This window comes from Pseudomonas sp. RC10, assembly GCF_038397775.1.
Taxonomy (GTDB): Bacteria; Pseudomonadota; Gammaproteobacteria; order Pseudomonadales; family Pseudomonadaceae; genus Aquipseudomonas; species Aquipseudomonas bambusae.
Map to the genome: position 1 here is coordinate 3,125,462 of NZ_CP151650.1, position 230,686 is coordinate 3,356,147.

Genomic DNA, 230,686 nt, shown 5'->3' on the forward strand with positions numbered 1-230,686 from the left:
GGAGCAGCGAGACGAGCGCGACCCCGCGCCAGACTTTCAATGGCTCGCGTTCCAGCAGGGGTTTGGGGCGAGCGTCCAGCAGGCTCAGTTCTCCCCGTTCAAGTTCCAGCAGCCACTGTTCGGCGGTTTCGAAACGTTTGGCTGGATCGGCTTGCAAGGCTTTGTCCAGGTGACGTTCGAGCCACTCGGGGGTGTCAGGACGATAACGGCTTGCCGGGACGGGCTGTCCGAAACGATGGCGCTGGAAGGCTTCGATTTCGCCGTGGGGGTAATGTCCGGTCAGCAGGAAATACAGCGCGACGCTGGCGGCGTACAGGTCCAGAGACGGGCCCGGGGGCGAACCGTTGAAGGCTTCCGGCGCAATGAAACTCGGCGTGCCGGGCACATCGCCCGCGGCATCGATGGACAGGCCGGGACAGAACGCTAGGCCGAAATCCAGCACCCGCAGCTCGCCGTTCTCATCGATCAGCAGGTTTTCCGGTTTGATGTCGCGATGGAAGATATTGCGCCGATGCAGCAGGCCCAGGGCGCTTATCAAGTCCCGGGCGAGCGTGTGCCACTGCGCCCAGTCCATTGGGCCGTGTTGGGCAAAGGCGTGAGCGAGCGTCTGGCCTGAGTATTCGCGCATCACGTAATACAGGTGCTGGCGTTCGGGCAACGGATGCACGTCGGGAAAGAAGCGCCCGGCGACGCGCCGCAGAAACCACTCCTCAAGCAACAGCGCCTGTGCAGCACCGTGTTCATCGTGGCGGGAGGTGGGTAACGTTTTCAACAGCCAAGGGCGATCGTGTGCGTCCCTGAGCCGATACAAGAGCGACTGACGCGAGTCGCCCAATGCCGTTTCGACGCGCCAGCCCTCGAAGGATTGCCCGGCACGCAGACTGGGTGGCAAAGGCCATTGTTGCAGCTGAATCAGCGCATCGCCCAGGGAGTCAGCTCCCACCTGGTCCACCTGAATCAACAGCGCGGTGGCGTTGTCCTGACTGCCCGCCAAATGCGCCGCTGTGACCAGCGCGTTGACTGCGGCATCCAGGTCATCCTGCTCGCTGAGAATCGAGCGGACAGTGCTGTCGCTCAACGCCCCCCACACGCCGTCGCTGATCAGCAGCAGCCGCTCTCCCTGCCGCAGTTCGCCGTCGAGATAATCCATGACCACGTACTGGTCCAGCCCCAACGCCCGTTTCAGCACATGCCGCATGTCCGGTTGTTCCCAGACGTGGTCCTCGCTGATCCGTTCCAGCGTGCCGTCGAGCCATCGATACACCCGGCAATCGCCGACGTGGGCGAGGGTGAAACGACGTCCGCGCAGGACCAGTGCACTGAGAGTGGTCAGCAGCCCGTTGGCTTGCAACCAGCGGTTCTGCGCCGACAGTAAGCGATCCAGGGCTTGCGCCACGCCCCAGGTTTCCGGCGTGGCGTAGTAATCCAGCGCCAGAGCCTGAAGCGTGGAGCGCGAGGCCAGCCCCCCATCGGTGCACTGACTGACGCCATCGGCCACTGCAAAGAGATAGCCCTTGCTGGCGGCCAGTGACGGAACCGGGGTCACCATTCGCGTGGCGTCCTGATTCTCCGCACGAGGGCCGCAAGCGCTGAACTCGGCAAAGCGCAGTTGCAGGCCGGTGGGCGCGGCGGGTGGCGGCATCGCGGGCTGATTCATCGTCCGTTCCTTTTAGCCCGTCAAACGCGCGCAGCCGTGACAGCCGCCGACCCCCAGGTGGTTCTCCAGCGGCGTTTGACATTCATCAGGCCGAACCAGGCGAGGACGCTCAACAGTGCGAACAGCCACAGGCCCAATTGGTAATCCCCCGTGTTCTGTTTGATCGCACCCAGGCCCGCTGCCAACAGAAAACCACCGATGCCACCCGCCATGCCGATCAGCCCGGTCATCACGCCGATCTCTTTGCGGAACCGCTGCGGCACCAGTTGGAAGACTGCGCCGTTGCCTGCGCCCAAGCCCAGCATCGCGGCAACGAACAGCCCGAGCGCTGCCCATGAACTTGGCAGGTTGAAGCCCACTGCAGCGATGCAAATGGCTGCCACGGCGTACATGCCGGACAACGTGCGGATGCCGCCGAAACGATCTGCCAGCGCGCCACCCAGCGGACGCATCAGGCTGCCACCGAACACGCAGGCGGCGGTGTAGTAACCGGCCGTGACCGGGCTCAGGCCGTACTGGTCGTTGAAGTAGCCGGGCAGGGCGCTGGCCAGGCCAATGAACCCGCCGAAAGTGACGCTGTAAAAGAACATGAACCACCAGCTGTCGCGGTCGCCCAGCGCCTTGAAGTAGTCCGCCATGGCTTTGCGCGGTGGACGCTCTGGCGCATTGCGGGCCATGAGGGAGAAGGCCACCAGCGTCAGCACCAGCGGGATGGCCGCAAAGCCGAACACGTTGCTCCAGCCGAAGCTCGCAGCCAATACCGGGGCGATCAGCGCCGCGAAAACAGTCCCGGAGTTGCCAGCGCCGGCGATGCCCATCGCCTTGCCTTGGTGTTGTGGCGGATACCACTGCGATGCCAGCGGCAAGGCGACGGCGAACGACGCGCCCGCCATGCCCAGCGCAATGCCGAGGAGCAGCGCCTGTTCATAGCTGTGGATGCCCAGTTGCCAGGCACAAAGCAGGGCAACGATGACGATGACCTGGCCGATGATGCCTGCGGTCTTGGGCGACAGTTGATCCGCCAGCATCCCCATCAGGAAGCGCAGAATCGCCCCGGCGAGAATCGGCGTGGCGACCATGAGTCCGCGCTGTTGGGTGGTCAGGTGCAGGTCAGCGGCGATCTGCACCGCCAACGGCCCCAGCAGATACCAGACCATGAAGCTCAGGTCGAAATAAAGAAACGCTGCAAACAACGTGGGTTTGTGTCCGGCTTTCCAGAAGCTTGTCGTCATCTCACACCTCATCTGCGGAAATCGTCGCCGGTGCGCCTGTCGTTCGCACCGCTGCGGGGTTGGTTGCGGGAAAAGCGTGTCTGGCGCTTCACGGTTTTTTTTCGGGCCCAAACGAAAAAACGCCGCCACCCTGTCCGCGTTGTGCGAAGGGGTGAGCGACGTCTTTGTCGAGTGTGTGGGCAACCGCCGTTGGCTACCTGTGAGATTGAGATAGCAAAACGCGGGCCATCGCCGCTGCGGTTGATGTCTCGCAAGAATCACGGCGGGTGGCGAACACTTTTGTCCCGCTTTTGGTGCAGAGATGAGGATGCCGTGCTCCAGGTGTGATCATTGCGCAGGCTTTTGCGCCGCCCCGCGCAAAGTTCGCGACATGCCTCGCGCTGGCCCCCCGTGGACGTTTATAATCCGCGGCTGACTTCAGCCTCAAACGAGCCGCGCCCGCCCATGTATAACCTGGCCCGCCAGTTACTGTTCAAACTCTCCCCGGAAGCTTCCCACGACCTGTCCATTGACCTGATCGGTGCGGGAGGGCGTCTGGGGCTCAATGGCCTGTTCAACAAGGCGCCCGCGCGGTTGCCGGTGACGGTCATGGGCTTGCAGTTCCCGAACCCGGTGGGCCTGGCGGCCGGTCTGGACAAGAACGGTGCGGCCATCGACGGCTTCGCCCAGTTGGGTTTCGGTTTCGTTGAAATCGGTACCGTGACCCCGCGTCCGCAGCCCGGCAACCCGAAGCCACGGATTTTCCGTCTGCCCCACGCTGAAGCCATCATCAACCGCATGGGCTTCAACAACCTGGGCGTCGACAACCTCGTCAGCCGCGTGCAGGCCGCCAAATACACCGGCGTACTGGGCATCAACATCGGCAAGAACTTCGATACGCCGGTCGAGCGCGCCGTGGACGATTACCTGATCTGTCTGGACAAGGTTTACGCCCACGCCAGTTACATCACCGTCAATGTAAGCTCGCCGAACACGCCGGGCCTGCGCAGCCTGCAATTCGGCGATTCCCTCAAGCAACTCCTCGAAGCGTTGCGCGTTCGCCAGGATGCGCTGACCCAGATTCACGGCAAACGTGTGCCGTTGGCGATCAAGATCGCGCCGGACATGAGTGATGAAGAAACCGTGCTGGTGGCCCGTGCGCTGCTGGAGTCGGGCATGGACGCGGTGATCGCGACCAACACCACGCTGAGCCGTCAGGGTGTCGAAGGGCTGCCACATGGCGACGAGGCGGGCGGTCTGTCCGGCGCCCCGGTGCGCGAGAAGAGCACTCACATCGTCAAGGTGCTGGCGGGCGAGCTCGGTGGGAAACTGCCGATCATCGCAGCAGGCGGCATCACGGAAGGCAAGCACGCTGCCGAGAAAATCGCAGCGGGGGCGAGTCTGGTGCAGGTCTATTCAGGTTTCATTTATAAAGGCCCGACGCTGATTCGCGAATCGGTGGATGCCATCGCGGCAATGCCTCGCTAAACGTCCGATACAAACCCTTTACCCAATAAAGAGGGGCTCCGTAATGGAGCCCCTCTTGGGCCTGAGCCCGCCGCCCGGATGGGGCGTGCATGGTTAGGTGTTTACGACGCAGATTGTCGATTCTTTCGAAGAAATTCTGATAAGTCGAAGTGTACCTTTGGTAATTTGAGTGTCAGCCGACCGCGTGAAGTTCGTTGAGTCTGTGTATACCCGCAGTGCCGGTCATACCGTCCCAGTTGTCGCCGCGTCCTTCCCGCCAGCCATTGATCCAGGCTTGGCGCACCGACGGTAGAGTAAATGGGCAAAGCTCACGGGATTTACCAGTTACGCCGTATTGATATCCGCGCGAAAAAGCTCTTTCCAACGGATCACGCTTAAGTCTTCTCATAGGGTGTTGCCCTCGTTTGTTGACTGTTATGTCCCTGGAGACCTCATGTCGAGGTCGGGCAGAATCTTCTGCCTTTGCATGCCCGCTGCCGGCGTCGCGGGCGATGGTGCCCTCGTCGTTGCGACGAAGGCCTGAGGTGAGTTCTAACCAATGGTTCGGATGCTGTGAATGACCGTTTTGTCATAAGAACGTAACCGTTGAGGCATTAAGACCATAAGCATTGAATCGTTTCGAGCGTGTTTTTTTCGCGAAGCCCCCTGAACCGAGGGTCTTGATGAAATTTGCGAGTCATTCTCATGGACAGCTGATGGCTGTTTGACGTCAGATTTAAAACGACGAAGGGTCAAGGATGTGACTTTTTATTACTGCCGTCGTCGGGCTGAATAGCGGTTTTTTAAGAACAAACATGCCTGTTGGACGTTCTGGCGGGCATAACTGCCGTACTCGAAATCATTCGACGCGGCGGAGCGGCACAACCGTGTGCCACCCGGACGTCTCCACGAAAGACGTCTGTTGAATCGGGCCGGACGATGCGTTGTCCCGCCACATAGCCGAAGGCTCTGGAAATCTCATGTCGGACCAATACGAACTCTTCCTCACCTGTCCCAAAGGCCTTGAGGGCCTGCTCGCCGAGGAAGCCACCGCACTTGGCCTCCAGGAAACCCGCGAACACACCTCGACAATTCGGGGCAGCGCCGACATGGAAACCGCCTACCGGCTGTGCCTGTGGTCGCGTCTGGCCAACCGCGTGCTGCTGGTCCTCAAACGCTTCCCGATGAAAGATGCCGAAGACCTGTACCACGGCGTGCATGACATCGAATGGGCCGACCATCTGGAACCGGACGGCACCCTGGCCGTGGAATTCAGTGGGCATGGTTCGGGCATCGACAATACCCACTTCGGCGCCTTGAAGGTCAAGGACGCCATTGTCGACCGGCTGCGCACCCCGGATGGGCTGCGTCCGTCGATCGACAAACTCAACCCTGACCTGCGCGTCCACCTGCGGCTTGACCGAGGCGAAGCGATTCTTTCGCTGGACCTGTCCGGCCACAGCCTGCACCAGCGCGGCTATCGCTTGCAGCAGGGCGCGGCGCCGCTGAAGGAAAACCTCGCGGCGGCCATTTTGATTCGTTCCGGCTGGCCGCGTATCGCGGCGGACGGCGGCGCGCTGGCCGACCCCATGTGCGGTGTGGGCACCTTCCTGGTCGAAGCGGCAATGATCGCTGCCGATATTGCACCGAACCTCAAGCGTGAGCGTTGGGGTTTTTCCGCGTGGCTGGGCCATGTCCCGGCGTTGTGGCGCAAGCTGCATGACGAAGCCCAGGCCCGCGCCGAGGCCGGTCTGGCCAAGCCGCCGCTGTGGATTCGCGGCTACGAAGCCGATCCTCGACTGATCCAGCCGGGTCGCAACAACGTCGAGCGCGCCGGGCTGTCCGAGTGGATCAAGATCTACCAGGGCGAAGTCGCGACCTTCGAGCCGCGTCCGGACCAGAACCAGAAAGGCCTGGTGATCTGCAACCCGCCGTATGGCGAACGTCTGGGCGACGAAGCGAGCCTGCTGTACCTCTACCAGAATCTGGGCGAGCGTCTGCGTCAGGCCTGTCTGAACTGGGAAGCGGCTGTGTTCACCGGCGCGCCGGACCTGGGCAAGCGCATGGGCATCCGCAGCCACAAGCAATACGCGTTCTGGAACGGCGCTTTGCCCTGCAAGCTGCTGCTGATCAAGGTGTTGCCGGATCAGTTCGTCACCGGCGAGCGTCGCACCCCCGAGCAGCGTCAGGCCGAGCGCGAACAGGCGGCCTACGACCAGACCCCGGATGAGCCGCAGGAGCGCAAGTTCAACAAGAACGGCAACCCGATCAAACCCACGCCCGCCCCGGCGCCGGTGATCGAGCAGCCACGCCTCAGCGAAGGCGGGCAGATGTTCGCCAATCGCCTGCAAAAGAACCTCAAGGCCATGGGCAAATGGGTCAAGCGCGAAGGCATCGACTGCTACCGCGTGTACGACGCCGACATGCCGGAATACGCGATGGCCATCGACCTGTACCACGACTGGGTGCACGTCCAGGAATACGCCGCGCCGAAGTCCATCGACCCGGAAAAGGCGTCGATCCGCATGTTCGATGCCTTGGCGGCCATTCCCCAGGCGTTGAACATCGACAAGGGCCGCGTCATCGTCAAACGCCGCGAGCGCCAGAGCGGCACCAAGCAGTACGAACGTCAGAGCGCCCAAGGCAAGTTCAACGAGGTCAACGAAGGCGGCGTCAAGCTGCTGGTCAACCTGACCGACTACCTGGACACCGGTCTGTTCCTCGATCACCGCCCGATGCGGATGCGCATCCAGCGCGAAGCGGCGGGCAAGCGTTTCCTGAACCTGTTCTGCTACACAGCGACCGCCAGCGTGCATGCGGCCAAGGGCGGCGCTCGCAGCACCACCAGTGTCGACCTGTCGAAAACCTACCTGGACTGGGCACGTCGCAACCTGTCGCTCAACGGGTTCTCCGACAAGAACCGTCTGGAGCAGGGCGACGTGATGGCCTGGCTGGAAGCGAGCCGCGACGAATACGACCTGATCTTCATCGACCCGCCGACGTTCTCCAATTCCAAGCGCATGGAAGGGGTGTTTGACGTGCAGCGCGATCAGGTACAGCTGATCGACCTGGCGATGGCGCGTCTGGCCAGCGGCGGCGTGCTGTATTTCTCCAACAACTTCCGCAAGTTCCAGCTGGAAGAAAACCTCGCCGAACGGTACGCGGTCGAGGAAATCACTCAGCAGACCATCGATCCGGACTTCACGCGAAACGGCAAGATCCACCGCGCCTGGAAGATAACCGCGCGCTGAATCGATACCGCGCCGGCTCCGGCACCCGCTGCAACGGCGGGCATCCGGGGTCGCGAGATGCTGATGGACGCGCAGCACTAGGCAAACTAATGGCGAATAGCTATAAGTTAACTCTGGCCACGTGCCACGGCAGCACGTGGCGCCATGAGTTCAGCCTATGTCGTCTAACCGGTCCAGCACGAAGATCCTTGGCTTCATCAATGAAGACACGTCGTCGTGGGCGGTTGCCGCGCTTGTTTTCTCTGCCGGTACCGTACTGACCGCGCTGCTGGCGTTGGCCAACGTCGAGGGGTATCAGCGTCAGTTGCGTCAACGCTTCGACTTGCTCGCCGCCGAGCGAGTCAGCCGCATTCAGGACCGTTTAGAGGGGCAACTGCGACGACTGGACAGCCTGCGCCGGTTCTTCGTGTACTCCGATGACGTTTCCGAACAGGAGTACAACGGCTTCGCCCGCCCTCTGTTGACCTTCACCCAGGCGTACTCATGGGCGCCAAAAGTTCTGGACAATGATCGCGAAGCGTTCGAGAAGAGCGCTCGGGATGCTGGGGTGCGCAACTATTCCATTCGAGAGTTGGATGGGGTCAGCAGCCTGGCGGTCGCGAACAGGCGCCCGGTTTATTACCCGGTGCGTTTCTCTCAAAGCCGAAGCACCCTCGAATTGCCGTTGGGTTTTGACGTGAATTCCGAGCGTGTGCGGCAGGAGACCCTTGAGCGGGCGATCTGGACCGGCGAAATGGCCGCTTCACCGCACATGAACCTGGTAGGTCTCGAAACGGAAAACAGCAAGGGTATTTTGCTGGTGGCCCCCGTTCAGTCCCGCCCGCACCCCGAAACCTCTTCGCTGGGGGCATTGCAGGGATTTTTGGTGGCGGTCATCAGCCTCCATAAAATGATGACCGAAGGCTTGCCGTTGAGTGCCGAGGACAACCTGAACCTCACGCTCGAAGACATCACGGGAGCGCCGGAATCCGACGTGCTGTATCAGTCAGCCGCCAACGCAGCGGCCAGCGACCTCTCCATCACCAAAACCCTGAATTTTGCGGGCCGCATCTATCAGTTGAAAGTGCGACCGACCTCCGTCTTCATCGGTGCCAACCCTTCGTCCAACGACAGCCTGGTGATCCTCGGCGCGCTGCTCAGTTTCATGCTGAGTGCGTTGCTGTACGTGTTGATCAGCCAGCGTCAGCGCGCCTTGCGGATGGTGGAGCAAAGCACGATGCAGCTGCGCCAGCGCGAACAGCAACTGCGCACCGCCCACAGTCAGTTGCGCAATGTGCTGGACGCGGCCACCCAGGTGGCAATCATTGCCACGGACATGAACGGCCTGATCACCACCTTCAACATCGGCGCCGAAAAAATGCTCGGTTACGACAGCTCGGACATCTGCGGCGTCCGGACCTTGTGTGAGCTGCACCTGCCTTCCGAGCTGGCGGCCCATGTCAATGAATTGAGCCAGCGCTATGACCGGGTGGTCGACACCGTGGAAGTCATGCTGATCGAAGCGGTGCAAGAGCACGGCCATCAGGCCAATGACTGGACGCTGGTGCGCCATGACGGCAGCCATTTGCAGGTCAACATGCAGGTCAGCCCGGTCCTCGACGAGCACGATCAATGGATCGGCTACCTGGCCGTGTGCCTGGATATCACCGAGCGCAAACGAGTAGAGGAAGAACTGCGCACCATGTCCGTGACGGATGCGCTGACGGGCGTCTACAACCGGCGTTATTTTCAGGAGCGGCTACAGGCCGAGGTGTTCCGTGTCGAACAGTACGGTGGCATGTTCTCCGTGGTCATGCTGGACATCGACCATTTCAAGGCCATCAACGATCAACTGGGCCATGCCGTTGGCGACCATGTGTTGCAGGCCATCTGCGAGCGGCTGTGTCATCGGTTGCGGCGCAGTGACGTCTTTTGCCGGCTCGGTGGGGAAGAGTTCATGGTCCTGTGCCCCGACACTGATAGCGATCAGGCCTACGGGTTGGCGGTGGAGCTGTGGTCCGCCCTGCGCACGCAGCCAGTCGACGGCGTGGGACGGGTCACCGCGAGTTTCGGCATTGCCAGCTGGCGCGAAGGCGAGGGCGCCGACGCGCTGCTGTTGAGGGCGGATTCCGGGGTGTATGCCGCCAAAATGGCGGGTCGCGACCGGATCCAGCCGGAGTCGAGCTGATCCGCTGCTTTTGATCCTGTTCGCAGGTTCCCGTGGGAGCTGAATCACACCGCTGAACCTGAAGGAGAGAATTCATTCGCGAGGCATTCATACATCAGACGCATGTGTGCCGAATGTACGATTGTTCGCGAATGAATTCGCTCCCACAGGAACAGTGGCATCCCGGATTAGTGCGGATGGCACAACCTTGCTTTACGCACTCATCGTCGGTGGCAACTCCATCAGCTTGTCCAGTGTGATCGGCAAATCACGAATCCGCTTGCCGGTGGCATGGGCCACGGCATTCGCCACCGCAGCGGCCAACCCCGTGATGCCGATCTCGCCAATCCCCCGCGCCCCGAACTCGTTCAGTTCATAGTCCGGGTAGTCGAGCAGAATCACGTCGATCTCCGGCTGGTCCGCATGCACCGGCACCACGTACTCGGCGTAGTTGTTGTTCACCGGCATGCCGTTGCGCTCATCGAAGTCCGTGCCTTCGAAGAGCGCCATGCCGACGCCCATCACAATCGCCCCTTCCACCTGATTCAGTGCAGTCTTGTGGTTAATCACCTTGCCGACGTCGATCGCACTGACGACCCGCGCCACACGCAGGCGGGATATGCCCGGGTCCCAACGCACCTCGACGAAGTGCACCCCGAACGATCGAAACGAATGCTTGCTGGTGTCATTCATGCCGGTCTTCGCTTCACCAAAGGCGCTGGACTGCTTCTGTGCCTTGAGCACGTCGGCAATCGCGAAGGTCTTGTCGCCGCTCTTCAATTGACCCTGCTCGAAGCTGACCTGCTCGGCCTTGGCCCCGGCAAACACGCCTTTGGGTGCCGTGGAGAGCGCCTTCAATTGCTCGACCGCCTGACGCGTCGCTTCGGCAATCGCGGGGAGCACGCTGGCCGTTGCCCAGGAACCACCGGACACCGGGGCAGGCGGGAACGACGAGTTGCCCAATTCGACCTCGATCTTGTCCAGCGGGATGCCCGTGATGCTGCTCACCACCTGCGCGACGATGGTGTAGGTGCCGGTGCCGATGTCCTGCACGCCGCAGATCGCATAGGCCGTGCCGTCGGCGCGCAACGACACTTGCGCCTCCGCAGGCGTGCGGTAGGCGTCCCAGTTACAAGCCGCCATGCCGTAGCCGATGATCTCGTGACCGTCTTTCATTGAGCCCGGCTTCGGATCGCGCTTGCTCCAGCCAAAGCGCTCGCCGGCCTGATCGATGCACGCCTGCAAATGGTTGCTCGACCACGGCAAGTTCTGGCTTTCGTCCCTTTCGGAGACGTTCAGCTTGCGGAAGGCCAGCGGGTCCATGCCGATCTTGTCGGCCATCTCGTCCATCGCCGACTCCAGCGCGAACAGACCCGGCGCGGCCCCCGGCGCACGCATCGACGTCGGCGTGCCGCGATTGACCTCAATGATCTTGTGGCTGGTCAGCACGTTGGCGCAGCTGTAGAGGCTTTTGGTCGAGGTCCCGCAGTTTTCCTTGTACGGGTCGGTAAACGACGTGGTGTTGATCGATTCGTGACGCACCGACGCCAGCTTGCCCTTGTCATCCGTGGCGAGGCGCAAGCGTTGACGGGTTTCCGGCCGGTGCCCCGTGGTGGTGAACATCTGTTCGCGAGGCACGACCAATTGCACCGGGCGATTGAGCACTTTCGCCGCGCCACTGGCGGCGACGGAGTGGGGCCAGATCCATAGCTTGCTGCCGAAGCCCGAGCCAATGAACGGCGCCCGGACTTCGACCTTTTCCGGGATCAGTCCGAAAATCTTCGCCAGCGAATTGCGATGCGCAACCACGCCCTGACTGGCCTCGTAGACGATCAACCGGCCGTCTTCCCAACTGGCGACGGTCGCGTGCATTTCCATCGGGTTGTGGGTTTCGACGGGGGTGGTGTAGGTCGCATCAATGCTGTGGGCGGCGCTGTCGAATGCCGCACCCGCGTCGCCACGACTGTGGCCGGGGCTGCCGTCCTGCAGCTTGCCCGCCTTCATGCCTTGGTCGAGGTTGGCCACCGCATCGGTCTTGCTGTAGCTGACCTTGACTTTATAGGCCGCCGCTCGTGCGTGTTCGAAGGTGTCGGCCACCACCAGCGCGACGAACTGCCCGGCGTAGTAAACCGTGTCGTCTTCGAACGGCAGACGGCTTTCGTCAGACTTGGCGGCCTTGAGGATCTGCGCGAACGACATCGGCAATGTCGAGTTGTGGTACAGCTCAGGGAAATGGCCGTGGTGAAAGATGTCCAGCACGCCGGGGGATTGGCGCGCGGCGTCCAGGTCCAGCCCGGTCACCTTGCCACTGGCAATGGTGCTGAACACGCCGTAGCCGTACGCCATGTTTTTCAGGTGATGGTCAGAGGCATACATCGCGGTGCCGGTGACCTTGCGTCGGCCGTCGATGCGCCGGGGCGCCGCGCCGATCATGTTTGAATCCGTCATGTCTCGATCCTCCCGATCAGGCCGTCAGCGTGCTGAGGTTGCGCACGATCGCCTGCTGCCCGAGGGCAATCTTGTAGGCGTTGTGGCGGTACGGTTTGGCGCCCTGCAACGCAAGGGCGGCGGCTTTTTCCATGTTTTGCGGGGTCAACGTCGCGCCTTTCAAGGCGCGCTCCGCTTCCAGGGCACGCCACGGCTTGGTGCCGACGCCGCCCATCGCGATGCGCGCTTCACGCACGGTGTTGCCGTCCATCACCAGAATCACCGCGCTCGAAGCGAGGGCGAACTGGTACGAGGCGCGGTCACGCAATTTCAGGTAACCGGACTTGCTGTTGGCCAGCGGCGCGTCCAGCACCACGTGGGTGATCAACTCGTCATCCTGCAAGGCGTGTTCTTTCCACGGCGTGGAGCCGGGCAGCAGATGGAAGTCGAGAAAGTCGACGCTGCGTGAACCCTTCGGCCCTTGCACCTCGACCTTCGCGCCAATCGCGGCCATCGCCACGCACATGTCCGACGGGTGGGTCGCGATGCATTGATCGCTGGTGCCCAACACCGCATGCACGCTGCGGTTATGACCGTCGATGGCGGCACAGCCCGAGCCCGGCTCGCGTTTATTGCAGGCCGAATGGCCGTCGCGGAAATAATTGCAGCGCACCCGCTGCATGACGTTGCCCGCCGTGGTGGCCTTGTTGCGCAACTGCGTGGTGGCGCCGGACAGCAACGCCTGGGACAGCACCGGGTAGTGCTCGACGATGTAAGGGTGGTGGGCCAGGGCGGTGTTGGTCACCAACGCGCCGACGCGCACGCTGCCGTCTTTCTGCACCTCGACCTGCTTGAGGGACAGGTGATTGACGTCGATGACTTGGTCGGCGGGCATCACGTCCAGCTTCACCAGGTCCAGCAGAGTGGTGCCGCCCGCGAGAAAGAAGGCGGTCTGGCTTTTCGAGTGGGCCGCCACGGCCTGCTCAACGCTGCTGGCGCGCACATAATCGAGGGCTCTCATCAGGTCACCTCCTGCAATTTGATCCGCGCACTTTGAATGGCCGCCAGGATGTTCTTGTAGGCGCCACATCGGCAGATATTGCCGCTCATGGCTTCGCGCACGCTGTGGTCGTCGCTGCCAATGTTTTTGTCTTGCAACACCGCCACGGCGCTCATGATCTGGCCGCTGGTGCAGTAACCGCACTGGTAGGCGTCGTGTTCCCAGAACGCTTCCTGCACCGGGTGCAGTTTGCCGTCCTTCGCCAGACCTTCGACGGTGGTGATCTCGTCGCCTTCGTGCATGGCCGCCAGCGACAAGCACGAATTGATGGCCGTGCCGTTGACGTGAACGGTGCACGCACCGCACTGGCCGTGGTCGCAGCCTTTCTTGGTGCCGGTCAGCTGCAGGCGATCACGCAGTACGTCCAGCAATGCGGCATTGGCCGGGAGGTTGAGCGTGTGGGCCTGGCCGTTGACCTTGAGAGTCATGCGCCGTTCGTCTTTGGCGGGCGGATCGACGTCGTCGGCCACGGCGGCCTGGGCTTCGAGGGCTTGGGTCCACATCGGAGCCGTGGCTGCCGCGAGGCCGGACACGCCAATGGATTTCAGGAAATTTCGTCGCGACGGCACGGTGAAGGCCGTGAGGTCGGACACAGGTTCTTTGTGATCAGGCTGATCGGTCATGGACAGGTTCCTCGTCAGCATTGAGTCAGGCCCGGCGCTGACGGTTGAGCAGCGAACGGGCATCTGCGGCATTGAAAGCGTCAAGTCACCCACGATAAACAATGAGCGAACCGAGCATTCATTCGAATAACTGCATGCACTGTTGAAGATTTCTCGCCAATCCCCCGATGTACTCGTTGCGTTTGGCATCGACGTCTTGCGAAGAAAGCGTTATCACTGGTGGGAGCAGCATCACCCCAGAGTTAATGACCTGAGGCAATGGGGTTGGTTGCGGATAATTGGCAAGGATTTTAGACAGGCGAGAACCTCGAAAGGTCAGCAGTCGAAAGACGATCATTTGATGTGGGTCGATCTGACCAGCGTGCGCGGAAAATCTTTCATTTCAACGGTTGACTGCCGATATAGAACTGAGACTCAGGCAACTGTCACGTGAAATGTCGTGAAATCGCGTTTTTTTCGTCGTTTATAGGCAGCTGGAACGAATATGGCGCTTGCATCCCTCAGTCAGACCCCATGAAGATAGCTCAGTCCCACGCTGGCAATGGAGCGCCTATGAATTCCCACGTCACGAATCCCGTTCAGCGCTCGCCGGCGACCGAGGAAACAGCGTGTCTGGCAGATGATGGTTCGGAAAATGCGACATCGATGATCGACGAAAACTCTCTCGAAGCAGTGCTGAAAGCTGCGACCAGCGCGACCCCCGGATTGAGCTGGGCCGCCTACCGTGCCAACCGGCACATGCATTTGTTGGGGCAGGGCGATGCCGCGACCGAGTGGCCGTCACTCATTCCCCGTGAAGGCTTCGACGCTTTCTGTCGTGATCATGGATTACACCGCTGGGTGACCGGGCATGGCGAAAGCCCGCTGGGCTGGTTACTGACCCCCGAACGCGAGTCGAGCAATCCGTTTTTACTGGCCCTGGCAAGCAAACTGGGACTGCGGTTGCAGACCGATGCTCTGACCCGGGCCCAAGCCACTCAACGGGTGCTGTACGAAATCACCTATCTGGCCAGTTCGACCCGTGACCGCCCGGCGTTTCTGCAAGGCGTGCACCGGCAATTGTCGACCCTGATCGACGCCGAGAACTTCTATCTGGCGCTGTACGAAGGCCACAGCGGCAAGATCACCTATCCCTATTACATCGACATCACCGATGTCGACGCGCTGGAAGCCGAGACCCAAGAGTTTCTCGATCCGGAACGGCTGTCCATGACCGGTTATGTGCTGACCACCGAGCAGCCGTTGTTTGTCGACGCGGCTGGAATCGAACGCGCCCAGTCTCAGGAGCGGTTTTATTGCGTGGGGCATCGGCCCGAATTCTGGATGGGGGCGCCGCTGAAGAACGCTTCCGACGACGTGTTCGGCATGCTGGCGATGCAAGTCTACGACCTGTCACGGGTCTACAGCGTCGAGGATCAAGAGCTGTTTCTGGTGGTCGCGCGTCACGTGGCGATGGCGCTGGACCGCATCCTGCATCGGGCGCACCTGGAAGAAACCGTGGTGCGCCGCACGCTGGAGCTGTCGCGGCTCAACGACGCCCTGCGTAACGAAGTGGCCGACCGCGAGCGGGCCGAGCATTTGCAGAGCGCGCTGTTCCAGATCACTGAACTGTCCAGCCAGCCGGGGGACATGACCGACCTGTTCAAGAGCCTGCACGGGATTGTCGGCGAACTGCTGTTTGCCCTGAACTTCTACATTGCGCTGTACGACGACGCCACGGACGAGGTGACCTTTCCGTATTACGTCGACGAACGTTTGGTGCGCCGCCCCGATCCACGTCGCGGTGAGCGCGGTTTTACCGAGTACGTGATTCGTCAGCGCCGCCCATGCCTGATCGACAGTGCCGAAGCGCGGCGTCTGGAAGGCACCGGCGAAATCACCATCCAAAACGAAATCAACCGTTCCTGTTCCTGGCTGGGGATTCCGCTGTTCGACGGCGACACCGTGCGCGGCGTGCTGGCGGTGCAGAGTTATTCGCCCCATGTCAGTTATTCGCTGCGTGATCAGGATTTGCTGACGTTCGTCTCGCGGCACATCGACACGGCGCTGTCCCGTCGTAGCGCGGCGGAAGCCATTCACACGGCCAACGTACGGCTGGAAGCCCGGGTGCAGGACCGCACCCGAGAGCTGGACTACGCCAACGCCAAGTTGCAGCACGAAAACGCTCACGACTCCCTGACCGGGTTGCCTAATCGCAGCCACTTGCAGCACCGTCTGCAAGGCGCGTGGCAGGATTTTTGCGCTCACGGTCAGGACCTCGCGGTTATGTTCATCGACCTGGATCGCTTCAAAATGGTCAACGACAGCCTTGGACATCATTCGGGGGATCTGTTGCTGATTCAAGCGGCTGACCGACTGCGCAGTTGCATGCGCGAGAGTGACCTGCTGGCGCGCTTGGGTGGCGATGAGTTTGCGGTACTGGCCTACTCCGCGCCGCCTGACGTCACGGTGGCGATTGCCGAGCGCATCCTGCTGGCATTCGATGTGCCGTTCTACATCGACGGACATGCGGTGTTTTCGTCGTGCAGCATAGGGGTGGTCGGCGCTGATCTGCAATTCCACAAAGAGCCGGCCGACCTGTTGCGAGATGCCGACACGGCGATGTACCGGGTCAAGAACGCCGGGCGCGACAGTTACGCCGTGTTCAACCAGGAAGTGCGGCGCGAGGTGTCCGACCAGATGGAGCAAGAGGGTGCGTTGCGTAACGCCCTCAAGCGCACTGACGAATTGCTGCCTTATTTTCAGCCGATCATCGACGTTGCCACGGGCAAAATTCTGGCGTTGGAAGCGCTCATCCGCTGGCGTCAGGCCGATGGCCGAGTGATCGCGCCGGGGCTGTTCCTGCCCGCGCTGGAAGGCCTGCGCCTGATTGGACGGCTGGACTATTACATGCTGCAACAGGTGGTGGCGATGTTGGCGCAGCCCAGTCATGCCCATTGGCCGACCGTGCACGTCAACTGTTCGAGCTACAGCATCAGCCGACCGGAATTCGCTGGCGAAGTGCTGGGACTGCTCGCGCAACATGGCGTGGCGCCGTCGCGCATCTGTCTGGAATTGACCGAAGGGGCGCTGGTGGCCGAACCGGAACTGGCGCGTCAGGCCATGAAGCACTTGGCGGACAACGGCGTCTCCACCGTGCTCGACGACTTCGGCGCCGGGTTCTCGTCGCTCAGTTACGTGCACCAGTACCATTTCAGCGGCCTGAAGATCGACAAATCCTTCACCCTCGAACTGACCACCAGCTCCCGCAGCCGCGCCATCGTCCGCGCCATCGTGCGCATGGCCGAATCGCTGGGGCTGACGGTGGTCGCCGAGGGCGTAGAAGACGCCGATACGTTGCAATTGCTGCGTGAAATGGGGGCAGGGCAGGCGCAGGGGTATTACTTCTCGATGCCAGTGCCACAGGAGAAACTGGATTTGAGTGAGTTGCTCTGACCCATCGGTTCATGACCCCTGCGGCCGCTCAGTGGGCGGCCATGACTCGCGGCCATCGGCAACACGCACAGAGGATTGTGTTTGGACGAATAACGTGAACTCGGCGTGCAACCGTGTGGGAGCAGCCGGAGGGACGACGGCCGCGAAGTGGTGGGTCAGGCAATTGATCGGCAACTGACCCACCGCTGTCGCTGCCGTCGTGCCTCCGGCGTCTCCCACGAGACTTGCGGTGTCCAGGGATTGTGCTGACGACACAAATCACCTGTGGCAGTCCGGCGTGGCGGCCATGACTCGCAGCCGTCGCACCCGGACACGATCGTGTTTGGACGAATAACGCGAACACGGCGCGCAACCGTGTGGGAGCAGCCGGAGGGACGACGGCCGCGAAGCGGTGGGTCAGGCAATTGATCGGCAACTGACCCACCGCTGTCGCTGCCGTCGTGCCTCCGGCGTCTCCCACGAGATTTGCGGTGTCCAGGGATTGTGCTGACGACACAAATCCCCTGTGGCGTGTCGGCCGTGGCGTCCATGACTCGCAGCCGTGGGCAACCCGGACGCGATTGTGTTTGAACGAAGAGCGCGAGCGCGGCGTGAAACCTTGTGGGAGCAGCCGGAGGGACGACGGCCGCGAAGCGGTGGGTCAGGCAATTGATTTGGTAACTGAACCACCGGCGTCGCTGCCGTCGTCCCTCCGGCGTCTCCTACCAGAATTGCGGTGTCGAAGGATTGTGCTGACGACACACAGACCCTGCAGCAGTCCGGCTTGCCGGCGGTGGCGCTGTAATATCGCCACCTTGGCAAGCCATGCAGATACGACGATGGCACACAGTCAACCCAGGCTTTCCAGCCCGATACGCCCTTGCTAGACTCGCGCCCATGTCCGAATCCGATCCCGATAACCGTCCAGCCTTTCCCGACTACGCCTTCTGCCCGGTGATCACCGCGCTGGAGGTGATCGGCGAGCGCTGGGTGATCCTCATTCTGCGCGACCTGCTGCGTAACCCCTCGCGACGTTTTCAGGATTTGCAGGACTCGCTCAAGGGGTGCGCCCCGAGCACGCTGTCCGCCCGGCTCAAGGCCCTGGAAGCCAACGGTCTGATCGAGCGTCGTCTGTACGAGCAGCATCCGCCGCGGCTCGAATACCTGCTGACCGCCAAGGGACGTGAAGTCGGGCCCGTGGTGGCCTCCCTGCGTGACTGGGGCCTGCGTTTGCAGGACCAACAGCCACCGCGCTGAGCGGCCAGAGCGGCGAAGGTCTGCCGTTCCCGGCAAGGCCGCGCCGACATTGCCGCTTCCTTCGAAACCTTCTATCCCTTGCACCCCGCATAGGGCGGGCCTCTCAGCATATGTATCAGCATGTGGCACTGCTTTTGCTGCTGTCGAGGGTGCATCGATAACCTGATAAGGAGGTGAAAGATGATCATTGATAACAGTACGATCCAACACTTCGTGTCGAAGGCCGTGGCTCACACGCACTACGACACGACAGACAAGGATGCGTACACCGCTGCGACGGCCAGCGCTTCCGCGCCGATTGCCGCACTCGCGGGCAGTACCGACAGCTCCACCCAAAGCAGCGCGGATCAGGGCTACAACGAGTCTTTCGCCAAAATGATGGTGAACCTCAAAGCCTCCCTGGCCAACGCCACGTCCAAGGTGTCGGATGAAGACAAAGCGGCTGCGGCAGCTGCGTTCGCGGCCGCCGGTGACAAACAGATCGCGTCGACGGACAGCGTGAGCAAAACCGTCGATACCGAAATGGCGGCGGTCGATAACAGCAGCACCAGTAGCAGTTCTTCGGCCAAGGCCGATTTTCTGGCGTACATGAACCAGACCGATGCCGAGAAGGTGCGTCAGCAGTTGACCGGCGTAAGCAAGGAACAGTACGACGCCATGACGCCGGAGCAGCAAGCGGCCGTGGACAAGAAAGTGGCTGACCTGCAGAAACAGAAAACCGAGCTGCAAACCGCTGAGCAAGAGGTCAAGGCCAAGATCGCCATGGCGAAGGCGGAAATGGCCTGAGTCCTGGGTGTTGGCGGTGTGGGGGATGGATGAGGAAGGGGCAGCGGTGATCACCGGCTGCCCCTTTTTTTGGATGGAATATGTGTCCCGTCAGGGCTTAAAGCCGCGTCAGCTTTTCCAGTGCAGCGTCTGCGAGAAATGACGAGCGGCTCTTGATGTTGTGGTCACGCACATATCGGTCAATGCGTTGGATCACGAAGCCGGGCAGCGTGACATTGACCTTTTCCGTTTTGCCTAGATAAGGCGTGATATCGATCTCCAGCATCCCCCAGCCCATTCCCGCATAGTCGGGATGATCATGATGCCGTTTTGCGGAGGTCGGCATGGGTACGGTATGTCCGCCGGTCACCTGCTCTTCAAGCATGATGTGAGCGATTTCGACAGCGGCGTTATAGGCCTCTTCGAACGTGTCACCTGCGGTCACCGCCCCGCAAATATCCGGGATGTGGATGCCGATGGCGGTGGTTTCGTCGCCCCATTCGATGGCGATGGGATATTGCATGATGTGCTCCTGCGAAAGAATCAGGCCTGTTCTGATGGGCTGAGCCATGCGCGCCTCCTGATGCTTTTTACGGTTCCCAAGGGTAAGTCTTTTTTCGGGTGGGGCACCGCGATGGAATAAGGGCTGCGCGGGTGGGTAACGACGTGATGACTTCCGCGACTCCGCTGGAACATCCATCCCGCCGCTTCAAGCTCTGCTATCAGTTCTCTGCTTTTCACCACCCACATCCCTTTGAGGTTCAAGGTCGTCGATGGTCGTCATAGAGCGATGGTAGATCAAGGAGGAAGATGTATCTAGAGGTATAAACAGTGCAGGTCGTCTCGGGCGCTTTTCCAGGCATGTGATGCCAGACGTTAGGTGAATGCGAGAAAGAATATTCGAAAAAATATTAAAAAACCGGCGCCAGGCCGGTTTTTTGATCGTGTAGCGATTTCGTCAAACCACCTGATCCCGATACGGCAAATCCGGCCCGACCCGCGTGCACGTCACGGCAGCGGCAGCCACGGCAAAATTCAGCATGTCGGTCAGTGTCTCGCGGCTCAATCCTGGCAGGCTCGCCGGGGTGTCGAGGTGGCGTTCGGTCAGAAAGGTAATGAGCGCGGCCTGGAAGGTGTCACCGGCGCCGACGGTATCCGCCGTCTCGACGTCGCGGGCCGGGACAGACCAATGGCCGAGCTCGCGGGTGAAGACGGTGGCGCCTTGACGGCCACGGGTCATGATCACCAGTTGGCAGTTGTGTTGCAGCCAGCCCCTGGCCACGGTTTTCGCGTCGGTGTCGGGGTAGAGCAGATGCAGGTCTTCGTCGCTGACTTTGATGAGGTGCGCGTGTTCGGCGAATTGGGCCACTTGGTTGCGCCACAGCTCGATGCTCGGTGCAGGGTTCAAGCGCACGTTGGGGTCGAAGGTGATCAGGCGCTGGCCGCTTTCGCGTCGCACCAATGCCAGCAGCGCATCGGCTACGGGCTGGACGACCAACGAGAACGATCCCACGTGCAGGCCGCGAACGCTTGTGTCCAGCACCGGGAGTTGATCGGTCGTCAGCAAGCGGTCGGCGCAGCCTTCACCCCGGAAGCTGTATTGCGGCGAGCCATCGGCGCCCACTGCGACCATCGACAGGGTGGTCGGGGCATCGAAATGAATCAGAAAATCATCCCGCACGCCTTCTTCTTTCAGTACCGCCGCCAGGCGTTTGCCCAGATAGTCCGTGGAAATACCGGCGAAGAAACCGGCGTCCACGCCCAATCGACGCAGGCCGACTGCAACGTTGAACGGCGAGCCGCCGGCGATGGCCTGGTAGCCGATTTTGTTGAGTTGGGCGCTGTCCGGCTGACTGAAAAAGTCGAACAGTGCTTCGCCACAGACCAGATACATAGGTGCTCCATTAAGGGCAGTCGTCAGATGCCCTGCAATTGATTGCGATAGTGCTGATAAACCGTATGGTACGCGGCCACGTGTTCAGGCAGCGGTTTCGTTTCGCTGCTGGCGTCGAGGCTGACGCAACGTTCGCACAGCGCCTGCAACGACTCGTTGCCGCCGCCGGTGTGTGAGTGGCACCAGGCCGCCTGAATTGCCGCGCCAAGGGCGGCCGCTTCAGTGCCGGTGGTACAGACGACCGGGGTGTCCATGATATCGGCGACGATCTGCCGCCAGACCGCGCTTTTCGCGCCGCCGCCGATCAGCCGGATGTTGGCGCTTTTGATCCCGCTCTCACGCAACAGGTCCAGCCCGTAACGCAGGCCGAAGGTGGTGCCCTCGACCACGGCGCGGCACAGGTTGGCCTGGGTCAGGTTGGTGCTGTCCAGACCGAGGATGCTGCCGGTGGCGTGGGGCAGGGCGGGAACGCGTTCGCCGTTGAGGAACGGCAGCATCAGCACGCCTTGGGCACCGATGGGCGACGAGGCGATGGCGGCGTTGAACGCCCCGATGTCCAGCGCGAACAGCTCGCGGATGACGCTGGTGGCGTTGGTCAGGTTCATGGTGCAGATCAGCGGTAGCCAGCCACCGGACGACGAGCAGAACGTCGCGACCGAAGGCTGTGCGCTGACGTTGCCCGCCTCGGCGAAGGCGTACACGGTGCCCGACGAGCCGAGGCTCATCGTGATCGAACCCGGCGTGATGTTGCCGGTGCCGATGGCGCCCATCATGTTGTCACCGCCACCGCTGGAAACGATGGCCTCAGGGTTGAGGCCCAGACGTTCAGCGATGGCGGGCAAGATCTTGCCCACGGGTTCATGGGCGTCGAGCAGGGTCGGCAGCGCCTTGACCAACCGGCCCGTCGGGTCGATGTGGTCGAGGATGTCGACGTCCCATTCCCGGGTGCGCACGTTGAAATAGCCGGTGCCGGACGCATCGCCGAACTCGCTGCAGCAGCGCCCGGTCAGCCAGTAATTGAGGAAGTCGTGGGGCAGCAGGATCTTGTCGATCCGAGCGAACAGCTCCGGGAACTGCTCTTTGGTCCAGAGCAGCTTGGAAACGGTGTAGCCCGGCGCGATGGCGATACCCAGGCGTTCCAGTGAGCCGGATTCGCCCCCCAGATACGCCAGCAGACGATCGTTCTCGGGCGCCGATTCGGTATCGCACCAGAGCTTGGCCGGGCGCAGCACGTGGCCCAGTTCGTCGATCATCACCAGGCCGTGCTGCTGGCCGGACACGCCGATGCCCTGAATCTCGGCACCGCTGATCCCCGCTTGCGCCAACGCCGCAGCCGTTGCCTCTTCGAAGGCGGTCAGCCATTCCTGCACGTCCTGTTCCCGACGCCCGTTAGCGCCGCTGATCATGTGGTGCGCGCCTGAGCCTTCGCCCAGAACCTTGCCGCTGGCCGCATCAAGCACGATGGCCTTGGTGCCTTGGGTGCCGCAATCGATGCCAAGAAACATGTTCACCTCTTTACCTCTGACGATCAGAGGGTTTTCGCCAACAGGTTTTCCAGGGTTTTGCTGACGCCGAGCTGCTTGAGGCTGTTCAGGTTTTTCTCGAACGAGGCCACGAATTCAGCGGATTTCGGAATCGCTGCGCCGAAGATTTCCTCGACTTCCAGCAGGCGTTGCGTCACCAGCACGTCATCGGCCACCAGCGCTTTGCAGAAGTCGGCGCGAGGATCGACGACCTTGTACTCGACGCCGTTTTCACCCTTGAAATCGCCGGTTCTGTTGCCTTGCAGGTACAAGGCCCAGGCAGCGACCACGAGAGAGGCGCGGTCCATGTCGCCGTTGTCGACGATCAGGCGGTTGATGGTTGGCACCGTGAATTTCGGGAATTTCGACGAGCCATCCGAGCACACACGCTCCAGTTGGTCGGCAATCGCCTGATTGGAGAAGCGGTCGATCAGCGTCTGTTTGTAGTCGGTCAGGTCGATGCCGGGCACGGGCGCCAGTTGTGGCGTGACGTCCAGGTCCATGTAGGTGCGGATGTAATCGACGAACAGCGGATCGTTCATGGTTTCGTGAACGAAGCGGTAGCCTTTCAGCGCACCGAGGTAAGTCAGGGCCAAATGGCTACCGTTAAGCAGCTTGATCTTCATTTCTTCGTACGGCGTAACGTCGTCGGTGAACTGCACGCCGACTTTTTCCCACGCCGGACGGCCGTTGACGAACTTGTCTTCCAGCACCCACTGCACAAACGGCTCGCAGACCACCGGCCAGGCGTCATCAATCCCTTTTGCATCGTGCAATTGCAGGCGGTGGGCGGTGCTGGTCATTGGCGTGATGCGGTCGACCATGGCGTTGGGGAAGCTGACGTTGGCGGCGATCCAGTCGTGCAGTTCGGCGTCGCGCAGTTTGGCGAACGCCAGCAGCGCTTTGCGGGTCACGGCGCCGTTGTGCGGCAGGTTATCGCACGACATCAGGGTGAACGCAGGCGTGCCCTCGGCGCGGCGTTTGGCCAGCGCGGCGCACAGGTAACCAAACACGGTCTTCGGCGTGGCGGGGTGCGCGAGGTCGTGCTGGATCTGCGGCAGGTGGCTCATGAACTCGCCGGTGCTGTCGTCGATGCAATAGCCGCCTTCGGTGATGGTCAGCGAGACGATGCGAATCTCGGGGCTGGCGAGCTTGTCGATCAGCGCGAGGTCGTTGTCGGTGGACATCAGCATCTGGCTCATGGCGCCGATGATGCGGGTCTCGGTGTCGGGCGTGTCGCCCAGTTCGAACAGGGTGTAGAGGAAGTCCTGGTCTTTGAGCGCTTCGAAGTTGTTGCGGTCTTCTTCACGCAGGCTAACGCCGCAGATGGCCCAGTCCAGGCCTTCGCCTTTGTTCATTAGCGCGTCGGTGTAGAACGCCTGATGCGCGCGGTGAAAGCCACCGACGCCAATGTGGGCGATGCCCTGACGGCGGTCTTCGAGGGCGTAGGCGGGCAGATTTATGCCATCACCCAGGTTCGACAGGTTCTGTTTGTTCAGTTTCATGACTGCATTCCCGATTCTGTGAGGGCCGCCGGCTCAGGCAGCGGCCTGCAAGGCTTTACGGATGACCTGGCCCTGTGCGTCGAACAGGTGGCAGTGGGCGCTGTCCAGGTGCAGGTTCAGGGTTTCGCCGTACTGGCTGGCGAGGTCCCCGCGAATACGCATGGTCAGCGCTTCGCCGGATTGCGTGCGGACGTGGCAATAGGTGTCGCTGCCCAGGCGTTCGCTGACGTCGGCGACCACTTGCAACTGGCAGTCACCCGCATTGGCCAGCTCCAGATGCTCCGGACGAATGCCTAGGGTCACGGCGTCGCCCACACTTTGTTGGGCGTTGGTGAACGGCAGATTGATCTTCGTCCCGGCATCGAGGGTGACTTCACAGCCGTTGGTGTCCACGCGGCTGACCTTGCCCTTGAGGAAGCCCATTTTCGGCGTGCCGAGAAAGCCTGCCACGAACAGGTTGGCGGGGTGGTGATACAGCTCAAGAGGGGAACCGACCTGTTCCACGCGACCGCCATTCAACACGACCACCTTGTCGGCCAGGGTCATGGCTTCGACCTGATCGTGGGTCACGTAGATCATGGTCGCTTCCAGCTCTTTGTGCAGGCGCGAGAGCTCCAGACGTGTCTGCACCCGCAGGGCGGCGTCGAGGTTGGACAGCGGTTCGTCGAACAGGAAGATTTTCGGGTTGCGCACGATGGCGCGACCGATGGCCACACGCTGGCGCTGACCGCCGGACAGTTGCTTGGGTTTGCGTTCCAGCAGCGGGCCGAGTTCCAGAATGCGTGCAGCTTCGGCGACCTTCTTCTCGACTTCGGCTTTTGGCGTACCGGCCAGATCCAGCGCGAATGAGAGGTTCTTGCCCACGGTCATGTGCGGGTACAGGGCGTAGGTCTGGAACACCATCGCCAGGTCGCGCTTGGCCGGGGTGACTTGGGTGATCTCGCGGCCATCGAGTTCGATGCTGCCGCTGGTGACGTCCTCGAGACCGGCGATCAGGCGCAGCAGGGTGGATTTGCCGCAGCCCGACGGGCCGACGAACACCACGAATTCGCGGTCTTTGACGTCCAGGTCGATGCCTTTGATGATCTGGTGGCCGTCGAAGCCTTTTTGTAGATTTCTGATTGTCAGGTTAGCCATAGTGGGCTCCAGTCTTATTCTTCAAAGTACAGACACTAAAATTCTGCTTCTGCCCGGAGGGCTGCCGGGGTGGCGCTCCACCTTGCCTGCGATCTGCTGGGAACCAGCAGTAAAACCTTGCGACCGTGCCGTGTCAGGAGAATCACAATGTTCGGATTTGCTGCCGGTGCCCGGCAGATCGCGAGCAAGCTTGCTCCTACGGCCTGCGGCCAGAATCAAGAGCAGACAGTGGCGTCTTCATTTCACCGCACCAAACGACAAACCGCGAACCAGTTGTTTCTGGCTGATCCAGCCGAAGATCAGGATCGGCGCGCAGGCCAGGGTCGAGACCGCAGACAACTTGGCCCAGAACAGCCCCTCGGGACTTGAATACGAGGCGATCAGCGCGGTCAGCGGAGCGGCGTTCGATGAGGTCAGGTTCAGCGACCAGAATGCCTCGTTCCAGCACAGGATCAGCGACAGCAGCGCCGTCGAGGCCAGGCCCCCTTTGCAGATCGGGATCAGCACCTTGAAGATTTCCTGGCGTGTGGTGGCGCCGTCCAGCCGCGAGGCTTCGAGGATTTCCCCCGGGATGTCCTTGAAGTAGGTGTAAATCATCCAGACCACGATCGGCAGGTTGATCAGCGTGTAGATCGCGATCAGCGCCAGACGCGAATCCAGCAGGCCGAACGTCTTGGCCAGCAGGTAAATCGGCATCAGCACGCCCACCGGCGGCAGCATCTTGGTGGAGAGCATCCACAGCAGCGTGCTCTTGGTGCGCTTGGTTTCGAAGAACGCCATGGAGTAGGCGGCCGGGACCGAAATCAGCAGGCACAGGATCGTCGCGCTGAAGGAAATCAGGATCGAGTTCCAGGCGAAGTGGAAGTAGTCGCTGCGCTCCTGAATGTGCAAGTAGTTTTCCAGCGTTGGCGTGAAAATGAACTGCGGCGGGGTGGCGAACGCGTCGATCTCGGTCTTGAAGCTGGTCAGCACCATCCAGAAGATCGGGAAGAAAATCAGCGCCGCGATCACCCATGACAAGGTGCCAAGGAGCACGCTTTGCAGGCGACGGGATTGTTTGAGCGTCATCATGACCTTGCCCTCAAGACTTGTCGGTGAGGTTTTTGCCGATCATCCGGATCAGGATGATGGCGGCAATGTTGGCAATGACCACGGCAATCAAGCCGCCCGCCGATGCCATGCCCACGTCGAATTGCAACAGCGCCTGGTTGTAGATCAGGTACGCGAGGTTGGTCGAAGCGAAGCCCGGACCGCCGTTGGTGGTGGTGAAGATTTCCGCGAACACCGACAGCAGGAAGATGGTTTCGATCATCACGACGACAGCGATGGGGCGCGCGAGGTGGGGCAGGGTCAGGTGCCAGAAGATCGCGATGGGGCCCGCGCCGTCGAGACGTGCGGCTTCTTTCTGTTCCTGGTCCAGCGACTGCATGGCGGTCATCAGGATCAGGATGGCGAACGGCAGCCACTGCCACGACACGATGATGATGATCGACAGCATCGGGTAATTGGCCAGCCAGTCCACAGGCTGCGCGCCGAACAGCTTCCAGACGGCGGCGAGGATCCCCGAGACCGGGTGGAAAATCAGGTTCTTCCAGATCAGCGCACTGACGGTGGGCATGATGAAGAACGGCGAGATCAGCAGCACACGCACGATGCCGCGACCGAGGAATTCAGTGGCTTCCAGCAGCGCGGAAATCAGCACGCCGAGGATCACGCTGATGGCCAGCACACTGCCGACCAGCAACAGGGTGTTCATCGCACCGGGGAAAAAGCCCGAGTCGGTGACGAAGTACTGAAAGTTCTCAAGACCGACGAATTCGTTCTCGCCGGGGTTGAGCAGGTTGTAGCGGATCAGCGAGAAATAGATGGTCATGCCCAGCGGGACGATCATCCAGACCAGTAGCAACAGCACCGATGGGCTGACCAGAAACCAGCCGGGCTTGGTAACGCTGCCTTTCTGTTGGTCTTTATCGCCAGCCGTGGCCGTGCGAGGGGGAAGGGTTGAGGTGTTCATGATGACTCCGAACCGGGGCAGTAGCTAAGCGGGGCAGCAGGGAGAAAATCCCCGCTGCTGCCTTGAAACAGACGGGATCAACCCTTTTTCGGGTAGCCCGCGCGTTTCATGTCACGCTCGGTCGCGCTTTGTGCCTGGGTCAGCGCAGCGTCCACGGTGGTCGAACCCACCAGTGCCGCCGAGAATTGCTGACCGACGTTGGTGCCGATCTGCTGGAACTCGGGGATGGTCACCAGTTGAATGCCGACGTACGGAACCGGCTTCAGGGTCGGCGTTTTTGGCGTCACGGCCTTGAGGGATTCCAGGGTGATGTTGGCGAACGGCGCCGCTTTCTTGTAATCGTCGGTGTAGGTCGAGGCGCGAGTGCCTGGCGGTACGTTGGACACGCCGTCGGTTTTCGCGACGAGGGCCGCGTACTCTTTCGACGTTGCCCACTCGGTGAACGCGCGGGCGTCCTTGTCGTTCTTGGCGCTGGTCGGAATCGCCAGGGCCCACGAGTACAGCCATGCCGAGCCTTTGTCGGTGACTTCGTGCGGCGCGTAAGTGAAGCCGACGCTGTCCGCGACCTTGCTCTGGGACTTGTCGGTCACGAAGGAACCGGCGACGCTGGCGTCGACCCAGATGGCGCACTTGCCGCTGTTGAACAGCGCCAGGTTTTCGTTGAAACCGTTGCTGGAGGCGCCGGGAGGGCCGTCTTTCTTCATCACGTTGGTGTAGAAAGTCAGCGCGTTTTTCCACTCAGGCTGATCGAACTGTGGTTTCCACTGCTCGTCGAACCAGCGCGCGCCAAAGGAGTTGGCGACGGTGCTGATCAGCGCCATGTTCTCACCCCAGCCCGCCTTGCCACGCAGGCAGATGCCGTACTGTTCTTTCGATTTGTCGGTGAGTTTGTCGGCAAATTCGGAAATCTGGGTCCAGGTCGGACGTTCCGGCATGGTCAGGCCAGCGGCCTGAAAAAGGTCTTTGCGGTAGTAGGTGATCGAGCTTTCGGCGTAGAACGGCAGGGCGAACAGCTTGCCGTCGACGGACAGGCCGTCACGCACCGATGGGAATACGTCATCCAGCGCGTAGGACGCTGGCAGATCATTCATCTCTTTGAGCCAGCCCTTGGCGCCCCAGAGTGAGGCTTCGTACATGCCGATGGTCAACACGTCGAACTGGCCGCCCTTGGTGGCGATGTCCGTGGTCAGGCGTTGACGCAGCACGTTCTCTTCGAGGACGACCCATTTCAGTTTGATGTCGGGATGCTGTTCTTCGAAGGTCTTGGACAGCCGCTGCATGCGGATCATGTCGCTGTTGTTGACGGTGGCGATGGTGACGTCGCCCGCCGTTGCGCTGTTGCAGAGGGTCAATCCGAGAGTGAGACAGGTGCCAGCGAGCAGAACGTTTGCAGAGGTCTTCATGTTTCTCTCCTCTTCTGCGCCCAATGAACGACAGAAGCCTGGTTATTGTTGTTGTTCCTTCCGGAGTCTGGAGGAAGTCAGTTGATTACAACGGTCCGCACGGCCAATGACAAATCCTGCGGCGCACTTGAACTGATACTTTCTTGCACTGAGAGTTCAGGCAGCAATACACCAAAACTGCGTTCCGGCAGGGTGCGGCGCAGTTCCAGCGTAGTCGACGGGGGCGTAGAGGGGGCGAATCAGTACAGGTTTTGTTCGGTCAGGCGCTGCACCGCCAGGCGGCGATAGTGCGAGGGCGTCATGCCTTTAAGCTGCTGGAAGCGTCGGTTGAAGTTGGAAATGTTGTTGAAACCGGATTCGAAACACACGTCGGTGACCGGCTTGTCGCCGTCCGCCAGCAGCTCGCAGGACTTGCTGATCCGCAGCCGATTGACGAACTCGACGAACGTCCGGCCAGTGGCTTGCTTGAACACACGGGAGAAATAGGTGGGCTTCATGCCCAGGTAGTCCGCTACTTCTTCCAGGGTCAGTTCCCGGGCGTAGTGGGTAAAAATGTAGTCCACGGCCTTGTTGGTGCGCTCGACGGCATGGTCGTCTGACAGTTGTGATGCCGTCGTTCCAGACAGCAGCTGGAAATCGTCACTGGCCGCCAGCAGCTCGAACAGAATGAAGAAGTGGCCTAGCCGGGTCATGCCGCTGGAATCGGCAATCTTCTGCATCAGCTTCATCGCCTGACGGATTGTGCGCTTGTCGCGAAACTCGATTCCGTACTGCGCGCGCTCCAGCAGCGGCGTCAGGGTTTTCAGCTCGGCAAACACCTGATTGCCGGTCTCCAGCAACTCTTCCGTGAAGTTCACCAGCATGTCGCGCTTGGGCACGACTTCGTCTTCTTCGACCTGGCTGATCCAGTTGTGCGGAAGATTGGGGCCGGTGAGAAACAGCGTGCCGGGGTAAAAATTGCCGATGTAATCACCGACGAACACCTTGCCGGAACTCGCCACAATCAGGTGCAGCTCGTATTCCTTGTGAAAATGCCAGCGCACCAACGGGCACGGAAAACCATGCTCGCGGTAGATGATCGACAGGCCATTGTGATCGTCCATCAACTCATAGGACGGATCGGTGATTCTTGTTGTTTTGGTCATGCGGTTGCCGGAGTTCGGGGACGTGCGTGAGGGTAATGTGCACTATTTGTTGCGCGGAATACAGCAGCCCCCCTCAAACGAACACGACCTCCACCCGGCCTTCCTTGCGTGAACGAGGGGCCGCCTTCACTACGATCTGCACGTCTCGGCCGAGGCGTGCCAGGCAGTCGATCATTTTGGTTTCGCTGATGCCGCGAAATCTTCCTCTCAGCATTTCCGACACCTTCGGTTGTGGCATGCCCAGGATTTCTGCGGCCTGAGCCTGGGTCAGGTGTCGCGCTTTGAGAATGCTGCCGATTTTTGCTGCCAACTGGGCCTTGACCAGCATTTCCCCCGCATCCGGGAGGCCAAGGTCGGCATAGACGTTGCCGCTGCCGTGTTCGATTTCAGTCATGTTTCATTCCTTTCCAGTGGGTTTCGGCGGCCATGAGCCGAGCCTTGATCATGTCGATGTCAGGCTGGGGTGTCTGGATGCCCCGATTCGATTTTTTCTGAAAGCAGTGCAGCACATACACCGCCTCGCCGAACCGTAAGGTGTAGATCGCTCTGTACGTGTTTCCTTGGCAGTCCTCAACCACCTCCAATACGCCGGCGTGGCCGAAACCTTTCAACGGCTTGGCATCAGAATGCTTACCACCGGTTTGCGCCAGATACAGCGCATAACCAAACGTATCCTGGACCTCGGCGGGCATGCTGGTGAGATCCTTTCTGCTGCTGGCCATCCAAAAAAGCGCTTTCTCAAATCCGTAAGACATGGCTGAAATTATACCTATATGGGTATCAAGTCAATCTGTCGTCTTTGCAACGACAGCCCAGGCCGGTCACTATCATGACCCACGACCTCATGTGCCATTTGAGAACTGTTACCCCATGAAAAAAATCCTCGTCATCGGCATCGGCGCGGGCAATCCTGAGCACATCACGGTTCAGGCGATCAAGGCGTTGAACCGCGCGGCGGTGTTTTTCATTCTCGACAAGGGCTATGCCGATGACGAGTTGCTGCGCTTGCGGCGGGAGATTTGTGAGCGGTACATCGAAGGCGATGGGTATCGACTGGTGCAGGTGCAGGACCCTCGGCGTGAGGACGATCCTGTTTCGTATCAGAACGGCATCGAGCATTGGCATGAGCAGCGCGCGGCGTTGTTCGAGCGCTTGATCGCTGATGAGGTGAAGGCGGGCGAGACCGGTGGGTTTCTGGTGTGGGGCGACCCTGGGCTGTACGACAGCACGCTGCGGATTCTCGACCGGGTGCTGGCGCGGGGGAACGAGGTGTTCGGTGTCGAGGTGATTCCGGGGATCACCAGCGTGCAGGCGCTGGTGGCGCAGCATGGGATTCCCTTGAACCGGATCGGCGAACCCATTCAGATCACCACAGGGCGGCGGCTGGCTCAGGCATCAGGTGATGACATTGATAACGTGGTGGTGATGCTCGATGCGCACTGCACGTTCGAGCGCTTCGTCGCGCAGGACCTTTACATCTACTGGGGCGCGTACCTTGGGACCGAGGACGAGGTCCTGATTTCGGGGCCATTGAGAGACGTGAGCGAGCGGATCAAGCAGACGCGGGAAGCGGCGAGGGGGAGGAAGGGGTGGATCATGGACACCTATCTGCTGCGGCGTCACATGCGCTGACTTTGCCACGGGCACCGTTCTGAGTGTGGGAGCGAATTCATTCGCGAACAGATCGTGCAGGCGACGGGGATGTATCGTCTGTTCTATCGATTCGCGAATGAATTCGCTCCCACAGTCAATCTCTGGCGTGCATCCAGATCCGGCACGCCGCAGGGAGAGCCCAAGCGAGATCTACCCTGATCGAAGGCTTGCGCGTAACAAGGACGTGTCTCACTCCCTGCGATTCTTCGCTTCGATCCACTGCGACATGTACTGCGTGCTTTTGTGCTGATGGTGCCGGAGCATCGCGCCAGTGAAGTTGGCGGCACGGTGGGCCGGCAGATCGCCTAGCAACTGTTGGATGCGCTCAATCAGCGTTTTGCCGTGCACCTCGAACCTAAAGCGCGACTGCAGCACCTGCCAGCCCGCTGACTGCGCCTGATTCCAGGCGGCCCGATCGGTATACAGTCGAACGGCTTCAGCGGCCAACCCTTGAGCATCCCACGCCACGGCACCGGGAAATGGCAGCTCGCCATGCATCCCCTCGGCCCCGATGGGGGTGGTCACCGTCGGCGTGCCGCAGGCCATCGCATCCATCACCTTGCCCTTGATGCCAGCTCCAAACCGCAGCGGAGCGAGGGACACCCGCGCCGCTGACATCACCTCAAGCGCATCCTCGGCCCAATCCTTGATGTGAAACCCTTGCGCCGCATTGTGCAGTGCCGTGGCCTTGGGCGGCGTGTACGCGCCATACACATGCAGCTGCGCGCTTGGCAGGCGTTGGCGAATCAGCGGCCAGATCGCGTTCTTCAGCCACAAAACGGCATCCCAGTTGGGCGCATGGCGGAAGTTGCCGATGGTCAGGAAGTGTTCGCGCTCGTCATAACCCCGGCCATGGGAGGGCACGTCGCGGAGCATTAACGGGCAGAGGTGCAGTAATTCGGCGGGCACCCGGAAATGCCGGGTCAGCAGATCGATTTCGACCTCGGACACCACCAGATTCAGGTCGCAGCGATAAAACGAGGCGATTTCCCGCTGGGCCAGATCGGACACCGCCATGCGCTTGAACAGCTCGGCGTCGGGCTCGGCCAACAGGGCATCGGAACAGTCCTCGCCCGCCTTGATCACGTCCTTGAGCATCTGGTGCCGGGCATGGCGCAAACTCTGCACATCGCAGGTTTCCATCACGCGCAGCGCGTTGGGCGCGTGTTTCTCGACCCGCCAGCCGAACTGCTCCTCCATCAGGAACTGATCGAAGAGCACCACCTCAGGTTGAAGGTCAGCGACGAAGCTGTCGAAGCGGCTGTCGTTCACGGCGATGGCCACTTCATCGATGCCCAGGCTCGCCAGGTCAGCGCGGCGCTCACCTTCGGTCGCCGCGCTGGCAAACGTGATGCGCCAGCCCTGTTCGAGAAAGCAGTCGATCAGTTGCATGACATGGCCGCTGGCGGCCGAAGAGCGTGGCTCCGGCCATACGTAACCGATGATCAGGACATGAAGGGCGCGCGTGGCCGGGGAGGGAAGGTCACTTGCCAAGGATGCCGTTGACCTTGTCACGCAGTTGATCGATGGAGAACGGCTTGCCGATCAGGTGCATCCCGGGCGGCACGTCGATGTTTTCCGCATAGCCACTGGCGAACAGCACCGGCAGCGTCGGGCGCAGCACGGCCGCCTGCTTTGCCAGTTCAGTGCCGTCCATGTCCGGCAGGCCCTTGTCCGTCATCATCAAATCAATGACGTTGCCGCTGTCCTTCAGGAAGGCCAACGCTTCGCTGCCATCGGCCGCTTCGAGCACGGTGTACTCAAGCTCTTCGAGAACGTCGACGATCAACATCCGGACGATGTCATCATCTTCAACCACCAGAATCGTGCTGGTTGGGTCGGACATGAAAATTTCCTTCAAATGGCGAGAGACGGACCGGGCGACTTTCGCCCGGTCTGCTAAAAAATAAAGCCAGTGATTGTGACAAGTTCCAGGCGCCAAAAACACAATTCAATTGAGTGCGATGGCGCGAGGGAATCACTCGAACGTATAGTACGCCGACTTTTGCGTTCTGACTAAAGTCAGAAAATTCAGCCGTGTATGTCAGAAACTGGAGTCTTTTTCTGAACATTGCGGCAAACTCCGTGGTTTAGCCGAATCCGCCTTGGGCCCTTGCGATGATCCAAACCTCTGCCGTCGATGAGCAACGTTTCCGCAAACTTTTAAGCCGCAACGTCAGTTTGCCCCTGGCTGTCGGGGTGCTCAGTGCCGCTTTCTTCGTCATTTTGATCACTTATCTGCTTTCGGTCATCCAGTGGGTCGAACACACGGATCGGGTGATCAACAACATCAACCGCTCGTTGAAGCTCTCGGTGGACATGGAAACCGGCATGCGCGGCTTCCTCCTGACCGGCGACGAGCGTTTCCTGGACCCCTACGAGGTCGCCAAGCCCAGCATCATCTCCGAGCTGAATGGCCTGGAAGAACTGGTCGCCGACAACCCGGATCAGGTCGACCGGTTCAAGCGGCTGGCGGCCATGCAGGAATCCTGGAACCAGTTCGCTCAAGAGATGATCACCCTGCGGCGCAGCGGTGGCGATTACGCGACGCCGATCCAGAACCGCCGCGGCAAGCGGCTGACTGATGAGATTCGCGATCAATACGATCAAGCGGCAAACATCGAGCACCAACTTCGCCTGACTCGCAACACCGACGTGACCCACACGACCATCCTGTCGGTCTCGCTGTACATCGCGTTCATTCTGATCGTCAGCGGTGTTCTGGCGTGGGTCGGTCGTCGCGACATGACGGCGCTGTCGGCCACCTATGCCGCCAACCTCAAGGCCCAACAGGAGGACGCCGAGCGCCTGGCCCACGTGGCCTGGCTGCGCAACGGTCAGAGCGAGCTGGCCGAGCAGGTGATTGGCCAACTGACCCTGAACCTGCTGGGCCGCAACGTGTTGCAATTCTTCGCCCAGTACCTGGGCGCGGTGGTGGCGGCGGTTTACGTGCGTCAGGAGCACGGTGGACTGGTCCGCGTGGCTTCCCATGGTTTTTCTCGCCAGCAAGAATTGCAGGAACAATCGATTTACAGCGGCGAAGGCGTTGTCGGCAAGTCCGCCGAACAGGATGAGATCATCACCCTCAACGACGTGCCGATGGACTATTTCAAGGTCTCGTCGGGTCTGGGCGAAGGCTCGCCACGCAGCGTGATTGTAGTGCCGACCAGCAACGATGATCAGGTCAACGGCGTGATCGAACTGGGCTTCTTGCGTGAGCTGACCGAGCGCGACGTCGAATTCCTCGAACTGGTGGCCGACAACGTCGGCACGTCCATCGAGGCCGCGCGTTATCGCCAGCGTCTGCAGGAAGTGCTGGCCGAGACCCAACAGCTCAACGAAGAACTGCAAGTGCAGCAAGAAGAGCTGCGCACCGCCAACGAAGAGCTGGAAGAGCAGTCGCGGATTCTGAAGGAGTCCCAGGCGCACCTTGAAACCCAGCAAGCCGAGCTGGAGCAGACCAACGAGCAACTGGCTGAACAGAGCAAAGCGCTGGCCGATCAACGCGATGCGCTGGACCGCAACAACGAGGAGCTGAATATCGCGCAGGTCGAGCTGGAAGCCCGCGCCGATGAATTGCAGCGTTCGAGCAAGTACAAATCCGAATTCCTCGCCAACATGTCCCACGAGCTGCGCACGCCGCTGAACAGTTCGTTGATTCTGGCGAAGCTGCTGGCCGAGAACCCCCAGGACAACCTGACCGACGAGCAAGTGACCTTCGCCGAATCGATCTACTCGGCGGGCAACGATCTGCTGAACCTGATCAACGACATCCTCGACATCTCCAAGGTCGAAGCCGGCAAGCTCGACATGCGCCCGGAAAACAGCAGCGTCAGCCGCCTGGTGGACAGCCTGCGCATGACCTTTCAGCCGATTGCCGCCGACAAGCAGTTGCAGTTCAGCGTCGAGGTTCAGCCGGGGGCGCCGGTGTCGCTGTACACCGACCGCCAGCGCCTGGAGCAGATCCTCAAGAACCTGCTGTCCAACGCCATCAAGTTCACTGAAACCGGTTCGGTCAGCCTGACCGTGTCCCGTCAGCCAGGCGAAGGCATTGCCTTCACGGTGCGCGATTCCGGGATCGGCATCGCCCCGGATCAGCAGGAAAGCATCTTCGAGGCCTTCCGTCAGGCGGACGGCACCACCAACCGGCGCTACGGCGGCACCGGCCTGGGGCTGTCGATTTCCCGGGATCTGGCGCGCCTATTGGGCGGTTCGATTTCGGTCACCAGTGAGCCGGGGCAAGGCAGTATTTTCACCCTGGTGCTGCCGGAGGAATACGTCGAGCACGGGCAATTCGTCGAAGAGCCGCCAGCCGCTGCCCACGCCGCACCGGCTTTCGTGCCCGCGCCCACGATTGCCGCCAAGTCCGCACCGCCTGCCGAGGCCGTGCCACGCTTCGCCGACGACCGCGACAAAGCGCCGTTCAGCAAACGCTGCATTCTGGTCATCGAGGACGAAGTGCGCTTCGCCCATATCCTCTACGACCTGGCCCACGAACTGGGCTACCACTGCCTGGTGGCCCACGCCGCCGACGAAGGTTATGACCTGGCGTCGAGTTATCTGCCGGACGCGATCCTGCTGGACATGCGCCTGCCAGACCATTCGGGCCTGACCGTGCTGCAGCGCCTGAAAGAGATGCCGACGACCCGTCACATCCCGGTCCACGTGATTTCCGTCGAAGACCGACAGGAGGCGGCGTTGCAAATGGGCGCCATCGGTTACGCCGTCAAGCCGACCACCCGCGAAGAGTTGAAAGATGTGTTCGCCCGCCTGGAAGCCAAGCTCACCCAGAAAGTGAAGCGTGTGCTGCTGGTCGAGGACGACGCCTTGCAGCGCGACAGCATTGCTCGTCTGATCGGTGACGACGACATCGAAATCACCGCCGTCGGCTTTGCGCAGGACGCGCTGGAACTGCTGCGCGACAACGCCTACGACTGCATGATCATCGACCTGAAACTGCCGGACATGCTGGGCAACGACCTGCTCAAGCGTATGTCCACCGATGAAATTTGTGCGTTCCCGCCGGTCATCGTGTACACCGGTCGCAACCTGACCCGCGACGAAGAAGCCGAGCTGCTCAAGTATTCGCGCACCATCATCATCAAGGGCGCGCGTTCCCCCGAGCGCCTGCTGGACGAGGTCACCCTGTTCCTGCACAAGGTCGAATCGCAGCTGTCGAACGAGCGGCAGAAAATGCTCAAGACCGCCCGCAGCCGCGACCGCGTGTTCGAGGGCCGCAAGATCCTGGTGGTGGACGATGACGTGCGCAACATCTTCGCCCTGACCAGCGCACTGGAGCACAAGGGCGCCATCGTCGAAGTGGGCCGCAACGGCTTCGAAGCGATCGAAAAGCTCAACACGGTGGATGACATCGACTTGGTGCTGATGGACGTGATGATGCCCGAGATGGATGGCTTCGAGGCCACCACGCAGATTCGTAAGGACCCCCGCTGGCGCAAGCTGCCCATCATCGCCGTGACAGCCAAAGCCATGAAGGACGATCAGGAGCGCTGTCTGCAAGCGGGCTCCAACGACTACCTGGCCAAGCCGATCGACCTTGATCGCCTGTTCTCATTGATTCGCGTGTGGCTGCCGAAAATGGAACGTATCTGAATGGATCGGATCAATTGACCACGCCCGTAGAAAGACCAGGTTTGACCGATGGCCCATGAGCGAAACACCGAGATCGAGCTGCGTTTGCTCATCGAGGCGATTTACCTGAAGTACAGCTATGATTTTCGCGATTACTCGGGCGCGTCGGTCAAACGACGCGTCGCTCATGCGTTGCGTCATTTTGAGTTGAACACCATTTCCGCGCTGCAGGAGCGCGTGCTGCATGACCCGTCGGCGTTCATGCAGCTCCTGCAATTCCTGACGATCCCGGTCAGCGAGATGTTTCGCGACCCGTCACACTTTCTGGCAATCCGTCAGGAAGTCGTGCCGCTGCTCAAGACCTATCCCTCGCTGAAAATCTGGATTGCAGGGTGCAGCACGGGGGAAGAGGTGTATTCGATGGCGATCCTGCTGCGTGAAGAAGGGCTGCTGGACCGCACGATCATCTACGCCACCGACATCAACCCCAGCTCGCTGGAAAAGGCCAAGCAGGGGATTTTCTCCATGGAGAACGTTCGCGGCTACAACGAGAATTACCTGAAAGCGGGCGGCAAGCGGGTGTTTTCCGAGTACTACACGGCCGCCTACGATTACGCGATTTTCGACAAGACCCTGCGGGAGAACGTGACCTTTGCCGACCACAGCCTGGCCACTGACAGCGTGTTTTCCGAGACACACCTGATCTCCTGTCGCAATGTGCTGATCTACTTCAACAAGAAGCTGCAGGACCGGGCGTTCGGGCTGTTTCACGAATCCCTGTGTCATCGCGGCTTTCTGGTGCTGGGCAGCAAGGAAACCCTGGAGTTTTCCGGTTTCAAGGATCAATTCGAACCCTTGGTCAAACAAGAGCGGATTTATCGAAAATCATGAGAACGACGTTTTCGGGCGCCCAGTCGGACTCGCCAGCGTTACCCAGGGTCGATGCCATCGTCATCGGCGCTTCCGCGGGTGGGGTTGAGGCGCTGTTGAAGATATTCAGGCCGCTGCGCAAAGGCTTCAAGCTGCCCATCGTTGCGGTGCTGCATTTGCCCGATGAGCGCCGTAGCCTGTTGGCCGAAGTGTTCGCTGCGCAACTGGGGATTCCGGTCAAGGAAGCCGATGACAAGGAAAGCATCGCGCCCGGCACGCTGTACTTCGCCGGGCCCGGTTATCACCTGTCCGTGGAAGCGGACAAAACGTTTTCGTTCAGCCAGGAAGAACGGGTGTATCACTCACGCCCCAGCATCGACATTCTCTTCGAATCCGCTGCGGACGCTTATGATGCGCGGCTTGCCGGGGTGTTGCTGACCGGTGCCAACAACGATGGTGCCAAGGGAATGGCACGAATCAAGGAATACGGTGGTCTTACCGTGGTCCAGGACCCTGCCGACGCGGTGGCACGTACGATGCCCGACGCTGCGCTGGCCCTGCACACACCGGACTTTCTCCTGCCTTTGCCCGACATTGGCCTGTTGCTTGTCGAGCTGGAACGAATTGCATGCTGAGTGAAATAAAAGCCAAGTTGCTGATCGTCGACGATCTGCCGGAAAACCTCCTGGCGCTCGAAGCATTGATCAAGCGCGAAGACCGCCAGGTGTTCAAGGCGCTGTCCGCCGACGAAGCGTTGTCGCTGTTGTTGGAGCATGAATTCGCCATGGCGATCCTCGACGTGCAGATGCCGGGCATGAACGGGTTCGAGCTGGCCGAGATGATGCGCGGCACCGAAAAGACTAAAAGCATTCCCATCGTGTTCGTCAGCGCCGCCGGCCGTGAACTGAACTACGCGTTCAAGGGGTACGAGAGCGGCGCGGTGGACTTCCTGCACAAGCCGCTGGATATTCACGCGGTAAAGAGCAAGGTCAACGTCTTCGTCGACCTGTATCGCCAGCGCAAGGCGATGAAACAGCAGGTCGAGGAGCTGGAGCGCAGCCGACAGGAGCAGGAAGCGTTGCTGCGCGAACTGAAGTCCACCCAGAACGAACTAGAACACGCGATTCGCATGCGCGACGACTTCATGTCGATCGTGTCCCATGAAGTGCGCACGCCGCTCAACGGGCTGATCCTGGAAACCCAGCTGCGCAAGTTGCACTTGGCCAAGGACAACGCCTCGGCGTTCACCATGGACAAGCTGAAAGCCATGGTCGAGCGTGACGAGCGGCAGATTCAGAGTCTCATCCGCTTGATCGAGGACATGCTCGACGTGTCGCGCATTCGCACCGGCAAACTGTCGATCCGCACCAGCGCGTTCGACCTGTCCGAGCTGGTGGTCAATCTGGTGGAAAGCTACTCGGCGCAGATCGCGGCGGCGGAAAGCGTGGTCACTTTGCACGCCGCCACACCGGTGATCGGCGTCTGGGACGAGTTCCGCATTGAGCAGGTGGTGGCCAATCTGCTGACCAATGCCCTGCGCTACGGCGCGCACAAGCCTATCGAGGTTCGGGTGTACAGCGAAGGCGGCGAGGCGCGGGTCGAGGTCAAGGATCAGGGCATCGGCATCAGCGTTGAAAACCAGAAGCGCATCTTTCAACAGTTCGAGCGCGTCTCGGCCAGCCATGCGGTCAACGGGCTGGGGTTGGGCCTGTTCATCTCCGACCAGATTGTCGCGGCCCACAACGGTACGATCACCGTGGAAAGCGAAGAGGGCTGCGGCTCGACCTTCCGCGTCAGCCTGCCGTTGTAAACGCCCGTTTGGCCCGCCAGCCGCGGGCCAGAGCGATGTGTTGAGGGATGTTGACGCTTGCGTTGAAACAGCGACGACCGTCCGGGTAAATATCTGATTTTTCTGCGCAACCTCCAGAGCGGGCCATGGTCGTAATGGCAGCTATTTATAAGATTGAAGGCGTTCCAATGAGCTCTGATGCTGAAAATGTCGTACTGATCGTTGAAGACGAGCCGCTGATCCTGATGCTGCTGTCCGACTATCTGTCAGGGGAGGGTTATCGGGTGTTGCAGGCGGAAAACGGCGAACAGGCCTTCGAAATCCTCGCCACCAAGCCGCACCTGGACTTGATGATCACCGACTATCGCCTGCCAGGCGGTGTGTCCGGGGTGATGATCGCCGAGCCTGCGGTCAAGCTGCGACCGGAACTGAAGGTCATTTTCATCAGCGGCTATCCAGCGGAAATCATCGAGACCGGCAGCCCCATCGTCGGCAAGGTGCCGATCCTGGCGAAGCCGTTCACCATGGAAACGCTGCACTCGAAGATTCAGAGTTTGTTGAATTAAGCGGCGGCGCCGAGCTGCTTCTGCCCGGAGGGCGTGGGAGTCCAGCTCGCTGACGATCTGCTGCGAAGCGGCAGTAGGGTCGGACACCTCGGTTGTTTCAGGCGTACCGCGTGCGCAGGTTTTGCTGCCGCTTCGCGCCAGATCGTCAGCAAGCTGGACTCCTACGGCCTCCGGCCAGAACCAAGAGCGTGGCGCTTCGATCACCCCTCAATCATCTCCCGCACCTTCGCGGTCAACTGATCGAACGCAAACGGCTTGGTGATCATCTGCATTCCGTCTTCCAGAAACCCGGCCCGCGTGCCGGCGTTTTCCGCATAACCGGTGATGAACAGCACCCTGAGCTCAGGCCGTAACTGCCGTCCGATGTCCGCCAATTGACGGCCATTCATACCAGGCAGGCCGACGTCACTGATCATCAGGTCGATGCGCTGGCCGGATTCGAGAATCGGCACGGCGCCCACCGCATCCGCGGCTTCCAGATACCCGTAACCTAATTCACTCAGCACTTGGCTGACCAATGCGCGCACGGCGGGGTCGTCTTCCACGATGAGAATGGTCTCGCCTTCGCGGGCTTCTACGGCCCTCTGATCGTCGTTCAGGTCTTCCGCGTCTTTGTCGCCATGAAAGCGCGGCAGAAACAGTTGCACGGTGGTGCCGTGGCCAACCTGGCTTTCGATGGACACATGACCGCGAGACTGCTTGGTAAATCCGTAGATCATCGACAGGCCCAACCCGGTGCCCTGACCGATCGGCTTGGTGGTGAAGAACGGGTCGAACGCCCGACTGATCACGTTTTCGGGCATGCCGCAGCCGGTGTCGGTCACGCTGAGGACCACGTAATCACCGGGCAGCAGGTTTTCGTAGGCGTTGGTGAAGGTGCGGTCGAGCTTGCGGTTGAAGGTCTCGATCATCAGCATGCCGCCGTTGGGCATGGCATCCCGGGCGTTGAGCACCAGATTGAGCAGCGCGCTTTCGAGCTGATTGGGGTCGGCTTCGGCGGTCCAGAGGGCCGGGTCAAGGCACATGTCCAGACGCACGCTTTCGTTGACGCTGCGGTGCAGCAACTCGCCCATGGAGTGGACGAGCTCGTTCATCTCCACCGGCTTCGAATCCAGTGACTGGCGACGGGAGAATGCCAGAAGACGATGGGTCAGGGCGGCGGCGCGGTTGGCTGAGGTCACCCCCAGGTCGATCAGTCCGTCGAGGTCGTCGATCCGGCCCTTGGCGATACGACGCCGCAGCAGTTCAAGGCTGCCGATGATGCCGGTGAGCATGTTGTTGAAGTCGTGGGCAATGCCGCCGGTGAGTTGGCCAACGGCCTCCATCTTCTGCGATTGGCGCAAGACCTCCTCGTTGTGGCGCAGCTGGGAGGTGCGTTCTTCGACTTGCTGTTCGAGGGTTTCATTGAGCTGGCGCAGCTGGGTCTCGGCGAGCTTGCGCTCGGTAATGTCCGACGTCACGCCTGCCAGCAGGCTGACCCGGCCGTTGCGTGCGCGAAGGGCGCGGGCCCGCACATCGACCCAGTGAAGCGAGCCGTCCGGCCAGACGTTACGGTATTCGATAATGAAGTCGTCGCCGGTGTCCAGGCTGCGCTGCAATGCCGACTGCATGCGCGGCTGGTCGGCGGCGTACACCGACTCCAGCCACTCGTGATACGAGAAGGGCGCGTGTTCGTCGCGCCCAAAGTGACTTTTGCTGATGTCCGAACAATCCAGTTCGAGAAACTCGGCTTCCAGTTGCCACGAGCCCAGGCGTCCGGCCTTGAGCGCGTGTTGCAAGCGTTGCTCGCTTTCGAGCAGGTCTTCCATGCGGCTGCGGGCGTCGTACTGGCGACGGCGTCCGCGCACGGCAGTGGTGACCAGACTGACCAGCGTCGCCGGATGAAACGGGCGCTCCAGAAACGTGACGTTGCCGAGCAGCTTGCCGAGGCGCGAAGAGGGGTTTTGTTCCGGCCCGCCGTGGTGGGTGAGCAGCACGATGGGCAGGTCCGACCACGGCGCCTGATTGCTCAACAGGCTCAGCAACGGGTTCAGATCGACCCCGCGCAGCGCCTCATCGGCGACGATGGCCAGGCCCGCGCCGGAAATCATTTCCTTGCACAGACCGGCCAGATCATGGGTGATGAGCGCCGGGAACCCTGCTTCTTGCAGGATTCTCAAGGCGATCTGACTGTCCCGGCCCCGAGGGGCCAGGATGATGGCGCGTTCCGACAGCTGTCCCGGTGTACTCACACGTCCTCGTCCCGTAACAGCGGATTGCTCTCGCCATAGTAATGGGGCACGCCGCGCAGCACGCCTTGAAAGGCTTCCAGCGGTGCGCCGATGGTCATGCCAGAGCCACTGATGCGGTATTCGCGAATGGTCGACTCATGGGTGCCGGTGCGTTTCTTGATGATCGAAATGGCGCGACGGACTTTGCCAAGCGCTTCGAAATAACGCAACAGAATCACGGTGTCGGCGAGGTAGGTAATGTCTACCGGCGCACGCATGTCGCCCACCAGACCGTGTTGGGCCACCGTCATGAACGTCGAGGCGCCTTGACGATTGAGGTAGAGCAGCAACTCGTGCATGTGCAGCACCAGCGCATTTTCTTCCGGCATCGCGGCCTGATAGCCGTTGAGGCTGTCAATCACCACCGTGCGGATGCCTTTCTCGTCCACGCTGCGGCGCACCCGGTGGGAGAACTCACCTGGCGAGAGTTCGGCAGCGTCCACCTGCTCGATCAGCAGGTTTCCGGTCGCTTGCAATGCCTTCAGATCGATGCCCATCTTCCTCATGCGTTCGAACAGCAGGCCCATTTCTTCATCGAAAATGAACAGCCCGACTTTTTCACCACGGGCCACGGCGGCCGCTGCGAACACCAGCGCGATCAGCGATTTGCCGGTCCCGGCCGGGCCAAGAATCAGCGTGCTGGAACCGCTGTCGATGCCGCCGCCCAGCAAGGCGTCCAGTTCGGAAATGCCGCTGCCGAGTTGCGAACTCAGGTAACTGTTGCGGTGTTCAGCCGCGACCAGGCGCGGGAAGACGTGGATGCCGTCGGCCATGATGTTGAAGTCGTGATAGCCGCCACGGTACTTCTGCCCGCGATACTTGACCACCCGCAGGCGGCGACGCTCGGCGCCATAGGACGGGGTCAGCTCTTCCAGGCGGATGACACCGTGGGCCACGCTGTGCACGGTCTTGTCCAGGGATTCGGTGGTCAGGTCGTCGAGCAGGATCACCGTCGCGTCGTAGCGGGCGAAGTAGTGCTTGATCGCCAGAATCTGCCGACGGTAACGCAACGAGCTTTGCGCCAGCAGACGAATTTCAGACAGGCTGTCGATGACCACCCGCGACGGCCGTACGCGCTCGACCACTTCGAAAATCTGCTTGGTGGCTTCGCCCAGCTCAAGGTCTGACGAGTACAGCAGGCTCTGCTGATGCTCGGCGTTGAGCAGGTCTTCCGGAGGTGTGAGCTCGAACACCTCAATGTGTTCATCAAGTTCCCAGGCATGGGAGCGGGCGCCTTCGCGCAACTCACGCTCGGTCTCGGACAGCGTGATGTAAAGACAGCGTTCACCCGCCATTGCGCCTGCCAACAGAAATTGCAGCGCCACGGTGGTCTTGCCGGTTCCGGGTTCTCCTTCGAGAAGAAAGACATGGCTGCGCGAAAGACCACCCGAGAGGATGTCGTCCAGGCCCACGATGCCGGTTGCCGCTTTTGATGTAGTCAAGAATCGCCCTCTTGCGACCTAAAAAAAGAGTGGGGGTCGATCAGTGATCGATGCCCCTGGGCAACGGTAAACACTGCGTGATTGCGGTGCTTGGCTGCCATGTCTCTGGACCATGGCTGTACTTGGCGGTTCACTTTTTCTGGATGGCAGGATGATGTTGCGCAATGCGGGAGTGCCTGCGCCGCCCGCTTTCGAGTCCGGCAAATGGCGCAACCGAAGCCTGTTGCGTCCTGATCGTCTTGATATAGTCCGGCGTCTGGAGCTTTCACCCATCGCAGGCCATTCAAGGATCATCGCCGTGTCCGACTACAGCGCTTTCAAGGTCGAGTTGACCGACCATATCGCCCACGTGCAAATCAATCGCCCGGAAAAGATCAACGCCATGAATGCGGCATTCTGGAGCGAAATCATCGACATTTTCCAGTGGGTCGAAGACACCGATGACGTGCGCGTGGTGGTCCTCAGTGGCGCGGGCAAGCATTTCTCGTCGGGCATCGATTTGATGATGCTCGCCTCGGTGGCCAACGAGTTGGGCAAGGATGTGGGTCGCAACGCGCGCTTGCTGCGGCGCAAGATTCTGCAGATGCAGGAATCCTTCAGTGTGGTGGACCGTTGCAGCAAGCCGGTGCTGGCGGCCGTTCAGGGTTACTGCATCGGTGGCGCCATCGACCTGATCAGCGCCTGTGACATGCGCTATGCGGCGGACGACGCGCTGTTCTCCATTCGCGAGATCGACATGGGCATGGCCGCTGACGTCGGCACCCTGCAACGCCTGCCGCGTCTGATCGGCGACGGCATGATGCGGGAAATGGCCTACACCGGACGCAATGTCAAAGCCGACGAAGCGCTGCGCATCGGTCTGGTCAATCGCACGTACGTCGATCAGGCGCAATTGCTGGACGGTGTGTTCACCATCGCCCGCGAAATCGCTGCCAAATCCCCGATTGCCGTCAGCGGCAGCAAGCGCATGATCGGTTATATGCGCGATCACAGTGTCGATGACGGGCTTGAATACGTTGCCACTTGGAACGCTGCCATGTTGCAATCGGCAGACTTGAAGCTGGCGATGGTCGCCCACATGGGCAAGCAGAAGCCGGTTTTCGACAATTGACCGTGATTTTCAACAGGCAGGCACCTGCCGCCTCTGGGCCCTGATTCTCTACGCTGAATCGGGCTGCGGGTGGCGCAGGTCGCTGGCCAGAGGAGTGCTTTCATGACGCGCCCCAGGCGTTGGACCACCGCTGTGCTCGATACTCAGGCAGCCGGCGGGTGGGCCGTGATCCACAGTGATCAGGGTTTTCTGCTCGACGACAACGGTGCGATGTTTCCCCGAGAATGGCTCAAGGGCCAGGAACTGCCGTTGATCAGCGAGCACGGTATCGGCCATTTCGATGGCGAGCCGGTCTACGTTTACGTGCTTAAACACCCGGTTGAGTGGGAAGGCACGCGTTGGCAGACGCTGCGCCAATTCATGCTGGGGGACGATGCTGACCTGTTTCAGGTGCTGGGCTATGCGGCGCAAATCAGCACCTGGGCCAAAGAGCATCGCTTTTGCGGAAACTGTGGCAGCCCGAACGTGCAGATTCCCGGCGAGCGTGCGATGCACTGCACTCAGTGCGATTTGCGCGCCTACCCACGCATTTCGCCGAGCATGATCGTGCTGATCACCCGGGGCGACGAAGTTCTGCTCGCCCGTTCGCCGCGCTTCGTGACGGGGGTCTACAGCACTTTGGCGGGGTTTGCGGAGCCCGGTGAGTCGGCCGAAGATTGCGTGCGTCGCGAAGTCATGGAAGAGGTGCAGATCAAGGTCAAGAACATCGAGTACAAGGGCAGCCAATGCTGGCCGTTCCCGCACTCGATGATGCTGGGCTTCCACGCCGAATACGACAGCGGCGAGATCGTGCCCCAGGTGGATGAGATCGAAGACGCGCAATGGTTCAGCATCCACGACATGCCGCCGTTGCCGGCCAGTCGTTCCATTGCGCGGTATCTGATTGATCTCTATCTGGCCAAGCGTTTGGGCCTAGTGGAACCAGTGTTGCCAGGCCAAGCGGATGGTCAGTCCTAACACAACGGTGATAAAGACAGGGCGGATGAATTTGGCGCCGCCCTGGATAGCCGTTCTTGCCCCCAGAAACGCTCCTACCATCAGCGCCGATCCCATCACCAGCCCGATGGCCCAGTCCACTGAGCCGTTGATGGCGAAGATGCTCAGCGCCGCCGCGTTGCTGACGAAGTTCATGCTGCGCGCCACGCCGCTGGCTTTCACCAGGTCCACCGGGTACATCAACAGCGTGCTCACCGTCCAGAACGCGCCGGTGCCGGGACCCGCCACGCCGTCGTAGAAACCCAGCCCCAGGCCTTGGGGAAGCTGCCACTTGGTTTTGATCAGCGCGTTGCTGTCCAGAGGGGCCTTGGGCGTACCGCCGAATAACAGGTACAGGCCGCAGCCGAAGACGATCACCGGCAGCATCTGATTCAACAGCTCGGCGGGCAGGTAGTGAGCGATCACCGCACCCACCAGCGCACCAATGGCCGTGCCGATCAGCGCGCGGGTCCACTGTCTGGGGTGGAACAGCTTACGACGATAAAACGTGAACCCGGCAGTGGCCGAGCCGAAGGTCGAGCTGAGCTTGTTGGTGCCCAGCACCAGATGCGGCGGCAGGCCAGCGGTGAGCAGAGCAGGGGTGGTCAGCAGGCCGCCGCCCCCGGCAATGGCATCGATGAACCCTGCCACAAAAGCGACCAGGGCTAGCACCACGAGGGTGGTGGGATCTACGGAAAGTTCGAACGGCATGGGCAGGGCTTACTGGGCAGACGGGCAGAATGGCTGCCCGGAAGCGCGGCATTCTACCGGTAAGCCAAGCGAGTTGCAGGCCGATTCCTTTGTGTCCGCCCGAATATCGGCTCTGAAATGCAGAACCTGTGGGAGCGAATTCATTCGCGAGACGGCTGTACATCCAAAACAGATTTATCGGATGTACTGGCCTCTCGTCGGTATGCCGAACAGAATGAATTCGCTCACACAGGTCGGGTATGCGTTTGGTTCGTTACATCGGGCGTTTCAAATATCCGAAACCTTCACCCAACGCATCTCCGTGGCTGCCACGCGAATCGCCGTTGCCAGCCGCTCCACCTCCAGTGCCTCGGCAAAATCCGGGCCTTCACTGCTCTGGCCAGTCAGCGCCTGAATCAGTGCGTGGACTTCCAGTGTCTTAAGTTCGTTGTAGCCCAGTTGATGCCCCGGTGCCGGGCAAAACGCTGCGTAGCTGGGTTGCGTCGGGCCCGCGAGGATTCGCTGGAAACCATCTCGACCCGGCGCGCCGGAGCGGTACAGGCGAAGCTCGTTGAGACGCTCCTGATCGAAGGCCAACGTGCCCAACGTGCCGCTGATCTCGAAACTCAGATGGTTCTTGTAGCCATGCTTGAGCCAGCTCGTGCCAAACGTGCCCCGTGCGCCATTGGCGAAACGCAGCAGAGCGTACGTCTGGTCATCAATGGCGATGGGGCGCTGTTCCTGACTGCCTTGGGTCGCGGGGCGTTGTGCGTGGACGGTCTGCGAATCTGCGCTCACGGCTTCGACATCGCCCAACAGGTACCGCGCCATGGCCAGCAAATGGCTGCCGAGGTCCGCCAGTGCACCGCCGGCGTGGGCCTGCTCACAGCGCCACGACCATGGCTGCTGCGGGTTGCCCATGAAGTCTTCGCTGAATTCGCCCTGAAAGCTGACGATCTGCCCCAATTCACCGCTCTGAATCATTTCGCGGGCCAAGCCGATGATCGGGTTGTGCTGGTAGTTGTAGCCGACGCGGGTCACGACCCCGGCCTTCTGCGCCGCGCTGTGCATCTCGCGGGCCTGCTCCAGACTCACCGCCAGCGGCTTCTCGCAATACACCGCTTTACCGGCTTCAAGCGCGCCCATGGCCATGGGGAAATGCAGGTGGTTGGGCGTGGTGATCGCCACGAGATCGACGGCGGGGTCGCTGATCAGCTGCTGCCAATCGGCATGGCTGCGGTCAAACCCCCAGGAGCGCGCGCACTGCTCGGCGCGGGTGGCATCGGCGTCGGCCAGTGCGGCGAGTTTGAGGTTGACGGGGAGGTCGAAGGTGGTGCGGGCATTGTGAAAGGCCAGAGCGTGTGCCCGCCCCATGAAACCTGTACCGATCAAGCCTACGCCCAGATCCGGAAGCGACGTTTCGCGCATGACAGCGTCCTTGAAGGAATGTTGTTGTGCGGAAAATGTATTCGCGGATGGGGTTTGATGGAATCTTTATTCCATCAAATACACCTCAGATTCGCCTCAGTGAGGAGTGACTGGCCTGACGCAAGCTCAACTGTGGGAGCGAATTCATTCGCGAAGGCGGTTCATCCGACGCAGATGCATCGTCTGGACGACCATTCGCGAATGAATTCGCTCCCACAGAGGGATCACGGACAGGGCCGAAGGCGGTGGTCAGGACAGGAACCCGCCATCGACATTCAACGCCACACCCGTGGTATAGCTCGACGCATCGCTGGCCAGGTACAACACGGTCCCGGCCATCTCGCTCGGGGCGGCCACGCGCTTGAGTGGGATCTGCGCCAATGCGGTTTTCAAAATGGCGTCGTTGCTCACCAGCGCCGAGGCGAACTTGGTGTCGGTCAGGCCCGGCAGCAACGCGTTGCAGCGAATCCCGAACTGCGCGCATTCCTTGGCGAAGACCTTGGTCATGTTGATCACGGCTGCCTTGGTCACCGAATAGATGCCCTGGAACACCCCCGGTGAGACCCCGTTGATCGAGGCCACATTGATGATGCTGCCGCCGCCGTGTTCGCGCATCAGCTTGCCCGCTTCCACCGACATGAAGAAGTAGCCGCGAATGTTCACGTCCACGGTTTTCTGGAAGGCGCCGAGGTCGGTGTCCAGTACGTTGCAGAATTGCGGGTTGGTGGCCGCGTTGTTGACCAGAATGTCGAGGCGTCCGAACTCTTCACGAATGCGCGCAAAGACCCCGCTGATCTGTTCCATCTCGCCAATGTGGCAGGCAATCGCGGTGGCCTTGCCGCCGTCGGCGATGATTGCGTCAGCCACGTGCTGGCAGCCGTCAAGCTTGCGGCTGGAGACGATGACGTGGGCGCCTTGCTGGGCCAGCAGTTTGGCGATGGCCTCGCCGATGCCACGGCTGGCGCCGGACACGAAGGCGATCTTGCCGTCGAGGTCGAACAGTTGAGTCTTGGACATGTTGTCTTCCTTATCCTGTCGCAAAGGGTTAAGCGCCGTCAGAGGCTAGAGCGGTCAATCACTTGCAAGGCCATGTGTTCCAGCAGTTTGTTCATGTGAATGAACTGGGCAAAACGCTTGTCCTGAGTCTGGCCGTGGAAAAACCGGTAGTAAATCTGCTGGACGATGCCTGCCAGTCGGAACAGCCCGTAGGTGTAGTAAAAGTCGAAGTTATCGATGCGAATCCCGGAGCGTTGGGCGTAATACGCGACGATTTGCTCGCGGGTCAGCATGCCGGGTGCGTGGCTCGGCTGGCGGCGCATCAATTGGACTGGGGCGGGGTCATCGGCCTGAATCCAGTAGGCCAGGCTGTTGCCCAGGTCCATCAGCGGGTCGCCGAGGGTGGTCAGCTCCCAGTCGAGCACGCCGATGATCTGCATCGGGTTGTCGGGGTCGAGGATCACGTTGTCGAAGCGGTAATCGTTGTGCACCAGGCTCGACGTTGGGTGATCGGCGGGTTTCTTGTCGTCGAGCCAACGGGCGACCTTTTCCCAGCTGGGTGCGTCCGGGGTGCGGGCCTTTTCATAGCGCTCGGCCCAGCCACGAATCTGTCGCTCGACATAGCCCTGCGGTTTGCCCAGATCGCCAAGGCCGCACGCCGTGTAATCCACCTGATGCAAGTCCACCAGTTTGTCGATGAAGCTTTTGCACAGCGCTTCGGTCCGCGCGGTATCGAAGTTCAGTTCGGCAGGCAGTTCGGCGCGCAAAATGATGCCCTTGACCCGCTCCATGACGTAGAACTCAGCGCCAATCACCGAGTCGTCGGTGCAGTGCACGTAAGCCTTGGGGCAGTAGGGAAAGGCGTCTTTGAGCTGGTTGAGGATGCGGAATTCGCGGCCCATGTCGTGGGCGCTTTTCGCCTTGTGGCCGAACGGTGGGCGGCGCAAGACGAATTCCTGCTCGGGGTATTTCAGCAGGTAGGTCAGGTTGGACGCGCCACCGGGAAACTGGCTGATCTGCGCGGTGCCGCTCAGGCCCGGAATATGGGCTTTGAGGTACGGATCGATCAGCGCGGCATCGAGTTCTTCGCCGGATCGAACCTGGGTGGACTGGTCGGTGAGCGCCATGCTTATCCCTGTTGTTTATTTTGGAGGGTCATGATCATTGACTAATCTAATGCGCGCACCGCCTGCCGGACAAGCCGTGCCGGGCCTTATTGGCGAGCGTGTTACGGGTCAATCAGCCGCTTTGATCCGGGTATCCGGAAACCATGGAGCAAAAAAAACCGAAGCCCGGAAGCTTCGGTTTTCAGGATTCACATCGCAGCTCGTAGTGAAACCTGAGTTTTATGACGGGAACAGCTCGCTCAATTTCATCGCCAGCATCATGTCGCCTTCGGCGCGCAGTTTGCCGCCCATGAAGGCCTGCATGCCGTCGGTCTCGCCGCTGACGATGCCTTCCAGGGTTTCGCCGTCCATGACCAGGGTCACTTGGGCGTCAGGGTTTTCGCCTTCCTGCAGCTCGCAGGTCTTGTCCTTGACGATCAGCGAGAAGTTCTTGGTTTCGTCGATACGGAAACCGAACACCAGGTCCAGGCCCGCAGCGGCTTCCGGGTTGAACTTGGCTTTCATGGCTTGTACGGCGTCGGCTACGGAGGTCATGGGGTCATCCTTTTATATGAGTGATTGCTGGCACCTTGCGGGTGCGATTGGCCGGGCTCAGCGGTAGGTGATGAGCTCCGGCGCCTTCATCAGTTGCAGGTGCGCAAGACTGTTGAAGGAAGCCAGGGACACCTCGCGACCCCGGAATTTCAGGTGGTTGAGCGAGGTGTTGACGATTTGCCAGTTGAGTTCGAATGCCTGCGTTGCAGGCATCCGGGTGATCAGGTGGAGCAGGGCGGTGATGGTGCCGCCGGAGGTGAACACGGCGATGCGGTCGTTGTGACTGGCGCTCTCGAGAATCCGGTCGAGGCCTGCCTTCACCTGTTCGACGAACGCCAGCCAGCTTTGCAACGCCGGAGTGTCGTGCTCGCCGCCGAGCCAGCGACCGACGATCAGCGCAAACAGGCGCTGGAATTCGGCGCGGTTGTGCGCCGCATTGCGCATGATCTCCAGCGCGTGCGGCTCATCGCTCAACATCGCGGGGAGCAGGGCGCGGATCACCGCTTCGGCGTCGAATTCGTTGAAGGCGGGATCGGTTTCAAGCGGAGGCGTGGTAAGGCCTGCGGCGTCCATTTGCGCCAGCGCCGTTTCGGCAGTGTGGCGTTGACGAAACAGATTGCCCGATAGGCAGCGATCAAACGTCAGACCCAACTGCGCCAGGTGCGCGCCGAGGACTTCGGCCTGGCGATAACCGGTCGGCGACAGAACGTCGTAATCGTCCGCACCAAAAGAAGCCTGGCCATGTCGTATCAGATAGATGCTGCCCACGTCCGCGTCGTCCCGGTACGTTGAAAGTGTTGGGAGGTTATGAGGACGGTGCAGGGTCTGTCAATGAAAAAACATACGCTTGTTTGAATTGGTCGATTGTCATGATCTTTGACGGTTGCGCGACTGGCCCGGCGCAAGGCACGCCGGTATGCTGGGCTCATTCGCGATCCTGTCCCGGATCAGACGTACAGGTGAGGAGTTTCTGTGGAGTTCATGTTCGATTACGCCAGCTTTCTGGCAAAGACCGTCACGGTGGTGGTCGCGATTGTCGTGGTGCTGGTTGTCATCGCGTCAATGCGCGGTCGCGGTCGTCGTGGCGCCGGGGGTCAGTTGCACGTGACCAAGCTCAATGATTTCTACAAGGGCCTGCGCGACCGCCTCGAAGGCTCGCTGCTGGACAAGGCCCGCCTGAAGGCGCTGCGCAAGGCCCAGGCCAAGGAGCAGAAGAAGGATAAGAAACAGCCGGTGGTCAAGCCGCGCGTCTATGTGCTGGATTTCGACGGTGACATCAAGGCCTCGGCCACCGAGAGCATGCGCCACGAGATCACTGCGCTGTTGACCCTCGCCACTGACAAGGACGAAGTGGTGCTGCGTCTGGAAAGTGGCGGCGGCATGGTGCACAGCTACGGCCTGGCGTCGTCGCAACTGGCGCGGATTCGTCAGGCGGGCATTCCGCTGACGATCTGCATCGACAAGGTGGCGGCCAGCGGCGGCTACATGATGGCCTGTATCGGCAACCGCATCATCAGCGCGCCGTTCGCCGTGCTGGGCTCGATTGGCGTGGTGGCGCAGCTGCCGAACGTGAATCGCCTGCTGAAGAAGCACGACATCGACTTCGAAGTGCTGACTGCCGGTGAATACAAACGCACGCTGACCGTGTTTGGCGAAAACACCGAGAAGGGCCGCGAGAAATTCCAGCAAGACCTGGACATCACTCACGAGTTATTCAAGAACTTCGTCGCCAGCTACCGCCCGCAATTGCAGATCGATGAAGTGGCCACCGGTGAAGTCTGGCTGGGCATGGCCGCCAAGGACAAACAGTTGGTTGATGAGCTGAAGACCAGCGACGAGTACCTGGCCGACAAGGCCAAGACCGCCGAGGTTTTCCATTTGCACTATGCCGAGCGCAAGAGTTTGCAGGAGCGCGTGGGCCTGGCGGCCAGCGGCTCGGTGGATCGTCTGGTGACAGGCTGGTGGAGCCGGTTGATGCAGCAGCGGTTCTGGTGATCGTTCCCACGCTCCGCGTGGGAATGCAGCCCTCGACGCTCGCGTCGCCCCTGGCGGGTCATCACTGACACAGCGCCTCACGTGTAGGAGCCGGCTTGCTGGCTCCTACAGGTGTGTGACTCACTTCAAAATAGCCATACGAAAAAGCCCCGGCTTCTCACGGAGCCGGGGCTTTTTGTTGCTCGCTTTTCAGCGTCGAATCAACGACGACGGAACAGCGGCAGTGGCTCGTCAGTGGCAGCCTGGTAGGTCACGGAGAAGTCTTTCAGGCTTTCCAGCGCCTCATACGGGTCTTTGTCCGCGCGAATGGCGAAGGCGTCGAAGCCGCAACGGCGCAGGTAGAACAGTTGATCGCGCAACACGTCGCCAATCGCCCGCAGTTCGCCCTTGAAGCCGTAGCGGTCGCGCAGCAGGCGCGCATTGGAGTAGCTGCGGCCGTCGGTGAATGCCGGAAAGTTCAGGGCAATGACCTGGAACTGGCTGGCGTCCTCACCGATTTCTTCGGCTTCTTCGTCGGCATCGAGCCACACGCCAAGGCCACCATCGCGAGCCTTGAGCGCATGGCCGTGGTCACGCCACAGCGCCAGCGGCACGATCAGGTCGTCGCAGTTGGACAGGCCGTCGAGGGTGGTGTCCTTCGGCAGCAGGTGCCAGGTCTCGTCGATGACTGCGTTGTTCTTAATGATTCGCTGCATAGACGCGCTCCTTGAAAGGGTCGATGCCGATACGCTGGTACGTGTCGATGAAACGCTCGTCTTCGTTGCGTTTTTCGACGTAGACGTTGATCAGCTTCTCGATCACGTCCGGCATGGCGTCCTGTGCGAACGACGGGCCAAGAATCTTGCCCAGGCTTGCATCCCGGCTGGCGCTGCCGCCCAGGGAAACCTGATAGAACTCTTCGCCTTTCTTGTCCACGCCCAGAATGCCGATATGGCCGACGTGGTGGTGGCCGCAAGCGTTCATGCAGCCGGAGATGTTCAGGTCCAGTTCGCCGATGTCGAACAGGTAATCCAGGTCGTCGAAACGGCGCTGGATGGATTCGGCGATCGGGATCGACTTGGCGTTGGCCAGTGAGCAGAAATCACCGCCAGGGCAGCAGATGATGTCGGTCAGCAGGCCGATGTTCGGGGTCGCAAAGCCTTGCTCACGCAGCTCGCCCCACATCGCGAACAGTTGGCTCTGCTCGACGTCGGCCAGAATCACGTTCTGCTCGTGAGAGGTGCGCAATTGGCCGAAGCTGTAGCGGTCGGCCAGGTCGGCGATGCCGTCCAGCTGTTTGTCGGTGACGTCGCCCGGCGCCACGCCGGTGGATTTAAGCGACAGGGTCACGGCCGCGTAGCCCGGCTTTTTATGGGCCAGGACGTTTCGGGTGCGCCAGCGGGCGAAACCCGGGTGTTCCTTGTCGAGTTGAGCCAGCTCGGCGCTGAAATCAGACAGCGCTTTATATTCAGGGTCGACGAAGTGCTTGGCGATGCGATGCACTTCGGCTTCGGTCAGGGTGGTCTGGCCGCCGCGCAGGTGCGCCATTTCGGCCTCGACTTTTTCAGCGAAGACTTCAGGCGTCAGGGCCTTGACCAGAATCTTGATGCGAGCCTTGTACTTGTTGTCACGACGGCCATAGCGGTTGTACACGCGCAGGATGGCGTCAAGGTAGCTCAACAGGTCTTGCCACGGCAGGAATTCGTTGATGAACGCACCCACCACCGGTGTACGACCGAGGCCACCACCGACCAGCACGCGGAAGCCCAGCTCGCCCGCGGCGTTCTTGATCGGCTCCAGGCCGATGTCGTGCACTTCGATGGCGGCGCGGTCGGACGTCGAACCGTTGATCGCAATCTTGAACTTGCGCGGCAGGTAGGCGAATTCCGGGTGAAAGGTCGTCCACTGACGCACGATCTCGCACCATGGGCGCGGGTCAACCAGTTCATCGGCAGCGACGCCGGCAAATTGGTCCGTGGTGACGTTGCGCAGGCAGTTGCCGCTGGTCTGGATCGCGTGCATCTGCACGGTCGCCAGTTCGGCGAGGATGTCGGGAATGTCTTCCAGCGCGGGCCAGTTGAACTGCACGTTCTGGCGGGTGCTGATGTGCGCGTAGCCTTTGTCGTAGTCGCGGGCGATTTTCGCCAGCATCCGTGTCTGACGCGAGGTCAGTTGTCCGTAAGGCACCGCCACGCGCAGCATCGGGGCGAAGCGCTGGATGTAGAGGCCGTTTTGCAGGCGGAGCGGGCGGAACTCTTCTTCGCTGAGTTCGCCGGCCAGATAGCGGCGGGTCTGGTCGCGGAACTGCTTGACGCGGTCCTCGACGATCCGCTGATCGTACTCGTCGTATACGTACATGGTGGTCCTGTTCTCAGGCGGTTCACTGCTGTCCGGACGATCTGAGAGGCGATGCGATGCCGCCTGCATTCAGGATGTCCCGACAAATCTGCGCGCACGGTCGCGCAGCCTCAACGAGGCCGGGCGGAGGTTACCAGTTTGTGGATATGCGCAAAAGTGATGTTTGAATATAAGCAAAGAACCGAACGTGCTAAGCGCTTCGTCAGTTGCCCACGGTCCCCCTTGTGATAAGGACACGCCTCAACTTTACTCACGAGACAGCCGGGGTCAACCGTCTCCGGCAGGCTGGATCTGCAATCACCCATAAGACCGACAAGAGGCGATGCAATGAGCAACCACCACCCTAAAACTGCCAAGTCCGACAGTCATGTAGATGCCTGGGCGATTTTCTTTCTCATCGTACTCGTCGTGGGGGCCGCCGTTTTCTGGGTCAGTCACCAGTAGCGCGGACACCGGGCTGACGCGGGGTACAACTTACCCGGCCGCTGCCGATAAGGTATAAGCAGACCTGTGCAAGGTCGTCTGCATACTTTATGGCGTTGAGGCTCGGTGTCCATGATCAGGTTTTTCAGTGGCTGCCTCATTGGCGTCGTGGGCTGGCTGTGGCTGGGCGGTGCCTGGGCCGCGTCGGTGGTGTTTCTCAATCCGGGTTCGACGCCTGATCCTTACTGGAACAGCTATTCCCGATTCATGGAGGCGGCTGCCAGTCGGCTGGGCATGGACCTGACCGTCTATTACACCGATCGCGATACGCGCACCTTGCTGACCCTCGCGCGCAAAGCGTTGCAGGGCAGCCCGCGTCCGGATTATCTGGTGTTTTCCAATGAGCTGAATGTGGCGCCGGAGGTGCTACGTCTGTCCGTGGGCAGCGGCGTGAAACTGCTGGCAGTGAACAACACGTTCACAGACGACCAACTGGCCATTCTCGGCGACCTGCACAGTCGCTACCCGGATTTCCTCGGCAGTGTGGTGGCCAACGACGAGGAGGGCGGGTATCTCGTCGCCAAGCGTTTGATTGACTCGCATCCTCCGGTGCTGCCCGGCCAGACCATTGACATGCTGGCGTTTTCCGGCACCAACAGCACGCCGGTGTCGTTGCAGCGCGAGCGCGGCCTTTATCGCGCCTTGGCCGAACACCCGGAGATACGTCTTCGGCAGATCGTCCTTGGCGGCTGGCGCCGGGACCGTGCGTATGAACAGGCGCAAGTGCTGCTCAAGCGCTACCCCAACGTGCACCTCATCTGGACGGCGAGCGATCAAATGGCGTTTGGTGTCATCGATGCTGTGCGCGAGGCGGGCAAGCAGCCGGGCAAGGACATCTGGCTCGGCACCATCAACGACTCCACGGCAGCCTTGCAAGCCTTGCTGGAAGGGCGTCTGACGGTGGTGGCGGGCGGGCATTTCACGCTGGGCGGCTGGGCGCTGGTGCTGTTGAATGATTACGATCATGCTGACCCCAAAACCCGTCAGGCCATCGGCTCATGGATCGTGCGCGCGATGCAGATCAGGGAGCGTCGCGACAGCGTGCACTTCATGCAGGCCAATGCCCGCGACGATTACGACATTGACGTGCGTGAGTTTGTCGGGGGGCACAGCCCGCCGAGCGTGACGTACCCCTTCGTGCGGCTGGAAACGTCCAACTGAGCGCCGCTATCAGTTTAGGGCGAAATACAGCACTAGTTGCACGATGCCCAACAACACCAACGCGAAAATCGCCGTGAATGCCACGCCCAGGATCACGAAATGCGAGGGTTTGCCATGGGTAAAGTCTCGCTCCCGATTCTTGTGACTTTGCACGCCAAAGGCTGCCGCCATGACGCTGTGCAGCATCTGCCAGAAGGTGGGTGGTTTGGGATCTTCGGGGTGTTGAGGGGAATCGTTGGATGAGGGTTCCATGACATCCTCCTTGTATCCAAGGAGGATAGCTCACGGTCCGCGCTGCGGTATCTACGCCTTCGGCAGACGCAGGCTTGCGCGGGAGCGACGTTACTCGTCATACCCCAAGTTCGGCGCCAGCCAGCGCTCGGTCACGCGCATTTCCTGGCCTTTGCGGGCGTTGTAGCTTTCGACCTGATCCTTGTCGACCTTGCCCACCGCAAAATACTGCGCCTGCGGGTGAGCGAAGTACCAGCCGCTGACCGCTGCCGCCGGGAACATCGCGTAATGCTCGGTCAGGAATACACCGCTGATGCCCGGTTTACCGTCACCTTGGGTTGGGTCGAGCAGGTCGAACAGCACACCTTTCTCGGTATGGTCCGGGCACGCCGGGTAACCGGGGGCAGGGCGGATGCCGACATATTTCTCTTTGATCAGGTCTTCGTTGTCCAACTGCTCTTCAGAGGCGTAACCCCAATACTCTTTACGCACTTGCTGGTGCAGCCACTCCGCGCAGGCTTCGGCCAGACGGTCGGCGAGTGCCTTTACCATGATCGCGTTGTAGTCGTCGCCTTTGTCCTGATACGCCTTGGACACCTCTTCAGCGCCGATGCCCGCCGTGGTGATGAAGCCGCCCACGTAGTCGGTCACGCCGCTGTCTTTCGGCGCGACGAAGTCGGCCAGTGAGAAGTTCGGCTTGCCGTCGGTCTTGATGATCTGCTGACGCAGGTGATGCAGCTTGGCGAGCGGCTCGCCGTTGTCGTCGAGCAACTGAATGTCGTCGTGGTCCACCTGATTCGCAGGCCAGAAACCGAACACCGCACGGCTGCGAATCAGCTTCTCGTCAATCAGCTTGCGCAACAGTTCCTGAGCGTCCTTGAACAGCGAGGTCGCCGCTTCGCCCACGACTTCGTCGGTAAGGATGCGCGGGTATTTGCCCGCCAAGTCCCAGGAGATGAAGAACGGCGTCCAGTCGATGTAATCCACCAGCACGTTCAGATCGATGTCTTCCAGCACCTTGACCCCGGTGAAGGTCGGCGTGTGTGGCTGGTACTCGGCCCAGTCGAACTGCGGCTTCTTGGCGATGGCCGCGCTGTAGCTCAGGCGCTCGGTACGAGCGCTGCGGGCCGAGGTGCGTTCGCGAACTTCGACGTATTCGGCGCGAGTCTTCTCGATGAAGCCGGCTTTCAACTCCTTCGACAGCAACTGCGTCGCCACGCCAACGGCCCGGGAGGCGTCGGTGACGTATATCACGGCGTCATTGCTGTACTTCGGCTCGATTTTCACCGCCGTGTGCGCCTTGGACGTGGTCGCGCCGCCGATCATCAGCGGCAGGCTGAAGTTCTGACGCTGCATTTCACGGGCGACGTGGACCATTTCGTCCAGCGACGGGGTAATCAGGCCGGACAGGCCGATGATGTCGCACTTCTGTTCCTTGGCCACTTGCAGGATCTTTTCCGCTGGCACCATCACGCCGAGGTCGACGATGTCGTAGCCGTTACAGCCCAACACCACCCCGACGATGTTCTTGCCGATGTCGTGCACGTCGCCTTTCACCGTGGCCATGAGGATTTTGCCTTTGGCTTCCGGCTTGTCGCCTTTTTCGGCTTCGATGAACGGGATCAGGTGCGCGACTGCCTGCTTCATCACGCGGGCGGATTTCACCACCTGCGGCAGGAACATCTTGCCCGAGCCGAACAGGTCGCCGACCACGTTCATGCCGGCCATCAACGGGCCTTCGATCACTTCGATGGGGCGCGCAAACGACTGACGCGACAGCTCGGTGTCTTCGACGATGTGGGTGGTGATGCCCTTGACCAGCGCGTGCTTGAGGCGTTCGTTGACCTCCCAGCCGCGCCACTCTTCGGTCTCGGCTTCCTTCACCGAACCGTCGCCCTTGAACTCGTCGGCGATGGCCAGCAGCTTTTCAGTGCCTTCCTCATTGACGTTAAGGACCACGTTTTCCACCGCTTCACGCAGCTTGAGCGGGATCTCGTCGTAGATCTCCAATTGGCCCGCGTTGACGATGCCCATAGTCAGGCCGTTGCGGATCGCGTGCAGCAGGAACACCGAGTGAATAGCCTCGCGCACCGGGTTGTTGCCCCGGAACGAGAACGACACGTTGGACACGCCACCCGAAGTCAACGCATACGGCAGCTCGTCGCGGATGTAAGCACAGGCATTGATGAAATCAACCGCGTAGTTGTTGTGCTCTTCGATGCCGGTGGCGATGGCGAAGATGTTCGGGTCGAAGATGATGTCTTCCGGCGGGAAGCCGACTTCGTTGACCAAAATGTCGTAGGAGCGCTTGCAGATTTCCTTCTTGCGCGCTTCGGTGTCGGCCTGACCCGCTTCATCGAACGCCATCACCACAACGGCGGCGCCATAGCGCTTGCACAGCTTGGCGTGGTGGATGAACTGCTCGACGCCTTCTTTCATGCTGATCGAGTTGACGATGCCCTTGCCCTGAATGCACTTCAGGCCAGCCTCGATCACTTCCCATTTCGAGGAGTCGATCATGATCGGCACCCGGGAGATGTCCGGCTCGCCTGCGATCAGGTTGAGGAAGGTCACCATGGCCTTCTTCGAGTCCAGCATGCCTTCGTCCATGTTGATGTCGATCACCTGGGCACCGGCTTCGACCTGTTGCAGGGCGACTTCCAGCGCTTCGGTGTAGTTGTCTTCACGGATCAGGCGGGCGAAACGGGCGGAACCGGTGATGTTGGTACGCTCGCCGACGTTGACGAACAGCGAGCTGCGATCAATGGTGAACGGCTCCAGACCCGACAAGCGACAGGCTTTCGGAATGTCCGGAATGACACGCGGCGGGTACTTGGAGACCGCATTGGCGATGGCCTTGATGTGCGCCGGGGTGGTGCCGCAGCAGCCGCCGACGATGTTGAGGAAGCCGCTCTGGGCGAACTCTTCGACGACCTTGGCCATCTCGGCAGGCGACTCGTCGTATTCGCCGAATTCGTTGGGCAGGCCAGCGTTCGGGTGCGCGGAAACCTGGGTTTCGGCCTTGTTCGACAGCTCTTCCAGGTACGGGCGCAGTTCGCTGGCGCCCAACGCGCAGTTCAGGCCCACGGAAATCGGCTTGGCGTGGCGCACCGAGTTCCAGAACGCTTCGGTGGTCTGGCCCGACAGGGTGCGGCCCGAGGCGTCGGTGATGGTGCCGGAAATCATGATCGGCAGTTCGAATCCGATTTCATCGAACACGCCTTGCACGGCAAAGATCGCGGCCTTGGCGTTCAGGGTGTCGAAGATGGTTTCGATGAGGATCAGGTCCGCGCCGCCTTCGATCAGGCCTTTGGTGGCCTCGGTGTAGTTCTCCACCAATTCATCGAAGGTGACGTTGCGGTAGCCGGGGTTGTTGACGTCCGGCGACAGCGAGCAGGTGCGGCTGGTCGGGCCGAGCACGCCTGCGACGAAACGCGGCTTGTCCGGGGTTTCCAGGGTCTTGGCATCGGCGACCTTGCGCGCCAGGCGTGCGCCTTCGACGTTCAGCTCATAAACGAGGGCTTCCATGCCGTAATCGGCCTGGGATACCTGGGTGGCATTGAAGGTGTTGGTTTCGAGAATGTCGGCGCCTGCGTCGAGGTATTCCTTCTCGATGGCGCCGATCACGTCCGGGCGGGTCAGGACCAGTAGGTCGTTGTTGCCCTTGACGTCGCTCGGCCAGTCAGCGAAGCGCTTGCCCCGGTAGTCTTCTTCCTCCAGCCGATAGCTCTGGATCATGGTGCCCATGCCGCCATCGAGAATCAGAATGCGTTCCTTGAGAGCTTGTTGAAGTGCTTGAAGACGCGCGTTGCGATCTGACATTGGCTTACCCGGACGAAGAAATACGAAAAAAAGGGGACGCAGAAAGGTGCGAAATAATAGCAAACCTGTACGGTTTTAAACCGTCGCAGGATTTAGATGAATTCTGCTCATGTTGATGGCGGCTCGCCACGGGTAGAATCGTCGCAGGTTTTTTTCTTTCAGGACGTCCGTTCCATGTTGCATCGCGTGTTCGCCACGGTGTTGGCCCTTCTGTTATGCGGTGCGGCGCTCGCGCAATCACCTCTTCCGCCATCCTCTATCCCCCATCCGGCCATTTCCTACAGCCGGGACATTCAGCCGATCTTCACCGAGAAGTGCGTGGCCTGCCATGCCTGTAACGATGCCGCATGCCAACTGAATCTGGGCAGCGGGGAAGCGGTGTTGCGCGGGGCGTCCAAGGTGCCCGTGTATCAGGGCGAGCGCAGCCAGGCGATTGCGCCGACGCGGATTTTCTACGACGCCGAAGGCCCTGACGCCTGGCGCAAGAAAGGCTTTTATTCAGTGCTGGATGGCCAAAGCAATCAGGCGGCGTTGCTGTCGAAGATGCTCGAATTCGGCCACAGTGCGCCGCTGGTGCCCAACGCCAAGCTGCCGGACGACATCGTGCTGGGGCTTAATCGCGAGAACATGTGCCCGCTGCCTCAGGAGTTCGAGGGCTACGCCAAGTCGCACCCGGGTCAGGGCATGCCGCTGGCGGTCACCGGCCTGAGTGACGCTCAGTACACCACTCTGCAAACCTGGCTGGCCCAGGGCGCGCCGGTCGAGCAAACACCGGTGCAGCCGAGCGCGGGGGAAGCGGCGGAAATCACTGAGTGGGAAAACCTGTTCAACCGGCCGGGTTCCACCGAGGCGCTGGTAGCCCGCTGGCTGTACGAGCACCTGTTCCTGGCGCACGTCTATTTCACTGACGGCGAGCAGGGGCATTTCTTCCAGTGGGTGCGTTCACGGACGCCAAGTGGTCAGCCGGTCAACCTCATCGCTACCCGCCGTCCCGATGACGATCCGGGCACCACCTTTTATTACCGCCTGATGCCCATTCAGGGCGTCATCGTGCACAAGACCCACATCACCTACCCAATGGGGCCGCAGAAACTGGCGCGGGTGAAGCAGCTGTTTTACAGCGGCGACTGGCACGCCACGCAGCTGCCGGGCTACGGGCCTCAGCGCCGGGCCAACCCGTTCGACACGTTCAAGGAAATCCCGGCCGTGGCGCGTTACCAGTTCATGCTGGATAACGCCGAATACTTCGTGCGCACCTTCATTCGTGGGCCAGTCTGCCGAGGCCAGATCGCCACCGACGTGATCCGCGACCATTTCTGGGCGCTGTTCCAGGAGCCCGCCCATGACCGCTACATCACCGACGCGGTCTATCGCGGCAAGGCCACGCCGTTGCTGGCGATGCCGGGGCAGAACGACGACGTCGGCAGCGTGTTGAGCCTGTGGCACGACTACCGCAACAAGCGCAACGCCTATGAAGACCTGCGCAGCGACGCCTACGCGCACATGCCGCCACCGGGCTGGGCGACGCTGTGGGCGGGCAACGACAGTGCCTTGCTGACCATCTTCCGCCACTTCGACAGCGCCACCGTCAACAAGGGCCTGATCGGCGACCTGCCGACCACAGTCTGGCTGTTCGACTACCCGCTGCTGGAACGCACCTATTACCAGTTGGTGGTGAACTTCGACGTCTATGGCAACGTGTCCCATCAGGTGCAGACCCGTCTGTACTTCGACCTGATCCGCAACGGCGCCGAAGTTAACTTCCTGCGCCTGATGCCGGCCGACAAGCGCGACGACATCCTCGGCAGTTGGTATCAGGACAGCGGCAAAGTGAAGATGTGGCTGGATTATCAGGCCATCGACGACGACACGCCGACCGGCCTGAAGCTGGACGAAAAAGATCCCAAGCGCGACTTCGAACGCAAGCTGATCGAGCGGGCAGGGACGTTGAACGCTGCCCCTGATCCGATCAACCGCTGCACCGGCGCGTATTGCTCGCGTCCGGGTCTAGGGCCGGTATTTAGCGATGTGGAACAGTCGTTGAGCCGTCTCGTGTCGCGTCCGGCGGCGGGCTTGCGTGTCATCGACCAACTGCCGGAAGCGACGATGCTGCGGATTCAGGACGGAAACGGCAAACGCGTCGTCTACAGCCTGCTGCGCAACCGCGCCCACAGCAACGTCGCGTTCCTGCTCGGCGAGGCGTACCGCTACCAGCCGGGGCTGGATACGCTGACGATCTATCCGGGTGTGTTGAGCAGCTACCCGAATTTCATCTTCAACATCCCGGCCAACGAAGTGAACGCGTTCGTCGACGCAATGGAGCAGGCCCGCGAGCACAAAGCGGCCTTCGAGAAGATCGTCGAGCGGTGGGGTGTACGCCGCAGTCATCCGCTGTTCTGGACGTATTTCCATGACCTGGACCGCTACATTCAGGAGACCGAACCGCGAGAAGCGGGGGTGTTGGACATGAACCGGTATGAGAATCTGTAAACGGCTTCATTGACTGGCCACGTTCCTCCTGTAGGAGCCGGCTTGCTGGCGAAGGCGTCGTGTCAGGGTTGAATGCATCTGCTGACACACCGCCTTCGCCAGCAAGCCGGCTCCTACACTTTTTTGCGCCATCCGAACGCGCTGCGTCACCCCATTTTCGTTGAGTGAAACCCGAAAAGCCTTATAAAACATGGCCTGCAGCCATTATGCAGCCCGTCAGTCCTGCCGAACCTTTTTGCAAAACACGCAGTCGGACCCCGTAAGCCGTTCCTTCATCGTGGGCATTTTTGATGTCCAGGGGCGTGGGTCAAACCCGAGCAAGCAAGAGGTTACAGATGTTGATTTCGGTTCAAGCCCTGCGGGCACTCGCCGCGTGGGTCGTTGTGTGTCACCACTTCATGCAGATTTTTTTCGACTTTCATCCCAGCGGCCCGGTCGGCCGGTTTTTCACTGAAAAAGGCGCCGTCGGCGTCGACATCTTCTTCGTCATCAGCGGTTTGGTGATTTACCTCTCGACGGTGGACAAAGACATTCCCGTCCGCCGCTTCATGCTTAACCGCATCATTCGCATCGTCCCTGCTTATTGGCTCTACACGCTGGTCATGGGCTTGCTGGTCGTCGTCGCGCATCCGCTGCTGCCGCACCAGGTGGTCGACTGGCAAAGCTTCATTCTGTCGCTGATGTTTATCCCCTCGGAAAACCCTGGCGGCTACGGGCTGTACCCGACGCTGAACGTGGGTTGGACGCTGAATTACGAGATGCTGTTCTACGTGCTGTTTTCGATGGTCTTCCTCTTTCAGCAGCGTTTGCGTCCGCTGATCATCGCCGCCGCGCTGTTTGCAGTAACCGACGTGCTGGGCCGCTCCGGCCTGATCAGCCGGTTCTACGCCAACGACATCGTCTACGAATTTCTGCTCGGGATCGGCATTGGCGTCATCTACCGCCGTGGCTGGATCACCGAGCGTCTGTGGTTGCCACTGATGGCGATTGGCGGGGCGCTGCTGACGATCAAGCAGTTGCCACCGGACGTGCGCATCATCAATTGGGGCCTGCCGAGCGCGGTCATCGTTGTGGCGTGCATTTCCCTCGAACCCTACCTGCGCGGCAGTCGTTTGCTGAAAACCATGGGCGATTGTTCGTATTCGGTGTACCTGCTGCACGTGTTGGTACTGTACGGCGGCTGGCTGGCGACCAAGCGTTTCGGGCTGAACCCGTACGCAGCGTTCGCGGTGTGCGTGCCGGTCATCGCGTTGGGTGCGTGGCTCAGTTACGAGTGGATCGAAAAGGGCTTGTATCGCCGCATGAAGGGATGGCTGGACAGTCGCCGGGCGCTCAAGGACGCGGCTGCGTTGTCGTGAAGGGCGGTGTGACGGGCGGGATGAAAGTGGCTCGCAGGTGCATTACCTGACCGATTTACTAGGACTTTGTCAGTTGCCGTGGAATGGCGTAAACTCCGTCCCACGTCTGCGAGGAATTTTCATGACCGCTATTACTATTACCGATGCCGCCCACGATTACCTGGCCGATCTGCTGCAAAAGCAGAACACCCCCGGCATCGGCATCCGCGTGTTTATTACCCAGCCTGGCACCCAATACGCTGAAACCTGCATCGCCTACTGCAAGCCGGGCGAAGAGAAGCCGGAAGACAAGGCCATTGGCCTGAAGAGCTTCACGGCGTGGATCGACTCGTTCAGCGAAGCGTTTCTGGATGACGCGGTGGTCGATTATGCGACCGACCGCATGGGTGGCCAACTGACGATCAAGGCGCCGAATGCGAAGGTGCCGATGGTCAATGCTGACAGTCCGATCAACGAGCGCATCAATTATTACTTGCAGACGGAGATCAATCCGGGTCTGGCGAGTCACGGCGGGCAGGTTACGCTGATTGATGTGGTTGAGGAAGATGAGGCAAACATTGCTGTGTTGCAGTTCGGTGGCGGTTGCCAGGGCTGTGGGCAGGCGGATGTGACGTTGAAGGAAGGGATTGAGCGTACGTTGCTGGAGCGGATTCCCGAGTTGTCGGGTGTGCGTGATGTGACGGACCATACTCAGAAAGAGAATGCTTACTACTGAGTGATGGGTGTTATCCAGAAAGCCTGCAGAGATGCGGGCTTTTTTATGGGTGGCGTTTGGGGGATTGGGGTTTGGGTACGGTAAGGGCGGGTGTGTTGTGTGCTTGGGAGTGGGGGCATACCCGGTTTTTCCGTCGCGACTGGCTAAGGTTCCGCCCTTACGGCGGGTCACTTTTGGCAAGAGCGCCCCAAAAGTAACCAAAAACGCTTTGCTCCTGGTTTGGCCCTGACTTCGTCAGGGTTCCCTCACTTCGGCGACGCTCCGTGGGCCCGCGCCGAACGGACATCCATGTCCTTGCGGCGCTCTCGCGGCATCCATGCCGCTCGACCCACTCCGCGCACCTGCGTTCGGCCTGCACCCAAGTCGCGTTCTGCGGTGTCTGGACTGGCGAGGGAGAAGATCAAAAGCGATCTGGCTGGAGCTAACGCTCATCGCGGGATAAGGGTGTATGCACGGCTTCGCTCCTTGCACGATCTTCAAACTGTGGGAGCGAATTCATTCGCGAAGAAGGTTCAGACGATGGAGATGGGGTGGCTGTACCGGCCCATTCGCGAATGAATTCGCTCCCACAGGACTGGCTTTTTCCATCCGGCCGCGGCACACGTTGATCCTTGTAGGAGACGCCGGAGGTTACGACGGCAGCGAAGGCGGACGATCAGACAACCCCCGTTTCACAGGCCTCAGCTGAAATATCACGGCCTGTACACATGCGCATGCCCTGCGCGGTACAGCGATGATTCGCTAAAGGCGTCGTTGCCGAGCACGCGGCCGACGAGGATTAGTGCCGTTCGGCGAAAGCCTTTGGCAGCTACCTTGCCTTCAATATCGGCGAGGGTGCCGGTGACCCAGTCCTGGTCCGGCCAGCTGGCGCGGTGGACGACGGCGATCGGGCAGTCTTCGCCGTAATGGGGCGTGAGTTCAGCGACGATTTTGCCGAGGTTGTTCACGCCCAGGTGGATGGCCATGGTGGCCTTGTGTCGCGCCAGTTCGCTCAGTTCTTCGCCCTCAGGCATGGCGGTTTTGTCGCCGTAGCGGGTGAGGATGACGCTTTGCGAGATGTCCGGCAGGGTCAGTTCGGTGCCAAGCAGCGCGGCGCAGGCGGCGGTGGCGGTGACGCCTGGGATGATTTTGAAGGGGATGCCCAGTTCGCGCAGGTGACGAATCTGTTCACCGATGGCGCCGTAAAGGCTGGGGTCGCCGGAGTGGACGCGTGCCACGTCTTGGCCTTGTGCATGAGCAGATTTCATCAAGGCGATGATCTGTTCGAGGTGCAGTTCGGCGCTGTTGGTCACCTGAACGGCTTGATGACCCTCTAAAACGGCCTCGGGCACCAGCGATCCGGCGTAGATGATGACGGGGCATGTGCGGATCAGGCGCTGGCCTTTGACCGTGATCAGGTCAGGGTCGCCGGGGCCTGCGCCGATGAAGTAAACGGTCATTGAATCTCCAACGTATAGCGGGGTTGATCCTCTGTGGGAGCGAATTCATTCGCGAAGGGTGGGTACAGCCAATACATCTCTAGCGCCCGAACCGCTTCGCGAATGAATTCGCTCCTACAGAGACTGCATCGCCAAATGCGTCATGGGCTGGCGGCCAACGCAAACGTGGCCCGTGAGCTGTTTCGCCGTTCGATCACCAACCTCGCCGACGACCCGCCCAACCGCGCCGCCATCGCCAGTGCTGCGCTTTCGGCCACGCCGTAGCAGCCGGTGCTGTCGAACGCAATCTGCGAATGATGACTCAGCCGCGGCTCAAACGCTGTCAGTTCTTCGGCGCTGAAGAACGCCAACGGCAGGCCCAGCCGTTCAGCCAGTTCCAGCAACCCCGCCTCTGACGCTTTGCTGTCGATAGAGGCGAGGGCGGTGATGTCGGACAGCGACAAGCAATGTTCCAGCAGGCTGACCTCTATCAACCCTTGCAGCACTGACGCCGGGCAATCGCGCTGGCAGCCGAGGCCGATCACACGAATGTCCGGGTTCATCAAGCGTGGCTCAACTCGGTTGCGGTCAGTTGCGCGTTGTAACGACGGAACAGCCAGGCGCTGATCAGGCCCATCGCGACCCAGAATGCGGCGTTGGTCAGCAGCGAAGCGATCTTGAATTGTGCCTCCAGCGCTTCAGGGGCCAAAGCCGAATGAACCTCCGGCTGCGGCGCACCGATCACGTGAGGCACGACCAGAATCGCTGCGCCCAGCACTTTCAGCAGCCAATGGCGGGCGAAGACGATCAGCGCCAGGCCGACGGCGGTTGACGCTGCGGTGCTGACCCACCAGGTCTGGCGCAGGGTCAGGTCGGCGGCGGCGGTGCCCGGTAATTCAGGCGGCAGACCGAGGGTCGGCGCGAGGACAAACACCGCGAAACCGGCCAGCCCCCACAGCGCGCCTTCGCGAACGCTGTTTGGCGTGCGCAGTGTGTACAGCGCCGCGAGCATCAGGGCGAAACCGACCGCGACCACCAGGTTGCCGCCGGTCGTCGACAGCACGCGCTGCCAGCCGTCTTCCGGTTCCCAGGCTTCTTCGTCATGAACGTGGGCCGCCATGGCGCCTTCGGCGTGCGCGTGCTCATGCACTTCTGCAGCGGCAGGGGCGTGTTCGTAGGTTTCCGCTTCGAGGATCAGTGGCGCGACCCAGAAGCTTTGCAGCAAGGTCAGCAACAGGGCGGCGAGCAGTCCGGTGAAACCGGCCGTTTGAGCGATTCGCTTGAACATGGCGGCAGGTCTCAGTGGCAAGGGAAGGCGGAACTGTGACGGGTGTCGTGGGCGGCGTTGTGCACGGCGGCGATGTGCGAGAAACCGGCGAAGTAGACCAGGCAGGCGCCAAGGATCATCGCGCTGATGGCGGCAGTGAGGCGTTGGCTTTGGGTGCTGGCAGTGCTTGCGGATTGGGATGTGGTGCTGATCGACATGGCGCTTCCCTCTGAGGTCTCAGCGAAGGGAAGGCGCAAAGCAAACCACTGACCGACGTCAGTAGCCAACTCAACAGCGCCCGCCCACCGCGGGTTTGTTATGTGAATGTGTCGGGCCGGTCTCCGGGCTTGCGAGGGGCAGTGGACCTGCCGTCAAGAATCACCTTCCCGTGCCGCAATGACACAGTGGATCTGATTCTTCGCTCGCTTACCGTTGCGGGGGCAGCGCCGGACTTGCACAGACAAGAGGTCTGCACGCACCGGTTTCCCGTTTCACCCTGTGAAGGGCACCCGTAACAAGGCGTGTAGGAGACCACGGAGCCGGTTGGCAGTCAATCGCAGCGCCGTTTCCTCGTTGACCTTCCCCCGGCCACTGCGTAGCCTTGCGCACTTGAGGTTCGCTGCTCTGCTTGAGTCGGACGCGGCGCTAAGAAGGGAATGTGGTGCAAGCCACAGCTGCCCCCGCAACTGTAAACGGTCATGTTCATTGCACAGCCACTGCGCGAGCGGGAAGGCGCGATGAATGCGTCTGATCTGGCAACCCTGCCAGCCATTCGCCGCCGTGAGCCAGGAGACCTGCCTCGAACACGGGCCTGTTTTTCAGACAGCCCGACGCATTCTCAACACAACCGGGCGGGGTGATCCGGTGGCGAATTGAACGGCAGGCCTGTCTTCTGCGAGGGCAACGCGGTTCTCGTCCTGTTTGCCCGCCGCTGCGCCTGAGGGCAACCATGAAAACACTGGCCAAACTTCCCGTCACCATCGTCACCGGCTTTCTCGGCTCGGGCAAAACCACGCTGCTGCGCCACATGCTCGACAACGCCGAAGGCCGTCGCATCGCGGTGATCGTCAACGAATTCGGCGAGCTGGGCATCGACGGTGAAATCCTCAAGCAATGCACCATCGGTTGCACCGAAGAAGAGGCCAACGGCCGCGTCTACGAACTGGCCAACGGCTGCCTGTGCTGCACCGTTCAGGAAGAATTTTTCCCGGTGATGCAAGAACTGGTTGCCCGTCGCGGCGATCTGGACCACATCCTCATCGAAACCTCGGGCCTGGCGCTGCCAAAGCCGCTGGTCCAGGCTTTCCAGTGGCCGGAAATCCGCAACGCCTGCACCGTTGACGCCGTGATCACCGTGGTCGACAGCCCGGCCGTCATCGCCGGCACCTTCGCCGCCTTCCCGGATCAGGTCGATGCCCAGCGCAAACTCGACCCGAACCTGGACCACGAATCGCCGCTGCACGAACTGTTCGCCGACCAACTGGCCAGCGCTGACCTCGTCATCCTCAATAAGGCCGACATGCTCGACGCTGCTGCCTTGGCTTCCGTGCGCGCCGAAGTCGCCGAAGAACTGCCGCCTGCGGTGAAAGTCATCGAAGCCAGCAACGGCCAGCTGCCGATCAGCGTGCTGTTGGGCCTGGGTGCCGAATCCGAGCTGCACATCGATGGCCGCAAGACCCACCACGATCATCACGACGGCGATGACCACGACGACCACGATCACGATGCTTTCGATTCGATCTCCATCTCGCTGCCCCAGGCGGACGAAGCGCTGTTGCTCGACGCGCTGACCCAGGCCGTCGTGCAGCACGGCATCCTGCGCGTCAAAGGCTTCGCGGCGATTCCGGGCAAGCCGATGCGCCTGCTGGTGCAAGGCGTCGGCACCCGTTTCGACAAACACTTCGACCGCGCGTGGAAAGCCGATGAAGAGCGCGTCAGCCACTTCGTGCTGATCGGTCAGGAACTGGACGCTGCCGTGCTGGAAGCCCAGCTGCGCGCCGCGCTTGAGATCAAAGGCTAACCATGCACCTGCTGCGCACCCAGCCCGGCGGCTTCGTCCCCGACGACTGCATCGCTGACCTCGGTCAGACCCCCGCCGATCTGGTGATCCTGTGCAGCGGCGATTCCCATCTGGCATTGCTCGCGGAAACCGCGCAGCAGCTGCCGGACGACTACCCCAGCCTGCGCCTGGCCAACCCCATGCAGGTGCAGAACCACGCCTCGGTCGACCTGTACGTCGAAGAGGTGTTGCAGCACGCCAAGGTCATCCTCATTTCGCTGCACGGCGGCATCGGCTACTGGCGCTACGGTGTGGAGCGGTTGGTGGAGCTGGCCTCTAGAAAGCGCGGCGGGGTGAAGCTGATTCTGGTGCCCGGCGATGACCGTCCCGACCCGGAACTCAGCGACCTCAGCACCGAACCTGCCGAGGACCGCGACCGGCTTTGGCACTACCTGCGCCAGGGCGGAAAACACAACGCCCTGCAGCTATTCAATTGCCTGGCCAATCGTTGGCTGGACCGCGATTACCCCTGGGACGAACCGCAGACATTGCCCCGTGTCGCGATTTATCACCCGCGCAAGGCCAGCGCCGACCTCGCTGACTGGCAAGCCGACTGGCGCGCCGACCAACCGGTGGCGGCAGTGCTGTTCTATCGCTCGCACTTGCAGGCGGCCAACACCAGGTTCATCGATGTGTTCTGTGAGCGGCTGTTGGCCCAGGGCCTTAACCCGCTGCCCATTGCGGTGGCCAGCCTGAAGGAACCGGCGTGCCTCAGCGCCGTGCAGGACTGGCTCGACGAGACCGATTGCGAGGTCATACTCAACACCACCGGTTTCGCCCAATCCAGCCCCGAAGTGCCGCACCTGCGACCGTTTCGCCGCAACATTCCGGTGATTCAGGCGATCTGCGCCCAAGACAACGAACCTGCGTGGCGAGCCAGCGAACAGGGCCTCGGCGCTCGGGATCTGGCCATGCACATTGCGCTGCCGGAACTGGACGGACGCATCATCAGCCGGCCCATCAGCTTCAAGGACCTGGCCTGGCACAGCGAGCGCAGTCAGTCCGATGTGGTCTGCTACCGCGCCCAGCCTGAGCGCATGGATTTCGTCGCCGAACTGGCGCGACGCTGGGTGTTGCTGGCGCGCACGGCCAACGCCGACAAGCGCGTGGCGCTGATTCTGGCCAACTACCCGACCCGCGACGGGCGCATCGGTAATGGCGTCGGCCTGGATACCCCGGCAGCAGCGCTGAACATCCTCAAGGCCCTGCAAGACGAGGGCTATCCCGTCGAAGGTTTGCCGGAATCGGGCACCGCGCTGATTCATGCCTTGCTGGGCGGCGTCACCAACGACCCGGACAGCCTCGATCAGCGCCCTTGCCACCAGAGCATGGCGATGGACGATTACCTGGCGGCCTTTGATGCGCTACCTGAGGCCAATCGCGACGCCGTGATCGAGCGCTGGGGTTCACCGCAGAGCGACCCGATGTGTCGCAACGGCCGAATGATGATCGCCGGGCTGCGTTTCGGCCTGACCTTTGTCGGCATTCAGCCGGCTCGGGGCTACAACGTCGATCACAGCGCGGTTTATCACGATCCGGACCTCGTTCCGCCCCACGGCTACCTGGCCTTCTATTTCTGGCTGCGCAAGGCGTATGGCGCACACGCGGTCATTCACGTCGGCAAACACGGCAATCTGGAATGGCTGCCGGGCAAGGGCGTCGGCCTGTCCGAACAGTGCTGGCCGGACGCGATCCTCGGGCCGATGCCGAACATTTATCCGTTCATCGTCAACGACCCGGGTGAGGGCGCCCAAGCCAAGCGTCGCACGCAGGCCGTCATCATCGACCACCTGATGCCGCCCCTGACCCGCGCCGAAACCTACGGCCCATTACGCAATCTGGAATTGCTCGCGGACGAGTATTACGAAGCGCAGCTGCTCGATCCGCGCCGCGCCCGTGAGCTGCAAAAGGATATTCTCAGGCTGGTGCGCGAAACCCACATCGACCGGGAACTGGCGCTGAGCGAAGACCTCGACAGCGATGCCGATGCCGCGATCTGGTTGCCCCGGCTGGACACGTACCTGTGTGATCTGAAGGAATCGCAGATCCGCGACGGGCTGCACGTGTTTGGCGAATCCCCGAGCGGGCGACTGCGTATTGATACCTTGGTGGCGATCCTGCGGGTGCCCCGTGGCGATGGCCGGGGGGCGAATGCCAGTCTACTGCGGACCTTGAGCAACGCGCTGGCGCTGGGTTTTGACCCGTTGGACTGCGAGTTGGGTGCGCCGTGGGCGGGGCCGACACCTCAGGTTTTACATGAAGTCAGTGATGATCCGTGGCGCACGGTAGGGGATACACGGGAGCGGCTGGAGCTGTATGCAGCGCATCTGGTTGAGCAGATCGCGAGCGATATTCAAGAAATTAATTCGTTTGCAAACAATGAATTATCTGAAGTTATTAATGCAATTAGAGAGGTTGTGATACCGCGTCTCGACAGCTGTGGGCCTGTAGAAATTCAAGGCTTGCTGGATGCGCTGAGTGGCCGTTTTGTCCCGGCAGGCCCCAGTGGCGCGCCGAGTCGCGGGCGGCTGGACGTGCTGCCGACAGGGCGTAATTTCTTCTCGGTGGACGTGCGCAACCTGCCGACCATGACCGCGTGGCGCATCGGATTTAAATCCGCAAATCTCTTGCTGGAAAGGCACTTACAAGACAATGGTGACTATTTACGTCAACTTGGCTTGTCGGTCTGGGGCACGGCGACCATGCGCACCGGAGGCGACGACATTGCCCAGGCCATGGCGCTGATGGGCGTGCGTCCGGTGTGGGCGACGGGGAGTCAGCGGGTTGACGATTTCGAGATTTTGCCCCTGAGTTTGCTGGACCGGCCACGGGTGGATGTCACGCTGAGGGTGTCGGGATTCTTCCGCGATGCTTTCGCCAACCTCATTCGCTTGTTTGATGCCGCCGTGCAAGCCGTCGCCGCGCTGGATGAGCCGGACGACATGAATCCGCTCGCCGCCCGCGTTCGTCAGGAGCGCGAGCAACTGGAGCGCGAAGGCTTGAGCGTCGAACAGGCGGCGAAACAGGCTGGCTGGCGCATCTTTGGTGCCAAACCGGGGGCCTATGGCGCGGGTGTGCAGAACGCCATTGACGGCCGCCTGTGGCAAACGCGGGAAGACCTGGCTGAGGTGTACCTGAACTGGGGCGGCTATGCCTATGGCGCCGCCGATGAAGGCACCCCCGCGCGCAACGACTTCGCCAAACGCCTGAGCCAGGTCCAAGCCGTGGTGCAGAATCAGGACAACCGCGAGCACGACCTGCTCGACTCCAACGACTATTACCAGTTTCAGGGCGGCATGCTGGCGGCGGTGGAAAGCCTCAGCGGCGACAAGGTGGCGAGCTACCACGGCGACCACAGCCAGCCAGACTTGCCGAAAATCCGTACCTTGAAAGAAGAGTTGAACCGGGTGGTGCGTTCGCGGGCGGCGAATCCGAAGTGGATCGAAGGCGTCAAACGGCACGGCTATAAAGGCGCGTTCGAAATGGCGGCGACCGTGGATTTCCTGTTCGCGTTTGATGCGACGACCGAGCTGATCGACGATCACCAATACGCGCTGCTAGCCGACGCCTACCTGCTCGACGCCTCGACGCGGGACTTCATCCAGCAACACAATCCCGATGCCCTGCGCGACATGACCGAGCGGATGCTGGAAGCTCAGCAGCGGGGCCTGTGGCAAGAGCCGGGCGACTACCGCGCGGCGCTGGAAAACTTGTTGTTGGATATAGAAGAAAGCTGAGAGCCGTTGCTGGTTTTTTGATTCTGGCCGAAGGCGCTGAATGGCGTTCGAAATACCTGCGATGCTGCGACAGATTGGAGGCCTTTGATTCTGGCCGAAGGCCTTGATGGACGTTGAAGGGCTTGTAGGGTTGCAGCAGATTGATGACTTTTGATTCTGGCCGAAGGCCGTAGGAGCTGGCTTGCCTGCGATCTGCTGCGAAGCAGTAGTAAACCCTGATTGCTCGATGTGCCTGACACATCGGGTGCACCGGATTTGCTGCCGCTTCGCGCCAGATCGCAGGCAAGCCAGCTCCTACGCCTATCGGCAGAAGCAGGATGGCGGCGTTATGGCCCTCCGGCAGAAGCAGCACCGCGGTATTTGTCCGCTCTTTGGGAAAAACGAACCGTGTGAACATTAATTTTGATGCATGAACAGAGCCGAACCATGACCAACACCCCTCACTTTCCCCTGGCCGCCGTCGTGGGCGCCGACGCGCTGAAACTGGCGCTGTGCCTGACCGCCATCGACCCGAAAATCGGCGGGGTGTTGATCGAGGGGCCGCGGGGTATGGCCAAGTCCACCCTGGCCCGTGGGCTCGCTGACCTGTTGGCCAGCGGTCAGTTCGTCACGCTGCCGTTGGGCGCGACCGAGGAGCGGCTGGTGGGCACGCTGGACCTGGACGCGGCGCTGGGGGAAGGGCGGGCGCGTTTTTCGCCGGGGGTCTTGGCCAAGGCTGATGGCGGCGTGCTCTATGTCGATGAAGTCAACCTGTTGCCGGATCATCTGGTCGACCTGCTGCTGGACGTGGCGGCCAGCGGAATCAATCAGGTCGAGCGCGACGGTATTTCCCATCGTCACCCGGCGCGCTTCGTGCTGATCGGCACCATGAACCCGGAAGAAGGTGAATTGCGTCCACAGCTGCTCGACCGCTTCGGTTTGAACGTCGCGTTGAGCGGCCAGACCTTGCCCGAGCAGCGTGGCCAGATCATTCGCCGTCGGCTGGCCTTTGACGCGGACCCTGAGGGCTTTTGTCAGCACTGGGCGACCCAACAGCAACAGCTCAAAGACCGTTGCGAAAACGCCCGAGGCCTGCTGTCGGGCATCGAACTGGACGACGTCAGCCTCGCTGCCATCACTGAGCGCTGTTTCGCGGCGGGGGTCGATGGCCTGCGGGCGGACCTCGTCTGGCTGCGCGCTGCCCGTGCCCATGCGGCATGGCGAGGCGCTTCGGCCATTACGGACGAAGACATCGATGCCGTGGCCGAATTCGCCTTGCGCCATCGACGTCGTGAGGCTCCGCCACCCCAGTCGCCAGCGGCCTCGCAACCGGACGCGCCCGCGCACGCACCCCACACGCAAAAAGAGCAGGGCGACGGCCAATGGGGTGAACTGCCCGCCCAGACGGTTGCCACCGGCGTTCGCCGAGAAGTGCCCAGCTGGCCAAAAAAGCCCTAGGCATTCGCCCTCGCCCTAAGACGGGGGCGGATGCCAGCCCCCGACCGGGTCGACTCAGCGGCGGTAAAAGCGGTGCTGCCCGCTCTGGGACCGAGGGCGCCATTGCCTGGCTCCCTACGTTGCTGAAAGGCCGCCCCCAGCGCCGCGCCGATCTGGTTCGTCAGCCGCGAACCCGGCGTGAGCACGTGCTGTGGCTGGTGATTGTCGACGCCTCGGCCTCGACCCGACGCCATCAAGCGTTGAGCCTCGCCAAAGGCGTTCTCGCGCAACTGTTCGATGACGCGTATCGCCAGCGGGCGAGGATGGCGTTGTTGACCGCCAGCGGTGTGCAGGCGCGCTGGCAGCATCACGGCCTGAAAGCAGGCTCGGCGTTGCAGCCGTGGCTGGAAACGTTGGGGGCGGGGGGTGGGACGCCGCTGTTCGAGGCCATCGAACAGGCAGGGCAGTGGCTGGGCAAACGCCAGCAACGTCATCCGGGCGAATCGCAACGGGTGCTGATCCTGACAGATGGCCGCGTGAAGGACATTCCGCCTCTCACGGGTTTCCACTGCCCGAGCCTGTTGATCGACATCGAGCGTGGGCCCATCCGGCTGGGAAGGGCCGTCGAACTCGCCCGTCAATTGCACGCCGAATACCGGCATATCGATGCATTGACGGACGCTTGAAGCTGCTCCCTATAAAAAGCAGCTAAAGGGCGGCCCGTATAGTGCCGAGTCCGATGATCAGGCGGGCATGGTCCAGGGTTCGAGGCGGTAGCCTTCGTCGCTGATTTCTGCACGGGCCTGTTCGAGGAATTGCGCCAATTGCTTCGGATCGGAGTAGGCGCTGCTTGGAATCTGTTTGCGGCCAATACGGGTGCTGGTGCGATCAACCACGGTCAGGCTCAACTCGCCGTTACCGTCCTGTGGTGCCCAGGCGACGCAACGGAAAGGTTCGAAGGCGTGACCGGCGATCAAGAGAGCATCGTTAAAGCGCAAAGGGGCGTTCATGGAAAGTCCTCAAAGTGCCCGTATCAGTTCAATCACCGTTGGCGGGCGTCCCAAGCGGTGCGTACTTGTACTGATGACCTTCGCGGGGGGGTGAGTCACACGATGTGCCGCTTTTTTTCAAATTATTTCATAAGGGCCGTTTTATTTTTCGGCGCATGTCCGTGTTTCGTGGCGTTTACGGGTGTTAAAGGCCTGATTCAGTCGGCTGATACCCCTTTTAGTGCCATTTCGCCAATGCTAATCGCGTTTAGTTCTTAGGCTTATAGATAAACAATCCAAGCGAGTGTCAAATATTTGCTAATGTAACAACCGAGGTCGCCAAGACACTGTTTCTAAAACTTTTTTTATTCTGAAATGTTATTTGAATCCTGGCGCCAAGGAATCTCCCATGCATGAAATGGCATCGATCCGCCGCCTGTTAATTGTCGAACCCTGCGAGGAATGTTTGCGTCTGATTCCCGGTTTACGTACAGCCGGCTGGGAAGTGGACAGTTGCACCCTTGCGTCCGCCGCGTCCCGCCAATGCGACGTCGGCCTGATTCGCTTGATGCCTCAGCATTTCGAGCAGCCTCAGCTCATCAAGGACCTGATTACCCGCAGCCATACGGAATGGATCGCTGTGCTGACCGCCGACGACTTGCGGCGGGAGTTGATCGGGGATTTCGTCTGCGAATGGTTTTTTGATTTCCACACCTTGCCGTTCGACGTCGCCCGCGTCCAGGTAACCCTCGGTCGCGCCTATGGCATGGCCCGTCTCAGGGCTCAAGGCGCTCGATACGGGAATGGGGCCGAGCACGAAATGCTCGGGGAAAGTCGGCCGATTCGCGAGCTGCGTCGCTTGCTGACCAAGTTGGCGCCGACCGAATCGCCGGTGTTGATCCGCGGCGAAACCGGCACCGGCAAGGAGTTGGTGGCGCGCACGCTGCACATGCAATCCCAGCGGCGGCTACAGCCGTTCATCTCGATCAACTGTGGCGCCGTCGCCGAGCATCAATTGCAGGCGGAGTTGTTCGGCTACGAGACCGAAGGCCCCAACGGCAACGTGCAACGCAAGCCCGGTCGGATCGAGGCCGCGAATGGGGGAACTCTGTTTCTCGACGAGATCGGTGACCTGCCGCTGGACGTCCAGGCCAATCTGCTGCGTTTTTTGCAGGAGCGTCATGTCGAAACGGGAGGCGAGCGGATTCCGGTGGACGTGCGGATTCTGGCCGCGACCCATGTGGACCTTGAGGCCGCCATTCGCAAGAAGCGGTTTCGTGAAGACCTGTATTACCGGCTGAATGTGCTGCAAGTCGGCACGGCGCCGCTGCGGGAGCGGCATGGCGATCTGGCGTTGCTGGCCAACCATTTTGCGCATTTCTACAGCCAGGAAACCGGTCGACGTCCGCGTAATTTCAGCCAGGACGCCTTGGTCGCCATGGGCAAGCATGATTGGCCCGGCAACGTCCGCGAGCTGGAAAACCGCGTGCGACGCGGCCTGGTGCTGGCGGAAGGGCGGCAGATCGAAGCGTTCGACCTCGGGTTGCTGGGGGAAGAGGAAATCAGCTCCAGCATGGGCACGCTGGACGAATACAAATGCCGGGCGGAGCGTCAGGCGCTGTGTGACGTACTGACCCGCCACAGCGACAACCTCAGCGTCGCGGCGAAAGTCCTGGGGATTTCACGACCGACGTTTTACCGGTTGTTGCATAAGCATCAGATTCGGTGAGTGGCCTGACAGTAGGGGTTGGAATCAAGCCCCGTTTCGCCCGAGGGCCTTGGCGTGACGGGGATCATCTGTAGGAGCGAATTCATTCGCGAATCGGTGGTACAGACGACGTATCTGCGTTGAATGTACCGACGTCTCGCGAATGAATTCGCTCCCACAGTTGAGATCCCGTGGGGCCCGGATGCGAAGGTGATCACGAGTCCTGTGGAAGGGTGTTCGACTTGGTAACTCAGGTTGCTGCCACCACCGGAGTCAGCCGTTCAACAACCGCTCCACCGCCGCAACCGCCCTGTCCCTGCGGTAGCTCCAACTGCCGCCGATCACTTCATAGCGTTGGCCGTGCAGGTCCAGCCATTCCCGGCTGGCGTCGAAGAATGCTTGACGCTCGGCCAGCCAGGGCTGGCAACGCTGGCCGTCGCCGATCCACTCCACGCCTTCGGGGGAGAGCAGCAGGTGCAGGTCGTAGTGCCGGTCAAGCAGGGCCTGTTCCAGCCAGGGTGGGCAGTCGCCGAACAACGTGCGACTCCACAGGATGTTGCTCAGCAAATGCGTGTCGAGAATCAGCAGTTCAGGCACATGTGCCCGGGCGGCGTCTTCCTGCGCCAGTTGACCCCGTGCGATCGCCGGGATGTCGTCGTAACAGGTGTCACGTTGTTCCTCATCGATGAACTGGCGCACGTATTCGCCCACCAGTTCGCCGCCGAAGCGCTGTTGAAGGTGATCGGCCAGCCAGCTTTTGCCGCTGGACTCAGGGCCTGTCAATACCAGAGTTTTCATGAAACCTCAGCGAGCCAGCGCAGGGTCGGCTCGCCAGTCGCGCCACCCTTGCACAGCCAGCAAGGTGAACAACGCGTACAACGCGGCGGTCAGGTACAGCGCCTTATAAAGGAACAGCCCGACGAAAATGACATCGAGCACGATCCACAGCGGCCAGCATTGCACGCGCTTCTGGGCCATCCACACCTGCGCCACCAGGCTGAAGCCGGTGAGGGCGGCGTCGAGCCATGGCTGCGCCGCGTCGGTGAAGTGCGCCATCGCGGCCCCCAAGGCAAGGCTGACCACCGCGCCGATGGCCAGGCTCAAGGCCAACGCGCTGCCGCCCAGTGCCGTGACCTGACGGCCTTCGGCGACGGCGCCACGACGGGTCCATTGCCACCAGCCATACAATTGCAACACGGCGTAGACACCCTGCAACAGCATGTCGGAATACAGCTTCACGTCGAAGAAGATCCAGACGTACAGCAGCACCATCACCAGCCCGATCGGCCAGCACCAGGGGTTTTGTTTGACTGTCAGCCAGACGGCAATGACACCGAGTGCTGCGGCGAACAGTTCAAGCCCGGACATGGAGACTCCTGCGAAGGGGAAGGGGAAGAGAGAAAAAAGGCCTGCGATTGTAAGCGGTTTGAGGACCGTTGTGGCGCGCAGATTTCTAGGCGGGCAAAGACCCGCCAGCAACCGGTCAGATACACGTTTCTGCCGCTCCACATGAAAGATTGCGCACCCGTATCCGGGCTAGAGCGTTCGTCGTGAAGGTCTGTTAGGATCGCGCCGCTCGCGTGTTCGAGCCGCGATCTTGACTGTTCATGCTGTTTTTACATCGGACCGTTTATCGTGTCCTGAACAGTGCTGGAAACATATCAAGAGAGCCCTGCCACGAGCAGGCTCCACTCTGGGGGAATGATGGATCTTTGGACCGCCGCACAGGCGTTAATACTGGGTGTCGTGGAAGGGTTGACGGAGTTCTTGCCGATCTCCAGCACCGGGCACCAGATCATCGTCGCCGACCTCATCGGCTTCGGCGGCGAACGGGCAATGGCCTTCAACATCATCATCCAGCTGGGGGCGATCCTGGCGGTGATGTGGGAGTTTCGGCACAAGATTTTCCAGGTCGTCACCGGCCTGCCGACCCAGCCCCAGGCCCGCCGTTTCACCGTGAACCTGATCATCGGCGTACTGCCGGCGGTGGTACTGGGTGTGCTGTTTTCCGACCTGATCCATGAATACCTGTTCAACCCCATTACGGTGGCGGCGGCGTTGGTCATTGGTGGTTTCATCATGCTGTGGGCTGAACGCCGCCAGCACGAAGTGCACGCTGAAACCGTTGATGAAATGACATGGTCCGACGCGCTCAAGGTGGGTTTCGCCCAGTGTCTGGCGATGATTCCCGGCACCTCGCGTTCTGGCTCGACGATCATCGGTGGCCTGCTGTTCGGCCTGTCACGCAAAACGGCGACGGAGTTTTCGTTCTTCCTCGCCATGCCGACGATGATCGCTGCGTCGCTGTACTCCGGTTACAAATACCGCAACCTGTTCCAGCCCGATGACTTCGCGGTATTCGCCGTCGGATTCATCACCTCGTTCATCTTCGCGATGATCGCGGTGCGTGCCTTGCTGAAGTTCATCGCGACCCACAGTTATGCGGTGTTTGCCTGGTACCGGATCGCGTTTGGTTTGCTGATTCTGGCGACTTGGGTATTCGGTTGGGTCGATTGGTCCAGCGTGCAGGGCTGATGCGGTGAATCAACGCGTCAAACCCGACGTCTCCCGTCGCAACGACAACGGCCCGGTACGCGGGCTGAAATTCAAGCTGCTCGTCCTGGCCGTGCTGTGCGCCTTGCCGCTGTACGGCCTGATCGTGTCGGGCGTGCGCGGCGGATCGTGGTGGCCGTTGGCGGTCTATCCGCTCATGAGCCTGCTGGCGGTCGCGTTGTACGGCTATGACAAGAAACAGGCCCGCACTCAAGGCCAGCGCACACCGGAGAAAATCCTGCACGCCGTCGAGCTGCTGGGCGGTTGGCCGGGCGCATTGATCGGCCAGCAACTGTTCCGCCACAAAACACGCAAAGTGTCCTATCAGGCGGTGTTCTGGCTGATCGTGCTGCTGCACGAATTGTTCTGGGTCGACCGGGTGCTGATGGGCGGGCGTTTTTTGGTCCGGCACCTGTACTGACAACGCGGTCGAGGGCGTTCAGAGCTTGAGCGCGACCTGCCGCCGTTTCGGCAATTTGCTCACCACCAGTTGGTGAGAGCGGGTCAATAATTCACGCAATTCTTCATCACCCATGGCGTAGGGATGCGACAGGGTGATCCAGTGCGCGCGTGCGAGGTAGGGCGCAGGGCGCACGCCGGGCCGGTCCACGTAACCCAAAAACAGGTCCGGGCCGACCTTGAACGCCAGATCGTTCCCCGCCAGCCCCATGACCGCGAACATCTTGGTCTCGGCGATGGAGAACACCCGCACGCCACCCCATTTGTAGTCCTCCCTAGCGCCGGGCAATCCCAGGCAAAAGGCGGCAACGTCTTCGATATCCATAGGCTTCCTGTAGAAAAACTTCTGCCGATGCACGTTTTAACAGAATCAGTGTGAATTTGGGGGATACCGCAATGCCTCTTACACGTCGTGGGTTTCTGATGGGTGGCGCAGCGCTGTGCCTGCCGAGCGCGGCCAGTGCCGCAGTGGGTTTTAACTGGACGAAATGGCCGGAGCTGCTGGCGGGGGTCGGCGGCCACGCTCAAGCCGCCGGGCTGCCGGATGCGGCCATCGAGCACATTCTCGAACGAGGGGGCTGGTCGCCGTCGGCGGACGACAACATTCAGGGCGAAACCCTGGACGTCGGGTTCGTCAAAACACTGATGCTCGATTATCGCGACCACCCACAGGACTCCACGGCGCAACGAGGATTGGGGCTGATCGCCTTGACCCTTGGCGTCGCACAGTGGGGCATCGACGATCCCTCGGGCCTGCCCCCCGACCCGGTGCAGAATGACTGGAAGTCACGGACCAGCGCCAACACCGGCAAGCACCTCATGAGTTATGGCGTAGGCGGGATCGGCATTGCCCACATGGATCAGGGCGATCTGTTGGAGTTCATCACCTACGTCGGACAGTCCGGGCTGGTGCCTTCGGAACACAAGGCCGCGTTCCTGCGCCTGGCGGACCCCGCGCTGTACCCGGCCGAAGGGGTCGGCGTTTATGGTCAGCTTCGAGCGGCGGGTTTATGTGCGCCGGTGCAGATCGAGGCCGACCTGGAAGGCGCCGCGTTCAAGCACTTTTCAAACCCCCATTACCCCAGCTACTGCCACAAGTATCGCAACCCTTCGCTGACGTCGCTGGACTGGCAAACGTTCCGGACCTTCATCCGCGCGGCGCTGCGCACCAAGGCCGGGCAACGCTGGCTGTTTCGGAGCTGGCTGGAAAAGTACTGGTCCAGAAGCCTTGCTGCCGTGCCTGCGGGCGAGGGCGCTGCGGAAGAGCTGTTGGTCAACGTGCGCCTGCGCAACTCCCTGCCGGCCTGCGCCGATCGTGCCGTGAAAACCCCGGCCACTGACGTCGAGGGTCGGGTGCGACGTGAGCTGGAGGAATACGCCAAGTGCGCGCCCAGTGCCTATGAGCGTCGGGCGACGGTGATGCTCCGTTCGGTCGTGCTGTACCGACATTTCACCGGCGCCGCGCCGCTGAATCTGACGTGACCCGCCAGAAACATCAGGATTGGCTCATGGGCACGCCGAGGCGAACTGGCTGAAGCCCTCTGTCACGTGGTCGAGCCATGCGCGCACGGCGGGCAACGCGCCCCGTCGCTGGGTGTAGGCCGCCTGCAGGTTGCCGGTGGACATGGACCAGTCCGGCAGCAATCGCACCAGCGTTCCGTCGGCCAGGGCGTCCTTGCAATTCATCATCGGCAGCATGGTCATGCCCAGCCCCGCCAGTGCGCCCGCCTTGCGGATGTTGAAATCGTCCACGGCCAGTCGCGCGTCGAGCACCACTTCCTGGCGACGGCCGTCTTCGTGAATCAGCAGGAAGTGCACCTTGCGGTCGGCTTCGATGGCGCCCAGCACAGGCAGGGCGCTCAAGTCGTCTGGGGTGCGGATGTCCATTCCAGCGATCAGCGAAGGAGAAGCGACCAGCGCTGCGAACGCCGGCACCAATTGGCGGACAATGAGGTTCGGGTCTTCATCACCGATGTCGCGCACGCGCAGGGCGACGTCGATGCCTTCATTGACCAGATCGACCCGACGGTTCACCAGCAGCAGCTCCAGCTGGACCTGGGGGTAGCGCGCCAAAAACTCCGTGACCACGTTGCTCAGGTTCCAGTGGGTCATGCCGACCGGGCAGGACACCCGCAGGCGCCCCCTCGGTTCGGCCGACAGCGACGCCACCGCCTCATCGGCCATTTCAGCCTCCAGCAGCATCGCCTGGCAGTGTTGCAGGTAACGTTCGCCCACCGCCGTGAGCGCCAGTTTGCGGGTGGTGCGCTGCAGCAGGCTGGCGTTGAGGCGGATTTCCAACTCGGCAATCCGCCGTGACAAGCGCGACTTGGGAATGCCCAGCGCACGCCCGGCCGCCGCGAAACCGCCGCATTCGACCACCTTGGCGAAGTAATAAAGGTCGTTGAGATCTTGCATGGTGAACTCGATTGTCCTGTGAGTGGGACGAACTATCGCATTTTTGCCGACTAATCAGCCATTGGCTTACCCGGTAGGATTATCGTCACTTGATCGCCAAGCGGCGATTCCCACTCAGGAAGCACATTCATGACTCTTTTGCACATCGATTCCAGCATCCTCGGCGATCACTCCGCTTCGCGCCAATTGAGCCGCAGCGTCGTTCAATCCTACGTCGCCGCTCACCCTGGCACCGACGTGGTCTATCGCGATCTGGCCAGCGAAGCACTGGGTCACTTCTCCGGCACGGCGCTGGCCGCTGCGGGCACACCGGCTGAGGGCCGCGACGCCGCTCAGAACCTGGAAGTGGACACCAACGAAGCGACCCTGCAGCAATTCCTGGCGGCTGACGTCGTGGTCATCGGCGCGCCGATGTACAACTTCACCATCCCAAGCCAGCTGAAAGCCTGGATCGACCGCATCACTGTCGCTGGCCGCACGTTCCGTTACACCGAAGCCGGTCCGGAAGGCCTGTGCAAAGGCAAGAAAGTCATCATCGTCTCCACGTCGGGCGGCCTGCACGTGGGTCAACCTACCGGTGTTGGCCATGACGCGCTGCTCAAGGTGCTGTTCGGCTTCCTGGGCGTTACTGACCTGGAATTCGTCACCGCTCACGGCCTGGCCTATGGCGACGAGCCTCGTGTCGCCGCACTGACTGCCGCCCAGAAGCACATCGACGAAACGCTGTTCGCGTAAGTCCTCGATAGCGGACGCCGCTCGTCCGCTTTCGCAATGCCGTCGAAAGCCCCGTCATCCCATCGATGCCGGGGCTTTTGTCGTTTCAGGCCCGGTTGAAACGCGCGCGTTCAGCCGGGCGACAGACTTTGCGATTTCTTTGCGGGTAAGCTATCCCCGGATAGCGCTAAAATTGCCGTAACCGGCCGCTTATTGATTACAAATGGCCAGCTTTTCTCATATTTCCGAGCTTGGCCCGCCTTGTGCAATATCGATCTAAGCACCGCACCGAATGTTATCGATCTTTACCGGTCAGATAGCGACAGGCTGCGGTTTACAAGGAGTTCAGGCCCATCGGGTCTGATTCGACGGGCACGGATTGAGAAGGTGAGGGGCATTGCGATGATGCGTCTTTGTGCAGTGATGGTGATTAGCCTGTTCAGCGGCCTGATTTCAGTGCAGGCCAGTGAATCGGAAAACTGGAGTGTCGGCTTTCATGAGCTGACGTTTCTTGATCCGCTGGATTCCCAGCCGATGCACGCCTACGCCTTTTACCCGTCCACCGACCCGGACAGCGTGACCCGCGTTCAGGGTTATCCGATCCGGGCCACCGAGGACGCGACCATCGCCATGGGCCGCTTCCCGATGCTCATGCTGTCCCACGGCAACACCGGCACTCCACTCGCTCAACACGACCTGGCCACGTCCTTGGCCCGTAAAGGCTTCGTGGTGGTGGCGGTTTTTCACCCCGGCGATAACTACCTCGATCACAGCCGCCTCGGCAGCTTGAGCAATCTGTATGGTCGACCGTTGCAGATCTCGGAAGCGATCAGCGCGGCGTTGCTCGACCCGATGCTTTCGCCTTACATCAGCGCCCGCCGCGTGGGCGTCATCGGCTATTCCGCCGGGGGCGAGACCGCGTTGATTCTCGCGGGGGCCAAACCTGATCTCAAACGCCTGCGCCAGTACTGTATCGAGCGTCCGCAAGACATTGACGCTTGCAAGACTCAAGGCGAATTGCTGGTGGATCGTGAGGACTTGCATGCCCAGGCGGACCCTCGCGTCAGCGCGCTGATGTTGATGGCACCGCTGGGCATCATGTTCGGGCGTCAGACCCTGGCGGATGTGCACGTGCCGGTGTTGCTGTATAGCGGCGATGGCGATGAGCTGCTGGCCATCGACAAAAATGCCGAAGCACTGGCGCGCAAGCTGCCGGACGTGTCGAACTTCAAGCTGTTGGCCGGGGCAGGGCACTTCGTGTTCATGGCGCCGTGTGACGACATGCAGCGCGCCACCCAACCGGGGCTGTGCACCGACGCCGTGGGCGTGGACCGCGAAGACATTCACCGCAACCTGAGCAGCGAGGCAGTGGAGTTCTTCGGTTCGACCCTGGGTACGCCGTTGAGCACGGCAGGCATGCAGCAGGCGGCGGCGGTGCATTAACGCCCATTTGCGCGTTCAAGGGCCCCTGCGGAAGCGAATTCATTCGCGAAAGATTGGCCAGACGCTGGAGATGCATCGTCTGTGAGGGCCATTCGCGAATAAATTCGCTCTTACAGTTGGATCGCATCCAAGCGCCTATCTCGCTCTGATCACTTTCCCCTGACGCTCCCCAATCTTCCTCGCTTGACCATCCCGCTGCTTCCCCGTCCGTGCCTCGCTGATCAATGCGGGGATCAGCGGGCCTTCGGGCAGGTTTTTCCAGAAGCGGGCAGGGAGGTGGCCCTGCATGACCTTGGGGTTGAGCCGGGCGGGGTTGAAGATGTGGCTGTAATAGGTCAGCCACAGCTCGCCGTGGGGATCGTCGGCGTTGCGCGCCAACGCTTGCCAGGCGTCGGGGCATTGGCGCTTGTGGATCAGTTGCTGACCGTCGTAGAACACGCCGTCCTGGGGCGTCGCGATCATCCAGCGATGACGGCCCAACCGGCCAATGAAATGCTCGCTGGCGGTGCGCAAAATGTCGTGTGCGGGTTCATGCCACGCCACGTATTCCGGCAATGACCGGGTTTCCAGCAGTGCTGCCTTGACGGCCAGATCCTTCGGGTTCGGATCGACGGGCAAGGCGATAAAGCGCAGAAACGCATGCAGGTGATGGGCTTCGCGGCTGACCTGCTTCAGTCTCCGGTGAAGCTCGCTGCCCAGCTTGTCGCCTGCGAGCATCGCCGTGCGGTCGCCATGAACGACGCGCCACAACACCTCATACAACACACTCCAGCGCTGTTCGCCGCGATATTGCGCTGCGTTTTGCAGCAGTTCGATCAGCTCCAACGGCACCCGCGCCTGAAACGGGCCGGGGTGATCGGGATAGTCGTGTTCGCTGGCAAACAGGTCCGCGTCTTCGCGTACGGTCCAACTCACCTGATCCGGATTGATCTGATGACTGAGCAACCAGCGGGCTTGCTGTCGCCAGGTCTCGAACAGATCGTCGCAATCGAGAATGATCATGCCCACAGCGCCATCTGTTGAGGCTGCGGGCGGTCGCGCAGCTGCTCGCGCAGCATGACGCTGGAGCTTTCTGCCTGCCGGGGGTGGTAATCGCTGGTGATGATGAAAGGCTTGGCCTTGGCCAGCACGCACCGCAGGCGGGTCAGGTCTTCATAACGAATCCGCCGTTGGCGACGCAGTTCGACGAGGCGCTTGGTGGTGCGGATGCCGATGCCGGGAATCCGAGCGATCATCGCCGGTTCGGCGCGGTTGAGGTCCAGCGGAAAAATATCGCGGTGTTCCAGCGCCCACGCCAGCTTCGGATCGATGTCGAGCGCCAGGTGCCCCGGTCCGCTCAGCAGCTCGTTGGCACTGTAGCCATACCCCCGGAGCAGAAAATCCGCCTGATACAGCCGGTGTTCGCGCATCAGCGGCGGGGCCGCCAGAGGCACGCTTTTCGGGCTGTTGGGGATCGGGCTGAAGGCCGAGTAATAGACGCGTTTGAGCCGGTAATCGCCATATAGCGATTCAGCGGTGTGCAGCAGGGTGCTGTCGTCAGTGTCATCCGCGCCGACAATCATCTGTGTGCTTTGCCCAGCCGGGGTAAAACGCGGGGCCTTGGGCTCGTTGAGAATCGTCTGCTGGCCGGTATAAATGGTCTGCATGGCCTGCTTGATCGAGCCCATTTCCTTCTCGGGGGCCAGTGTCTGCAAGCCGAGTTGGGTGGGCAGCTCAATGTTCACGCTCAAGCGGTCGGCATAACGCCCGGCTTCCTCGATCAGGGCCGGGTCGGCTTCGGGAATGGTCTTGAGGTGGATGTAGCCGCGAAACTCGTGTTCCTCGCGCAGCAGTTTGGCGACGCGCACCAGTTGTTCCATCGTGTAGTCCGCCGAGCGAATGATCCCGGAGCTGAGGAACAACCCGCTGACGCAGTTGCGGCGGTAGAAATCCAGGGTGAGGGTCACGACCTCTTCCGGGCTGAACCGTGCGCGGGGCACATCGCTGGAGCGGCGATTGACGCAATACTGGCAGTCGTAAAGGCAGAAGTTGGTCAGGAGGATTTTCAGCAGCGAGACGCAGCGCCCGTCAGGCGTGTAGCTGTGGCAAATGCCCATGCCGGTGCTGGAACCGATCCCGGATTTGCCCTCGGAACTGCGCTTGGGTGCGGCACTGCTGGCGCAGGAAGCATCGTATTTGGCGGCGTCAGCGAGGATGCTGAGCTTGTCGATCAGCTGCATGGGATTTCTCGATACTGGTTTTATGTACAGTATCGAGTTCCGCGACAATCAACAAGGGCCGATTGAAGGGATGAGGGAGTGCTGACTCATTCAGACGACCGAAAAGCCCGGACCACAAATATTATTTACGACGCCAAGCGCTCTGTAGGAGCGAATTCATTCGCGAGAGGCCGGCATTGCCGACGCATCTCTATCACCTGAACCACCTTTCGCGAATGAATTCGCTCCTACAGGGTTGAGTTCGTGCCGTCTGCAAAAGTGCTTAGCTGATCCGCTGCACCAATTCCCGCAGCTCACCGAAATTTTTCACCGGGTGAAAGTTGACGTGGTCTTCGAAGTCCGAAAAATCCGTGTCGCCATACCCGGCCACTTGCGCGCCTGCGCCGAGCCCCGCCATGACGCCGGGGATGCTGTCTTCCACCAACAGGCATTCCTCCGGTTTCAGGCCCAGCAAATCGGCCGCATGCTCGATAAGAATGGGCGACGGTTTCCACGCATCCACTTCGTACGCGCTGACGATCAGGCCATGAAACACGTCCAGCAGACCGACCGTGCTCAGGCAGGTTTCGATTTTGCTGCGCGGGCCGTTCGATGCCACGCATTTGGGCAGGGACAGGCTGCGCACGAAGTCCACCGCACCGGGCATTTCTTCGAGTTCGGCCTGCAACAGCGGAAGAGTGCGCGCCCGGAAACTGTTGACGATTTCGAGGTTGGGCAGCCACGGGTAATCGCGGCACAGGCCTTCCATGCACAGCGCGAATTGCACGCCACGGAAGCGTTCCAGCACTTCATCAAGGGTCAGGGTGACCCGGTGTTCCTGCAATATGTCGCGCAAAAGCCCCGCAGCCAGCCGCTCGCTGTCCACCAGGGTTCCGTCGCAGTCGAAAATGACGCCTGCAATGTTCAAACAGGATTCTCCCGTGTTCATGTTCGGGGCGGTTGGACCGGCATTATCCAGAAAAGTTGGCGGGGAGGGGGGAAGACTGACCTACGGTCATAAAAGCATCGGCCTACGGACCAAGGCGAATATGATCACGCCCTGGACTGTAGGCCATATAGCAACAGCGGCCGGTTTACACGGAAACCGGGGTCACCAGCTTACCTTCGTCGAAGAAACCGCTGACGTTGGCGAACACCAGATCGGCCATAGCTTGACGGGTTTCGTGTGTGCCGCTGCCGATGTGCGGCGTCAGGACCACGTTGTCGAGGGTCAGCAGTTCGGCCGGTACGTTCGGTTCATCTTCGAACACGTCGAGACCTGCACCCGCGATGCCCGACTCCAGCAACGACGCGACCAGCGCCTTCTCATCGACCACAGAACCACGGGCCACGTTGATCAGGAAGGATTTCGGCCCCAGGGCTTTCAAGACTTCGGCGTTGACCATGTGCTGCGTGTCGACCCCGCCCGGCACAATCAGGATCAGATAATCCGACGCCTTGGCCAGCTCGATGAGATTGCCGTAGTGGGTGTAGGAAACATCCGGATAGGCCTGACCACGACGGTAATAGGCGATGTCCATGTCGAACGCAGCGGCGCGTTTGGCAATCGTCTTACCGATCTTGCCGAGGCCGACAATGCCGCAGGTCTTGCCATTGAGGCTGTTGCCCAGCGGCAGTTTGGCGTTTAGCCATTTGCCGGCCCGCACGAAGCGCTCGGCTTCACCGATACGACGGGACACGGCCAGCATCAGGGCCAAGGCGGTTTCGGCCACGGCATTGTTCAGAACATCGGGGGTATTACTCAGTGGGATGCCGCGTTTGGCCAGGTAGGCGGTGTCGATGGGGTCGTAACCCACGCCGAAGCTGTTGACCACTTGCAGGTTTGGCAGCTTGTCGAGCAAAGCGTTGTCGGTGCCGTAGACGCCGCTGGTGACCACGCCGCGAATCTTGGCGCCATGTTCGGCGGCCCAGGCGTCGATGTCCTTGATCTCCCAGCGGTTGTGCACGGTGAAGTCACGTTCCAGGTTTTGCGTCAGTGCGGCATGCACCGGACCCCAGACCAGCACATCGGCTTTCTTGTCGCTCATTGTTTCCTCCTTGCGGCGCGCCCTCTGACCGAGGCGCGCCTGGGTGACAGCATCGAAAAACGTTTCAGCCGTTCTTGTTTAACACAGGTTGCGGTTCGGAACGCCCGGTTTTGAGCAGTTCGGCGATGGCCATCGTCAGCAGCGGGGCGAAAAGCGCGAAGTACGAACTGTCGATGCCGTATGGATTGCCCGCCAGAAACCAGCCGATGGTCGAGAACACCGACAGGATCACGCCTGCCAGTGCGCCGCGACCGCTGCCGAACTTTGGCGCGTAGAAGCACATCAGCACGATCACCGCGAGCGTGGCCCGCAGGGCTTTGCCGAGGAAGGCGATCAGCAGAATCTTGTCGGCGAACAGCGCCAGGATCAACGGCAGAAAGCCGATGACGATGATTGCCAGACGAATGAACACCACCGATTTGCGGTCGTTTTTCTCTTTGTTGAAGAACGGGTCGTAGAAGTCCTTCATCGCCAGTGTTGCGGAGGCGAGGGTGTTGGCCGAAATACCACCGAACAGCGCGCCCGCCAGACCGATCACCACCAGGCTCGCCGAGAAGGTCGGCATGTGGGCGATGAGCGCGGGGAAGGCGTCGATGGATTTGATGCCGGGGTACAAGTAGGCGCTGCACATGCCGATGAGCGCGGCCATCAGGCCGAAAGGAATCATCAGCGAAGACACATAGAAGCAGGCGCGCTTGGCGGTCTTTTCGTCCTTGGTGCTGACCAGCGCTTGAATCACGTATTGGGTGGCGAAGATCGAGCCAACGCCGCCGATCATCCACGCGAAGATCTGGCCCCAGCCCACGCCGGTGAAATCGAACATGGTCGCAGGCAGCTTGGCTTGCAGCGCGCCGATGCCACCGCTTGCGCTCAGCGCGAACGCCAGCGCGAGGGCGATGCCGATGTATTTGATCACGGCGTGCACGAAGTTGGTGTAGACCACCGAGCGCATGCCGCCGACGCTGACATAGAACACGGTGATCACGCCCACCAGCAGGATGGCGAGAGTCTTGTCGATGTTCAGCACCGCCGCCAACACCGCGCCGCCGCTCGCGTAAAGCGCCACGGAAACGATGCTCAGCGCACAGATGGTCAGCACCGAAGCGGCGTAGCGTGTGCCTTGGCCGTAGTTCTGCGCGAGGATGCCGGAGATCGTGTTCAGGCCGGTCTCGCGGTATTTCTTCGCCAGTACCAAGGCCAGCAATAGAAAGCCGAGGGACAGCGCGACCAGGTTCCAGGCCGCGGAAATCCCGGCTTCAAAACCCTTTTGTGCTGTACCGATGCTCACCGAACTGCCGATGAACTCGGAGAGCAGCAGGGCACCGATCAAAAAGGGTGGAAAGCTGCGGCCGCCACCGGTGAAACCGTCGCTGCTTTTCGCGTGTTTGCGCACGCTGTAGCCGATGTAGGACATGACCACGAAGTAGCCGGCGGTCAAGCACAGGATGATTGTTATTCTTGGGTCCATGTTCTCTCCGTTCCCCTTTTTCAGGGCGCGTGGAAGGTAATGCGGGCGTGAGCGGGCTGCACAGTGACAGGTCGTTGTAGGACGACAGGGCTGATTCAAAGCCGAATGTAGAAAAGGCAGATTCAACCTGCCTAGGGCTATGCTGTGCCGGGAGACGGATTGGGAGACTGATTGGGAGAAGAGCGGTCGGGCGTAAAGGCCCAGTCAGCGCGGGATGCAAGGCGGAAAATCGTGTGTGTATTCATTTTTATTAGAGGCTCGTGATTTACGTTGGAAAGCAACTCAATACGAAGCGTTCGTTATACGTCATCGTACAACGTCATGCAATCGTACCGTTGTGCTCCGGTGAATCAAGGGCCGTTTGTCGCTGGCCAGGTGGTAGAGAAGGTCTGCGCGATCGGCTTCGCTGCCGTCGTGACCTCCGGCGTCTGCCACCGGTTCTGCGTCGAATTTGCATGTTCGGTCTGACGCTGTTTTGCCATTCAGCGTCGATTACACATGTTGAGTTCGACATTGATCTCGTAGGAGACGCCGGAGGTTACGACGGCAGCGAAAAGCCCTACCGCCTCAGCCTAGAAACGCCTCAGTCGAAATGACCTCTGCATAGGCAAACCCCAACGCCGACATGAACGCTGCATGCACCTGTGCGGCAGGGACGGTCGTGCCGTTGAATTCCAGGTCGCGGGTCGCGCAGGCGTCATGGATGACGTTGACCTTGTAACCCAGGTCCGCTGCTGCACGAACCGTGGCGTCGATGCACATGTGGCTCATCGAGCCGATCACCACCAGATTCTTGATGCCCTGTTCGTCCAGCAGCGCCTTCAGGCCGGTCTCGCGAAAGGCGTTGGGAAAATGCTTGAGCACCACTGACTCCCGTCCCTGATTCGCCGCTTTGGGGTGCAACTGCGCCCCCTCCGAGCCCGGCACGAAAAACGGGGCGTCGGGGCTTGTGAATTCGTGGCGCACGAAGATCACCGGGTGGCCTGCATCACGGCTCGCCTGAACGACACGGGCGGCGTTGTCGACGGCGGCGTCGGCCCCGGCCAACGGCCATTTGCCGCCAGGGAAATAATCGTTCTGGATGTCGACGACGATGAGTGCGGTGTGGGACATGTCTGTTTCCTCGGTGGGATGTGTGTGATGTAGCGTTCAGTATTGACCTCTCTGCCGCGCAGGAGGATTGTCAGCACCGACATATGGCGAGGGAAAACTGACAATGAGCGTTGAACGGGCGGTGGCCGACATCGGGGTGCTGATTTACCCCGGCGCGCAAATGGCGGCGGTGCATGGGCTGACCGACCTGTTCGAAGTCGCCAACCGCATGGCCGACGAACAGCAGTCTTCTCAACTGCCACGGCTGCGCGTCAGTCACTGGCAGGTTGATGCGCAATGCGAACCGCAGCGGGTGTTCGAGACGTTTGCCTCGGACGGGGAGGGACCGTTGGCCGCCGTGCTGATTCCGCCCTCGTTGATGGGGCTACCGGGAACGGAGGCCATGGACGGCCTTTCGCGCTGGGTGCTGGCGCAGCATGGGGCCGGAGCGACCATCGGCACGGTGTGTCTGGGCGCTTTTGTCCTCGCTCAAACGGGGCTGCTCGACGGTCGTGCCGCGACCACCCACTGGAGTCAGGCGAGTCCTTTGAGCGAACGTTTTCCCAACATCAAGGTGAATGTGGACAAACCCATCATCGACGACGGCGACATCATCACCACGGCGGGGCTGATGGCCTGGTCCGACCTGGGGTTGCGTCTGGTGAGCCGATTGCTCGGCCCCGGGATCGCCTCCCGGACGGCACGTTTTCTGGTGATCGAACACAGCGAAAGCGAGCAGGAATACGGCAGCAACTTTGCGCCGATTCTGAACCACGGCGATGCCCCGGTGTTGAAGGTCCAGCATTGGCTGCAAAGCGTCGGTGCGGTGGACGTGTCGGTCGATGAGATGGCGCGGCGCGCCGGGCTGGAGGAGCGCACCTTTCTGCGACGCTTTCGGGCCGCAACGGGCCTGAGACCCACCGAGTATTGCCAGCATCTGCGCGTGGGCAAGGCACGGGAGATGCTCGAATTCACCACGTCCACGGTCGACCACATCGCCTGGACCGTGGGCTATCAGGATCCTGCGGCATTCCGTTCCACCTTCAGAAAAGTCACGGGACTGGCCCCCAGCGAGTACCGCAGCAAATACGGCGTTGGCTCGCAGGGGCGTCATCCCGTGGTTGAATCATGAGCCACTCGACGCACAGCGCTGTCCAACTCGACAGTTCTCTTCTGGAAGACCGACATTTCATGCTCACGAACGGACTCACTCGCCACGCCCATGCCCTTGCCGCCGCGCTGCTGCTGGCATTGCTGGCCGGGTGCGGCTCGCAGCGCATACAGGCGCCGCCACCCCCGCCCGACGTGGTGCGCAGCGAAATCGTGCGGCTGTTGCCCGCCAGCGTCCCTGATCGCAAAGGCTGGGCGACCGACATCTACACCGCGTTCGATGCGCAGAAAATCGACCCCACTGTCGAAAACCTCTGTTCGGTGCTGGCGGTGGCGGAGCAAGAATCCAACTATCAGGTCGACCCGGCCGTGCCCGGCATGGGCAAGATCGCCCAAGACGAGATTGACCGTCGCGCCAGCAAGGCCCACATCCCCAATCTGCTGGTGCGCAGTGCGCTGGACATCCGCTCGCCCACTGGCAAAACCTACAACGAACGCCTCAGCGCGGCCCGTACCGAAAAAGACCTCAGTGCGATCTTCGACGACTTCATTGGCATGGTGCCTTTGGGTCGCACGTTGTTCGGCAACTTTAACCCGGTGCACACGGCGGGGCCGATGCAGGTCAGCATCGAATTCGCCGAACAGCAGGCGCGGGGCTATCCGTACCCGGTTGAGGATTCGATTCGCCATGAAGTGTTCAGCCGTCGTGGCGGGGTGTATTTCGGCATCGCCCATTTGCTCGGCTACCCGGTCAGCTACGACAAGCCGATTTACCGTTTCGCCGACTTCAACGCCGGTTGGTACGCCAGCCGCAACGCTGCGTTCCAAAGTGCAGTCGCGCGTTTGACCGGCAAGCGCCTGGCGCTGGATGGCGACCTGATCAGCTACGGTTTCGGCCCTTCGCTAGGGCAGACCGAACTGGCCGTGCGCAGCCTGCACACGCAATTGGGCATGCGCAATCCGACCATTCGCAGCGCGCTGGAAAAAGGCGAGACGCTTGAGTTTGAAGACACCGATCTCTACAAACAGGTGTTCGCCCTGGCGGACAAGGCGGCAGGCAAGCCGCTGCCACGGGCGATTTTGCCGGGCATTGTGCTGGAAAGCCCGAAGATCACCCGCAAGCTGACCACTGCGTGGTTCGCGCAACGGGTCGAAGAGCGTCGCGTGCGCTGCATGGCGCGGGCTTCGGGCGCGTTGAAATGAAAGCAACGGCCGTAGAGGCGACCGCTGGTCATATTCGTGGCACCTCTGGGCGTCGACTGCTTCGAATATGAGACAGCCCGATCGTTGGGCTCAGCCGAGAGAGGTGCTTATGTCAGTCGATCCCACCACGCCGATCACCCGCCCCGAAGAGCTGCCGACCGCGGATCAGGACCTCGATCCCGATGCCAAGGATGACGAAGACTTCGAGGAGGACAAAAAGGAAAGCGCTGAAGCGCGACCCGAGGATTGGCAAAAGCCCGACGCGCCGCGTCCCCCGGACTGGAATGAGCCGCCGGCCGCCACTCCGGTGCCTCCGCCCGACGAGCCGACGCCGCTGTCCGATGATCTGCGTTAACAACCCCGTATCTGCGCCGGAGCGAACACGATGTCCGCTCCGGCCTTTTATCGTTGTGAATCAGGGAGCTTTTGGCTGTGAAGCGTGAAACCGTGTCACCCGGCATTATCACCAGCAGCGTGCCGATTTCCGACGTCGAAACCGCCGAGACGATGCTGTTCGGCACCCCCAAGGAACGGCTGGATTTCTACCGAAAGGAAATCCAGTACGAGACCGCCATCCTGTCCAACCGCACTAACGCCTATTTGTCGGCCCAGTCATTTCTGGTGATCGCGTTTGCCTCGTCGATGGCGAACTTGAATCCGGAGTGGGGCAAGCTGTTCACCCTGGTCGTGCCGCCGTTTTTGACGCTGTTGGGGCTGATCAGCTCAATGCACGCGTGGCCGGGGATTCGCGCGGCCTACGAGATCATCGATCATTGGCACTTCAAGCAAAGTCAGCTGCTGCACAGCCAGCCCGCCATGGGCTTGGCCTATGATGATTCGCCGTTGTTCAGTGAGCACGAGTCGAGCGAGAAGGGGTATCGGAAGTCGCTGATGTTCTCGATGCGCACGCCGTGGCTGTTCAGTGGGTTCTGGTTTTTGCTGGGCGCGTTTTCGATTTATGCGCAGACGACTGATATGGCGTTTTGAGAGGGGCTGTGCAGGCTGCAAAACCTGTAGGAGCGAATTTATTCGCGAAGCGGTGGTGTGATTGATGAGGATGTGTCGGCTGTACCGGCCCCTCGCGAATGAATTCGCTCCTACAGGCTCGAGTGTGGTCATGCTGCTGGGTGTGCTGCCGTGTATAGCGCCGGCATGAATCTGTGATCAAGCCCGCAATTTCCGCTGAGCGAGCCGGACGCTCGCCCATCCCGACCTACACTCCATCATCGGCCCGGAAAGGCAGGCACACCGGTGCCCGGCCCCGATCAACATGGAGGTGGTGCGATGCTGTTTACCCCGGAACTGCGCAGGACGCTGGAAAGCGCGTTTCTGCCCTTGGCCTGTGAATGCACCCTCATGCCCGGCGGCGGCCTGCTGGTGAAAATCTACGACGCCACCACCGGTACAGTCGCCATGCAGGTCGAGAACGTGTCCATTTCCAATATCACCACCATGCGCGCCGTGGCCGAACTGGTGGCCGAATTGCGCTACGACTTGCGCACCACCCGCACGCCCTTCGGCTCGACCCCGACACGCTTCGCCGCTGCCAGCGGGGGGCTCTGAAAAGCGCCAGGCGCAGCGTGGTCTATTATCTTCACCGGACATGGAACCTTTTGTCGGTGGTGATGTTACCTTGACACCAAGCGGGCGGCGGGTTATTCGTCGCACCCGCTCGCCGTAGCAAAAGCGCTTTATATTGAACCAGTTAGGTCCCGATTCGGTAGCCGAATCCGCGCCTGACTCATTTTCGTGTGTCCGCCCGTCGTCGTGTCCTCACTCTATTGGACCCGACGAGCGCACCTTCAGGAGCCAACCTCATGGCAGTACTGCAGCAAACCACCGTGGATTCTCTCAAACGCGCCGAAGCCGAGCTGGCATCCAGCTGGCGCGCCGATCTGGAGACGAGCGGCGCTACGCGCAATCTGAAAGCGGACGATGTCGACCAGCAGACCAAAGAGTTTTTGCGCCTTCTCATCGCCGTGCTGGAAAAGGGCGGCTCGCAGAACATCACCACGGCTGATTGGGACGAAGCCCGTCAGTTCCTCGAAAAACTGTCCCACCAGCGCGCGTTGGCCGGGCAGGATTCCCAGCAGACGGCCAGTTTTATTTTTGCTCTCAAAGGCCCCGTGTTCACGCTGCTGCAAAAGCAATACGCCGACAGCCCGGTCGCGCTGGCCGAACAACTCTGGGAAATCTCGCAACTGCTGGACGTGCTGGGCATGCACACCATTCGCACCTATCAGAAATCCCGCGAGTCGGTGATCAAGCGTCAGCAAGAAGAACTGCTGGAGCTGTCCACCCCCGTGGTCAAACTGTGGGATGGCGTGCTCGCCCTGCCGATGATCGGCACCCTGGATTCCCAGCGCACCCAAGTGGTCATGGAGTCCCTGCTGCAACGCATCGTCGACACCGGTTCCGAAATCGCGATCATCGACATCACCGGCGTGCCGACCGTCGACACCCTAGTCGCCCAGCACCTGCTGAAAACCGTGACCGCGATTCGCTTGATGGGCGCCGATTGCATCATCAGCGGCGTGCGTCCGCAGATCGCCCAGACCATCGTCCATCTGGGTCTGGACCTGCAAGGCGTCGTCACCAAGGCCAATCTCGCCGACGCGCTGGCGCTGGCCTTGCGCCGTCTGGGCCTGACCGTCACCAAGGCGGTATAAGCCCATGGAGCGGATTCCGATTCTGCAAATGGGTGACTTCCTGCTGGTCACCATTCAAGTGGACATGCACGACCAATTGGCGCTGACGCTCCAGGACGATCTGTCCGAGCGCATCAGCAAGACCTCTGCCCGAGGCGTGCTCATCGACATTTCGGCGCTGGACATGGTCGATTCGTTCATCGGGCGCATGATTGGCATGATTTCCGGCCTGTCCCGCATCATGGACGCCGAAACCGTGCTGGTCGGCATGCAGCCTGCGGTGGCGATCACGCTGGTGGAACTGGGCATGACCTTGCCGGGTGTGAGCACGGCGCTCAATGTCGAGCGCGGCATGACGCTGTTGCGCGAGCGGGCTTATTCCCAATGAGCGTGCGCAGCAGCGGCACCCAAGGCATTCAGATCGAACAGGATGTGGTGCTGGCGCGGCAACTGGCGCGCAAGCTGGCGCAGGAATGCGGCATGCGCCTGATCGACCTGACCAAACTGGTGACGGCGGTCAGCGAGCTGGCGCGTAACACCATGGTCTACGGCGGTGGCGGCGACATGGACTGGGAGATCGTCGAAGACGGCGCCCGCACCGGCCTGAGGTTGACCTTTCGCGACGAAGGCCCCGGCATTCCCGACCTGAAACTGGCGATGACCGACGGCTGGACGTCGGGCGGTGGCCTTGGCCTCGGGCTGACCGGCGCCAAACGGTTGGTGGACGATTTCGAGCTGGACACGGCGCCCGGCGCGGGCACTCGGGTGATGATCTGTAAATGGACCTGAGACTGCACAGCAGCCTGACCCGCGTGTTGGCGATCGAAGACACGAGTCAGGTGGGGCACGCGCGGCGCATCGCGCAAAAACTCGCCGAACAGCTGGGCTTCGACGCCACGGATTCCGGTCGCGTGGCGCTGGTCGTCACGGAAGTTGCCAGCAATATCCTAAAGCACGCCAGCAACGGCGAGCTGCACCTGCGTGCGCTGCCGGGTGCTGTGCCGGGTGTCGAAGTCATCGCTATTGATAGAGGGCAAGGCTTCGCCCTTGACGACTGCATGGCTGACGGCTTTTCCACCCGGGGCACCCAAGGCATCGGCCTCGGCGCCATGCTGCGTCAGGCCCAGGTGTTCGATGTGCATTCGGACAACCGGGGCACAGTGGTGCTTACCCGGTTCTACCCGCGTCAGGCGACCGTCAAGGACGTGCGGCTCGGCGTCTCCCAACATTCGCTGCACGACGACCCGGCCTGTGGCGATGCCTGGGAAGTGGCGATCACAGGGCAGCAGCTCAGCATTCTGGTAATCGATGGCCTTGGCCACGGCCCGGAGGCTGAAAGCGCGGCGACGGCGGGTACCCTCGCATTTGGCCGCGAACCGTTTGCCGATCCCACCCTGCTTCTTGAGGAGATTCACCACGAGATGCGCGGAACCCGTGGCGGGGCCGTTGCGATCGCGCAATTCGATGGAGCACAGGACCATCTGCGCTTCATTGGCATCGGCAACATCGGCGCGTCGCTGATTGGCGAGGACAAACCGCGAGGGCTGGCGTCGCACCCCGGCATCGTCGGCCTGCAATACCGGAAGGTGCCGCCGGTGGGCTACCCTCAAAGCGCCGGACAGCTTTTGATCATGTACAGCGACGGCCTGCAATCGCGTTGGAATCTTCGCGATTATCCGGGTCTGATGTATCGACACCCGGCCATTATCGCGGCGGTGCTGCACCGCGATTTCTGCCGCGGCAGGGATGATGTAACGGTATTGGCGATGGCTCTGGAGACGCTCGATGATTGACAACCCTGCCCACGGCGCTCCCGAAGAGTCAGCGGAACTGAAGCAAGTGCGCAACGAGGCCGCCGCGTTGCGTGCTGAACTGGATGAGACCAATCAGGGCGTGCTCGCCCTGTACGCCGAACTGGACACCCAGGCCGAGCAATTGCGTCAGGCCTCTGATCTCAAGAGCCGCTTTCTGTCGTACATGAGCCACGAGTTCCGCACGCCGCTGGGCTCGATCCTGAGCATCGCGAGCCTGCTGAGCGACGAACTCGACGGTCCGCTCAGCCCGGAACAGCACAAGCAAGTGACTTTCGTCAGCACGGCCGCCCGCGAGTTGAGCGACATGGTCGACGACTTGCTTGACCTGGCGAAGATCGAGGCGGGGCGGATCAGTATTTCGCCCGCCTGGTTCGACATGTTCGACCTGTTTTCAGCGCTGCGTGGCATGTTTCGGCCTATCGTCGACACCTCGGCGGTGGACCTGATTTTCGAGGAGCCGGTGGGTCTGCCAAGGCTGTACACCGACGACAAGAAGCTCGCGCAGATCCTGCGCAATTTCATTTCCAATTCATTGAAGTTCACTCAGCGTGGTGAAGTGCGTGTGTCTGCCCGCCTCGAAAGCGAGCGGGAAGTGCGCTTCGCCGTGACCGACACCGGTATCGGCATTCCGTCGGAGCTGCACGGCGCGTTGTTCGAAGATTTCGCCCAGGTCGATTCACCGTTGCAAAAACGCTTGCGTGGTACCGGCCTGGGGTTGTCGCTGTGCAAACGTTTTGCCGAGCTGTTGGGCGGCCGCGTGGGGCTGGAAAGCCAGCCGGGCGTGGGTTCGACGTTCTATGTGGTGATCCCGTTGGCGCTGGCGCAGGAGCACGGCGATGAAAGCTGACACCCGGCTGTTGATCGTCGACGACAACGCCGCGACCCGTTACGCCTTGCGCCGACGCATGGAGCGACAAGGTTTTATCGTGGCGGAGGCGGGCACCGGCACCGAAGGCCTGGCGCTGATCGCCGCCCAGGTGCCGGACGCGCTGATCCTCGACGTCAACCTGCCGGACATGAGCGGCTTCGACATCGTGCGGCAGTTGCGCAGCGAGGCGCGCACCGCGTTGCTGCCGGTGGTGCACGTGTCCGCAGCTTCGATCCAGACCGGCGACATCGTCACCGGGCTGGAAGCCGGGGCAGACGCCTATCTCGTCCACCCGGTGGACCCGGACGTGCTGCTGGCGACCCTGCGCACGCTATTGCGGGTGCGCGACACCGAATTTGCCCTGCGTGACAGCGAGGACCGTTTTCGCGAGATTTTCGTCAACGTCTCGGCCCCCATTGCGGTCATGGATGGCGAGCTGAAGGTCCACGAATGCAACCACGCGTTCGCCCGTTTGATCGCCACCGGCTCGGCGCAAAACGCCGTGCTGAGCTGCTTCGCCGACGATCAGGATCAGGCCATCGCCGGATTGCGGGACGCGCTGAATGCCGATGAGCGCTGGAAAGGCGTGCTGAGCATGCGCGTGCAGGGCGATGTGCGCGAGACCGAGTGGCAAGTGTCGCCGTACCGCGTCGAAGGCTTGAGCCTGGTGTTCATTGAAGACGTGACCGAACACCGGCGTCGCGAGCAGTCGCATCTGCAAAAACTCGACACGGTCAGCACGCAATTGGCCCACGAAGTGGCCGAGCGCGCCCGCACCGAAGCGCAATTGCTGCAAGCACAGAAAATGGATGCCATCGGCAAGCTCACCGGCGGCATCGCCCACGACTTCAATAACCTTCTGACGGGCATCGTCACCGGCCTGGAACTGATCAAGAAGCGCACCGAAGACCAGCGGCCCGAAAAAGTCCTGGCCTATGCCGACGCCGCGCTGGCTTCGGCAAAAAGCGCGGCGAGCCTGACCCATCGGCTGTTGGCCTTCGCTCGCCAGCAACCTCTCGACACGCGCCCGACGGACGTCAATCAGTACGTTCGCTCCCTCGAAGACTTGCTCAGTCGGACCATCGGCAAGCGCATCGGTCTGACCCTTGAACTGACGTCACGCGGTGCCGTCGCGATGGTCGATGCCGGGCAGCTCGAAAGCGCGGTGCTGAACTTGGTGATCAACGCCCGGGATGCCTTGCCGGAAGGCGGCAACGTCTGGATCAGCACCTACGAGGCCTATTCCCAAGGCAATTCGCGCCTGGCGGATGGGCCCTATATCGCGCTGACCGTGCGCGACGACGGCGTGGGTATCGAACATCATTTGGTCGACAAGGTGTTCGATCCGTTCTTCACCACTAAACCCATCGGCGAGGGCACCGGGTTGGGGCTGTCCACTATTTACGGTTTTGCCCGGCAGTCCGGCGGCGACGTCAATATTCGCAGCGTGGTCGGCCACGGAACCGAAGTGACGCTCATGTTGCCCGCCGCGATGAATCAGACCGTGGAGCCCGCGGCGGTCGTCGAGAACGCCGAACTCGGTGCAGGGGAGCATGTCCTTATCGTCGAGGACACGGCGTCGGTGCGCATGTTTGTCAACGAAATCCTCAGTGACGCCGGGTATCGCTGCACACAGGCGGCAGACGTTGCCACGGCGCTGGAATTGCTTGAACACGACCCGTCCATCGACCTGCTGCTGACTGACGTCGGCATGCCACAGATGAACGGCCGTGAACTGGCTCAACGGCTGCGCAGTTGGCGGCCGAATGTGCCGGTGCTGTTCATGACGGGGTATGCGGAGAATGCGCTGAACCGGCAGCATTTTCTGGGAGACGGCATGGACATGATCACCAAGCCGTTTCAGTTGGTGGACTTCCTCGGCAAAGTGAGGTCGATGCTGGACGGGTGAAGCGTTGTTTTTTCACCGTTTTTCGCAACGAGCGACCAATGCGGTGTAGATTTTTGTTACTGTTTACGCCAATTCATTTGAGTGTCAGACGCTATCCGTTTGGCGCCCACCTTCGTCGAGCATCTGTGCGGAAGGTGAAGGAGAACCTGTTTTGACCCTTAGTCCGGAACTTCACCAGAGCGCAATCGACAACTGCGCCCGTGAACCCATCCAGATTCCCGGCAGCATTCAGCCCCAGGGCTTTCTGCTGGTGATCGACGAAGCGGCGATGACCATCGTTCAGGTCAGCGCCAACGTCAGCACGTGGCTGGGCATGGCGCCTGAATCCCTGATTGGCATGGCGTTGACCCGCGTCTTCGATGATTGCCCGAGCCTGCTGGACCGGTTGGCCGCGCTGCCTGAAGACGACCAGAACCCGTTCCATGTCGGTGATGTGTCCTTCCTTGAAGGCTCCCGTGCCGGCAAGCCGACGGCGATGATGGTGCACCGCCACGACCGGGTGCTCATCGCCGAATTCGAACCTGCGAGCGACATGGGTTCGGCCTACGGCAACGTCTATCCGCTGATGCGCACGTTCATCAGCCAGATGGAAGAGACCGAGACCATCGAAGCCCTGAGCCTGCGTTCGGTATCAGAGGTCAAGCGCATCACCGGTTTCGGTCGGGTCAAGGTCTACCGATTCGATGCCGACGGTAACGGGCTGGTCAATGCCGAAGTCGCCGATGAAGGCTACCCGAGGTACCTCGGGCTGAGCTTTCCGGGCACTGACATTCCCGCTCAGGCGCGGGCGTTGTACCTGGCCAACCGCATTCGCGTGATCGAAGACGCCGACTATCAAGCGTCGCCGCTGGTGCCGGTCAACAACCCCGTCACCGGTGCGCCGCTGGATTTGAGTTTTGCCACGTTGCGCAGCGTCTCGCCAGTGCATTTGCAGTACATGCGCAACATGCAGACACTGGCGTCGATGTCGATTTCCATCGTGGTGCGAGGCCAGTTGTGGGGCCTGATTTCCTGTCACCATTCGACTCCTCGCGCCGTGAGTTTCCAGACTCGCACCGCCTGCGAATTGCTCGGCAGCGTGCTGTCTCTGCAGATCGAAACCAAGGAAGCCCAGGCGAAGAACCAACGCATGCTCATTCTGCGTCGGCAAATCGTCCAGATGCTGGCGGCCATGGCCGATCTGGACAGCGTCATCGGCGGCTTGCGCGCCATGCCCGATGTGCTGCTGGCATTCGTTGAGGCGAGCGGGGCGGCAGTGATTTCCGAATCGACCCTGGACGTCTACGGCGAAACCCCGAAACGCGAACAGATCCAGGCCCTGACCCAATGGCTGAGCAAGCGCGGCACCCACGATCTCTTCCAGTCCGACAATGTGAGTCGTGACATTCCAGAGCTGCCGAAACTTGCCGAATCGGTGAGCGGCGTGTTGGCCATGGCGATTTCCGAGCTGCATTCGAACTACATCATCTGGTTCCGCCCGGAACAGACCCGCGTGGTGAACTGGGCGGGCAAACCGGAAAAATCCGTCAGCGACAGCGGCTCCTTGAGCCCTCGTCACAGCTTTGCGCTGTGGCAGGAAACCGTGCGCGGCTTCTCCCGTCCATGGGATGAGCTGGACACCGAAGGCGTCGTCGAACTGCGGGCCGCTGTGCTCGGCATCGTGCTGCGGAAAGCCGAAGAAATGGCGGCACTTGCGGACGAACTGAAAAAGTCCAACAAGGAACTCGAAGCCTTTTCATACAGCGTTTCCCATGACCTGCGGGCACCGCTTCGGCATATCGCCGGGTACGCCGAGCTGCTGGGCGACATCGAAGGCAGCAAGCTGTCCGAGCGGGGCGTGCGGTTTCTGGAAAACATCGGTGAGTCCGCGCGGTTTGCCGGGACGCTGGTGGACAACCTGCTGAGCTTTTCGCAGATGGGCCGTTCGGCGATGCGCTATTCGGAAGTCGATCTGAACGCGATGGTCGACGCGATCCGCCGCGAGATGCTGCCGGATTACCAGGACCGTGACCTGCAATGGCACGTTCCCGAGCCCTTGCCGGTCGTGATCGCCGACGCGGCGTTCCTGCATCTCGCGATGCGCAACCTGCTGTCCAACGCCATCAAGTACACCCGCAATCAGAGTGCGGCGGTGATCGAGATCGGCAGCTACGAAGAAGACGACAAGGTCGTGGTGTATATCCGCGATAACGGTGTGGGTTTCGACATGCAATACGCCAGCAAACTGTTCGGCGTGTTCCAGCGGCTGCACCGGATGGAAGAATTCGAAGGCACGGGGATCGGCCTGGCGAGCGTGCGTCGTATCATCGAACGGCATGACGGTTCGGTGTGGGCGCACGGCGAGCTTCGGCAGGGCGCCACATTCTATTTTGCGCTACCTAAGCGCAGCCTCTCTGTAACCCTTTGAGTGTCCGAGGAGACGCCCAATGTTGAAACCCATTCTTCTGGTAGAAGACAACCCCAACGATCTGGAGTTGACCCTCGTCGCGCTGGAGCGCAGCCAGTTGGCCAACGAAGTGATCGTCCTGCGCGATGGCGCCGAGGCACTGGACTATCTCTTCCGCCGCAATGCCTACAGTGATCGGGTCGCCGGCAATCCTGCTGTGCTGCTGCTGGACCTGAAGCTGCCGAAACTCGACGGTCTTGAAGTGCTCAAGGCCATCCGCGAGAGCGAGGAGTTGCGCAGCATTCCCGTGGTGATGCTGACCTCGTCCCGCGAAGAACCCGATCTGCAACGCGCCTACGCGTTGGGAGTGAACGCTTACGTGGTCAAACCGGTCGAATTCAAGGAATTCGTCTCAGCCATCTCTGATCTCGGGATTTTCTGGGCCGTTCTCAACGAGCCGCCGCCCGGCTCACTGCGACTGACACGCCGTCCGGGGTCTTGATTTACCCGTTCCCATGGCCTGATCTGTCCCGCGAAATGCTGGCGGCGATGGTTTTTTGCGCAATACACGACGACTATACATGCCGCTATCGCTTCTCAAACTGCTGCTGGTTGAAGACAGTCCGCACGACGCCGAACTGACCCTGCTCACGCTGGAAAGCAGTGGGCTGAAAATCGACGCCACTCTGGTCTACAACCACCAGGAGGTGGAGCGGGAACTGCTGGTCCGGCGTTTCGACCTGATCCTGAGCGATTACCTGCTGCCTGGCTCCTCCGGGCCCGAAGTGCTCAATAGCGCGTTGCGTCTTGCGCCGCAGACGCCCTTCATTTTTCTTTCCGGCATTTTTGGTGAACAGCACGCGGTCGAGATGATGCGCATGGGCGCCATCGATTACGTGCTCAAGCAAAACCTGAAAATGCTGCCCAAGGCCGTGATTCGTGCGGTCTCCGAGGTCCACGAACGGGAAAAACGCCAGCGCGCCGAGGCCACATTGCAGGATGCCGAAGTCCGCGCTCATCTGGCCATCGAAGCGGCGGAAATGGGCGTCTGGACCTACGACCCGCGTACCGAGACCCTCCTGTGGGATGAGCGCTGCAAGGCGCTTTACGACGTGCCAGCCGACGCGCCGGTGAGCATGGCGTTCATGTTTTCCCGCTGCCACCCTGATGATCGCGACCTGCTGCAAAGTAAGGTCATGGCAGCCCTTGCCGCCGATACCGGCTTCCAGATCGAACACCGCTTGCTGGTCGAGGGAGACACCGAGCGTTGGGTGTTTTCCAACGGTCGCTCGCTGTTCGAAGACGGTAAATGCGTGCGTTTCACCGGGGTGATGCAGGACATCAGCGAACGCAAGCAGGCGACGCAGGCGCTGCATCAGCTTAATGAAATTCTCGGTGAGCGCGTGGTCCAGCGCACCCGTGAACGCGACCGCACCTGGGAACTGTCCCGGGAATTGCTTGGCGTGCTGCGCTTCGACATGACGCCTATCGCGCTCAATCCTGCCTGGGAAGCGACGCTGGGTTGGACCCGCGCCGATTTTCACGCGCAATCGCTGGGCGAGCTGATTCACCTCGACGACCTCGAAGCGACCTTGCGCGAGACCGCCAGCGTTGCTCAAGGCAATGTCACCACCCGTTTCGTCAATCGCATGCGCCACGCCGACGGCAGTTTCCGCTGGCTGTCCTGGACCATCGTGCCCGACGAGGGCCTGATGTATGCCGCCGTGCGGGACATCACCAGCGAACGTGCGGTGGTCGATGAACTGGCGGCCACCAACAAACGTTTGCGTGACCAGATCCGTGAGCGCGAGCGCGTCGAGGCGGCGTTGCAGCAGATGCAGCGTCTGGAGGTGGTGGGCCAGTTGACGGCGGGCGTGGCCCACGACTTCAACAACCTGCTGACGGTGATCCTCACCAGCGCCAATTTCCTCGCCCGCGACCTGGAAAAAGGCGTGTTCACCAAATCGCCCCAGCGCCTGCAAAACATCCGCTCGGCGGGCGAGCGGGGCGCCAAGCTCACAAGCCAGTTGCTATCGTTCTCGCGGCGTCAGCGGCTGGAGCCGGTGGCGCTGAACCTCAACGACACCATTGGCGGCATGCGCGAGTTGTTGGCCCGGGCCTTGGGCGGCAGTGTCTGGGTGGAGACCGAACTGGCGGATGACCTGTGGAGTGCGCTGGTGGACCCGACGCAGACAGAGATGATCATCCTCAACCTCGCGATCAACGCCCGGGACGCCATGGCTCAGGGCGGGCAATTGCGCCTGAGCACCTGGAACGAGATCGTCTACCGCCTGCCGCAACGCCCCGAAGACCCGGACCCCGGCGCTTACGTGGTGCTGTCGGTCAGCGACTCCGGCTGTGGCATGAGTGAAGAAGTGCTGGCCAAGGCCTTCGAACCGTTCTTCACCACCAAGGCGGTGGGCAAAGGGTCCGGTTTGGGGTTGGCGCAGGTGTTCGGTTTCGCCAAGCAATCCGGGGGTGGCGTGAGCATCGACACCGCCGAAAACGCCGGGACCACGATCAAGGTGTTCTTGCCGAGCATCGCTCGTACCGCGATACCGATGGTCAGCGTGTCGGACATGCCGGGCCACGCCGACGCCGACGACCTGCATCGCACGATCCTGCTGGTGGACGACGATCCCGAAGTGCGTTCGGTGACCGCCATGATGCTCAGTTCGCTGGGGTATTCGGTCGTCGAAGCGGAAAATGGCGATGAAGCGCTGAAGAAAATCGACAGCGGCATCGAGCTGGTGCTGACCGACTTCGCCATGCCCAACATGACCGGCGCCGAACTGGCCGAGATCGTGAGGCGCGACCATCCGGGGCTGCCGATCATGTTCATCACCGGGTTCGCCGACATCGACATCCTTGACGTCGATCAGCAGCTGATCGTGCAGAAGCCTTACAAGGAAGAAGAGCTGGCGCGCAAGTTGGCGAATGTGTTGACGAAGAACGGGGCGGGCGTGGCGTCGTAGAACGCAACCCGCGACCTGCTTCTGGCCGCAGGCCGTGGGAGCGTAGCTTGCTCGCGATCTGTCGCGAAGCGGCAGCAAAATCTGGTCATGCGGCGTGTCAGGTAAAAAGTTATTGATCGTCGGAGCGGCGGGTTTCAATCATCCCGCGTCAGCACTTCCAGCAACTCAATCTCGAAAATCAGATTCGAATGCGGCGTGATGTGCGCTCCCATGCTGCGTTCGCCGTAACCCAAACGGGACGGCACCCGCAACTTGCGCTTGCCGCCGACTTTCATCCCCATGATCCCGATGTCCCAGCCCTTGATGACCCGACCTGTGCCGATCACGCACTGAAACGGCTTGCCCCGTTCCCAGGAGGAATCGAACACGGTCCCGTCTTCGAGCGTGCCAGTGTATTGCGTGGTGATCAGCGCCCCCTTGACCGCCACTTTGCCGGTGCCTTCTTGCAGGTCGATGATCTGGAGTTCGTCGTTCATGGTGTCTTTCTCGTAGAAACCGAAGCAGGCGGGGGATGCTAATGGCGTGGTGCATGGCTGGCAATATTCATCAGCGCGACGGGGTTCACTGTGGGAGCGAATTCATTCGCGAGAGGGCGGTACATCCGACACCTGTCTATCGTCTGGAAGATTATTCGCGAATACATTCGCTCCCACAGAGGACGGATTTGCGGACACGCGTTCAACTCCCCCCGGATGACCCTTTGGGGGGGCATAAAAAAACGGCGCGTCCTGCGAGGGACGCGCCGCTTTCGATCAGCGGATCAAGCCATCATCAGGCGATGACGTCGCTGCTCCACTCGCCATTCACCAAGCGCTTGAGGCCCAGTGGGTTGGCGTTTTGCAGCGCGGCCGGGAGCAGGCTGTCCGGGTAGTTCTGGTAGCAGACCGGACGCAGGAAGCGGTCGATGGCCAGGGTGCCGACGGAGGTGCCCCGCGCGTCGGAAGTAGCCGGGAACGGGCCACCGTGGACCATCGCATCAGACACTTCCACACCGGTTGGGTAGCCGTTGACCAGGATGCGGCCGACTTTCTCTTCCAGCACCGGCACCAGCCATTGGTATTTCTGCAGGTCAGCGGTTTCGCCGATCAGCGTAGCGGTCAGTTGGCCGCGCAACGCTTGCAGCGCCGCTTTCAGTTCGGCGTCATCCGCCACTTCGATCAGCAGCGTCGTCGGGCCGAAAACTTCTTCCTGCAGCAGTTCGTCACCGTTGAGCAGCATGCTCACGTCCGCCTTGAACAGCTGCGGCTGCGCCTGACGACCTTCCTGCGGTTTGCCCGCCAGGTGCGTGACGCTCGGGTGCGCCAGCAGTTTCTGCACGCCCTTGCCGTAGCTGCGCAAACCGCCTTCGTTGAGCATGGTCTGTGGCGCCTGGCCACCCATGTGCTCTTTCAACTGTTCGGTGAACGCCGTCAGGGCAGGGGAGCGAATGCCGATGACCACGCCCGGGTTGGTGCAGAACTGGCCTGCGCCCAGCACGACGGACGCCGCCAGCTCACCGGCGATGGTCGCGCCACGGGCTGTCAGAGCGCCAGGCAACAAGACCACCGGGTTGATGCTCGACATTTCGGCGAACACCGGAATCGGCTGTGGACGCTCGGCGGCCAGTTTGCACAAAGCCGTGCCGCCGTGCAGCGAACCGGTGAAACCCACGCCCTGAATCGCCGGGTGCTTGACCAGACCTTCGCCAACGCCGCTGCCGAAAATCATGTTGAACACGCCTTTCGGCATGCCGGTTTTCTCGGCGGCACGCACGATGGCCTGGCCGACCAGATCAGCGGTCGCCATGTGGCCGCTGTGGGCCTTGACGACCACCGGGCAGCCGGCCGCCAATGCAGAAGCAGTGTCGCCACCGGCAGTGGAGAAGGCCAACGGGAAGTTGCTGGCACCGAAGACAGCGATCGGGCCGACGCCGATGCGCAGCTGGCGCAGGTCGACGCGAGGCAGCGGTTTGCGATCCGGCAGGGCCTGGTCAATACGCGCGCCGAGGAAGTCGCCGCGACGCAGGACTTTGGCAAACAGACGCATCTGGCCGCTGGTACGACCGCGCTCGCCCTGAATACGGCCCGCAGGCAATGCGGTTTCCTGGCAGACCAGTGCGACGAAGTCATCGCCCAATGCATCCAGCTCGTCGGCAATGGCGTCGAGGAATTCAGCGCGGCGAGCGGGGCTCAACTGGCGGTATTCGAGAAAAGCGTCTTTGGCAGCGAGGGCGGCGGCGTCGATTTCACCGTCCGTGGCCTGATGGAACGCGTAAGGCAGGGCGTCGCCAGTAGTGGCATCCAGACTCTTGTGGCGTGCTTCGCCGAGGCCGCTGCGGGCGCCGCCGATGAAGTTCTGGCCGAGAACATTAGGCATCTGCTTCTCCTGTTATTGTTGGGTCGAAACGGTCGGACAAGGTGTCTGACGAGGAATCGGTAAAAGTGCGTGATGCGTGCCGCCGATAATGCGTGACGGGTCATCGCAAGTTGACAGTCATCATACAACTGCATTTTTGTGGCCGCAAGGGAAGGGGCGATTCCGGTTGGATGCCGACACCCACAGGAGATTGGGCATGTGCGCGAGACCGCGGCGTGCTGCCATGCCTTGCAGTTCGACTTGCCGACCGCGGCGATCCTGCGGGTTCCGCCGACAATGGCCCCCTGAGCTTTCACCAAATTGGCCGTTTTACCTGCAGCGTCCAACGCATAACCTCGCCATCTGCCCACGATTCCGAGCATCGACATGCCGTCACGAACCGATATTCATCAGGCATCACCCACGGCCATGAAGACCCTGCAAGCCGTGGAGCAGGCTGTGAGTCATTTGCCCCTGGAACCGTCGTTGGTGGCGTTGGTGAAACTGCGGGTCTCACAGCTCAACGGCTGCGCGGCATCGGTGGATCGCTACGTCCATGAGGCGAGTCTGCAAGGAGAGTCCGAGCGCAGGCTCTACACCGTGGCGGTGTGGCGTGAATCTCCCTTGTTCAGCGACCGCGAACAGGCGGCGTTGAACTGGGCCGAGTGCATCACCCGAATCGCTGCGAGCCACGCCCCCGACGCCGATTATGACCAACTGTCGCAGCGCTTCAGCGAAGCCGAACGAGTGGACCTGACACTGTTGATTTCCACGGTGAACAGCTGGAATCGGCTGACGCTGAGTTTCACCACGCGCCCCGCACACTGATCCCATTCGAACCACGACTGACGACACGCGCCCTCCTACAAAAGCGGAGCATCAACGAGCCGTGCAGGACTGCCAGGCAATCTGTTCCAGAACATCCCGCAACCGGTCCAGCGCCGGGTCGATGTCGAGGGTTTCGATGGCACCAAACCCCAGCATCAGGCCATCCCGGGTTGGGGCGCTGTGATAGAAACCGGTCAGCGGGTACAGCCCGATCTCGACCTTGCGCGCCAACTCCACCAACAGTCGCAGGTTGATCGGCACCTTGAACATCACTGCCATGTGAAAGCCCGCCGTGCACGGAATCGCTTCCAGCCAGGGCGACAGGTCGCCCGCCAGTCGCGCCAGTATCCGCTCGCGACGCCCGGCATAGATCCCGTGACAGCGGCGGATGTGTTTGTTCAGCAGCCCCTCGCTGATGAACTTGGCCAGCGCCCATTGGGGCAGGGTGCTGGTGTGCCAGTCGGTCAGTTGTTTGGCCTTGATCACGGCCTCCAGAATGGCGCTCGGCAGCACCGCATAGCCCAACCGCAGCTCGGGCAAAAGGGTTTTGGAAAAGGTGCCGACGTACGCCACGACACCGAACCGATCCATGCTCTGCAACGAATCCGTCGGGCGCCCTTCGTAGCGAAACTCGCTGTCGTAATCGTCCTCTATGATGATCGCGCCGATACGGCTGGCTTTCTCAAGCAAAGCTTCCCGACGCGCCACACTCATGGGCATGCCCAGGGGCATCTGGTGAGACGGGGTGACGTAGATCACGTGGGCGTTCTCGGGAATGCCGTCGACGATGATCCCTTCCTCGTCCACCGGCACGCTGACCACATTCGCGCCTTGTGCCGCGAACAGCAGCCGAGCCGGGGTGTAGCCCGGATCTTCCATGGCCACAGTGCAACCGGGCTCGATCAATACGCGGGCAATCAGGTCCAGCGCCTGCTGCGCGCCGTTGCACACCACCACGTCTTCGGCGCTGCATTTCACGCCACGGGCAAACGCGATGTGTCCGGCGATGGCGTGACGCAGCGGCGCGACGCCTTCCGGCTGGCTGTAGAAACCTCGTGCCTGGGACATTTGCCGTAAGGCGTACTGGGTGCAGCGTCGCCAGTCGTCATGGGGGAATTGGGTCTTGGCCGTGGCGCCACCGATGAAGTCGCAACGCAAGGTGCCTTCAAGCGTGGGGTGTCGCAGGGGAAGGGAGATGTCCTGCCACTTTCTCACCACCTTTTGACTGGCGAGGTCCGAGCGAATCGAGCTGCGTTGGGGTTGAGCGCTCAGGGTGTTGACGAAGGTCCCGCTGCCAATCTTGCCCACCAGAAAGTTTTCGTAGGTCAGTCGGCTATAGGTGTCGGAAATGGTCTTGCGGGACAACCCCAATTGCGCCGCAAGCAGGCGGCTCGGAGGCAGTTGGACCCCGGCGGCCAGGCGCCCGGATTCGATGCTGTCGCGCAGTTGCTGGTACAGCTGATTCGCCAGGTCCTTGCGGCCTTGAATGACGATGTGAAGTTCCACGCACGGCTCCCTGGCTCAGCGTCCACGATCTGGAATTCTAGTCAGCGGGCGAGGAAGCGGTATAGCTGCGCAGCGAAAAAACCGGCAATTGGTCTCCTGATCGATGCGCAATGGTGCGGTGAAAACCTTCGGGATTGGACGTCGCGTGCGTCCGCGCCACCCCTTAGGCTGGAGGCCGTGATCATTGAGAAACCGTGAGCTCCCATGGCGCTTCGTCTGGACTACTACACCGCATCCCCGGCAGCGCTCAAAGCGCTCATCCTGCTGGAAGCGGCCAATTTCGACCTTTGCATTGAAAGACCGCTGATGGAGCTGATCAAGTTGCGCGTCTCGCAGCTCAACGACTGTGCGTTCTGCGCCGACATGCACGCCACCGAAGCCCGCCTCAACGGCGAACAGCCGCGACGTTTGCACGCGCTGGTGGTCTGGCGCACATCGGACGTGTTCACCTTGCGAGAACGCGCAGCGCTGGCATGGTGCGAGGCGGTGACCCTGCTGGCGCCGGAAGGGCCACCGGCGGCGTTGTACGACGCGTTGTGCGCCCATTTCTCGGAGCGGGAGCGGGTGGACCTGACAGTGGGAATCGCCACCATCAACTGCTGGAATCGCATGGCCGTGGGCTTTCGCAAGGGGCCGTCTGCCTGATCCCGGCGTTGGCGCTTTTGTCCTTTGTAGGAGCCGGCTTGCTGGCGAATGCGGCGTGTCGGCGACACATGGGTGGCTGACAGACCGCTTTTGCCAGCAAGCCGGCTCCCACGAAGTACGTGCGCGAAGTCCAGTTCTGCGATAACCCCGCCATCGGCAAACCCGCTCAATCCCGCTATCCTGCGTGCTGCTTTTTTTACCCCCTTTCAAATGCAGCCGGACGGATATCACACATGGAGTTCACCAGTGGCTTTTTGCTGAGCCTTTCGTTGTGCCTGGACATTGGCGTGGCCAACATCGCGATGATCACGCTGGCGATGCAACGCGGTTATCTGCAAGGGTTCTGGTTGGGGCTGGGCACCTGTTTCGGTGATCTGTTCTACGCCATTCTGGCGCTGGCGGGCATGACCGTGCTGTTGCGATACGAATGGGTGCGCTGGGGGTTATGGCTCGGCGGTTCGGTGCTGTTGATCGGCTTCGCGGTGAAGATGGTGATTGCCGCGTTGTCCAGCCACGGTGGCCTGGCCGTGGCCGGGGAGGCGGACAATCGCTCTGGGTTGAGGGAGTTTTCGCGAGGGGTGTTTCTTGCGGTGTCGTCGCCCACGGCCATTCTCTGGTTCGCGGCAGTGGGCGGGACGCTGATCTCGCGGGCGGGCGGACACGGCACCCTCAGCACCGCGTTTTTTCTGTCCGGTTTTTTCAGCGCGGGCGTGGCCTGGTGCGTGTTCATCTGCTTCGCGGCGAGCCATGGCGGGCGATTGTTGGGGGATCGGCTGCTGAAATACTCGTACTGGGTGTCGGCGGCGATCTTCTGTTACTTCGCGGTGTTCGTGATCGTGTCCGGGTATCACGAATTCATCGTCAACGCGGCGCGGGGGTAAGCCGAACCGAGGCGCCTTCCGTTCTTCAAACACCGAACGTTTACGTCCATGGGCGCTCATAGACATAAGCAACGGCGTAGACAGGATCGTCCCCAGCCGCGCGTTTGAGCGTGTGGGACGACCTCTCCAAATCCCTTTGAAGACGGAACCCTGGACCCTATGACCACACCGGACAAGCAGTACGTGGAATGGCTGGTTGAGCAATCGATGCTCAACGCCGCACAACAACGCGCCAAGCTCTATGGCGGCCAGGGGCGGCTCTGGCAACGGCCTTACGCCCAGGCCCGCCCTCGGGACGCTTCAGCGATTGCGTCGGTGTGGTTCACCGCCTACCCGGCGTCGATCATCACCCGTGAAGGCGGCTCGGTGCTGGAAGCACTGGGGGATGAAAAGCTCTGGCACGCCTTGTCCGAGATTGGGATTCAAGGCATCCACAACGGTCCGCTCAAAGCCTCCGGTGGCCTCAAGGGGCGGCAGAAAACCCCAAGCATCGACGGCAATTTCGACCGCATCAGCTTCGAGGTCGATGCCGAACTGGGCACTGACGCGCAGTTTCTCAGCCTCAGCCGCATCGCCGCCGCGCACAACGCGGTGATCGTCGATGACGTGATCCCGTCCCACACCGGCAAAGGCGCGGATTTCCGTCTGGCTGAGCTGGCCTACGAGGAATATCCCGGCCTGTACCACATGGTCGAGATCAAAGAAGAAGACTGGTCGCTGCTGCCCGACGTCCCCGCTGGGCGCGACGCCATCAACCTGCCGCCCGCGACCGTGGATGCCTTGCGCGACAAGCATTACATCGTCGGTCAGTTGCAGCGGGTGATCTTCTTCGAGCCGGGGGTCAAGGAAACCGACTGGAGCACCACACCGGTCATCACCGGCGTGGACGGCAAAGACCGGCGCTGGGTGTATTTGCATTATTTCAAGGAAGGTCAGCCTTCACTGAACTGGCTGGACCCGAGCTTCGCCGCGCAACAGATGATCATCGGCGACGCGCTGCATGCCATCGACGTGATGGGCGCGCGGGTGTTGCGTCTCGACGCCAACGGCTTCCTTGGCGTCGAGCGCAAGGCCGATGGTACCGCGTGGTCGGAAAGCCATCCGCTGGCGATTACCGGCAACCAGTTGCTGGCGGGCGCGATCCGCAAGGCCGGGGGCTTCAGTTTTCAGGAGCTGAACCTGACCATCGACGACATTGCTGCCATGTCCCACGGCGGCGCCGACCTGTCCTACGACTTCATCACACGTCCGGCCTACCAGCACGCGCTGCTGACCGGCCGCACCGAGTTTTTGCGGCTCATGCTGCGCCAGGTCCATGACTTCGGGATCGATCCCGCGTCGCTGATCCACGCCTTGCAGAACCACGACGAGCTGACCCTGGAGCTGGTGCATTTCTGGACGCTGCATGCCCACGATCAATACCTGTACATGGGCCAGACCTTTCCCGGCAATATCCTGCGCGAGCACATTCGCGAGGAGATGTATGAACGCCTCGCTGGCGAACACGCGCCGTACAACCTCAAGTTCGTGACCAATGGCGTGTCGTGCACCACCGCAAGCATCATCACAGCGGCACTGGGCATTCGTGAGTTGGACACCATCACCGCCGACGACGTGAACAAGATTCAGCACATCCACCTGTTGCTGGTGATGTTCAACGCCATGCAGCCGGGGGTGTTTGCGCTGTCGGGCTGGGATTTGGTGGGGGCGCTGCCGCTGCCCGCCGAGCAGGTCGCGCACCTGATGGGCGATGGCGACACCCGCTGGATTCATCGCGGCGCCTACGATCTGGTGGACCTGGACCCCAGCGCTGAAACCTCGGCGGGCGGCATGCCGCGTCCGACCGCTCTATACGGCAGCCTGGTCGAACAGCTGCAACGGCCGGACTCGTTCGCCTCGCAGTTGAAGAAAATCCTCGCGGTTCGCCGCGCCTACGACATCGCCGCCAGTCGCCAGATTCTGATCCCTGACGTCGACCACCCGGGCCTGCTGATCATGGTCCACGAACTGCCCGCCGGGAAAGGCACGCAGATCACCGCGCTCAACTTCAGCGCCGAATCCATCGTAGAAACCCTGCACCTGCCGGGCATCGCACCGGGGCCGGTGGTGGACATCATCAACGAGCGGGTCGAGGGTGATTTGACCGAGGAGGGTGAATTCACCATTACGCTGGATGCTTACGAAGGTCTCGCGTTGCGGGTCGTGAGCATGGTGGCGCCGATGATGTAAACGCTGCGAACCCTGTGGGGGACGCCGGAGGTTACGACGGCGGCGAAGCGGACTGTCAGGCAGTTTGTCTGTGACTGATCCACCGCTTTCGCTGCCGTCGTAACCTCCGGCGTCTCCCACAACGTGAACTGCCCTCAATATTCTGGAAACTTCCCTTGTCCATCGCTCAACCCACCCACACCCCGACCCTCATTCACCTCTGGAGCTACCGCCTGACGTTTCTGCTGTCCGGCATGGCGCTTGGGGCGTGGGCGCCGTTGGTGCCGTTTGCCCGGGACCGTGCGGGGCTGGAAGAGGCCGAATTGGGGTTGCTGTTGCTGTGCTTCGGCGTAGGTTCGATGCTGGCGATGCCATTGGCAGGCGCCTTGACCACGCGCAAGGGCTGCCGCTTCGTGGCGCTGATCGGCGGGGCCTTGATTTGCAGCATGTTGCCGCTGCTTGCCACGCTGTCGTCGTTCACTACGCTCGCCCTGGCCTTGGCGGTTTTCGGGGCGGGGTTGGGCAGTATCGACGTGGCGATGAACGTGCAAGGACTGATGGTGGAACAGGATCATCGGCGCCCGCTGATGTCAGGGTTTCACGGGCTGTTCAGTCTGGGCGGGATCGTCAGTGCGGGGTCCATGGGGTTGATGCTGTGGCGTGGCGCGTCGCCGTTATTCGCCGTGTCGGTGATGGTGGTCATTGTCGCGGGCACGTTGCTGAGCCAGGCCCGACACTTGCTGCCGTTCAGCGCGGACGACCCTTCGACGCCTTTCTCATGGCCGACGGTGAAGGTGCTGATCATCGGCCTGCTGTGCTTCATTGCGTTGCTGGTGGAAGGCGCGATTCTTGACTGGAGCGCAGTGTTTCTCAACCGTGCTCATCAGATTGACCTGTCGGTCGCGGGGGGCGCTTACGCAGTGTTTTCGCTTGCCATGGCAGCGGGCCGGTTTTCCGGCGATGCCCTGAGAAAGCGCTTCGGTGCCGTGAAACTGCTGATCGGCGGCGGCCTGCTGGTCATGCTCGGTTTTGCCATGGCGGTGCTGTTACAACCGTGGCCGCTGTTCTTGCTCGGCTTTGCGTTGATCGGTCTGGGTTTGTCCAACACGTTCCCGGTTTACTGTTCCATCGTCGGTGCGCAAACAGCGATGCCCGCCGGGTTGGGCATCGCGGTCATCACCGGAGTCGGTTATTGCGGGATTCTGCTGGGGCCGGCACTGATCGGCTTTGCCGCGCACTTCATCGGCTTGCGCGACGCGCTGTTGTGCGTCGGCACGTTGCTGTTGGCGCAGGTGCTCAGCGCGCGGGCATTGGCCAAGGGCTGACCCGGTTCAATGCGCGATGAGCCGCTGCGCCAGTTCGGGCAGCAGCACTTCACAGGACGCTTCGATCTTCGCATCCAGCGCGTCGTCCGCCCGGGTCTTGCCAAGGTTGATGGCGATCAGCGGTTTGCCTTGCTCGACGATGCGCCGACACAGTCGAAACGCCGAAAAAGCCATCAGCGACGACCCCACCACCAGTAAACCGTCTGAGGTCTCCACCCGGTCCATGGCCTTGCCCGCCGTGGGCGGCGCAACGTTCTCGCCGAAAAACACCACGTCCGGCTTCATGCGTTCGCCGCCGCAATGAGGGCAGTGGGGCACCTGAAAGCGTTCTTCAAAGGCGGGGTCGAGCAAGGTGTCGCCATCCGGGGCCTGAACCGCATCGACACCGGCCAGGTAGGGGTTCTGCTCCAGTAACGTCAGCTGAATCACGTCGCGTTCGGTGCGCTGACGGCAATCCAGACACAGCACCCAGTGCAGGCTGCCGTGCAGTTCGATCACGTCATGACTGCCCGCCTGATCGTGCAGCGTGTCGACGTTCTGGGTAATCACGCCCCGAATGAGATCATGTTGTTGCAACGCCGCCAGTGCTCCGTGAGCCGCGTTCGGGTGTGCAGCGCGAACACGTGGCCACCCGAGCATGGCCCGCGCCCAATACCGGCGGCGCGCTTCGGGGGCGTTGAGGAATTCCTGAAACATCATCGGCTGCCGACCCCGTCGCACGCCTTCGCTGTCACGGTAATCGGGGATTCCGGACGAGGTGCTGATGCCTGCGCCCGTCAATACCGTGAACGAACGTCCGTTCATCCAGTGCAGGAGGGATTCGAGGTGGGAAAGGGCAGGCGTATCGAACATGCGCGGGGCCTCGTGAGCGTGGCGGGTGGGCTGATACTAAACGAGGTGGGCACGGGGTGACACGCAACCTCTGTAGGAGCGAATTCATTCGCGAGTGGCCGGTACAACCGACATATCTCCACCGCCGGATGCATTTTTCGCGAATAAATTCGCTCCTACAGGTTTGGCGTCAGACCTGAAGAGGAGGAATCAGCTCAGCAACTCCGCAAAGGCCTTGTCCGCCTCCAATACCGCAGGCAATGCCGTGAACAGCGCATCCAGATCAACGCCTTCAAACAGCGGCCCTTCGATGGACTGCTGCGCCTGCGGTGTCGCACCGCCGTTGTTTTCCAGCGCATCGGACACGGTCAGCGCCTGGGCGACGATCCGGGCCTGGGTCGCGTCGCCGGGGGCCTGCATCGGGCGGGCCTGATAGGCAATCGCCTGCTGGATCACCGGCGGCAACTGCCAGCGGCGGGCCAGCTCCGCACCTACTTCCGGGTAGCCGAAGCCCAGTTGCAGGGTCTCGATGGCGGCCCGGCTGGTGGTGCCGGTCTTGGTGACGCTATTGATGCGCTCGGCCACTTGTGGCGCGCCGGTCTGGATCAGCAGCTCGCCAATGTCATGCATCACGCCGCACGTGAAAGCGATTTCAGCGTCGGCGCCCGACTGCTTGGCCAACAGGCGACAAATCCCCGCCACTTGAAAGCTTTTCAGCCAGAAGCCCTTGAGGTCGAAGCTTGGCCCGGCCTTGAACGCCCCGGTCACCGCCGACGCCAGCACCAGCGTGCGCAGGGTGTTGAAGCCCAGGCGCATGGCTGCGTCGTCGATGCTTGAAGACTCCCGCGCCCCGCGAAACCGCGCCGAGTTGGCCAGCCGTAGAATTTTGGCGGAAATCACCGGGTCCTTCTGGATGTTGCGAGCGATGCTCTCAATGTTCGACGACGGGTTGTCGAACTGTTGAATCAGGTCTTGAGCCACTTTGGGAATGCTCGGAAGACTGCCCAAATCCGCGAAGAGTTGCTCGATACCCATGGACGTGCTCCTGTTTCATATGAATTACCAACGATAGGCAAAAATGGCGAATCTGCACGGCGGTTGAGAAGCTTTTGATACAGGCGGCACGAAATCTCGGGTGCATCCACAGAATCCTGTGACACCCCGAGACCTGCAGAAGCGTCAGATGACGCAGTGCATGGCGACGCCCAGTCCCTGTGGGAACGAATTCATTCTGGGCGGCATACCGACGATAGATGTATCAGGCGATATAGATGTATCGGCCGCACCGGCCTCTCGCGATTGAATTCGCTCCTATAGACGTCCATCCATTCACCGACAATCACGGCGCCGGTTCGCGAAACTGTACGACATTGCCCTCCGGGTCGAACCCGTCGCAGGCGGTGAAGCCGCGGGCGGTGAACTGCCCGGCCGGTGCGTCCACCTGCCCACCCAAGGCGACCGCCGCTGCGCGGGCATCGGCCAGGTTTTTCACGGGAAACACCAGCTTGGTGGGCAGGTCCACGCGCCGCTGCGGCGGAGAACTGATGATGACCCGGTCGGAAACCGCTTTCGGAATGCCATGAATCACCAGTTGGTAGGTCGACGACTCCAGCACGATCAACCGTTTTTCAGTGACGGTCTGCGTCATGTCCAGCAGTTCGCGATAAAACGCGGCGACACGGGGCAAGTCTTTGGCGAACAGTACGGCGCCGGGTTTGGGCAGATCGGTCATGGGCTTTCCTTGCTGAACGAGGCTCAGTGGAGCCGAGTGGGTGTTTCGCCACCGCCTCGAACTGCCGGCGGACCAACGGCAACGGGCGTCAGATTCGCAGCTTGGCAGCGGTTTTTGAAGAGGGCCTAAAGGCGGTTGGGTGCTCTTTTTTGCTTGTTAAGCTTTCAAGGCGGTTTGTCCGGCAAAAAATCAGTAATATGGCGCAACATCGGTGGGGGCCGTTCCCTCGGCCGAGCCTTCACGACCATATTGATGAAATGCCAGCCCCCACCTGCGGGCGCGCTGGCCAGGAAATAGAGGGTGTCATGGGTAACGAAAGCATTAATTGGGACAAGCTGGGTTTCGACTACATCAAGACCGACAAGCGCTACCTGGCTCACTGGCGCGACGGTGAGTGGGACACAGGCACCCTGACCGAAGACAACGTGTTGCACATCAGCGAAGGCTCGACCGCGCTGCACTACGGCCAGCAATGTTTCGAAGGCCTGAAGGCCTACCGCGCCAAGGACGGGTCGATCAACCTGTTCCGCCCGGACCAGAACGCCGCGCGCATGCAACGCAGCTGCTCGCGTCTGCTGATGCCTCACGTTCCGACCGAACAGTTCATCGAAGCGTGCAAGGAAGTGGTCCGCGCCAACGAACGTTTCATCCCGCCTTACGGTACGGGCGGTGCGCTGTACCTGCGTCCATTCGTGATCGGCGTCGGTGACAACATCGGCGTGCGTGCAGCGCCCGAGTTCATCTTCTCGGTGTTCTGCATCCCGGTCGGCCCTTACTTCAAGGGCGGCATGAAGCCACACAACTTCGTGATCTCCAGCTACGACCGCGCCGCGCCACAAGGCACCGGTGCTGCGAAAGTTGGCGGCAACTACGCGGCAAGCATGATGCCGGGCAGCGAAGCCAAGAAAAACGGCTTCGCCGACGCGATCTACCTGGACCCGCTGACGCATTCGAAGATCGAAGAAGTCGGTTCGGCCAACTTCTTCGGCATTACCCACGACGACCAGTTCATCACGCCGAAATCGCCTTCCGTGCTGCCGGGCATCACCCGTCTGTCGCTGATCGAGCTGGCTGAAAGCCGTCTGGGCCTGAAAGTGACCGAAGGCGAAGTGTTCATCGACAAGCTGGATCAGTTCAAGGAAGCCGGTGCCTGCGGGACCGCTGCGGTGATTACGCCGATCGGTGGCATCAGCTACAAAGACAAGCTGCACGTGTTCCACAGCGAGACCGAAGTGGGTCCGGTGACACAGCGTCTGTATAAAGAGCTGACCGGCATTCAGTTTGGCGAAATCGAAGGCCCGGCGGGCTGGGTCGTCAAGGTCTGAGCCTGATCTGGCCCACGCTCGATAAAGAAGCCACCGCCCCTGTGCGGTGGTTTTTTTTGCGCCGGACTTTTGAATCCTGTCATCGAACCGTGGTAAACCGCACCTTCGATTCAGCGGCCCATCGGCCCGATTTCAACGCAAAAGCAAGGATGTTTTATGCTGTCACGAGCGGTTTCCCGTCCTTTTCTGCGCTTGCAGCCATTCACCGTTTCCCTCGGCCTGTTCGCCCTCGGCGCCGTGCCCGATGCCTGGGCCAAAGACGATTACGAATACCCCCATGCCCACGAACCCATCGGCACCGTCGAGCAGATTTACGAAGGCACGATGCTGCCTGACCTCGCCGTCAGCACTTACCGCAACATTGATCGACTGTTCCCCACGCGCACCATCGACGGCAGTGACCATCCTTACGGCCTGCCGAAAGCGCCTCAACAGCTGGACAACGTCCACTTCACCTACGAAGGCAAGAAGTACGACCTGTTCGACTACGTCGCGGTGGACAGCATTACCGCGATGCTGGTGATCAAGGACGGCAAAGTCGCCTACGAGACCTACCAGCGCGGCAACACCGACAGGACCCGCTGGATGTCGATGTCCATGGCCAAGTCCGTCACCTCCACCCTGGCGGCTGTGGCGCTGCATGATGGCGCGATCAAAAGCCTCGACGATGCGGTGGTCGACTATGTGCCGCGCCTCAAGGGCAGCGCTTACGAGGGCGTGACGATTCGCAACGTGCTGACGATGACGTCCGGGGTGAAGTGGAGCGAAGCCTTCACCGACCCTTCATCCGACCGTCGCGCGTTGTTGCGGGCGCAGATTGCCCAGACCCCGGGGGCGGCGATGACGCTGATGGCGAGTTTGCCGAAAGCGGCCGAACCGGGCACGGTCAACAACTACAGCACGGGCGAGACTCAAGTGCTGGAAGAAGTCATTCGCAGCGCCGTGAAGATGCCGCTGTCCGACTACCTGGAGCAGAAAATCTGGCGACCGTTCGGCATGGAACACGATGCCAAGTGGTGGCTGGATTCGCCCAATGGCCAGGAAATCGGCGGCAGTGGCATCAGCGCGACGCTGCGGGATTTCGGGCGTTTCGGGCTGTTTTTCATGAACGGCGGCAAGATCGCCGGCCAGTCGATTCTGCCGCAAGGCTGGGTTCAGGAAGCCACCGCTCCCAAGGTGCTCAAGGACGGCAGCCCGTTGAATTACGGCTACATGTGGTGGCCGGGCCGGACCGAAGCCTCGATCAAGGACGGCGCCTATTCGGCCATCGGCATGCAGGGCCAGAACATCTACATCAACCCGACGCACAACGTGGTGATCGTCACCTTTGGCGATCAACCCAAGCCGCTGCGCCGCAACCTCATCGCGCCGCTGGCGTTTTTTGATGCGGTGGTGGCAGCGCTCGACTAACGACGTCGCTGATGAAGCCGCCCGGAAAAGGGCGGCTTACTGCCCCAGATTGCCCAACAGGTCCGCCTGCACGATTTCGACCCAGTACTCGTCCGGATCGCTGATGAAGGCAACGTGTTTCATGCCTTTGTCCAACCGTTTGACGAAGGGCACGCCCAAGGATTCGAAACGGGCGCACGCCGCCTCAATATCAGGCACTGAAAAGCAGATGTGCCCGAAACCCCGTGGGTCCTTATTGCCGTTGTGGTACTGCGAGTCGTCGCTTTCAGTGCCCCAGTTGTGGGTCAGTTCCAGCACCGATTCCCGGCTGAAGGTATGGCTCATGCGTGCCGACGCATCCTCCGGCACTGCCTCGCCTTTGGTCATCGCCAGAAACAGCAGCGAAAACTTCCCTTCGGGAAAATCCACCTGGCGCAGCAGCCGCATCCCCAGCACCCGCGTGTAAAAGTCCAGCGAACGCTCGGGGTCCTTTACCCGCAACATCGTGTGGTTGAACACGTACTCCTGAGTGACGGCGTCCGGCGTGAGGCACACACCGGGTTGGGTTTCGCTGACGAAAGACATGGCAGGCTGCTCGTGATGAGTGAAGCCGACAGTCTAGAAAGGCCGCGGGCGGGGCGGGTAATACCGGATTACTACCGGGTTGTCGTTTGCCGACACGCACCCTATCCAGGCTTATAACCACGTAGTAGACCGCTATTACCTTTCCCCCCACGGCACTACTACTATCAATTCAGCTTGATTGCACCGACAAAAAAAATAACAAGGACAAAAGCCATGAGTGACCTGATACTCGATCGTCGCCGCTTTTTGCAAGGAAGCGGCGGGCTGTTGCTGGGAACGCTGGTGTTCGGTTCCGGCCCTGTTGCACTGCTTGCTCCAAGCCGGACCTGGGCATTGGAGATGAACACACTGGACAGCGCCACCGGCAGCAAGCTCTTGCTGGTCATCCGGCGCATCTTCCCCCACGACACCATGGAAGACGCGGTCTATGCGTTTTCCGTCAAAGCCCTCGATGAAAAAGCCTCCGCGGACCCCGGCGTCGCCGACACCCTGAAGCAGGGTCTGGCCGATCTGGACCAGCACGCAGGGGGCGACTGGGCTTCGCTCGCTGAAGACAAGCAAGTGGGCATTCTCAAGGACGTGCAGACCGGGCCGTTTTTCGCGCTGGTGCGCGGTGTGTCGGTGAACAGCCTTTACAGCAACGAGCTGGCGTACAAGCACTTCGGCTATGAAGGCGCGTCCTTCCCCAAAGGCGGTTACATCCATCGCGGGTTCAACGACCTCAAATGGCTGCCCAACCCGCCTGTCGATGCCAGCCCGACTGTCCCTGCCTGAGGAGCGCAATCATGACAACGTACAACCTGGATGACGATTCGGTCGTGGTGATCATTGGCTCGGGCGCGGGCGGCGGGACGCTGGCCAACGAACTGTGCCAAAAGGGCGTGTCGGTGGTGTTGCTGGAAGCCGGGGCGCGTCAGTCCACGGGCACATTCATCAATGACGAGTGGCCTTCTTTTTCGCAACTGTCCTGGGGTGACATGCGCACCACTTCAGGCTCATGGCGGGTGGCCAAGGACTTCCCCAATCTGCCCGCCTGGATCTGTAAAACCGTTGGCGGCACCACCACCCACTGGGCGGGCGCGAGCCTGCGTTTTCAGGAGCACGAATTCCGCGCACTGGACACCTACGGTCAGGTGCAGGGTGCCAATCTCTTGAACTGGCCCATCACCTTGGCCGAGATGGAACCGTATTACGCCCGCGCCGAGGACAAAATGGGCGTGACCCGCACCAACAACATCGAAGGTCTGCCCGGTAACAACAACTTCAAGGTGCTGTACAACGGCGCGCAGAAGATGGGCTACAAGGAATGCTCCACAGGGCACATGGCGATCAACAGCCAGCCCCGTGGCGATCGGGCCGGGTGCCAGCAGCTGGGCTTCTGCTTCCAGGGCTGCAAGATGGGGGCTAAGTGGTCGACGCTGTACACCGAAATCCCCGCCGCTGAAGCCACGGGCAAGCTGGAACTGCGCACCCAATGCCATGTGGCGAAAATCGAGCACGACGACAAGGGCCGGGTCAACGCGGTGGTGTATTTCGACGGGCTCGGCAAGGAACAGCGGCAAAAGGCGCGGGTGGTGGCGGTCGCCGGTAACTCCATCGAAACCCCACGGTTATTGCTCAATTCGGCCAGCAGTCAGTTCCCTCACGGTCTGGCGAATGGCTCGGGGATGGTCGGCAAACATTACATGCGCCACACCACCGGTACTGTTTTCGCGTCGTTTCCCGAGGAGGTGCACTTCTATCGCGGCACCATCATGGCCGGGATTGTCAGCGACGAGATTCACCACAAGCCGGATCGCGGCTTCGTCGGCGGTTATGAGATGGAAACGATCTCCCTTGGGCCATCGTTCCTCGCGGCGTTTTTCAATCCGGGGGCGTGGGGCCGGGATTTCACCGATGTGATGGAGCAGTACAGCAAGCTTGCAGGGATGTGGATCGTCGGCGAAGACATGCCTCAGGAAAGCAACCGGATTACCCTCAACGAAAGCATCAAGGACAAGTACGGCCTGCCGGTGCCCAACGTGCATTACGACGATCACCCCAATGACCTGGCCATGCGCGAGCACGCGTTCAAGCAAGGTGAAGCGCTGTATTCATCTGTCGGCGCGGTGAAAACGTTCCGTGTGCCGCCGTACCCTTCGACCCACAACCTGGGCACCTGCCGCATGAGCGAAAAGCCGCAGGATGGGGTGTGCAACCAGCATGGGCAGAGCCATGAGATTCCGAACCTGTTCATTTCGGATGGCAGCCAGTTCACCACCAGTGCGGGAGAGAATCCGACGTTGACCATCGTGACGTTGGCGATTCGGCAGGCGGAGTTTATAGCGCAGGCGATGAATACGCGGGCGGTTTGACATGAAAGGACGCCTCTTGGCCGGTAGGCCGAAGCGTTCAGTCGTAGCAGCACGGCTCGCCAGCGGTGGTGATTTTTCAGGCACCATCGCCAGCGAGCCGTGTGCGATATGGCATCACCGAATCCCGAACTTCCGATCCAGCGACAGCGGCCCCGCGCCTTTGCCGATGATGATCAGCAGCAGCCCGGCCCAGCTCAAGTGGGTGACCCAGGCATCCGGGTAGACGAATATTTCGATCACCAGCGTCATGCCCAGCAAGGCAAAGGCCGACAGTCGCGAAAACAGGCCGAGGATCAATAGCAGCGGGAAGAAGTGCTCAGCATAGGCCGCCAGATGCGCGGCAATTTCCGGGGGAATCAGCGGCAGTTTGTACTCACTGCGAAACAGTTCGTAGGTGCTGTCGGTAATCGTCAGAAACCCTTCGACCTTGGTGCGCCCCGACATCAGAAAAATGCCTGCGATGGCGATGCGTGCGACCAGTGACAGCACCGAGTCGGTGATCAACAGCGAAAGTCGGTCGGCGAAGCGATTCCAGCCGCCGCGCAGAGTGTGGGATTGCGAGGTGTCAGTGTGCAGCGTGTCCATGGCGTCCTCCAATGGATCAATGTGGGTCAGTGGCGGCGAAAACATCGGCGCTGACCAGTCGTGTCAGCAGTTCAAGAATGTCGAGCGAAGGTTGCAGGGCGCTGGCGTGTTCAGCGGCTTGCGCCAGCGTCTTTCCGGCGGCGCAGGCGTCGAGAAAACCACAGCCGCCCACGTCCAGCGATTGCCAGCCGACCGCGCCTTCGCTGCGCACCAGCAACGCGCCTTCACCTCGCCAGTCCAGTTGTTCCGGCATTGCCAGCCCCTCGCGGTTATGGCGCCAGATGCTGAAAACAGGTTGGTCCGCAAACCAGGTCCAACGCGCGGCCGCCCTGGGTTTCAGCAACAATGAAGCGAGCTGTTCCGGCGTAAGGCGGGCGATGTGATTCATGTCCAGACCGGGTTCGTCGAGGGCGGTGTGGCAGTGGGTCCAGAGCAAATCCAGTCGGGCGACATTGCCCAGATACGGTAAGTCGCGGGCGTGTTCGAATTGATCGAGAAACTCAGGGAATGCGCGGCCGTGATGGATCAAACGCGCATCCGACGGGGGCGTTTGTTGCGCATGAATCGACGCTGCTGCCGTCAACCAGTCACTGCCCACGAGGCGCTCGACCGTGGGGAAGTTGGCAATCAGCGCATCGACCGCGCCTTTCATCACGGTGTTGCGGTAGACCGTGAAACCCGGTTGCTCCGTCAACATCGACAGTGCTACGGCGTTGGGGTCATAGAGGGCTTCAACGAACGCGTCCTGGAACGCTTGCAGTTTCATGACACGGCCTCCAGCAGCGCTTGTGCCCGGTCCCGCTCCAGCAACAGTTCAGTGAACGATGGCAGATTATCGTCCCGCTCGATCAGGGTCGGGCGAGGGCCGATGCGTCGAATCAGCCGTTCATACAAGGCCCAGACCGGTTCGGCCACCAGCGCATCGTGAGAGTCGATCAGCAGCGCCGCGCCGCCGGGATCGACACTGTGTCCTGCCAGGTGAATTTCCAGAATGGCCTCCCCGGGAAAGGCATCCACGTAGGCATTGGCGTCGTAGCCCATGTTATGGGCACTCAGGAAAACGTTGTTGATGTCCAGCAGCAGGCCGCAGCCGGTGCGTTGGCTCAGTTCGGTGAGGAAGTCGATTTCGCTGAAGTCATGGCCGTCCAGCGCGAGGTAATGGCTGGGGTTTTCGATGGCCAGCCGCCGCCCGAGGAAAGCCTGGGTGCGGTGCACGTTGTCGGCGATGCGCTGCAAGGCTTCCTCGGTGCGAGGGAAGGGCAGCAGATCGGGGTGATACTGACCCCGCCAGGTGGACCAGGCGAGGTGCTCGGAAATAAGGGCTGGCTGAACGCGGTCGGCAAGGGCCTTGAGGCGTTTAAGGTGTTCGGTGTCTGGCGCGCAATCGGCTGCCAGCGACAGTGAAACACCGTGCAACGAAAGCGGGTGGCGACTGCCGATTGCTTCCAGCCATGCCAGGCGAGGGCCGCCGTCGATCATGTAGTTTTCCGGGTGGACTTCAAACCACAAACCGGTGGCCGCGCAGTCGTGTGCGGCCTCGTAGTGGTCGGCCTTGAGGCCCAGTCCCGCGCCCAGTGTAGAAGGGGTGTTCATGATCGACGTCTGCCCTTGCGATGGTTCAAGCGTTCAGCTTTTCAGGTCTGACGAATTACATCGGGGTCAGCGAACCGGTGCCGTGTGGGGTCTTGATGGAGGTGCAAGTGCCAGCGGGTACGTTTTTCCAGGCGTTGGTCTGGTAGTCGGTTTTGGAGGTGCCTGCGCAGGTGGTACCGGCGCCAGCCTTGCAATCGTTTTTGCCAGCCATCGATACGCCGTAGCATTTTTCCATGGCAGGCGCGGAGCCGGTTTCAGCAGCGCTGACGCCAGTAGCGATGGAAGCGAAAGCCAGAGCGACAGCAGCGAGGGAAAGAGTTTTCATCAGGTGTATCTCCAGGTTTTTGAATGAGAGAATCGCGGCACCGGCATGACAGCCATGCTGTGCATCAGATTCGAGGGGTAGTTCGCTGGAGATTCGAAATCGGTTACGGCCCTCTGCAGATTTTTTTTAAAAAACTTCCGGTCACCCTGAAATCAGCCCACCACGCCGTATTCGAGCAACAGGTTCGACAGCCAGTCCATGAACACCCGACAGCGTTGCGGCAGGTGCCGCCGGTGGGCGTAGAGCAGCGAGACAGGCATCGGGGCGGGCAGGTAATCCGGCAGGACTTCCACCAATTCGCCGCGTTCGAACTGGTACTCGTGCGCCAGTCGCGGCACCTGCACGATGCCCAGCCCACCGAGGCACGCGGCTTCGTAGGCTTCGATGTAATTGACCGTGACGCTGCTGGGCATCGGCACCTGATGGTCCTTGCCGTCCCGGTGGTACTCGAACGTTGCCGTGCTGGCGCCGAACGCTGACACGTAGTTGATCAACTGATGCTGCTGCAGGTCGTCGAGGGTCTGGGGAATGCCGAACCGCTCGGCGTATTCGACGCTGACGCAATTGACCATCTGGAAGTGGCCGATCTTGCGCGCCACCAGCGTAGTGTCCGGCAGCTCACCGACCCGCATCACGCAATCGAAGCCTTCGCGTATCAGGTCGACGCGTCGGTCGGTGCTGCTGATCTCCAGTTCGATCAGGGGATGCCGGTCGATGAATTCGCGAAGGCGCGGCATGACCAACCGACGGGCGACGGCGGTGGGCATGTCCACCCGCAGTCGGCCGCTGAGCACGGCGTTGTCCTGACGAAACAGGCCTTCCAGTTCGTCCATCTGTGCGAGCAAATCCTTGCTGCGTTCATACAGCGCCTGGCCATCCGGTGTGGTCTGGACTTTGCGCGTGGTGCGCTGAAGCAGCCGGGTGTCGAGCAACTGTTCGAGGGCACGAATCTGTTCCGACACGCTGGAGCGCGGCAGCCCCAATGCATCGCTGGCCAAGGTGAAACTGGACAGTTCCGCGACCCGGACGAAGGTCTTGAGCAGGTCGAGTTTGTTCATCGTTGGAGGCCTATTGTTCGTGATGGTCGATCAGTCATGTCGATCCATGTGGGTTTATCTGGGGGTACCCCGAACAATACAGTGGTCGCCACTGACTGAATACAGCCAATTGAGGGCATTACCATGAGTCAAAAGATCGCGATCATCACCGGCGCCAGCCGCGGCCTGGGCAAAAGCGCAGCGCTGCATCTGGCTCGGGAAGGCGTGGCCATTATCGGCACTTATCACAGCCGTGAAGACGAGGCGCAGCGTGTAGTCGCTGAGATCGAAAGCCTCGGTGGCAAGGTCAAGATGCTGCAACTGGACGTGGGCGACAGCAGCCGTTTCGATACGTTTGCCACGCAGGTGTCGGCGCTGCTGAGTGCTTATTTCAAGGCGGAGCGCTTTGATTTTCTAGTCAACAACGCGGGCATTGGCATGTACGCCAGTTGCGCGGAGACCACCGAGGCGCAGTTCGACCAGTTAATGAACGTGCATTTCAAAGGGCCGTTTTTCCTGACCCAGAAACTCTTGCCGCTGATCGCCGACGGTGGGCGGATCGTCAACATCTCATCCGGCCTGGCGCGGTTCTCACCGGTGGGCTACGCGGCGTATGCGTCGATGAAGGGCGGTATCGAAGTCTGGACCCGCTACTTGGCCAACGAACTGGGGCCTCGCGGGATCACGGTGAACGCCTTGGCCCCTGGCGCCATCGAGACCGACTTCGGCGGCGGCACTGTGCGGGACAACGCTGATGTGAATGCGTGGGTCGCGGCCAATACCGCTTTGGGCCGCGTCGGTCTACCGGACGACATCGGGGCGGCGATTTCGATGCTGCTGGGGGATGGCGGGCGCTGGATCACTGCGCAGCGCATCGAAGCGTCGGGCGGAATGTTCGTCTGACGACTGGCCGCTCAGCCGTTGATGTAATAAATGCACAACGACAGCGTCACCAGCGAACCCAGGGTTGAAATCAGGATCGTGCTGGACACCACCGACGCTTCGCGTTTGTAGTATTCGGCGAGCATGAACGGCCCGGTGCCGGTGGGCAGGGCGCTGAGCAGCAATGCGGAGTTCGCCCACAGTGGCGGCAGGTGGAAGACCTTGAAGGCCAGGAACCACGTCAGCAGGGGATGGGCGATCAGTTTGATCAACACCAACAGGCTCGTGCCATGGCGCGGGCCTTGTTGTTTCTGCGCCAGAAACAGGCCCAGAGAAATCAGCGCACACGGGGTGGTCGCCGCGCCCAGCAGGCTGAGGAATTTGTCCAGCGGCCCCGGCAATGGCATGCCCGTCCAGGCCCAGCACGCACCCAGAATCGGCGACACCACCAGCGGGTTTTTCGCCAGCGCACCCAACACCTTGAGCACGATGCGGTGCACGTGGGCTTCGCTTTGCAGGCCGATTTCGATGCACACCAGCGTGATGCCGAACAGCACGCAGACCACGATCAACGACGCGATCAGCGCCGGTTCAAGGCCGCTCTGGCCCAGCACCATCACGCACAGCGGAATGCCGATGTAACCCGTGTTGGCGTAGGAAGCGCTCAAGGCGTCGATGCTGGCGTCGGCAAAGTGACCTGCTTTCTTGCGCCGCAACAGCAGGGTGACGACGAACATGACCATCGTCGAAAGGGTGAACACCAGCACGAATCCGGGGTGCCAGATTTGCTCCCACGTGGCGGTGGCCGTGGCGGTGAAAAGCAGGGCGGGAAGACACAGCCACACCACCATCCGGTTGATTTCCGAGGCGGCGGTCGGACCGAGCCGGTTGGTGCGTCGGCACAGGTAACCGACCAGAATCAAGGCGAAGATCGGCAGCAAAACATTCAAAACGGAAGACATCGACTCTCGGCCCTGGCGTTTGAAAGAACCCTCGGAAGGGAGGCTCGAAACAAGCGGCAAAGATTAAAGTCGGAAATCGTTAGCGTCCAACCTTTCTCGCCCCTCGGACGCATTTTTTCGGGATGACAGGCCTGATCTAGAGCGGCTGGCGCGGGGAGGGTGCCCGAGGGAGGTTCGAGCACCGGAGTGGGGCATTATTTCTTCATCGGCGCGATGTCGGTGATCTGGCCGTTGGTGGTCTGGACCTGCACGTATTTGTTGTTGATGCGCACCCACTGGCTCTGTTCGGCGGGGGCATGGAGGCCTTTGGCTTTCCAGTCCTTGATGGCTTCGCCGGGGCGTTGGAATTTCTCCGGCACGCGGTCGCCTTTTTCGAGGTCGCGAAGATTGTCCTTGGACGATTGAACGGTTTGCGCAGGGGCGTCTTCTGCCTGCACGGCGAAACTGGCGAGCGACACGCAGCCCAGGATCGTCAGGCCAGCGATGAGCGATTTGCTGTTCATTCGAAGCTCCTTATCCAGCGCGTGATGCGCCGTCATAAGGTCCGACCGTCACAGGCCTGGATCATTCAGTCGTTTTGCGCAGGGTGCCCGGTAAGCGCGCTTGCCCACGGCGTCAGATGGCTCCGGTCTTCGGGCTGCCGAGACGCCGTGGGAAGCAACGTTCTAAAGCCTTAGTGCGCCAGTGCCTGATTTACGGCTTCGGTGAACGGCGTGGTCGGGCGACCGATCAACGCGCTCAACTGACGGCTTTCGTCGAACAGGGCACCCTGGGCAGCCGCCGCATCGGAGTTGGCCAGCAGCTCGGCAACGAATTCGGGTAGACCGACGTTCAGCAAGGCGGCTTTGTAGTCGGCTTCCGGCAGATTGATGTATGCAACCGGTTTGTTCGCATGGCGAGTCACTTCGGCGGCCAGATCGGTCAGCGTGTAGGACGCATCACCGGCCAGTTCGTAGACCTTGCCCGCCTGATTGTCAGAAGAGGTCAGCACCGCAGCGGCCGCTGCGGCGTAATCGGCGCGGGCGGCGGAACTGATGCGGCCTTCACCGGCGCTGCCGAACAATTGGCCATGGGCGAGGGCGGGCGGGATGCTGGCGGTGTAGTTCTCGTGGTACCAGCCGTTGCGCAGCACCACAGACGGTACGCCCGAGGCCTTGAGGGCGGTTTCGGTATCACGGTGTTCGCCTGCCAGACCCAACAACGAGGCGTCCGCGTGCAGCACGCTGGTGTAGGCGAGCAGTTTGACGCCCGCCCGTTTGGCGGCGTCGATCACGGCCTGATGCTGCGGCACGCGGGTGCCCACGGCGTCGGAGGAAATCAGCAGGACCTTTTCAGCGCCCTTGAACGCGCTGTCCAGCGTCTCGGGTTTCGTGTAGTCGCCGTGGCGGACCTGCACGCCTTTCGCGGCGAGGTCGGCGGCTTTTTCAAGGTTGCGTGCGACAGCGACGATCTGCGAGGCGGGGACTGTTTTCAGCAGTTCAGCGATAACCAGATGGCCCAACTGACCCGATGCACCGGTAATGACGATCATGATGTGTTCCTCAGTGACGTTGAATGTGGGCTCAGCATAGAGGGCATGCTAACCTTTCGTAAGTACGTACAAAAAGGTAAGTGTCATGAACGATATTTCTGCGCCCTCCAGCGAAAACGTTTCCCTTCTCGAACGCATTCGCATGGGCGAAGTGCTGGCCCGGGATTGCCCGTCCCGGGAAATTCTCAATCACGTGTGCAGCCGTTGGGGCGTGCTGGTGTTGGTGGTGCTGCTGGATGGCATGCACCGGTTCAGCGAGCTGCGCCGCAAGATCGGCGGGGTCAGCGAGAAGATGCTCTCGCAAATCCTGCAAAGTCTGGAGCAGGACGGCTTCGTGGACCGCAAGGCGCTGCCCGTCGTCCCGCCTCACGTTGAATACACGCTGACGCCCATGGGCAAGGAAGTGGCGTTGCAGGTCGACGGCCTGACCACGTGGATCGAGCAGAACCTGCCGCGCATTCTGGAAGCGCGGGAGGCTCGCGGGGTTGAAGTGGCCGAGCCGTTATAAAGTGGCGGCGAGGTCGATGGCGGCTTTGGTCGCGGTCTGGCGGGACTCGGCGTCCACGTCCGGGCCGAGCAGGGTTTTCTCGATGACGATGTTGAATTGTTCGTCGATGCCGACCATTTCGCTCCAGGTGGTCATGTAGGCGATCTGGTGTTCGGCGCGGTCCAGCGGTGCACCACGGGCGGCGATGACCACCACCTTGCGGCCACCGAGCAGGCCGTTCAATCCGCGCTCGTCGAAGGTGAACAGCAGGTCTTTCTGGCTGACCACGTCGATCAAATGCTTGAGGGTGTAGGGGATGCCGAAATTCCACATTGGCACGCCGAACAGAATGATGTCGGCTTTGAGGAAACGCTCTGCCAGCTCGCTGATGCGGGCCCAGGCCGCCGCCTGATCAGGCGTGCGTTCCACGCCTTGAATGCCCGCGTATTTGGCGTCCAGTGTCGCGCCGTCGAAGGCGGGCAGTGGTTCATTCCACACGTCCATCGTGTCCACCGTGGCAATGGTGTGCTGCGCCTGCCAGGCATCGATGAAAGCCTTGGCGACCTCGATCGTCGCGGAGCGTTGTTTGCGGGGTGAGCTTTCGATGTAGAGCAAATGCGGCATGGTCGTGGCCTCTGCGTGATGGGAGCGTGAGCATCAGTGATAGCAGAAGACCGTGGGCGGGACGATGAAATTCCGGAAAGGGCGGCGACTGGATAAAAGCCGTCCCCATAAAAAATGCCTGGCCTCAGTGATGGGGCCAAGCATTTTTCGTTTGCAGTACAGCGTCCGAAACTTACTTCGGCGTCAACGCCTCACGCACGTCTTTCACCTCAGCACTGGACACCGCGGGCGCAGCATTGCCCCAGGTGTTGCGCACGTAGGTCAGGACGTCGGCGACGTTGTCATCCGACAGGTTCCAGCCGAACGCAGGCATCGCCGGCGCGGTGGGTGCCGCGTCGGTGGCGCCTGCGCGGCTGCCGGCCAAGACCACACGGATCAGCGACGACGGGTCGTTGCTGTTGATCAGCGGGGCCATGGCCAGTTTCGGGAACAGGTGAGCAGCGCCTTCACCGTTCGGCGTGTGGCATGCCGAGCAGCGGTCAGCGTAGATCGCCTTGCCCGCGACCATTGAGGCGTCCGTGGCCGCAACCGGTTTCGGCGCATCCACCGGCTTGGCGCCGTCTTTGAGGTAGACGGCAACGGCCATCAGGTCCTGATCGTTCCAGTGCTGCGACGAGTGTTCCACCTCTTCAGCCATCGGCCCGGAAGCGATGTCGAAGCGGTTGGCGCCGGTTTTCAGGTACTGAACGATGTCGTTTTCATTCCAGGCCTGCAGACCGTCGTGGCCGGTGGACGTGATGTTCGGTGCCACCCAGTTCTGCAGGTTGGCGCCCGTCAGGAACTGGCCGCCCTTGTCACCGCCGGTGATGTTCTTCGGCGTGTGGCACGTGCCGCAGTGGCCCAGGCCTTCCACCAGATACGCACCGCGGTTCCATTGCTCGGACTTCTGCGGATCGGCCTTGAATTCGCCTTCCTTGAAGTTGAGCAGGTTCCAGCCGATCAGGCTGGTGCGCACGTTGAACGGGAAGGGCAACTGGTTGGTTTCGACCTTGTGGTCCGACGCATCGACGGTTTTCAGGTACGCAAAAATCGCCAGGTTGTCCTCGCGACGCACCTTGGTGTACGCGGTGTACGGCATGGCGCCATACAGGCGTTTGCCGTCCAGACCGTGGCCTTTGGACATGGCGTTCTGGAAGTCGTCAAACGTCCAGCGACCGATGCCATTCACCGGGTCCGGCGTGATGTTAGCGCCGGCCAGTTTGCCGAATGGCGTGTCGAGCACCACGCCACCGGAGAACAGCGGCTTGCCCGGCAAGGTGTGGCACGCGGTGCAGTCGCCGACCGTGGCCAGGTAGCGGCCTTTTTGCACGAGGTTGTAGGAATCCGCGCCGGTTTCGGCGTGAGCCAGGGAAACGGACAGTGCGATCAAGCCCGCACAGGCAGTCAGAAGCGTCTTCATACGCTGATCATCTCCCCTGGACGCTTGAGGTAGCGGGTGCGAATGGCATCCGCTGCTTTGAAAGCCAACGCAGCGACGGTGCCGGTCGGGTTGTAGCCAGGGTTTTGCGGGAAGGCTGACGAACCGACCACGAACAGGTTCGGCACGCCCCACACTTGCAGGTATTTGTTGACCGAACTGTTCTTCGGATCGGCGCCCATGATGAAGCCACCGACGATGTGCGACGACTGGTACGGCGCGCTGTTCCAGTGACCTTGTTGGGAACTCGGCACCATCTGGCGCGGGTTCATGCTCTTGGCGATTTCCCCGACCTTGCCCGTGACGTAGGCCGCCATCTTGCGGTCGTTCTCCGGGAAGTCGAAGGTGATGCGCAGCAGCGGACGGCCCAGCGGGTCTTTGTAAGTCGGATCGAGGGACAGGTAGTTGGTGCGGGTCGCGTAACTGCTCGCTTCACAGCCGATGGACATGTTGGCGGCGTAGTTCTTGACCGTGGCTTTCTTCCATTCCGAACCCCACGCCGGGGTGCCGGGCGGGAGAGGGCGCGAGTCGATGGGCGCTGCGCCAATCGGGGTGACCCGGGTGCTGCCGCCGCCGACGAACCCCAGACCCGAGTGGTCGAAGTTGTCGTTGTTGAACTCGTCGATGCCCATGCCGATGGCGCCGCCGCCGATGAACGGGTTGAAGTTCTTGTCATCGAAGAACATCCGCACGCTGTTGGCGGTCTGGTAGGCGTAATTGCGGCCCGTGGTGCCGGTGTTGGTGACCGGGTCGTACGGTTGACCGATGCCGGACAGCAGCATCAGGCGCACGTTTTCGAAGATGAACGCGCTGATCACCACCAGTTCGGCGGGCTGTTCCCACTCGTCACCGTTGGCGTCCATGTAAACGATGCCGGTGGCGCGTTTGCCGCTGCTGTCCAGGGTCACGCGCAGGACTTCGCAGTTGGTCATCGCGGTGAAGTTTGGCTTGCGGATCAGCACCGGCAATACGGTGGTAATGGCGCTGGCCTTGGAATAGTTGGCGCAGCCGTAGTTGGTGCAGAACCCGCAATAGGTGCACGGGCCCATCGCCACGCCAAGGGAGTTGACGTAAGGCTTGGACACCAGCGCCGAAGGCACCGGGAAGGGTTTGTAGCCGAGGTTTTTCGCGGCTTCGGCGAACAGCGTCGGCGCGTAAGTCTGCTCGGTCGGCGGGTTCGGGTATTCCTCCGAACGCGCGCCTTCGAAGGTGTTGCCGCCTTCCTGGATCACGCCCTTGATGTTGCCGGCCTTGCCCGACACGCCTGCGAGGCGATCGAACTTGGTGTAGAACGGCTCCATTTCGTCCCAGTCGGTGCCCCAGTCTTGCAGGGTCAATTCGGGCGACAGCTCTTTGCCGTAACGCTCGGTCAGGTAGCTGTGCAGACGGAATTCATGGGGCTGGAAGCGGAAGGTTATGCCCGCCCAGTGGTTGCCTGCGCCGCCCGTGCCATTGCCGGGGTGAAACGATCCCCAACTGCGCATCGGCAGCGCGGTTTCAGTGACGTTGTTGCGAATCGTCGTGGTGTTCTGGCGCGTGCGCAGCATCAGGTCCTGACGACGGTTGTAGCGCAGTTCGTCAGCGGCGGACGCGATGTTGAAGTCGGCGGCGGTGTCGCGCCACGGGCCACGTTCGAAACCGATGATGTTCAGCCCTTCATCCGCCAGTTCGTTGGCGATGATAGACCCGGCCCAGCCGAGTCCGACGACCACGACGTCCGTGGAAGGTAGTTTTTTGGCCATGTCGAATTAACCCTTCTTGGTCCAGGCGGTGCTACCGGAAATGGAAAGCGGCACCAGGTTCAGCTTCTGATTGTGCTGAGCGATGTAGGGGCGGTAGTCGTACCGGGCACCGGGAAAACCGATCATTTTCCAGGAGACCATGTCGCGGTTGCCGCCGTAGACCGGGTCGGCGAAGAAGCCTTCCATGGTGTTGCCCAGCACTTGCTGGAAGAACAGCTTGGCGTCGATGCCGTCGAGGACGACCTCACCCTTTTCCAGGCCCGTCAGCACCTTGTCCTGCTGCTCCGGGGCGAGGGCGGCGAAGCTTTTCTGAAATTGCTTCTGACAGTAGCTCTCAAGCCCGGCGAGACCCAGACGGTAGCGGTCGCGGGGTACGAGTTCGGACTGATCACCCTGCATCGGGGTGCCTTTCTCGAACGGGCCTTGCATGTACAGACGGCTGAAGGTGCCGTATTCACCGGCGAGCTGACGGTCGATGAACACCGCGCAACCGGCGTCTTTGCCGCTCACGCTCAGCTCGTCCGCCGGAATCAGGCGCGCCACGATGGCCTCCACCGCGCTGGCTTCGGCGGCGGTGAAGAACTGCCAGCCGGGGGTGTCGTAATGCATCGGACCGTTGTGGTCGAAGGGGACCCACTCCGGCACACCGACAACGGTGGCCGCCTTGGCGGTGGCAGCAGCGCCCACGGCCAGCGTCGTTGCCGAGGACTTCAGCAACTGGCGGCGGGTGAGGCCCTTGGGTTTTTCTGTCATGCAAGGCTCCTGAGAACGCACCTTCGCGGGCCATCGCAAGGAGGGTCCGGTCGGGGGGCGTCGTACGTATTCACGGTTGGGTTCGGCGAGTTGTTTTAGTGCCGAGGATCAATGCTTCGGTGGGTGTGACATTGGGTCTCTGGCAGCCCGACGGGCGAAAGGCGCACGCTGAGCGGGGAATCGCCATGACCGCCGGTCATCTTTTCCACGCGAAGCGCAATCATAGATGTGTTACCGGCTGTTGCATCCTGTGAATTCTGCAAATGACTGTTGCTGATATTGCAACAGTAGGCTTTTTGTCTTGGTGTGCGGCGTTTCCCCGCAAACCAGCGCACAAATGTTCAAGAACGCTGTAACCGTTGTGCCAGGAGGGTTTAGGCTCCCCACCCTCGACCCGCAAAAAAAGCCGCGAATTCTGATCCGTTTTTTATCGGAATGGCTGATCCGGGTGTGGGTCAAGCATTGATAAGGATCGCGTAACAAAATTGTTCTTTTTTAACAACTCGTCATGCGAAAGCGGCCTGACACCTCACCGATACTCCTCGGCGCTTTCTGCGTAGATGACAGGATTTTCATGAAGAACGGTCCATGACGCCGGGCGCTTCTTGGTATCGTGCACGCCATTTGCGTCCGGCGAACCGAGAACGGACGCTGTGTGTACTGTTCATCTTTTCACCGAGTAGCTGTAGAAATGCCCGATCCAATTCCCTTAAAGGACCATGAAAAGGAGACCCGGCTGGTCAACAAGCGGTTGATCGCCTGTGCGCTTTTCGTCGTCATCCTCAGCATTGCCCTGGTCTGCCGGATGTACTTCCTGCAAGTCACCCAGTTCGCCTATCACTCGACGATTTCCGAAAACAACCGCGTTCACGTGTTGCCGATCCCGCCGGAACGCGGGCTGATCTACGACCGAAATGGGGTGATCCTCGCCGATAACCGGCCCAGCTTTAACCTGACCATGACCCGCGAGCGGGCGGGGGATTGGCATGCGGTCATTGACGAGTTGATGCAGATCCTCAACCTGCCCGACGAAGACCGGATCATTTTCGACAAGGCGATGAAGAACTCGCCCCATCGCTTCGTGCCGGTCACCCTGCTCTATGAGCTGACCGAAGAGCAGATCGCCCTGCTGGCGGTGAACCAGTTCCGTCTGCCGGGGCTGGATGTCGAGGCGCAGTTCGTTCGTCATTACCCGTTGGCCGAACATTTCGCCCATTCCATCGGCTACGTCGGTCGTATCAACGAAAAAGAAGCAACGCAGCTGGATCAGGTCGAGTACCGGGGCACCCAGTCCATTGGCAAGACCGGCGTCGAGCGCTTCTATGAAAACGAGCTGCACGGCCACGTCGGCTACGAAGAGGTGGAAACCAACGCTCAGGGCCGCGTGTTGCGGGTGCTCAATCACCACGACCCGGTGGCGGGGAAAAGCATCACCCTGAGCCTGGACATCAAGTTGCAAGAAGCCGCCGAAGAAGCGCTGGGGGATCGTCGCGGTTCCGTCGTAGCCATCGACCCGGCGACCGGCGAGGTGCTGGCGATGGTCAGTAAGCCGAGTTTCGACCCGAACCTGTTCGTCACCGGCATCAGCTTCAAGGAATATTCGGCGCTGCGTGATTCGGTGGACCGGCCGCTGTTCAACCGCGTGCTGCGCGGCCTGTACGCACCGGGTTCGACCATCAAGCCTGAAGTCGCGATTGCCGGGCTCGACAGCGGCATCATCACACCGTCCACCCGCGTGTTCGATCCGGGCTATTTCCAGCTGCCGGACTTCGACCACAAATACCGCAACTGGAACCACAGCGGCGACGGCTGGGTGGATTTGTACGCGGCGATCATGCGTTCCAACGACACCTATTTCTATGACTTGGCCCACAAGCTGGGGATCGACCGAATGCACGATTATCTGACGATGTTTGGCATCGGTCAGAAGGTCTCGCTGGACATGTTCGAAGAGTCGGCGGGCCTCATGCCGTCCAAGGAATGGAAGCGCATCACCCGTCGCCAGGCGTGGTTCCCGGGCGAGACCGTGATCCTCGGCATCGGCCAGGGCTACATGCAGGTCACGCCGCTGCAACTGGCTCAGGCCACGACGCTGATCGCCAACAAGGGCGTTTGGAACCGTCCGCATTTGGCCAAGGAAATCGGCGGCGTGCCACCAGTGGACGAGCACCCGATGCCGAACATCGTGCTGCGCGATGCCCGTGAGTGGGATCAGGTCAACAACGGCATGCAGGCGGTGATGCACGATCCGAGAGGCATCGCCCGCGCGGCAGCCCAGGGCGCGCAATACCGGATCGCCGGGAAAAGCGGTACGGCCCAGGTGGTGGCGATCAAACAGGGCGAACGCTACAACCGAGACAAAACGCTGGAACGCCATCGCGACAACGCCTTGTTCGTCGGCTTCGCGCCCGCCGCCAACCCGAAAATCGCGGTGGCGGTGATGATCGAAAACGGTGAAGCGGGTGGACGAGTGGCAGGCCCGGTGGTGCGGCAGATTCTTGATGCGTGGCTGCTGGATTCGGACGGTCATCTCAAACAGCAATACGCCACGCCCGCGACGCCGCCGGTCAACCCGAAGCAGCAAATCGCCGCGCCGAGCAAGGCGGTGGTGCAGCCGCCGGTGTGACGCAGGGTTGTTGGACTTCCTCTGTAGCAGTTGGCCGTTCGTTCCCCATTCCCACTGAACTGTGACCCACCCTGCGGGTCGATTTGAAACGATGCGCGACGCAGCCTTTTGCGTCGCGCCGACTTTTCGACTCGACAAGGAACCCGCCCCATGTCCAGCAAAACCGTCGCCGATTACCTCGCCCAGACCCTCGCCGCCGCAGGCGTTTCCAAGATATGGGGGGTGAGCGGCGACAGCCTGAACGGGCTGACCGACAGCCTCGAACGGCTGGGCAAGATCAAGTGGATGCACACTCGCCACGAAGAGGTCGCCGCGTTTGCTGCCGGGGCTGAGGCCGCGTCCACCGGTAAGCTGGCGGTCTGCGCAGGCAGTTGCGGTCCGGGCAATCTGCACTTGATCAACGGCCTGTATGACTGCCACCGTAGTCGCGTGCCGGTGCTGGCGATTGCCGCGCAGATCCCGTCCTCGGAAATCGGTCTCAACTATTTTCAGGAAACCCACCCCACCGAACTGTTCAAGGAGTGCAGTCACTTCGTTGAAGCGGTGAACAGTGCCGAGCAGTTTCCTCGCGTGCTGGAACGGGCCATGCGTGCGGCCATCAGTGAGCGGGGCGTCGCGGTGATTGTGATCCCGGGCGACGTTGCGCTATTGCCTGCGCCTGAAGCCAAACCGGCGTGGGTCGACGTCAGCCCTGCGCGGGTGATCCCCGCCGAAAAGGATTTGCAGCAACTGGTGACGCTGCTCGACAAGTCGAAAAGCGTGACGATTTTGGCCGGTTCGGGCTGTGCCGAGGCACACGATCAAGTCGTCGCGTTGGCCGAAAAGCTGTCCGCGCCAGTGGTCCACGCCCTGCGCGGCAAGCAATACATCGAATACGCCAACCCCTTCGACGTGGGCATGACCGGCCTCATCGGCTTCAGCTCGGGCTATCACGCGATGATGTCCTGCGACACGCTGTTGGTCCTGGGCAGCAGCTTTCCGTACCGCAATTTCTACCCGGAAAAAGCCAACATCATTCAGATCGATATCGACGCGGCGGCCCTCGGTCGTCGTGTACCGCTGACCCTTGGGCTGGAGGGCGGTATTGCCGAAACCATCGTCGCGCTGCTGCCGAGGATCAAGCCGCACACCGACCGCAAGTTTCTCGACAAGGCGCTGGATCACTACGCCAAGGCCCGCGAAGAACTGGACGAACTGGCCACGCCTTCGCCTCACGGCGAGCCGATTCATCCGCAGTACCTGACGCGCATGGTCGATGCCTACGCCGACCCGGACACGATCTTCACCGTCGATGTCGGGACCCCGACGTTGTGGGCGGCGCGCTACCTGACCATGAACGGCCAGCGCTCCCTGCTGGGTTCTTTCAACCACGGCTCCATGGCCAACGCCATGCCTCAGGCGTTGGGGGCGAAAGCCGCGTTTCCACAACGCCAGGTGGTGGCGCTGTGTGGCGATGGCGGGCTGTCGATGCTGCTGGGCGACTTGCTGAGCATTCGCCAGCTCAACCTGCCGATCAAAATCGTGGTGTTCAACAACAGCTCGTTGGGCTTTGTCGCAATGGAGATGCAGGCCAGCGGGTACGTGCCTCACGACACCGATTTCAACGCCACCAACTTTGCCAACATCGCCATCGGCGCGGGCATTCTCGGGATTCGCGTGGAAGATTCGGCCGACCTGCCCAACGCACTGAAAAAAGCCTTTGAGCATCCGGGCCCGGTGGTGGTGGACGTGGTCACCGCAAAACAGGAACTGGGCCTGCCGCCGAAAATCAAACTGGCCCAGGCCAAGGGTTTCAGCCTGTTCATGCTCAAGGCGGTGATGAGCGGCAAGGCCGATCAGGTGCTGGAATTGGCGAAAACCAACTTCCGCTAGCGCGCAGGGCTATCTGTAGCTGCCCGCCAGGCCGGACGGCTACAGGTGCTTTACACCACGTTCAAGCACTCACGAAATAATCGCTGCAACGGCAATTGCCGATTGGCATGGCGCATCACCACGGCCAGTTCGCGGTAGAAGGTCAGGGCGCCGAGGTCGATGACCCTGATCTGCGTTGCGCGCTCCAGCCAAAGCCCGGCCTTTGGCACCAGCGACACCCCCAATCCTGCCTCGACCATTCGCACAATCGCGTCCACTTCATCCAGTTCCAGGCCCGCTTGGGTCTCGATCTTCTGTTCGCGCAGAAAACGGGTCACCTGCCGTCCGCCGAACGAATGTCGGTCATAGCGCACGAAACGCTGTTCGCGGAGCAGTTCAAGCGGGTCGTCTCCTTTTACAGAGGCCGGGGCGATGAGCACGAAAGGCTCGCGCTCGATGACCTCAAGGTGCAGTTCCTTGGGCAGCGAAAAGGGCGGGCGGATCAGGATCGCCACGTCGATTTCCCCTGCGTCGACGCGGTTCAGCAGCGTCTGCGACACGCCGGGCACCACCTTGGCTTCGACGGTCGGCGCCAGCGTGTTGAGCTGCACCAGCGCGGCGGGCAGCAGCCCGGTCTGCACGGTGGCGATGGCGCCGATCACCAGTTCGCCGTAATACCCGGTATCAGCCGTCGGCGCCGCCATGCGTTCGAACCGCTCGACAATGTCCTGCGCCATTGGCAACGCGCGCTGCCCGGCCGCGTTGAGCGTGGCGCTGCGACCACTGCGGTCGAACAGCGTCGTGCCCAAGGCTTTTTCCAGGGTTCGGATTTGCGCACTGACCGCCGATTGGGTCAGGCCGATCTGATTGCCCGCCGCTACGAACGTACCCAGACGCTGGGCTGTGAGAAAGGTTTTCAGCTCGCGAATCATGGCAACTCACTGATCGAAATTATTGTGACTCGACGCGAAAATTATGATCTTTCAATCAAGGAATCAATGGGTAAAGATGGTGGCATCCCGAAAAGAGGAACATTGACCGTGACCGCTACCACCCGGACCATCTCGCCGTTTCACCTCGCCATCCCCGTGTACGACCTCGCGGCTGCGCGGCACTTCTACGCCAGCGTGTTCAACCTGCCGGAAGGCCGCTCCAGTGATCACTGGGTGGACTTCGATTTTTTCGGTCACCAGCTGGTGATCCATGAACACCCGAAAACCGATTCCCAGGCCCACGCGGGCAGCAACGCGGTGGATGGCCATGACGTGCCGGTGCCGCATTTTGGCGTGGTGCTGGGCTGGGAAGAATGGGAAGCGCTGGCGGAGCGTTTGAAGGGGCAGGGCGTGAAGTTCGTGATCGAACCTTACGTGCGCTTCAAGGGCCAGGTGGGTGAGCAGGCGACCATGTTCCTGTTCGACCCGTGCGGCAATGCGCTGGAGTTCAAGGCGTTCAAGGACATCGGGCAGTTGTTTGCGAAATAAAGACCTACGCATTGGCGTTTGCTAGGCCGCGCAATCAGTGTAGGAGCGCGCTTGCCCGCGATGGCGGTGTGTCAGCGGCAATTATGCGACCTGATCACCGCAATCGCGGGCAAGCGCGCTCCTACAGTAATGCGGCATTTTCAAACGATAATTGGATCCCGCTTAAACATTGTTAGATGAATGTCTCAGCGTTTTTAGATGTTCTTTCTACGTCTATGAAGTGACCGATAAGTTTCATCGACGACCGGTCTCAACTCCTTTCATTACCGGCCGAAGTATATTTCAGGCCGCGTCTTCCCTTTCTCCGCTTAAACCCGTAAAAAGCCCGGCGCGCGCCTGACCGGCCACGCATTCCCGTCGCTGTCATTCTTGGTTATGGACACAATCGTATGATCAAAAGTCTGGGTTTCAGCAGAAAGATCCTGCTGGCCGCTGCATTGATAGTTGTTGTTGCTTTTAGCTGTTTCATCCTGGTCAACGATTACCGCCAGCGTGAAACTCTCAAGAACAACGTTGACGCCGAATTACAACAACTGGGAAGTCTGACCACGCAAAACATCCAGACGTGGCTGGACAGTCGGACTCAACTCCTCAACTCCATGGCCCAGCAAGTGGCGGCCGACGGTCCATCCGCGAGCAGCCTGCAGCGCATTGTTGGTCTGCCGGTGTACGGCGACAATTTCCAGCTGAGCTATTTTGGCGGCAAGGACGGCCTGATGTTCTCGGTGCCTGCGGGCAACCGTGCGGCCGATTACGACCCTCGTGCCCGTGGTTGGTACAAAGCAGCGGATGCGGCGCAAGGCATCATCGTCACCGAACCGTACATCGCCGCGTCGTCGGGCAAGCTGGTGGTGACGCTGGCCACGCCGGTGCGTCAGCAGGGTCAGATGATCGGTGTCGCGGGGGCAGACATTGCTTTGGACGCCATCAGCAAGACCATCAACTCGCTGAACTTCGGCGGGCACGGCTATGCGTACATCGTCAGCGCCGACGGCAAAATCCTGATTCACCCGGACAGCAAACTGCTGCTCAAGAACGTCAGCGAGGCCTACCCGAACGGCGCACCGAAAATCGTGCCCGGCGTGTACCAGATCGAGTCCGGTGGCAAGGCGCAGTTCATCTCGTTCACCAAGGTCGAAGGCCTGTCCTCGGCGAACTGGTACGTGGCGTTGGTGCTCGACCAGGACACCGCCTATTCGATGCTCAGTGAATTCCGTTCCTCGGCCATCACCGCGATGGTCATCGCCGTGGCGATCATCATGGTGCTGCTGGGCTTGTTGATTCGCGTCCTGATGCAGCCGCTGCACCAGATGGGTCGCGCCATGCAGGACATCGCCGACGGCGAGGGCGACCTGACCAAACGCCTGTCGATCGTGTCGCAAGACGAATTCGGCGCGCTGGCACAGTCGTTCAACCGGTTTGTCGAGCGTATTCATGGCTCGATCCGCGAAGTGGCGTCCACGGCGGGGCAGTTGGGTGAAGTCGCGGCCCGTGTGGTCGGCGCGTCCAACTCGTCCATGGGCAACTCCGATCAGCAGGCCAGCCGCACCAGCAGCGTGGCCGCCGCGATCAACCAGCTCGGCGCCGCTGCCCAGGAAATCGCGCAGAACGCCGCGCTCGCGTCGCAGCATTCCAGCGAGGCCACGCAACTGGCCAGCGAAGGCCAGGGCGTCGTGACCCAGACCATCAAGGCGATGAATCAGCTGTCGGACAAAATCAGCGAATCGTGCGTGAACATCGAAACGCTGAACGCCAAGACCGCCAACATCGGCCAGATTCTGGAGGTGATCACCGGCATTTCCCAACAGACCAACCTGCTGGCGCTGAACGCGGCCATCGAAGCGGCGCGTGCGGGTGAAGCGGGTCGTGGTTTTGCGGTGGTGGCGGACGAAGTGCGGAATCTGGCGCACCGCACCCAGGATTCGGCGCAGCAGGTCCAAGGCATGATCGAAGAGCTGCAAGTCGGCGCTCGCGACGCGGTGGTTAACATGACCGAAAGTCAGCGTCAGAGTGAAAGCAGCGTGACCATCGCCAACCAGGCCGGCGAACGCCTCAACAGCGTGACCCGCCGCATCGGCGAAATCGACGGCATGAACCAGTCGGTGGCAACGGCGACGGAAGAGCAGACTGCGGTGGTGGAGTCCATCAACGTCGACATCACCGAAATCAACACGCTGAACCAGGAAGGGGTCGACAACCTCAAATCAACGCTGGACGCCTGTACCCACCTGGAACATCAGGCGGCGCGGTTGCAGCATCTGGTGGGGACGTTCCGGATTTGAGAAGCGGTTCGTCTGTGACAGGCCTGTCGCCTGTTAAACCGTTTCGCTGCCGTCGTGCCTCCGGCGTCTCCCACAGGATCTGTGGCGCATGGGATGTTGAGCCTGACACCGAACCTGTGGGAGCAGCCGGAGGTTACGACGGCCGCGAAGGCGGAGTGTCAGGCGATACAGGCTTCAATGATCCACCGCGTCGCTGCCGTCGTGCCTCCGGCGTCTCCCCCAGGATCTGTGGCGCGTGGGATGTTGTGCCTGATACCGAACCTGTGGGAGCAGCCGGAGGCACGACGGCAGCGAAGGCGGACTGTCAGGCGAGCCTGCTATCAAGGCTGTTCAGGCAATCCGGCAGCCCTGCGCAATCCCAGATGCAACGCTGTGCCGAACATCTGTCCATGGTTCCTGCCGTTGAATGGCTGGTAACTCGCCTCGGTTCCCGGCAGTTGCGCCAGGTGTTCCGCCAACAAGCGGTTGGCATCCTTGGGCACCGCTGACATGGCCTTTCTTCTTTCCTCGGAACCCCCGTCGAATTGCGCGATGGGCGGCTTGCCTTCACGTTCCCCCTTGACCAGCCGCACCATGCGCGTTGTGCCTGCGGGAAACGCCGTCAGCGCCATGCCGTTGTCGTAGGTGATCGGCTGATACCAGAGCGAGGCGCTGGCGGCGATCCAGGTCTGGAACGCTTCCGGTCGCTGCAGCAAAGCATAGAGCGTGAACAGTCCGCCGAACGAATGCCCCCAGAGCGTCTGCCGTTTCAGGTCGAGGCTGTACCGCGCCTGCACCTGAGGTTTGATCGTCGCCAGGATCAATTCCAGAAACGCCTTCGACGTCTCCCCGGTGTAATCCCGTGTGCGCTGTTCGCCGTCGTAGGTCCCGTCGATGTCGTAGCCGATCATCACCAGCAGCGGCGGGGCGCCTGCGCTCAATTCACCCAGCCAGTCGTCCTGCACCTCGGCCATGACGTTGTTGCCGTCCAGCAAATACATGACGGGGTAGCCCGAAGCGGGCGGTGCACTGCGCGGGATGCCGATGTCCAGCCGGTAATGCCGTTGATGATCGGGGGAGTCGATGTTCAGACGTTCGAAGCGGTAGTGGGCAGAGCCGGTTTCAGCCAAGGGGTGAGTCTCCTGATGGTCGGCGATTGCCAGCAAAGGCAGCGCGCCGAGCACGATAACGATCAGCGATTTCATCCAGTTCATCGGAGCGTGCCGGAAAGTGAGGGTTCACCAGCGTGCCCCGGCGCGTGCCGGTTGTCTATTCCGCGTGCGCCCTGAACCGGCACTTTGCGCGAACATGTCGACAAAATCCGCGAAAAATCTTGCATCAAATGGTCAACGAACTGTTATCCGAGGTTCATCCACGGGTCATGGAAATGCCACATGGTCTCTCTAATGTCGGTCGCACCGAGCACGTTCCAGGACGGACCGGGCGGCTGACATTCACCCCTGGCAGGACGCCGGAACCGATACACATGACAAGAGAAGCCCCATGAACCCAGCTATCCATGTCGACCGTTTGAACAAGACATTTGCCCGCAAAACCGCTCTGGTTGACCTCGCATTGTCTATACAACCCGGAGAAATGGTGGCGCTGATCGGCGCTTCCGGATCGGGCAAGTCCACCCTGTTGCGGCATCTGGCCGGACTTGCCTGCTGCGATCGCAACAACGGTGGCAGCGTCCGCGTGCTGGGCCGTGAGGTTCAGGCGGCGGGGCGCCTCAATGGCCAGGTGCGCCGTCTGCGCGCCGACATCGGCTACATCTTTCAGCAATTCAATCTGGTCAATCGCCTGAGCGTGCTGGACAACGTCCTGCTCGGCTGCCTGGGTCGCGTGCCCCGCTGGCGTGGCAGCCTCGGGATGTTCAACGCCGAGGAAAAGGCCCGCGCCATGGCCAATCTGGACCGCGTCGGGTTGGCGGACCTCGCTCAGCAACGCGCGTCGACCTTGTCCGGCGGTCAGCAACAACGGGTCGCCATCGCACGCGCATTGACCCAGCAGGCCGAAGTCATTCTGGCCGATGAACCCATCGCGTCACTGGACCCCGAGTCCGCCCGCAAGGTCATGGAAATCCTTGCTGACATCAACCGCCAGGACGGCAAGACCGTGGTCGTTACCCTGCACCAAGTGGACTACGCCGTGCGCTATTGCCCACGGGCCGTGGCGCTCAAGGGTGGCCGCATTCATTTCGACGGCAATGGCGCTGAGCTCAATGGCCAGTTCCTCAACGACCTCTACGGCGCCGATGCCGACGCCAGCCTGATGTTCGCCGATCAGGGCCGCCATCCCAGCCAGCCCCCGCGATTGGCGCTGGCCCGGGCCTGATTGTTCATCACAGAACAGCACCCCACAACAACACCTCAACCCATGTTCCAGGAGCTCTCCATGTTGAACCGTATCGGTCGCGTGTTCGCGTCTGCCGCTCTCGTCGCTGGCTGCCTGACGGGCACCGCGCACGCAGATGAAAGCGCCCTCAACTTCGGCATCATGTCCACCGAGTCGTCGCAGAACCTGAAAAGCGTCTGGCAACCGTTCCTCGACGACATGTCGAAAAAGACCGGCCTGAAAGTCAACGCCACCTTCGCTTCCGACTACGCGGGTCTGATCCAGGGCATGCGTTTCAACAAGGTCGATGTGGCCTGGCTGGGCAACAAGGCGGCGATGGAAGCCGTGGACCGTTCCGGTGGCGAGATCTTCGCCCAGACTGCGGCGGCCAACGGCGCACCGGGCTACTGGAGCGTGATCATTGCGCGCAAGGACAGCCCGATCAATTCCATCGACGACATGTTCAAGCACGCCAAGGAACTGACCTTCGGCAACGGTGACCCGAACTCCACGTCCGGCTACCTGGTGCCGGGCTATTACGTGTTCGCCAAGAACCACGTCGATGCCGCCACCGCCTTCAAACGCACCCTGAACTCCAGCCACGAAGTGAACGCCCTGAGCGTCGCCAAGGGCCAACTGGACGTCGCGACCTTCAACACCGAGAGCTGGGACCGTCTGGAAGTCACCCAGCCGGAAAGCGCGGCCAAGCTCAAGGTGATCTGGAAGTCGCCGATCATCCCGGCCGACCCGATGGTCTGGCGCAAGGGCATGTCCGATGAAACCAAAAACAAGGTCCGCGATTTCTTCGCCAATTACGGCGATACCGACGAAGAAAAGGCTGTGCTGAAGAACATGCAGATGGGCAAGTTCCTCAAGTCCTCGGACGACCAGCTGCTGACCATCCGCCAGCTGGAACTGTTCAAGCAGAAGACCGAAACCACCGCCAGCACCAGCCTGAGCGCCGATGAAAAGAGCGCGAAGCTGAAAGAGATCGACGCCGGCCTGACCAAGTTGCAAGACCGCATCACCGAGCTGGAAAAACAGAACACCGCCAAGGCGGGCTAATCGGCTCACTGGCCGATCGGCAGGCGCGGTGGTCAAACCGTCGCGTCCGCTGCAACCCATAGACACCGGGACTCTGTCATGAGCACTCATGCTGTATACGCTGACCCCGTCGGCAAGCGCACCTGGCCGCAATACCTGGGCTGGGGCATCTTCTTCGCGATGATGGCCTGGGCCTGGCACGGCGCCGAGATGAACCCGCTGGCGCTGGTCCGCGACTCCGGCAACATGGCGACCTTCGCCGCCGACTTCTTCCCCCCTGATTTCCACGAATGGCGCTCGTACCTCCAAGAGATGATCGTCACGGTGCACATCGCCTTGTGGGGCACGCTGTTGGCGATCGTCTGCTCGGTGCCGCTGGGCGTGCTCTGCGCCGACAACATCACCCCGTGGTGGATTCATCAACCGCTGCGCCGGGTCATGGATGCCTTCCGCTCCATCAATGAAATGGTCTTCGCGATGCTGTTCGTGGTCGCGGTCGGTCTTGGCCCGTTCGCCGGTGTTCTCGCCTTGTGGATCAGCACCACGGGCGTACTGGCCAAGCTGTTTGCCGAGGCCGTCGAAGCCATCGATCCCGGTCCGGTGGAAGGGGTGCGCGCCACGGGTGCCAGCGCCTTGCAGGAAGTGATTTTCGGGGTCATCCCGCAAGTCATGCCGCTGTGGATTTCCTACGCCTTGTACCGCTTCGAATCCAACGTGCGCTCGGCGACGGTGGTGGGGATGGTCGGCGCAGGCGGCATCGGCGTGATCCTCTGGGAAAACATCCGCGCGTTTCAGTTCACCCAGACCTGTTCGGTGCTGCTGGTGATCATCGTGGTGGTCAGCGTCATCGACATCTTCTCCCAGCGCCTGCGCAAGCAGTTCATCTAACGATCACGACAGGAGAGGGTGCGAACCCTTTTTTTAGCCATGCACTTGTCTAGACAATCCGAACCCGTCTACCGCGAACTCGCAGACACCCTGCGCAACGAGCTGAACCACTACATCGCGGGTGAGTTCCTGCCCGCTGAAACTCAGTTGGCCGCGCGCTTCGACGTCAACCGCCACACCGTGCGCCGGGCCATCGACGAACTGGTGCGCGAAGGCAGCCTGTTGCGCCGCCAAGGCAAAGGCACCCAAGTGCTGGGCCGTCCGCTGGTGTACCCGGTGGCTGCTGAGAGCGCCTACAGCCAGTCGTTGTCGGCCTTGGGGCACGGCGTCGAGGCGGTGTTGCTGCAGCGTCGTCACTGTGTCGCGACCCGCGAAGAGGCCGAACACCTAGGCCTTGAAGAACACGCGCCGCTGATCGAACTGCAAACCCTGCGCCGCCTCGATGGCCAGCCGGTGAGCCTGATCCGCCACCGCTATTGCGCCAGCCGTGCCGCGCTGGTGGCCGATTACAAAAGCGGCTCGGTGCGTCAGTACCTCGCGTCTCGCGACCTGCCGCTGACCCGCACCTTCAGCCTGATCGGCGCTCGCCTGCCCAGTCGCGAAGAGGCCAGCGTATTGCTGATGCCGCGTCATTTGCCCGCGCTGACGGTGCTCACCCTATCCCGCGATGCCGATGGACACCCGGTGGAGATTGCCCATTCCACCAGCCGTTCCGACCGCTTCCAGTATCAGATCGTCACCTGATGGAGATGCCCTCGATGACTGCTTCATCCGCTTTCACCACGTCCCCCGAACACGCAGCACGCCAGCACTGGATCGGCGTGTTGTCCCGCACCCAACGCCAGGATTTGCTGCCCCACGAAGACGCCCTGCGCGACGTCGAGTATCAGCTGATCCGCGCGCCTGAAATTGGCATGACTCTGGTCCGTGGACGCATGGGCGGCAGCGGGGCAGCGTTCAACCTCGGCGAGATGACCGTGACCCGCTGCGTGGTGCGCCTCGGCGACGGGCGCACCGGTTACAGCTACCTGGGCGGGCGCGACAAGGCCCACGCCGAACTGGCCGCCCTGGCCGACGCTCACCTGCAAGGCGCGCAACAGGCCCACTGGCTGCGCGAACTGATCGAACCGCTGGCCAAGGCCCACGCCGAACGCCGGTCCCAACAACACGCCGAAACCGCCGCGACCAAGGTGGACTTCTTCACGCTGGTTCGAGGAGAAAACTGATGAACACGACGCTCGCCACCGCTTCGCTTTTACAGCCTGCCTTCGCCGACCCGGTGCTGGACGCCCAGCGCAGTTTCCGCGCTGCCCTCAAGGCCCTCGCCGGGCCTGGCGTGGCCCAGAGCCTGTCCTCGGCGCAAATCCCGCCGCACCTCGAAGGCCTCGCTTCGGCCAGTCACGCCCTGTGCCTCGCCTTGCTGGACGTCGACACGCCGCTGTGGCTGGCGCCGACGTTCGACACCCAGGCGATTCGCGCCAACCTGACCTTTCACTGCGGCTGCCCCATCGTCAGTGACCGGCAGAACGCTCGCTTCGCCTTGCTCGATGACAGCCAGCTCCATGACCTGAGCGGCTTCGACCTGGGCAACGACCGCTACCCCGATCAGTCCTGCACGCTGCTGGTTCAGTTGCCGAGCCTGCAAGGCGGTCGCCAGTTGGCGTGGCAAGGGCCAGGCATCGAAAGCAAGAACCACGTCAGCCTGCCGTTGCAGGACGCCTTCTGGGCCGAGCGCAGCGCACGCAACGATTTTCCCCGTGGCATCGACGTGTTCTTCGTTGCGGGCAGCGAGTTGATGGGACTGCCGCGCAGCACCCGCGTCCTGTCGAATGGAGGTGCCTGATGTACGTTGCCGTGAAAGGTGGCGAACAGGCCATCGACAACGCTCACGCGCTGCTGGCGAAAAAACGCCGGGGTGACACGTCCGTCCCAGAGCTGGGCGTCGAGCAGATTCGTCAGCAATTGCCCTTGGCCGTCGCCCGGGTGATGACCGAAGGCTCGCTGTACGACACCGAACTCGCCGCGCTGGCGATCAAGCAGGCAGCGGGCGATCTGGTGGAAGCGATCTTCCTGCTGCGCGCCTACCGCACCACGCTGCCGCGCTTCGCCGCGAGCCTGCCTATTGACACCTCGGCGATGCAGATCAGCCGTCGTTTGTCAGCAACCTTCAAGGACGTGCCCGGCGGTCAACTGCTCGGCCCGACCTTCGACTACACCCACCGCCTGCTGGATTTCACCCTATTGGCGGAAGGCGAGTTCCCCGGTCCGCAAACCCGCCCTGACGCCACCGTCGGGGCCTGTCCTCGGGTCTCGGGTCTGTTGGCGAAAGAAGGCTTGATCAAGGACGAACCGGACATGGGCGCACCGGTCGCCGACATCACCCGCGAGCCGCTGGAATACCCGGCCAGCCGTGCCGAGCGCCTGCAAGCGCTGGCCCGTGGCGACGAGGGGTTTCTCTTGGCGCTGGGCTATTCGACCCAACGGGGCTATGGCCGCAATCACCCGTTTGCCGGGGAGATTCGCGTCGGTGAGGTCGAGGTGTGGATCGAGCCGGAAGAGCTGGGCTTTCCGGTTGCCATCGGCGCCATCGAGGTCACCGAGTGCGAGATGGTCAACCAGTTCGTCGGCTCCGCAACCGAGCTGCCGCAGTTCACCCGGGGCTACGGCCTGACCTTCGGCCACGCCGAGCGCAAAGCCATGGGCATGGCACTGGTGGACCGCTCGCTGCGCGCCGGGGAGTACGCCGAAGAAGTCGTCTCGCCCGCGCAACAGGAAGAATTCGTCCTCGCTCACTGCGACAACGTCGATGCCTCGGGCTTCGTGTCGCACCTGAAACTGCCGCACTACGTGGACTTCCAGGCGGAACTGGAACTGGTCCGCAAGCTGCGCGCGCCTGCAAAGGAGTCGGCCCAATGAACGCCGCCACTGACCCTCGACAACAACCTCGCCCGCAGCGCGACGAGGCGTACAACTTCGCCTACCTGGACGAACAGACCAAACGCATGATCCGTCGCGGTCTGCTCAAGGCCGTGGCGATTCCCGGTTACCAAGTGCCGTTCGGCGGCCGTGAAATGCCGCTGCCCTATGGTTGGGGTACGGGCGGCATGCAGCTGACCGCCGCAATCCTCGGCGCCGAAGACGTGCTCAAGGTCATCGACCAGGGCGCTGACGACACCACCAACGCGGTGTCGATCCGCCGCTTCTTCGCCCGCACCGCTGGCGTCGAAACCACCGAACGCACCCCGAACGCGACGATCATCCAGACCCGCCACCGCATGCCGGAAACGCCGCTGCACGCCGATCAGATCATGGTCTTGCAGGTGCCGATTCCCGAGCCACTGCGCTTCATCGAGCCCTCGGAAACCGAAACCCGCACCATGCACGCGCTCAATGATTACGGGGTGATGCACGTCAAGCTGTACGAAGATATCGCCACCTTCGGCCACATCGCCACGGCCTACGCCTACCCGGTCATGGTGGACGAGCGCTACGTGACGGACCCGTCGCCGATCCCGAAATTCGACAACCCGAAACTCGACATGAACCCGGCGCTGATGCTGTTCGGCGCCGGTCGCGAGAAGCGCCTGTACGCCATTCCGCCGTACACCCGCGTCACCAGCCTGGACTTTGAGGATCACCCCTTCGAAGTGCAGAAATGGACACACAACTGCGCCATCTGCGGCAGCCATGACTCGTTCCTCGACGAGCTGATTCTCGACGATCAAGGCACCCAGAGCTTCGTCTGTTCCGACACCGACTATTGCGCGCAACGGGTCAACGAGGGGAGGGCGAAGCCATGATCGCTGCCAGAAAGCTGCAACCGGAGGCGATCACCGATCGCAGCCAGCCGCTGCTCAAGGTCAAGGGCCTGGGCAAATTGTACGGCCCGGAAAAGGGCTGCCAGAACGTGAGTTTCGACCTGTACCCCGGCGAAGTGCTGGGCATCGTCGGCGAGTCGGGCTCGGGCAAATCGACCCTGCTGTCGCTGCTCAGTGGCCGTTGCCCGCCAGACAGCGGCGTCATCGATTACCGCGACACGCATGGCAACTGGCTGGACCTCTACAGCGCCACCGAAGCCCAGCGCCGCACCCTGTTGCGCACTGAGTGGGGCTTCGTCGAACAGAATCCTCGCGACGGTCTGCGCATGGCGGTTTCGGCAGGCGCCAACATCGGCGAACGCTTGATGGCTCAGGGCGTGCGCAATTACCAGCAACTGCGCGCAGCGGGGCTGGACTGGCTGAATCAGGTGGAGATCGACCCGGCGCGCATCGACGACCTGCCGCGGACCTTTTCCGGCGGTATGCAACAGCGTTTGCAGATTGCCCGCAACCTCGTGTCCGGCCCGCGTCTGGTGTTCATGGACGAGCCCACCGGCGGCCTCGACGTGTCGGTGCAGGCGCGCTTGCTCGACCTGATGCGCGGCCTGGTGCGTGAGCTTGACTTGGCGGTGGTCATCGTCACCCACGACCTGGCGGTGGCCCGCCTGCTGGCCGACCGGCTGATGGTGATGCGCCGCTCCCACGTCGTCGAAACCGGTTTGACCGATCAGATCCTCGACGACCCGCAGCACCCGTATTCGCAGTTGCTGGTGTCTTCCGTGCTGCAACCTTGAATGCAGCCCTGACCCGACTTTTGGAGTGGCTTTGATGAACACGCTGATCGAGGTCCAGGACCTCTCGAAAACCTTCACCCTGCATCAGCAGAACGGGGTGGTGCTCAACGTGCTGCGCGGCCTGAATTTCTCGGTGCGCGGCGGCGAATGCCTGGTGCTGCACGGGCATTCCGGCGCGGGCAAAAGCACCTTGCTGCGCACGCTGTACGGCAACTACCTGCCTGCGGGCGGCAGCATTCGGGTGATGCACCAGAACCAATGGTTGGAACTGGTCGGTGCCGAGCCTCGGCAAGTGCTGGAAGTGCGTCGGCAGACGCTGGGCTACGTCAGCCAGTTTCTGCGGGTGATCCCCCGGGTCGCGACGCTGGACGTGGTGATGGAACCGGCCCTGGCCCGTGGCTGGAGCCGCGAAGAGGCCAAGGCCCGCGCCGAACTGCTGCTGGCCCGGCTGAACATTCCACAAAACCTGTGGCAGCTGGCGCCGGGGACTTTTTCCGGCGGCGAGCAACAGCGCGTCAACATCGCCCGGGGTTTCATGGTGCCGTGGCCGGTGATGTTGCTCGACGAACCCACGGCGTCGCTCGACGACAGCAATCGTGCGGTGGTGCTGGAACTGATCAACGAAGCCAAGCACGCCGGTGCCGCGCTGATCGGCATCTTCCACGACCGCCTGGCCCGCGAAGCGGTGTCCGACCGCGTGCTCGACATGACCCCTCAACAACTGCCCGACAAGCACCTGACGGCCAAGGAGTTGCTGCAATGCTGAACGAACAGATCCTGACCAACGCCCGCATCGTCACTGCCGATCAGGTGTTCACCGGCACCGTCGTCCTGCGGGACGGGATGATCAGTGACGTGCAGACCGGCGTGAGTTATCTGCCTCAGGCTCAGAACCTCGATGGCGATTACCTGCTGCCGGGGCTGGTCGAGCTGCACACCGACAACCTGGAAAAACACCTCAGCCCGCGCCCCGGCGTGGACTGGCCGTCGGCCTCGGCGGTGATCAGCCACGACGCGCAGATCATCGCGGCGGGCATCACCACGGTGTTCGATGCGCTGTCCATCGGCGACGTCAACCCCAAGGGCAAGCGCATGCAGCAACTGCCGGGGATGGTCGAAGCCATCGCCCGCGCCAACGCCACTGACACCACCCGCGCGGAACATCGCCTGCACCTGCGCTGCGAAGTCTGCCACCCGGACACCCTGAGCGTGTTCCGCGATCTGGTGGAGCAGCCGCTGGTGCAATTGGTGTCGACCATGGACCATTCGCCGGGTCAGCGTCAGTTCGCCCTTGAAGCCAAGTACCGTGAGTACTACATGGGCAAATACCACCTGAGCACAGAGCAGATGGATGAATTCATCGTCGAGCAGGTCGCCAACTCGAAGATTTACAGTGACCGCTACCGCAAGGCCATCGTCGACATCTGCCTGGCGCGTGGGCTGTCGGTGGCCAGTCACGATGACGCGACGGTCGAGCACGTCGAGGAGTCCGCAGGCTACGGCATGACCATCGCCGAATTTCCGACCACGCTGGAAGCGGCGCAGGCCTGCCGTCGTCTGGACATGAGCGTGCTGATGGGCGCGCCGAACATCGTCCGTGGCGGCTCGCACTCCGGCAACATCGCGGCGGCGACCCTTGCTAAAGAAGGGCTACTGGATATTCTCTCCAGCGATTACTATCCGGCGAGTCTGTTGCAGGCCGCGTTCACCCTCGGTGCGCAACTGGACGACGATCAGCCGCAGACGGGCGCAGGGCTGGCAAAAGCCGTCACCACCGTAAGCCTGGCGCCGGCACGTTCGGCGGGGCTGCAGGACCGTGGCGAGATCCGCGTCGGCCTGCGCGCCGATCTGATTCATGCCCGTGCCGTGGGCACCCTGCCGGTGATTCAGCAGGTCTGGCGACAAGCGAAGAGGGTTTTCTGATGGCAGGCAGGTTGATCTATCTCATCGGACCGTCCGGTTCGGGCAAGGACAGCCTGCTGGATGCCGCGCGTGAACCCCTGGCCTCTCGGGGCTGCCGGATCGTGCGGCGGGTCATCACCCGTTCTGCGGAAGCCAAGGGCGAGGCGGCGCAGGCCGTCAGCGTCGAGCAATTCTCCGAGATGCAGGCTCAGGGCGCGTTTGCCCTGAGCTGGTCCGCCAACGGCCTGCATTACGGGATTCCCAACGAGATCGATCAATGGCTCGCTGACGGCCACGACGTCTTGATCAATGGCTCGCGAGGGCATCTGCCACAGGCGCGGGCGCGCTATCCCGATTTGTGGGTGGTGTTGCTGAGTGTCGATCAGGTGGTCCTGCGCGAGCGATTATTGGCACGGGGCCGGGAGTCGGCGCAGGAGGTCGAGGCACGGCTGTCGCGCAATGCGCAGTTTGCCGATGACCTGCTGGCCGCTGCGGGGCCCGCGAACGGCGCATCGATTCTCTTGCTGGACAACTCCGGCGCGCTGGAACAGACCGTCGACCGCTTATTGCAACGTCTCGACCGGGAGCACGCATGCGCCTGACGTTGCTGGGGACCGGCGATGCGCGACAGGTGCCGGTCTACGGGTGTGAGTGCCCTGCGTGCGAAGCGGCCTACGCCGATCCACGCCTGCGCCGACGCCCGTGTTCGGCACTGGTCGAACTGGGGGAGCAACGCTGGTTGATCGACAGCGGCCTGCCTGACCTCACCGAACGTTTTCCGCCGCGCAGCTTCAGCGGCATTCTCCAGACCCACTACCACGCCGACCACGCGCAAGGGCTGCTCCATCTGCGCTGGGGGCAGGGGCTGGTGATCCCGGTACACGGCCCGGCGGACCCGGAAGGGCTGTCGGACCTCTACAAGCACCCGGGCATTCTCGATTTCAGCCAACCGTTCGCCGCGTTCGAGTCGCGAACGTTTGGTGAGCTTCAAGTGACGGCCTTGCCGTTGCTGCATTCCAAACCGACGCTGGGGTATCTGCTGGAAGGCGGCGGACGCCGGACTGCGTACCTCACCGACACCGTGGGCTTGCCCAACGACACCGCCGCGTACCTGCGTGAGCGGGCAGTGGACGTGCTGATCCTCGACTGCTCGATGCCGCCCCAACCCCAGACCCCGCGCAATCACAATGACCTGAACCTTGCGTTGCAGATCATCGAGGATTTGCAGCCGGGGCAGGGCGTGTTGACCCACGTGGGGCATACGCTGGATGCGTGGTTAATGGCCCATGAAAGGGAATTGCCGGGGCATGTGATCGTCGCTCGGGACGGGATGCAGGTTTAACGTTCTTTCCGTCGTCGCACGGTTTGCCGGTGGCGACGTCCTTGAGAGCGTGACCGCCGGCAAACCGTGCTGCTACATAAGGGGGCACACCGCTCGTCAGCTTTGCCGTCATTTCGGTTTGCGCGTGCAATGGCCTAACTACACTTTCCAAACGAGGCCTACATTCCGCCTCCTGTACCCATCAGTTTTGCCCGTTGTTTCACGCAGCGCGTGCAATGTCTTCTGAAATGTTCAAACCGCTTGAGCGAGCAGCGCATGAATGCTGACTGCGGCTGCATCTGTGTGCGCAGTGAATGGAATCAATGGACAGCGACAACGTTTCAGAGGACGGCCAAGATGGCTTATACATTGCACGATATTGAAAAGTATTTGAAAGACGGCGAGACCATTATTTTAAATGGCGTTGAATACGTCTACCGCGGCGCCGATCGAGACAACATCCGGGTTACCGTACCGGATAATCAAAACGCTGGGGACGTCGACTATCTGAACTATAAACAAGTCAAAACACTTGTCGAAGTTGATGTCAGACGGTGTGAGGAGACCACGCTACTTCGTTTGCTCCTCGACGCTGGAGGGGTTGAAATTGCAAAGCCGGATCGATCTTCAGTAGCCACTGTTAGTAGGCCATTGCTGATCGAAACATCGCGCGGAGACTATTTTTTTGGGGAAGAGAAAGAGGTTGATTTCCGGGGTAAAAAAGATTTCAGCGGGGACTCGGCGTACTTTCTTTATCTGAGCCCGACTGAATCAAGTCGCAAAGCTTACGACTCACTGTTGGCTCTGCTCCCACAGCTGAAGATTGCCCGTTTCGTGGACAAACGCGACAACGAAAGGGTTAAGGACGCCAATGAGTTTCTGCTGGATGAAGTCGAGCATCTGTACGACTTACAAGACGTGGACCTCATCGATCTTGCCTCTGCACTCGATACTGTTGCGGCGGCAGACGAAGCTGACGCGGAAGCAGCCCAGGCAGAAGCACCTAAAGCAGAAGCAGCCAAGGCAGAAGCACCTAAAGCAGAAGCACCTGCTACGGATCAGGCAGTAGCAGACACTTCGGTGCAACGGCAAACGCTCGAATCCTTGGACGTACCCTACCTCATCACCACCCAGCCCGACGGCTATCTGCCTGACATGACCGACTTCACACTGGCACATGAAGGCAGCGTTGATGACGGCTGGTACAGCACGGTGCCGATCAAGGGTGACCGGGCATTGACGGTAGGGGAAACACTGAGCGCATTTCTGGTCAACCGTCGCGATGGCGAAATCAGCCGTGTCGACTGGAAGGCGCCGAAGGGCACGCTTGAACGAGACAAATGGCCCGCATCTTTCGCCCAACACATCGCCAGCCAGGAGGCGGCGTCGATCACTGCCGGAGCGTGGGGGGCGGACAATACCTTCTCAACCGAAACCAAAACCGACGCGCCGCCGTTGCGCCTCTGGAGTCATGCCAAAAACCGCGCCTTCACCAATGCACCCTTCGCCGCCAACCTGATCCAGGTGCTGGCCTGCAATGAAGAGTTCCCGTTAATCGCCGGACAAACGTTGTGTCTGCAAGTACGTGACCTGAAGACGCAGGCGTTGTTCGAGCAACACTTCTTTCAGATGGCCGATCAGGCCAAGGCCGGTTGGTCAAAACCGCTGTGCGAGCAGATCAATCGTGACAGTCGCCTGCTGCGGGCGGGTGTCTTGAACGATGATTGTCAAGTCGTACCCACTGACAGAGACAACGCCTTCTGGGGGCCACAATGCGCTGAACTGAGTGTCACGCTGACGCTGGCCAACTGGTGGCAAAGCCGCGAGGTCGAGGGTACACAAGCCTTGGATAAGGGCACCACGTTGCATGCCTGGGTCTTCGATGCGTTCTCCCATCGTCTGCTGGCTCAGCATGAATGGACCCCGAGTACCGCCCAGCGAGGCCATGGAAAATGGCTTGCCGCGTGGGCCAACGCCGTGAATGCCTCTGAAGTGTCGCCTTATCTGCGCGCCAGTATCGCGCCTCCCTCTGACAAGAACCTCGATGTCTCGCAGACCAACAGCCTTGGGCTCTGGCACCGCGGTGACGGACTGCGCATCTTCACCTCCCTGCCCGATACCGAGAGCGAATCGGTGGGGCGTGCACTTGAGCTGCCCCAAGGCGCGGAAACGACGGACGATGTGCAGGTGACCGTGCGTCATCCGTTCAGCGGACAGGCACTGCACAAGGCGGTGTTCACGCCTGAGGCAAACGGTGTCAGTCAATCCGATCAAAAGGCTTGGCGTGCTGCGCTCATCACCTTCCTCAAGGACCAGGCCTGGCCCGAGCTGCAGTTCGTCAACCCGACGCAGGGTAACGCAGACGTCCGGATGCCGCGCTTTTGCGAATTGCAGATTGAGCTCGACCCCGTTGACATCGACGTGGTGCCAGCAGCCATCGGCGCCACCCCGCCCACAGTCACGACTGTCCCGGGCAGCGGCTCATTTCAGGTCATCGCCAGTGCTCATACCGGTGAGATAGTGTTTCGTCTGAGCCGCTCGGCCTTTGACGAGGGCATGAGGATTGCTGCGTGCGTGCCAGTTGCGCTTGGTGAGGATGTGGAATGGCCGGTTTCTGTCACCGGTGACCGAATCACCTGGGGGGCGCGGACCACGTCATGCACGTATCAGGTGACGCTGGATTGCCCGGAGAAAATCATCGCGGAGAAAGACCAACGAGCGTCAGAGGAAGAGACAATCGTCGGACATCTCGGCGTGTTCAGCGAAAACCAATTCTGGCAAGTGTCCCAGCCCGTCACCTACACCCCACCTGGCGCGTTGACGCCCTACGAGCCAATCAGCGTGCTGTGCGAGGACTACGGCAACACCGAACGCTCGGAAATCTTCGACACCCTCGGCCAAGGCGAAAGCGGCGTGGACCCCCGCACCGGCCTATTCCATGCTCATTACCCGGTCGCGACCCTGCAAGGGCTAAACGGGCTCGGCCCGATCTGTGACCTGACCCTGCATTATTCAGCCCTGCGCGGCAACGAAGCAGGGCTGGGCGATGGCTGGGCCTGGCGTTTTTCCAGCCTCGATGTGCGTGAGCGTTGCCTGACGCTAGCCAATGGCGTACGCATCACGTTCACCCTTGATGAGTGGAAAACGCTGAGTAAAGGAACCCCACTAAAGAAACAGCACTGCCTGGTGCGATCAAACAAGGATTACAGCGAATTCATCCTCGACCTGCCGAGCGGTCGTCGGGAGGTGCTGAGCAAACCGGGCGTAGCGGGCAGCGATGCGGAAGAACCCAATGCCGCATTCGTCGACAAAATCATCACGGCACTCAAGGCCATCAAGGAAAAAAGCAAACCGACGTTTCCAAGCGTCCCGAGTCACTGGACCCAATGGGTGCTCGCGGTGCTTTCACCCAAGGCCTATCACATCGGCGCCACACTGGATTACAACGAAGCCGTCAGCGCATGGGAAAAACACGGCAGCACCCAGGAACTGGACGAGCGCATTGCCTATTACCAACGCCCGTTCGTGCAACTGGTGCCATCACGCATCGTCTCGTTATATGGCGAGGCATTGGATCTGGAATGGAAACGCCAGAAAGGGCAGTTTTTGCTCATGGGCATCAAGAGCGGCAAAGAATCGCTGTTCACCGCCCAATACCCGAATCCGGTACCCATTCAAGGCGATACGCACGTGAACATGCAGGTCTGGCCAGATAGCACTGAACGCTTCGAGGTCAACTTGCAGTTGCGCCATTGCTTATTGCGCAAACTCACGCGCACCCAGGAAAACCCAAAGGACAAAACGAAGCAGATCCTCCAGCAGGTGGACTGTGGTTATGTCGACGACCCGACACTGGACAGGGTGCTGTGCCGGTTGACGGAACTCGATGGCTCGGTCGAATGCGTGCAGTACCGCTCAAGCAAGCTGGGGAAAGGCAGACCCCTCTGGCCGCAGGCCGTGCTGCACGCGTTGATTCCCGGTGACGGACACGAAAATCAGCTGACCACCTACCGCTACAGCGGTCGCCTGCTGAACACTTACGATCAGTTGTACATCGTTGAGGGCGAGCGCGGCGCCCATGGGGCGCGTGAACATCATCTTCAGGTGTTCGGTCTGGACGAGCGGACACAGCGTCAGGAGTTGATACTGGGTTCGGCGTCGATTGACAGCCAGTGGCTGGAATTCAAGGCACGGCAACCGGCCAAGGAAGAAACCACGCAAGAAACGGAGGACAAGGATAAGGATGGAAAACCGATTGTGAAGGTCATACCCCCGCAACCGGCCCGGAGTGAAGTCCTGCGCTACACGGGCTACGGAGATGATCTGATTCAAGCCATTGACCAGATCAAGCTGGAGATCAGGGACGATAAAGTGGTGGTGACCTGGGCTGATGAAAAGGTCGATTATCAACAGGAAATCGTCGACATCCTCTGGCGCTATGGCCGGCGAGGTCGTACACGTTTGATCCGCTCTATCCAGACGCTGATGCAGGTCCTCCCGGCTTCGCAGCGTCCGGCACTGGGCAAGGGCATCGACAGGCTGATCACCAAAGAGAATGACGATGGCCTACCGGTTGAACTGATCGCTTTGGGACAGCACACCTGCCATTACGCCTACTACCCGGTGGAGGGCGGTGACAACATCGTCAGTGCCAAGGCACTGAACGAGCTGGTAGGCGTGTTCGCTATGCCGCAGTTGAATTGTCCTAAATTGCCGGAGCATGCCGTGCCGCCGCTGATGGCCGAGTATCAATACGACGACTGCGGCCATTCGCTGGGGTTGAAGCTCTTTGGCTACCGTGCGGTGGAGCGTGACGGCAGGACATTGCTCGAACTGGATCGGCAGGTGGTCATTGAAGGCATCGGGGTCAAGGGTGACTTCGCTGGGCAGTTGTCCAGCAGCACCGAGTGGGTCAAGACTGCCGATGAGGTACTGTGGCGTGAGCGCATGACCAGCGTCTCGGCAGTCACTAACAAAGCGACACCCAGCGGTGAGAGCAAGGTCAGGCAGTGGACCCTTGGCGATAAACAGGTGGCCCATTTTGGCAAGGAAAGCTTCACGCTGGAAACCACGCGCACCTGCGAGGACAACCCCACACAGACATCCATCGTTGTACGCACCGTCTCGAAGACACAGGCGGGCAGCCAGCCGATCAGCGCCGAGCGCTGCTCTCGTTACAGCCAGCGTTGCGTGGCGCGAATTGAAGACGGCATCGAAACGACCTGGGCGTATGACGCGGCTGGACGGGTGGTCGATGAAGCGCAGTATTGGCTCAAGCCTGGCGCAAACAGCAAAGAGGCCGGCCAGAAGGCGCAGGCACACACGCGGACCCAGTATTCCGATAATGGCAAACGAGCGACCCAGTTCCATGCCAATGGTGACGCTAGCTTGGCCTACCTGGACGGCTTGCAGCGGACATGGCGCAGCGAGTGGCGCAGGGCCGACGCTTTGGTTTATCTGCCGCTGTTCGAATGTGTGCTGCAAGGACTGGACGAATCACAGGTAATGGGCGGTTTCGAGTGGGATTATTTGCCTGGGGGGCAGGCGGTTGTCGAGAGAGGGCAGGTGCAGTTGCAGGAGGGGCGTCGGGCTTGGGGGAGTGAAGAAAGTATAGAGTCCGCGCATTACAAATCTGAAAATCTTTCAAGGGTAAGTGCGGAGCAGGAACAGCAGGAAATCTGCTATGAGGGATTCAACGAACTCGATAACGCCGAAAGGTACTTTATTCATTTAAATGAGCTGCATCTCTCAAAAGCTAAGACGGACGAATACGTCCGGGGCCGTATCAGTGATTTGTTGCCCCATACGTTGATTTTATTTAAAAATATAGACGTTTTAAAGGCTCTGAAATTCCTTCAGGGTCTAGCGGGTCGTAAAGGTATCCAATGTTTGCAGGCATATATTTATGATGATGATGTGAGTGTACATCTTTTAGATGAGAGTGTTTTTAGCGCGACGGTTGATGATTTAATATCTATGCCTGATATGGAAAATGTCGATCCTTCAGATTATAGGGTCTTTCTTAAAGACAAATCCGGTGAAAGCGCTTCTCCCATGCTTCGCCTGAGACGATCTAACCTGTTCACCTCCCCAAATACTGTTAGCGATGTATCGACCCGCCTAATTTCCGAACAAGGCCTCTACCACCAACGCCTCTTCCAACGCACCACCGAATACCTCACCAAAACCGATGGCACCTTCGAACGCACCCAAACCCTCGCCGACGGCGCAGGCCTGCAACAGCTAAAACTCATCCAGCATCTGGACTCAAATGCCCGCGTGGTGAGCAGCGAGCGTGTCGTCGGCGATGAAACCCGCAAATACGCATTTGAACGGGACGCCTTGGGCCGCGTCACGAAAATCACCCGCCCCGACGGTAGCCTCGTCGAACGCACCTACCATGGCTTCAGCAATCAGATCACCGAACTCAAGGTGGGGGGCAAAGTCGTGGCTACGCAAAAACTGGTCAACGACTCCACCTTGAAATCGCGCAAGGTCGGTAGCCGGACGTACACCTTCGATGACGACACCGTGACCCTGCCTGACAAAACTCGTTTACACACGCAAGTCGATGCCGAGGGCGTCAAGTGGGACGCAAGCGACAGCACCATGGCCAGCCTGACGCGCAAGGGCGGCATTACCACTGTGGCATCGGGCACCGCCGCCAACGACACTTGGCGGCACAGCTTCACGTCGTCCAGCCTGCCGGGGCGCCTCAAGGAAACGCAAACCACGCCGCGCGGCGAGTCGAACAACGTGGAGTGGCAAAGCCTGCGCGGCGTCACCGTGGCGATGTTGCGTGCCGATGGCCATTGGCAGCGCGGCTTTGTCGATCACGATGGCCGTGTCTTGCGCACCTGTCAGGAGCACGAGGACGTGGCCTACCGCTTCGACTCGCTGGGTCGACTGCAATCGCGGCAGGTCCAGGCGCTGAAGGCCGGCGAGCAATGGCAGGTGCTCAGCGCCCATGACGGCTTTGGCCAAGAGGTGACGCGCACCTTCCTGCACAACGGCGCGCCGCGTTTCGAGCAGCGCATGGCCTGGCGCGGCGATGGTCGGCTGGCGAGCAAGGCGAGTTACGAAGGGAATGTGCTCAGGTCCACCGAGCGTTTCAGCTACGACATACTCGATCGGCTTGAACGCTACACCTGTGAGGCCAGCGAAGCCGCCCATTGCCCGAAAGACGCGGAGGGCAACCCGGTCAAAGCGCAAGTGTTTACGTGGGACGCACTGGACAATCTCGTCAGCTGCGTGACCACTGCCTTCGACGGATCGGAAGCGACCCGAGCGTTCAAGTATGAAAACAGCAAAGACCCGACGCGCATGACCGCCGTGCAGCGCGGTGCTACGTCTCAGGCCCTGAGCTGGAGCGACAACGGTTACCTCAACGCCACTGAAACCAAAGGCCGAACGTTCGCCTACAACGTCTGCGGCCAGGTGAGCAAGGTCAGCGATGGCCAGGAAGTGCTGGCCCGCTACGAGTACGACGGCTACCAACGCCTGGCGGCGCAGTACGTCCAAAAGGACGACACCACCCGTGAACTGCGCTACGACGGTGACGAGTTGATCGGTGAAATCTGGTTCGACAAGGACCGGGTCGTCACCCGACGCACCAGCCTTTCGGCGGGCCTTGCCGAATACGACGGCGACCAGGTGCGCTGGCTGATCGACGACCCGCAGGTGGGCGTCGCCGGGCAGGTCAAGGACGGCGACGTCAGCCTGGCGCCGCTGTTGCCATTTGGCGAGGGCGTGGCGCTAGACGAAGTGATCGTAGGTTACAACGGCCTGCGCCGCGACCCGGTCACCGGCCAGTACCACGCCGGGAATGGCTACCGCAGCTACGACCCGACGCTGTGCCGTTACGCCCAGCCGGACTGGCTGGCCCCGGTCGGCGAGGGCGGCATCAACCCCTATCAACACTGCCCGGACCCGGTCAACCTGCATGACCCCAGTGGCGCGATCATGCTCAGCCGCTGGGAGCAGAATCTGGACCTGCAGAACCTCGACCAAGAGCTGAAAAACACCCAAGCCATGGAGGTCGGTGGCAAATGGCGCGGCCTGGCCCTGTCGTTGGTGTTGACGGTGTTGGGCGTCGTGGCCACGGTGTTTTCCGGTGGCACCGCGGCCGTGTGGCTGTTTGCTGCGCTGACGGCGCTGAGTGTGGTCTCGTTCGGGCTGGAGGTGGCGTCGGTGCTAACGGCCGAGTCCAATCCGGCATTGTCCAGGGCGCTGGGGGTTGCCTCGATGGTCACGGGCGTATTGTCTGCTTCCTGTTTCTTGGGGGCGATCAAGGCGGGCGTTGCCGTGCTCAAGCAGACGATCAGGCTGGCCGCACGCGCGGCGGTACGGGTATGGAGCGGGGCCAAAATGCTGGGTAAGAGCGCTGCCCAACTTTTCAAAAACAAGGGCGTCGTTATCCAGTCGCTCAAAGGCTTGAGAGCGAAAGTCAGCCCCGGCCAGCTCTTGAAAAGTTTCAAAGGTAAAACCCAACCCTTCAGGCGTGAAGGCCCCCTCGCCGATTACGCCTTCTCTCAACTGGGCAACCCGCAGACCCGTATGGCACGTTCGTGGGGGCAGCAGGTACTCGATTACGTCAATGCGCCTGCCGCAGAGCTCAAGCCGATGCCCACCTACGAAAGGTACGGCTGGCTCGGCAAGCTGAGAAGCGCCTGGGACGGTCCGGACCCACTCAAACTGACCGGGCGACCCGCCAGGTTCTACGCGTGGGCCAACCAGTCGCGCTTCGTGTCCAAGGTGAGCGAAATCGGAGGGTTGGCCATGGAAGCCAACATCCTGCGCGGGACAGGAGAGTCTTCATACGCGCTGGCGCAAGGGGACGATTCCTCGACCATCAGCGTGCACTTCCGCGCCAGGTATCGCAGCGATAACCCATACAAGCCGCGTGAAGCCACGCCTCGGTACGATCTTTGGGCGGCACTGGGGTTGAGCGGTTGACCCCATTGCCGTTCCACAGGCGGCAGCAATTCAGCGGCCATTGCTGTCAGGAGCGTTAGAGAGGCCGCATCGACGGAACGACAGGTGACGATCATGAGTAAGTCAGTAGGGAAGGTGGACACAATAGGCGCAAACAGCAGCAAAGAAAAATTCGGCTATATCAAATACGCCCCGACGAAAGACGACCCCGAGGATATGGATACGCTTCTTTATTTCTCGCAGAGTGATGTGCCCGGGGCGTTTCCGAGTAAAGGTGACGATGTCACTTTTATGATCAAGCGCGACCTGGCTAAGGAAGACGATGAGAACCGGGATAAACCCAAGGCGGATTGGGAGCGGTTTTATAGGGCTGCAGACGTAGTACTGGTCAAGAAATAAGTGTTTGCAGGCAGCGTGTGATGTAGCGCCGGTCAGGTTTTACGTGGGCCGGTCTGCCTGTACACCGATGCAAAATCGCTGACGTTGCGGCTCCGACAGCCAAACCAGCACATATCTACAAGGCACATCCGCCAACCCGGTCTACGCTCAATTTTCCCTGCACCTTTCCCGGAGATTGCGCCCCATGTCTATCCTGACCCTCAAAGACGGCACCGAGTTTTTCTACAAGGACTGGGGCACCGGTCAGCCCATCGTGTTTTCCCACGGCTGGCCGCTGGATGGCGATGCATGGGATGCGCAGATGCTGTTCCTCGGCCAGAAAGGCTACCGCGTGATCGCTCACGACCGTCGCGGTCACGGGCGCTCTGGACAGACCTGGGAAGGCAACGACATGGACACCTACGCCGATGACCTGGCGCAGCTGTTCGAAGCGCTGGACCTGAAAGACGTGATCATGATCGGCCACTCCACCGGTGGTGGCGAAGTGGCGCGTTACATCGGACGTCATGGTTCGTCTCGCGTGGCCAAGGCCGTGCTGATCGGCGCGGTGCCGCCGCTGATGCTGAAAACGGCCGCCAATCCGGAAGGCCTGCCCATCGACGTCTTTGATGGCATTCGCGCCGGTTTCACGGCTGACCGCTCACAATTCTTCAAAGACCTCGCGGTGCCATTCTTCGGCTTCAATCGCGATGGCGCGAAGACCTCTCAGGGCGCTATCGATTCGTTCTGGTCCATCGGCATGCTCGGCAGCATCAAGGGCGAATACGACTGCATCAAGGCGTTCTCCGAAACCGACTTCACCGAAGACCTGAAAAAGATCGACGTGCCGACCCTGATCCTGCACGGCGACGACGATCAGATCGTGCCGCTGGTGGCTTCGGGCGAGAAGAGCCACACATTGGTAAAAGGCTCGACGCTGTATTTGGTGAAGGGTGGGTCGCACGGGATGTGTACCGTGCAGGCCGATGAGATCAACGAGATTCTGTTGGGGTTTATCAAGGGTTGATTTATCGATTTTTGAACGGCCCAGTACCCCTGTAGGAGTGAGCTTGCTCGCGATAGCGGTCTTTCAGCCACCCGTTGCGTGACCCGACTTGACGCATCGCGAGCAAGCTCACTCCAACAGTGCTGATCAGGCACAGATTTTGTAGGAGCGTGGCTTGTCCCGCGATCGGCTGCGCAGCAGTCGTAAAGGGGGGGCGCAGGGTGGATCAGGCACACCCTGCGCGCGGAGTTTACGACGGGTTCCCCGCCGATCGCGGGACAAGCCACGCTCCAACAGGTCAGTGGCGGGTCATTACCTTATTCTGTGGCCAACCGCCGCCCAACGCGCGGAAGGTCGACACCGCCGCCCTCGCGTCATTGGCATGCAACTGCGCCAGTTGATCCCGCGACACCAGCAATTGCCGGTCTTCATCCAGCACTTCCACCAGGCTGATGGCGCCGCCTGTGTACGCATCCTGCGCGGCGTCCCGTGCGGTCTGGTGCGCGGCGACTTCGTCATTCACTTCGGTGCGCTGTTGTTCCAGTTCCACCAGCGTGACGATGGCGTTCTCGACGTCTTCGGTGGCCTTCAACATCACTTGCCGGTACTCGGCCAGCGCCTCGGCGCTGGCGCCTCTGGCTTGTGCGACTTCGGCGTCCACGCGACCGAAATCGAACAGCCGCCAATGCAGGCCCACAATCGCCTGGGGCTGGAACGCCGACGAGGTGAACAGCTGGCCGCTGTGGGCCGTGTCGAACCCCAACAAGCCGGACAGCGAGACCTTCGGGTAATACTCGGAGACCGCCGCGCCGATCCGCGCATTGGACGCCGCCAGTTTGCGTTCGGCGGCAATCACGTCCGGACGACGACGCAGCAGCTCGGCTGGCCCTTCGGAATCGCTGATGGTCGGCACGCTGTAGGTCTGCGCGCTGTTTTTCATTTCCAGCGCGTAGGTGCCGGGCTGTGCGCCCATCAGCACGTCCAACCGGTTGAGTTGGGTCGCCAGTTCGGTGCGCAACGGCGGAATCGTCGCCCGTGCCTGCAACACCAGCGCCTTGGCCTGGGCCTGTTCGCGGTTGGTCGCCAGGCCGCTGCCCATGCGGTCGTTGATCAGGTCCAGCAAGCCGTTCTGGGTCTTGACCTGATCTTCGGCGACGGCCAGCCGTTGCTGCGCGCCACGAATGCGGAAGTAGGCATCGGCGGCCTCGGCAGCGACTGAGATTCGCACGCCCACATGGCTGGCTTCGGCGGCTTGGGCTTCATCCACAGCGGCCTCTTCGCCGCGCTTCAGCCCGCCCGCCAAGTCGGCTTCCCAACTGGCGCCAACGCCGAAGGTTTCCAGCGTCTGGTTGCGGTCGTAACCCGGAAACGCGCTGCCCAACTGGCCTTGGGCGCTCTCGGTGGACTGGCGTTGACGCACGGCCTTGGCATCCAGCGCGCCTTGAGGCAAGCGTATCGCACCGGCCTGTTGCGCCACGGCGCGGGCCTGTTCGACACGGGCGAAGGATTTGGCCAGGTCAAGGTTCTGGTCCAGCACCCGCTGGACGATGCGGGTCAGTTCCGGGTCGTTGAAGCCGGTCCACCACGTGTCCAGCGCCGGTGCCGAGGTGTCGCCAACCCGTTGTTGCAACAGCGTCTGATTCTGGTAGGACGCGGTCAGTGTGTTTTTCGGCTGCTGGTAGTCAGGCCCGACGGTACAGCCTGCGAGGGCGATGACGAGTGCGCTCAGGGCAAAGACGCCCGTGCGTTTGAAACGAGACGCCAGGGTGATCATGGGGCTGTCCTCGAAGCGTGAAACGGAAAGTGGGCGTTGAGTGTTCATGGCGTTCTCAATGGGCATCGGCGGACGGTGCGGCCGGAGGCGTGACCTTGCGCATCAACGGCACCATGGCCACGGCGATGATGAAGCAGGCCATGATCGACAGGAAGGCGTCGGCGTAGGTCTGGGTCTGTGCTTCGCGGTAGGTCAGCAGCCACAGTTGGTGCAGCGCGGAATTGCTGGCGTCGGCGGCGTTCTGGCCCAGTGCGGCGAAATTGCCGGTCACGGTCGCGAGCCAGGTGTTCATGGCTTCGTTGCTGTAGTTGAGGTGCTCGGCCAGGTGCGTGAAATGCAGATTGGTGCGGTCGTTGAGGATCGTGGCACAGGCCGCGATGCCGATGGCGCCCCCCAGGTTGCGCATCAGGTTGAACAGCCCGGACGCCTGTTTCAGCCGCGACGGGTGCAGGCCGCCGAGGGTCAGGGTCACGGCCGGAGGCACCGCCATCTGTTGCGCGAAACCGCGAATGGCTTGCGGCAGCAAGAGCTCATGGCTGCCCCAATCGTGGGTGATGGGCGAGAAGTCCCACATCGACAACCCAAACAACGCGAGGCCGAACATCATGATCCAGCGCAGGTCGACGCGATTGGCCAGAAAGCCGTACACCGGGATGGCCATCAATTGAAATACGCCCGTCGAGAACACTGCTTCGCCGATTTCCAGCGCGCTGTACCCCCGTACGCGGCCCAGGAACAGCGGCGTGAGGTAAATGGTGGCGAACAGACCGATGCCGGTGACGAAGGAGAAGAAGCAGCCGAGCGCAAAGTTGCGGTCCTTGAGGGCGCGCAAATCCACCACCGGGTTGTGCACCATCAGGGTACGGCTGATGAAGGCGATGGCCGACAGGCCCGACACCCAGGCGGTGGTGAGGATGGTCTGGTCGCTGAACCAGTTCCAGCGCGGGCCTTCTTCAAGGGTGTATTCCAGGCAGCCGAGGAACAGCGCCAGAAACACCATACTGATGTAGTCGGCGCCCTTGAGCAGCTTGAGGTCCATCGAGTCGATGTTGACCAGCATCGGCACCGCGACGGCGACAAAAATGCCCGGCACCAGGTTGATATAGAACAGCCAGTGCCACGACGACACGTCGGTGATCCAGCCGCCGATTACCGGTCCCAGCGTCGGTGCCAGAGACGCGATCGCGCCGATGGTGGACGCCGCGATCACCCGCTGTTTGCCGGTGAAAAACATGAACGCCGAGGTGAACACCATCGGAATCATGGAACCGCCCAGGAACCCTTGCAGCGCCCGGAAGGCGATCATGCTCTGGATGTTCCAGGCCAGTCCGCAGAGCAGACTGGTGAGGGTGAAGCCCACCGCCGAGGCGCAAAACAGCCAGCGCGTGGAGAACACTCGGGCGAGCCAGCCGGACAGCGGAATGACCACGATTTCGGCGATCAGGTAGCTGGTCTGGACCCACGCCGTTTCATCTGAACCGGCTGACAAGCCACCGCCGATGTCACGCAGCGAGGCCGAGACGATCTGGATGTCCAGCAAGGCAATGAACATCCCTACACACATGCTGGCGAACGCGAGGATCTTGGCCCCGGTGGCCATCGATGCGGCGTCTATCGGACCTTTGGGTTTTGCGGCGGGTGCGCTGGCGGTGGCGGTGCTCATGGGGCTTTTTTCCCGTCAGCAGCGCTGGCGACGTTGGGTTGCGGGGCGTCTTTTTGTCCGTTGACGTTCGTGTCGACTTCGGCGACCACTGACAGACCCGGTCGCAGCTTGCCGAGGTGGCCGTCTTCGCCGTCGAGGTAAACCCGCACCGGCACCCGCTGCACGATTTTGGTGAAGTTGCCGGTGGCGTTCTCCGGCGGCAGCACGCTGAATTGCGAACCGGTCGCCGGGGCGAGGCTGTCGAGGTGGCCGTGGAACACCTGGCCCGGCAGCACGTCGGCTTCGATGGTGACGGCCTGGCCGGGGTGCATGTGGGCCAACTGGTCTTCCTTGAAGTTGGCGTCTACCCACAGCCCGGTGGCGGGAACCACGGAGAGCAATTGCGTGCCCGCTGCCGCATAAGCACCGACTCGCGCGCGGCGGTTGCCGATCACGCCGTCCACCGGGGCGCGCAGTTCGGTGTATCCGACGTTGAGCCGGGCCATGTCGCGTTCAGCCTTGGCTTGTTCCAGGGCGGCACGGGCCTGTTGTTTCTGGGTGGCGATGACGTCCAGCTGTCGTTGCGAGGCCAGCATCGACGCCTGGGCTTTCGCGCCGTTGGCCTGGGCGGTCTTGTAGGTGGCGTCGGCGCGCTGGAAGCTTTCAATGGACACTGCCGAGCGCCCGGACAGCACCTTGTAGCGTGCCTGATCGTCTTTGGAACGCACGGTTTCGGCATTGGCGGCATCGATCCCGGCCTTCGCCTGGCTGACCACCGCGTGTTGCAGCTGTTCGGTGGCGTCGAGGTTGGCGAGCAGCGCCTCTTCGGCGGCGACGGCGCCTTCGGCCTTGTTCAACGCGGCGACGTAATCGCGGTCGTCAATCTTCACCAGCAGGTCACCTGCGTGGACGATCTGGTTATCGGTCACTTTCAGCTCGGTGATGTAGCCCGGCACTTTCGGCCCGATCACCGTGACATCACCGCCGACGTAGGCATCGTCGGTGGACTCCAGAAAACGGCCCACGGTCCACCAATGCAGGCCATAGAAAACGGCGCCCACCACGACGGCCACCGCGAGCAGCAACAGAATCAGGCGTTTGCCCTGAGCGGGTTTTGGCGGTGCAGCCGCAACGGCAGGCTCGGTGACGGTTTGAGGGTTGTTCATCGCGGTTTACCTGTGATTCTGCTGAGGTTGGGAAGAGGGTTTGGGGAGCGTCTTGCGGTAGGCGTCGCGGCGCGGGCGGCCGGTTTCAAGGCGCCACGCAGACAGGCTGTCTGACGGGCCTTTGTAGCGAAGGCTGTGGTCGTGCATGTTGATGCGCTTGCCGGTGTTGCCGTCGGTCGGCACCAGGTCGACGGCCACGCCCGTGTTCTCGTCGAACAACTCAATGTTCGAGCGCTCGCCGGAGAAGTGCTTGTGTCCCCATTTCATCAAGCTCAGCACCACGGTGCGGAAGTCGCGGCCGCTTTCGGTGAGCACGTAGTCATAACGCAGCGGTTTGTCGGTGTAGGCGTGACGCTCGACCAGCCCGGACTCGATCAGGCCGTTGAGGCGTCGTGTCAGGGTGCTGGGCGCAATACCGAGGCTTTTTTCAAATTCGTCGAAGCGGCACAAACCGTAGGACAGGTCGCGCAGGATCAAGATGTTCCACCAGTCCCCCACGTGTTCGAGGCTGAGGGCAATCGGGCAGGGCATGTTCGCAAAGCTTTTCTTCTTCATGGCCATAGCCTCCGGGGCTATCAAGGGCAGTGCGGGAGAAAAATTATGGGTGTAATCTAACTAAGTGACTTTCATCATGCAAGTCACTATTTCTATGAAAGTGACAAGCGGCTGGGTGTGGCAGCGTGGAGGAGGGCGTTACACTGCCCGGACCCTAAGAGGAGGCTGGTGATGACTGAAGCGCTTTATCTGCCCGAAACCCTGACCCGTGCTGAAGTGGATGCGCTGGCGGGCGTGTCCGTGATCGATTTCGGCACCAATTGGTGCGGGCACTGCAAGGCGGCCCTGCCGTTGATCGGCGAGGTGTTTGCCGAGTATCCGCAGGTACGCCACGTTAAAGTCGAAGATGGCAGCGGCCGCAGGTTGGGGCGCTCATTCAAGGTGAAGCTGTGGCCGACACTGGTGTTCATGCGCGACGGGCAGGAAGTCGGGCGACTGGTCAGGCCGACTCGCGTGAGTGACATTGAGGAGGCGTTCGAGGGGGCGGTACGGCAGGGCTAACGTAGCGCAAAACTGTAGGAGTGAGCTTGCTCGCGATGGCGATTTTTTATCCTCCGAATGAATGGCAGACCGACTTCGCGAGCAAGCTCACTCCTACAGGAATTAGTGTGAGCCTGAAGTCCATGGCGGGCACTTGGGCAGTTACCGGCGCAAGTACGCCGCGAAGTCGATATCCCCGGCGCTCAGAATCGCTTGTACCCGGTTGTGCACGTTGAGCTTGCGCAGGATCGCGGAGACGTGGGCCTTGACCGTGGTCTCGGCGATGGTGAGGGTGAAGGCGATCTGTTTGTTGGAATCGCCTTTGGTCATGCGCTCCAGCACCTGCAACTGTTTGCGGGTCAGCGCTTCGAGCATTTCAGGCTGTAGCTGCGGGGCGTCGCGAGGGGTGCTGCGGTGGCCGGGTTTCTGGCTGCGGATGATGTCCGGCGGCAGGTAGACATTGCCGTTGAGGATCTGCTGTATGGCATCGGTCATCTGCTTGCGTGGCGATGATTTGGTAATGAACCCCACGGCGCCATACGTAATCGCTTGCAGCACCACTTGCTTGTCCTGTTCGGCGGAGACGATGACCACCGGGATGGTCGGCGCCTCGTTGCGCAGGTTGATCAGGCCGTTCAGCCCATGCATCCCCGGCATGTTCAGGTCCAGCAGAATCAGGTCGAGGTCTTCATGACCCTGAGTCATCGCCAGTGCGCTGTCCAGGTCTTCGGTTTCCATGACTTCACTGCCCGGAAACCCGTCGCTGATCACGTTGTGAATCGCCTCGCGAAACAGCGGATGGTCGTCGGCAATCAGGATCTTGTACATGGCATCTTTCCTTTCTTATTGTCTGGCCTGTCGTTGGCCCTGATCGGCATTACACGTCAGTAGCGCTGCTTTGTGAATGCGACCATCGAGAGCGAAAGCAGTACCAAAGTCGTAGACGGTCTGAACGATTTCGATCCAACCATGCGTCGCCGACACGGCTGAACGCCCCGAGACACGCGGGTTTCAGGCCAGTGTCGCCGCCCGTGGCTGCCTGCCCACACCGTCAGCCCTTGGTCTTATTGCAAACCCCTGCGGATGCTCTAGGCTGGCCCTCATTCCCGATAAGAACAAGAAATCGCCTGATATGAGCCAGAGCCTCAACATGCTGCGCAAGTTCGTGGCCCCGGAAATCATCTTCGGCGCTGGCAGCCGTCACAGCGTCGGCAATTACGCCAAGACCTTCGGCGCGCGCAAGGTCATGGTGGTCAGCGACCCTGGTGTGATCGCCGCCGGGTGGGTCGCGGACGTCGAAGCCAGCCTGCACGCGCAAGACCTCGACTATTTCATCTACAGCGCTGTGTCGCCCAACCCTCGGGTCGAAGAAGTGATGCTCGGCGCCGACCTCTATCGTGAACACCATTGCGACGTGATCGTGGCGGTGGGCGGCGGCAGCCCGATGGATTGCGGCAAGGCCATCGGCATCGCAGTGGCCCACGCTCGCAACATTCTTGAATTCGAAGGCGTGGACACCATCCGCGTGCCCAGCCCGCCGTTGATCCTGATCCCGACCACCGCAGGCACTTCGGCGGACGTCTCGCAATTCGTGATTATTTCCGACCGCCAGGAACGCATGAAGATCTCCATCGTCAGCAAGGCGGTGGTGCCGGACGTGTCGCTCATCGACCCGGAAACCACGCTGAGCATGGACCCGTTTCTGTCGGCCTGCACCGGTATCGACGCGCTGGTGCACGCCATCGAAGCGTTCGTGTCCACCGGCCATGGCCCGCTCACCGACCCCCACGCACTGGAAGCCATGCGGCTGATCAACGGCCATTTGGTGCAGATGATCGCCAATCCCACCGACATTGCCCTGCGCGAGAAGGTCATGCTCGGCAGCATGCAGGCGGGGCTGGCGTTTTCCAACGCGATTCTCGGCGCGGTGCACGCCATGTCCCATAGCCTGGGCGGCTTCCTTGATCTGCCCCATGGCCTGTGCAACGCCGTGTTGATCGAACACGTGGTGGCATTCAATTACAGCTCTGCCCCGGACCGCTTCAAAGTGATCGCCGAAACCCTGGGCATCGATTGCCGAGGCCTGAATCACGCGGCGATCAGCAAGCGATTGGTGGACCACCTGATCTCGCTCAAGCACCAGATGGGCTTTCACGAAACCCTCGGATTGCACGGTGTCAGCACGGCGGATATCCCGTTCCTTTCTCGGCACGCCATGGGCGATCCGTGCATCCTCACCAACCCCCGCACGTCCAGCCAGCGCGACGTCGAAGTGGTCTATGGCGAAGCCCTCTGACACCCAACAGTCCGCGCTGACAGCGCTGCTCGGGCTGGGCAATCATTCGACGCGCAAGAGCCATTATCCGGAGCTGACCCTGCGTCTCGCCGAGCTGGAAAACGAGCGCAACCGTTATAAATGGCTGTTCGAACACGCGGTCCACGGTATCTTTCAGGCGCGGTTACATGAGGGGCTGCGAGCGGCGAATCCGGCACTGGCGCGCATGCTCGGCTACCGCGATCCCGACGAAGTGCTGCGGGTGCTCGACGATCTGGGGAGCACGCTGTTCGTCGGCGGGCAGGCGGAAATGCAGAGCATCGCGCAGGTGCTGCAACGGGACCAGAGCCTGCAAGGTTATGAAACCCGGTTGCGGCGCAAGGACGGCAGCTACGTCGACGTGCTCATGAACCTGTTGCTCAAGCCAGACGAAGACGGCGTGTTCGAGGGTTTTGTGGCCGACATCACCGAGCGCAAGCTGGCGCAAAAGCGTTTGCAGGAACTCAATGACCAGCTTGAATTGCGCGTCACGGCGCGCACCGACGAGCTGCGTGAGGCCCGCGACGCCGCCGAGTCCGCCAACCGCAGCAAGGACAAATACCTCGCGGCGGCCAGCCACGACTTGCTGCAACCGTTGAACGCCGCGAGGCTGCTGATTTCGACCCTGCGCGAGCGTCACTTGCCCGATGCCGAACAGACATTGGTGGAGCGCACCCATCAGGCGCTGGAAGGGGCAGAGGACCTGCTCACCGATTTGCTCGACATTGCCAAGCTCGATCGGGCGTCGATCCAACCCGACATCGAGCTGTATCGCCTTGAGGAAGTATTGGCGCCGCTGGTGTCGGAATTTGAGCCTGTGGCAGAGGCGGCGGGTTTGGCCCTGCGTGCCCGTATCGGCCGGTTTGCGGTGCGTACCGATCTGCGGCTGATCACCCGGATTCTGCGCAATTTCCTCAGCAACGCCTGTCGCTACACCGATCACGGCAGCATTTTGCTCGGGGCGCGCAGGCGAGGAGATGCGCTGCGCATCCAGGTGTGGGACACGGGCCGGGGCATTGCCGACGACCGGCTGGCGTCGATCTTTCTGGAGTTCAACCAGCTGGATGTCGGCCGCGCGGCAGATCGTAAAGGGGTCGGGTTGGGACTGGCCATCGTCGAGCGCATTGGCCGGATTCTGGGCTGTCGGATTCAGGTCCGTTCACGGCCGGGGAAAGGGTCGGTGTTTTCCATCGACGTGCCGTTGTCAGCGGAAATGCCGGTGCCGATCAGCGTCGCTGCCCATCAATCGCCAGGCACGGGAAATCCGCTGCCGGGACGTCGCCTGTTGGTGCTGGACAACGAGACCAGCATTCTCGACAGCATGGCCGCGTTGTTGGGGCAGTGGGGCTGCGAGGTGTTGACGGCCACCGATCAGGCCGCCTGTTACCGAGTGCTGCAGGGGAGGGCGCCGGAAATGATCCTGTTCGATTTTCATCTCGACCACGAGGTATTGGGCTGTGATGTGGTCGCGGACCTGCGGGCGCATTTTGGCCGGGAGATCCCGTGCGTGATGATCACGGCGGACCGCACCGATGCGTGTCGAAGGTCGTTACAGCGGCTGAACGCGCCGTTGCTGAACAAACCGGTCAAGCCGGGGAAATTGCGGGCGGTGGTGAGTCAGTTGTTGGGTTAGCTGTTTGGGTAGGGCGTTCACGATAATGAGCGTTGTCGTCATTCCTGTAGGAGCCGGCTTGCTGGCGAAGGCGTCAGATCAGACCCATTAGCGTTGACTGATTCAACGCTTTCGTCGGATCGCCGCCCGCACCAAGCTGGCTCCCACAGTGGATTGCGGAGTACCGGAATGCAGGGTGTTCAAACACAAAAAAGCCCCGAACCTTGTGAGTGCGGGGCTTCGAAAAGACGGCGGGGTACGCCGTCCCTTGTTTCGGTCATCAGGCGTTAGGCTGCCATCCGCCGCCCAGCGCCTTGTAGATGGCGACGATCCCGCGATACAGGTCGATCTCGGCCAGGGCCTGAGAGTCTTCAGCCGCCAGACGCTCGCGCTCGGCATCCAGCAAGACCAGGAAGTCAGCGGTGCCTTCCTTGTACTGAATGCTCGCCAGGTTGGCCGCTGAACGGCTCGCCTCGCTTTGACGCACCAGCGACACCAGCCGCTGCTGACGCTTGTCGTAGTCGCTGAACGCGTTCTCGGTTTCTTCCAGCGCCAGCAGCACTTGCTGCTCGTAGTTGGCCAGTGCGCCTTCGGCATCGGCGTTGGCGCCACGAATACGCGCCCTCACACTGCCCAGGTCAAACGCGGCCCAGGTGATGCTCGGGCCAAGGCCCCAGGCTTGGGCCGCGCCCGAACCGATCTGCGAACCCCGGCTGGCGGTGAAGCCCAGGAAACCGCTGAGGCTGACCCGTGGGAACAGGTCGGCGGTCTGCACGCCAATCCGCGCGGTCTGCGCCGCCAGTTGCCGTTCGGCACTGCGCACGTCAGGACGGTTTTCCAGGAGCTTGGTCGGGTCACCGATCGGCAGCGCCTTGGAGATGGCCGGAAGCTTGGCCGGGGCCAGGCTCACGATCATGGCGTCCGGGCGTTCGCCCAGCAACGTGGCGATGCGGTTGCGTTCACGAACCTGCTCGGCTTGCAGCTGCGGAATGGTCGCTTCCACTGCGGCATAGCGCGCATCGGCTCGCACGACGTCGATTTCATTGCCGACGCCTTCATCGCGCAGTTGTCGCGTCACGTCGCGGGAGTCCTGCTGGTTTTTCAGGTTGTCCCGGGCAATGTGTTCGCGCAGTTGTGCGCCACGCAGTTGACCGTACGCGTCCACCAGCTCGGCGATCATGGTCACTTGCAGCTGATACAGATTGGCTTCGGCCACTTGCTGATCAGCGTCGCTGGCTTCCAGTTCGCGCTGGATGCGGCCGAACAGGTCGATCTCCCAGGCCATGTCCAGGCCCAGGTCGTAGCGTTCCTGATTGACCCGGTGCTCGGTTTCACCCGGCACCTGAGCGCGGCCGATCTGGCTGCTGGCGCGGCTGGTCACGACCGGCATCGCGTCGTTGCTGATGTCGTCACGGATGGCACGGGCCGCTTTCAGGCGGGCGAAGGCGACGCGCAGTTCACGGTTGCCTTGCAGCGACTGAGCGACCAACTGGTTCAGGGTCGGGTCTTCGAACTGCTGCCACCAGATGGTCTCGGTGCGGTTGCGGTCGTAGGTGCCCTGTGCCGCGGCCTGAATATTGGCCGCCGCAGTGTCCGGCTTCTTGTAGTCAGGGCCGACGGCACAGGCCGCCAGCGCAAGGACCAACAGGCTCGGCAGGAAGAGTTTTACAGCCTTCATCAATGAGCCTCCGGAGCGATGGTCTGGACGCGTTGAGCCTTGGCGGCCTTGCGCGCTTCTTTGCGTCCTACATAGTTGCGAATCAGCACATAGAACACAGGGGTCAGCAGCAGACCGAAGAAGGTCACGCCCAGCATCCCGGAGAACACCGCCACACCCATGGCATGACGCATTTCGGCACCGGCACCGCTCGACAGCACCAGCGGCACAACACCCATGATGAACGCGAAGGAGGTCATCAGGATCGGACGCAGACGCAGGCGGCAGGCTTCCAGTACGGCCTCCAGCGGGGTCTTGCCTTTTTCCTGTTCATCCTTGGCGAATTCGACGATGAGGATCGCGTTCTTACAGGCCAGGCCCACCAGTACGATCAGGCCGATCTGGGTGAAGATGTTGTTGTCGCTGCCAGCAATGATCACACCGGCGATGGCCGACAGCAGGGTCATCGGCACGATCAGGATGACCGCCAGCGGCAGGCTCCAGCTTTCATACAGCGCGGCCAGCACCAGGAAGGCCAACAGTACGCAGAGCGGGAAGACCAGCAGCGCGGTGTTACCCGACAGGATCTGTTGGTAGGTCAGGTCGGTCCACTCGTAGGTCATGCCGTTCGGCAGTTCCTGCTTGAGCAGTTTTTCCATCGCGGCCTGTGCCTGACCCGAGCTGAAGCCTGGGCCGGCGGCACCGTTGATCTCGGCGGTGATGAAGCCGTTGTAGTGCATCACGCGGTCCGGGCCGGAGGTGTTGGTGACGTGCAGTAGGGTCGCCAGCGGGATCATCTCGCCCAGATTGTTGCGCACTTTCAGCTGACCGATCTGCTCGGCGTCCTGACGGAATTTCTGTTCAGCCTGAACGTTGACCTGATAGGTACGACCGAAACGGTTGAAGTCGTTGGCATACAGCGAGCCCAGGTACACCTGCAGGGTGTCGAAGATGTCGCTGATGGCCACGCCGTGGGTCTTGGCTTTCTCGCGGTCGATGGCGGCATCGACCTGTGGCACGTTCACGGTGTAGCTGGTGAACAGTGCGGCCAGTTCCGGCACGCTGCGGCTCTTGCCGATGATGTTCATCGTTTCTTTGTAAAGCTCGTCGTAACCGAGGTTGCCACGGTCTTCGATCTGCAGACGGAAGCCGCCAATCGTGCCCAGGCCCTGTACCGGCGGCGGTGGGAAGATGGCCATGTAGGCTTCCTGGATCGACGCGTACTTGCCGTTCAACGCCCCGGCAATTGCACCGGCGGATTCACTGGCCAGCGTGCGCTCATCGAACGGCTTGAGCGTCACGAACACGATGCCGGAGTTAGGGCTGTTGGTGAACCCGTTGATCGACAGACCCGGGAACGCTACGGCACTCTCGACGCCAGGCTGTTTCAGCGCGATGTCGGACATGCGTTTGATTACATCTTCGGTGCGGTCTAGGCTCGCGGCGTCCGGCAGTTGGGCGAAGGCCACCAGGTATTGCTTGTCCTGTTGCGGCACGAAACCGGTTGGTGTGGTCGAGAAGCCCAGCCACGTCATGACGATCAGACCGGCATACACCAACAGTGCCACGCCGCTAACGCGGATCACGCGACCGACGGCGCCGACGTAGCCGTTACTGGCCTTGACGAAAACGCGGTTGAACGGACGGAACAGCCAGCCACCCAAGAGCTTGTCGAGGAAGCGCGAGAACCCGTCTTTCGGTTCGTCGTGGCCCTTGAGCAATACCGCCGCCAGTGCCGGCGACAGGGTCAGGGAGTTGAAGGCCGAGATCACCGTCGAGATAGCAATGGTCAACGCGAACTGTTTATAGAACTGTCCCGTCAGGCCGGAGATGAAGGCCGCCGGTACGAACACCGCACACAGCACCAGCGCGGTCGCGATGATGGGGCCGGTCACTTCGCGCATAGCGATTTGCGTGGCTTCCATCGGTTTATGGCCAAGCTCGATGTTCCGCTCGACGTTCTCGACCACCACGATGGCGTCGTCCACCACGATACCGATCGCCAGTACGAGGCCAAACAGCGACAGCGCATTGAGGGAGAAGCCGAACAGGTGCATGACCGCGAACGTACCGATCAGCGACACCGGCACAGCGGCCAGCGGGATGATCGAGGCGCGCCAGGTTTGCAGGAACAGGATCACCACCAGGACCACGAGGATCAGCGCTTCGAAGAGGGTGTGAACCACCGCTTCGATGGAGCCGCGCACGAAGATCGTCGGGTCATAGACGATGCTGTAGTCCATGCCTTCCGGGAAGTTCTTCTTCAGGAGTTCCATTTCGCCGCGCACTTCGTTGGAAATGTCGATGGCGTTGGAGCCTGGGCGCTGGAAGATCGGGATCGCCACGGCCGGCTGGTTGTTCAGCAGCGAACGCAGGGCGTACTGGCTGGAGCCGAGTTCGACACGGGCGATGTCGCGAACACGGGTGATTTCACCGTTTTCGCCAGCACGCACGATGATGTTTTCGAACTCTTCCTCGGTCACCAGACGACCTTGAGTGTTGATCGACATCTGGAAGCTGGTCGCGCTCGGGGAGGGCGGTGCACCCAGTTGACCGGCGGCCACCTGGCGGTTCTGCTCACGAATGGCGTTAACGACATCGGTTGCGGTGATGTTGCGCGAAGCGGTCTTGTTCGGGTCGAGCCAGACACGCAGGGAGTAGTCACCCATACCGAACAACTGCACGTCACCGACACCGTTCAGACGCGCTAGCTCATCCTTGATGTTGAGCACGGCATAGTTCGACAGGTACAGCATGTCGTAACGCTGATCGGGGGAGGTCAAGTGGACCACCATGGTCAGATCCGGGGAGGCCTTGTCCACGGTGATACCGATGCGGGTCACTTCTTCCGGCAGTTTCGGCTCGGTCCGCGTGACGCGGTTCTGCACCTGAACCTGCGCGGTGTCGAGGTTGGTCCCCAGCGCGAAGGTGATGGTCAGGGTCAGTTTGCCGTCGGCGGTGGCTTGCGAGGACATGTACAGCATGTTCTCGACACCGGTGATGGCCTGCTCCAGAGGGGCTGCCACGGTTTCGCCGATCACTTTCGGGTTGGCGCCGGGGAAGTTGGCACGCACGACGACGGTCGGTGGCACGACTTCCGGGTATTCACTGATCGGTAGCTGGAACAGCGAGATGGCGCCCGCGATCAGGATCAACAGCGAAAGCACCGCTGCGAAGATCGGTCGCGTGATAAAGAATTTTGAAAAATTCATCGAGTGTGTCCCTTAACCGCGTGGCGTAGCAGCGGCAACTTTGGCATCCAGTTTGGACTGGGCCTTCGGTTGGTTGCTGGCTTCAAGTGCCTGGCGCTGTTGTTGCAGAGCAGCGAGCGTGTCGGCGCTGGCCATCGGGGTGTCTTGCGGGTCGATCGGTGAGCCCGGACGCACGCGTTGCAGGCCGCTGACCACGATGCGGTCGTCTTTCTGCAAGCCGCTGCGAACGATCCGCAGGCCTTCGAGTTTCGGACCCAGGTCGACGTTGCGGTAGGTGGCCTTGTTGTCCTTGTCGACAACGAGCACGAACTTCTTGCCAAGGTCAGTACCGACGGCTTCGTCCTTGATCAGCATGGCGGTGTAGGTGCCGCTGCCGACCAGCTTCAGACGGGCATAGAGGCCAGGGGTGTATTCGCCCTTGCTGTTGTCGAACACGGCGCGGCCACGGATGGTGCCGGTGCGTGGGTTGACCTGGTTGTCGACGAAGTTCATCTGGCCCTGATGCGGGTTTTCAGCTTCATTGGACAGGCCCATGTACACCGGGCTGGTCGCGCCGCGTTTGCCGTCGCGGGCCAGTTGGTTGTACTTGAGGAACACACGTTCGTCGGCGTCGAAGTAGGCGTAAACCTTGTCAGTGGAAACGACGCTGGTGAGGATGCTCTGATCGGCGGTGACGATGTTGCCCGCGGTGATTTCCGCACGGCTGACACGGCCAGTGATCGGCGCGGTCACGCGGGTAAAGCTCAGGTTCAGCTTCGCCAGATCCAGTTGGGCCTGAATGGCGGCCACGGCGGCCTTGGATTCCTGCGCGGTGGTGGTCCGCGAGTCGGCCAGTTCCGCCGAGATCGCGTTGTTGGTGCGCAGACGCTCGCCACGCTGGGCTTCGTTGTTGCTGCGAACCGATGCGGCCTTGGCCTGCTGCAGTTGGGCGTCGAGGCGATGCACTTCAGCTTCGAACGGACGCGGGTCAATCTGGAACAACAGGTCGCCTTTCTTCACCAGCTCACCGTCGGTGAACGCAACGGCATCGATCTGACCCGAAACGCGAGGACGAACCTGCACGGTTTCCGGAGCTTCCAGACGCGCCGTGACTTCATCCCATTCGTTGACGGGCTGCTCAAGCACCTTGGCCACGTTGACCTTGGCTGCCGCCGGAGCCTGCGCTGCCGTCTCAGGGCCTTTACCACATGCGCTGAGCACCACCAGTGCCAGCGCGGCAAGGGGATAGCGCAAGGGAGTAAGTGACTGAACCATGGGAAAATCCGCCGATGTTATTGAGATGGGCGGATTCTGTTCTCGGGGGTTCTATTGCACGAATCGAATACGGCGAAGGTAAATATCAGTGGGAATGATATTTCCGGTTACAAAGGCTCTGGGACGGGGGTTGGGACGATAACGGACGTCGTTCTATGGCAACGTCCATCGCTGTCAAATCAAAGTTTGTCTGATAAATCCATTATAATGTCGCTTATGCCGTAATCTTCGAGATAAGACACAATATTATGGATTTAAAGGCATTGATATGTCGCGCACACCCTCCTATTCTCCTTGCCTGAAGCATCTATTACTGCGGAGTCATGATCGTGTTGGATTTCAACTTCAGCAAGCCGGACGAGATTGTGAAACGGCTGTGCGAGCGTTTGCGCACCGAACGTCTGGCCCAGCAGATGACACAGAGCGATCTGGCCGGCCGCGCAGGCGTAGGGGTCACCACTGTGTCTAACCTTGAAGCCGGACGCAACGTTGGCCTGGAGACCGTTGTCCGGGTCGCTGTGGTGCTGGGTCGAAGCAAGGAACTCGAAGCGCTGTTCCTGCCGCGCCTGGAAAGTGTTGATGACATTCGCCGTTATGAACGCAGCACGCGGCGTCAGCGAGTGAAGCGGACAGCTACTGATGCTTGAGCAAGTGCATGTTTTCTATGAAGGTTGGGGCGAGCGCTGGCTATGGGGCACGCTGGTCTCCACGGCGGCGATCAACGGGCGTCCGCAGATCGTTTTCGAATACACCGCGGAGGCGAAGAAGCGGGGGCTGGAGCTGTCTTCATTCACCCTCCCGCTTAAAGGCGAGACCTTGCGCAGAGGGTTTGCGCCCCATCAGCTAGGCCTGCCGGGCCCGGTCTATGATGCCTTGCCCGATGGCTGGGGCATGCTGCTGATGGATCGGCTGTTCAGGCGCCGCCATCTCAACACCGCCCGGATCGGGCCTCTGGAGCGACTTGCGTACGTAGGGGACAACGCGATGGGCGCGATGACGTTCGAGCCTGTGGCACCCGAAGGGGAGGAGGCCCGGCAACACGTCTCGATTGACGCACTGGCGGCTGAAGTCCGACACGTACTCAATGGCGACGGTGGCGAGTTTCTGGAGCAATTGATGCTCGTGGGTGGCTCTCCGCAGGGGGCGAGGCCCAAGGCCCTCGTGTACCGCGACCCGCAGACCGGACACTTCACCACGGCGGTCAATCCGGCCTTCGAGGCCTGGCTGGTCAAGTTTCCTGCACGGGGCGAGCATCCCGAAGTGTGCGCGATTGAGACGCTGTATGCCGAGTGCCTGCGGATATGTGGCATCTCGACGCCCGATACCCTGTATTTCGAACTGCCCAACGGGCTCGCGGCTTTCGCCAGTCGGCGCTTTGATCGAAAAAACGGCCTGCGCGTGCCGATGCAGAGCCTTGCGGCATTCACGGGAGCAGATTTCACATCGCCGGGCTCATTGGACTACGTCAACTTCCTTCGGGCGACGCAACTGTGCACCAACGACATGCGCGAGAAAGCGCTCGCATTCGAACGTGCCGTCTTCAATGTGGTGTTCAACAACCGGGACGATCACCCGAAGAATTTCGCGTACGTGATGTCATCAACCGGCGCCTGGACCCTGGCGCCCGCTTACGACGTGACGTTTTGCAAAGGGCCCGGGGGGTATCACCAGATGGACGTCATGGGCGAGGCATTGGCGATCGGCCGTGCGGCCATGCTCGGTCTTGCCAGAGAAGCCGAGCTTGCGGCGGACATCGCTGCTGCCCTGATCGATCGCGTGTGCGATGTCGGAGCGGGGTTCGAAGCCTTGGCACAGAAGCAATACCCGAACGCCATTACCTTGGCCACCCGGCAGATGCTTCAGCACCGTATCAACGAGAATATCCGGCTGCTTCGGTAAGCGGACAGGCCAGCAAACAGCGTTAAAGACTGTCCGGATCGCCAAAAAACATCTGAATCCGCGACCGCAACCAGCGTTCGCCCGGGTCGTTGTCCTGAGAACCGCGCCAGGCCATGTGCAGCTCGAAGGTGCGGGCTTCCACGGGCAATTCTTCAGCCCGTACACCGCCCGCTGCGGTGAGCACGGCGGCGGTGTAGTCGGGCACGGTGGCGACGATGTCGGTGCCGGCGATCAGGGTCGCCAGGCCGTTGAATTGCGGGACGGCCAGAACCACGTGGCGTTTGCGGCCGATCTTTTCCAGATACTCATCGATGAAGCCGCCCAGGTCGCCGGCGAACGAGACCAGCGCGTGGGGCCGTGCGCAGAAGTCATCAAGGGTGATAGGGCCGGGCATTGAGTCGGCGCGCAGCAGCTTGGGCTTGCTGCGCCGCAGAACCTTGCGCTTGGCGTTCGCCGGGAGATCATCGGTGTAGCTCACGCCGATGGAAATCTCGCCGGATGACAGCAGCGCAGGCATGAGGATGTAGTTGGTGCGGCGCACCACCAGCACGATGCCGGGGGCTTCGGAGCGCAGACGCTTGAGCAGCGAAGGTAGCAGGGCGAATTCGGCGTCATCGGACAGGCCGATGCGGAACACGGCAGTGCTGGTGGCCGGATCGAAATCGGCGGCGCGGCTCACGGCGGTGGAAATGGAGTCCAGCGCAGGAGAGAGGAGGCCGAAGATTTCCACGGCGCGTGCCGTGGGTTCCATGCTGCGGCCGGTGCGGACGAACAACGGATCGTCGAACAGCCCGCGCAGACGCGAGAGCGCCGCGCTGATCGCCGGCTGGCCCAGGAACAGCTTTTCCGCTGCACGGGTCACGCTGCGTTCATGCATGAGGGTTTCGAACACGATGAGCAGATTGAGGTCGACGCGACGCAGGTCGTTGCGATTCATGACGGGGGTCTCAGGGACATGGTCGGTTATGAGCGGCCAGAGAGGCCTTGCCAGTGTTCAGCTCGGGAACGAATGTTACGGAATGATGCCGATTCTGATCAGGCTTGAATGCATGCGCAAGCATACAAACGTGTTACCCATCACGACCATCGATAATTTGCCTTGAACTTGGGCAATTTCAGGATACCCAACTGAAGAGGCGTGAGGGATCGAGCCACCCGACTAGGGGGGATTTCGTGCCAGTCATGCTGACGTTCATCCGGAATGTGCGCATCGGGTTGCAAAGTCCGGGTGAGAAAAGAACAATGTCCGCCTTGAATACGTGAGCATTCGATGGTTATCTAATGGCCGCCTTTCAACAACAGAATCGATGACAGGCATGTCGACTATTAATAGCCACTGATAGTGTTACCGGCAGAGCCCGGATAGAGTTCATGGCATCAAGGTTCATAAGGCGAGGTTCGAAATGTCCCGCACGATCCGTTTTCATCAGTTCGGCCCGGCCGAGGTACTCAAGGTAGAAGAGGTGCCCGTCGCGTTGCCTGCCCCCGGCGAGGTGCAAGTGCGCGTACAGGCGATCGGCGTTACCTGGTACGACGTGCTGTGGCGCCAGAATCTGGCTTCTTCTCAGGCGCGGCTGCCGGCTGGTCTGGGCTCTGAAATGGCAGGCGTGATCACCGCTGTCGGCGATGGCGTGGCTGATCTGAACGTCGGCGACCGGGTGGCCAGCTTTCCCTCTGCAGACCCTAACGTGCACCCGGTTTATGGCGAGCTGATTACACTGCCCGCCACTTCCGTGACCCGTTATCCGGAAATTCTCACCCCTAATGAGGCAGCCGTGCACTACACGCCGCTGCTGATGGCGTACTTTGCTTTTGTCGACCTGGCTCGCGCCAAACCGGGGCAGACCGCTCTGGTAACCGACGCCAGCCATTGCGCGGGCCCTGCGTTCCTGCAACTGGGCAAGGCGCTGGGTATCAAGGTCATCGCCGCGACCAAGACCGAATCGTGCCGTGAATACCTGTTGAAGCTGGGTGCCGACAAGGTCGTGAACACCGAAGAGCAGGACCTGCTTATGGCGATCAACAAGTACACCGACAATCGGGGTGTCGACATCGTCCTGGACGGTTTGGGCGGCCCGCAGATGTCCATGTTGGGCGACGTGCTTGCACCCCGTGGGAGCCTGATTCTTTACGGCTTGCAGGGCGGCAATCAGACGCCGTTCCCGGCGTGTGCAGCGTTCCAGAAAAACATTCAGTTCTTCGTTCACTGTGTGGGCAATTTCACCGGCAAGCCTGAACTGGGTATCGCTCAAGACGAAGAAGCCGTAAAACGTGCCTTGCGTGACATCAACCAATTGACTGCTGACCGCGTGCTGGTCCCGCAGATCACCAAGGTCTTTGCGTTCGATCAACTGGTCGAAGCGCACCGCTTGATGGATGGCTGCCCTGTAGGCGGTCGCATAGTGGTGGAAGTCGAGCCTGCCTGAGCGCAATTCATCGCGCTGGCTGAATGATCGACGCTGTGGCCAAGCGTCGTATGAGTGGGTCCGGTCGCCGACTCAAGGTGCCCGTCCTGTTTTTACCGGCCATGTTTCACCCGACAAAGCCTTCCTGACGTGATCTGGAAGGCTTTTTTGTTTATGGATGACGCGTTATTAAACAGCCTGTTTCATTCGTCAGTGCCGCGTGCCTGACACCGTTGCTGTGACTGAATACTGATTTGAGTAAACAACTGTGTTTAAAAGAGCGCGGGGGAAGTTTAAATCTGGCGCCATTCGGGTCGGTATCTGTACCTTGTAAATATTATCGAGACACCGATAATAGTTCAGTCAATACAACTCAAGGAATGAGTCATGTCACACTTTCCGCTGCGCCTTTTCGATACCTTGTGCAGGGCGCCTGTGTTCGAAATCCTTCCCTGTCTTCTGCCCGTCCCCGCGCTCTCCGGCGGCTGTGGGGCAGGGCTCGGAACCCTTGATCGTTGACCTGAGCCAGGATCGAGCTGTTCTTGTGGCACAGGTTATTGGCTTTTCATCGACGGCGGAACGTCGTGGAAAGTTCGGATGTTATGGCTGGACTGAGTATTTCAGGTGTCGACGTTATGAGTTCCATTCACGAACAAGCGATGAACTATGTTTATCAACAGGTGCTGCAGCGGTTGTTGAGTTATTTCAATCGGGCCGAGAGAACGGCACTGCAATTATTGATTCAACGCCTGATCGTTGCCGCCGGTGGTATCGAACAGATTGGCAACTATCGCGTCCTGGTGGCGTTCGGGGGTGGCAAGGACAGTGCTTATACCGTGGCGTTGCTCCGGGCCGCGCAATTGAGTATCGCGGGGCGCTCGCCCGCCACGTTCAAGTTGCGGGTCGTCAATATGCGCCACGCGGGCATGACGTCCGCGGTCATGGCCAACATTCACCGCTGTTATTCGGCGTTGTTTCTTCACGACGACCCTCGCGTGGAGTTGCTGGTCGTAGATCATCGATATGTCCAGGCATTCGAACCCGATTTGCCCTTTTCGGCGGCAGGACGTGAGCAGAACCGATCCGACATGCTGCTCGGTGGGCACCTGACGGCGGGCGATGCCCGGACCACCTTTTGCAACGCGTGTTACCTGAGCATGGCCGAGTGCCTGGGGCGGGCGGCGAATTGGGGAGACGGCGTCAGCGCCGTCGTCAATGGCGAGACCCTCAAGGAACAAAAGCAATACGCCACCTGGATCGCGCGCTTGAGCGGGCGCAGCGGCCAGAACGTGGAACGCTGGAACCCCCTCGGTTTCAGCCAGGCCATCAGCGCCATCGACCGTATCGGCCGCGTGTATTACCGCGAGCTGTATGGCGAGGAGTCGATGCCCATGGATTTCATGCTGAAGGCACCAGAATTTGCGCACGTGAACAGGGGACCTGCATTTTTGCCCGTCGCGGATCTGATCGGTTTCAAGACTGAAGAGCATTGGGCGTTGCTCACGGATTTCCTGGGATTCCGTTTCGACGATCTGGCGTTCAGTTTCAGCGAATCCGATTGCGCGAACCCTTTGCTCATGGCCCATATGCGCGGGCTCATGGCGCAATTCGTTCAAGGCCGGGAATACGCCGAGGGCATTGCCGAATACCTGGTGCTCGGCGCCGAAATGATGCGCCGCAAACGCATGCCCAAGCGCCTCATTCAGCAAGCGCTCGCGGCCTACGACGAGCCGGAAAAAGTCGACCTGCGACGCACCCTGGCGGACGGTTACGCGCAAGAAGCGTTCGGCCTCAATGAGGCTCAACTGGTGTGCCTGTTGTTCGCACCCTTTGTCGACGAGGGCGCGCAGCTGGAAGTGTTTTTGCGGGCTTGTCATCCCGGCATGCTGGTGGCGCAGGCTGATCTGCACCGGGCGTTGTCGGGTCAGCCGGCGCCCGATCAAGTGGTGCAGTGGCTGGTGGACGTCAGCGGCTTGAGCCTGCAAGGCCTGCAAAACCTCTATGCGCGGTCACGCGTGGACTTTGGCGACAAACATTCAATCATCGCCCGCGTACGCGCGAGCGACCCTGACAAGGCTTGGGTGACGACCGTCGACCCCGCCACGGGCCAACCGGCGGTGGAACGGGTTTCCGGCCGCTGAAGGGGGCGTCGCAGGCCATGAGCGACCTGCTGCGCGGCTGCATTTTCTTTCATTGACCCTGCGTTTTACGCATGGATGGGGTGTGTCCGATGAATAACGACAAGACCGATTTTGCCTACCAGATGGTGTACCGCTACCTGTCGCGGCTGACCCACGAATTGCCCGAAGGCCCGGCCGTCAAATTGCCGTCCCTGCGACTGCTGGCCCGACGGCTGCGGGTGTCGATTTCAACCGTTCAAAACGCGTATTCGCTGTTGGAGAAGGAAGGGCGGATCTGTTCGGTGCCCAAGTCCGGTTATTACGCGTTGCCTCAGCCCTGCAACGACGTTCACTGCGAGGGAGAAGATTTGCTGGCGCGGTTTCAGGCCGGGACGCGGCGCCCTGACATGTTCGTTTTCGGTGCCGATGAGCCCACGCTGTTGCAGTCGTTGGACGGCCCATTGCTGAGCGTGGAGCGCGACCTGATGCGGCATTATCCCTGCCAGTCCGACCCACGCTATCAGCCGTTTGGCGACATCGAATTGCGCACGGCGCTGGCCGCGTATTACACGTCGTCCACCGAGCATTGCTGGCACCCGGACAACGTTTTTATCGGTCCGGACAAGACCGGTGTGCTCAAGACGGTGCTCAAGGCGCTGCAATTGCGTGATTGCGCGGTATTGGTCGAGTCGCCGTGTGGCTGGAATATCCTGCGCACGCTGCAGTCGTTTGGCGTTCGGGTGATCGAGTTGTGTACGGATGCCGACGGCGTGATCGATCCCGATGAGCTGGAAGGCTTATTGCGCCACAGCGAGGTAAAAATGGCGGTGCTGTCGTCGCGAATGGACACCGTGCGCGGTCGGATCATGGCGCCGGAACCGCGGCAACGGTTGGCCGAGGTGCTGAATCGGCACGACGTCTGGGTGCTGGAAAACGACAGCCAGGGCGGGCTGTGCTTCGACGAGCAATTCACGCCGTTGCGGGATTTGATCGACCCGCAAAGGCTGCTGATCGTCGGCGCCTTCGACAAGACCATCGGCCTGGAGGCGCCGTTCGGCTACCTGCTGACCCGCCATTCCCGCGCCTTGTGGCACCGCCAGCTGCTGCTGCGCTCGTTCCGCCTGCCACCGATTCGACAGAAAGCCATCGCCCGCCTGTACAACTCGGGCCAACTGGACAAACACCTGCACGCCTTGCGCCTGTGTTTGCAGCAGCGGGTGGAGCATTTGGGGCTGATGATCGATGACTTCCTGGGAGACGACGTCACCTTTGAACGGCCTCAGGGCGGCGCGACGATCTGGCTGGAAAGCAAGCATCGCGTGGACATGGGGCGAGTGTTCGAGCGGCTGTTGGAACAACGCATCGTCATCGCCCCCGGCGAGCTGTTCAGCGTGCGCGGGTTGCATCAACAAAGCCTGTGCCTGAGCGGCGCGGCGGACTGGACCCAGAACATCGAGTCGATGCTAGTGCATGTCAGGAACGCGCTGGTGCAGGAGCGGTTGGGGTAGGGTACTCGTAGCGTACGGTCAGGATCGCGGCGGTGCTCTGGTCTAGGACGCCGCCGATCCATTTCCGTTTGCCAGACCCACCGCGCACCTGCTATCTGTATGCCCGTCCAGTATTCAGACTGCCTGTTGCCACCTCCCGTGACCGCCATCCTTTCCCCCGAACCCGTTGTCGATGCCGCCCCGGATGCATCGCCGCCCGGGCCTGTGCAGCCAGCGGTCGATCCGCAGCACGGCTATGCCATCGCGGTGCGGGCCTTGTGCGAGTTCACGGCCAAGGTCGGGGACCTCAATCTGCGTTTCACGCCGTCGCCCACGGCCCAAGAGGGGATCGCCGGACATCGCACGGTGGCGTCCCGTCGCGGGGTTGATTATCAAGCCGAAGTCTCCCTGTCCGGCGCCTACCACGAACTGAACGTCCGAGGCCGGGCCGACGGCTATGACGCGGCGCTCAATCAGCTGGAAGAGGTGAAGACCTACCGCGGCGACCTCGACAAGATGCCCGCCAATCACCGGCAGCTTCACTGGGCTCAGGCCAAAGTGTACGGATGGTTGATTTGCCAGCAGTTGAAGCTGGCCGAAGTGAACGTCACGCTGGTGTATTTCAACATCATCAACGAGCAGGAAACCCTGATTCGCGAACGGCACAGCGCTGATGAACTCAAGGCCTTCTTTGAGGCGCAGTGTCAGATTTTTCTGCACTGGGCACGTCAGGAAATGGCCCATGTTCAAACGCGAAACGACGTGCTGACCGATCTGAAATTTCCCCACGGTGCGTTCCGAGCGGGCCAGCGGGTGTTGGCGGAGTCGGTGTACAAGGCCGTCAGCACCGGGCGTTGCCTCATGGCGCAGGCGCCGACCGGCATCGGCAAGACCATCGGCACGGTGTTCCCGATGCTCAAGGCGACGCCGACCCAAAAGCTCGACAAGGTGTTCTTTCTTACCGCCAAGACCCCGGGCCGCAAATTGGCGCTGGATGCCTTGAGTGTGATCGCCCGCAGCGCCCCCGAGCTGGATGTGCGTGTGCTGGAAATGGTGGCGCGGGACAAGGCCTGCGAATTCCCCGCCAACGCCTGCAACGGGGATTCCTGCCCATTGGCCAGAGGGTTTTACGACCGCTTGCCCGCCGCCCGCAGCGAGGCTGTGGCCCACCGCTGGCTGGATCAGCCCGGGTTGCGTGAAGTGGCCTTGCGGCACGACGTCTGTCCTTATTATCTGAGCCAGGAAATGGCGCGCTGGTCGGACGTGGTGATCGCCGACTACAACTATTACTTCGACCTCAGCGCCTTGCTGTTCGGGTTGTGCCAGTTCAATCAGTGGCGCGTCGCGGTGCTGGTGGACGAGGCACACAACATGGTCGAGCGTGCTCGGCAGATGTACAGCGCGAGCCTCGACCAATTCGTTTTGAATCAGGTCCGGCAGAGCGCGCCGGAGCCCCTGAAAAAATCCCTGCAACGGCTTAATCGCGAGTGGAACGCGCTGCATAAGGAACAGGTCGCGCCGTACCAGGCCTATCCCGCGACCCCTGGCAAATTCCTCTCGGCGCTCAACCTGTGCGTCGCCGCGTTCGGTGATTATTTCAACGATCATCCCCACGCGGCCAACGGCGAACTGCAAAGCTTCTATTTCGAAGCGATCCAGTTCGGGCGGATTGCCGAGCTGTTCGGTGAGCATTACCTGTTCGACATCAGCAAGCGCGAGGCGAGGGGCAACAAGGCGCTGTCGAAACTGACCCTGCGCAACGTCGTGCCTGCCGAATTCATTCGCCCGCGCCTCACCGCCGCCCGCAGCACGGTGCTGTTCTCGGCCACGCTCAACCCCCGGCATTTTTACCGCGACCTGCTGGGTTTGCCGGAGAACACGGCGTGGATCGATGTCGAGTCGCCGTTTCAAAAGGCGCAACTGGACGTGCACATCGTCAGCCGCATCTCCACCCGTTACACCCATCGACAGGCGTCGCTGGCGCCCATCGTGGCGCTGATGGCTGAGCAATTCCAAGTGCGCCCTGGCAACTACCTCGCATTCTTCAGCAGCTTCGACTACTTGCAACAGGTGGCGGAATTGATGCGCGCCAGCCACCCCGACGTGCCCCTGTGGCAGCAGTCACGGGGCATGGCCGAAAGTGATCGGCAGGCATTCCTCGACCGTTTCACCCCTGAGAGCCAGGGCATTGGCTTCGCGGTGCTGGGCGGCGCGTTCGGTGAAGGGATCGATTTGCCGGGGGCGCGGCTGATCGGCGCGTTCATCGCGACCCTCGGCCTGGCGCAGATCAACCCGGTCAACGAACAGCTCAAGCAGCGAATGAGCCTGTTGTTCGGCGCCGGTTACGATTACACCTATCTCTACCCCGGCCTGCAGAAAGTGGTGCAGGCGGCAGGGCGGGTGATTCGCGGTCAGGATGATCGTGGGGTGGTGGTGCTGATCGACGACCGGTTTGCCGAGCACAAGATTCAGCAGTTGTTGCCGACGTGGTGGCAGTTGTAGGACGGCCCGTGCAATTGTCTCAAGCGGTTACGGATCGATAGCCGAGCAAGGCGGTCCAACTGCCAGTAAACTGCCGCGATACCGGCATTTTTATCTGTTGCGCTGCCTCTTTTTTCTTCTTCTCACGTTTTCCATCCACGGAGGTTTCCCATGAGCATCAGTCCATTCGCAGGCAAACAGGCGCCTGAGGAATTGCTGGTCGATCTTCCTCGTCTGGTGACGGCCTATTACACCGGCCAGCCGGACGCCTCGGTTCCTACCCAACGGGTTTCCTTCGGCACGTCCGGTCATCGTGGCAGCTCGTTCGACCTGAGCTTCAACGAGTGGCACGTGTTGGCCATCAGCCAGGCCATCTGCCTGTATCGCCAGGCCAACGGCATCGACGGCCCGCTGTTCCTCGGCGCCGACACCCATGCGCTGTCCACCCCGGCAGCCGCCTCGGCGCTGGAAGTGCTGGCGGCCAACGGCGTCAACGTGATGATTTCCGAAGGCGATGAGTACACGCCCACTCCGGCGGTGTCCCACGCGATCATCTGTTACAACAAGGGCCGTACGTCGGGCCTTGCTGACGGCATCGTCATCACGCCGTCGCACAACCCGCCGGAAAGCGGCGGCTTCAAATACAACCCTACCAATGGCGGCCCGGCCGATTCGCACATCACCAAGTGGATCGAAACCAAGGCCAACGAATTGCTCGCCGAGAAGATCGTTGGCGTGACCCGCATGACCTACGAGAAGGCCTTGCGCGCGGACACCACCCACCGTCACGACTACGTGAACACCTACGTCGCCGACCTGAAAAACGTCATCGACATGGACGCCATCCGTGGCGCCAATCTGCGTCTGGGCGTTGACCCGCTGGGTGGCGCGGGCGTGCGTTACTGGTCGGCCATTGGCGAGCATTACGGCCTGAACCTGGAGGTGGTGAGCAAATTCGTCGATCCGACGTTCCGCTTCATGAGCGTCGACTGGGACGGCAAGATCCGCATGGACCCGTCGTCCAATTTTGCGATGCAGAGCCTGATCGGTCTGAAAGACCGCTTCCAGGTCGCGTTCGCCTGCGACCCGGACCACGACCGTCACGGCATCGTCACACCGACCGGTGGCCTGCTGGCGCCGAACAATTACCTGGCAGTGTCCATCGATTACCTGTTCCAGAACCGTCCTGACTGGCGCGCTGACGCGGCGGTCGGCAAGACCGTGGTCAGCAGCGGCATGATCGACCGCGTGACCCAGCGTCTGGGCCGTCGTTTGTACGAAGTGCCGGTGGGCTTCAAGTTCTTCGCTGAGGGCCTGTATGAGGGCTCGCTGGGTTTCGGCGGCGAGGAGAGTGCGGGGGCGTCGTTCCTGCGTCGTGACGGTTCGGTCTGGACCACCGACAAGGACGGCCTGATCCCGGCGCTGCTGGCGGCAGAAATCCGTGCCCGCAAAGGCCGTGACCCGAGCGAGATGTACAAAGCGCTGACCGATGAATTGGGCGAGCCTGTTTCCACCCGCGTCGAGGCCAAGGCGAACTTCGAGCAGAAGGCGCTGTTGAGCAAGCTGTCGCCGGAGCAGGTGACGTCGACCGAGCTGGCAGGGGAGAAGATCGAGCAGATTCTCAGCAAGGCACCGGGCAATGATCAGGCAATCGGCGGTTTGAAAGTGATGACTGAAAACGGCTGGTTCGCCGCGCGGCCTTCCGGCACCGAGGACATCTACAAGATCTACGCCGAAAGCTTCAAGGGTGAGGACCACCTGAAACGCCTGGTGGCCGAAGCGCAGGTGCTGGTGGATTCGGCCATCGCGCCGAAGTAGTTCCGGATTGCGCATCGGTCGCGTGGCTGCGATGCACCGCAATCCCACAGGATCGATGAAAGACAACCCACAGGGATAATCCTGTGACAAAAAAACGCCCCGGTTCCTCACGAAACCGGGGCGTTTGCATTGCAAGGGCTTTACGCCACATCCACCAGCACAATCTCGCTGTCTTCAATGGCCGTCACACGCAGCACGCGTTCTTGCTCCACGGCCACGCCATCCCGGGCTTGAGCACGCAGGCCGTTGACTTCGATGCTGCCGGTCGCGGGGACCAGATACGCACGGCGGCCTTCATCCAGCCCATATTCCGCGGTTTCACCCGCTTTCAGGTTCGCCGCCACTAACCGCGCATTCGCCCGAATCCGCAGCTCGATGTCATCGTCCGCCTTGCCGCTGGCCAGCGTCACGAAGCCTTCGCGATTGCCTTTCGGGAACGGTTTGGCGCCCCAGGACGGCGGAGCCCCGACTTCATCCGGCATGATCCAGATTTGGAAAATCCGCGTCTCTTTCGACTCCAGGTTGTATTCGCTGTGGGCCACGCCGGTCCCGGCGCTCATCACCTGCACGTCACCGGCTTCGGTACGTCCACGGTTGCCCAGGCTGTCTTCGTGGGTGATCGCGCCTTCACGGACATAGGTGATGATTTCCATGTCGCGGTGCGGGTGACGTGGAAAGCCAGTGCCGGCTTCGATCACGTCATCGTTCCAGACCCGCAGTTGGCCCCAGCTCATGCGGCCCGGGTCGTAGTAATTGGCGAACGAAAAGTGGTGATGCGCGTTCAGCCAGCCGTGGTCGGCGCCGCCGAGGGATGTGAAAGGTCTCAGTTGCAGCATGATCAGTTCCTCCGTTAGCAGGGCCGGGCCGTTCAAAGGGGGCACCGCTGTTAGTCGATGGAGCAATGATCCGTCAAAGTCATATCGATAAAAAGCGTAAGTTTTGCGTCATAACAATCGGATAATCCGATATTTGATAAGCGCCAAACGTTGACCTTTACCTGCACTTGATCGGCTAACCCCATGACCCCAAAGCATTTCGCTGGAGGTTGACGGCGAATGGGGCGACCATAGGCGCCTATTCGCCAACGTTGATAGCTGGAGCCCGCGTGTCGCACGATTTCCTCGACGAGCCACCCCACGAACTGCCTCCCGACCTGACCATCCCCGACCGCCTGCCGTTCCTCAAACGCCTGCTGGCCCGCCTGATCGGTGGCAGCCTGTCACGTCTTGAAGCGCAGCACGTGCCCTCCTGGAAACAGGGGCACGCCGATGGCTTCCTCAACGGCCACGCCGAGGGCATGAACGAGGGGTACGCCGAGGGGCATTTGGACGGCATCGAGGAAGGGCGACGTGTCTTGGTGATTCGCGACACGCGACCGCTGGAGCATCGCGGGCCGAGGGTGGACGATCACCTGTTCGATGACTGGCGCCTGCCCCTGAGCAACGAGCTGAAAAAGCGCATCAAGGCCGATGTCGCGGAAAAGCTGCCCCCTCACGCGCAACCCACTGCCGCGCAATGGAAGATGATCTTCAGCGACACGCCGTCCACCTACGTCATCGCGGGCGCCGGGGCGGGTAAATCGACCTCGCTGGTGCTGCGGGTGCTGTTGCTGCATCACTACCTGGGCTTCGAACTGGACGCCATGACGGTGGTGACCTTCACCCGCGAGTCGCGCAAGGATTTCATCAACAAACTGATCGAAGTCATGGGCCTGTGGGGTCACGACCTGTCTCTACGTCAGGCACGGGACGTCGTTCGCACCTTCCACTCACGCATCCTGCCGCTGGTGCGCAGCCTGCCAGGGTTCGAACAGGTGCAGGCGTTCGAAAATCTCAGTAGCCAGAGCGCGGACCTGTTCGGCAAACGGCTGGACGACGGCGAGGACAGCAACCCGTTCGATTTACGCATCAACGACGCCCAGCGGCAGCAGATGAACCTCTGCTACCGCGACCTGTACGCCGCCAACCCGCGTTTTCGCGAGGTCATGGCGCCACTGTACCGGCATTCGTTGCAGCTCAAAGAACTGGACCGGGACCACCCCGATGTGCAGAAACGCATCACGGTCATGGGCCTGTCGTCCAAGCGCGACGAGGAACTGTGCGACGTCATCGAAGACCTGTGGATTCGCAAGGGTGCGTGGCCGATTCAGGGCGTCGAGCCGATGCGTCAGACCGTGGAGGTCAGCGGTCTGACCTTTCATGTGCATGGCTACGCGGCCGAGCTGGACGCGTGGATCGTGTTGGGCTTCGACCCGAGCGAGGACCAGCACCTGCGGCGGCCCGACGCCAAGCTGCCCGTGTGGGCGGAGTGGGTGATCAAACGCACGCTGTTCCAGGCGTTCTGCCGCAAGCCCGTCATCTGGCTGGAGAACTACGACGCGTCGCGGGGCATGATGCAGTCGCTGTCTGGCGCAGCGGTGGCGGGTCCGGGTTTCGAGTACAAGGTTAAAGGAGAACTGAGCGCGGCGCCGTTGCTGGACTGTTTCGTCGCGGCGGCGGGTTTTATCGAAAACCTCGGGCTGGACGTGCCGGACGCTGTGTCGCAAATGAGCTTTTCCAGTGAAGATCCGGACCGGTTCTTCTTTGAGGCCTTGAGCCTGTTCTGGAAAGCCTTCGAAGACCACCTGCTGGAACAGACCCCGCCGGTGATGACCTACAACCGCATGTTCTCGCTGTTCGGCGAGAAGTCGCCCGAGAACCTGAAGCTGGTGAGCGACGACGGGCTGCGTCCGCTGTCGCACCTGATGATCGACGAGTTTCAGGACGTGTCGCCGCAGATTGTGTCGTGGATTCGGGCGAGTCTGAGGGAAGTGCGCAGCCGAGGCGTGACGTTGCACGGCGGCCGGGGTGCGCAGCGCTCGTCGCTGTTGTGCGTGGGCGATGACTGGCAATCGATCTACGGCTGGCGCGGCAGCTCGCCGAAGTTCTTCATGGAATTTCCCAAGGAGTTTTCCTCGCCGTCGACCACCAAGGTCATGCTCAGCGACAACTTCCGCAGCCACCAGCACATCATCGATGCGGCCGAGCACATCGTCCGCGCCGCGCCCGCCATCAGTGGCAAGAAGGCCAGGGCGAGTGGGGCAGAGCAGACGCTGTTGCCAGTCACCGTGCTGGACCGCGACGACGACCAACTGGTCGCCAGCCTGATCGAACACTACAACGCCGGTGATTCCGTCCTGCTGCTGTACCGCAAGGGCAGCGAGCGGGCGAAGTTGCCAGAGGCGCTGCAAGCGGTGGTCAACGCTGATTACGCGCTGCCACCCCAAGAGCGCCGTCTCAAGCAACTCACGTATCACAGCTCCAAAGGGCTTCAGGCGGACGCGGTATTCCTGCTTGGCGATTGCCAGCACCTGACCCAGTCGCCCTACAAGAATCAGGTCTATCAATTAGCGGGATTGGGCCGGGAGGGTGATCTGGAAGCGTTCGACAACGCGCAGAAAGACGAGGTATTGCGCCTGGCCTATGTAGCCATCACCCGGGCGGTGCGGCATTGCTACTGGTTCATCGACGCGGCGGGCAACGACGAGACGGCCACGTCCAGAGCGTCGGCGCGGATTGCCGGCGATAAGGCGTTTTTTGAAGATCGACGGGGAAGTGTTGCGACGGACGCGTGATGCGCGTCCCTCTAACCGCTTCCAGCATCGCCACGACGTTTGAGGCCGAACGCTGATTCAACTGTGGGAGCGAATTCATTCGCGAATCGATCTTCCAGACGGCACATCACCCTCGGATGTACCGTTTTCGCGAATGAATTCGCGCCCCACAGAGTTGACCCCGAGATGTTCGGGAATGTGTTCAAGCCTGATGCAGATAAAGCGTCTGCTGCGGCACGAAGGTTTCGAGCTCAAGCTCGATGGCTTCGATGATGCGTTCCACGTCCATCGCGTTCATCACCGTTGCGCAGGGTATCCCGGCAATGGCGATCACCGTTTCACCGCTGGCTCGGTCGAAGAGGCGCGCGACCATGCTGCTGGGTGCATCCATGCTGGCTTCGAAGCCGACCGGATGAAAATGCCAGCGCATCAGCTGGCAGGCGTTGGGGAACGTGACTTTATTCATGGGACCCACCTCGTTCAATCGAGCAATGCCAAAGCTCCGCAGGGCAGGAAAAACAGGGTCTGGCGTCCGGCTTCGAAGAACGTCGCAGCTCGTGTGCCGGAGCACCTCGCTGCTTAGTCGAGTTCCGCGTTGATCGAGGGCAGGATTCACAGATCAGAAGTCAGGTAAAGGTAGCACCGACTTCTTACAGTGATGAGAAAAAAATCCTACATCGTTTGAATCTTTACGCTTCTTTGATTCAGCTCATGCTTCGTTATAGCCTTTTGTCATTTCCAACAAGGCTAAATCAATATTCAGATATAAGGCTCATGGACACCATCTTTTCAGAGCTGTTCGGACGTGATGTCCTCAATAAGAGCAACTTAATTGGCGTCAATAAAACTTTAAACACTGCCTAAGCAGCGTCTGTGTAAAGTTTGCTTAACATATGATGGCCATCCTTCTTAGTTTTGGATCCTGCTTCAGACTCGGTGTAAAAATATTTTAAAGAAGACTGAATAAAAGTTGGCCCGCTGCCGATAGAAGATCAGGGGCACTGAAAAAACCAAGAAGCATTTCGTCCGTCACCGTTTGAGTCAAAACTGTGAAGTTCCGAATGCCGGATCGTCGCATGGATGCACTTCGCCGGACTTTAAAGAGAGACATCCCATGTCGATAAGAAACATGAACATCGCGCCACGCGCATTCCTGGGGTTCGCATTCATTGCGGTTCTGGTGGTCGGACTGGGCTTTTTTTCCCTTAATCGCATGGCCGTGATCCGGCAGGCGACGACTGACATGGAATCCAACCAACTGCCGAGCGTGGGCTACCTTGGCAACATGCTGGAAAACACGCTGCGCCTGCGCATCACCTCGTTCCGCACGCTGGTCAACCGTGAGCCCGCTGCGCTTCGCGAAACCGATGGCCGTATTGCTGAACTTATCGGCAAGTTGCAGGAGGCGAAAAAGAACTACGCAGCGTTGCCCGCCGAAGGTGAGGAGTTGTCGGTATACCGGCAGTTCGACGCCACGCTGACCACTTTTCTTGACGTGCAGAACCAAGTGCTAGAGCTGTCGCGTCAGGACAAGATGGAAGACATGCGCAACTTGATCAACACGCGCATGAAAGACGCTACGGATTTGATGGGGGTGCAGATCAACCAACTTATCGCCATCAATAAAGCAGGGGCTGCTGCAGCCGCAGTGGTGTCAAAAGAACAGTATGAAGGTGCCAACGTCGGGATTATTTCCGTCTCGGTGGCAGCGGTGTTATTGACCGTTCTGCTCGCCTGGCTGCTGACCAAAAGTATCGTGAACCCGCTGTCCAGAGCGGTTCGAGTGGCTGAAGAGATTGCTGGTGGCGACTTGACCCGTCCGATCGAGATTGACGGCAAGGACGAACCGGCGCAGCTGTTGAAAGCGCTGGGCACCATGCAGCAGAACCTGCGCAAGACCATTGAATTGATCTCAGGCTCGGCCACCCAGCTGGCGTCTGCGGCGGAAGAGCTGAGTGCGGTCACCGAGGAGTCTTCGCGCGGCCTGCAACAGCAGAACAACGAGATCGAGCAAGCCGCCACGGCGGTGAACGAAATGACGGCGGCGGTAGAGGAAGTGGCGCGCAATGCTGTGTCCACGTCTGAAGCGTCCCAGCAGTCGAACCAGACGGCGCGTCAGGGCCGTGATCGCGTGGTTGAGACCGTCAAGTCGATTCAGGACATGACCCAGCAGATCCAGGCAACCACGGGTCTCGTCGAAGGCTTGGCGGAGCAGGGCCGTGATATCGGCAAAGTGCTGGACGTGATCCGTTCCATCGCCGAGCAGACCAACTTGCTGGCACTCAACGCCGCCATCGAAGCGGCGCGGGCCGGGGAGGCGGGACGCGGCTTTGCTGTGGTGGCGGACGAAGTGCGGGCGTTGGCCCATCGCACGGCGCAATCGACCACGGAAATCGAACAGATGGTGGCCGGGATTCAGTCCCGGACCGGCGACGCGGTGCAGTCGATGTCACGCAACACTGACAGCACCCGCAGCACCTTGAGCCTGGCCAGTTCGGCGGGGGATGCGTTGGAGCTCATTACCGAAGCCATCAGCCAGATCAATGAACGCAACCTGGTCATCGCCAGTGCTTCGGAAGAACAGGCGCAAGTGTCGCGGGAAGTGGACCGCAACCTGGTGAACATCCGCGATCTGGCGGCACAGACAGCGGCGGGTGCCAACCAGACCAGCGCGGCGAGCCATGAGCTGTCGCGTCTGGCGGTGGATCTGAAAGCGATGGTGACCCGGTTTGTGATCTGACGCAGCATTCTGTGGGAGCCGGCCCGTATCAAGCCGGCTGTCACAAGGTTGCGTTTGGGTTATGGATGCGCCGCTGCAGGACGAACGGGTGGCTCACTGCGCACCGGCTTGACGCTGTTATCGGGCCTCAGCAGCAACGTCAGCACCACCGACACCAGCAACGCGCCGCTCATGAACAGGTACGACGCGCTCAACGTGCCGGTCGCGCCGTTCAAATACCCCACCAGATACGAACCGGCAAACGATCCGAGGGCTCCGAGGCTGTTGATCAGGGCCATGGCGCCGCCTGCGACGTTGGCCGGGAGGATTTCCGGAACAATGGCGAAGAACGGGCCATACGGCGCGTACATGCAGGCCCCGGCAATCACCAGCAGCGAATACGACCACCAGAAATGCTCAGTGCCCAGCGCGTAGGAGCCGTAGAACGCAATGGCGGCCAGTAGCAGGGGCGGCCAGACGAACAGTTTGCGTTTCTGGGTCTTGTCCGACGCCCACGAGACCACGACCATGCCGATCACCGCCGCCAGATAAGGCAGGGCCGACAGCCAGCCGGCCTCGACCATGTCCATCTGCATGCCCTTTTTGATGATGGTCGGCAGCCACAGCACGAAGCCGTACACGCCGATGCTCCAGCAGAAATACTGCGCAGTCAGCAGCAGGACTTTCGGCGAGCGGAAGGCTTCGGCGTAGTTCTTCACGGGCTTGATGCCGACCTGCTCAGCGTCCAGACGCGCTTGCAGTTCGGTCTTTTCCTCAGCGGTCAGCCACTTGGCCTGGGTCGGACGTTCGTCCACCAGACGCCACCAGATGAACGCCCAGATCACCGCAGGCAAGCCCTCGACGATAAACATCCAGCGCCAGCTGAAATGCGCCACCAGATAACCCGACACCACCGACATCCACAGCATGGTCACCGGGTTGCCGAGGATCAGCACGGTGTTGGCCCGCGAGCGCTCGGCCTTGGTGAACCAGTAGCAGAGGTACACCAGCATCGCGGGCATGACCGCCGCTTCTACCACGCCGAGCATGAAGCGGATGCCGATCAGCATGTAGGCGTTGGAGACGATGCCGGTCAGGGTTGCCAGGCCACCCCAGAGAATCAGGCTGACGAAGATCAGCTTCTTCACGCTCTTCTTTTGCGCGTAGATCGCCCCCGGCACTTGAAAGAAGAAGTAACCGAGGAAGAACAGCGCACCCAGCAACGACGACATGCCGGGGGTGATGTGCAGGTCTTCGGCCATGCCCGAGGCGGCGGCGAAGCCGTAGTTGGCGCGGTCCAGATAGGCGAGGCTGTAAGTGATGAACACGATCGGCATGATCAGCAGCCAGCGGCGTTTGAGGCCTGCGTGTTTCACGGTGTCGAGTAGCTTTTCCATGTCAAGCTCCCTGAGGGTGTTGTTCTTGTCGCAGCAGGTGATGGGAATGGCGGTTCAGGTAAAACGGGTGTCACGCGGTCTGTCGTCGTGGTGCGTTTGTTGATTCGGCTGTTGATTCGGCGGCTTGCAGGGCGGCGCGAGTCGGCAGGCCCTCCATGTCGCCTCGGCTCTGCACGGCCTGGGCGCCGATCCAGTTGCCCCGGGCAGTCGCCTGGGCGAAGTCGAGGTTCTCCAGCAGCGCGCTGATCACCCCGACCGCGAAGCCATCGCCCGCGCCCACGGTGTCGATCACTTGAGGCACCGGCACGCCGGGCACGAAGGCCTGATTCAGTTGGGTCCGGTAGTACGCACCTTTCGCGCCGAGTTTGATCACCACCGCTTCCACACCCTTGTCGAGATAGAACTGCGCGATGTCCGCCGGGGTGTCGCGACCGGTCAGCAACTCGCCTTCGGCCAGTCCGGGCATGACCCAGTCGGCAAGGCTGGCCAGGTGATTGACCTCACGGATCATCTCGGCCTGACTCGACCACAGCGACGGCCGCAGGTTGGGGTCGAACGACACGCTGCGACCCGACTCACGCATCTGGATCATCAGTGTCTGCGAGAGTTCGCGGCAGGTGGCCGACAACGCCGCCGGAATGCCCGTGGCGTGCAGGTGCCGCGCCTTCAACAGTGCCGGAACGATGTCGTTGACGGACAGGTGACTGGCCGCCGAGCCCCGACGGAAATACTCGACCACCGGGTCGGCGCCTTCCAGCTCCAGCGACTTGAACTGAAAGCCCGTGGGGTAGGCCGGATCGACGGTGACGTGGCGGCAGTCGACGCCTTCCTGTTGCAGGCTGTCGATGACGAAACGCCCCATCGAATCATTGCCGACCCGGCTCAGCCAGGCGACGTTGAAGCCCAGGCGCGAAAGGCCGATGGCGACGTTGCTGTCGGCGCCCGCGATGCGTTTTTCGAAGTGGCGGACAGCGGCCAGATCGCCGGTCTGCTCGGCGACCAGCATGGTCATGGTTTCGCCGAAGGAAAGGATATCGATCTCAGACATGGCTCAGGGCCTCCGACGACGTGTGCGTGTGGCGCTGGCCCAACTGGGCGAGGGCATCGACTTGGGTGCGGGTGACGTCCAGCAGATCGTCGCCTTGCAGCGGGTATTCGACAGCACGGGGCAGGCCGAGGGGCATGTGCTTGAGCAACTGCTCCCAGAGGTGCAAGTCAGTCTGGCGCGGCGGCACGGCGATCAGCTTGCCGGCTGTGTTGCGGGACACCGCCTTGCAATGCACGTATTCGACGTAACGGCCCAATTGTTGCGCTGCGGCGCTGGCCGATTGCGCCTGCCACAGCCAGTTGCCGATGTCGAAAGTCATGCCAATGGGCATTTGCAGAGCCTCGATCCGGGCGAAGAACTGGACGAGGGGTTCCAGGCGGCCGCCTTGTGGGGTCTGGTCATTTTCCACCAGTAGGTGCACGTCGTAACGGGCGAGGCGATCGGCCAGGGCAGCGATGTCGCTGTCTTCGGTCAGGTGGCCCAACGAGACTTTCAGCCACGGCGCGCCACAGGCCGTCGCCCGTTGCAGGGTCGGTTCCAGCTCGGGATTGGGCGCGTTCTGGCCATCGAGCCACAACTCCAGCGGCCCCGAATACAGACACTCCAGCCCTTGCGAGCGAATGGCTTCGCCCAAGGCGACGAGGTCTTCGCGGCCTGTGAACAGCTCCTCGCGAAGCTCCATGCGGGTCACGCCAGCCTCGACCAGCAGCGGGATAAAACTGGCCTGGCCGCGTTCACGAACGAGGTCGGCACCGAAGGCGCCCAGGCTGATGGCAACGGGGAATCGGTTCATTATTGTTGTCCTCTGAAACCGTTTTCATTTTTGTTCGAGCGAAGGTGCTCGAAGAAAGTTCTTCAAACGGACAGGCGGGTGGCCTGCCATATAAAAGAAGAGGGTCAGGATCGCTGTCGGGTCGAACCGCGCACGATCAGTTGCGCCGGAAAGTCGTACAGCCGCACTGGCTCCTGGTCCCCGCGCAGGCGATTGAGCAGGCACTCGAACGCTGTCACGCCGATGTCGTGGGTCGGTTGGGCAAGGGAGGTGATGCCGCTGCCGACGAGGGGGTACCAGTCCAGTTCGTCGAGGGCGATCAGGCCGATGTCGTCGAACAGATGGCAGCCCAATGCGTGCAACTGGCGGGTCGTGCTCAGGGTTGCAACGCCGTTGCCGGTGAACAAGGCTTTGGGGCCGTGCCCCTGATCATCGAGAAAGGCGCGCAGGTGATCGCGCAGGGCAGGGCCGGTTTCACAGACCTCGCCACGGAAGCCGCTGCGTCGGGCAAGGCCGGTCTTGAACGCGTCGACCCGCTCGACCCGCGAACTGGTGCCGTCCTGAGGTTCGGTGACCATGAGGATGTCGCGATAGCCGGTGTGGTGCAGGTGATCCAGCGCTTGCGTGACGGCATCGACGTTGTTGAGCCCGACCAGATCGCTGTCCAGTTGATCGACTTTGCGGTCCACCAACACCATCGGCAATTCGCTGTGCAACTCGCGCAATTCGTCCAGATGATGGCCGAGGGTGTTCACGATCAGCCCTTCGATGTTGTACGAGCGCAGAGCCGCGAGGTGCAGGCGTTCTTGCTCATCGTCGCGGTCGGTGTTGCACACCACCAGGCTGTAGCCGTGCTTGCGGCAGGCCGTTTCGACGCCGTGCATGACGGCAATGGAATAAGGGTTGCGGATGTCGGCCACCAGCATGCCGATCAGGCGAGTGCGGCCGCGTTTCAAGCCACGGGCCATCTGGTTGGGGCGATAACCGAGGGTGTCGATGGCGTGTTGAATGCGCCGGGCAATGGCATCGGACAGCAGTTGCCGGTCATCGCCAATGAAGCGCGAGACGCTGGCTTTGGAAACGCCCGCCATGTCGGCGACGTCATTCATGGTGACGCGGGCACGCGTCGGTGTCGGAATGCTGTTCACGGCCTGACCCTTATTGGATTTATCAGCAGGCTTTTATTATCGAGCGTGTGAGGCTCTGAAACCGGTTTCAGGAAACACCAAAGCGAGGGGTGTCGTCAACTCGGGATCGGATGAAAGGTGGTGCTTGGGGTCCTTGGTGTCTCGATGGTGCCACGTACATCGCTATCGCGAGCAAGCTCACTCCTACAACTAAAAAGCGTTCCCCTGTAGGAGTGAGCTTGCTCGCGATGACGCCGTATCAGTCAATGTAGAGTCAGCCATTCCCCTTGAACGTATCCCGCCACGCCAGAAACCGCTTCTCCAGCATCGCCAACACGCCGTCGCTGATCTTGCCCAGCAGCGCCAGCACGATGATCGCGGCCAGCACGATGTCAGGCCGTGAGGTCTCGCGCCCATCGCTGAGCAGATAGCCCAAGCCCTTGGTCGCGGCGATCAGTTCGGCGGCCACCAGAAACATCCACGCCAGGCTCAATCCCGAGCGCAGGCCGGTGAACAGGCCGGGCAAGGCAGCGGGGAGAAACAGGTGAAGAATCATCTGCCGCTGGCTGAACCGATACATCTTGCCAACCTCCACCAGTTTGCGATCAATCCCGCGAATCGCCGCCACGCCGTTGAGGTACACCGGAAAAAACGCGCCGATGGCGATCAGCACGATTTTCGAGGTCTCGCCGATGCCCAGCCACAGCAGCAACAGCGGCACCCACGCCAGGCTCGGGATAGAGCGCAAACCCGCGAAAGTCGGTTCCAGATAGGCTTCGGCCTCCCGACTCAATCCGACCCACGCTGCAAACAGCAGGGCCAGGCCCGCGCCGATGCCGAACCCGCTCAACACCCGCAGCAGGCTCGCGCTGATGTGTTTCCACAAGGCGCCGTTGGCCAGGTCGGTCAGCGTGGTGAAGATCTCGCTGGGCGCGGGCATCTGGTACGAGTGAACCCAGCCGATGCGAACGACGATTTCCAGCAGCACCAGAATCGCCACCGGCACCACCAGCCCTTTGAGGCGCCCGCGCCAGCGGCTGGGCGTGGGCGCGGCAGCTTCAACCGGTGCGCCGGCTTCGGCGTTCAGCGATTCGACGCGGGAGCTGCTCATGGCTTGGCGACGACGGCTTTGCCGAAGGTCGGGTCAATCAACTGATCGATGACCTGATCGACATTCGTGCCTTTGCGCACCAGTTCTTCCGACACCAGAATCGGCGCTGCGGCTTTGGAGGCGGTCACATCTTTATCGGTCAATTGCGGGCTGCTGATGTCGGTGCGGGTCAGTTGCAGCTTGGCGACGTCCAGGGGCAGGCCGGATTCGGTGGCCAGCAATTTCGCCAGCTCTTCCGGATTCTTTAGCGACCACTCGCGGGCCTGCTCGTAGGCGCTCAACACGGTTTTGATCGCCTCCGGATGCTCTTTGGCGTACGTCTCGGTCACGCTGACCACGCCGTAGCTGTTGAAGTCCTTGTTGCGATACAGCAGGCGCGAACCCGCCTGAATTTCGCTGGCGGCCATGTGCGGATCGAGACCCGCCCACGCGTCGACGTCGCCTTTTTCCAGCGCAATGCGGCCGTCCGGGTGTTGCAGGTGCAGCAGCTCCACGTCGTCTTTGGTCAGCTTCGCCTGTTGCAGTGCGCGCAAAGTGAAGAGGTAGGGGTCGGTGCCTTTGGTGGCGGCGATTTTCTTGCCTTTGAGGTCGGCGACGGTTTTAAGCGTCGAATCCTTGCGCACCACCAGTGCGGTCCACTCGGCGCGGCTGTAGACGTAGACCGATTTGATCGGGCTACCGTTGGCGCGGGCCAGCACAGCGGACAGGCTGGCGGACGAGGCGAAATCAACGCCGCCGCTGTTCAAGTATTCCAGCGAGCGGTTGCTGCCCTGGCTGAACACCCAACTGACCTTGGTGTTCGGCAGGGCCTTCTCCAGCCAGCCGAAATGTTTGAGCACCAGGCTTACCGGCGAGTAGTAGGCGTAATCCAGATGCACTTCGGCGGGCGGCGCTTCGGCGGCTTGTGCGAAGGGTTGCAGGGTCAGTGCCAGGGCACCGGCCAAGAGTTTCAGGGAAGTGGGCAGGCGAGGAAACGCGGTCATGATCAAGTCCAGTCGAAGGGATTGAAGCTGCACGGGGCTGCTTATGTCGAAAACGGCAGTCAGCGCGAGTCAGCCTGCGTAAATGGAATAATGCAGGCTCTGTGCCATGAACTCATGTGCGGGCCAGCGCGGGGCGACGGGGAGCAAGAAGGCGTGGATGCAGTTGCTCCATCAACAGTCTGCTGAAGCGGTGTTGCGCCAGAAACACTGCGTGAAAAATCTGCATTAAACAGTTGTCAGTCTTCGGCGTGATCTGCATGCTGGCATTTTTCAATTGTGTTACAGGACTTTTCTGCGCATGTCTGTCCCTGCCCGAGATGCCGATGCTGCGTCACGCCGTTCGGCGACCGTTCTCAGCCTGTGCCTGCCCAGCGATGTCCTGTTGTACCTGCTGATGCCCATGAACGCTGACGCCTTTGGCATCAGCCTCGCCGAAGCGGGGGTGCTGCTGGCGGCCAACCGGCTGGTGCGGATTTTCGGCTATGGCTACGTCGTGCGCTTCTACGCACAGCGCGGCGACCGGGCGGCGCTGACCCTGGCTTCGCTGGTGTCGATGGTCTGCGCCGTGGGCAACTCGTTCATCACCGGTTTCTGGTGGCTGCTGATTTTGCGGCTGGGCTGGGGATTGGCGTACGCGGCGTTGAACCTGTCCACTCAAGCCCTCGCGACCTCCGAACCTGCCGGCGCGGCCCGCAGGTCAGGCACCTCACGGGCGATCATCGCCATCGGCCCGATGCTGGCGCTGCCTCTGGGGGCGCTGGTAAGCATGTATTTCGGCCCCCGGGTGATCTTTCTGATACTCGCCTTCTTCTCCCTCATCGGCCTGTTCATCGCCCGAGGGCTGCCGAGCGTTCCTCATGCGATGCCGACCGCCAACGGGCGTCGCTTCAAGGCGCCGGACAGCGTGGCCATGTGGTCCTTCATCGAAGGCGTCGCGCTGGACGGGCTGTTTATCTTCGGCCTGTCGTTGCAGGCGCAATCGGTGCTGGGTGGCAACGCAGTGTTCATCGCCGGGGTGCTGCTGGCGTTGCGTTACGTCTCGGAAATGCTTCTGAGTCCTTTGGGTGGTCGCGCCGCCGCGAGTTACGGGGCGGTGCGCATGCTGGTGGTGTTCTCGGCGCTGACGACCCTGGCGTTGACGGCCTTCGGCTTTCACTGGCTCATCATCGGTGCGGGCGGTGTGCTGATCTTGCGTGCGCTGCAATTGCCGCTGGTCACCACGTTGGTGGCTGAACGCAATCCGGGGGTAGGGCGCGTGCAGGCGCTGGCCGGAAATGCGGTCTGGCGTGACGTCGGTGCGGGCGTCGGGCCTTTGCTGGCCGGGGTGTTGCTGCCCATCGCCTCGCCGTCCTGGGTCTACAGCCTGGCGGGGTTGGCGGTGGTGGTCAGCGCTGTGGTGTGCAGTCGCTACCGGGTTCGTGAAGTACCCGCCTGAAGGGCTTTCGAAACATCCTATTACATACCGTTCAGCGATTGGTCCGGTAAATCAGAGGCTTGCATGCAACCTCTGAGGTCATTTCCTATCAGATGGTCATTCTTCATACGGACATAAAGCTTCGTTAGCCTGCATTCGCTAGCGAAATGCCAGTTCACAGGGACGTTGCTCAGGGCGCTCAGCCCTTCACGCATCACAAGAATCCAGGCCATCATGACCTTTTTCAAAACCCCGGTTACCTCGTCAGCCCTGCAACGCATCGCCTATTTCTTGCTGCCGATCCTGCTGATCTGCTCGGCGGTGTTCTGGTTTACCGTCGGCAGGGGCGTCCACGCAGAACCGAAGAACGGCACCCAGACCCTGGTGTTCCTGCGCCACGCGGAAAAGCCTGACATGGGCCTTGGCCAATTGAACTGCCAGGGGCTGAATCGTGCCATCGACCTCTCTACTGTATTGCCAGATACCTTCGGCAAAGCGGACTTCATCTTCGCCGCCAACCCCAGCCGTCACGTTGAAGAAGGCGCAGGCGATCATTCCTACAGCTACTTGCGCCCTTTGATGACCGTCGGCCCGAGCGCGATCAAACTCGGGCTGCCCATCAACATCGACTTCGCCGCCAACGACACTAGCGACCTCGCCGACGAGCTGATGCGCGACAAATACCACGACGCCACCATCTACACCGCCTGGTCCCACGGTTACCTGCCCGAACTGATCAACAAAGTCGCCGAAGAGGCCTCCGGCCAGGACCTCAAACTCGTCAAGGACTGGATGGGCGACGACTTCGACTCCGTCCTGGTGCTGACCCTGAAGTGGAACAACGGCAAGGCGACGTTGCAGTATGAGAACTACAAGCAGAACCTGAATGACGGCGCGGTGGGGTGCCCGACGTGAGGAGCACTGCTACACTTCGCGTCGTTATCTGCACAGGGCGAACACAATGACCCAAACGGTTCAAGAGAAACGCGAGCTTTACGCAAAGACACGTCGTTCGAACTACCTCGCCAGCTTGCGGCTAGAGGGTTTTGACACCGCACCCTCCGATGCTGCAAAACCGTTGCCAACGCGCGAGGCGGTACTTGCGAAGTACCGGCAGATGGCCGGTTGATAAATGGCAAGTTGTGTGAGAAGAGCAGTCCGCTCAATTCAAGCTTCTGATTACTCATATTGATACGAAGCCGTTTTATTCCTCGATTCATCCCCGTCCCATCGAATTTGACCGCAAGATCTGGATGGCCCTCATCGCACACCCGGTTACTATGGGCGCAATGCGAAAGACGAGGAGCCTTCCATGAACTTCACTTATCGCTTCATCGAGTCCCCCGTGGGCCAGTTGAAACTGGTGGCCAAGGGTGCGGCGTTGGCCGCGATTCTCTGGGAAAACGACCGCCCCAATCGCGTCCTGCTGGGGCCCATGACCGAAGCCCCCCACAGCGAAATCCTTGATCAGGCCGAACAGCAGCTGGCGGAATATTTCGCGGGAACGCGCAACCGTTTCGACTTGCCGCTGGATTTTCACGGCACTGATTTCCAGAAAAAAGTCTGGCACGCCTTGCTCGCCATTCCATTCGGCGAAACGCGCAGTTACCTGCAGATCGCTATCGAAATCGGCAATCCCGCTGCCGTGCGCGCGGTGGGGGCGGCCAATGGCAAGAACCCGATTTCCATCGTCGCGCCGTGCCATCGGGTGATCGGCAGTTCTGGCGCGCTCACCGGATTTGCCGGTGGCCTGGCGGCCAAGGAGTTGTTGCTGACCCTTGAAGGCGGGATGCCGAAACCCTCGAAAAAGAACCTCGATGCGTTGGCCTCCGCCCAAGCATCGCTGTTCTAGACTCAAGCGCCCTTCAACAGTGTTTTACCCGTCACCTTCACATGGAGTTGAACATGCCTGCCTCTGCCAAGACGTTCCGTGACCTGCACCACCAATCCACCGTGCTGCGCCTGCCCAATGCCTGGGACGCCGTGAGTGCGCTGCTGTTCGAAAGCCTCGGCGCCAAAGCCATCGCCACCACCAGCGCGGGCGTGGCCTGGGCACAGGGGTATGCCGATGGGCGTGTGTTTCCGCTGGAGGCAGCCATCCAGGCCGCCGCCAACATCGCGCGGGTGGTCAAGGTGCCGCTGTCGGTGGATTTCGAGCACGGCTATTCGGACGATCCAAAGACGGTCGCTGAAAACGTCAGGCGCGTGCTGGAAGTCGGGGCTGTGGGCATCAACATTGAAGACGGTCCGGATGCACCTGACTTGCTGGCGCGCAAGATCGAAGCGATCAAAAGCATGGCGTCCAACCATGGGCTGGACGTGTTCATCAACGCCCGTACCGATGTGTACCTGGCGAATCTGGTGGCCGATGACCAGAAGGTCGAGGAAACCCTTAAACGCGGCCAGTTGTATGAAAAAGCCGGCGCCGACGGGCTGTTCGTTGCGGCGGTGGTGGATGTCGATGCGATCAAGCGCATCGTTCAGGGCGTCAACCTGCCGATCAACGTGTTGGCCCGACCAGGGCTGCCGGATGCGGAAGGCTTGGCGAAGCTGGGTGTTCATCGTCTGAGTGCCGGTTCTAGCGTGGCGATCACCGTTTTGAGCCTGGCCGAGCAACTGGGGCGTGATTTCCTCGGGGAAGGGCGCTCGGAGCCGGTGACCCACAGCACCCTCAATTACCCTCAGATTCAGGCGTGGTTCGAGTAACGTTTTACCTCAGAAGCGCCATGTCCTGGCGCTTCGACTCCTCATCAATTGATCAACCTTTCATCGACCGATAAACGGCGCTGGCATATGTTTCTCGCGAGGAGTACAAATGTACTCCATGACGAACTTATCTCCCCGACGCGCTGCCATCCTGACGTTCATCCGTGATCGCATCGCCGACAATGGCCAGCCGCCGAGCCTGGCAGAAATCTCTGAAGCCTTTGGCTTCGCGTCTCGCAGCGTTGCGCGCAAGCACATTGTGGCGCTGACTGAGGCGGGCTTCATCGAAGTCACCGCCAACCAGGCCCGTGGCATTCGCCTGATCGACGCCACACCCCGCACTCAAATGCTGGAAATTCCGGTGCTGGGCCGCGTTGCAGCAGGTGCGCCCATCGGCCCCGATCTCGATAACCTCGACACCTTTACCCTCGACAGCCGCACCTTCCTGCGTGTGCCGGATTACCTGCTGCGGGTAAAAGGCGATTCGATGATCGAAGACGGGATTTTCGACGGCGATCTGGTGGGCATTCTGCAAAGCGCCGATGCCCGGGACGGACAGATCGTCGTGGCCCGGCTCGATGGCGAAGTGACGATCAAACGGCTGGAGCGGGGTGATGACACATTGCGTCTGTTGCCCCGCAACCCGGCCTATGCGCCGATTGTCGTGCGTCCTGATCAGGACTTCGCCATCGAAGGGGTGTTCTGCGGCCTGGTGCGCCGGGAATGATGGGTGCGGTGGTCAGCCTTGACGCGCTGCTGGACGAGCATCGGGTCTGGAAAGGGCGGGCGCAGGCCCAGCCAGTCGCGGCGCAACCCACGGGCCACCCGTTGCTCGACGCTGCGTTGCCCATTGGTGGCTGGCCCCCGGCGGCACTCACTGAAATCCTGATTCCCGCCAATGGCAGCGGTGAGTTGCGCCTGCTGTGGCCGACCTTGGCGCGCCTGGCCAACGCGGGCGAACGTATCGTCCTGGTGGCGCCGCCGTTCGTGCCATACCCCCAGGCCTGGCAATCGGCGGGGGTCGATCTGCGTCAGCTGTCGATCATTCAAGCCAGCGACACCGATGCCTTGTGGGCGGTGGAACAATGCCTGCGCTCCGGCAGTTGCGGGGCAGTGCTGGCGTGGCCGGGCAAGGTCGATGACCGCGCCTTGCGTCGTTTACAGGTCGCGGCGGAAACCGGCGAAACCCTTGCGTTCGCCTGCCGTGGTCAGCAAGCCGCCGCCAACCCTTCGCCTGCGGCCCTGCGCATCGCCATCGATGTCCGACCCCGCCAGTTGCGGGTGTTGAAGTGCCGAGGCGGGTTGGCCCCGTCATCCCCCATCCCGTTCACCACTGACGCTTGAGGTTTCCATGCTCTGGGCCTGTGTCCTGCTGCCGCAACTGGCACTGGACGGCGTCATGCGTCGTCGCGCCGATCCTGAAAAGCCGCTGGCCCTGATCAGCGGTCCCGCTCAGCGCCGTGTGTTGCAGACGGTGAATGCCGCCGCCCGTGAACTGGGGTTGCGTCCCGGACAGACGTTGACCGCCGCCCACGCCATGACCCGTGGGTTCGACACGGTCGAATACGACCCGAAGCAGACCGAACACTGGCACCGTCTGCTTGCGGCCTGGGCCTACCGCTTCAGTTCCCAGGTCAGCCTGAAATATCCCCGCGTGTTGCTGATGGAAGTCGAGTCGAGCTTTGGACTGTTCGGCCCATGGCCGGTGTTCGAGGCGCGATTGCGCCAGGAGCTGACCGCCATGGGATTCAGTCATCGCATCGTTGTTGCACCGAACCCTTTGGCGGCGAGGATGTTGGCCAATGCCCACGACGGTCTGGCCGTCACCGACAATGAGTCGCTGCAAGACGTGCTGCAACGGATGCCGGTCAATCGCCTCGGGTTGACCCAGGACGTGGCCACCGCGTTAGGGCGCATGGGACTGCACCACTTGCGGCAGGTACTGGCCTTGCCTCGCGACACCCTGGCGCGGCGTTTTCCCGCAACGGTGTTGCAACACCTGGATACCCTGACCGGGCGTCGCCCGATGGCGTTGGAATGCTATGTGCCGCCGGACTTTTTCGAGACCCGCATCGAGCTGAACTTCGACGTCGAATCCCATCAGGCGCTGTTGTTTCCCCTCAAGCGGATGATTGCCGATCTGGCGCTGTTTCTCGGAGGTCGGGACAGCGGGGTGCAACGCTTCGTCATTCATCTGGAACATGTGCCGAGTGTCGGCAGCACCGCCCCGGACACGCTGATTCCAGTGGGCCTGCTCAGTGCCGAGCGTGAGGCGAACATGCTGTTCGAACTGGCCCGGGGGCGATTGGAGCAAATCGTCGTGCCGTGCCCGGTGCGGGCACTCAAGCTTTCGGCCAAAGACTTGCCGGCCTTTGTGCCTTCCCATCGCGAACTGTTCGATGATCGCCCTCAACAAAGCATGCCGTGGGAGCAGTTGCGCGAGCGGCTACGGGCGCGATTGGGCGATGACGCGGTCTGCGGCTTGAGCTTCCACGCCGATCATCGCCCCGAATGCGCATGGCAACCCGCCTCGCACACCAAGCCTGCCGTGGGCTTCAACCCGGTGCCTCGCCCCGGTTGGCTGTTGCGTGAGCCCGAAGCCCTGACAGACAGCGGCTCGCGGGTGTTGGCCGGGCCTGAACGGATCGAGTCGGGTTGGTGGGACGGCGGGGATGTGCGCCGTGATTATTACCTGATCGAAACCCGCACCGGCCTGCGTGGCTGGGCCTATCGCAGCGTGGGAGATGACAGCGGCCTGTGGCTGCACGGGTGGTTCGCATGAGCTGCGAATACGCCGAACTGCATTGCCTGTCCAACTTCAGTTTTCAGCGCGGGGCCTCTAGTGCTCTGGAGTTGTTCGAGCGGGCGAAGCTGCATGGCTACGAGGCCTTGGCCATCACCGACGAATGCACGCTGGCGGGAGCGGTGCGTGCGTGGCAGGCGGCAAAGGAATGCGGCCTGCCATTGATCGTCGGCAGTGAAATGACCCTTGAAGACGGGCCGAAAATCGTCTTGCTGGCCGAAAATCTTGCGGGGTATCAGGCGCTGTGCAGGCTGATCACCCAAGGACGCAGGCGCAGCAAAAAGGGCGAGTATCGCTTGCTGCGGGAGGACTTTCAGTCCCCGCTCAACGGGTTGCTCGCCCTGTGGGTGCCGGACCTTGAACAAGAAAACGCGACGTTACGTGAGCAAGGTCAATGGCTCCACGATCTGTTCACCGACAACCTCTGGTTGAGTGTGCAGTTGCATTGCGGGCCGGACGATCAGCAGCGGCTGACGGCACTGTTGTCGTTAGCAAAACAGTGCGGTCTGCCTGCCGTCGCGAGCGGCGATGTGCACATGCACGCCCGAGGTCGTCGTGCGTTGCAGGACACCATGACTGCCATCCGTCATCACACGACCGTGGCCGAGGCGGGGCACAGGCTGTTTCCCAATGGGGAGCGACATTTACGGCCACGGGCGATGTTGGCGGATGTCTTTCCTGCGGAGTTACTGGCCGAAACGCTGGTCATCGCGCGGCGTTGTACCTTCGATTTTGCTGACCTGAAGTACGAATACCCCCGCGAGTTGGTGCCAAGGGGGCATTCGGCGACCAGTTGGTTGCGTGAGCTTACCGAACAGGGGGCGCGCAAGCGTTGGCCGGACGGAGTTCCAGAAATAGCTCGTACGAACATTGATCATGAGCTGGAGATCATTGCCGAGAAGAAGTACGAGAGCTATTTCCTCACTGTTCACGACATCGTCAGCTTTGCCCGTAATCAAGCCATTCTTTGCCAGGGACGAGGTTCGGCAGCTAACTCCACGGTATGTTTCGCGCTGGGCATCACCGAACTGAATCCTGCAAAAGGTGAGGGCAAGATGCTGTTTGCCCGGTTCATTTCCAAAGAGCGGGATGAGCCACCCGATATCGACGTCGATTTCGAGCATGAACGCCGTGAAGAGGTCCTCCAATATGTCTTCCGCCGGTATGGCCGAGGCAGGGCGGCGCTGACGGCTGTGGCCAGCACCTACCACGGAGCCGGCGCCATTCGTGACGTGGCGCGCGTGCTGGGTCTGCCGGCCGATCAGATCAACGCACTGGCTGATTGCTGCGGACGCTGGACCGACAACCTGCCTCCTGCCGAGCGTTTGCGTGAATCAGGCTTCGAGCCGGACAGCCCAGTGCTGCGCCGGGTTCTGACGCTGGCGGGCGAACTGATCGGCTTTCCCCGGCACCTGTCTCAGCACCCTGGTGGTTTCGTCATATCTGAGCAGCCGCTGGAAACGTTGGTGCCGGTAGAAAACGCAGCAATGGCCGATCGCACGATCATTCAGTGGGATAAAGATGATCTAGATCTGGTCGGGTTGCTCAAAGTCGACATTCTCGCACTAGGGATGCTCAGTGCCCTGCGCCGCACGTTCGATCTGGTTGAGCTGCATCGCCATAAGCGCTGGACCATCGCGACCATTCCTGAAGAGGACAAGCCGACCTACGACATGATCAGTCGCGCCGACACCATTGGCGTGTTCCAGATCGAGTCCCGGGCGCAGATGTCGATGCTGCCGAGGCTCAGGCCGGAGACGTTTTACGATCTGGTGATTGAGGTCGCCATCGTCAGGCCCGGCCCGATCCAGGGCGATATGGTGCATCCGTATCTGCGGCGCAGAAATGGCGAGGAGGAGGTGACCTACCCGGACCGTCTGGAAAGCGTATTCAAAAGAACGCTCGGTGTTCCGCTTTTTCAGGAGCAGGTCATGGAGGTGGCGATCATTGCCGCCGATTATTCGCCGGGCGAGGCTGATCAGTTGCGCCGGTCCATGGCGGCGTGGAAGCGCCACGGTGGCCTGGATCCGCACAAGGAGCGGCTGGCGACCCGAATGAGGGCCAATAAGTACCCCGAAGACTTCATTCACCGCATCTTCGAACAAATCAAAGGCTTCGGCAGCTACGGCTTTCCCGAGTCCCATGCCGCCAGTTTCGCCTTGTTGACCTACGCCAGTTGCTGGCTCAAATGCCACGAGCCCGCTGCCTTCACCTGCGCCCTGATCAACAGCTGGCCGATGGGTTTTTACAGCCCTGACCAACTGCTACAGGACGCCCGTCGCCACCACATCGACGTGCACCCGGTGGACATTCGCTACAGCGACTGGGATTGCTCGCTGGAATCGGTGGAAGGCCGAGACTACTCCCAGGACCTGGCGATCCGCATGGGCTTGCGGATGATTCGCGGCTTCCGCGAGGAAGACGCCCGGCGCATCGAGCAAGCGCGCTCGGTGCGCGAGTTCAAGGACGTCACAGACCTCTGCGTGCGTGCCGATCTGGACAACCGCGCGCGGGCGGCGCTGGCGGATTCCGGAGCCTTGCGCGGTCTGGTAGGGCATCGTCATCGCGCACGTTGGGAGATGGCGGGGGTTGAGGTGCAACGTCCGTTGTTTGGTGATGACTGTTTTGGCGAAGAGGCTCAAGTCGCACTGCCCTTGCCGAGCGTGGCCCAGGACCTCATGGCCGATTACGACACCCTCGGCACGACGCTGGGGCCGCACCCGCTGTCGCTGCTGCGCCACAAACTGGCCGCCAAACGGTTTCGCAACTCGAAGGACTTGCTCGATGAAGAGCACGGACGGCAATTCAGTGTCGCCGGGTTAGTGGTCGGTCGACAGCGACCGGGCACGGCCAGCGGCGTGACCTTTGTCACGCTGGAAGACGAACACGGCATGATCAACGTGGTGGTCTGGCGCGATCTGGCTGAACGTCAGCGCAAGGTGTTGGTGGGTGCTCAGTTGATGCAGGTGTTCGGCAAGTTCGAGTATCAGAAGGGCGTCCGTCACGTCATTGCCCAACGGCTGTTCGACCTGACCCCGCTGCTGACCGGGCTGGACGTGCGCAGTCGCGATTTCAAGTGATTGACCGCTACGAGGCGTTCATGGCTTCGGAGTGAAACCGCTGGCGATACTCCACCGGGCTGATGGCCAGCCGCTTGACGAACACCCGACGCAGGCTGTCGGCGTTGTCGAAGCCACAGCGACGGGCGATTTCCTTCATCGATTGTTCGGTGGTTTCGAGATAGCGGCGCACGGCGTCGATCCGTGCATCGGCGAGAAAGGCCATGGGCGGGGTGCCGGTTTCCTTGGTGAACAGTCGCGACAAATTGCGCGGGCTCATGTGCACCCGTTCGGCCAGGGAGGCCAGGCTGTGATCGATGTGCAAGTGCGCGAGCATGTAATCCTGAATCGCCTCGACCTGGGAATCGACGCCTCCCTGAATGTCGAGCAACGGGCTGAATTGCGATTGCCCACCGGCGCGACGCAAATACACCACCAGGTATTTGGCGACGTCGATGGCCATGCGTTTGCCGAAGTCTTCCTCGATCATCAATAGCGACAGGTCGATCCCCGCCGTGACACCGGCGGTGGTGTAGATCGTGCCGTCCTTGACGTGGATGTGGTCAGGGTCGACGTGGGCCGAGGGAAATAGCTCACTGAGGTGCGCCGCGTCCATCCAGTGGGTGGTGACCGACTTGCGGTCGATCAGGCCCGCCGCACCGAAAGCGAACACGCCGTTGCAGATCGCGGCCAGACGGCGGCAGCGTTTTTCCTGGACCTTGAGCCAGTCTCCAAGGGTCGAGTCTGCGTAGACATCGAAAATCCCCAGTCCGCCCGGAACGATGACCGTGTCGAAGTGCGGGCAGGGGTCAAAAATCGTTCGGTCCGGGATCACCGTCAGCCCGCTGGACGACAGCAACGGGCTACGGGTAGTGCCCACGGTCAGCATTTCGTATTCACAAGCCCCTTCGCTCAAGACCTTGACCTGAGCGAAGGCGTCTTTGGGACCGGCGATGTCCAGCAGTTGAAAGCCGGGGAACAGCACCATGCCCACGCTGATTTTGCGCATAGGGTTTCCTTTGAAGATTGAGCTCGCCTGTCGCGGCCCGGCTTGCCGGCGGTGGCGTTCTGAAGATCGCTACCGCTGGCAAGCCGGACTGCTAAAGGACGGGGATCGGCCACACAGTCGAGGCTTTACATGATGCATGCAATTCCCGGGCTACCTCACGGCCGCCACGGCACTCATGTCTTCCGCGCCCGGCACTTGCCGCTGGAACCACCACCCGCTGAGCCCGCCCAGCGCTATCCAGAACCCACCGTTGACCAGCAAGGACGCCACGCGGAACTGCGCCTGCAGGTCATCCGGTGCCAGTGCATGGTGCTCGGCGGGTTGCGGTGCGCCGTAAAGATGCGGCGCCGCAATCAGCAACATCGCCACGAGTCGCCATGCCCAGTGTTTGCCAAAGACGATCAACGCCAGCCCGACGGCTGTGGCCAGCGCCGTCGCGCCCCACCAGTCCTGGCGCGAGGTCAGCTCGGCGGCCACGGTGCCCGGCAATTCCGGCGGCAATCCTGCAGCGGGGGCCAGACAGAATGTCGCATACCCCGCCAACCCCCAGAGCACACCGTGCCAGGCCTTGGCCGGTGTGCGCAGGTTGTACAGCGCGCTGAGCAGCAGGGCGAAGCCAATCGCGACCACCAGATCACCCCCGAACGTGGACAGCGTGCGCTGCCAGCCGTCCTCCGGTGTCCAGGCCTCGGCATCGTGCTCGTGCTCATGGGCAACGGCGCCGTGGTCGTGAGCCGCCAACGGTTCATGAGCTTGCTCATGAACCGATTCGGCGTTTTCGTAGACTTCAGCCTGCAAAATCAAGGGCGTGATCCACAGGCTTTGCAGCAGGGTCAGCAACAGCGCGGCGAGGGCACCGGTGTAACAGGCCGTGGTGAGGATGCGTTTGAACATGCGCGTATGCTCCGCAATGGATCAGTGGCAGGGGAAACCCGAGCTGTGGCGGGTGTCGTGGGCTGCGTTGTGGACCAGGTCCAGGTGCGAGAATCCGGCGAAGTACACCAGCGACAGACCCATCAGGATCGAACCGAAGGTCACCAACAGGCGATGGCTGCGTGTGGCGGAAGGGGCATGCGTCAGGGCGGTGCTGCTCATTGGGTTGCTGCTCATGGGGCAGTCCTCGTTTCAGTGTTGTCGGTTTTGAGTGTGCTCAAACGGCTGTACAGCTCATCGGTGTCCAGCAGCGAATGCGCTTGCAACACCTTGATCAGGGCTTCCAGATAGCGCTCGTAGTAATCCCACGGGGGCTGGTGGTCACAGGGCAATTGCTCCCACGTCGAGATCGAGCCAATCAGTTGCTGGCGGAAGGCTTCCCACTCGAAATGACCGGCCTTGGACAATGCCAGCGCCAGCCCGTACAGGCTGCGCTGCCATTCCTGGGTGAACTGCAACCGGCCTTGTGCTCGGGGTGGCGAGTCCTTGTGGCCGAGCATGCTGTTGGCGGCGAACTCTTCGAAACGCGTAAACATGGCGGCCTCCTCAGGCGGCGGGCAATTCCACCAGGGCCACGCCCATCATGGCTTCCGGTGTCACCAGCGCGGCCAGTTGTGCTTCGCTCAGGTGATCGGAGTTCGCCGGGCGCTCGGGCACCACGAACCAGCGGATCTGCGCGCTGCTGTCCCAGACTTCGACGTGGGTGTCTGCGCTCACCGGCACGCCGAATTCGCGCAGGACGGCGCGGGGTTCGCGCACGCCTCGGGCCCGAAACACAGGGTCTTTGTACCAGTAGGGCGGCAGGCCGAGGATCGGCCATGGGTAGCAGGAACACAGGGTGCAGATGATCAGGTTGTGCACGCCGGGGCCATTGGCAACGGCCAGCATGTGCTCGCCCTCGGCGCCGTCCATGCCCTGGGCCAGGTTCAGTTCGGCGATGGCGGCGGGCGTGTCGGCCAGCAGGCGAGCCTTGTACTCAGGGTCAACCCAGGCGCGGGCGACGATCTTCGCGCCGTTGAAGGGGCCTGCGACGGTTTCGAAGTGGGCCAGAACCGCGTCCACCGAGTCGCTGCCGATCACGCCTTTTTCAATCAGCAAGGCTTCGAGTGCCCGGACCTTGGCCGCGCTTTCGGCTTCCCGTTGTTGTTCGTAGTCGAAGAGTTGACTCATGGAAATGCTCCGCAATAGGTTCGTCAAAGGTGAAGGGGTCAGCGCGTGGGCTGCAAATAGGCTTCGAACAGGTCCGCGTAAATCGTCGTGTTCGGCTCGCTTTTATCAACGCCCCACAGGTCAGCGGCGTCGAACGCCACCCGGTACACCGGCATCGGCTCGCCAATCCCGTCCGGCCCGGTGTTGACGAAATAGGCGAACGCCCCCGCATACACCTCAACGATTTTTCCCGGTTTGTTGCGCAGGTAGCCGGGCAGGCGGGTGTGGTCCACGGCCACCGGGTCAGCGATGGTCACGACATCGCCCTCGCCGAACAGCGGTGCGGCGTCGTAGGGCCGGAGCCCCGAGTCGCCTTGCTCCAGGTAGCGCACGATCTGCTCGCGGATCGCGGCATTGGGCTTGTCCGGCAGCGGCGCATCGGGCTGCTTGCGGTAGTGATCGGCGCGGTCCTTGAGCTCGTCACTGTGGATGTAGCCCGCATTGACGAAAAAGCCGGAGATCCCGCCCAGCCATTTCTCGTAGTAGCGAAACTTGAAGTATTCGAAAGGTTGCATGCCTTCGGCGCCGGTGCGCAACGAGGCCCAGGTCCAGTGCTCTTGAAAGCCGTGGGCAGGGTGGCCATCGGGTAGTTCGGCAGCGCGTCTTTCAGGTGGGCGCTCTCGGCCATCATCGCGGTGTGGATGCCGAAGATGCGCTTCTCCCATTCCTGCACGAACACCTGTTTTTCGAAGTCCACCGGGCCAAGGTTTTCGAGGCCGCCGAGGTAGTGTTGTAGTTTCATCGAACGCTCCAGTGTGAAGTTCAAGGGGTCGCAATCAAGCCAGTTGCGGGCTGGGTTTGCTCGTCAACGCATCGCCGAGGCGTTCGGAGACGTAGCCAAAGACCGCACCGGTGACCAACGCGACGGCGGCGATCAGGGCCGGGTTTTCCAGACCGGGCGTCGTCATCGGTTTGCCGCCGACCGCCGTGGTGCCCACTGTCGAGGCGAAGCCCCAGACGATGGCGGGCAGAATGCTCAGCAACGGCACCTTGGAGGCCTGAACCATCAGGGCACTGCCAGCCCCCACCAGCACGGCGATGATGATGGGCGCTTCACTGACAGTGGCGATCCCCAGTAACACCAGGGAACTGATCACCAGCCCTGTCAGGTTCGACGCGACACTGCGCACGAATCCGGCACTGCCACCGCCGACCACGAAAAACGAGGCCCAGGCGATGAAGGTGACCCAGACCGGCACCGGCAAGACGGTGGCCGTGACGTAGGTGTCCAGCACGGCGAGCAGGCCGATGCTGACGGTGTAGGCTTCTTTCTGTTTCATGAGGTCATTTCCTGTCGTGGGTGGGGTGTGGTGTTGGGCAGGGTGAAGCTCAAGGTTGAAAGCCCGCGTCGTGCTCAGGCCGCCTGCAGGCAGTCGAGAAAGCCCTGACGCAGCTGTTCGCTGTCCAGATCGCGGCCAATGAACACGAAACGGTTGTCGCGGGATTCGTCGTCGGCCCAGCGGCGGCCGGGCATGGCCTCCAGCAGCATGTGCACGCTGTGGAAATGAAAGCGCCGGGCTTCGCTCGTGAAATTCAACAGGCCTTTCATGCGCATCAGCCGTTGGCCCTGATCGTTGACCAGCTGGTTGATCCAGCGGTTGAACCGGTCCGGGTCCAGTGCCCCGGGTGTGACCACCGAGCAGGACGAGATCGACGCGTCGTGCTCGTGGTCATGGCCTTCTTCTTCAAGAATGTCCGGCTCGATCATCAGCAGGTTTGGCAGCGAGAACCGTTTTGTGCCGAGCAACGTTTCCACTGCGACCCGGGAATGGTTGGTCGGCAGCAGGCTGGCGGTCTGGTTGAGCTGGCGCACCTGACGGGCGATGTCGGCCAGTGCGGTGTGGCTGACCAGCGCGGTCTTGTTGAGGATCAGCGTGTCGGCGAAGGCGATCTGTTCCCGCACGATTTCGTCGTTCAGTTGATCCTGGAGATGCACCGCGTCGACCACGGTGATCACTGACTCAAGCTCGACCTGAGTGCGCAGGTCGGGGTCGGCGAGGAAGGTTTGCAGCACCGGGGCCGGGTCGGCCAGGCCTGAGGTTTCGACGATCAGCCGGTCAAGACGGTGGCCGGCCAGGTTGAGCATTTCCTTGACGCTGGCCACCAGGTCCGCTCGCACAGTGCAGCATACGCAGCCGTTGTTGATCTCGATCAGGGCTTCCTGTTCGGCGACGATCAACTGGCCGTCGATGCCGACTTCGCCGAACTCATTGACCACGACGCCGATACGCTCATGCCGGTTCTCACTCAACAGGTGATTGACCAGCGTGGTCTTGCCCGCACCGAGAAAACCGGAAATGACCGTGACGGGGATTTTGCCGTTTGCCATGAGTACGCACCCTTGTCGCTGTGATGGGGCGCTGCCGAAGTGGGCAGCTTTCCTCGTGACAGGTGCGATTTTCAGTCCGCTTTGCGTCGGCTGTCCGAGGTGGACAGGCTGTTGTCACGTTTGGTCAGGTTCCATGGCGTGATCGGTATGTAAGGTCAAAAAAGGACAGTGGCAAGGTGGGGCGGCAGGTTTTCCAAGAAGGGGTTGAACAGAAAGGATGCACTGTCATGGAGCGTGACACACAGTGCCTAGGCCGTGTCAGGCCGGAGCACTCAGGCGCCTTCGATTTCTGTAGGAGCGAATTCATTCGCGAGAGGCCGGTACATCCAACCTTTAAGCGTTGGCTGAACCCCGTTTCGCTGCCGTCGTAACCTGCGGCGACTCCCACAGCATTGATGTCGTTCTCAGAGAGCGTGATCGACGCCGGGCAGCCGTGGCGATCTTGAACCTGGCGAGTGACCGCGAGCCACCTTCGATCCTGTGGGAGCAGCCGGAGGTTACGACGGCCGCGAAGCGGTGGAGCAGACAGCTTACTCCTGCCGGCTGCATCCCCACCGCGGCCAAACCGTGTGGCGACAGAAGCCAGGCATCAACCCTCGACCTTCACCGCCCGCCCGGTCTTGATCGATTCCAGCGCGCAGTTCGCCAAATGCAGTGCCTTCAACCCGTCCCGTGCGTGGGTCGGCAGCGGTTCGTTGGCGCGGACGGCGGCGATGAACTGGTTCAGTTCGATGCGGTAGGAATCGGCGTAGCGCTCAAGGAAGAAATTCTCCAGCGGTTCGCGCACTTCGGTCTGGCTGGCGCTGTAGGTGCGCACGGTGGTGGGGCGGTGGTTGTCGTTGAGGACCATACCTTTCGAGCCAAACACCTCCAGACGCTGATCGTACCCGTAGACCGCTTCGCGGCAGCAGTTGATGTGGCATTGTTTGCCGGACGCGGTGCGCAGCAGGACCATCACGCTGTCGTAGTCGTCCAGTTGGGCGAGGGCAGGTTCGACCAGGCGGCTGGCGATGGCAAACACCTCGACCGGTTCTTCACCGAGCAACGTGCGCGCGGTGTCGAAGTCGTGAATGGTCATGTCGCGGAAAATGCCGCCGGAGTGCTTGAGGTTGTCCAGCGACGCCAGGCCGGGGTCGCGGCTGGTGATCACCACCTGGCGCACCTCACCGATGTCGCCCTGGGCAATGGCTTTGCGCATCTGCAGGGTGTCGGGGTCGAAGCGGCGGTTGAAGCCCAGCATGACCTTGCCGTTCTGGCGCTCGACGTCTTCTACGGCTTTGGCGGCCTTGGCGTAGTCCAGGTCGATGGGTTTTTCGCAGAGCACCGGTTTGCCTGCTTTCACCGCCCGCAGCATGTAGTCAATGTGGGTGTCAGTGTGGGTGCCGATCACCACGGCGTCGACGTCGTCCCGCTCGATGGCCTCGGCGCAATCGTAGGCCGCCGCGCAGCCCAGTTTGGCCGCCAGCTTGTCGACGCCTTCGCGCCAGGGGTCGGCGATCACCGACAGTTGCACATCGGGGTTGGCCGCGACGTTGGCGGCGTGGATGTTGGCGATGCGGCCTGCGCCGAGGACTGCGATGCGTAGCATGGGGTGGATCTCCTTGGATTGTTGTTGTCGGGACGATCGGGTGAATTCAGTGGGTCAGGTTGAACGGCGTGACGATCTGCACCGGCGAGGCGGGGATCGGGTCGACCTTCCACAACCGGTGAAATTGCAGGATGTGCTGGAACGCGTGGCGGGCGTCGATCTGCAGGTTGTGGTCGATGATCGCGGCGATTTTTTCGTCGGCCAGCAACTGTCGGTTTTCCTGATCGAGGTCGTGGCCGATGAACACCGTCAAGGGCCGGTTCTGAGCCGCGAACGCATCGACAATGGCGCGGTTGCCGCCGCCGACGCTGTACACGGCCTTGATCGACGGATTCGCCTGCAACGCCTGGCTGACCCTAGCCAGTGTGGGTTCGTAGACCCCGAAACCGCCGGTGATGTCGACCACCCGCAAATGCGGCGCGCGGCTGCGCAGCCAGGTGCGGAAGCCCATCTCACGCTCTTCTTCTCCTCGGAATAGCTCGCTGCTGATGACCACCGCGACGTCCTGCGCCGCATCGTCCAGCCAGCGCGACATCAGGTACGCCGCCGTTTGCCCGGCGGTGCGGTTGTCCATGCCGATATAGCCAATGCGCTCGCTTTGCGGCAGGTCGGACACCAGCGTCACCACGGGGATGCCAGCCGCCGTCACCTGGTTCACGGCGTCGTTGATCTGGGGTTCGTCGGCGGCCTTGAGGATCACGCCCTGACTGCCTTTGCTGATGCAGCGCAGAATCACGTCGGTCATCAACGCCGTATCGATCTCTTGATACAGATGAAAACGGGGAAAGATGCGAAAGGGCGCGAGGTTGCCCAATTGCGCATGAATGGCCTCCTGCACCGCGTCGCTGAAGCGTTTGGGGGTGTGGAGGATGATGTCGATGTGAAAGGTGCGGCCCACCGCAGGGCCGGACTTTTCCTGGGCTTCGAGCTCTTCGAGGGCCTGCTGGATGCGGCGGTTGGTCTGATAATGCACGCTGCCGCGCTCGTGCAATACGCGGTCGACCGTGGCTTTGCTGACCCCCGCCTGGGCGGCGATCTGCTTGATGGAGAAACGTCTGGCGCGGTCGAGCATGGAATCTCCTGAGCCTCTGTTGAGGTCTTGTTGAGGTCGATTCGGGCCTGTGTGAGGTGAACGCAATGCTAGTCTCAGTTCCATTCGTTGTACAGATGGAATTTAAATTCTATTGTGGCGACGATTCATCCGCAGCCAAAAACAACAAATGCAGGAGAGAAGCGCATGTCAGCATTGGATCTGTCCACGTCGTTCGCGGGCCGCTATTTCGTCGTCACCGGCAGCACACAAGGCCTGGGCGCCGCCGTGGCCCGCACATTGGCGGAACGGGGCGCCGCCGGTTTGATCATCTGTGGGCGCAGCCGGGATAAGGGCGAGCAGCAGGTTCGTCAATTGGCCGAGCTGGATTGCCAGGCGTTCTTCGTCGAAGCCGACATGGAGGACGTCGAGGATTGCCGTCGGGTGGTGGCCGCCGCTAAGGAACACTTCGGCACCGTGCACGGGCTGGTCAATTGCGCGGGCATGTCGGACCGGGGCAGCATCCTCGACACCTCGCCCGAGCTGTTCGACCGGATCTTCGCGGTCAACGTCAAAGCGCCGTTTTTTCTCATGCAGGAATGCATCAAGCTGATGATCGCCAATCAGGTTGAAGGCTCGATTGTCAGCATTCTCAGCGTCTCCGGCCACGGCGGGCAGTCGTTCCTCACCGCGTATGCCGCGTCCAAAGGCGCGCTGGCGATCCTCACCAAGAACGTCGCGTTCAGCACCTTGCGCAACCGCATCCGGGTCAACGGCCTGAACATCGGCTGGATGGACACCCCTCACGAAGACCAGATTCAGCGGCAGTACCACGGCGCTGAAGACGGCTGGCTGGAGCGCGCTGAAGCGCAGTCGCCGTTTGGCCGGTTGCTGAAACCGCAGGAGGTGGCGAACAGCGTGGCGTACCTGCTTTCCGATCAGTCGGGCATGACCACCGGCTCAGTGATCGACATGGAGCAGGGCATCATCGGCTGTGGCGACGGCTCGACCCCGCGCCCCGATGCGCCACTGACCCTGGACGGGGTCAGCGGAGCCGGGCAATGAACCTCTTCCCCCAGCCGAAGGACATCGACGTTCGCGCGTTTGCCGTGCTGTGCGAGCAGTCGGTGCGCGTCGCCGATTACCCCCATGCCCAAGAGGTTGTGAGCCGGGTGGTGATCTACCGGGCCGACACCCTGCGCGAATCCGAGCAGCAGGACCGTCGGGCCTTGATGAGCGAGTTGCATCATCTGTTTCGCGACGGGCCGGGGGTGATGGTGGTGCGGGGTGCCTACACGGACACGGCAGTCATTGATCGGCACAGCGAGGTGTTCCGGCAGATCATCGCCGACGAGTCCGCCCGCGTGGTGCGCGCTGATCATTTCGCCAAGGCCGGGGCCAATCAGCGGATCTGGAATTCCCTGCAAAAGGCCGCCGAGCATTCCCCAGAGTCCTTCATCGAGTATTACGCCAACCCGCTGCTGGGGCTGATTTCGGAGGCGTGGCTAGGGCCGTATTTTCAGGCGACGGCGCAGGTCAATGTGGTGACGCCCGGCGGTCAGGCGCAACAACCCCATCGTGATTACCACCTGGGTTTCCAGAGCGACGAGGTGGTGTCGCGGTTCCCGCTGCCGCTGCACCGGTTGTCGCAGAACCTCACGCTGCAAGGGGCCGTGGCCCACACCGACATGCCGCTGGAAACCGGGCCGACGCTGTTGCTGCCGTTCTCGCAGCAGTACGAACTGGGTTATCTGGCGTGGCGCGATCAGGGTTTCATCGATTACTTCGCGCAGCACGCCATTCAGTTGCCGTTGAACAAGGGCGACCTGCTGTTCTTCAACCCGGCGCTGTTCCACGCGGCGGGCACCAATCGCACGACGGACCAGTACCGCATGGCGAACCTGCTGCAAATATCGTCGGCGTTTGGCAAGCCGATGGAAACCGTCAACCGCGACAAGATGATCCTGGCGCTGTACCCGTCGCTGTTGAAACGAGTGGAGCAGGGGGAGCTGGACGAGACGGGCATGCAGGCGGTGATCGCGATGAGCGCGGACGGGTATTCCTTCCCCACCAACCTCGACACCGACCCACCGCTGCACGGCATGGCCCCGCAGACCGGGCAGCAGTTGCTGGAACAAGCGTTGCGCGAGCGGTGTGCGGTGGAGCGGTTTGTGGAGGCGGTGGGGGTGATGCAGCGCAAGCGCACGGCCTGAGGAGCGGGCGTCATCTCCCTGTGGGAGCGAATTCATCCGCGATGCCATCGTGCAACCGACAAACACGTGTCGGATGTACCGGCCTCTCGCGAATGAATTCGCTCCTACAGTGGAGATCGAGTCAGGCTCGGCATCTGCGGCGCCAGTGGACTTCTGTAGGAGCGAATTCATTCGCGATGCAGTCGTACAACCGACAAACATGTGTCTGATGTACCGGCCTCTCGCGAATACATTCGCGCCTACAGGTTTGAATCCGTGCAAGGCGTCAGATGTTTTCCGGCGTCACGATCTGCAACGGCACCAGCACCCGGTGGCGTTGCGGGTCGATGGTGTCGGTCTTGGGCAATTGCACCATCACCTCGATCAGCGCTTGGGCGATGAGCCTGGGTTGGGAATCGATCACCAGCGTCACCAGTCCCTTGCGCATCGCCGGGCGGGATTCGACTGTGGGTTCTTGCAGAATCACGCACAGCTCGGGCCGATGAGGCGTCGCGGCCAAGGCACTGATCACGCCCTCAACGCCTCCGCCCGCCACGTACAGCCCTCGCAAATCCGGATGGCGCGCCAACAGTTCCAGCGTGGCCTCTTCCGTGATCGCGCCGTTGTCGAGGGTGATGATCGACGGCAGTACGCGAAACTGCGGGGCTTTTTCTTCGAAGAAACTGCGCACCCCGGCTTCCCGCTGTTCATGCCCGAGAAATCGATGCCCGCCGAGCATCACCGCCACCGAACCGCCTTCTTTCGCTGAACCATGGGCGATCAGCCAGCCTGCGGTGCGGCCCACTTCAAGGTTGTCGGTGCCGACGTAGGCGCCAGGCGTGATCGTCGGCAGATCGGTCAGCAGCGACACCACGTGCACCCCTTGCTGACGCACCTGTTCGATAGCGTTGATGATCAGCGGGTGGTCGAAGCTGACCAGCGCCAGGCAGTCACTCAGCGCGGTCAATCGATGAATCTGCCCGACGATGGATAACGGCGCGCGGTCATGGATCAGCTCGATGTGGCAAACGATATTGGCGACTTGAGAGTCCCGCGCCTGTTCGACGATGGCATCGCTCAAGGTCTTGTAAAAGGTCTGCGAGGTGCCCAGCAGCAGAATGCCGAAGTGATACGCCGGCTTCTTTTCGTTGATCCGCTGGCCGATCAATCGCGCCGCAAAATAGCCCACGGCTTCGGCGGCTTCCTGCACTTTTTGCGCGGTCTCCGGGTTCACCGGTGCGCGGGCATTCAATACGCGATCCACTGTCGCGACACTCAAGTTGGCGTAGTGGGCGACGGTGGCAATGGTCGGGCGTTTTTTATTATCCATACAGCCTCGAAAAGACGGCTTGATAGAAAACTATCAAGCGCTAACAGGGCTGGATGATAGCTTGAGAGAGAATACTTTCAAGCGCTTGTCGCGGCCTTTTGGATCTCTATAGTTTGAATCAGCCACGTCATTGAACGGCACGCTATTTCACACTTCGGAGAACAATAACAATGTCGCAGATTCCCTTCGATCCTGAACGCGGGAAGGATTACAGCATCACCGGCGAACAGGCGCGGCGGGCGGAAGAAGCCGGTCTGGTTTCGGCCGTCTGGTATCAATGCCCGGTGCCGCGCAAACGCATGAAAGAACTGATGCAGCGCCACGATCATCGCGCCCTCCGCGACACCGCCATCTGGCTCGGGGCGATGGTCCTCAGCGGCTGGGGCGGCTATGTGTTCTGGGGCAGCGCGGCCTGCGTGCCGTTCTTCCTGATCTACGGTCTGTTGTACGGCACCGCCGCGAACTCCCGCTGGCATGAGGCTGGCCATGGCACGGCGTTCAAGACC

194 protein-coding genes and 2 riboswitches (2 of these 196 cut by a window edge) are annotated in these 230,686 nt (G+C 61.3%); of the genes, 98 read left to right on the plus strand and 96 right to left on the minus strand.

What is annotated here, in order from left to right; genetic code table 11:
• Positions 1 to 1,657, minus strand: partial view of a bifunctional protein-serine/threonine kinase/phosphatase gene (locus tag AAEO81_RS14480; protein WP_341964264.1) — the 5' portion only. It extends 38 nt beyond the left edge of the window; 1,657 of the gene's 1,695 nt are visible here — the first part of the coding sequence; it begins with the start codon at positions 1,655 to 1,657; its stop codon lies off the left edge, out of view.
• A gap of 20 nt (positions 1,658 to 1,677) precedes the next feature.
• Positions 1,678 to 2,889, minus strand: coding sequence for a nitrate/nitrite transporter (locus tag AAEO81_RS14485; protein ID WP_341964265.1), 1,212 nt, complete (start codon positions 2,887 to 2,889; stop codon positions 1,678 to 1,680).
• Between the two features lie 444 nt (positions 2,890 to 3,333).
• Between AAEO81_RS14485 and AAEO81_RS14490 the strand changes: the two genes are divergently transcribed.
• Complete coding sequence (locus AAEO81_RS14490; protein ID WP_341964267.1) at positions 3,334 to 4,356, plus strand: quinone-dependent dihydroorotate dehydrogenase; 1,023 nt, start codon at positions 3,334 to 3,336, stop codon at positions 4,354 to 4,356.
• Between the two features lie 172 nt (positions 4,357 to 4,528).
• Here AAEO81_RS14490 and rmf read toward each other — a convergent pair whose 3' ends face one another.
• Complete coding sequence (rmf, locus tag AAEO81_RS14495) at positions 4,529 to 4,744, minus strand: ribosome modulation factor (RefSeq protein WP_010223328.1); 216 nt, start codon at positions 4,742 to 4,744, stop codon at positions 4,529 to 4,531.
• Positions 4,745 to 5,315: 571 nt separating this feature from the next.
• Between rmf and rlmKL the strand changes: the two genes are divergently transcribed.
• Complete coding sequence (gene rlmKL / locus AAEO81_RS14500; RefSeq protein ID WP_341964271.1) at positions 5,316 to 7,586, plus strand: bifunctional 23S rRNA (guanine(2069)-N(7))-methyltransferase RlmK/23S rRNA (guanine(2445)-N(2))-methyltransferase RlmL; 2,271 nt, start codon at positions 5,316 to 5,318, stop codon at positions 7,584 to 7,586.
• Positions 7,587 to 7,743: 157 nt separating this feature from the next.
• A complete protein-coding gene (locus AAEO81_RS14505; protein WP_341964272.1) occupies positions 7,744 to 9,753 on the plus strand; it encodes a diguanylate cyclase in 2,010 nt (669 codons plus the stop codon).
• 192 nt (positions 9,754 to 9,945) lie between these two features.
• On the opposite strand, the gene AAEO81_RS14510 is transcribed toward AAEO81_RS14505, so the two are convergent.
• From AAEO81_RS14510 to AAEO81_RS14520, 3 genes are read right to left on the minus strand one after another with little or no spacing between them, the layout of a single operon-like run.
• On the minus strand, positions 9,946 to 12,180 hold the full coding sequence (locus tag AAEO81_RS14510; protein WP_341964273.1) for a xanthine dehydrogenase family protein molybdopterin-binding subunit: 2,235 nt from the start codon (positions 12,178 to 12,180) through the stop codon (positions 9,946 to 9,948).
• A gap of 16 nt (positions 12,181 to 12,196) precedes the next feature.
• A complete protein-coding gene (locus tag AAEO81_RS14515) occupies positions 12,197 to 13,180 on the minus strand; it encodes a xanthine dehydrogenase family protein subunit M (protein ID WP_341964274.1) in 984 nt (327 codons plus the stop codon).
• The gene (locus AAEO81_RS14520; protein WP_166595499.1) at positions 13,180 to 13,842 is read right to left on the minus strand and encodes a (2Fe-2S)-binding protein; all 663 of its coding nucleotides are present in this window, start codon (positions 13,840 to 13,842) and stop codon (positions 13,180 to 13,182) included. Before AAEO81_RS14520 ends, AAEO81_RS14515 begins: the two co-directional genes overlap by 1 nt.
• A 552-nt stretch (positions 13,843 to 14,394) precedes the next feature.
• Here AAEO81_RS14520 and AAEO81_RS14525 point away from each other — a divergent pair.
• From AAEO81_RS14525 to AAEO81_RS14535, 3 genes are all read left to right on the plus strand, one after another.
• On the plus strand, positions 14,395 to 17,277 hold the full coding sequence (locus AAEO81_RS14525; RefSeq protein ID WP_341964276.1) for an EAL domain-containing protein: 2,883 nt from the start codon (positions 14,395 to 14,397) through the stop codon (positions 17,275 to 17,277).
• A gap of 876 nt (positions 17,278 to 18,153) precedes the next feature.
• On the plus strand, positions 18,154 to 18,513 hold the full coding sequence (locus AAEO81_RS14530) for a helix-turn-helix domain-containing protein (RefSeq protein WP_341964278.1): 360 nt from the start codon (positions 18,154 to 18,156) through the stop codon (positions 18,511 to 18,513).
• A gap of 180 nt (positions 18,514 to 18,693) precedes the next feature.
• Positions 18,694 to 19,299: a hypothetical protein gene (locus AAEO81_RS14535; protein WP_341964280.1), complete on the plus strand. Its 606-nt coding sequence runs from the start codon at positions 18,694 to 18,696 to the stop codon at positions 19,297 to 19,299.
• A gap of 97 nt (positions 19,300 to 19,396) precedes the next feature.
• On the opposite strand, the gene AAEO81_RS14540 is transcribed toward AAEO81_RS14535, so the two are convergent.
• From AAEO81_RS14540 to AAEO81_RS14595, 12 genes are all read right to left on the minus strand, one after another.
• Positions 19,397 to 19,801, minus strand: coding sequence for a type II toxin-antitoxin system HicB family antitoxin (locus AAEO81_RS14540; protein WP_341964534.1), 405 nt, complete (start codon positions 19,799 to 19,801; stop codon positions 19,397 to 19,399).
• A 20-nt stretch (positions 19,802 to 19,821) separates the two neighbouring features.
• A complete protein-coding gene (locus AAEO81_RS14545; RefSeq protein ID WP_341964535.1) occupies positions 19,822 to 20,019 on the minus strand; it encodes a type II toxin-antitoxin system HicA family toxin in 198 nt (65 codons plus the stop codon).
• Between the two features lie 217 nt (positions 20,020 to 20,236).
• Complete coding sequence (locus tag AAEO81_RS14550) at positions 20,237 to 21,172, minus strand: carbohydrate kinase (protein WP_341964281.1); 936 nt, start codon at positions 21,170 to 21,172, stop codon at positions 20,237 to 20,239.
• A 23-nt stretch (positions 21,173 to 21,195) separates the two neighbouring features.
• The gene (gene xylB, locus AAEO81_RS14555) at positions 21,196 to 22,677 is read right to left on the minus strand and encodes a xylulokinase (RefSeq protein WP_341964282.1); all 1,482 of its coding nucleotides are present in this window, start codon (positions 22,675 to 22,677) and stop codon (positions 21,196 to 21,198) included.
• Positions 22,678 to 22,700: 23 nt separating this feature from the next.
• Positions 22,701 to 24,200, minus strand: coding sequence for a mannitol dehydrogenase family protein (locus AAEO81_RS14560; protein ID WP_341964283.1), 1,500 nt, complete (start codon positions 24,198 to 24,200; stop codon positions 22,701 to 22,703).
• A gap of 33 nt (positions 24,201 to 24,233) precedes the next feature.
• Positions 24,234 to 25,337 carry a sn-glycerol-3-phosphate ABC transporter ATP-binding protein UgpC gene (ugpC, locus tag AAEO81_RS14565; RefSeq protein WP_341964284.1) on the minus strand — a complete coding sequence of 368 codons (1,104 nt, stop codon included), beginning with the start codon at positions 25,335 to 25,337 and terminating at the stop codon, positions 24,234 to 24,236.
• 237 nt (positions 25,338 to 25,574) lie between these two features.
• Positions 25,575 to 26,408 (minus strand): carbohydrate ABC transporter permease, encoded by an 834-nt coding sequence (locus AAEO81_RS14570; protein WP_341964286.1) that lies wholly within the window; start codon positions 26,406 to 26,408, stop codon positions 25,575 to 25,577.
• A gap of 10 nt (positions 26,409 to 26,418) precedes the next feature.
• Positions 26,419 to 27,351 carry a sugar ABC transporter permease gene (locus tag AAEO81_RS14575; RefSeq protein WP_166595511.1) on the minus strand — a complete coding sequence of 311 codons (933 nt, stop codon included), beginning with the start codon at positions 27,349 to 27,351 and terminating at the stop codon, positions 26,419 to 26,421.
• 77 nt (positions 27,352 to 27,428) lie between these two features.
• A complete protein-coding gene (locus AAEO81_RS14580; protein WP_341964288.1) occupies positions 27,429 to 28,754 on the minus strand; it encodes a sugar ABC transporter substrate-binding protein in 1,326 nt (441 codons plus the stop codon).
• Between the two features lie 239 nt (positions 28,755 to 28,993).
• On the minus strand, positions 28,994 to 29,899 hold the full coding sequence (locus AAEO81_RS14585) for an AraC family transcriptional regulator (protein WP_341964289.1): 906 nt from the start codon (positions 29,897 to 29,899) through the stop codon (positions 28,994 to 28,996).
• A 73-nt stretch (positions 29,900 to 29,972) separates the two neighbouring features.
• Positions 29,973 to 30,293: a helix-turn-helix transcriptional regulator gene (locus AAEO81_RS14590; RefSeq protein ID WP_341964290.1), complete on the minus strand. Its 321-nt coding sequence runs from the start codon at positions 30,291 to 30,293 to the stop codon at positions 29,973 to 29,975.
• Positions 30,286 to 30,621, minus strand: a complete 336-nt coding sequence (locus AAEO81_RS14595) for a type II toxin-antitoxin system RelE/ParE family toxin (RefSeq protein ID WP_341964536.1) — start codon at positions 30,619 to 30,621, stop codon at positions 30,286 to 30,288. The genes AAEO81_RS14590 and AAEO81_RS14595 overlap by 8 nt, the downstream gene beginning before the upstream one ends.
• Before the next feature lie 148 nt (positions 30,622 to 30,769).
• Between AAEO81_RS14595 and cobF the strand changes: the two genes are divergently transcribed.
• A complete protein-coding gene (gene cobF, locus AAEO81_RS14600; protein WP_341964291.1) occupies positions 30,770 to 31,531 on the plus strand; it encodes a precorrin-6A synthase (deacetylating) in 762 nt (253 codons plus the stop codon).
• Between the two features lie 210 nt (positions 31,532 to 31,741).
• Here cobF and AAEO81_RS14605 read toward each other — a convergent pair whose 3' ends face one another.
• On the minus strand, positions 31,742 to 32,944 hold the full coding sequence (locus tag AAEO81_RS14605; protein ID WP_341964292.1) for a glycosyltransferase family 4 protein: 1,203 nt from the start codon (positions 32,942 to 32,944) through the stop codon (positions 31,742 to 31,744).
• Between the two features lie 91 nt (positions 32,945 to 33,035).
• Complete coding sequence (locus tag AAEO81_RS14610) at positions 33,036 to 33,398, minus strand: response regulator (protein ID WP_341964293.1); 363 nt, start codon at positions 33,396 to 33,398, stop codon at positions 33,036 to 33,038.
• Between the two features lie 272 nt (positions 33,399 to 33,670).
• Here AAEO81_RS14610 and AAEO81_RS14615 point away from each other — a divergent pair, with 272 nt between their 5' ends.
• From AAEO81_RS14615 to AAEO81_RS14635, 5 genes are all read left to right on the plus strand, one after another.
• Entirely contained in the window at positions 33,671 to 37,165 is a 3,495-nt protein-coding gene (locus AAEO81_RS14615) for a response regulator (protein WP_341964294.1), read from the plus strand.
• A gap of 48 nt (positions 37,166 to 37,213) precedes the next feature.
• The gene (locus AAEO81_RS14620) at positions 37,214 to 38,035 is read left to right on the plus strand and encodes a protein-glutamate O-methyltransferase CheR (RefSeq protein ID WP_341964295.1); all 822 of its coding nucleotides are present in this window, start codon (positions 37,214 to 37,216) and stop codon (positions 38,033 to 38,035) included.
• Positions 38,032 to 38,649 carry a chemotaxis protein CheB gene (locus AAEO81_RS14625; protein ID WP_341964296.1) on the plus strand — a complete coding sequence of 206 codons (618 nt, stop codon included), beginning with the start codon at positions 38,032 to 38,034 and terminating at the stop codon, positions 38,647 to 38,649. The genes AAEO81_RS14620 and AAEO81_RS14625 overlap by 4 nt, the downstream gene beginning before the upstream one ends.
• Positions 38,643 to 39,824, plus strand: coding sequence for a hybrid sensor histidine kinase/response regulator (locus AAEO81_RS14630; protein WP_341964297.1), 1,182 nt, complete (start codon positions 38,643 to 38,645; stop codon positions 39,822 to 39,824). Before AAEO81_RS14625 ends, AAEO81_RS14630 begins: the two co-directional genes overlap by 7 nt.
• Positions 39,825 to 39,991: 167 nt before the next feature.
• Positions 39,992 to 40,369 carry a response regulator gene (locus AAEO81_RS14635; RefSeq protein ID WP_166595521.1) on the plus strand — a complete coding sequence of 126 codons (378 nt, stop codon included), beginning with the start codon at positions 39,992 to 39,994 and terminating at the stop codon, positions 40,367 to 40,369.
• 200 nt (positions 40,370 to 40,569) lie between these two features.
• Here AAEO81_RS14635 and AAEO81_RS14640 read toward each other — a convergent pair whose 3' ends face one another.
• Together AAEO81_RS14640 and AAEO81_RS14645 are read right to left on the minus strand one after the other, a co-directional pair.
• On the minus strand, positions 40,570 to 42,600 hold the full coding sequence (locus AAEO81_RS14640; protein WP_341964298.1) for a response regulator: 2,031 nt from the start codon (positions 42,598 to 42,600) through the stop codon (positions 40,570 to 40,572).
• A complete protein-coding gene (locus tag AAEO81_RS14645; RefSeq protein WP_341964299.1) occupies positions 42,597 to 44,081 on the minus strand; it encodes an ATPase domain-containing protein in 1,485 nt (494 codons plus the stop codon). The genes AAEO81_RS14640 and AAEO81_RS14645 overlap by 4 nt, the downstream gene beginning before the upstream one ends.
• 298 nt (positions 44,082 to 44,379) lie before the next feature.
• On the opposite strand from AAEO81_RS14645, the gene AAEO81_RS14650 reads away from it, so the two are divergent.
• Together AAEO81_RS14650 and nudC are read left to right on the plus strand one after the other, a co-directional pair.
• A complete protein-coding gene (locus AAEO81_RS14650) occupies positions 44,380 to 45,192 on the plus strand; it encodes a crotonase/enoyl-CoA hydratase family protein (protein ID WP_341964537.1) in 813 nt (270 codons plus the stop codon).
• Between the two features lie 102 nt (positions 45,193 to 45,294).
• Positions 45,295 to 46,149, plus strand: coding sequence for an NAD(+) diphosphatase (gene nudC / locus AAEO81_RS14655; protein ID WP_341964300.1), 855 nt, complete (start codon positions 45,295 to 45,297; stop codon positions 46,147 to 46,149).
• On the opposite strand, the gene AAEO81_RS14660 is transcribed toward nudC, so the two are convergent.
• The 6 genes from AAEO81_RS14660 to AAEO81_RS14685 all read right to left on the minus strand — a co-directional run bounded on the left by AAEO81_RS14660 (position 46,105) and on the right by AAEO81_RS14685 (position 51,710).
• Positions 46,105 to 46,878, minus strand: a complete 774-nt coding sequence (locus AAEO81_RS14660) for a TSUP family transporter (protein WP_341964301.1) — start codon at positions 46,876 to 46,878, stop codon at positions 46,105 to 46,107. The genes nudC and AAEO81_RS14660 overlap by 45 nt on opposite strands.
• Positions 46,879 to 47,145: 267 nt before the next feature.
• Complete coding sequence (locus tag AAEO81_RS14665) at positions 47,146 to 48,285, minus strand: Gfo/Idh/MocA family oxidoreductase (RefSeq protein WP_341964302.1); 1,140 nt, start codon at positions 48,283 to 48,285, stop codon at positions 47,146 to 47,148.
• Between the two features lie 249 nt (positions 48,286 to 48,534).
• On the minus strand, positions 48,535 to 49,302 hold the full coding sequence (locus tag AAEO81_RS14670; RefSeq protein WP_166595527.1) for an SDR family oxidoreductase: 768 nt from the start codon (positions 49,300 to 49,302) through the stop codon (positions 48,535 to 48,537).
• Between the two features lie 38 nt (positions 49,303 to 49,340).
• Positions 49,341 to 50,408 (minus strand): phosphotransferase family protein, encoded by a 1,068-nt coding sequence (locus AAEO81_RS14675; RefSeq protein ID WP_341964303.1) that lies wholly within the window; start codon positions 50,406 to 50,408, stop codon positions 49,341 to 49,343.
• Between the two features lie 219 nt (positions 50,409 to 50,627).
• Positions 50,628 to 50,942 carry an SCP2 sterol-binding domain-containing protein gene (locus tag AAEO81_RS14680; RefSeq protein WP_166595529.1) on the minus strand — a complete coding sequence of 105 codons (315 nt, stop codon included), beginning with the start codon at positions 50,940 to 50,942 and terminating at the stop codon, positions 50,628 to 50,630.
• Between the two features lie 57 nt (positions 50,943 to 50,999).
• A complete protein-coding gene (locus tag AAEO81_RS14685; RefSeq protein ID WP_341964304.1) occupies positions 51,000 to 51,710 on the minus strand; it encodes a histidine phosphatase family protein in 711 nt (236 codons plus the stop codon).
• Positions 51,711 to 51,914: 204 nt separating this feature from the next.
• Between AAEO81_RS14685 and sohB the strand changes: the two genes are divergently transcribed.
• Positions 51,915 to 52,937 (plus strand): protease SohB, encoded by a 1,023-nt coding sequence (gene sohB / locus AAEO81_RS14690; RefSeq protein ID WP_341964305.1) that lies wholly within the window; start codon positions 51,915 to 51,917, stop codon positions 52,935 to 52,937.
• 200 nt (positions 52,938 to 53,137) lie between these two features.
• Here sohB and AAEO81_RS14695 read toward each other — a convergent pair whose 3' ends face one another.
• Complete coding sequence (locus tag AAEO81_RS14695) at positions 53,138 to 53,632, minus strand: DUF934 domain-containing protein (RefSeq protein ID WP_341964306.1); 495 nt, start codon at positions 53,630 to 53,632, stop codon at positions 53,138 to 53,140.
• On the minus strand, positions 53,616 to 55,274 hold the full coding sequence (locus AAEO81_RS14700) for a nitrite/sulfite reductase (protein WP_341964307.1): 1,659 nt from the start codon (positions 55,272 to 55,274) through the stop codon (positions 53,616 to 53,618). The genes AAEO81_RS14695 and AAEO81_RS14700 overlap by 17 nt, the downstream gene beginning before the upstream one ends.
• Before the next feature lie 555 nt (positions 55,275 to 55,829).
• On the opposite strand from AAEO81_RS14700, the gene AAEO81_RS14705 reads away from it, so the two are divergent.
• Positions 55,830 to 56,918 carry an ABC transporter substrate-binding protein gene (locus tag AAEO81_RS14705; RefSeq protein WP_341964308.1) on the plus strand — a complete coding sequence of 363 codons (1,089 nt, stop codon included), beginning with the start codon at positions 55,830 to 55,832 and terminating at the stop codon, positions 56,916 to 56,918.
• Between the two features lie 9 nt (positions 56,919 to 56,927).
• On the opposite strand, the gene AAEO81_RS14710 is transcribed toward AAEO81_RS14705, so the two are convergent.
• Together AAEO81_RS14710 and metH are read right to left on the minus strand one after the other, a co-directional pair.
• The gene (locus tag AAEO81_RS14710; protein WP_341964309.1) at positions 56,928 to 57,170 is read right to left on the minus strand and encodes a DUF2970 domain-containing protein; all 243 of its coding nucleotides are present in this window, start codon (positions 57,168 to 57,170) and stop codon (positions 56,928 to 56,930) included.
• A gap of 90 nt (positions 57,171 to 57,260) precedes the next feature.
• Complete coding sequence (gene metH, locus AAEO81_RS14715; protein ID WP_341964310.1) at positions 57,261 to 60,971, minus strand: methionine synthase; 3,711 nt, start codon at positions 60,969 to 60,971, stop codon at positions 57,261 to 57,263.
• A gap of 174 nt (positions 60,972 to 61,145) precedes the next feature.
• Here metH and AAEO81_RS14720 point away from each other — a divergent pair, with 174 nt between their 5' ends.
• The 3 genes from AAEO81_RS14720 to nfuA all read left to right on the plus strand — a co-directional run bounded on the left by AAEO81_RS14720 (position 61,146) and on the right by nfuA (position 65,534).
• A complete protein-coding gene (locus tag AAEO81_RS14720) occupies positions 61,146 to 63,461 on the plus strand; it encodes a fatty acid cis/trans isomerase (RefSeq protein WP_341964311.1) in 2,316 nt (771 codons plus the stop codon).
• Positions 63,462 to 63,796: 335 nt separating this feature from the next.
• Entirely contained in the window at positions 63,797 to 64,819 is a 1,023-nt protein-coding gene (locus AAEO81_RS14725) for an acyltransferase (protein WP_341964312.1), read from the plus strand.
• 121 nt (positions 64,820 to 64,940) lie between these two features.
• Complete coding sequence (gene nfuA, locus AAEO81_RS14730; RefSeq protein ID WP_120126365.1) at positions 64,941 to 65,534, plus strand: Fe-S biogenesis protein NfuA; 594 nt, start codon at positions 64,941 to 64,943, stop codon at positions 65,532 to 65,534.
• 692 nt (positions 65,535 to 66,226) lie between these two features.
• Here nfuA and cobM read toward each other — a convergent pair.
• From cobM to AAEO81_RS14750, 4 genes are all read right to left on the minus strand, one after another.
• Positions 66,227 to 66,973 carry a precorrin-4 C(11)-methyltransferase gene (gene cobM / locus AAEO81_RS14735; RefSeq protein WP_341964313.1) on the minus strand — a complete coding sequence of 249 codons (747 nt, stop codon included), beginning with the start codon at positions 66,971 to 66,973 and terminating at the stop codon, positions 66,227 to 66,229.
• A gap of 140 nt (positions 66,974 to 67,113) precedes the next feature.
• Positions 67,114 to 67,515 (minus strand): cobalamin biosynthesis protein, encoded by a 402-nt coding sequence (locus AAEO81_RS14740; RefSeq protein ID WP_341964314.1) that lies wholly within the window; start codon positions 67,513 to 67,515, stop codon positions 67,114 to 67,116.
• Positions 67,515 to 68,240 (minus strand): CbtA family protein, encoded by a 726-nt coding sequence (locus AAEO81_RS14745; protein WP_341964315.1) that lies wholly within the window; start codon positions 68,238 to 68,240, stop codon positions 67,515 to 67,517. Before AAEO81_RS14745 ends, AAEO81_RS14740 begins: the two co-directional genes overlap by 1 nt.
• Before the next feature lie 11 nt (positions 68,241 to 68,251).
• Complete coding sequence (locus AAEO81_RS14750) at positions 68,252 to 68,437, minus strand: CbtB domain-containing protein (protein WP_166598057.1); 186 nt, start codon at positions 68,435 to 68,437, stop codon at positions 68,252 to 68,254.
• Between the two features lie 96 nt (positions 68,438 to 68,533).
• A riboswitch (cobalamin riboswitch) is annotated at positions 68,534 to 68,747 on the minus strand.
• Between the two features lie 67 nt (positions 68,748 to 68,814).
• Positions 68,815 to 69,036, plus strand: a riboswitch (cobalamin riboswitch).
• 132 nt (positions 69,037 to 69,168) lie between these two features.
• On the opposite strand from AAEO81_RS14750, the gene cobW reads away from it, so the two are divergent.
• The 4 genes from cobW to AAEO81_RS14770 all read left to right on the plus strand — a co-directional run bounded on the left by cobW (position 69,169) and on the right by AAEO81_RS14770 (position 76,117).
• A complete protein-coding gene (gene cobW, locus AAEO81_RS14755) occupies positions 69,169 to 70,239 on the plus strand; it encodes a cobalamin biosynthesis protein CobW (RefSeq protein ID WP_341964316.1) in 1,071 nt (356 codons plus the stop codon).
• Positions 70,240 to 70,241: 2 nt separating this feature from the next.
• Positions 70,242 to 74,015 (plus strand): cobaltochelatase subunit CobN, encoded by a 3,774-nt coding sequence (cobN, locus tag AAEO81_RS14760; protein ID WP_341964317.1) that lies wholly within the window; start codon positions 70,242 to 70,244, stop codon positions 74,013 to 74,015.
• 426 nt (positions 74,016 to 74,441) lie between these two features.
• Positions 74,442 to 75,452: an ATP-binding protein gene (locus AAEO81_RS14765; protein WP_341964318.1), complete on the plus strand. Its 1,011-nt coding sequence runs from the start codon at positions 74,442 to 74,444 to the stop codon at positions 75,450 to 75,452.
• A gap of 2 nt (positions 75,453 to 75,454) precedes the next feature.
• Complete coding sequence (locus tag AAEO81_RS14770; RefSeq protein WP_341964538.1) at positions 75,455 to 76,117, plus strand: VWA domain-containing protein; 663 nt, start codon at positions 75,455 to 75,457, stop codon at positions 76,115 to 76,117.
• A 57-nt stretch (positions 76,118 to 76,174) separates the two neighbouring features.
• Here AAEO81_RS14770 and AAEO81_RS14775 read toward each other — a convergent pair whose 3' ends face one another.
• Positions 76,175 to 76,441: a hypothetical protein gene (locus tag AAEO81_RS14775; protein ID WP_296185328.1), complete on the minus strand. Its 267-nt coding sequence runs from the start codon at positions 76,439 to 76,441 to the stop codon at positions 76,175 to 76,177.
• A gap of 388 nt (positions 76,442 to 76,829) precedes the next feature.
• On the opposite strand from AAEO81_RS14775, the gene AAEO81_RS14780 reads away from it, so the two are divergent.
• Positions 76,830 to 78,149: a sigma-54 dependent transcriptional regulator gene (locus tag AAEO81_RS14780; protein WP_341964320.1), complete on the plus strand. Its 1,320-nt coding sequence runs from the start codon at positions 76,830 to 76,832 to the stop codon at positions 78,147 to 78,149.
• A gap of 252 nt (positions 78,150 to 78,401) precedes the next feature.
• Here the strand turns inward: AAEO81_RS14780 and AAEO81_RS14785 are convergent, their stop codons facing one another.
• Entirely contained in the window at positions 78,402 to 78,926 is a 525-nt protein-coding gene (locus tag AAEO81_RS14785; RefSeq protein WP_341964321.1) for an AAA family ATPase, read from the minus strand.
• A 6-nt stretch (positions 78,927 to 78,932) separates the two neighbouring features.
• Complete coding sequence (pnuC, locus tag AAEO81_RS14790; RefSeq protein WP_166598064.1) at positions 78,933 to 79,496, minus strand: nicotinamide riboside transporter PnuC; 564 nt, start codon at positions 79,494 to 79,496, stop codon at positions 78,933 to 78,935.
• 336 nt (positions 79,497 to 79,832) lie between these two features.
• Here pnuC and AAEO81_RS14795 point away from each other — a divergent pair, with 336 nt between their 5' ends.
• Together AAEO81_RS14795 and AAEO81_RS14800 are read left to right on the plus strand one after the other, a co-directional pair.
• The gene (locus tag AAEO81_RS14795; protein WP_166598065.1) at positions 79,833 to 80,663 is read left to right on the plus strand and encodes an undecaprenyl-diphosphate phosphatase; all 831 of its coding nucleotides are present in this window, start codon (positions 79,833 to 79,835) and stop codon (positions 80,661 to 80,663) included.
• A 4-nt stretch (positions 80,664 to 80,667) separates the two neighbouring features.
• On the plus strand, positions 80,668 to 81,102 hold the full coding sequence (locus AAEO81_RS14800; RefSeq protein WP_341964322.1) for a DUF1294 domain-containing protein: 435 nt from the start codon (positions 80,668 to 80,670) through the stop codon (positions 81,100 to 81,102).
• Between the two features lie 18 nt (positions 81,103 to 81,120).
• Here the strand turns inward: AAEO81_RS14800 and AAEO81_RS14805 are convergent, their stop codons facing one another.
• Positions 81,121 to 81,465 carry an MmcQ/YjbR family DNA-binding protein gene (locus tag AAEO81_RS14805; protein ID WP_341964323.1) on the minus strand — a complete coding sequence of 115 codons (345 nt, stop codon included), beginning with the start codon at positions 81,463 to 81,465 and terminating at the stop codon, positions 81,121 to 81,123.
• Between the two features lie 71 nt (positions 81,466 to 81,536).
• Here AAEO81_RS14805 and AAEO81_RS14810 point away from each other — a divergent pair, with 71 nt between their 5' ends.
• Positions 81,537 to 82,622 (plus strand): hypothetical protein, encoded by a 1,086-nt coding sequence (locus AAEO81_RS14810; protein WP_341964324.1) that lies wholly within the window; start codon positions 81,537 to 81,539, stop codon positions 82,620 to 82,622.
• A 24-nt stretch (positions 82,623 to 82,646) separates the two neighbouring features.
• Here the strand turns inward: AAEO81_RS14810 and AAEO81_RS14815 are convergent, their stop codons facing one another.
• Entirely contained in the window at positions 82,647 to 83,555 is a 909-nt protein-coding gene (locus AAEO81_RS14815; RefSeq protein ID WP_341964325.1) for a LysR substrate-binding domain-containing protein, read from the minus strand.
• Positions 83,556 to 83,684: 129 nt separating this feature from the next.
• On the opposite strand from AAEO81_RS14815, the gene AAEO81_RS14820 reads away from it, so the two are divergent.
• Positions 83,685 to 84,290 (plus strand): FMN-dependent NADH-azoreductase, encoded by a 606-nt coding sequence (locus AAEO81_RS14820; protein ID WP_341964326.1) that lies wholly within the window; start codon positions 83,685 to 83,687, stop codon positions 84,288 to 84,290.
• A gap of 381 nt (positions 84,291 to 84,671) precedes the next feature.
• On the plus strand, positions 84,672 to 85,712 hold the full coding sequence (locus tag AAEO81_RS14825) for a dienelactone hydrolase (protein ID WP_341964328.1): 1,041 nt from the start codon (positions 84,672 to 84,674) through the stop codon (positions 85,710 to 85,712).
• A gap of 135 nt (positions 85,713 to 85,847) precedes the next feature.
• Here AAEO81_RS14825 and AAEO81_RS14830 read toward each other — a convergent pair whose 3' ends face one another.
• The 6 genes from AAEO81_RS14830 to AAEO81_RS14855 all read right to left on the minus strand — a co-directional run bounded on the left by AAEO81_RS14830 (position 85,848) and on the right by AAEO81_RS14855 (position 92,539).
• Positions 85,848 to 86,714 (minus strand): TIGR03915 family putative DNA repair protein, encoded by an 867-nt coding sequence (locus tag AAEO81_RS14830; protein WP_341964329.1) that lies wholly within the window; start codon positions 86,712 to 86,714, stop codon positions 85,848 to 85,850.
• Positions 86,711 to 87,931, minus strand: a complete 1,221-nt coding sequence (locus AAEO81_RS14835; protein ID WP_341964330.1) for a putative DNA modification/repair radical SAM protein — start codon at positions 87,929 to 87,931, stop codon at positions 86,711 to 86,713. Before AAEO81_RS14835 ends, AAEO81_RS14830 begins: the two co-directional genes overlap by 4 nt.
• A gap of 262 nt (positions 87,932 to 88,193) precedes the next feature.
• Positions 88,194 to 88,838, minus strand: a complete 645-nt coding sequence (locus AAEO81_RS14840; protein ID WP_341964331.1) for an HAD-IA family hydrolase — start codon at positions 88,836 to 88,838, stop codon at positions 88,194 to 88,196.
• 166 nt (positions 88,839 to 89,004) lie between these two features.
• Positions 89,005 to 89,958, minus strand: a complete 954-nt coding sequence (locus AAEO81_RS14845) for a 2-hydroxyacid dehydrogenase (RefSeq protein ID WP_341964332.1) — start codon at positions 89,956 to 89,958, stop codon at positions 89,005 to 89,007.
• 64 nt (positions 89,959 to 90,022) lie between these two features.
• Positions 90,023 to 91,426: a sodium:solute symporter family protein gene (locus tag AAEO81_RS14850; RefSeq protein ID WP_166598075.1), complete on the minus strand. Its 1,404-nt coding sequence runs from the start codon at positions 91,424 to 91,426 to the stop codon at positions 90,023 to 90,025.
• 567 nt (positions 91,427 to 91,993) lie between these two features.
• Complete coding sequence (locus AAEO81_RS14855) at positions 91,994 to 92,539, minus strand: cysteine hydrolase family protein (protein ID WP_341964333.1); 546 nt, start codon at positions 92,537 to 92,539, stop codon at positions 91,994 to 91,996.
• 103 nt (positions 92,540 to 92,642) lie between these two features.
• Here AAEO81_RS14855 and AAEO81_RS14860 point away from each other — a divergent pair, with 103 nt between their 5' ends.
• The 14 genes from AAEO81_RS14860 (at position 92,643) to AAEO81_RS14925 (ending at position 107,431) form a co-directional block, all read left to right on the plus strand.
• Positions 92,643 to 93,650: a GlxA family transcriptional regulator gene (locus AAEO81_RS14860; RefSeq protein WP_341964334.1), complete on the plus strand. Its 1,008-nt coding sequence runs from the start codon at positions 92,643 to 92,645 to the stop codon at positions 93,648 to 93,650.
• A 59-nt stretch (positions 93,651 to 93,709) separates the two neighbouring features.
• Positions 93,710 to 94,831, plus strand: coding sequence for a DUF1615 domain-containing protein (locus AAEO81_RS14865; RefSeq protein ID WP_341964335.1), 1,122 nt, complete (start codon positions 93,710 to 93,712; stop codon positions 94,829 to 94,831).
• 109 nt (positions 94,832 to 94,940) lie between these two features.
• Entirely contained in the window at positions 94,941 to 95,186 is a 246-nt protein-coding gene (locus tag AAEO81_RS14870) for a hypothetical protein (protein ID WP_166598078.1), read from the plus strand.
• Between the two features lie 152 nt (positions 95,187 to 95,338).
• Positions 95,339 to 95,818 carry a hypothetical protein gene (locus AAEO81_RS14875; RefSeq protein ID WP_166598114.1) on the plus strand — a complete coding sequence of 160 codons (480 nt, stop codon included), beginning with the start codon at positions 95,339 to 95,341 and terminating at the stop codon, positions 95,816 to 95,818.
• Positions 95,819 to 96,115: 297 nt separating this feature from the next.
• Positions 96,116 to 96,394, plus strand: a complete 279-nt coding sequence (locus AAEO81_RS14880) for a DUF1652 domain-containing protein (RefSeq protein ID WP_166598079.1) — start codon at positions 96,116 to 96,118, stop codon at positions 96,392 to 96,394.
• Positions 96,395 to 96,648: 254 nt separating this feature from the next.
• Entirely contained in the window at positions 96,649 to 97,500 is an 852-nt protein-coding gene (locus AAEO81_RS14885; RefSeq protein WP_341964336.1) for an STAS domain-containing protein, read from the plus strand.
• A gap of 4 nt (positions 97,501 to 97,504) precedes the next feature.
• Positions 97,505 to 97,867, plus strand: coding sequence for an STAS domain-containing protein (locus tag AAEO81_RS14890; protein WP_062381930.1), 363 nt, complete (start codon positions 97,505 to 97,507; stop codon positions 97,865 to 97,867).
• Complete coding sequence (locus AAEO81_RS14895; RefSeq protein WP_166598081.1) at positions 97,864 to 98,268, plus strand: anti-sigma regulatory factor; 405 nt, start codon at positions 97,864 to 97,866, stop codon at positions 98,266 to 98,268. The genes AAEO81_RS14890 and AAEO81_RS14895 overlap by 4 nt, the downstream gene beginning before the upstream one ends.
• Positions 98,259 to 99,272: an ATP-binding protein gene (locus tag AAEO81_RS14900; protein ID WP_341964337.1), complete on the plus strand. Its 1,014-nt coding sequence runs from the start codon at positions 98,259 to 98,261 to the stop codon at positions 99,270 to 99,272. Before AAEO81_RS14895 ends, AAEO81_RS14900 begins: the two co-directional genes overlap by 10 nt.
• Positions 99,265 to 100,140: an ATP-binding protein gene (locus AAEO81_RS14905; RefSeq protein WP_166598083.1), complete on the plus strand. Its 876-nt coding sequence runs from the start codon at positions 99,265 to 99,267 to the stop codon at positions 100,138 to 100,140. Before AAEO81_RS14900 ends, AAEO81_RS14905 begins: the two co-directional genes overlap by 8 nt.
• Positions 100,130 to 102,070, plus strand: a complete 1,941-nt coding sequence (locus AAEO81_RS14910; RefSeq protein ID WP_341964338.1) for a response regulator — start codon at positions 100,130 to 100,132, stop codon at positions 102,068 to 102,070. The genes AAEO81_RS14905 and AAEO81_RS14910 overlap by 11 nt, the downstream gene beginning before the upstream one ends.
• A 151-nt stretch (positions 102,071 to 102,221) precedes the next feature.
• Entirely contained in the window at positions 102,222 to 104,477 is a 2,256-nt protein-coding gene (locus tag AAEO81_RS14915; RefSeq protein WP_341964339.1) for an ATP-binding protein, read from the plus strand.
• 19 nt (positions 104,478 to 104,496) lie between these two features.
• A complete protein-coding gene (locus tag AAEO81_RS14920) occupies positions 104,497 to 104,958 on the plus strand; it encodes a response regulator (protein ID WP_341964341.1) in 462 nt (153 codons plus the stop codon).
• Positions 104,959 to 105,037: 79 nt separating this feature from the next.
• Complete coding sequence (locus tag AAEO81_RS14925) at positions 105,038 to 107,431, plus strand: hybrid sensor histidine kinase/response regulator (RefSeq protein WP_166598087.1); 2,394 nt, start codon at positions 105,038 to 105,040, stop codon at positions 107,429 to 107,431.
• Positions 107,432 to 107,565: 134 nt separating this feature from the next.
• On the opposite strand, the gene AAEO81_RS14930 is transcribed toward AAEO81_RS14925, so the two are convergent.
• Together AAEO81_RS14930 and AAEO81_RS14935 are read right to left on the minus strand one after the other, a co-directional pair.
• A complete protein-coding gene (locus AAEO81_RS14930; RefSeq protein WP_341964344.1) occupies positions 107,566 to 107,907 on the minus strand; it encodes an FKBP-type peptidyl-prolyl cis-trans isomerase in 342 nt (113 codons plus the stop codon).
• A gap of 295 nt (positions 107,908 to 108,202) precedes the next feature.
• Positions 108,203 to 109,786 (minus strand): aldehyde dehydrogenase (NADP(+)), encoded by a 1,584-nt coding sequence (locus AAEO81_RS14935; RefSeq protein WP_341964346.1) that lies wholly within the window; start codon positions 109,784 to 109,786, stop codon positions 108,203 to 108,205.
• Positions 109,787 to 110,152: 366 nt separating this feature from the next.
• On the opposite strand from AAEO81_RS14935, the gene AAEO81_RS14940 reads away from it, so the two are divergent.
• Complete coding sequence (locus AAEO81_RS14940) at positions 110,153 to 110,593, plus strand: carboxymuconolactone decarboxylase family protein (RefSeq protein ID WP_341964348.1); 441 nt, start codon at positions 110,153 to 110,155, stop codon at positions 110,591 to 110,593.
• A gap of 51 nt (positions 110,594 to 110,644) precedes the next feature.
• Here the strand turns inward: AAEO81_RS14940 and AAEO81_RS14945 are convergent, their stop codons facing one another.
• Complete coding sequence (locus AAEO81_RS14945) at positions 110,645 to 112,099, minus strand: PLP-dependent aminotransferase family protein (protein ID WP_341964349.1); 1,455 nt, start codon at positions 112,097 to 112,099, stop codon at positions 110,645 to 110,647.
• Between the two features lie 204 nt (positions 112,100 to 112,303).
• Between AAEO81_RS14945 and AAEO81_RS14950 the strand changes: the two genes are divergently transcribed.
• The 4 genes from AAEO81_RS14950 (at position 112,304) to AAEO81_RS14965 (ending at position 117,158) form a co-directional block, all read left to right on the plus strand.
• Complete coding sequence (locus AAEO81_RS14950; protein WP_341964350.1) at positions 112,304 to 112,744, plus strand: carboxymuconolactone decarboxylase family protein; 441 nt, start codon at positions 112,304 to 112,306, stop codon at positions 112,742 to 112,744.
• Between the two features lie 233 nt (positions 112,745 to 112,977).
• Positions 112,978 to 113,625 (plus strand): LysE family transporter, encoded by a 648-nt coding sequence (locus AAEO81_RS14955; protein ID WP_341964351.1) that lies wholly within the window; start codon positions 112,978 to 112,980, stop codon positions 113,623 to 113,625.
• A gap of 159 nt (positions 113,626 to 113,784) precedes the next feature.
• Positions 113,785 to 115,854, plus strand: a complete 2,070-nt coding sequence (treS, locus tag AAEO81_RS14960) for a maltose alpha-D-glucosyltransferase (protein ID WP_341964352.1) — start codon at positions 113,785 to 113,787, stop codon at positions 115,852 to 115,854.
• A gap of 155 nt (positions 115,855 to 116,009) precedes the next feature.
• Positions 116,010 to 117,158: an MFS transporter gene (locus tag AAEO81_RS14965; protein ID WP_341964353.1), complete on the plus strand. Its 1,149-nt coding sequence runs from the start codon at positions 116,010 to 116,012 to the stop codon at positions 117,156 to 117,158.
• 6 nt (positions 117,159 to 117,164) lie between these two features.
• Here the strand turns inward: AAEO81_RS14965 and AAEO81_RS14970 are convergent, their stop codons facing one another.
• The 3 genes from AAEO81_RS14970 to AAEO81_RS14980 form a co-directional block, all read right to left on the minus strand.
• Positions 117,165 to 118,010 (minus strand): NAD-dependent protein deacetylase, encoded by an 846-nt coding sequence (locus AAEO81_RS14970; protein ID WP_341964354.1) that lies wholly within the window; start codon positions 118,008 to 118,010, stop codon positions 117,165 to 117,167.
• 189 nt (positions 118,011 to 118,199) lie between these two features.
• Positions 118,200 to 119,024, minus strand: coding sequence for an HDOD domain-containing protein (locus AAEO81_RS14975; RefSeq protein WP_341964355.1), 825 nt, complete (start codon positions 119,022 to 119,024; stop codon positions 118,200 to 118,202).
• 304 nt (positions 119,025 to 119,328) lie between these two features.
• Positions 119,329 to 119,721, minus strand: coding sequence for a VOC family protein (locus tag AAEO81_RS14980; RefSeq protein WP_341964356.1), 393 nt, complete (start codon positions 119,719 to 119,721; stop codon positions 119,329 to 119,331).
• A gap of 305 nt (positions 119,722 to 120,026) precedes the next feature.
• Here AAEO81_RS14980 and AAEO81_RS14985 point away from each other — a divergent pair, with 305 nt between their 5' ends.
• Together AAEO81_RS14985 and AAEO81_RS14990 are read left to right on the plus strand one after the other, a co-directional pair.
• A complete protein-coding gene (locus AAEO81_RS14985; RefSeq protein WP_166598098.1) occupies positions 120,027 to 121,046 on the plus strand; it encodes a branched-chain amino acid aminotransferase in 1,020 nt (339 codons plus the stop codon).
• A 156-nt stretch (positions 121,047 to 121,202) separates the two neighbouring features.
• The gene (locus AAEO81_RS14990; RefSeq protein ID WP_341964357.1) at positions 121,203 to 122,456 is read left to right on the plus strand and encodes a serine hydrolase; all 1,254 of its coding nucleotides are present in this window, start codon (positions 121,203 to 121,205) and stop codon (positions 122,454 to 122,456) included.
• Positions 122,457 to 122,492: 36 nt separating this feature from the next.
• On the opposite strand, the gene gloA is transcribed toward AAEO81_RS14990, so the two are convergent.
• Positions 122,493 to 123,020, minus strand: coding sequence for a lactoylglutathione lyase (gene gloA / locus AAEO81_RS14995; RefSeq protein WP_341964358.1), 528 nt, complete (start codon positions 123,018 to 123,020; stop codon positions 122,493 to 122,495).
• Positions 123,021 to 123,233: 213 nt separating this feature from the next.
• On the opposite strand from gloA, the gene AAEO81_RS15000 reads away from it, so the two are divergent.
• Both AAEO81_RS15000 and AAEO81_RS15005 read left to right on the plus strand, forming a co-directional pair.
• Positions 123,234 to 123,794: a tat (twin-arginine translocation) pathway signal sequence gene (locus tag AAEO81_RS15000; RefSeq protein WP_341964359.1), complete on the plus strand. Its 561-nt coding sequence runs from the start codon at positions 123,234 to 123,236 to the stop codon at positions 123,792 to 123,794.
• Between the two features lie 11 nt (positions 123,795 to 123,805).
• Positions 123,806 to 125,374 carry a GMC family oxidoreductase gene (locus tag AAEO81_RS15005; protein ID WP_341964360.1) on the plus strand — a complete coding sequence of 523 codons (1,569 nt, stop codon included), beginning with the start codon at positions 123,806 to 123,808 and terminating at the stop codon, positions 125,372 to 125,374.
• Positions 125,375 to 125,488: 114 nt separating this feature from the next.
• Here AAEO81_RS15005 and AAEO81_RS15010 read toward each other — a convergent pair whose 3' ends face one another.
• The 5 genes from AAEO81_RS15010 to AAEO81_RS15030 all read right to left on the minus strand — a co-directional run bounded on the left by AAEO81_RS15010 (position 125,489) and on the right by AAEO81_RS15030 (position 128,935).
• Positions 125,489 to 125,959 (minus strand): DoxX family protein, encoded by a 471-nt coding sequence (locus AAEO81_RS15010; RefSeq protein ID WP_341964361.1) that lies wholly within the window; start codon positions 125,957 to 125,959, stop codon positions 125,489 to 125,491.
• A 16-nt stretch (positions 125,960 to 125,975) separates the two neighbouring features.
• Positions 125,976 to 126,725, minus strand: a complete 750-nt coding sequence (locus tag AAEO81_RS15015) for a DNA-binding domain-containing protein (protein ID WP_341964362.1) — start codon at positions 126,723 to 126,725, stop codon at positions 125,976 to 125,978.
• On the minus strand, positions 126,722 to 127,552 hold the full coding sequence (locus AAEO81_RS15020; protein ID WP_341964363.1) for a DUF692 domain-containing protein: 831 nt from the start codon (positions 127,550 to 127,552) through the stop codon (positions 126,722 to 126,724). Before AAEO81_RS15020 ends, AAEO81_RS15015 begins: the two co-directional genes overlap by 4 nt.
• A 55-nt stretch (positions 127,553 to 127,607) precedes the next feature.
• On the minus strand, positions 127,608 to 127,877 hold the full coding sequence (locus AAEO81_RS15025) for a DUF2282 domain-containing protein (protein ID WP_166598106.1): 270 nt from the start codon (positions 127,875 to 127,877) through the stop codon (positions 127,608 to 127,610).
• 152 nt (positions 127,878 to 128,029) lie between these two features.
• Complete coding sequence (locus tag AAEO81_RS15030; RefSeq protein ID WP_341964364.1) at positions 128,030 to 128,935, minus strand: LysR family transcriptional regulator; 906 nt, start codon at positions 128,933 to 128,935, stop codon at positions 128,030 to 128,032.
• Between the two features lie 123 nt (positions 128,936 to 129,058).
• Here AAEO81_RS15030 and AAEO81_RS15035 point away from each other — a divergent pair, with 123 nt between their 5' ends.
• Positions 129,059 to 129,817: an SDR family oxidoreductase gene (locus AAEO81_RS15035; RefSeq protein WP_341964365.1), complete on the plus strand. Its 759-nt coding sequence runs from the start codon at positions 129,059 to 129,061 to the stop codon at positions 129,815 to 129,817.
• 11 nt (positions 129,818 to 129,828) lie between these two features.
• Here the strand turns inward: AAEO81_RS15035 and AAEO81_RS15040 are convergent, their stop codons facing one another.
• The 3 genes from AAEO81_RS15040 to AAEO81_RS15050 all read right to left on the minus strand — a co-directional run bounded on the left by AAEO81_RS15040 (position 129,829) and on the right by AAEO81_RS15050 (position 132,289).
• Positions 129,829 to 130,758 (minus strand): AEC family transporter, encoded by a 930-nt coding sequence (locus AAEO81_RS15040; RefSeq protein ID WP_166598109.1) that lies wholly within the window; start codon positions 130,756 to 130,758, stop codon positions 129,829 to 129,831.
• Between the two features lie 194 nt (positions 130,759 to 130,952).
• Entirely contained in the window at positions 130,953 to 131,261 is a 309-nt protein-coding gene (locus tag AAEO81_RS15045; RefSeq protein WP_166598110.1) for an RcnB family protein, read from the minus strand.
• 170 nt (positions 131,262 to 131,431) lie between these two features.
• A complete protein-coding gene (locus tag AAEO81_RS15050; RefSeq protein ID WP_341964366.1) occupies positions 131,432 to 132,289 on the minus strand; it encodes an SDR family oxidoreductase in 858 nt (285 codons plus the stop codon).
• 85 nt (positions 132,290 to 132,374) lie between these two features.
• On the opposite strand from AAEO81_RS15050, the gene AAEO81_RS15055 reads away from it, so the two are divergent.
• Positions 132,375 to 132,797 (plus strand): helix-turn-helix domain-containing protein, encoded by a 423-nt coding sequence (locus AAEO81_RS15055; protein WP_341964367.1) that lies wholly within the window; start codon positions 132,375 to 132,377, stop codon positions 132,795 to 132,797.
• On the opposite strand, the gene AAEO81_RS15060 is transcribed toward AAEO81_RS15055, so the two are convergent.
• The 4 genes from AAEO81_RS15060 to AAEO81_RS15075 all read right to left on the minus strand — a co-directional run bounded on the left by AAEO81_RS15060 (position 132,792) and on the right by AAEO81_RS15075 (position 137,312).
• On the minus strand, positions 132,792 to 133,400 hold the full coding sequence (locus AAEO81_RS15060) for an NAD(P)H-dependent oxidoreductase (RefSeq protein ID WP_341964368.1): 609 nt from the start codon (positions 133,398 to 133,400) through the stop codon (positions 132,792 to 132,794). The genes AAEO81_RS15055 and AAEO81_RS15060 overlap by 6 nt on opposite strands.
• 172 nt (positions 133,401 to 133,572) lie before the next feature.
• Positions 133,573 to 134,799, minus strand: coding sequence for a cytochrome c (locus AAEO81_RS15065; protein ID WP_341964369.1), 1,227 nt, complete (start codon positions 134,797 to 134,799; stop codon positions 133,573 to 133,575).
• On the minus strand, positions 134,796 to 136,559 hold the full coding sequence (locus tag AAEO81_RS15070; RefSeq protein ID WP_341964370.1) for a GMC family oxidoreductase: 1,764 nt from the start codon (positions 136,557 to 136,559) through the stop codon (positions 134,796 to 134,798). The genes AAEO81_RS15065 and AAEO81_RS15070 overlap by 4 nt, the downstream gene beginning before the upstream one ends.
• 6 nt (positions 136,560 to 136,565) lie before the next feature.
• Positions 136,566 to 137,312, minus strand: coding sequence for a gluconate 2-dehydrogenase subunit 3 family protein (locus tag AAEO81_RS15075; protein WP_341964371.1), 747 nt, complete (start codon positions 137,310 to 137,312; stop codon positions 136,566 to 136,568).
• A 691-nt stretch (positions 137,313 to 138,003) separates the two neighbouring features.
• Between AAEO81_RS15075 and mrdA the strand changes: the two genes are divergently transcribed.
• Both mrdA and poxB read left to right on the plus strand, forming a co-directional pair.
• Complete coding sequence (mrdA, locus tag AAEO81_RS15080) at positions 138,004 to 139,938, plus strand: penicillin-binding protein 2 (protein ID WP_341964372.1); 1,935 nt, start codon at positions 138,004 to 138,006, stop codon at positions 139,936 to 139,938.
• Between the two features lie 150 nt (positions 139,939 to 140,088).
• Positions 140,089 to 141,810, plus strand: coding sequence for a ubiquinone-dependent pyruvate dehydrogenase (poxB, locus tag AAEO81_RS15085; protein ID WP_341964373.1), 1,722 nt, complete (start codon positions 140,089 to 140,091; stop codon positions 141,808 to 141,810).
• Between the two features lie 50 nt (positions 141,811 to 141,860).
• Here the strand turns inward: poxB and AAEO81_RS15090 are convergent, their stop codons facing one another.
• Positions 141,861 to 142,721 (minus strand): LysR family transcriptional regulator, encoded by an 861-nt coding sequence (locus AAEO81_RS15090; RefSeq protein ID WP_341964374.1) that lies wholly within the window; start codon positions 142,719 to 142,721, stop codon positions 141,861 to 141,863.
• Positions 142,722 to 142,829: 108 nt separating this feature from the next.
• Here AAEO81_RS15090 and AAEO81_RS15095 point away from each other — a divergent pair, with 108 nt between their 5' ends.
• Both AAEO81_RS15095 and AAEO81_RS15100 read left to right on the plus strand, forming a co-directional pair.
• Positions 142,830 to 143,270, plus strand: a complete 441-nt coding sequence (locus AAEO81_RS15095) for a VOC family protein (RefSeq protein ID WP_341964375.1) — start codon at positions 142,830 to 142,832, stop codon at positions 143,268 to 143,270.
• A 389-nt stretch (positions 143,271 to 143,659) separates the two neighbouring features.
• On the plus strand, positions 143,660 to 145,552 hold the full coding sequence (locus AAEO81_RS15100) for a methyl-accepting chemotaxis protein (protein WP_341964376.1): 1,893 nt from the start codon (positions 143,660 to 143,662) through the stop codon (positions 145,550 to 145,552).
• Positions 145,553 to 145,872: 320 nt separating this feature from the next.
• Here the strand turns inward: AAEO81_RS15100 and AAEO81_RS15105 are convergent, their stop codons facing one another.
• Positions 145,873 to 146,745 (minus strand): alpha/beta hydrolase-fold protein, encoded by an 873-nt coding sequence (locus AAEO81_RS15105; RefSeq protein ID WP_341964377.1) that lies wholly within the window; start codon positions 146,743 to 146,745, stop codon positions 145,873 to 145,875.
• 289 nt (positions 146,746 to 147,034) lie between these two features.
• On the opposite strand from AAEO81_RS15105, the gene phnC reads away from it, so the two are divergent.
• From phnC to AAEO81_RS15185, 16 genes are all read left to right on the plus strand, one after another.
• On the plus strand, positions 147,035 to 147,868 hold the full coding sequence (phnC, locus tag AAEO81_RS15110) for a phosphonate ABC transporter ATP-binding protein (RefSeq protein WP_341964378.1): 834 nt from the start codon (positions 147,035 to 147,037) through the stop codon (positions 147,866 to 147,868).
• A gap of 60 nt (positions 147,869 to 147,928) precedes the next feature.
• The gene (phnD, locus tag AAEO81_RS15115) at positions 147,929 to 148,933 is read left to right on the plus strand and encodes a phosphonate ABC transporter substrate-binding protein (protein ID WP_341964379.1); all 1,005 of its coding nucleotides are present in this window, start codon (positions 147,929 to 147,931) and stop codon (positions 148,931 to 148,933) included.
• A 78-nt stretch (positions 148,934 to 149,011) separates the two neighbouring features.
• Positions 149,012 to 149,800, plus strand: coding sequence for a phosphonate ABC transporter, permease protein PhnE (phnE, locus tag AAEO81_RS15120; RefSeq protein ID WP_341964380.1), 789 nt, complete (start codon positions 149,012 to 149,014; stop codon positions 149,798 to 149,800).
• A 39-nt stretch (positions 149,801 to 149,839) separates the two neighbouring features.
• Positions 149,840 to 150,544, plus strand: coding sequence for a phosphonate metabolism transcriptional regulator PhnF (phnF, locus tag AAEO81_RS15125; RefSeq protein ID WP_341964381.1), 705 nt, complete (start codon positions 149,840 to 149,842; stop codon positions 150,542 to 150,544).
• A 14-nt stretch (positions 150,545 to 150,558) separates the two neighbouring features.
• A complete protein-coding gene (gene phnG, locus AAEO81_RS15130) occupies positions 150,559 to 151,026 on the plus strand; it encodes a phosphonate C-P lyase system protein PhnG (protein ID WP_341964382.1) in 468 nt (155 codons plus the stop codon).
• Entirely contained in the window at positions 151,026 to 151,643 is a 618-nt protein-coding gene (gene phnH / locus AAEO81_RS15135; protein WP_341964383.1) for a phosphonate C-P lyase system protein PhnH, read from the plus strand. The genes phnG and phnH overlap by 1 nt, the downstream gene beginning before the upstream one ends.
• Complete coding sequence (locus tag AAEO81_RS15140) at positions 151,643 to 152,716, plus strand: carbon-phosphorus lyase complex subunit PhnI (protein WP_341964384.1); 1,074 nt, start codon at positions 151,643 to 151,645, stop codon at positions 152,714 to 152,716. Before phnH ends, AAEO81_RS15140 begins: the two co-directional genes overlap by 1 nt.
• Positions 152,713 to 153,600: an alpha-D-ribose 1-methylphosphonate 5-phosphate C-P-lyase PhnJ gene (locus AAEO81_RS15145; RefSeq protein WP_341964385.1), complete on the plus strand. Its 888-nt coding sequence runs from the start codon at positions 152,713 to 152,715 to the stop codon at positions 153,598 to 153,600. Before AAEO81_RS15140 ends, AAEO81_RS15145 begins: the two co-directional genes overlap by 4 nt.
• A complete protein-coding gene (gene phnK / locus AAEO81_RS15150) occupies positions 153,597 to 154,412 on the plus strand; it encodes a phosphonate C-P lyase system protein PhnK (RefSeq protein ID WP_341964386.1) in 816 nt (271 codons plus the stop codon). The genes AAEO81_RS15145 and phnK overlap by 4 nt, the downstream gene beginning before the upstream one ends.
• A 34-nt stretch (positions 154,413 to 154,446) precedes the next feature.
• Complete coding sequence (gene phnL / locus AAEO81_RS15155) at positions 154,447 to 155,178, plus strand: phosphonate C-P lyase system protein PhnL (RefSeq protein WP_341964387.1); 732 nt, start codon at positions 154,447 to 154,449, stop codon at positions 155,176 to 155,178.
• Positions 155,172 to 156,335: an alpha-D-ribose 1-methylphosphonate 5-triphosphate diphosphatase gene (locus AAEO81_RS15160; protein ID WP_341964388.1), complete on the plus strand. Its 1,164-nt coding sequence runs from the start codon at positions 155,172 to 155,174 to the stop codon at positions 156,333 to 156,335. Before phnL ends, AAEO81_RS15160 begins: the two co-directional genes overlap by 7 nt.
• Entirely contained in the window at positions 156,335 to 156,916 is a 582-nt protein-coding gene (gene phnN, locus AAEO81_RS15165) for a phosphonate metabolism protein/1,5-bisphosphokinase (PRPP-forming) PhnN (protein WP_341964389.1), read from the plus strand. Before AAEO81_RS15160 ends, phnN begins: the two co-directional genes overlap by 1 nt.
• The gene (phnP, locus tag AAEO81_RS15170; RefSeq protein WP_341964390.1) at positions 156,907 to 157,656 is read left to right on the plus strand and encodes a phosphonate metabolism protein PhnP; all 750 of its coding nucleotides are present in this window, start codon (positions 156,907 to 156,909) and stop codon (positions 157,654 to 157,656) included. Before phnN ends, phnP begins: the two co-directional genes overlap by 10 nt.
• Before the next feature lie 336 nt (positions 157,657 to 157,992).
• Positions 157,993 to 166,590 (plus strand): RHS repeat-associated core domain-containing protein, encoded by an 8,598-nt coding sequence (locus tag AAEO81_RS15175; RefSeq protein WP_341964391.1) that lies wholly within the window; start codon positions 157,993 to 157,995, stop codon positions 166,588 to 166,590.
• A 93-nt stretch (positions 166,591 to 166,683) separates the two neighbouring features.
• A complete protein-coding gene (locus AAEO81_RS15180) occupies positions 166,684 to 166,968 on the plus strand; it encodes a hypothetical protein (protein WP_341964392.1) in 285 nt (94 codons plus the stop codon).
• Between the two features lie 184 nt (positions 166,969 to 167,152).
• A complete protein-coding gene (locus AAEO81_RS15185) occupies positions 167,153 to 167,974 on the plus strand; it encodes an alpha/beta hydrolase (protein ID WP_341964393.1) in 822 nt (273 codons plus the stop codon).
• Positions 167,975 to 168,251: 277 nt separating this feature from the next.
• On the opposite strand, the gene AAEO81_RS15190 is transcribed toward AAEO81_RS15185, so the two are convergent.
• From AAEO81_RS15190 to AAEO81_RS15205, 4 genes are read right to left on the minus strand one after another with little or no spacing between them, the layout of a single operon-like run.
• Entirely contained in the window at positions 168,252 to 169,775 is a 1,524-nt protein-coding gene (locus AAEO81_RS15190; RefSeq protein WP_341964394.1) for an efflux transporter outer membrane subunit, read from the minus strand.
• 7 nt (positions 169,776 to 169,782) lie between these two features.
• On the minus strand, positions 169,783 to 171,390 hold the full coding sequence (locus tag AAEO81_RS15195; RefSeq protein WP_341964395.1) for a DHA2 family efflux MFS transporter permease subunit: 1,608 nt from the start codon (positions 171,388 to 171,390) through the stop codon (positions 169,783 to 169,785).
• Positions 171,387 to 172,535 (minus strand): HlyD family secretion protein, encoded by a 1,149-nt coding sequence (locus tag AAEO81_RS15200; protein WP_341964396.1) that lies wholly within the window; start codon positions 172,533 to 172,535, stop codon positions 171,387 to 171,389. Before AAEO81_RS15200 ends, AAEO81_RS15195 begins: the two co-directional genes overlap by 4 nt.
• Before the next feature lie 6 nt (positions 172,536 to 172,541).
• Positions 172,542 to 173,090, minus strand: a complete 549-nt coding sequence (locus tag AAEO81_RS15205) for a helix-turn-helix domain-containing protein (protein ID WP_341964397.1) — start codon at positions 173,088 to 173,090, stop codon at positions 172,542 to 172,544.
• Positions 173,091 to 173,261: 171 nt separating this feature from the next.
• On the opposite strand from AAEO81_RS15205, the gene AAEO81_RS15210 reads away from it, so the two are divergent.
• Positions 173,262 to 173,591 carry a thioredoxin family protein gene (locus tag AAEO81_RS15210; RefSeq protein ID WP_341964398.1) on the plus strand — a complete coding sequence of 110 codons (330 nt, stop codon included), beginning with the start codon at positions 173,262 to 173,264 and terminating at the stop codon, positions 173,589 to 173,591.
• 141 nt (positions 173,592 to 173,732) lie between these two features.
• Here AAEO81_RS15210 and AAEO81_RS15215 read toward each other — a convergent pair whose 3' ends face one another.
• Positions 173,733 to 174,398, minus strand: a complete 666-nt coding sequence (locus AAEO81_RS15215; RefSeq protein WP_341964399.1) for a response regulator transcription factor — start codon at positions 174,396 to 174,398, stop codon at positions 173,733 to 173,735.
• A 304-nt stretch (positions 174,399 to 174,702) separates the two neighbouring features.
• On the opposite strand from AAEO81_RS15215, the gene ercA reads away from it, so the two are divergent.
• Both ercA and AAEO81_RS15225 read left to right on the plus strand, forming a co-directional pair.
• On the plus strand, positions 174,703 to 175,866 hold the full coding sequence (gene ercA, locus AAEO81_RS15220; protein ID WP_341964400.1) for an alcohol dehydrogenase-like regulatory protein ErcA: 1,164 nt from the start codon (positions 174,703 to 174,705) through the stop codon (positions 175,864 to 175,866).
• Positions 175,850 to 177,517, plus strand: coding sequence for a NahK/ErcS family hybrid sensor histidine kinase/response regulator (locus tag AAEO81_RS15225; protein WP_341964401.1), 1,668 nt, complete (start codon positions 175,850 to 175,852; stop codon positions 177,515 to 177,517). The genes ercA and AAEO81_RS15225 overlap by 17 nt, the downstream gene beginning before the upstream one ends.
• A gap of 259 nt (positions 177,518 to 177,776) precedes the next feature.
• Here AAEO81_RS15225 and AAEO81_RS15230 read toward each other — a convergent pair whose 3' ends face one another.
• The 3 genes from AAEO81_RS15230 to mexE are packed head-to-tail and all read right to left on the minus strand — an operon-like array spanning position 177,777 to position 183,619.
• Complete coding sequence (locus AAEO81_RS15230) at positions 177,777 to 179,174, minus strand: TolC family protein (protein WP_341964402.1); 1,398 nt, start codon at positions 179,172 to 179,174, stop codon at positions 177,777 to 177,779.
• Positions 179,174 to 182,365, minus strand: a complete 3,192-nt coding sequence (locus AAEO81_RS15235) for an efflux RND transporter permease subunit (protein ID WP_341964403.1) — start codon at positions 182,363 to 182,365, stop codon at positions 179,174 to 179,176. The genes AAEO81_RS15230 and AAEO81_RS15235 overlap by 1 nt, the downstream gene beginning before the upstream one ends.
• 12 nt (positions 182,366 to 182,377) lie before the next feature.
• Positions 182,378 to 183,619 carry a multidrug efflux RND transporter periplasmic adaptor subunit MexE gene (mexE, locus tag AAEO81_RS15240; RefSeq protein ID WP_341964404.1) on the minus strand — a complete coding sequence of 414 codons (1,242 nt, stop codon included), beginning with the start codon at positions 183,617 to 183,619 and terminating at the stop codon, positions 182,378 to 182,380.
• A gap of 329 nt (positions 183,620 to 183,948) precedes the next feature.
• Here mexE and AAEO81_RS15245 point away from each other — a divergent pair, with 329 nt between their 5' ends.
• Positions 183,949 to 184,266: a helix-turn-helix transcriptional regulator gene (locus AAEO81_RS15245; protein ID WP_341964405.1), complete on the plus strand. Its 318-nt coding sequence runs from the start codon at positions 183,949 to 183,951 to the stop codon at positions 184,264 to 184,266.
• Complete coding sequence (locus AAEO81_RS15250; protein ID WP_341964406.1) at positions 184,259 to 185,518, plus strand: type II toxin-antitoxin system HipA family toxin; 1,260 nt, start codon at positions 184,259 to 184,261, stop codon at positions 185,516 to 185,518. The genes AAEO81_RS15245 and AAEO81_RS15250 overlap by 8 nt, the downstream gene beginning before the upstream one ends.
• 22 nt (positions 185,519 to 185,540) lie before the next feature.
• Here AAEO81_RS15250 and AAEO81_RS15255 read toward each other — a convergent pair whose 3' ends face one another.
• Complete coding sequence (locus tag AAEO81_RS15255; protein ID WP_166597795.1) at positions 185,541 to 186,455, minus strand: LysR family transcriptional regulator; 915 nt, start codon at positions 186,453 to 186,455, stop codon at positions 185,541 to 185,543.
• 466 nt (positions 186,456 to 186,921) lie between these two features.
• Here AAEO81_RS15255 and AAEO81_RS15260 point away from each other — a divergent pair, with 466 nt between their 5' ends.
• The 5 genes from AAEO81_RS15260 to pgm all read left to right on the plus strand — a co-directional run bounded on the left by AAEO81_RS15260 (position 186,922) and on the right by pgm (position 195,829).
• Positions 186,922 to 187,944 carry a zinc-dependent alcohol dehydrogenase family protein gene (locus AAEO81_RS15260; protein WP_341964408.1) on the plus strand — a complete coding sequence of 341 codons (1,023 nt, stop codon included), beginning with the start codon at positions 186,922 to 186,924 and terminating at the stop codon, positions 187,942 to 187,944.
• Positions 187,945 to 188,558: 614 nt separating this feature from the next.
• Positions 188,559 to 190,064 (plus strand): hypothetical protein, encoded by a 1,506-nt coding sequence (locus tag AAEO81_RS15265; RefSeq protein WP_166597797.1) that lies wholly within the window; start codon positions 188,559 to 188,561, stop codon positions 190,062 to 190,064.
• 89 nt (positions 190,065 to 190,153) lie between these two features.
• Positions 190,154 to 191,551, plus strand: a complete 1,398-nt coding sequence (locus AAEO81_RS15270; RefSeq protein ID WP_341964409.1) for a PLP-dependent aminotransferase family protein — start codon at positions 190,154 to 190,156, stop codon at positions 191,549 to 191,551.
• A gap of 204 nt (positions 191,552 to 191,755) precedes the next feature.
• Positions 191,756 to 194,032 (plus strand): ATP-dependent DNA helicase, encoded by a 2,277-nt coding sequence (locus tag AAEO81_RS15275; RefSeq protein ID WP_341964539.1) that lies wholly within the window; start codon positions 191,756 to 191,758, stop codon positions 194,030 to 194,032.
• 150 nt (positions 194,033 to 194,182) lie between these two features.
• A complete protein-coding gene (gene pgm, locus AAEO81_RS15280; protein WP_341964410.1) occupies positions 194,183 to 195,829 on the plus strand; it encodes a phosphoglucomutase (alpha-D-glucose-1,6-bisphosphate-dependent) in 1,647 nt (548 codons plus the stop codon).
• 140 nt (positions 195,830 to 195,969) lie between these two features.
• On the opposite strand, the gene AAEO81_RS15285 is transcribed toward pgm, so the two are convergent.
• On the minus strand, positions 195,970 to 196,665 hold the full coding sequence (locus AAEO81_RS15285; RefSeq protein ID WP_341964411.1) for a pirin family protein: 696 nt from the start codon (positions 196,663 to 196,665) through the stop codon (positions 195,970 to 195,972).
• A gap of 461 nt (positions 196,666 to 197,126) precedes the next feature.
• Between AAEO81_RS15285 and AAEO81_RS15290 the strand changes: the two genes are divergently transcribed.
• Entirely contained in the window at positions 197,127 to 199,442 is a 2,316-nt protein-coding gene (locus tag AAEO81_RS15290; protein WP_341964540.1) for a UvrD-helicase domain-containing protein, read from the plus strand.
• 181 nt (positions 199,443 to 199,623) lie between these two features.
• On the opposite strand, the gene AAEO81_RS15295 is transcribed toward AAEO81_RS15290, so the two are convergent.
• A complete protein-coding gene (locus AAEO81_RS15295; RefSeq protein ID WP_166597835.1) occupies positions 199,624 to 199,905 on the minus strand; it encodes a DUF1652 domain-containing protein in 282 nt (93 codons plus the stop codon).
• A 630-nt stretch (positions 199,906 to 200,535) separates the two neighbouring features.
• On the opposite strand from AAEO81_RS15295, the gene AAEO81_RS15300 reads away from it, so the two are divergent.
• Entirely contained in the window at positions 200,536 to 202,161 is a 1,626-nt protein-coding gene (locus AAEO81_RS15300; protein ID WP_341964412.1) for a methyl-accepting chemotaxis protein, read from the plus strand.
• A gap of 59 nt (positions 202,162 to 202,220) precedes the next feature.
• On the opposite strand, the gene AAEO81_RS15305 is transcribed toward AAEO81_RS15300, so the two are convergent.
• The 6 genes from AAEO81_RS15305 to AAEO81_RS15330 form a co-directional block, all read right to left on the minus strand.
• Positions 202,221 to 203,537 (minus strand): MFS transporter, encoded by a 1,317-nt coding sequence (locus AAEO81_RS15305; RefSeq protein WP_341964413.1) that lies wholly within the window; start codon positions 203,535 to 203,537, stop codon positions 202,221 to 202,223.
• Positions 203,538 to 203,607: 70 nt separating this feature from the next.
• Entirely contained in the window at positions 203,608 to 204,585 is a 978-nt protein-coding gene (locus tag AAEO81_RS15310) for a sugar kinase (RefSeq protein WP_341964414.1), read from the minus strand.
• Positions 204,578 to 205,378: an AP endonuclease gene (locus tag AAEO81_RS15315; protein WP_341964415.1), complete on the minus strand. Its 801-nt coding sequence runs from the start codon at positions 205,376 to 205,378 to the stop codon at positions 204,578 to 204,580. Before AAEO81_RS15315 ends, AAEO81_RS15310 begins: the two co-directional genes overlap by 8 nt.
• Before the next feature lie 104 nt (positions 205,379 to 205,482).
• The gene (locus AAEO81_RS15320; RefSeq protein WP_341964541.1) at positions 205,483 to 206,466 is read right to left on the minus strand and encodes a LacI family DNA-binding transcriptional regulator; all 984 of its coding nucleotides are present in this window, start codon (positions 206,464 to 206,466) and stop codon (positions 205,483 to 205,485) included.
• Positions 206,467 to 206,758: 292 nt separating this feature from the next.
• Positions 206,759 to 207,595 (minus strand): ABC transporter permease, encoded by an 837-nt coding sequence (locus tag AAEO81_RS15325; RefSeq protein ID WP_341964416.1) that lies wholly within the window; start codon positions 207,593 to 207,595, stop codon positions 206,759 to 206,761.
• On the minus strand, positions 207,592 to 208,578 hold the full coding sequence (locus AAEO81_RS15330) for an aliphatic sulfonate ABC transporter substrate-binding protein (RefSeq protein ID WP_341964417.1): 987 nt from the start codon (positions 208,576 to 208,578) through the stop codon (positions 207,592 to 207,594). Before AAEO81_RS15330 ends, AAEO81_RS15325 begins: the two co-directional genes overlap by 4 nt.
• A 298-nt stretch (positions 208,579 to 208,876) precedes the next feature.
• Here AAEO81_RS15330 and AAEO81_RS15335 point away from each other — a divergent pair, with 298 nt between their 5' ends.
• The 9 genes from AAEO81_RS15335 to AAEO81_RS15375 all read left to right on the plus strand — a co-directional run bounded on the left by AAEO81_RS15335 (position 208,877) and on the right by AAEO81_RS15375 (position 218,581).
• Positions 208,877 to 210,013, plus strand: a complete 1,137-nt coding sequence (locus AAEO81_RS15335; protein WP_341964418.1) for an MFS transporter — start codon at positions 208,877 to 208,879, stop codon at positions 210,011 to 210,013.
• Positions 210,014 to 210,226: 213 nt separating this feature from the next.
• On the plus strand, positions 210,227 to 210,907 hold the full coding sequence (locus tag AAEO81_RS15340) for a hypothetical protein (protein ID WP_341964419.1): 681 nt from the start codon (positions 210,227 to 210,229) through the stop codon (positions 210,905 to 210,907).
• A gap of 46 nt (positions 210,908 to 210,953) precedes the next feature.
• On the plus strand, positions 210,954 to 211,121 hold the full coding sequence (locus AAEO81_RS15345; protein ID WP_341964420.1) for a YhfG family protein: 168 nt from the start codon (positions 210,954 to 210,956) through the stop codon (positions 211,119 to 211,121).
• A 183-nt stretch (positions 211,122 to 211,304) separates the two neighbouring features.
• The gene (locus AAEO81_RS15350) at positions 211,305 to 211,844 is read left to right on the plus strand and encodes a methylated-DNA--[protein]-cysteine S-methyltransferase (protein ID WP_341964421.1); all 540 of its coding nucleotides are present in this window, start codon (positions 211,305 to 211,307) and stop codon (positions 211,842 to 211,844) included.
• 53 nt (positions 211,845 to 211,897) lie between these two features.
• Positions 211,898 to 212,698, plus strand: a complete 801-nt coding sequence (locus AAEO81_RS15355) for an isocitrate lyase/phosphoenolpyruvate mutase family protein (RefSeq protein WP_341964422.1) — start codon at positions 211,898 to 211,900, stop codon at positions 212,696 to 212,698.
• A gap of 109 nt (positions 212,699 to 212,807) precedes the next feature.
• Positions 212,808 to 213,425, plus strand: a complete 618-nt coding sequence (gene lexA / locus AAEO81_RS15360) for a transcriptional repressor LexA (RefSeq protein WP_341964423.1) — start codon at positions 212,808 to 212,810, stop codon at positions 213,423 to 213,425.
• Positions 213,425 to 214,042, plus strand: coding sequence for a translesion DNA synthesis-associated protein ImuA (imuA, locus tag AAEO81_RS15365; RefSeq protein WP_341964542.1), 618 nt, complete (start codon positions 213,425 to 213,427; stop codon positions 214,040 to 214,042). Before lexA ends, imuA begins: the two co-directional genes overlap by 1 nt.
• Before the next feature lie 7 nt (positions 214,043 to 214,049).
• A complete protein-coding gene (locus AAEO81_RS15370; protein WP_341964424.1) occupies positions 214,050 to 215,480 on the plus strand; it encodes a DNA polymerase Y family protein in 1,431 nt (476 codons plus the stop codon).
• On the plus strand, positions 215,477 to 218,581 hold the full coding sequence (locus AAEO81_RS15375) for an error-prone DNA polymerase (RefSeq protein WP_341964425.1): 3,105 nt from the start codon (positions 215,477 to 215,479) through the stop codon (positions 218,579 to 218,581). Before AAEO81_RS15370 ends, AAEO81_RS15375 begins: the two co-directional genes overlap by 4 nt.
• A gap of 7 nt (positions 218,582 to 218,588) precedes the next feature.
• Here the strand turns inward: AAEO81_RS15375 and AAEO81_RS15380 are convergent, their stop codons facing one another.
• From AAEO81_RS15380 to AAEO81_RS15425, 10 genes are all read right to left on the minus strand, one after another.
• A complete protein-coding gene (locus AAEO81_RS15380; RefSeq protein ID WP_341964426.1) occupies positions 218,589 to 219,569 on the minus strand; it encodes a GlxA family transcriptional regulator in 981 nt (326 codons plus the stop codon).
• A gap of 150 nt (positions 219,570 to 219,719) precedes the next feature.
• Positions 219,720 to 220,463 (minus strand): CbtA family protein, encoded by a 744-nt coding sequence (locus AAEO81_RS15385; protein WP_341964427.1) that lies wholly within the window; start codon positions 220,461 to 220,463, stop codon positions 219,720 to 219,722.
• Positions 220,464 to 220,484: 21 nt separating this feature from the next.
• A complete protein-coding gene (locus tag AAEO81_RS15390) occupies positions 220,485 to 220,664 on the minus strand; it encodes a CbtB domain-containing protein (protein WP_166597838.1) in 180 nt (59 codons plus the stop codon).
• 11 nt (positions 220,665 to 220,675) lie between these two features.
• Positions 220,676 to 221,038, minus strand: a complete 363-nt coding sequence (locus AAEO81_RS15395; protein ID WP_341964428.1) for a nitrile hydratase accessory protein — start codon at positions 221,036 to 221,038, stop codon at positions 220,676 to 220,678.
• A 10-nt stretch (positions 221,039 to 221,048) separates the two neighbouring features.
• Positions 221,049 to 221,672: a nitrile hydratase subunit alpha gene (nthA, locus tag AAEO81_RS15400; protein ID WP_166597819.1), complete on the minus strand. Its 624-nt coding sequence runs from the start codon at positions 221,670 to 221,672 to the stop codon at positions 221,049 to 221,051.
• A gap of 38 nt (positions 221,673 to 221,710) precedes the next feature.
• Positions 221,711 to 222,376 (minus strand): nitrile hydratase subunit beta, encoded by a 666-nt coding sequence (nthB, locus tag AAEO81_RS15405; protein ID WP_341964429.1) that lies wholly within the window; start codon positions 222,374 to 222,376, stop codon positions 221,711 to 221,713.
• Positions 222,377 to 222,487: 111 nt separating this feature from the next.
• Positions 222,488 to 222,991, minus strand: a complete 504-nt coding sequence (locus tag AAEO81_RS15410) for a DUF1097 domain-containing protein (RefSeq protein WP_166597821.1) — start codon at positions 222,989 to 222,991, stop codon at positions 222,488 to 222,490.
• Between the two features lie 74 nt (positions 222,992 to 223,065).
• Positions 223,066 to 224,040 (minus strand): GTP-binding protein, encoded by a 975-nt coding sequence (locus AAEO81_RS15415; protein WP_341964430.1) that lies wholly within the window; start codon positions 224,038 to 224,040, stop codon positions 223,066 to 223,068.
• Between the two features lie 589 nt (positions 224,041 to 224,629).
• Complete coding sequence (gene iolG, locus AAEO81_RS15420; protein ID WP_166597823.1) at positions 224,630 to 225,628, minus strand: inositol 2-dehydrogenase; 999 nt, start codon at positions 225,626 to 225,628, stop codon at positions 224,630 to 224,632.
• A 46-nt stretch (positions 225,629 to 225,674) separates the two neighbouring features.
• Positions 225,675 to 226,700: a LacI family DNA-binding transcriptional regulator gene (locus AAEO81_RS15425; protein ID WP_341964431.1), complete on the minus strand. Its 1,026-nt coding sequence runs from the start codon at positions 226,698 to 226,700 to the stop codon at positions 225,675 to 225,677.
• 165 nt (positions 226,701 to 226,865) lie between these two features.
• Between AAEO81_RS15425 and AAEO81_RS15430 the strand changes: the two genes are divergently transcribed.
• Together AAEO81_RS15430 and AAEO81_RS15435 are read left to right on the plus strand one after the other, a co-directional pair.
• Positions 226,866 to 227,723, plus strand: coding sequence for an SDR family oxidoreductase (locus AAEO81_RS15430; RefSeq protein WP_341964432.1), 858 nt, complete (start codon positions 226,866 to 226,868; stop codon positions 227,721 to 227,723).
• Positions 227,720 to 228,871, plus strand: a complete 1,152-nt coding sequence (locus tag AAEO81_RS15435) for a phytanoyl-CoA dioxygenase family protein (protein ID WP_341964433.1) — start codon at positions 227,720 to 227,722, stop codon at positions 228,869 to 228,871. Before AAEO81_RS15430 ends, AAEO81_RS15435 begins: the two co-directional genes overlap by 4 nt.
• A gap of 265 nt (positions 228,872 to 229,136) precedes the next feature.
• Here the strand turns inward: AAEO81_RS15435 and AAEO81_RS15440 are convergent, their stop codons facing one another.
• Positions 229,137 to 230,180, minus strand: coding sequence for a LacI family DNA-binding transcriptional regulator (locus AAEO81_RS15440; RefSeq protein WP_341964434.1), 1,044 nt, complete (start codon positions 230,178 to 230,180; stop codon positions 229,137 to 229,139).
• Between the two features lie 170 nt (positions 230,181 to 230,350).
• On the opposite strand from AAEO81_RS15440, the gene AAEO81_RS15445 reads away from it, so the two are divergent.
• Positions 230,351 to 230,686: the 5' end (the start) of a fatty acid desaturase family protein gene (locus AAEO81_RS15445; RefSeq protein ID WP_341957525.1), read on the plus strand. It continues 762 nt past the right edge of the window; only the first 336 of its 1,098 coding nucleotides appear in the window; the start codon lies at positions 230,351 to 230,353; the stop codon falls past the right edge of the window.

Bases quoted from the DNA above. Each gene is read 5' to 3' on its own strand.
- AAEO81_RS14695 (WP_341964306.1), bottom strand. From the start codon at position 53,632: ATGCAGCGAATCATTAAGAACAACGCAGTCATCGACGAGACCTGGCAC.
- AAEO81_RS15285 (WP_341964411.1), bottom strand. From the start codon at position 196,665: ATGCTGCAACTGAGACCTTTCACATCCCTCGGCGGCGCCGACCACGGC.
- lexA (WP_341964423.1), top strand. From the start codon at position 212,808: ATGTACTCCATGACGAACTTATCTCCCCGACGCGCTGCCATCCTGACG.
- nthA (WP_166597819.1), bottom strand. From the start codon at position 221,672: ATGAGTCAACTCTTCGACTACGAACAACAACGGGAAGCCGAAAGCGCG.
- AAEO81_RS14775 (WP_296185328.1), bottom strand. From the start codon at position 76,441: ATGAACGCCCCTTTGCGCTTTAACGATGCTCTCTTGATCGCCGGTCAC.
- AAEO81_RS14750 (WP_166598057.1), bottom strand. From the start codon at position 68,437: ATGTCGATCAGCACCACATCCCAATCCGCAAGCACTGCCAGCACCCAA.
- ercA (WP_341964400.1), top strand. From the start codon at position 174,703: ATGAGCCAGAGCCTCAACATGCTGCGCAAGTTCGTGGCCCCGGAAATC.
- cobW (WP_341964316.1), top strand. From the start codon at position 69,169: ATGAAAACACTGGCCAAACTTCCCGTCACCATCGTCACCGGCTTTCTC.
- AAEO81_RS15375 (WP_341964425.1), top strand. From the start codon at position 215,477: ATGAGCTGCGAATACGCCGAACTGCATTGCCTGTCCAACTTCAGTTTT.
- AAEO81_RS15035 (WP_341964365.1), top strand. From the start codon at position 129,059: ATGAGTCAAAAGATCGCGATCATCACCGGCGCCAGCCGCGGCCTGGGC.
- AAEO81_RS15440 (WP_341964434.1), bottom strand. From the start codon at position 230,180: ATGGATAATAAAAAACGCCCGACCATTGCCACCGTCGCCCACTACGCC.
- AAEO81_RS15025 (WP_166598106.1), bottom strand. From the start codon at position 127,877: ATGAAAACTCTTTCCCTCGCTGCTGTCGCTCTGGCTTTCGCTTCCATC.
- AAEO81_RS14975 (WP_341964355.1), bottom strand. From the start codon at position 119,024: ATGGGTATCGAGCAACTCTTCGCGGATTTGGGCAGTCTTCCGAGCATT.
- AAEO81_RS15330 (WP_341964417.1), bottom strand. From the start codon at position 208,578: ATGACCGCGTTTCCTCGCCTGCCCACTTCCCTGAAACTCTTGGCCGGT.
- AAEO81_RS15050 (WP_341964366.1), bottom strand. From the start codon at position 132,289: ATGATCGTCATTACCGGTGCATCGGGTCAGTTGGGCCATCTGGTTATC.
- AAEO81_RS14955 (WP_341964351.1), top strand. From the start codon at position 112,978: ATGGAGTTCACCAGTGGCTTTTTGCTGAGCCTTTCGTTGTGCCTGGAC.
- phnD (WP_341964379.1), top strand. From the start codon at position 147,929: ATGTTGAACCGTATCGGTCGCGTGTTCGCGTCTGCCGCTCTCGTCGCT.
- AAEO81_RS15430 (WP_341964432.1), top strand. From the start codon at position 226,866: ATGTCAGCATTGGATCTGTCCACGTCGTTCGCGGGCCGCTATTTCGTC.
- AAEO81_RS14510 (WP_341964273.1), bottom strand. From the start codon at position 12,180: ATGACGGATTCAAACATGATCGGCGCGGCGCCCCGGCGCATCGACGGC.
- AAEO81_RS15300 (WP_341964412.1), top strand. From the start codon at position 200,536: ATGTCGATAAGAAACATGAACATCGCGCCACGCGCATTCCTGGGGTTC.
- AAEO81_RS15140 (WP_341964384.1), top strand. From the start codon at position 151,643: ATGTACGTTGCCGTGAAAGGTGGCGAACAGGCCATCGACAACGCTCAC.
- AAEO81_RS15290 (WP_341964540.1), top strand. From the start codon at position 197,127: ATGAACGAGGGGTACGCCGAGGGGCATTTGGACGGCATCGAGGAAGGG.
- AAEO81_RS14895 (WP_166598081.1), top strand. From the start codon at position 97,864: ATGAGCGTGCGCAGCAGCGGCACCCAAGGCATTCAGATCGAACAGGAT.
- AAEO81_RS14530 (WP_341964278.1), top strand. From the start codon at position 18,154: ATGTCCGAATCCGATCCCGATAACCGTCCAGCCTTTCCCGACTACGCC.
- AAEO81_RS14560 (WP_341964283.1), bottom strand. From the start codon at position 24,200: ATGAAACTGAACAAACAGAACCTGTCGAACCTGGGTGATGGCATAAAT.
- AAEO81_RS15340 (WP_341964419.1), top strand. From the start codon at position 210,227: ATGACCTTTTTCAAAACCCCGGTTACCTCGTCAGCCCTGCAACGCATC.
- AAEO81_RS15255 (WP_166597795.1), bottom strand. From the start codon at position 186,455: ATGAATCGCAACGACCTGCGTCGCGTCGACCTCAATCTGCTCATCGTG.
- AAEO81_RS15415 (WP_341964430.1), bottom strand. From the start codon at position 224,040: ATGGCAAACGGCAAAATCCCCGTCACGGTCATTTCCGGTTTTCTCGGT.
- phnG (WP_341964382.1), top strand. From the start codon at position 150,559: ATGACTGCTTCATCCGCTTTCACCACGTCCCCCGAACACGCAGCACGC.
- AAEO81_RS15045 (WP_166598110.1), bottom strand. From the start codon at position 131,261: ATGAACAGCAAATCGCTCATCGCTGGCCTGACGATCCTGGGCTGCGTG.
- AAEO81_RS15315 (WP_341964415.1), bottom strand. From the start codon at position 205,378: ATGAACCGATTCCCCGTTGCCATCAGCCTGGGCGCCTTCGGTGCCGAC.
- AAEO81_RS14810 (WP_341964324.1), top strand. From the start codon at position 81,537: ATGCCTCTTACACGTCGTGGGTTTCTGATGGGTGGCGCAGCGCTGTGC.
- AAEO81_RS15175 (WP_341964391.1), top strand. From the start codon at position 157,993: ATGGCTTATACATTGCACGATATTGAAAAGTATTTGAAAGACGGCGAG.
- AAEO81_RS15090 (WP_341964374.1), bottom strand. From the start codon at position 142,721: ATGATTCGCGAGCTGAAAACCTTTCTCACAGCCCAGCGTCTGGGTACG.
- AAEO81_RS15100 (WP_341964376.1), top strand. From the start codon at position 143,660: ATGATCAAAAGTCTGGGTTTCAGCAGAAAGATCCTGCTGGCCGCTGCA.
- AAEO81_RS14580 (WP_341964288.1), bottom strand. From the start codon at position 28,754: ATGAAGACCTCTGCAAACGTTCTGCTCGCTGGCACCTGTCTCACTCTC.
- mrdA (WP_341964372.1), top strand. From the start codon at position 138,004: ATGCCCGATCCAATTCCCTTAAAGGACCATGAAAAGGAGACCCGGCTG.
- AAEO81_RS15180 (WP_341964392.1), top strand. From the start codon at position 166,684: ATGAGTAAGTCAGTAGGGAAGGTGGACACAATAGGCGCAAACAGCAGC.
- pgm (WP_341964410.1), top strand. From the start codon at position 194,183: ATGAGCATCAGTCCATTCGCAGGCAAACAGGCGCCTGAGGAATTGCTG.
- AAEO81_RS14610 (WP_341964293.1), bottom strand. From the start codon at position 33,398: ATGTCCGACCCAACCAGCACGATTCTGGTGGTTGAAGATGATGACATC.
- AAEO81_RS15215 (WP_341964399.1), bottom strand. From the start codon at position 174,398: ATGTACAAGATCCTGATTGCCGACGACCATCCGCTGTTTCGCGAGGCG.
- AAEO81_RS14765 (WP_341964318.1), top strand. From the start codon at position 74,442: ATGACCAACACCCCTCACTTTCCCCTGGCCGCCGTCGTGGGCGCCGAC.
- AAEO81_RS14675 (WP_341964303.1), bottom strand. From the start codon at position 50,408: ATGGCGCTCACCGACCAGTCCACCCAGGTTCGATCCGGCGAAGAACTC.
- AAEO81_RS15350 (WP_341964421.1), top strand. From the start codon at position 211,305: ATGAACTTCACTTATCGCTTCATCGAGTCCCCCGTGGGCCAGTTGAAA.
- AAEO81_RS15345 (WP_341964420.1), top strand. From the start codon at position 210,954: ATGACCCAAACGGTTCAAGAGAAACGCGAGCTTTACGCAAAGACACGT.
- AAEO81_RS15410 (WP_166597821.1), bottom strand. From the start codon at position 222,991: ATGAAACAGAAAGAAGCCTACACCGTCAGCATCGGCCTGCTCGCCGTG.
- AAEO81_RS14710 (WP_341964309.1), bottom strand. From the start codon at position 57,170: ATGGAACCCTCATCCAACGATTCCCCTCAACACCCCGAAGATCCCAAA.
- AAEO81_RS14670 (WP_166595527.1), bottom strand. From the start codon at position 49,302: ATGTCCAAGACTCAACTGTTCGACCTCGACGGCAAGATCGCCTTCGTG.
- AAEO81_RS14890 (WP_062381930.1), top strand. From the start codon at position 97,505: ATGGAGCGGATTCCGATTCTGCAAATGGGTGACTTCCTGCTGGTCACC.
- phnL (WP_341964387.1), top strand. From the start codon at position 154,447: ATGAACACGCTGATCGAGGTCCAGGACCTCTCGAAAACCTTCACCCTG.
- imuA (WP_341964542.1), top strand. From the start codon at position 213,425: ATGGGTGCGGTGGTCAGCCTTGACGCGCTGCTGGACGAGCATCGGGTC.
- AAEO81_RS15380 (WP_341964426.1), bottom strand. From the start codon at position 219,569: ATGCGCAAAATCAGCGTGGGCATGGTGCTGTTCCCCGGCTTTCAACTG.
- AAEO81_RS15270 (WP_341964409.1), top strand. From the start codon at position 190,154: ATGAATAACGACAAGACCGATTTTGCCTACCAGATGGTGTACCGCTAC.
- AAEO81_RS14980 (WP_341964356.1), bottom strand. From the start codon at position 119,721: ATGACCGATCTGCCCAAACCCGGCGCCGTACTGTTCGCCAAAGACTTG.
- AAEO81_RS15385 (WP_341964427.1), bottom strand. From the start codon at position 220,463: ATGTTCAAACGCATCCTCACCACGGCCTGTTACACCGGTGCCCTCGCC.
- AAEO81_RS14590 (WP_341964290.1), bottom strand. From the start codon at position 30,293: ATGACTGAAATCGAACACGGCAGCGGCAACGTCTATGCCGACCTTGGC.
- AAEO81_RS15200 (WP_341964396.1), bottom strand. From the start codon at position 172,535: ATGAACAACCCTCAAACCGTCACCGAGCCTGCCGTTGCGGCTGCACCG.
- AAEO81_RS15335 (WP_341964418.1), top strand. From the start codon at position 208,877: ATGTCTGTCCCTGCCCGAGATGCCGATGCTGCGTCACGCCGTTCGGCG.
- AAEO81_RS15015 (WP_341964362.1), bottom strand. From the start codon at position 126,725: ATGAAACTGCAAGCGTTCCAGGACGCGTTCGTTGAAGCCCTCTATGAC.
- AAEO81_RS14725 (WP_341964312.1), top strand. From the start codon at position 63,797: ATGTTGATTTCGGTTCAAGCCCTGCGGGCACTCGCCGCGTGGGTCGTT.
- AAEO81_RS15010 (WP_341964361.1), bottom strand. From the start codon at position 125,959: ATGGACACGCTGCACACTGACACCTCGCAATCCCACACTCTGCGCGGC.
- AAEO81_RS14970 (WP_341964354.1), bottom strand. From the start codon at position 118,010: ATGTTCGATACGCCTGCCCTTTCCCACCTCGAATCCCTCCTGCACTGG.
- AAEO81_RS14885 (WP_341964336.1), top strand. From the start codon at position 96,649: ATGGCAGTACTGCAGCAAACCACCGTGGATTCTCTCAAACGCGCCGAA.
- phnH (WP_341964383.1), top strand. From the start codon at position 151,026: ATGAACACGACGCTCGCCACCGCTTCGCTTTTACAGCCTGCCTTCGCC.
- AAEO81_RS14875 (WP_166598114.1), top strand. From the start codon at position 95,339: ATGCTGTTCGGCACCCCCAAGGAACGGCTGGATTTCTACCGAAAGGAA.
- AAEO81_RS14660 (WP_341964301.1), bottom strand. From the start codon at position 46,878: ATGCCGTTCGAACTTTCCGTAGATCCCACCACCCTCGTGGTGCTAGCC.
- AAEO81_RS15370 (WP_341964424.1), top strand. From the start codon at position 214,050: ATGCTCTGGGCCTGTGTCCTGCTGCCGCAACTGGCACTGGACGGCGTC.
- iolG (WP_166597823.1), bottom strand. From the start codon at position 225,628: ATGCTACGCATCGCAGTCCTCGGCGCAGGCCGCATCGCCAACATCCAC.
- xylB (WP_341964282.1), bottom strand. From the start codon at position 22,677: ATGTTTCTTGGCATCGATTGCGGCACCCAAGGCACCAAGGCCATCGTG.
- AAEO81_RS14865 (WP_341964335.1), top strand. From the start codon at position 93,710: ATGCTCACGAACGGACTCACTCGCCACGCCCATGCCCTTGCCGCCGCG.
- AAEO81_RS14540 (WP_341964534.1), bottom strand. From the start codon at position 19,801: ATGCAATATCCCATCGCCATCGAATGGGGCGACGAAACCACCGCCATC.
- AAEO81_RS15225 (WP_341964401.1), top strand. From the start codon at position 175,850: ATGGCGAAGCCCTCTGACACCCAACAGTCCGCGCTGACAGCGCTGCTC.
- AAEO81_RS15060 (WP_341964368.1), bottom strand. From the start codon at position 133,400: ATGCCGCATTTGCTCTACATCGAAAGCTCACCCCGCAAACAACGCTCC.
- AAEO81_RS15265 (WP_166597797.1), top strand. From the start codon at position 188,559: ATGAGTTCCATTCACGAACAAGCGATGAACTATGTTTATCAACAGGTG.
- mexE (WP_341964404.1), bottom strand. From the start codon at position 183,619: ATGGTTCAGTCACTTACTCCCTTGCGCTATCCCCTTGCCGCGCTGGCA.
- ugpC (WP_341964284.1), bottom strand. From the start codon at position 25,337: ATGGCTAACCTGACAATCAGAAATCTACAAAAAGGCTTCGACGGCCAC.
- AAEO81_RS14900 (WP_341964337.1), top strand. From the start codon at position 98,259: ATGGACCTGAGACTGCACAGCAGCCTGACCCGCGTGTTGGCGATCGAA.
- AAEO81_RS15395 (WP_341964428.1), bottom strand. From the start codon at position 221,038: ATGTTTACGCGTTTCGAAGAGTTCGCCGCCAACAGCATGCTCGGCCAC.
- AAEO81_RS14615 (WP_341964294.1), top strand. From the start codon at position 33,671: ATGATCCAAACCTCTGCCGTCGATGAGCAACGTTTCCGCAAACTTTTA.
- AAEO81_RS15230 (WP_341964402.1), bottom strand. From the start codon at position 179,174: ATGAAGGCTGTAAAACTCTTCCTGCCGAGCCTGTTGGTCCTTGCGCTG.
- AAEO81_RS15160 (WP_341964388.1), top strand. From the start codon at position 155,172: ATGCTGAACGAACAGATCCTGACCAACGCCCGCATCGTCACTGCCGAT.
- AAEO81_RS14990 (WP_341964357.1), top strand. From the start codon at position 121,203: ATGCTGTCACGAGCGGTTTCCCGTCCTTTTCTGCGCTTGCAGCCATTC.
- AAEO81_RS14525 (WP_341964276.1), top strand. From the start codon at position 14,395: ATGAATTCCCACGTCACGAATCCCGTTCAGCGCTCGCCGGCGACCGAG.
- cobN (WP_341964317.1), top strand. From the start codon at position 70,242: ATGCACCTGCTGCGCACCCAGCCCGGCGGCTTCGTCCCCGACGACTGC.
- cobM (WP_341964313.1), bottom strand. From the start codon at position 66,973: ATGACCGTTTACTTCATCGGCGCAGGCCCCGGCGACCCTGACCTGATC.
- AAEO81_RS15005 (WP_341964360.1), top strand. From the start codon at position 123,806: ATGACAACGTACAACCTGGATGACGATTCGGTCGTGGTGATCATTGGC.
- AAEO81_RS14910 (WP_341964338.1), top strand. From the start codon at position 100,130: ATGAAAGCTGACACCCGGCTGTTGATCGTCGACGACAACGCCGCGACC.
- AAEO81_RS15260 (WP_341964408.1), top strand. From the start codon at position 186,922: ATGTCCCGCACGATCCGTTTTCATCAGTTCGGCCCGGCCGAGGTACTC.
- AAEO81_RS15185 (WP_341964393.1), top strand. From the start codon at position 167,153: ATGTCTATCCTGACCCTCAAAGACGGCACCGAGTTTTTCTACAAGGAC.
- AAEO81_RS15235 (WP_341964403.1), bottom strand. From the start codon at position 182,365: ATGAATTTTTCAAAATTCTTTATCACGCGACCGATCTTCGCAGCGGTG.
- AAEO81_RS15355 (WP_341964422.1), top strand. From the start codon at position 211,898: ATGCCTGCCTCTGCCAAGACGTTCCGTGACCTGCACCACCAATCCACC.
- AAEO81_RS14515 (WP_341964274.1), bottom strand. From the start codon at position 13,180: ATGAGAGCCCTCGATTATGTGCGCGCCAGCAGCGTTGAGCAGGCCGTG.
- AAEO81_RS15145 (WP_341964385.1), top strand. From the start codon at position 152,713: ATGAACGCCGCCACTGACCCTCGACAACAACCTCGCCCGCAGCGCGAC.
- AAEO81_RS15390 (WP_166597838.1), bottom strand. From the start codon at position 220,664: ATGAGCAGCACCGCCCTGACGCATGCCCCTTCCGCCACACGCAGCCAT.
- AAEO81_RS14620 (WP_341964295.1), top strand. From the start codon at position 37,214: ATGGCCCATGAGCGAAACACCGAGATCGAGCTGCGTTTGCTCATCGAG.
- AAEO81_RS15195 (WP_341964395.1), bottom strand. From the start codon at position 171,390: ATGAGCACCGCCACCGCCAGCGCACCCGCCGCAAAACCCAAAGGTCCG.
- cobF (WP_341964291.1), top strand. From the start codon at position 30,770: ATGAAAAAAATCCTCGTCATCGGCATCGGCGCGGGCAATCCTGAGCAC.
- phnP (WP_341964390.1), top strand. From the start codon at position 156,907: ATGCGCCTGACGTTGCTGGGGACCGGCGATGCGCGACAGGTGCCGGTC.
- nfuA (WP_120126365.1), top strand. From the start codon at position 64,941: ATGACCGCTATTACTATTACCGATGCCGCCCACGATTACCTGGCCGAT.
- AAEO81_RS14795 (WP_166598065.1), top strand. From the start codon at position 79,833: ATGGATCTTTGGACCGCCGCACAGGCGTTAATACTGGGTGTCGTGGAA.
- AAEO81_RS14570 (WP_341964286.1), bottom strand. From the start codon at position 26,408: ATGATGACGCTCAAACAATCCCGTCGCCTGCAAAGCGTGCTCCTTGGC.
- AAEO81_RS14925 (WP_166598087.1), top strand. From the start codon at position 105,038: ATGCCGCTATCGCTTCTCAAACTGCTGCTGGTTGAAGACAGTCCGCAC.
- AAEO81_RS14860 (WP_341964334.1), top strand. From the start codon at position 92,643: ATGAGCGTTGAACGGGCGGTGGCCGACATCGGGGTGCTGATTTACCCC.
- AAEO81_RS14780 (WP_341964320.1), top strand. From the start codon at position 76,830: ATGCATGAAATGGCATCGATCCGCCGCCTGTTAATTGTCGAACCCTGC.
- AAEO81_RS15425 (WP_341964431.1), bottom strand. From the start codon at position 226,700: ATGCTCGACCGCGCCAGACGTTTCTCCATCAAGCAGATCGCCGCCCAG.
- phnN (WP_341964389.1), top strand. From the start codon at position 156,335: ATGGCAGGCAGGTTGATCTATCTCATCGGACCGTCCGGTTCGGGCAAG.
- AAEO81_RS14850 (WP_166598075.1), bottom strand. From the start codon at position 91,426: ATGGACCCAAGAATAACAATCATCCTGTGCTTGACCGCCGGCTACTTC.
- AAEO81_RS14855 (WP_341964333.1), bottom strand. From the start codon at position 92,539: ATGTCCCACACCGCACTCATCGTCGTCGACATCCAGAACGATTATTTC.
- AAEO81_RS15070 (WP_341964370.1), bottom strand. From the start codon at position 136,559: ATGGCCAAAAAACTACCTTCCACGGACGTCGTGGTCGTCGGACTCGGC.
- AAEO81_RS15065 (WP_341964369.1), bottom strand. From the start codon at position 134,799: ATGAAGACGCTTCTGACTGCCTGTGCGGGCTTGATCGCACTGTCCGTT.
- AAEO81_RS15105 (WP_341964377.1), bottom strand. From the start codon at position 146,745: ATGAACTGGATGAAATCGCTGATCGTTATCGTGCTCGGCGCGCTGCCT.
- AAEO81_RS15190 (WP_341964394.1), bottom strand. From the start codon at position 169,775: ATGAACACTCAACGCCCACTTTCCGTTTCACGCTTCGAGGACAGCCCC.
- nudC (WP_341964300.1), top strand. From the start codon at position 45,295: ATGACGCGCCCCAGGCGTTGGACCACCGCTGTGCTCGATACTCAGGCA.
- AAEO81_RS14680 (WP_166595529.1), bottom strand. From the start codon at position 50,942: ATGACCTCCGTAGCCGACGCCGTACAAGCCATGAAAGCCAAGTTCAAC.
- AAEO81_RS14845 (WP_341964332.1), bottom strand. From the start codon at position 89,958: ATGAGCGACAAGAAAGCCGATGTGCTGGTCTGGGGTCCGGTGCATGCC.
- AAEO81_RS14835 (WP_341964330.1), bottom strand. From the start codon at position 87,931: ATGCAGCTGATCGACAAGCTCAGCATCCTCGCTGACGCCGCCAAATAC.
- metH (WP_341964310.1), bottom strand. From the start codon at position 60,971: ATGTCAGATCGCAACGCGCGTCTTCAAGCACTTCAACAAGCTCTCAAG.
- AAEO81_RS14830 (WP_341964329.1), bottom strand. From the start codon at position 86,714: ATGATCATTCTCGATTGCGACGATCTGTTCGAGACCTGGCGACAGCAA.
- AAEO81_RS15210 (WP_341964398.1), top strand. From the start codon at position 173,262: ATGACTGAAGCGCTTTATCTGCCCGAAACCCTGACCCGTGCTGAAGTG.
- AAEO81_RS14930 (WP_341964344.1), bottom strand. From the start codon at position 107,907: ATGAACGACGAACTCCAGATCATCGACCTGCAAGAAGGCACCGGCAAA.
- treS (WP_341964352.1), top strand. From the start codon at position 113,785: ATGACCACACCGGACAAGCAGTACGTGGAATGGCTGGTTGAGCAATCG.
- AAEO81_RS15030 (WP_341964364.1), bottom strand. From the start codon at position 128,935: ATGAACAAACTCGACCTGCTCAAGACCTTCGTCCGGGTCGCGGAACTG.
- AAEO81_RS14700 (WP_341964307.1), bottom strand. From the start codon at position 55,274: ATGTACGTATACGACGAGTACGATCAGCGGATCGTCGAGGACCGCGTC.
- AAEO81_RS15000 (WP_341964359.1), top strand. From the start codon at position 123,234: ATGAGTGACCTGATACTCGATCGTCGCCGCTTTTTGCAAGGAAGCGGC.
- AAEO81_RS14950 (WP_341964350.1), top strand. From the start codon at position 112,304: ATGGCGCTTCGTCTGGACTACTACACCGCATCCCCGGCAGCGCTCAAA.
- AAEO81_RS15325 (WP_341964416.1), bottom strand. From the start codon at position 207,595: ATGAGCAGCTCCCGCGTCGAATCGCTGAACGCCGAAGCCGGCGCACCG.
- phnK (WP_341964386.1), top strand. From the start codon at position 153,597: ATGATCGCTGCCAGAAAGCTGCAACCGGAGGCGATCACCGATCGCAGC.
- AAEO81_RS14820 (WP_341964326.1), top strand. From the start codon at position 83,685: ATGACTCTTTTGCACATCGATTCCAGCATCCTCGGCGATCACTCCGCT.
- gloA (WP_341964358.1), bottom strand. From the start codon at position 123,020: ATGTCTTTCGTCAGCGAAACCCAACCCGGTGTGTGCCTCACGCCGGAC.
- AAEO81_RS14740 (WP_341964314.1), bottom strand. From the start codon at position 67,515: ATGAACCCGGACATTCGTGTGATCGGCCTCGGCTGCCAGCGCGATTGC.
- AAEO81_RS14920 (WP_341964341.1), top strand. From the start codon at position 104,497: ATGTTGAAACCCATTCTTCTGGTAGAAGACAACCCCAACGATCTGGAG.
- AAEO81_RS14595 (WP_341964536.1), bottom strand. From the start codon at position 30,621: ATGGCCAGCAGCAGAAAGGATCTCACCAGCATGCCCGCCGAGGTCCAG.
- AAEO81_RS14935 (WP_341964346.1), bottom strand. From the start codon at position 109,786: ATGCCTAATGTTCTCGGCCAGAACTTCATCGGCGGCGCCCGCAGCGGC.
- AAEO81_RS14985 (WP_166598098.1), top strand. From the start codon at position 120,027: ATGGGTAACGAAAGCATTAATTGGGACAAGCTGGGTTTCGACTACATC.
- AAEO81_RS14825 (WP_341964328.1), top strand. From the start codon at position 84,672: ATGATGCGTCTTTGTGCAGTGATGGTGATTAGCCTGTTCAGCGGCCTG.
- AAEO81_RS14535 (WP_341964280.1), top strand. From the start codon at position 18,694: ATGATCATTGATAACAGTACGATCCAACACTTCGTGTCGAAGGCCGTG.
- AAEO81_RS14635 (WP_166595521.1), top strand. From the start codon at position 39,992: ATGAGCTCTGATGCTGAAAATGTCGTACTGATCGTTGAAGACGAGCCG.
- phnE (WP_341964380.1), top strand. From the start codon at position 149,012: ATGAGCACTCATGCTGTATACGCTGACCCCGTCGGCAAGCGCACCTGG.
- AAEO81_RS15435 (WP_341964433.1), top strand. From the start codon at position 227,720: ATGAACCTCTTCCCCCAGCCGAAGGACATCGACGTTCGCGCGTTTGCC.
- AAEO81_RS14630 (WP_341964297.1), top strand. From the start codon at position 38,643: ATGCTGAGTGAAATAAAAGCCAAGTTGCTGATCGTCGACGATCTGCCG.
- AAEO81_RS15310 (WP_341964414.1), bottom strand. From the start codon at position 204,585: ATGTCTGAGATCGATATCCTTTCCTTCGGCGAAACCATGACCATGCTG.
- AAEO81_RS15075 (WP_341964371.1), bottom strand. From the start codon at position 137,312: ATGACAGAAAAACCCAAGGGCCTCACCCGCCGCCAGTTGCTGAAGTCC.
- phnC (WP_341964378.1), top strand. From the start codon at position 147,035: ATGAACCCAGCTATCCATGTCGACCGTTTGAACAAGACATTTGCCCGC.
- rlmKL (WP_341964271.1), top strand. From the start codon at position 5,316: ATGTCGGACCAATACGAACTCTTCCTCACCTGTCCCAAAGGCCTTGAG.
- AAEO81_RS15305 (WP_341964413.1), bottom strand. From the start codon at position 203,537: ATGGAAAAGCTACTCGACACCGTGAAACACGCAGGCCTCAAACGCCGC.
- AAEO81_RS14905 (WP_166598083.1), top strand. From the start codon at position 99,265: ATGATTGACAACCCTGCCCACGGCGCTCCCGAAGAGTCAGCGGAACTG.
- AAEO81_RS14870 (WP_166598078.1), top strand. From the start codon at position 94,941: ATGTCAGTCGATCCCACCACGCCGATCACCCGCCCCGAAGAGCTGCCG.
- nthB (WP_341964429.1), bottom strand. From the start codon at position 222,376: ATGGGAGAAGCGCATCTTCGGCATCCACACCGCGATGATGGCCGAGAG.
- AAEO81_RS14785 (WP_341964321.1), bottom strand. From the start codon at position 78,926: ATGAAAACTCTGGTATTGACAGGCCCTGAGTCCAGCGGCAAAAGCTGG.
- AAEO81_RS14520 (WP_166595499.1), bottom strand. From the start codon at position 13,842: ATGACCGATCAGCCTGATCACAAAGAACCTGTGTCCGACCTCACGGCC.
- AAEO81_RS14745 (WP_341964315.1), bottom strand. From the start codon at position 68,240: ATGTTCAAGCGAATCGCTCAAACGGCCGGTTTCACCGGACTGCTCGCC.
- AAEO81_RS15055 (WP_341964367.1), top strand. From the start codon at position 132,375: ATGAACGATATTTCTGCGCCCTCCAGCGAAAACGTTTCCCTTCTCGAA.
- AAEO81_RS14625 (WP_341964296.1), top strand. From the start codon at position 38,032: ATGAGAACGACGTTTTCGGGCGCCCAGTCGGACTCGCCAGCGTTACCC.
- pnuC (WP_166598064.1), bottom strand. From the start codon at position 79,496: ATGTCCGGGCTTGAACTGTTCGCCGCAGCACTCGGTGTCATTGCCGTC.
- AAEO81_RS15040 (WP_166598109.1), bottom strand. From the start codon at position 130,758: ATGTCTTCCGTTTTGAATGTTTTGCTGCCGATCTTCGCCTTGATTCTG.
- phnF (WP_341964381.1), top strand. From the start codon at position 149,840: ATGCACTTGTCTAGACAATCCGAACCCGTCTACCGCGAACTCGCAGAC.
- AAEO81_RS15320 (WP_341964541.1), bottom strand. From the start codon at position 206,466: ATGAATGACGTCGCCGACATGGCGGGCGTTTCCAAAGCCAGCGTCTCG.
- AAEO81_RS14805 (WP_341964323.1), bottom strand. From the start codon at position 81,465: ATGGATATCGAAGACGTTGCCGCCTTTTGCCTGGGATTGCCCGGCGCT.
- AAEO81_RS14880 (WP_166598079.1), top strand. From the start codon at position 96,116: ATGCTGTTTACCCCGGAACTGCGCAGGACGCTGGAAAGCGCGTTTCTG.
- AAEO81_RS14485 (WP_341964265.1), bottom strand. From the start codon at position 2,889: ATGACGACAAGCTTCTGGAAAGCCGGACACAAACCCACGTTGTTTGCA.
- AAEO81_RS14550 (WP_341964281.1), bottom strand. From the start codon at position 21,172: ATGTATCTGGTCTGTGGCGAAGCACTGTTCGACTTTTTCAGTCAGCCG.
- AAEO81_RS14815 (WP_341964325.1), bottom strand. From the start codon at position 83,555: ATGCAAGATCTCAACGACCTTTATTACTTCGCCAAGGTGGTCGAATGC.
- AAEO81_RS14705 (WP_341964308.1), top strand. From the start codon at position 55,830: ATGATCAGGTTTTTCAGTGGCTGCCTCATTGGCGTCGTGGGCTGGCTG.
- AAEO81_RS15020 (WP_341964363.1), bottom strand. From the start codon at position 127,552: ATGAACACCCCTTCTACACTGGGCGCGGGACTGGGCCTCAAGGCCGAC.
- AAEO81_RS14940 (WP_341964348.1), top strand. From the start codon at position 110,153: ATGCCGTCACGAACCGATATTCATCAGGCATCACCCACGGCCATGAAG.
- AAEO81_RS15250 (WP_341964406.1), top strand. From the start codon at position 184,259: ATGCTTGAGCAAGTGCATGTTTTCTATGAAGGTTGGGGCGAGCGCTGG.
- AAEO81_RS14490 (WP_341964267.1), top strand. From the start codon at position 3,334: ATGTATAACCTGGCCCGCCAGTTACTGTTCAAACTCTCCCCGGAAGCT.
- AAEO81_RS14605 (WP_341964292.1), bottom strand. From the start codon at position 32,944: ATGCAACTGATCGACTGCTTTCTCGAACAGGGCTGGCGCATCACGTTT.
- AAEO81_RS14665 (WP_341964302.1), bottom strand. From the start codon at position 48,285: ATGCGCGAAACGTCGCTTCCGGATCTGGGCGTAGGCTTGATCGGTACA.
- AAEO81_RS15205 (WP_341964397.1), bottom strand. From the start codon at position 173,090: ATGAAGAAGAAAAGCTTTGCGAACATGCCCTGCCCGATTGCCCTCAGC.
- AAEO81_RS14505 (WP_341964272.1), top strand. From the start codon at position 7,744: ATGTCGTCTAACCGGTCCAGCACGAAGATCCTTGGCTTCATCAATGAA.
- AAEO81_RS14575 (WP_166595511.1), bottom strand. From the start codon at position 27,351: ATGAACACCTCAACCCTTCCCCCTCGCACGGCCACGGCTGGCGATAAA.
- rmf (WP_010223328.1), bottom strand. From the start codon at position 4,744: ATGAGAAGACTTAAGCGTGATCCGTTGGAAAGAGCTTTTTCGCGCGGA.
- AAEO81_RS14585 (WP_341964289.1), bottom strand. From the start codon at position 29,899: ATGACCAAAACAACAAGAATCACCGATCCGTCCTATGAGTTGATGGAC.
- AAEO81_RS14720 (WP_341964311.1), top strand. From the start codon at position 61,146: ATGTTGCATCGCGTGTTCGCCACGGTGTTGGCCCTTCTGTTATGCGGT.
- poxB (WP_341964373.1), top strand. From the start codon at position 140,089: ATGTCCAGCAAAACCGTCGCCGATTACCTCGCCCAGACCCTCGCCGCC.